We start from the raw sequence: 187067 nt of genomic DNA on the forward strand, positions 1-187067 counted from the left end.
ATAATTTAATATTTGGAAGGGTAGCGAAGTGGCTAAACGCGGCGGACTGTAAATCCGCTCCTTCGGGTTCGGGGGTTCGAATCCCTCCCCTTCCATAATACGGGCATAGTTTAAAGGTAGAACTAAGGTCTCCAAAACCTTCAGTGTGGGTTCAATTCCTACTGCCCGTGTTAAACAATATATGGCGGGTGTGGTGAAGTGGTTAACACACCAGATTGTGGCTCTGGCATGCGTGGGTTCGATCCCCATCACTCGCCTATTTATTATTGGGGTATAGCCAAGCGGTAAGGCAAGGGACTTTGACTCCCTCATGCGTTGGTTCGAATCCAGCTACCCCAGTTACACTTTGCCGGCGTGGCGGAATTGGCAGACGCGCTGGACTCAAAATCCAGTGTCCGCAAGGACGTGCCGGTTCGACCCCGGCCGCCGGTATAGTGGAAGAATAGATAGTAATCTATTCTTTTTTTGTTTATAGGAGAAAATTATGGCTGCTGATATGTTACAACTTTACCAACAAATCGGTTTACCAAGTGATTTGAGAAGTAAAGAGAATTTCCAAAATGCAGAGATTTCTAAGGTTATTGTCCATAAAAAGAGTCGACATTGGGAATTTTTCTTTGATTTTCCGAATCTTTTAGATGCTGAAGAGTACCGAATCTTTCGTGGCCTCTTAGTAGAAACCTTTTCTCAATTGGGTATCCAAACTTCAATCAGTTTTAACATTAGATCTTCTTATTCTGCACAAGATTCGGATGTTTTATTAGATTATGTAAAACTTTTTGTGAAAATGACATCAGAGTTGCAACGCGTAGTTTCAGGAGATAATGGGGCTGACTCCATATCATGTCAAGAGAATTTAATTCAATTTCGTGTACCTGATTATGTGGATGATGGCTATTACTACAGGAAGTATCTTCCCTTAATAAATGATTTTTTGGTTGGCTGTGGTTTTCCAAAATGTGACATTGCTTTTGTTTTAAATCGAGAGTTGGGGGATGCTCAGCGTCAGATTGTCGAAGAGAGTAAACAAAAGCGGTTAAAAGAGGCGGAAGTGCTTGGGCAAGAGGCTATTTTGCAGTCCGAAAAACGCGAGAAGGTTGAAGAGGCAAGTGAGCCTAGACCAACCTTTACTTTTGAAAAGGTTGAGGAAAAGCGTTCTTCAGCTGGTTTGATGCAACAAACGGTTACCCCCATGGTTGAAATCACAGATGAAGAAAACCAAGTTGTTTTTGAAGGTCTAATCTTTGATTTTGAGGCACGCACCACGAGGACGGGTCGGATTATCTTAAGCTTTAAGATGACGGACTATACTTCTAGTTTTACAATGCAGAGATGGGTACGTAATGAAGAAGAATTAAAGCGGTTTGATTTTATCAAAAAAGGGGCTTGGGTCCGCGTACGGGGGAATATTGAGGATAACCGTTTTACGAGAAGTCTGGTAATGAATGTTCGTGATGCTGTTGCTGTTACTCATGATATGCGTAAGGATTTAATGCCTGAAGGTGAGAAGCGGGTAGAATTTCATGCTCACACGAATATGTCCGCCATGGATGCTATTCCTGAGGTTGAGGATTTGGTTAAACGTGCGGCTGACTGGGGGCATTCGGCTATTGCTATTACAGATCATGGGAATGTGCAAAGTTTTCCACATGGCTATCATGCTGGAAAGAAGAATGGTGTAAAAGTCATCTTTGGCTTGGAGGCCAATATTGTTGATGATCAGGTGATGATCGCCTATAACGCAAGTGACCGCTTGTTGGACGATGCCATTTATGTTGTGTTTGACGTTGAAACGACGGGACTTTCAGCGGTGAATCACCAGTTGATTCAAATTGCTGCTTCAAAAATGCAAAAGGGTAATATTATTGATGAGTTTGATGTCTTCATCAATCCTGGTCATCCTTTGAGCAAATTTACGACGGAGCTGACTGGAATTACGGACAATCACGTCAAGGATGCTCCGCCTATTGAGGAAACGCTCAAAGCCTTTCAAGAATTTTGTGACGGGGCCATTTTAGTTGCCCATAATGCTAGCTTTGACGTTGGTTTTATGAATGCCAACTATGAACGTTACGGTTTGCCAACCATTACACAACCAGTCATTGATACGATTGAACTGGCAAGAAATTTGTATCCTGAATATAAGAGGCATGGTTTGGGACCACTGACCAAACGTTTTGGAGTTGCACTGGAACACCATCATATGGCGAATTTTGACGCGGAGGCAACGGGACGTCTGCTGTTTATCTTCTTGAAAGAGGCCAAGGAAAAGCACAAGGTCATCAATTTGAATCAGTTGAATTTTGATCTAATTCGAGAGGACTCCTACCAAAAGGCCAAGCCTTATCACACGACAATCTATGTGCAAACGCAAGAAGGATTAATCAACATGTTCAAGTTGGTTAGTTTGTCTAATGTGACTTACTTTTCTGGGATTCCTCGTATTCCACGGTCTGTTTTGGATGCGCATCGCGAAGGGCTTTTGTTGGGGACGGCTTGTTCAGATGGTGAAGTTTTTGATACCTTGCTGCTTAAGGGCTTTGATGCAGCGGTGGAAGTTGCCCGTTATTATGACTTTATCGAGGTCATGCCACCTGCCTTGTACAGACCTTTGCTGGCTCAAGATATGTTTGAGGATGAAAAAGGGATTGAAAAAACGATCCAAGATCTTGTCGCTATCGGGCAAAGCTTGGATAAGCCTGTTTTGGCAACGGGGAATGTGCATTATTTGGACCCTGAAGATGCCATTTATCGCGAGATTATTGTCAGAAGTTTAGGGCAAGGGGCCCCTATCAACCGTCCAATCGGAAAAGGCGATGGGGCGCAACCGGCTCCCCTTCCTGAGGCTCATTTTCGAACGACAAATGAGATGTTAGATGATTTTGCCTTTTTGGGAGAAGCCGAAGCCAGACGTTTGGTTATTACAGAGCCAAATGCGCTAGCTGAGCGTTTTGATGCCATTGAGGTTGTTAAGAAGGACTTGTATACACCTTTTATCGAGCGGGCTGAAGAACAAGTCGCTGAGATGACCTACGCCAAAGCTTTTGAGCTCTACGGCAATCCTCTGCCAGACATTATTGACCGCCGGATTGAAAAAGAATTAACTTCGATTTTGGGGAATGGCTTTGCGGTGATTTACCTGGCGTCCCAGATGTTGGTGAATCGTTCCAATGCCAGGGGTTACCTGGTGGGGTCACGGGGGTCTGTTGGGTCTAGTTTTGTGGCGACCATGATTGGCATCACGGAAGTTAATCCTATGCCTCCTCATTATGTCTGTCCCCAGTGTCGTACGTCTGAATTTATCACGGATGGGTCGGTAGGTTCTGGCTATGATTTGCCCAATAAGGACTGTCCGAAGTGTGGGACAACTTTTCGAAAAGATGGACAAGACATTCCTTTTGAGACCTTCCTAGGTTTTGATGGGGACAAGGTCCCTGATATTGACTTGAACTTCTCGGGTGATGACCAGCCTTTGGCCCATCTGGATGTTCGTGATATTTTTGGGGAAGATTACGCTTTTCGTGCTGGGACGGTATCGACGGTTGCGGATCGGACAGCCTATGGCTTTGTCAAAGGTTACGAACGTGACTTCCAAAAGGATTATAATGATGCTGAAGTTGATCGTTTGGCCATGGGAGCTGCTGGGGTTAAACGGAGTACAGGGCAACACCCGGGGGGGATTGTTGTTATTCCTGACTATATGAATGTGTATGATTTTACACCGATTCAGTACCCAGCAGATGACCTTGAGGCAAGTTGGCGAACGACCCACTTTAATTTCCATGATATCGACGAGAATGTTTTAAAGCTTGATATTTTGGGGCATGATGATCCGACGATGGTACGCAAGTTGCAGGATTTGTCTGGAATTGACCCTAAGGATATTCCAGCAGATGACCCAGGTGTGATGGCGCTCTTTTCAGGAACTGACATTTTGGGCGTTACGGCTGAACAAATAGGAACACCGACGGGGATGCTTGGAATCCCTGAATTTGGGACCAATTTTGTTCGTGGCATGGTTGAAGAAACGCATCCGACGACATTTGCGGAATTGCTTCAGCTGTCTGGTTTATCGCACGGGACCGATGTGTGGTTAGGCAATGCTCAAGACCTGATTAAGGAAGGGATTGCTGACTTGTCTACGGTTATTGGTTGTCGGGATGATATCATGGTCTATCTGATGCACCGTGGCCTAGAACCTAAAATGGCCTTTACCATTATGGAACGCGTGCGTAAGGGCATGTGGTTGAAGATTTCTGAGGATGAGCGTAATGGCTATATTCAGGCCATGCGTGAAAACAATGTTCCGGATTGGTATATCGAATCCTGTGGAAAAATCAAGTACATGTTCCCTAAGGCCCATGCGGCAGCCTATGTTTTGATGGCACTGCGGGTGGCTTATTTCAAAGTGCATTATCCCATTTATTATTATTGCGCCTATTTTTCCATCCGTGCTAAGGCTTTTGATATCAAGACCATGAGTGCTGGTCTTGTAGCGGTCAAGGAGCGGTTGAAGGAAATTGCCCTCAAACAAAAGAATAACGAAGCTTCTAACGTGGAAAAAGATTTGTACACCACTTTGGAAATCGTTAATGAAATGCTTGAGCGTGGCTTTTCTTTCGGTCAGTTAGACCTCTATAAGAGTGACGCCACCGAGTTTCTAATTGATGGCGACACCTTGATTCCGCCATTTGTGGCCTTGGACGGTCTCGGAGAAAACGTAGCTAAACAGCTGATAAGGGCTCGTGAAGAAGGTGAGTTTTTGTCTAAAACAGAGCTCCGTAAGCGTGGTGGTCTATCTCAAACTTTGGTTGATAAAATGGATGAGATGGGGATATTAGGTGGCTTGCCTGAAGATAACCAGTTGAGTTTATTTGAGGACCTTTTTTAGGGAAATAGTAAGCAGTTATGTGAAAATTATCTGTGCGTGCTGATATTTAGAGCATGCTAAAAGCGTCTAGGAATCTTCCTAGACGCTTTTAAGTTATTCGATGATGAGTAAGCCATCAACTTGTTTGAAGGGCTCATCAGCGTTAATGTGGTCGTAAAACATGATGCCATTGGTATGATCGATTTCATGCTGAACAACAATGGCGTTGTATCCTTTAAATTTAGCCCGTTGTTTGTTGCCATCTTTGTCAAAATAGTCAACCGTCACCCGTGCATGGCGGATGACATAACCGGGCACCTCACGGTCAACAGAGAGACAGCCCTCGCCGTCAGCTAAGGCAGCATCCTGAACCGAATGGGCGACAACACGTGGGTTGTACATGACTTCTGCCAGACTGTAGGCTTCTTTTGGTGGGTTTCCATCCTTGTCTTCTGGGTTTGGAACCAAAGTAGCGATAATACGCTTAGAGATGTCCAGTTGGGGAGCTGCTAAGCCAACACCGCCACGGAGACCTAATTTTTCAGCCATAATGGGGTCCTGAGAATTGCGCAAGAATTGCATCATCTTCTCTCCCAAAATGATATCCTCGTCTGATAAAGGAAAGGTAACGTCTGCTGCAACCTCGCGTAAGGTGGGGTTGCCTTCGCGAATGATATCAGACATATCAATAACATGGGCTGCTTGGGTCAGTTTGGATTGTTTAGACATGTGCTCCTCCTCAGTTTTGTCTGACTTCTACTATATCACAAAGGCTAGTGAAAATCCAAGGAAGGCCCTTATTTTCTGTTTGCTGGTCTCAGCTGAAAAAGCCTAGTGATTCTTGACAAGCTTTTGGGAGTTTGCTACAATGTATAAGTCTGATGACAACTACTTTTTCTTGGTTGTGGGCAAGCCAACCCGCCACTCGGATAAAGCAAAAAAAGGAGAAAAATTATGGCAATCTCAAAAGAGAAAAAGAACGAAATCATTGCAAAATATGCTCGTCACGAAGGTGATACAGGTTCTGTTGAAGTACAAGTTGCTGTTTTGACTTGGGAAATCAACCACCTCAACGAACACATCAAACAACACCAAAAAGACCATGCAACTTACCGTGGATTGATGAAAAAAATCGGTCACCGTCGTAACTTGTTGGCTTACCTTCGTCGTACAGACGTTAACCGCTACCGTGATTTGATCAGCTCACTTGGTCTGCGTCGTTAATCGTCACTGGAAAACACCCTCTGGGGTGTTTTTTTGTTTGACAGCTAATCTTTATGAAAGCATGCCCTGCAAGCTATCAAGGATTTTTCACTGAGAACCTGTATGCGGTTACTTATTTATGGTACAATGGTAGGGTAGCTAGATGCCCTGAGGTTTAGATTTTAAGGGATTTATGCTAGAATAGACCCTATAGGAAAATTGTTTTAAAGTCTTTTTCAGATTTTCGGTGAACGACTGTGAAAAATTCGGAAATGGCAGAGGCAAGTCATATGGCAAAGGAATGTTTTGAATTTCAGTTAGCAGGAAAAACGCTCGAGGTTGAAACAGGAGAGCTGGCTAGACAAGCCAATGGCGCTTGTTTGGTAAGGTGTGGAGGGACCGCAGTCCTAAGTGTGGCAGTTATGTCTGATGTAGACAGCCAGCAGGACTTTTTCCCTTTGCAGGTGCTATATGAAGAGCGTGCTTATGCGGCAGGGAAAATCCCTGGCGGTTTTAAAAAGCGAGAGGGGCGTCCTTCTTTGGAGGCCACTCTGGCGGCGCGTATGATTGATCGGACCTTGCGCCCTCTGTTTCCGAAAGAGTTACACCGTGAGGTACAAATTGTTAACACAGTCCTGTCTTATGATGCATCGGTAAGTCCTAGTCTTTTAGCCCTTTTGGGGTCTTCCTTAGCTTTGACCTTATCAGATATACCATTTGAAGGGCCGGTAGCAGCGACCAGGCTGGCTTATGATGCTGAAAGCGGACTGTCTAATGATTGGTCTCATCAGTTATCAGAAATATCTAGCTTGGACTTGACTTTGGCTGGAACAGCGAGCTCTTTGACTATGCTAGAAGGGTCTGCTAAGGAAGTGGCAGAGGAGCTTGTCGGTGATGCTTTTTCTATCGGTCATGAGGTCATTAAGGCATTAGTGGCTTTTCAAAAACAGATTCAGTTAGCCTGTGGCAAGGAAAAGTGTTCGCTAGAAAGCAGCGATGTAACAGCTAGTCAATTAGAATCTTGGCTGACTCAGGAGGCATTTGACACATTAGTTGACCTGTTAAGGCGTATTCCCTTGCAGGCTGCGAAACTAGACTTGGATAAGTTAGAGCAGGTGCTTTTAGATCGCTTGGCGGAGACAGAGCTAACTTGGACGCAGGAGGATTTCCAAAAGCTTTTTCAAGCTCTAGTGGCCAAGGCGACCCGTCGCCTGATTGTTGACGAGGGCTTGCGGCCTGACCGTCGGGGGCTTAAAGAGATACGTCCTCTAGACGTTCAGATAGATAAGCTTCCTAGTGTGCACGGCTCAGGTTTATTTACACGGGGGCAGACCCAGGTCTTATCTAGTCTGACTTTGGCACCGATGTCTGAGGCTCCCTTGGTCGATGGCTTAGCTCCCGCTTTTCATCAGCGGTTCACGCATCATTACAACTTTCCAGCTTACTCTGTCGGGGAAACGGGGCGCTATGGAGCGCCAGGAAGACGTGAACTCGGTCATGGGGCTCTTGGCGAGCGTGCTTTGGCTGAGGTATTACCCTCTCTGGAAGATTTTCCCTATGCTATCCGTTTGGTTGCTGAGGTATTGGAGTCTAACGGCTCAAGTTCACAGGCGGCCATTTGTGCAGGGAGTTTGGCTTTGATGGCCGGAGGAGTTCCCATATCGGCTCCAGTTGCTGGCATCGCCATGGGACTGGTAGTAGAGGGGGATAAGCAGGTTATCTTGACGGATATCCAGGGGGCAGAAGACCACTTTGGTGATATGGATTTTAAGGTGGCAGGAACACAGTCAGGGATTACAGCCTTGCAAATGGATATTAAGGTTTCTGGCCTTTCGGTTGAACTTTTGACCCAAGCTTTGGCCCAGGCCAAACAAGCACGTTTGGAGATCTTAGCCACTATGGCTGAGACGATTGCTCAGCCGCGTCCTAGTTTGGCTGCAACGGCTCCTAGGATTGCCCGACTAGTTATTCCAGTAGAAAAATTAAACGCGTTATTGGAAAAGGTGGGGAAACCATTGATCGCATTATTGCCCAAACGGGTGTTGCGATAACTATTGAAGATGACGGACAGACTTTTGTCTATGGACCAGATGACCAGGCTAACCAAAAAGCGGTTGCTTTGATTACCGGTCTTGTACGAGAGGCTGTTATTGGTGAGATTTATGAAGAGGCAGAGGTGACAAAACTGACGAAATATGGTGCTTTTGTCCGACTTTTTGGACAGACAGAGGCATTTTTACATATTTCGCAGGTCGCTTGGGAACGTACCGATCGTATGGAAGACGTTGTCAGTGTCGGAGATCGTGTGCGCGTGATATTGCAAAATAAAGATGATAAGGGACGGCTCAATGTGTCGATGAAAGCACTATTGCCTAAACCTGAAAGAAAACATAGCGAGGATGAACAGCATGCCTAAGCAATTATCAGATGAACTTGACCAAAGTTTGCGTGCATTTATTGAACAACCGGACCACTTTTTAAAGGGGCTCCAACTCATGTATGCATTGCATAACTATCCGGTTTTGGCGTCAAGTGTGCCCTATATCGTAGACGTCAGCGGGGAGATGGTGATTCCTGTCTTTACGAATGAAAAAGATTTGAAGGCCTTTAAGGCAGAAAATGAAGACGCTCAAAAACAAACCTGGGTGAAACGCCCAACCTTGAAAGTCTTAGAAGATGCGGTCTTAAACGGTATTTCGGGGCTTGCCTATAACCTTAAATCCAAAGGGGACACGGGGAACTCGACGCTCTTTCGCAACAATGACATGTTGCAATTTATGAAGAATTACACCAAAATTTTAAACCCACTTTTAAGTACGGAAAATCAGAAAGCTGACCTCTTAGAGAAAGTTTATCTGGTACCTGCCATTATCAATCTGCTAGATGAAGGGCGCTATACGCAGACCTTCCCCACATTGGCGGACCCGCATGGCAATCGCTTTATTCCAATTTTCACCAATGTAGCTAGTTTGGCCAAATGGTATGAAAATCAAGAATTTGGAACCCCTTTTCGGATGGAACAGGGAACGATTCTTGCTTGGAATTTGGATGAGATTTACCACCCGCCAGCTGAGGAGTCTGAGATTGATGACACAACAGGTGTAGTCGTCAATCCTTTTGATGAACAACAAGTTCTGATTGAATGGTCAAATTTAGACTGAGCTGATAGAGGGCGATAAGAAACGGAGGCGTATGTATGGGATGGTGGAGAGAAACCATCAATATTGTAAAAGAAAATGATCCGGCGGCACGGACGTCTCTGGAAGTGCTTTTGACCTATCCAGGTGTCAAAGCGCTAGCTGCGCATCGCTTATCCCATTTTCTGTGGCGACATGGCTTTAAGCTCCTAGCACGGATGCATAGCCAGTTTTGGCGTTTTTTGACACAAATCGAGATTCACCCAGGAGCGCAGATCGCTCCTGGTGTCTTTATTGACCATGGGGCTGGGCTAGTGATTGGGGAAACGGCCATCGTGGAACGAGGGGTCTTGCTCTATCATGGGGTAACCTTGGGAGGAACTGGAAAAGATACCGGGAAACGCCATCCGACTGTTCGTCAGGGCGCTCTGATTTCTGCCCATTCTCAGATTATCGGCCCGATTGAAATTGGCGAGCAAGCCAAGGTAGGAGCTGGCGCTGTGGTTGTTGCGGATGTGCCTAGTGACGTGACAGTTGTTGGTATTCCGGCAAAAATTGTTCGTGTCCATGGCAAAAAAGATGAACCTGTGATTCATGAAGAAGAAGAAAAGCGGGCTTATTACATGAGCAAACTGGAAAAAGCGCGTGAAGCAAGTCACTATTCGTCGAGTTTGTAGGAGGCGACCGAATGAACAAAAAAAATCAATACTGGTTGAGTCTGATCATAGGCGTCTTTTTATTCCTCTATAGCCTTTTTCGGCTAGGGGCTACTATTTATCGGTCGGAGTTTCTTTTTAGTGTGCTATGGCTGATTTTTGGACTGGCAAATGCTTACAACGTCTATCGCATCTGGAAAACAAGACTTAAGTGAGGAAAGAGAAAGGATGAGGGCTTGCCTGGGCAAGTTCTGGTGGTGTCGGTATGTTGAAAATCTATGATACAATGACTCGCAGTTTACGGGAATTCGTTCCTATTGAGGAAGATAAGGTTAAAATGTATGTGTGTGGCCCTACGGTTTATAACTACATCCATGTGGGAAACGCGCGTTCAACGGTGGCTTTTGATACCATTCGTCGCTATTTTGAGTACCGTGGCTATGAGGTGACCTATGTTTCTAACTTCACGGATGTGGATGACAAGATTATTCGCCGAGCCTTGGAAGAGGGTATCAGTCCTCAGGAAGTTGCGGACAAATACATTGCAGCCTTTCGCGCAGATGTGACGGAGTTGGGCGTGAAACCAGCGACCCATCACCCTCGAGTAGTTGATTTTATGCCGGCCATTATTCAATTTGTCTCTGATTTGATCGCCAAGGGTTATGCTTACGAGAGCCAAGGGGATGTTTATTTCCGAGTAGAAAAGTCCAAGCATTATGCTCAGTTAGCCAACAAAACCTTAGAAGATTTGGAGCTTGGCGCTTCTGGCCGGACAGACGAAGAGACCGCTCGCAAGGAAAATCCAGTGGATTTTGCTCTTTGGAAGGCTGCAAAAGCTGATGAAATTTCTTGGGACAGTCCTTGGGGACCAGGACGTCCAGGTTGGCATATCGAGTGTTCCGTTATGGCGACGGAACTGTTGGGGGACACGATTGACATTCACGGTGGTGGTGCCGATTTAGAGTTTCCCCACCACACCAATGAAATTGCGCAATCAGAAGCGAAGACTGGTAAGACTTTTGCCAATTACTGGATGCACAATGGTTTTGTCAATATTGACAATGTCAAGATGTCTAAGTCTTTGGGGAATTTCATCACGGTGCATGATGCATTAGAGACCATTGAAGGTCAGACCTTGCGTTTCTTCTTTGCGACACAGCATTATCGAAAACCGATTAACTTTACAGAGAAGGCTCTCCGTGATGCTAAGGTTAATTTGAAGTATCTGCAAAATACTTACGAGCAACCTTTTGCAGGTGACGTTGATCCAACACAGCTGCAAGAGTTTGAAGAGCGTTTTGTGGCTGCGATGGATGAGGATTTCAATACGGCTAATGGGATTACGGTGGTCTTTGATATGGCCAAATGGATTAATTCTGGGCATTATAACCAAGAGGTGAAAGATAGTCTGGCTCGCATCTTGGAGGTGTTTGGAATTGTCTTTGCAACAGAGACTTTGGATGCTGATATTGAGGACTTGATTGCTAAACGCCAAGAAGCGAGAGCCAATCGTGACTTTGCCACTGCCGATAAAATCCGAGATGACCTACAGGCGCGTGGGATTAAATTACTGGATACAAAAGACGGGGTGAGGTGGACACGTGATTGACATCAACCTCATCAATGGTGTGGCCTTGGCTTTTGAGGGGGATGCGGTATATAGCATGTACGTGCGTCGGCATCTCATCTTTCAGGGCTTAACCAAGCCTAACCGTTTGCACTATGCAGCCACCCGCTATGTGTCTGCCAAGGCCCAGGCTGCTTTGATGGCACAACTAATGGACGAAAAGGTGTTGACGGAAAAAGAAGAGGCTATCTACAAGCGAGGCCGTAATGCCAATAGCCATACCAAGGCTAAAAATACGGATATCGTGACCTATCGCATGTCGACGGGCTTTGAGGCCGTTATTGGTTATCTGCATATGACCGACCAACTTTCTCGCTTAGAAGAACTGGTAGATTGGTGCATTGCCCGTGTAGAAAGAGATGCTTGAGAGGGCTTGTACTCATCTGACATAAAAATGTCTAAGACCTCCCTTTGGGGAGAAGTAGACCGTAGCGATTCCTAAGGGATTGCTTGCCTTAACGCTGAGCCTAGTGTCTCAAAGTTGCTAAACGCTTGAAACAGACCTGTTTCAGGCGTTTTTTTCACGGCAGGAAGCCTTAGTTCTTACTGATTAGAAGTGGCCGGGTCCTTTCTATTGGCGGACTTCCCTAGTTCCTCCCGGTTTAATCAGTTTGTCCCCATGCTAAAAGGCCTAAGATAGCATCTTAGACCTTTTTTTGTTTACTTGTCTTTTGGACTGGTTGCAGAATTATCTAGGGATTTACCGAGTTCGATGAGGTAAGCCTTGAGGTCTTCTTTAACTTGAGGGTGTTGTAGGGCGTAATCAATTGACGTCTTCATAAAGCCAAATTTATCACCGACATCATAGCGTTTACCGGTAAATTCACGGGCAAAGACGCGTTGGGTCTTATTGAGGGTGTCGATGGCATCGGTCAATTGGATTTCATTACCGGCACCTGGTTTTTGCGTTTCTAAAATCGTGAAAATTTCAGGGGTCAACAGGTAGCGTCCGATGATTGCCAAATCACTTGGTGCATCTTCTGGTTTTGGTTTTTCAACAAAAGATTCGACACTGTAAAGGCCATTTTTACCTTCGCCTTGAGGGGCAATGACACCATAGGCAGAGACATCTTCGTGTGGCACAGGCATGACGGCAATGGTAGAAGCATGCGTTTGATCATAATCATTAATCAACTGTTGGGTTAATGGTGTCGCATGATCATCAGTGATATCCATCAAGTCATCCCCAAGCATAACCACAAAAGGTTCATCCCCTACAAAAGCTTTGGCCTGTAAGACAGCATCTCCCAGCCCACGTGGGTGACTTTGACGAATGAAATGCAGATTGATAGCAGTTGTGTCATTGACTAACTTGAGCAAGTCTGTTTTGCCCTTTTGTTCCAAGTTGTACTCGAGTTCAAAGTTAGAGTCAAAGTGATCTTCGATAGAACGTTTTGACTTCCCTGTCACGACCAGGATTTCTTCGATACCAGATTTGAGAGCTTCTTCGACGATAAACTGAATGGTCGGTTTATCGACAATGGGCAACATTTCCTTGGCCAAGGCCTTAGTTGCTGGCAAAAAGCGGGTTCCTAGACCTGCAGCAGGGATAACGGCTTTACGGACTTTCTTTTTCATTAGCATAGGGACTCCTTTATTTTTTTGTTGGGGGTTATTCTGCCCATTCGTTTTCAGAACGAAATTCATTTTGCATCATATTGAGGATGGCTTCTTTGACATCAGCGCCTTGGTAAATCACACGGTAGATAGCCGTTGTGATAGGCATATAGACATCCAGTTCTTGGGCCAATTCATAGGCAACCTTGGTCGTGGAAATACCTTCGATGACCATGCCCATGTTGCGTTCAACATCCTCGAGTTTCTCTCCTTGACCTAGAGCATAGCCAGCCCGCCAGTTGCGAGAATGGACGGATGTTCCTGTAACAATTAAGTCACCAACACCAGATAGGCCACTGTAGGTAAGCGGTTTTGCCCCCATTTTGACACCTAAGCGGGTAATCTCGGCTAAGCCACGGGTGATAACAGCAGCTTTGGCATTGTCTCCATAGCCCATACCAGCTAGGGCTCCCGCTCCAACAGCGATAATATTCTTGAGAGCGCCAGCCGTTTCAACACCGATAACATCTGAATTGGTGTAGAGGCGGAAGTAATTATTACTAAAGAGAGCTTGGGCATAGGCAGCTGTCTCAGGGTCAATGGATGCTGCGGTAATCAAAGTCAAATCCCGCACGATAGTTTCTTCAGCGTGGCTAGGACCTGAAATGACCACAATGTCACTGCGGAGTTCGCTAGGAATTTCTTCTTCCAAAATGGTCGACAGGCGTTCGTGAGTGCCAGGTTCTAAGCCCTTAGAAGCATGCATGATGACCGCAGGGTGGTCTAAAACCTCAGCAACTTGCTGGGCGACCAGACGTGTGACCTTGGTTGGGACAACAAATAAAATAGCATCCACATCAGCCAAGGCTTCAGTTAAGTCATCATAAGCCACAATAGCAGGGTCCAAGACCGCATCCTTAAAGTAACGGGTATTGGTGTGGCTGGTGTTGATTTCAGCGATTTGTTCAGGGATATTTCCCCAGATACGGACTTCGTGTCCGTTGTCATTGAGCACCTGTGATAGGGCAGTTCCCCAGGAACCAGGACCCAAGACGGCAATTTTTTGTTTTGTCATAGTTTTCTCCTCTATCGTTATCGAAAAGGCATTTCTATTATACCATAGCCGACCAGTGTCAAGCAGTCTTTAACTGTTTAAAATCCGATGACAAAGGTCAGGGCAGGAGAAATAATTGCAAAAATTTTCAGAAAATTCTCTAAAATGTCTTTTCAAAATTTCAAGAGTCTGCTATAATACCCTTTAAGAAAAAGTAAAGGAGCGTCAACATGTTAGTCTTGCGAGTCATTATTTTTGTGAAACTACCTGCCCGACGCTCGGAAATAAGGGGCTAAGTCTAGCCTATTTGTCATTTCCCCTCGTCTGGTTTTTCAGGCGAGGTTTATTTTTTCTAAAAAAGATTAAAGGAGTCATTTTATGACCACTTCTATAGATGAAAGGCTCAGTAAAAGAGCCTTTTGCCATAAAATCCTCAACGGCACCGCCATTGGGGTAATTGTTTCCCTCTTACCGAATTCGATGTTTTCGGTTCTTTTTTCTCTAGGTTTTTTGGCCAATAATAGCTTTTTTGCGACTTGGAATACGGTCAATCTCCTCTTTCAATGCGCCTTGTCGGCAGTCATTGGCACCTTGGTGGCCTTGGAGTTTGATTTCAAAGGCATGAAGGCTGCCATGATGGTAGCGGTGGCCTTTGTCAGTTCTGGAGCGGCTAGTCGACTGGGCGGGGCTGCGGAAATCTTGGCCCAGCTCCAATCCAAGCAGGCGCCCCAAGAAGTCATCGCGGCAGCCTCTAAGTTAACCAGTGGTTTTTATACATCAGGGACAGGTGATATCATCAATGTCATGCTCATGTGTGCCCTAACTGCTCTGGTGCTTTTTTGGCTAGAGGGCAAATTTGCTTCATTTAATTTTGTTCTTTTGCCTGTTATTGGTACCTTGCTGGGGACTTTGGGCATGACCTTGCTTCCTTATGTGAAGGTCATTTCAACGACCATCGGACAAGTCATTATGACCTTTACAGAGATGCAACCTTATCTCATGAGTGTCTTTATCTGTGTGACTTTTGCCATTATGATTGTCGCTCCTCTATCAACCGTAGCGATTGGTCTGGCCATCGGTCTAAATGGCTTGTCTGCAGGCGCTGCGGCTATGGGCGTGGGGACAACCTGTATTGTACTAGTCGTTCACATGTTTTTTGTCAATAAGCCGGGGGTGACGACTGCAGTGGCTTTGGGGTCTATGAAAATGATGATGCCCAATATTTTTGAAAAGCCCATTGCTTATTTACCTATCATCTCCACAGCGATTGTGACAGGCCTCTTGGTGCCTTTGTTTGGTGTTGTGGGCACACCCGCCTCCGCAGGCTTTGGTTTGGTGGGCCTAACGGGTCTCTTTGCCTCTGTGACGGGTGGTCTAAGCTTGGCAAATGCTGTGCTGGTTTGGCTAATATTACCTATCACGGTTGCCCTAGTTCTGCGATTTGTCTGGGAAAAATGGCTGAAGTGTTACACGGCTGATATTTTCCGCTTTGCTGAGTAGCTGAACTCACCTTATCAAAAACCTCCCCTGTACATTGCTACAGGGGAGGTTTGTCGTCTTAAGCGAAAGATTTGGCTACCTTGTTAATGGTCCAAGAACCGATGCCTGCGAGAACCAAGGCACCGACCATCATCGGTAGAAGGGTGAAGCCGGCAATTTCAGGGCCATAGGCCCCAGGCAGAAGTTGGTTGGCTGCCGTTGCCTTATCTTGAAATCTTCCCCAAGAAATCAATCAGTTCTTTGACGATATGCCAAGATACCTGGACTCGTATGACTGAGGCGGGTAAGGTGCCACTTTTTGCAGACATTCCAAGAATTAGGTCCGCCTTTTTGAGAACTTTTTTGATATAATATTATGACTTAGTAGCGTTTTTAACGATATGAAGGAGGAAATATGCTATTAAAAGCAGTACTTAAGTACAAGTGGCAGGTCTTGGGTTCCGTTACCATGGTCTGCCTTTATGTTGCCAGTAGCCTGATGCAGCCCTACTATCTAGAGCGTGTATTGGCAGCTGTTTCTAAAAATGATCAGGCGGCTATCCTGCATCTAGGTGCTTGGCTAGTCGGTATTGCCCTCATGGGTTTGGTAGCTGGTGCGCTTAACACGGTGCTAGCAGCCTTTATCGCCCAGTCGGTATCGGCTGACATTCGCGAGCGGCTTTTTAAGAAAATTCAATCCTTTTCTTATGCCAATATTGAAGACTTCAATGCTGGAAATCTGGTTGTACGGATGACCAATGACGTCAATCAGGTGCAAAACTTGTTGATGATGTTCTTTCAAGTGCTCTTACGCATGCCCATTATTTTTGTTGGGGCTTTTGTAATGGCCTTGGTCACTCTTCCACAACTGTGGTGGATTGTCATTGGCATGGTCCTTTTGATTGGCCTAGGGATGGGCTTGCTTATGGGCATGATGGGGCCTCGTTTTGCAGTTTTTCAAGGGCTAATGGACCGCATCAATAGTATTGCCAAGGAGAACTTGCGAGGGGTTCGGGTGGTCAAGTCCTTTGTTCAAGAAAAGCCACAGGAGGAAAAGTTCCGTCAGGTTTCAGACGAACTCTTGGGCCTTAACCTTTTCATCGGAAACGGTTTTGCCTTTTTGCAACCTTTCTTTTTCCTGGTTTCCTACCTGGCGCTCTACCTGGCTATCTATATGGTTTATACCATGATGGGAACAGTGCCTGAAGGGGTCAACCGTTTGGCTTCATTTGACACCTATTTGATGCAAATTATGTTTGCTATCATCATGCTGGGCTTTTTGTCGACGAATATCACTCGGGCTTTGGTGTCCATTCGTCGGATTAAGGAAGTGCTGACGACAGAGCCTGCAATGACCTTTGCCACAGATGAGGTGCATGACCTGGAAGGTTCTGTCAAATTTGACCATGTCACCTTTACGTATCCAAAAGACACAGAGCCAACGCTTAAGGATGTGAGCTTTCATATCCAAGCTGGTCAGATGGTCGGCGTTGTTGGGGCTACAGGGTCAGGAAAATCGACTCTGGCTCAACTGATTCCACGTTTATTTGACCCACAAGAGGGAAAAATCACTATCGGGGGTGAAAACCTCAAGGATATGAGTCAGAGAACTCTGCGGGAGACGGTGTCCATCGTCTTGCAAAAAGCGATTTTGTTCTCTGGGACGATTGCCTCCAACATCCGTCAAGGAAAACGTGATGCCAAAGATTATGAAATTGCGCGTGCGGCACGTATCGCCCAGGCGCGTGAGTTTATTGACCGTATGCCAAGCACTTACGACAGTGAAGTCGAGGAGCGGGGAAATAACTTCTCGGGCGGGCAAAAGCAACGGATGTCTATTGCGCGTGGTTTGGTCTCAAAGCCCAAGGTCTTAATCTTGGATGACTCCACATCAGCCCTAGATGCCCAATCAGAAAAACTTGTTCAAGAAGCCCTGCATAAGGACCTTAAGGGGACGACAACCATTATCATTGCGCAAAAGATTTCTTCTGTCTTAAAGGCTGACAAGATTTTAGTCTTAGACGAGGGGCGCTTGATTGGTGAAGGAAGCCACAAGGAACTCTTGGAATCTAACGCTGTTTACCGCGAAATCTTTGAAACACAAAAAGGAAAGGAGGCCTAAATGACAACCGCACGTTTTTTCTGGTCTTATTTTAAGGCCTTCAAGCTATCTTTTCTCACCATACTGGTAATGATTTTAGTGGCGACAATTGCCCAAGTTGTGGCCCCTATCTACATTGGTCAGGCGATTGCAGCCTTGGCCCAGTTGGTGCAGGAACCCAAGGCAAGCGGTCATTTCTTTTCAGTACTCAATCAGATGCTCATTGCAATCGTGCTGATGACCCTGTCCTCTTTGGTCTATAGCTTGCTTTTTAACCGTATTATCAGCCATTCTACCAATCAGATGCGTAAGGGCCTCTTTGGGAAGCTCGAACAGTTGACGGTCAGCTTTTTTGACCGCCATCAGGATGGTGACATCCTGTCTCGTTTCACGTCTGATTTGGATAATATCCAAAATGCCTTTAACCAATCCTTGGTAACCGTGGTGACACAGGGAGTTCTCTACATTGGCATCGTTCTCATGATGTTTGTGGCCAATCCGCAACTGGCCTTGGTGACAGTAGCGACAACCCCGATTGCAGTGGTCTTTCTGGTTGTGATTATCCGCCTGTCTCGTAAGTACACTGACCTCCAACAAAAGAAGGTCGGTGCCCTCAATGCCTACATGGATGAAAATGTTTCTGGGCAGAAGGCTATCATTGTCCAAGGCTTGCAAGAAGAGGTCATTTCAGGCTTTATGGCGCAGAATGACGAGGTTCGCAAGGCGACCTTTAAGGGCCGTATTTTTGCAGGTCTACTTTTTCCAGTCATGAATGGTCTGAGTTTGATCAATACGGCCATTGTTATCTTTTGGGGTTCCAGTCTTGTTTTGGCGGACCAATCGCTCTCAACTGCAGCGGCGCTTGGTTTGGTCGTGACCTTTGTGCAATATTCCCAACAATATTATCAACCCATGATGCAGATTGCCTCTAGTTGGGCGGAAATGCAGTTGGCCTTTACAGGGGCCCAGCGGATTCAAGAAGTCTTTGACGAGCCTAACGAAGTGCGTCCTGAAAATGGTCCGGAATTTACCCAACTGGCTCAAGGTGTTAGCATTGACCATGTTGATTTTAGCTACTTGCCAGGAAAACCTATCCTAAGAGATGTCTCCATCGAGGCACCTCGGGGTCAGATGACAGCAGTGGTTGGGCCAACAGGTTCTGGGAAGACGACTATCATGAATCTGATCAATCGTTTCTACGATGTCGATAGTGGTGCTATCCGTTTTGATGGACGTGACATTCGTGACTACGACTTGGATAGTCTGCGTCGCCATGTGGGTATCGTCTTGCAGGAGTCCTTCCTCTTTTCAGGGACGATTCGAGACAATATCGCCTTTGGGAACCCTGAGGCGAGTCAAGCAGCCGTTGAAACGGCTGCCAAAGCTACCCATATCCATGACTTTATCATGAGTTTGCCAGAGGGTTACGACACTCAGGTGGATGATGAGCAAAATGTCTTTTCAACGGGTCAAAAGCAATTGATTTCCATCGCGCGGACCTTGCTGACAGACCCACAGGTTTTAATCTTGGATGAGGCGACGTCAAATGTTGACACCGTGACCGAGAGTAAGATTCAGGCGGCTATGGAAACCGTCATCGCCGGTCGAACGAGCTTTGTGATTGCCCACCGCTTAAAAACAATTTTAAACGCGGATCAAATTATCGTCCTTAAGGATGGGGTGGTCATTGAGCAGGGCAGCCATGCAGACTTGTTAGCGCAGAATGGTTTTTATGCAGAACTTTACCATAATCAATTTACCTTTGATTAGACAGATGACAGCCACACAGGCTGTTTTTTTGTTTGGTGAGGTAAATACTTGCATGGGAAGAGAGTTGTAAGCTATAATTAAGGGGCATTTGTTATGATGACAAAAATTTCATTAGGGAGGCGAGCTTATGCGCATATTTTACGGACTTCTGGGAATCCTTAATATCTTACTGGGCATTTTAGGCAGTGTGTTACCTATCATGCCAGGTTTTATTTTTTATTTCTTTGCCCTGATTTGCTTTATGCGCATGTCACCTCGCTTCAAACAGTGGGTGCAAAGACAATCTCTTTATCGCAAACTCATGAAACAAATGCACCAACACCGTAAAAATAAACGCCTGAAACAAATGGCAAAAGCACAAGGGTGAAAAGATGACAAAAATACGAGGATTTGAATTGGTTTCGCCCTTTGCTGGGCAAGAAGAACTCCTACCCAAGCGGGAAACAGCCCATGCAGCGGGCTATGACCTCAAGGTAGCTCAACAAACCCGCATCGCTCCAGGTGAGATTGTTCTGGTACCAACAGGTGTCAAAGCTTATATGCAACCAGGCGAGGTGCTCTACCTCTATGACCGCTCCAGCAATCCCCGTAAAAAGGGTTTGGTTTTGATTAATTCGGTCGGGGTCATCGATGGGGATTATTACGGAAACCCTCATAATGAAGGTCATATTTATGCGCAAATGCAAAATATCACAGACCAAGTTGTTGAGCTAGCGGTCGGTGACCGGATTGTTCAGGCTGTTTTTGCCCCTTTTCTGATAGCAGATGGAGATGAGGCGACAGGCCAACGAACGGGTGGCTTTGGTTCAACAGGTCATTAATACGAATAAAAAAGAAAGAGTGCCCGCGACAGTTGTCCCAGGCCCTTTTTCATGACAATCATAGAAAAGAGACAGATAGCTATGGCTAAGAAAAAATCCACTTTTGTTTGCCAAGAGTGTGGCTACCATTCCCCCAAATATCTAGGGCGTTGCCCCAACTGTTCGGCTTGGTCCTCCTTTGTAGAAGAAGTTGAAGTGGCTGAGGTCAAAAATGCGCGTGTCAGTCTGACGGGAGAACGCAGTCAACCAACCAAGCTCAAAGATGTTACCTCCATTACCTATGCCCGCACGCAGACAGACATGGACGAATTTAACCGTGTGCTGGGTGGCGGTGTGGTTCCTGGAAGTTTGGTTCTTATTGGAGGGGACCCTGGTATCGGGAAGTCTACCCTGCTGTTGCAGGTATCCACTCAGCTGGCTTCCAAGGGAACGGTACTCTACGTTTCTGGTGAGGAGTCGGCAGAGCAAATCAAGTTACGCAGTGAGCGCCTGGGCGATATTGACAATGAGTTTTACCTTTATGCGGAGACCAATATGCAGGCTATTCGTGCGCAGATTGACCAGATTAAACCTGATTTTCTCATCATAGACTCCATTCAGACCATTATGAGTCCTGAGGTCTCAAGTGTCCAGGGTTCGGTTTCTCAGGTGCGAGAGGTGACAGCGGAGCTCATGCAGTTGGCTAAAACCAATAATATTGCCACCTTTATCGTCGGTCATGTGACCAAGGAAGGGACCTTGGCTGGGCCTCGGATGCTGGAGCACATGGTGGACACGGTTCTTTATTTTGAAGGGGAGCGTCACCATACGTTTCGTATTTTGCGGGCGGTCAAAAACCGCTTTGGGTCGACCAATGAAATTGGTATTTTTGAGATGCGCTCGGGTGGGCTTGTTCAGGTGACAAATCCTAGCCAAGTTTTTCTGGAAGAGCGACTAGACGGAGCGACGGGTTCGGCCATCGTTGTGACCATGGAGGGCAGTCGGCCTATCCTAGCAGAGGTCCAATCCTTGGTGACGCCGACGGTTTTTGGCAATGCCAAACGGACAACGACAGGCTTGGACTTTAACCGGGTTAGCCTGATTATGGCTGTTTTGGAGAAGCGCTGTGGGCTTCTCCTGCAAAATCAGGATGCCTATCTCAAGGCTGCCGGCGGTGTCCGCCTGGATGAGCCAGCCATTGACTTGGCAGTAGCTGTGGCCATCGCCTCTAGCTATAAGGAAAAGCCAACCAACCCACAGGAATGTTTCATCGGTGAGATTGGCTTAACGGGTGAAATCCGTCGTGTCACCCGTATGGAGCAGCGGGTCAATGAAGCTGCCAAACGAGGCTTTACAAAAATTTATGCCCCTAAAAATGCCCTGCAGGGCCTGGTTTTCCCTGACACTATTCAGGTTATCGGTGTCTCAACAGTTAGCGACGTCCTTAAAGCTGTTTTTGGCTGAGAAGAAAAAGCAAACTCTAAGAGTTTGCTTTTTTTTCATTTTTTGAGATTAGAAATACCAAACTTGACCGAATGAAAGTTGCTCTCCTAGCTGAGACTTGGCAGGTCTACCTTGTGAGACGAGTTGTCTTGGCCCTTTTGGACCTGTCTGTGCAGGGCTTGGCTGGTAGGGGCCGGTTTGAAATCTTTGGGACACTCTAGCTATTTGGCGCATAGGATGGGCTTGCTCAAGGACGGGGTGTTCTGTCGTCCGTGCATCAATTGTCTGACCATCCCTGCTTTTAGATCGTTCTTTAGCCATTTGCTTGCTATTGTTGGCAATCGTTTCTGAGTTACTATCAGATGTAGTGTCGGCATCCTCGCTGGTGACCTTTGAACTGCTATCTGCGACTAGCTGGGGGTCATAAGTGCTGTCAGAAGCAGTATCAGCGCTAGTCTCGCTCACTGTCTCTGCCATAGTAGTATCAGCAGCTGTCTGGGTTGCTTCGTCGCTACTGGTATCACTAGATGACTCTGAACTTGACTCATTTGGTGGGGTCAGGTCACCGGATGGTAGCTCAGGCGGTGTGGTGCCGTCACCGCCGAACCCACCTGGTCCACTAGTTTCTGTTGTTTCGGTGGTGGCAGTCGTTGTTGAGGTTTGACCGGCGGAGGTGGTCACAGTGTAACTGCCTCCAGAGGTGATGGCCTCGGTTGAGAGAACGATATTGGTAAAGGCCACATCAGCGGTTGTGCTGGCAATGATATTTCCTGCGCTGTCAGTCACAGTGATAGTGTCACCAGCAGAACCAGAGATATTGACCATGATATAGGCCTGACTGGAGCCAGTGTCAAAGGCTTGGGCCATACCAGTCTGCCCAATGGCCCAGGTGGTTCCACCGGTCACAAGACCTGTCCCATCATAGTCTAGGGCGCCGTTGTCTTCTGTTGTCGATTGGGTCTTGAGTGTCCCGCCGGTCACCGTAAAGTTACCGTTTGAGTCAATGCCGTCACCGTCTGCGATGACCGTTGTCGTTCCCCCGTTGATGGTAATAGAGACACTGTCAGCAGCATTGTCTGTCCCGTAAAAAGGATCCTTGGACACGATGCCATCGTCACTGGCGACCAGGTATAGGGTGCCTCCATTGATAATGATGTCGCTTCCGACTAGGGCTTCATAGGAGGTGTTGATGGTAATTGTCCCGTCATTGACCGTTAGGGTATTGCCTGACTTGATGCCCGCAGTCCCCTCATTTGTGCTAGCAGTGATGGTAATGCTTCCGCCGTTAATGGTCAGATTGGCAGCATCAGGATCAGTGCTAGAGACTACCCAGATACCCGAACCGTTTGAAGTGATGACTAGGGTTCCGCTAGTAACCGTTAGGTCGTCGCTGGTCACGATACCATAGGTACTGACATTGGAAATGGTCAAATTACCTTCCCCTTCAATGGTCAGGTTGGTCGCAGATACACCATAGCTACCGCCTGACAGAGTGTTTTCTGAGTTATCAGCGAGATAGAGTTTGTTGCTTCCTGTGCTGTTAAAGGTAATAGCGTAAAGAGCAGCGTTGTTTAGAGTTATGGTGACAGCTTGTGTGACAGCCTCAGAGACAATGAGCGTGTAGTCGCTCATGTCACCTGTTAGCGTTACCGTACCCGCACTGGAAACTGTAATGGTCTTGTCTTGGGTATTGACGCTGACGGCATCCGAGGATGCTGTCACGACACCATCTACTAGACTGACAGTTGTTTCGGTGCTTGCACCTGTCCTTGCCGTACTTGTCGCTGTTTCAGAGGTGGCTGTGTCACTCGTCAGGGTCTCACTCGTACTGGTAATAGTGTTGTCGCTAGTGCTAGTCGCATCAGTGTTTTCGGCTGTTGTGGTCTCTGTTGTCGTATCGGAACTTGTGGCACTGCTGTCAGCCTCAGTGTTGGTACTAGCGGTGTCAGTAGTGCTGGTTGCTGTTTCAGCGGTTTCGTCTGTGCTTGTTGTCTCCGTCGATTGGTCAGTAGTGCTTGTATCACTTGATGACTGACTAGCCTCTGTCTGAGCATCAGTGGTCTCTGTCGCTGTTTGAGAACGACTGTCAGTGGTGACGGTCGTTTCCTCTGTCTGACTGGCAAAGTCGTCAGCAGAAACGGATGGCCCAACTGCTAAAATGGCAAGGCTTCCTGCCAGGATAATACCTGAAATAAGTCCTTTTTTAGACTTTCTGAGAAATCCGTGGCCAGAACGACTGGTTTTCGTTCGGTTTAAGTTTATTCTTTGACTCATAATATTCTTCTCCGTTCGTTTTTTGTGCTGCAACGGGGACTAGTATAGGCAAGCTGTCTTATTTTTTTCTAAATCTTGATATTATGTTTGTAACAGCGCATTTTCTGTGTAGGGAGTCCTCTACAGGAGGTTTGGTCTGACAAATGCTAGGGAAAGTGGTATGATGGCACAGATGAGGGCCAAATTTTGGGCTCGTAAAGGAGGCTGTATGACCTATTTTTCAAATTTTCTCAAGGCCAATGAAGCCTACGTTGACCTGCATGGCACGCAACATTTGCCCATCACCCCTAAGACGAAGGTGGCCATTGTGACTTGTATGGACTCACGTTTGCACGTGGCGCCTGCTTTGGGCTTAGCGCTAGGGGATGCCCATATCCTGCGGAATGCTGGCGGGCGAGTGACTGATGACGTTATCCGTTCTCTGGTCATTTCCCAGCAACAGTTGGGGACGTCTGAAATCATCGTTCTCCACCATACAGACTGTGGGGCGCAAAAATTTCACAATGCGGATTTTCAAAAAGAACTGGAAAATCGCTTTTCGGTGGCTACCCGTCACTTAGACTTTTTGCCTTTTTCAGACCCTGCTAGCAGTGTCATCGAGGATATTCACAAGTTAAAGGCCTCTCCACTGATACCTGATGATTGCCCAATCTCGGGTGGGGTTTATGATGTCGATACAGGACTTATCACGCCTGTAGAGGCTTAGCCCTAGCTATGCCCCTAAAGGCATGAATACGTAACATTTTCAGAGAGCCGATGAGGCTCTTTTTTTATCAATTTGAAAAAAACCTTGACAGGCTTTAAAAAGGGTGTATAATAGTTTATATCAAAATGATAAAAATAAAATTTAAGGAGTTATCATGTTACACAAACTTGCACAATCCAAGTGGTTTGACCTATTGGGGGTAGCTATCGTGGTGGGGATTGCCCTAGCCAGCGGTTATTTGACCGAGACCTTGGCCGATGTGGTCAATTGGGGCCCCTGGACGGTCTTTGTTCCTTTTGGCCTGATTTCTATTGGAAACTCGGTCTTGTCTATCATGTCGACTCGTTTGACGGGGCGCATGAGCAATGTTGGAAATATCGTTGGGATTATCAATGTCGTCTTGTCGGGGACTATTGACTACCTGCTTGGCAATAAGGCTGCCATCATCACCTATCCTGTGACCTTTATCATCTACACCTTTGCCATTAACAAGTGGATGAAGACTGAGAAATATGAGGCTTCCCGTCCCTTGACAGGTGCCAAGGGGCTTGCAACCATGATTGCCATCTTTGCAGGGGCTCTGATTTTCTCCTTTGCGACCAACTACATTGGTTATGCGGGTCAGATTAATCTCCTCTTTTGGGTGACGACTCTGGCCTTCGGTCTCTCAATGGGAGCTAACGTCCTCAATGCCATGAAGCTGACCATGCAATGGCGCTTTTGGTTCTTGTATAACTTGGTACAACTGGTTAAGGCGCTGGTTCAAGGCAATTGGGCCAATGTCGGTAAATATATCTACTACATCATCAACAGCATCGCTGCGCTGAGTTTTTGGACCAAGCCTAAAGAAACCGAGCCACTTGCTGAATTGTGACCTTAAGGAGATATGGTATGAAGACTTTTGATAATCGGGCGGATGAACGCCGCTATTATGAAGAAGAAGCCAGTGAAGCGGACTACCTCACTTGGTACCATCAGCAGGATTGGCCAGAATACCCCAAGCCTAGTGTGACCGTGGACTTTATCCTTTTGCGCTATAGTCGTCAAACAGCTGAGTTGGAGTGCCTCTTGATTCGTCGCAAGCACCACCCTTGGCGGGGCCAGTATGCCTTGGCTGGTGGTTTTGTCGAACCGCATGAGGACATTGTGGCAGCAGGCATTCGTGAGCTCCACGAGGAGACAGGCCTTACCTTGTCGCCCAAGCAAATCAAGCAACTCCCTGCCTGGTCTAAGCCAGACCGTGACCCCCGTGGCTGGGTCATCACCAATCCTCTGGTGGTGCAGTTAGGTCCTCAAGAGGGGCAAGAGGCCTTGGCTGGTGATGATGCGCAATCGCTTTCTTGGTTTGGCCTGTCAGACCTTCCAGCAGTCATGGCCTGCGACCACAAGGAAATCCTTGCCTATGCTTTGGACACCGTTCGCACGCGTCTTGCAACACAGGGACTCTATGCGATTCAAGCCCTTCTCGGCGACCAGTTTACCCTGGCCGACCTTCAAGCCATCCTAGAGAGCCTGCTAGGCCATAAGGTCGTCCGTAGTAATCTTAAGCGCAATTACCGGGACCAACTCGTGATTTTAGGCACCCAGAAAAATGCCAGTGGCCGTCCAGCCGAAGTTTTAGGCCTGGCCTAGTCGGTGACAGACTGTCTACCATAGACGAAAGGGGATTTCTCTTTCAGGGAGAAGTCTCAAAAAAACGTTCCACCCATTTCCCGATGAAGGGAAGATGAGTGGAACGTTTTTGGATTATTGAGGCTGAGTTTTTTTTTTGGGGGGGTAAAGGGTTAATGCTAAAAAAATAGCGGAAAATGAAAAATTGGAATTTAAGCTAACTTTTAGCGCCTCTTAAGACCCTTTTAAGCTAGCCTGGCTATACTATAGTCATCCCAAAACTTTTCTTTTTCATAAATCTCCTGAGAACACTCGGCCCTGCGTCGGGTGTTTTCTTTTGTGTTGGAAAATGGCAGTGCCACATGCTAGCGAAAGCTTTGCCTAGCAAAAGGCATTTTTGCTTTTCAAGTGCTAGGCTTTAAGCTATAATGGCTGTAGACTTATAAGGAGGACACTAATGACAGCTTTAGATTCATCATTTACCGATCGTCTCTATGCCAACTACGAGGCTAATCCAACCTTTTCAGCTATGGAGAACGCCATCACACACAATGGTTTGCTCAAGTCTTTGGAAACCCGTTCAGGTGAGGTCAACAATCCCTTTGCCTTTTCGATTGACCTGACCAAAGACCCAGTGGCTGATCAAAAGGCATCTGGTCGTTGCTGGATGTTTGCAGCGCTCAATACCTTTCGTCACAAACTTTTGACAGATTTTCAACTGGAAAATTTTGAATTGTCACAGGCGCATACCTTTTTCTGGGACAAGTATGAAAAATCCAACTGGTTCTTGGAACAAATCCTCGCGACAGCCGACCAAGAAGTGGGTAGTCGTAAGGTGAAATTCCTCTTAGACACCCCGCAACAAGACGGCGGGCAGTGGGATATGGTCGTGACCCTCTTTAACAAATACGGTGTCGTGCCAAAGAGTGTCTACCCTGAATCAGAAGCATCAAGCAATAGTCGTGAGCTCAACCAGTACCTCAACAAGTTGTTGCGCCAAGATGCGCAAATCTTGCGTGACTTGGTTGCTAGCGGTGCTGACAAGGCAAGCGTCCAAGCCAAAAAAGAAGAGCTCTTGCAAGAAATCTTTAACTTTTTGGCCATGACTCTGGGCTTACCGCCTCGTCAGTTTGATTTTGCCTATCGGGATAAAGAAAACAACTACCACACGGAAAGTCAGATTACCCCTCAGGCTTTCTTTGAGAAGTATGTGAACCTGCACCTTGAAGACTATGTGTCTATCATCAACGCACCGACAGCAGATAAACCTTATGGGAAGTCCTATACGGTTGAGATGCTGGGTAATGTGGTGGGTGGTCCAGCTGTGCGCTACCTCAACCTCGATATGGCCCGCTTTAAAGAACTAGCGGTCAACCAGCTCAAGTCTGGTGAAACCATCTGGTTTGGTTCAGATGTTGGCCAAGTCTCAGACCGTAAAAAGGGGATTTTAGCCACAGATGTTTATGATTTTACTTCTGGCATGAACCTGTCCTTGACGCAAGACAAGGCAGGCCGTCTGGACTATAGTGAAAGCCTCATGACCCATGCCATGGTCTTGACAGGCGTGGACCTGGATGAAGCAGGCCAACCACGGCGTTGGAAGGTGGAAAACTCTTGGGGTGATAAGGTCGGTGAAAAGGGTTATTTTGTCGCTTCGGATGCCTGGATGGATGAGTACACTTACCAAATTGTTGTCCGCAAAGACCTCTTGACGGCTGAAGAATTAGCAGCCTATGAGGCGCAACCTATCGTTCTTGCCCCATGGGACCCAATGGGCGCCTTAGCGAGTAAGTAAGTCGTATTAAACCAGTCTAGATAAAGCTAGACTGGTTTTTATGTGTAAGGGATTCCTCTAAGAGATGGTGGCGGTTACCTGCCTTTTGCCCTTGATTCGTCAGGATATCTGGTGTAAAATGCTAGAGAATCACTCTCTTAAGGCGATAAGAAAAAGGAAAGCATATGGTAACCATTAAAGATGTGGCAAAGCGGGCGGGCGTCAACCCGTCGACCGTTAGCCGCAGTTTGAAAGACAGCAAAAGTATCTCAGAAAAGACCAAGGCCAAGGTGAGACAGGCTATGGAAGATTTGGGTTATGTTCCCAATGTCGCAGCCAGCCAGTTAGCCAGCGGTTTGACCCAGTCGGTTGGTGTGATTTTCCCACCCAGTACTTCTCCAGACCGTTTGACCCAGCCCTTTTTCATGGAGATTTTAACAGCCATCAATGATGAAGCAAAAAAACGGCATTTTGCCATTGCCATAGGAACTGGAGACAGTGCCCAGGACCTCAAAGAGCAAGTGGCTCTCATGCACAAGCAAAAGTTGGTTGACGGCTTTATTGTCCTCTACACGGAAAAAGACGACCCCGTTAGCCATTATTTACAAGAAAATCACATTCCTTTTGTGAGCGTCGGCCAGGCTGAGGATGGGGTGAAAAATCGCAGTTTTGTCGATAACGATAATGCCTTGATGGCCCAAGAAGCTGTGGACTATTTGGTGTCAAAAGGCCACGAACGCATTCTTTTTGTGACGCCTAGTGAGACGGAGACCCTGAGTCAAGTCCGTTATGCCGGCTATGTCAAAGGCATGCAGGCACATGCCCTCAGCCCTCTGGCCATTGGTCTGTTTGCCCCTAAAAACCCTGAAACCATTGACCAGCTTGGTAGCCTGATTAAAAGTCACCGCATCACTGCCGTCATTGCTTTAGATGACCTCTTGGCCCTGCGCCTTATGCAACTGCTATCTTTTTATGACCTGGCGGTTCCAGATGATGTGTCTATACTGAGCTTTAACAACTCGCTATATGCTAAGATTCTCCACCCCTATTTGACCACTTACGACATTGGGGTTGCGGCCTTGGGACAAGAAAGTTTGACCCACCTTTTAAAGGAAATCGCTGAAAAGACGGCGGACCCCCAACAGCTCGTGGTTCCTTTTGCCCTTAAAGAACGAGAGAGTGTCCGAGATTTGCGAAAATAGTTCTAAAACGCTGAATTCAGCGTTTTTTTATTTTTCTTAAAAAAATTTCAGGGAGGGCTTGACTTATGCAAACGTTTGCGTTAAACTAAAATCAATCTAGAAAGAGAAGAAAAGTTAAGGAGGCTAGATTATGGACAAACGAGCAAGTGGCATTCTTATGCACATCACCTCTTTGCCAGGTCGTTTTGGCATTGGGACTTTTGGGCAAGCGGCATTTGATTTTGTGGATTTCTTAAAAGAGACCAAGCAGACTTACTGGCAAATCCTACCTCTGACGACGACGAGTTATGGGGATTCGCCTTATCAATCTTTTTCAGCGGTTGCTGGGAACACCAACTTGATTGACTTTGACCTTTTGCTTGCGCAGGGCCTGTTGGAAGAAGCAGACCTTGCGGGTGTTGACTTTGGTTGTGACCCGCACCGGGTTGACTATGGGCTTTTGTTTAAGGTGCGGCGCCCACTCTTGGAAAAAGCTGTTGTTGCCTTTTTGGCAAGTGCCGACAATCTAAAAAAACTAGTAGCCTTTGAAGCAGAGCAAGGCTCTTGGCTGGGAGATTTTGCAGAGTTCATGGCCATCAAGGAAAGCTTTGCTAATGTCGCCTTGCAAGACTGGCCTGACAAGGCCCTGCTAAAACGGGATAAGCTGGCCCTGGAAAAAGCTCGTGTGGCTTTGGTGGAGGTTATTAACTACCATAAGGTCACTCAGTATTTCTTTTTTGACCAATGGCAAGCTCTTAAATCTTATGCCAATGCTCAGGGGATTGCTATCATCGGCGATATGCCAATCTATGTGGCAGCTGATAGTGTGGAAGTGTGGACCCAGCCTGAGCTCTTTAAGTTAGAGGCCAATCGGGTACCCAAGGTGATTGCTGGCTGTCCACCTGATGACTTTTCAGATGTGGGGCAGCTCTGGGGCAACCCCATCTATGACTGGGCCTACCATGACAAGATGGGTTATACCTGGTGGATTTATCGGATTCAAGAATCGCTCAAACTCTACGATTACTTGCGGATTGACCATTTTAAAGGCTTTTCGGATTTTTGGGAAATTCCTCAAGGAGAAAAAACGGCTCGCAATGGGAAATGGGTATCTGGCCCGGGGAAGGCTCTCTTTGCAGCGGTTAAAGAAGCCCTTGGAGAAGTTCCTGTCATTGCGGAGGACTTGGGTTATATCGATGACAAGGCACGCGACCTCTTGGCCTTTACAGGCTTTCCAGGGATGAAAATTCTTGAATTTGGCTTTTTGGATACCACAGGTAATAGCATTGATGCGCCACATACCTTTACCCAACATAGCTTGGCCTATGTAGGGACACATGACAATGACGTGGCCAATGGCTGGTATGCCGGTCTGACGAGTGACCAACGCGACTATGCCAACGCCTATATGCACCGTGGTCCACGGGAATCCATTGCCCACGCCCTCTTACGGACCCTTTTTGCCAGCGTCAGCAACACCGCTATTGCCTCTATGCAGGATATCCTAAATCTGCCCGCCCAGAGCCGCATGAATATTCCTAATACCCTAGGAGGTAACTGGGAATGGCGCATGACAGCAGACCAACTGACGGATGCCCACAAGGCCTACCTGACCCACTTAACAAACTTATACAGTCGAGCCAATCACACCAAAGGAGAATAAGACAGATGTCATTTACGGCTTACATCACAAAAGAAACAGGACGCGATTTGCGTGATTTGGATAATGAAACCATCTACAAGGAACTTTTGGGCTATGTCAAAAGTTTAGCCAAGGATAAACCCAAAAATACAGGTAAACGCAAGGTTTACTACGTGTCAGCAGAGTTCTTAATTGGGAAACTCTTGTCTAACAACCTGATTAATTTGGGGATCTACAAGAAGACCAAGGACGAGCTGGAAAAAGCCGGTAAATCGATGGCAGAAATCGAAGATGTCGAACCAGAACCGTCTTTGGGAAATGGTGGCTTGGGCCGTTTGGCGTCTTGTTTTATTGATTCCATGGCGACCTTGGGAATCAATGGCGAAGGGGTCGGCCTCAATTACCACTGTGGTCTTTTTAAGCAAGTCTTTAATGCTAACCAACAAGAAGCAGAACCAAACTACTGGATTGACAACCCTTCTTGGCTCAACAAGACCAGTGTCCACTTTGACGTTCCCTTTCGGGATTTCACCCTCAAATCACGCTTGGACCAGATTGATGTCTTGGGCTATCATAAGGACCATAAAAATGCCCTGAACTTGTTTGACATTGAGGGAGTGGACTATGGCCTGATTGGTGAAGGCATTTCCTTTGATAAGACAGCCATTCAAAAAAATCTGACTCTCTTTTTATACCCAGATGATTCGGACAAGCAAGGGGAGTTGCTTCGGATTTACCAACAATATTTCATGGTGTCAAATGCCGCCCAATTGATTTTGGCGCAGGCGCTGGAACGTGGCTCTAACTTGCACGACTTGGCTGACTATGCTTACGTTCAGATTAATGATACTCACCCATCCCTAATTATTCCTGAGTTGATTCGCCTCTTGACTCAGACACATGGCCTAGACTTTTCAGAAGCAGTGGCTATTGTCCGTCAGATGACGGGTTACACCAACCATACTATTTTAGCGGAAGCCTTGGAAAAATGGCCCATCGCCTACCTCGAAGAAGTCGTGCCACACCTGATGCCTATTATCCGTCAATTGGACGACTTGGTGCGCCAAACTTACAGTAATCCAGCTGTGCAAATCATTGATGGCGACCAGCGGGTGCATATGGCTCATATGGATATTCACTTTTCAACTAGTGTCAATGGGGTAGCCGCCTTGCACACGGAAATTTTGAAAAATAGCGAACTAAAAGCCTTCTATGACATCTATCCTGAAAAATTCAATAACAAGACCAATGGGATTACTTTCCGGCGTTGGTTAGAATTTGCCAACCAAGATTTGGCAGCCTACATCAAGGAGCTCATCGGTGAGGACTATCTGACAGATGCGACCCAGCTGGAGAACTTGTTGAACTTCGTCGGGGATAAGGCTGTCTATGAGCGTTTGGAGGCCATCAAGCAAAACAACAAACGGTCCTTAAAACGTTACCTTAAGGCCAACAAGGGCTTGAATTTGGATGAAAACTCAATCATTGATACGCAGATTAAACGTTTCCATGAGTACAAACGCCAACAAATGAATGCCCTCTACGTGATACACCAATACCTGCAAATCAAAAAAGGTCACCTGCCTAAGCGCAAACTGACCGTGATTTTTGGCGGAAAGGCAGCGCCTGCCTATACCATTGCACAGGACATTATTCACCTGATTTTGTGCCTGTCTGAGTTGATTAACAAGGACCCTGAGGTCAGCCCTTACTTGAATGTTTTCTTGGTAGAAAACTACAATGTCACCGTTGCTGAACACCTCATTCCTGCGACGGATATTTCCGAACAGATTTCTCTCGCGTCAAAAGAAGCCTCAGGGACAGGGAACATGAAAATGATGCTAAATGGGGCCTTGACCTTGGGAACCATGGACGGTGCCAATGTGGAAATTGCAGACCTGGTCGGAAAAGACAATATCTACACATTTGGTAAAGACAGTGACACGGTTATCGACCTCTATGCCAAGGCAAGCTATTCTTCTCAAACCCTCTATACGGCAGACGAGGACATCAAGGAGGCTGTTGACTTTATCGTTAGTGCAGACTTGCTAGCGTTAGGTAAGGCTCAGCGTCTCGAACGTCTGCATGATGAGCTTATCAACAAGGACTGGTTTATGACCTTGCTGGACCTAAAAGAATACATTGCCACTAAAAATGCCATGCTAGCCGACTACGAAGACCGCGAGGCTTGGCAAGAAAAGGCCTTGATTAATATTGCTAAGGCAGGCTTTTTCTCCTCAGACCGGACCATCGAACAGTATAACGATGATATCTGGCATAGCCAAGTGACAAAATAGGCTTATCCTTGTGCAAGAGAAAGATTTCCACAAGCGCAAAAAAATTTCTTGAAAAAATAGGAAACTTAAGTCTCCTGCAAGCTTTCTCTAAGTAGCTGTTAAGTTTTCTTGGGTATACTTATCTCATCTTCAAAGAAGTGAGGTAAGACTTATGACACTCAAGATTAAAGTAACCTATGGAAAAACCTTTCAGAAAAACAAGACACCAAAATCCAGCTATGGAAAATAATTCACTTTGATAGAAAGTGATAAGCTAGGGCTTTTATGAGCCTTAGCTTTTTTGTGTGACTATCGTTTTTACAGGGATTGTGTTATACTAGGGAAAAAGTTTTAGGAGGCGCGAATGGTCTTTTCAGATGATAGCTTGACCCTGCATACGGACTTGTACCAGATTAACATGATGCAGGTCTATTTCGACCAGGGGATTCAAGACAAACGGGCAGTTTTTGAGGTGTATTTTCGAAAAGAGCCTTTTAACAATGGTTATGCGGTATTTGCAGGCTTAGAACGTGTCGTGCGTTACCTGGAACAGTTGCGTTTTTCAAACAGCGACTTGACTTACCTGAGAGACCTGGGTTATCCAGAGGATTTCTTGACCTATCTGGGAAATTTGGAGCTTAGCCTAAGTCTGCGTTCAGCGCGTGAAGGAGATTTGGTCTTTGCCAATGAACCCATCATGCAGGTGGAAGGCCCGCTAGCCCAATGTCAGTTGGTAGAGACCGCCATCCTAAACATCGTCAATTATCAGACCTTGATTGCGACAAAGGCGGCCCGGATTCGTTCGGTCATTGAAGAGGCCCCTTTGTTGGAGTTTGGCACGCGACGGGCACAGGAAATGGATGCAGCGATTTGGGGCACACGCGCAGCAGTTATCGGAGGCGCGGATGCCACGTCAAATGTACGGGCCGGCAAACTCTTTGGGATTCCGGTGTCTGGAACCCACGCCCATTCGCTCGTGCAGGCCTATGGCAATGATTATGAGGCCTTTAAAGCCTATGCGGCAACCCACAAAGACTGTGTTTTCTTGGTGGACACCTACGATACCTTGCGGATTGGCCTTCCGGCAGCTATTCGTGTCGCCAAGGAATTGGGTTCTCAGATTAACTTTTTAGGGGTTCGCATAGACTCGGGGGATATGGCTTATCTGTCTAAAAAGGTTCGCCAGCAGTTGGATGAAGCGGGCTTTCCGGAAGCGAAAATCTATGCGTCCAATGATTTGGACGAAACCACCATTCTCAACCTCAAGATGCAAAAGGCTAAAATTGATGTTTGGGGCGTAGGCACTAAGTTGATTACGGCCTTTGACCAGCCAGCCTTGGGCGCTGTTTACAAAATCGTATCCATTGAAAATGCCCAAGGGCAAATGGAAGATACCATCAAGTTGTCCAACAATGCGGAAAAAGTCTCTACGCCAGGGAAAAAGCAGGTTTGGCGCATCACTAGTCGGGCCAAGGGCAAGTCTGAAGGGGACTACATTACCTTTTGGGATAAAGACCTGACCGAGGAGACTTCCTTGGAGATGTTCCACCCGACCTACACCTATATCCGCAAGACGGTGCGGGATTTTGATGCGGTCCCCCTCTTGGTTGAAGTCTTCGACCAAGGGCAGTTGGTCTATGAGCTCCCAGAACTAGCAGACATTAAGGCCTATGCTCGCTCCAAGTTTGACCAACTGTGGGACGAGTACAAACGCCTGCTCAATCCGCAAGATTACCCAGTGGACTTGGCGCGTGATGTCTGGGAAAATAAGATGGCCTTAATCGACCAAAGACGCAAGGAAGCATTTGGAGAGGAATACAAGAAATGACCTTACAAGAAGAAATTATTCGTGAACTCGGTGTTCAACCAGTGATTGACCCCAAGGCGGAAATCCGCCGGTCCATTGATTTTTTGAAAGCTTATCTGCTCAAACACCCCTTTTTGACTAGTCTGGTTTTAGGCATTTCAGGTGGGCAAGATTCTAGCCTAGCAGGGCGCTTGGCTCAGCTAGCGATTGAAGAATTGCGGGCAGAGACCGGTAAGAGTGACTACCAATTCATCGCTGTTCGCCTCCCTTACGGGGTGCAGGCGGACGAGGCGGATGCTCAGCGAGCCTTGGCCTTTATCCAACCAGACCTTAGCTTGTCGGTCAATATCAAGGCGGCCGTTGATGGTCAGGTGGCGGCCTTATCAGAAGCAGGTGTGAGCGTTTCAGACTTTAATAAGGGCAATATCAAGGCCCGTCAACGCATGATTACCCAGTATGCCATCGCAGGGGAACACCAAGGGGCAGTCATTGGGACCGACCATGCCGCAGAAAACATTACGGGCTTTTTCACCAAATACGGAGATGGCGGTGCAGACGTCCTGCCGCTCTTTCGCTTAGACAAGCGTCAGGGGAAGGCGCTTTTGAAAGAACTCGGAGCAGACCCAGCCTTGTATGAAAAAGTACCCACTGCCGATCTGGAGGAAAATAAGCCTGGCTTGGCCGACGAAGTCGCGCTTGGGGTCACTTACACAGATATCGATGATTATCTAGAAGGTAAAACAGTCTCACCAGAGGCACAGGAAATCATTGAAAATTGGTGGCAAAAAACAGCTCACAAACGGCACCTTCCCATCAGTGTTTTTGATGACTTTTGGAAGTAAATCAAGTCCTTATTTTCTCTGACGGAAAAATAAAGCAAAAGAGCGTTTGAGACTTCTGGTCTCAAACGCTTTTTTTTTAATTGCTTGTAGTGGCTGTGTCAGTGGCAGTGTTTCCGCCGGTATTGCCATCTGTATTTGTGTTGGTATCGGTATTTCCGCCGGTATTGCTATTGGTATCGCCACTTGGCGTGACTGGTGTGGTGCTTGGGGTTGTTGGTGTTTCGACTGAGGATGGGGTTGTTGGTGTTTCAACGGTTTGGCTAGCTTCTTGGCTGTCAGTTGCCGCATTGGTATTTGGCGTTGTTACGGTGCCTGTATTGCCTGCTGTACCAGCGTAATTGGAAACATCCTGGCTGGCTTGAGCCGCCTGGTTAGCGGCTTGCTCAGCGGCCTGAGCTTTGGCCTGGGCCTCTGCGTCTAAGCGGTCTTTAACAGCCTGGATGCGGGCATTGAAGCCGTCCTTGACGTCGCCATCTGGTAGGGCATCGACGGCTGCTTGGGCGCTGGTAAGGTTGTCATCACTTGGGTCACCCTCATAGAGAGAAACAGCGGATTCGGCTGCAGAGATGAGAGCAGATTGGGCAGATTGGGCATCGATATTGGCCCGAACGGCGTCGATACGTTCTTGGAGACTTGTTTTACGTTTAGAGTTTTTGAGCTTGTCAACGGCCTTTTGTGCCTTGTCGAGGTTTTCTAAAGATTGGTCAGCTTCGAGGGTTTGGACTAATTCTTCAGCTGTGGACAGTTGTCGGCGTTGGACAGATAAGCCACGATTGATTTGAACTTGTTTGGCATTGGTCGTGGTGAAAAAAATACTACTGGCTAAAATCAGCACCAAAGCACTAACAGAGAGAACCAGCAATTCTTTGATTTCTAAAGGTAAGCGTTTTAAGCGGTTTAGGTTTAGCGTCATGTGTTTTCCTACTTTGAAGTGATGCCTTTATTTTACCATAAAGCCCTCAGTCTTGCCTACTGTTAGTAAATAGAAGCTAAGATACTATAATCGTCTATCTGTCAAGAAATATGCTCACCCAAGTAAAAATATGCTATAATAGGAGCGAAAAGTGGCCTATTTACAAAAGAAAGAGTATGCGAATGCAGTTGAATCAGGGAAATATTGATACGGCTTATCAGGTAGTTAGCGTTGATTTGCCAGAGACCGACAAGCGCCATTTGGCCAATTTAGGCATTGCGATTGGCCGTGAGGTCAAAGTGGTTTCAAAGACCAAAGGCAGTGCCATTATCATGCTTAGGGGGAGTCGGCTAGCCTTGGATCAGTCGATTTTGGCACGAGTGGGGATTGCGCCAGTAGAGGAGACCTTTGAAACCCTTCCCCTGTCAGAACTTGCCGTCGGCGAGCACGCGGTAGTCGTGGCTATTCATGCCTTGGCAGAAGCCAAACGTCGTCTCATGGATATGGGGATTACGCGCCATACGCAGGTTTATCTGCGAAAGGTAGCCCCTTTGGGGGATCCGATTGAAATAAACCTGAGAGGCTATGAATTGACCTTGCGAAAATCAGAAGCCCAGTTGATTTCAGTGAAACGGCTCAAGGAGACAGATTTATGATAGAAATTGCACTCATCGGAAATCCCAATAGTGGGAAAACGAGTTTGTTTAACCTGATGACAGGGACGAATCAAAAGGTGGGGAACTGGCCGGGGGTGACCGTGGAGCGGCGCTCAGGGGCATCGAAAAAGTGCAAGGATGTGATGGTTCAAGACCTGCCAGGCATTTATTCCTTGTCACCTTACTCGCCAGAAGAAGCTGTCGCTCGTGACTACTTGTTAGGCAATCAGGTAGAGGCAATCCTAGACGTAGTGGATGCCACCAATCTGGAACGTAACCTCTATCTGACGACTCAGTTGATTGAAACAGGGGTGCCTGTGACCATTGCACTCAACATGAGTGATGTCTTGCAAGCACAGAAAAAACAGATTTCTACGGAAAAACTCAGTTATCAGTTGGGGGTGCCAGTTGTCTCAACCAGCGCGATCAAAAATACTGGGGTGGATAAGGCTCTGAAAACGGCTCGCAAACACTTGCGTGGGGAATGCGAGATTAAGTACCCTGTTTACAGTGACCAGTTCGAGTCAGCTTTATCAGAGATTATAGGTATTCTCGGAGATGTGGTTCCGGAGCATCGCTTGCGCTATTATGCCATCAAGCTTTTTGAAGGGGATGACTTTATCTGGCAAACCACGCCCTTGTCTTCTTTTCAGGAAAAGGAAATCCGTGAGGTCATTGCCATCACCGAAGAGGTTTTTACAGAAGATGCCGAAGCTATCGTGGTCAATGAGCGCTATGCCTTGATTGAACGGATCACCGCCATGGCCCAGACTCAGGATGCTGCGTTTTCCATGACCTTGTCAGATAAGATAGACAAGGTGGTGACCAATCGGATCTTGGCTTTGCCTATTTTTGCCTTGGTCATGTTCTTGGTTTACTACTTGTCCATTCAGACGGTTGGTACCATTGGGACGGACTGGGTCAATGATGTGCTTTTTGGGGATTACATTCCCAAGCTTGCCACCACTGCCTTGCAGGATTTGCAGGTGCAGGCTTGGTTGCAATCCTTGATTGTTGACGGGATTATTGCAGGTGTGGGAACTGTTTTAGGCTTTATTCCGCAGATTTTCGTTCTCTTTTTGTGTCTGGGTATTTTAGAAGATGTCGGTTATATGAGTCGGATCGCCTTTGTTATGGACCGTCTCTTTCGGCGCTTTGGCTTGTCTGGCAAATCCTTCATCCCGATTTTGATTTCGACAGGGTGTGGGGTGCCAGGGATTATGGCCAGCCGAACGATTGAAAATGAACGTGACCGTCGGATTACCATCATGACCGCAACCTTTATGCCATGTTCGGCTAAGTTATCTATTATCGCTTTGATTGCGGGTGCATTCTTTCCGCATAATCCTTTTGTGGCTCCGAGCACATACTTCCTTGGCTTTGCGACCATCATTTTCTCAGGGATTGCCCTTAAAAAGACCAAGTTACTTGGTGGCTTTGCCAGTCCTTTTATCATGGAGCTGCCGGCCTACCATCTGCCTAAGGCTAAGGCGGTTTTGCGCTATGCGACCAGCAAGTCAATCAGTTTTGTCAAGCGTGCAGGAACCATTATTTTTGTGCTGACCGTAGCCATTTGGTTTTTGTCTAATTATAGCTTCACCTTACAAGCTGTAACGACAGAAAAGAGTATCTTGGCGAGTCTTGGGAAAGTCCTAGCGGGGCTGTTTGCACCACTTGGTTTTGGCAACTGGAAGGCAACTGTCGCAGCTTTGACGGGGCTTGCGGCCAAGGAAACAGTAGTAGCCACTTTTGGGATTTTGTATCATCAGGCTGATGCTACAGAAACAACCCGTAGCCTCTGGCAAACCTTGGCCCAAGATTACACGCCGCTTGCAGCCTATTCCTTTATGGCTTTTAACCTCTTGTGCGCGCCTTGTTTTGCGGCTATCGGGGCTATCAAACGGGAAATGGCAGACTTGCGCTGGACATTTCTAGCGGTTGGTTTTCAAACAGGTCTGGCCTATTTGGTCAGTTTGATGATTTACCAATTCGGTCTGGTTCTCTTTTACGGTCAGGCTTGGACGGTCTGGACCGGGGTGGCTCTTGCCGTGGCCTTAGGCTTAGCCTATGTCATCCTGCGCAAACCAGCCCAAAACGAACTGCCTCTGATTAGCCTTGACAATCTCCGGCAATCGTCACTCAAACATTCCTAAGAAAGAAGGTAACTCATGGCAACTTATGTCATTGCAGGATTTTTGGCCCTCTGTGTGGTCCTAGCCAGTCGTTCCTATATCAAGAAAAAAGGCTCTTGTGGCGATTGTCACTGCTCTTGCCCCATCAAGGAAGAGATGGAGCACTCTTCAGACGCTCACCGTTAATCATGGACAAGCCCAGTAAGATATGATAGAATACTTTCCATGGAAGAAATTTCCGTCAAAGGCTCGACGCAGCGAATCTGGGATAGTGCAAGCCAGGTATGAGCAGGCGGCAATGGCGCTTTCAGATTAACTGTAAATAAAATAATGAAGTAAAAATAAGGGTGGAACCGCCGTTTAACGGCCCCTGTCACAAGCGACAGGCCGGTATGCGAGGGTTCCCCTTTTTTGTACCCGCCTGACGCTCACCGAAAAAGGAGAAAACCATGTCAAAACCATTGACTTTTCAGGAAATCATCCTGACCTTGCAGCAATTTTGGAATGACCAAGGCTGTATGCTCATGCAGGCCTATGATAATGAAAAAGGGGCAGGAACCATGAGCCCTTACACTTTCTTGCGTGCTATTGGGCCTGAGCCTTGGAATGCGGCCTATGTAGAGCCGTCACGCCGGCCAGCCGATGGGCGTTACGGGGAAAACCCTAACCGCCTTTACCAACACCATCAATTTCAGGTGGTGATGAAACCCTCTCCAAGCAATATCCAAGAACTTTACTTGGCTTCTTTGGAGAAATTGGGCATCAATCCTCTCGAACACGACATTCGTTTTGTAGAAGATAACTGGGAAAACCCATCAACGGGTTCGGCCGGTTTGGGCTGGGAAGTCTGGCTAGATGGTATGGAGATTACGCAATTTACCTATTTCCAACAAGTAGGTGGTCTTGAGACAGGCCCTGTGACTTCTGAGGTGACCTATGGTCTGGAGCGTTTGGCTTCTTATATCCAAGAAGTGGATAGTGTTTACGACATTGAGTGGGCACCTGGGGTCAAGTATGGGGAAATTTTCCTACAGCCTGAGTTTGAACATTCCAAATACAGCTTTGAAATCTCTGACCAAGACTTGCTTTTAGCAAACTTTGACCATTTTGAGGCGGAAGCCCGTCGGTGTTTGGCTGAAAACTTGGTTCACCCTGCCTATGATTATGTCTTGAAATGTTCACACACCTTTAACCTCTTGGATGCTCGAGGAGCGGTGTCTGTAACGGAACGGGCCGGTTATATTGCGCGTATCCGTAACCTGGCTCGTCAAGTGGCAAAAACCTTTGTCGCAGAACGAAAACGCTTGGGTTACCCACTCTTGGATGAAGCTAGTCGTCAACGCTTGTTAGCGAAGGAGGAAGCTAATGACTAAACAATTATTGGTCGAATTAGGCCTAGAAGAAATGCCGGCCTACACGGTCACCCCTAGTATGAAACAGCTGCGCGACCGTATGGTGAGTTTTTTAACCGACAATCGCCTTAGCTATGAACGTGTCGAAATGTTTTCAACCCCTCGCCGTTTGGCTGTGAGGGTTTCGGGATTGCCAGACCGCCAAGAGGATTTGACAGAGGATTTCCGTGGGCCTTCTAAAAAAATTGCTTTGGATACTGATGGCAACTTTACCAAGGCTGCCCAAGGCTTTGTCCGTGGGAAAGGGCTGACCGTTGATGCTATCCGCTTTGAAGAAGAAAAAGGGGAAGAATACGTCTACGTCACTAAACAAGAAGCTGGTCGCAGTTTAGAAGACCTAGTGGCAGGCATTCCGGCCATCTTAGAGGCCATGACTTTCCCGGTCAATATGCACTGGGCAAGCAATAGTTTTGAATACATTCGTCCTGTTCACACCTTTACGGTTTTGATTGATGACACTTCCTTCACCTTGCCATTCTTGGACATTGAAAGTAGCCGTACCAGCCGTGGTCATCGCTTTTTAGGGCATGACGTGTCTATCCAGTCAGCAGCGACTTATGAGGATGACTTGCGAGATGTTTACGTCATCACTGATGCGACAGAGCGGGAAAATCGGATTATCGAGCAGATTCGTGAGTTGGAAAAGGCCTACAACGTCTCTGTGGAGATTGATGAAGCCTTGCTCAATGAAGTCCTCAATCTGGTTGAGTACCCGACTGCCTTCATCGGCCGTTTTGATGAGAAATACTTGGACATCCCTGAAGAAGTCTTGGTGACCTCTATGAAGACGCACCAGCGTTACTTTGTCGTGCGGGATGCTTCTGGGAAACTCTTGCCTTACTTTGTCTCAGTGCGCAATGGGAATGACCAATTCTTGGACAATGTGGTCAAAGGGAACCAAAAAGTTCTTGTGGCCCGTCTGGAAGATGCGGAATTCTTCTGGCGTGAAGACCAACGTTTGGACATCGAAGAGTTGGTTGCCAAACTCCAACAGGTTACCTTCCACGAAAAAATCGGGTCGCTCTATGACCACATGAGTCGGACACGTGCAATTGCTGCCTTAGTGGCGGACCTTGCCGAGCTATCTGATAGCGACAAAGCTGACCTAGACCGTGCCAGCCAGATTTATAAGTTTGACCTCTTGACGGGTATGGTTGGAGAGTTCGACGAATTGCAAGGTCTTATGGGTGAAAAATATGCGCTCTTGGCTGGTGAAAATCCACGTGTGGCGACAGCGATTCGGGAACATTACCTGCCAAACAGCAGTGATGGCGAACTACCTGACAGCAAGGTTGGTGCCGTACTGGCGATTGCTGATAAACTCGATACCATCTTGTCCTTCTTCTCTGTGAGATTGATTCCATCTGGGTCTAATGACCCCTATGCCCTTCGTCGGGCCACTCAAGGGATTGTCCGTATCCTAGACAAGTTCGGCTGGGATATTGCCCTAGATAGCCTTTTGGATGCCTTGTACGCCCTGTCCTTTGACAGCTTGACCTATCAAAATCAAGCGGAAGTCTTGGACTTTGTCCGTGGCCGTGTGGAAAAAATGATTGACAAAGGGGTTTCAAAAGACATTGTGGCTGCGGTTCTGGCCAGCTCTACCTTTGTGGTGCGTGACTTGATTGAGTCCGCTCAAGCGCTGGCAGACAAGTCAAAAGATGCCGATTACAAACCAGCCATTGAAGCCCTAGCACGGGTCTTTAATCTGGCAGACAAGGTTGAAGAGACCCATCCTGTCGATACTAGCCTTTTTGAAAATGCCAGCGAGACAGCCTTCTATGAGGCAGTTGAAGCCTTACATTTTGGTCACGAGGCTAGCGACAATGTGGCGCAACTCTTTGCCCTAACCCCTGTCATCACAGACTTTTTTGACAATACTATGGTCATGGTAGATGATGAAAAACTTAAAACAAATCGCTTGGCTCTTCTGAAAGCCTTGGCAGATAAGGCAGGTCAATTGGCTAAGTTTAACCAAATTTCTAGCAAGTAAGGAGATTTACCGTGGACGAAAAGAAAATTGCCCGCATCAATGAGTTGGCTAAAAAGAAAAAAGAAACCGGTTTGACCGAAAAAGAAGCGCAAGAACAAGCTGAATTGCGCAAGGAATACATCGAAGGCTACCGCCGTTCTATGCGTAGCCATATCGAGGGGATTAAGGTTGTTGACGAAGATGGCAATGACATCACCCCTGAAAAACTGAAGGAAATCCAACGCCAAAAAGGCATTCATGGCCGCAAACCTGGCGACAATAGCTAAGGAGACAGAGATGACTGCACAAAAAATGACTGCTCAAGAAATCATTGCCTTTATTGGGAATGCTGAAAAAAAGACCACTGTTAAAGTCACCTTTCAAGGTGAGCTTGCCGGACAAGTCCCAGAAGACGTGCTGTGTTTGGGCAATGTCCTCTTTGGGGACTGGAAAGACGTGGCACCACTTTTGGCCAGTCTGACCGAAAATGTTGACTATGTGGTGGAACAAGATGGCCGCAATTCGGCTGTGCCCTTATTGGACAAGCGTGAAATCAATGCGCGTATCGAACCAGGGGCGATTATCCGTGACCAAGTGACTATCGCAGACAATGCTGTGGTGATGATGGGGGCTGTGATCAACATCGGTGCTGAAATCGGCGAAGGCACGATGATTGACATGGGTGCTATCCTAGGTGGCCGGGCCATGGTTGGTAAAAACAGCCATATCGGTGCTGGCGCTGTTTTGGCAGGTGTGATTGAGCCTGCATCGGCAGACCCTGTCCGTGTGGGCGACAATGTCCTCGTCGGGGCAAATGCTGTGATCATCGAGGGCGTGCAAGTGGGCAATGGTTCTGTTGTTGCTGCTGGCGCTATTGTTACCCAAGACGTGCCTGAAAATGTAGTCGTTGCAGGGGTTCCAGCCCGTGTCATCAAAGAGATTGACGAAAAAACCCAACAAAAAACCGCACTAGAAGACGCCTTGCGTAATATTTAAAGTGGTTACTCAAAAGCCTGTGGCAGCTGTCCCAGGCTTTTCTAGAAAAGGAGATGAGGCGATGATGGATTTAGTAGCAGTGCGCAGGCAACTTCACCAGATTCCTGAGATTGGTTTGGAGGAGTTTGAGACCCAAGCCTACCTCTTGGGGCTGATTGAAGACTTGATAAGTGACAAAGCTTTTGCTAGTGTCAGGACTTGGCGAACAGGGATTTTAGTGAATCTGACTGGTCGCGAGGGGAGCAGAACCATTGGTTGGCGCAGTGATATGGATGGCCTGCCAGTGACTGAGGAAACAGGTCTGCCCTTTAGTAGCCAGCATGAGGGCCGGATGCATGCCTGTGGTCATGATATTCACATGACAGTGGGCTTGGGTGTGTTGGAGGCTATGTTGGACCAGCAACCTTTAGACAATGTTCTCATCCTTTTTCAACCGGCTGAGGAAAACGAAGCGGGTGGCAAACTCATGTATGAGGAGGGGGCTTTTGGTGACTGGTTGCCAGATATTTTCTATGGCTTGCATGTGCGTCCAGACTTCCCTGTAGGGACCTTTGCGACCAATACCCACACCCTCTTTGCAGGTACTTGTGAGGTCTTGGTGACCATTACAGGTAAAGGGGGGCACGCAGCCTTTCCACATGAGGCCAATGATGCCATCGTGGCGGCAGCGCACTTCGTCACTCAGGCTCAGACCATTGTCAGCCGCAATGTTGACCCAATCGAGGGAGGCGTGGTCACCTTTGGTAGCCTACATGCCGGTACGACCAATAATGTCATCGCAGAAGAAGCTACAGTTTATGGCACCATTCGCACCTTGACCCAAGACATGAACCAGCTCATCCAAAGACGGGTACAGGAGATTGCAGCTGGAATTGCGACGGCTTTTGGTCTATCCGTGGAGGTCAGCCTTAAGCAAGGAGGCTATCTGCCGGTAGAAAACAACCCAGAGCTAGCCAAGGAATTCATGACCTTTTTTGACAAGGAAGAAGGAGTTGACTTAGTCGATTGCCTTCCTGCGATGACAGGTGAGGACTTTGGTTATCTGCTTCATCAGGTGCCTGGCGTGATGTTTTGGCTAGGTGTCGGAGCGCAGACTGCCCTGCACACACCGACCATGTCCCCTGATGAAAGGGTCTTGCCCTTGGCGGTCACTCACATCAGTCATTTCTTGAAAGCGAAGGCCAACCATGAGCTCAGTTAAAAAAAACAATCGCAGTCAGGTGTTACAGGAGATGAAGGCAATCCCTGCCGAGGTTAAGGCAGATTGGGACCAATCGCTTTTGGCGCAATTTGTCGACCACCCAGCCTACCAGAAAGCAGAGACGATTGCCACCTATCTGGCCATGCCACATGAAGTGGATACGGCTCTCTTTATCCAGCGCTTTCTAGCCGATGGCAAAACGGTCTTAGTTCCTAAAACTTACCCCAATCGCCTTTTGGCCTTTGTGGCTTATGACCCAGAGGCGCTAGAGGAGACCTCTTTTGGACTTCTAGAGCCAACAAGTGATGCGGTGGTGGCACCTGATGCCATTGACTTGATTCAGGTACCTGGTGTCTGCTTTAACCCAGAGGGCTACCGTATCGGCTATGGGGCTGGTTTTTACGACCGCTTTTTGGCAAACTATAAGGGGAAAACCCTATCAACGGCCTACGCTTGTCAGCGACTGGCCTTTCAGCCAGAACCCCATGATATCCCAGTAGGGGAGGTGCTTTATGCGCCAAATGATTAAAGCCTATCCTGTGACCAGCATCCTTTTAGCCTCAACCACACTGGTCTTTTTGGCTATTCAACTCCTACGCTTTGGGCAGACCACCTCAGCCCTAACCATCTATGAGTTTGGTGGGATGTTTGCTCCGAGTATCAAAGCCCAACCCTGGCAATTGTGGCGTTTAGTGGCAGCTATCTTTGTCCATATTGGTTGGGAACATTTTGCCTTTAATGCCTTGACCCTTTATTTTATCGGCCGTATCTGTGAAGACCTTTTTGGCTCTGCGCGCTTCTTACTGCTTTATCTTTTGTCTGGGGTTATGGGAAATCTAGCAGTTTTGGTCTTTTCGCCGACCGTTGTCTCAGCTGGTGCTTCAACGTCGCTCTTTGGCCTCTTTGCAGCTGTGGTTATCGTAGGTTACTGGGGGTGCAACCCCTATGTCAAACAACTGGGCCAATCCTACCTAGGTTTGATTGTCGTCAACTTGATTTTTAACCTATTGGTTCCAGGTATTTCCATCCCTGGCCATCTGGGAGGAATTGTCGGAGGGGCTGTTCTGGCTTGTGCCTTGCCTACCCAAGTTGAGGGGCATCTCTTTCAAAAAAGGCAACGTCTGACCGCTTGGGGAGTCTATGGCCTTCTGGCTTTAGGCGCTCTCTTTATTGGCTTCTTGTAAAGACATCAAAAAACGTCTAATCCGTTCTATTGCTAGGACCGACTAGACGTTTTTTTGCTGTTGGAATCGTGTTGGTTAAAAACCTTCTTGTTGCCTTGGTTTTGTTCGCTTACTCAATCGCAAACAAATCGTTGAGGTTTTCAGCTAGAGTTGGATGGGTAAAGATTTGTTGCGTGAAGTAGGTGTAAGGGATGTGGTTGTCTATAGCCATGGTGATGAGGTTGATGATTTCCTCAGCGCCTTGGGCAAAAATAGTCGCTCCAAGAATTTCTTTGGTTTGGGGATTGACCACCGCTTTGAAGGCTCCGCGCAAGTCTCCGTTGACATGGGCCCGAGGCATGCCTGCAACAGGCATTTCCTTGCTAGCGACAGGGAGACCTTGGGCCTTAGCTTGGTCTTCTGTCAAACCAACACTGGCTAAGGCAGGGTGGATAAAGAGGGTGTTTGGCAAGGTGTGTCGCGTCTCTAGGTTGTAGTTGCCATCACCAGTCAGATAGCTAAGGACGATACGGCTGTCATCCAAAGAAGCATAGGTAAACTGAGGTCCGCCATTGACATCGCCAACGGCAAAGATACCAGGGACAGTCGTTTCTAAGTGTTTATCCACGGCGATGGCGCCACGGTCTGTGAGGGCAATGCCTGTGTTTTCCAGTCCCAAGCCAGCTGTATTGGGTTTACGACCAGTTGCATAGAGGAGAGCGTCAAAGGTCAATTCTCCTTGGTCAGTGATTAGGGTGATTTGTTGGTCTTCGGTACGAACCAGAGAGGTATGGATGCCTTGTTTGATGGTGATGCCATCTTCTTCAAGATAGGACTTGGCTAGTGCGGCGATGCTGGCTTCTGTGCGTGGGAGGAATGTCTCTGACGCATCAAGGACAGTCACTTGACTTCCCAGTTTGTTATAAAGGCTAGCAAATTCTAAACCGATGGGACCTGCGCCGAGGACCCCCAAGCGTTGTGGTTGTTTGTCTAATTTTTGAATAGCCGTTGAGTCGTAGGCTAGTGGGCTATCAGCCAGTCCAGGGATGGGGAGGACATTTGAGACAGCCCCAGTATTGATAATGATAATATCCGCAGTTACCTGTATGCTGTCATCCCCTTTTTGCGCTTGGACAAGCTTATCAGAGATAAAACGTGCTTTGGCGTCGATGACATCTACGCCATTGCCTGTCGCTGCAGCATAGTTTTTGCCGTTGAGGCGATGGGTGACTGCCTGGCGTTCTGCCATGACTTGGTTAAAATCCCAGCCCTTGTCAGCAGCCACAATCATGGTCTTTGTGGGAATACAAGCAATGTTGATACAAGTGCCTCCGTACATAGCTGGGCTTTCTTCGATGAGGGCTACTTTCTTGCCGGCCTTGGCAAATTTTCCAGCCAGTGTCTTTCCGGCCTTACCAAAACCAATCACTAGTATATCGTATGTTAGCATAGGATATACCTCCTTTGTTTTTTTCTAGCCATAGTCTACCACCGCCTGTCAAAAAATGCACAAATTTAATCCGGAAATCCCATACTGGTGTGTCTGACTTTAAAGCAAGCGCTGGTTTGGCATCCCTGCCCTTCCTTTAGTGAATGTGCTATAATAAAGGCATGACTGACAAGAAAAAACTTTTATTGATTGATGGGTCATCTGTGGCCTATCGTGCCTTTTTTGCCCTCTATAATCAGATGGACAATTTTAAAAACCGTTCGGGTCTTCATACTAATGCCATTTACGGTTTTCACCTCATGCTCAATCATCTGATGGAGCGTATCCAGCCGACCCATGTCTTGGTAGCCTTTGATGCAGGCAAGACCACTTTTCGGACGGAAATGTTTGCGGACTATAAGGCGGGACGTGCCAAGACCCCGTCTGAATTCCGGGAACAATTGCCCTATATCCGTGAACTCTTGGATGGTCTGGGCATTGCCTACTATGATTTGGAAAACTACGAAGCCGATGACATTATCGGAACCCTGGATAAGCTTGCTGAAGATGGGGACCATTATCAGGTCACGATTGTTTCTGGAGACAAGGACCTGATTCAGCTGACAGATAGCAACACAGTGGTCGAGATTTCCAAAAAAGGGGTGGCGGAGTTTGAAGCCTACACACCGCAAGCGCTTATGGATAAGCTAGCCTTGACCCCAGAGCAGTTTATCGACCTTAAGGCCCTCATGGGCGACAAGTCTGATAACATTCCTGGAGTGACTAAAATCGGGGAAAAAACGGGACTTAAGCTCCTTTACCAATTTGGAAGTCTGGAAAATCTGTACGACAATCTGGACCAACTCAAACCCTCTAAGATGAAGGAAAACCTCATCAATGACCGTGAGCAAGCCTTTTTGTCCAAGACCTTGGCGACTATTAACACGCAGGCGCCCATTACCATCGGTTTAGAGGATATCGTCTACCAAGGCAAGCAAATCGACCAACTCAAGGCCTTTTATGACAGCATGGGCTTTAACCAGTTTCGTCAGCAATTGACCCAAGATGACCCTCAAGCACCCGTTGAAAAAGTGCGCTTTGAAGAGGTGACCGAGGTCAGGGCGGAGCTCTTGGATGCTCAGGATTTCTTTTATTTTGAAATCTTAGGGGAAAACTACCATACCGAGCCTCTGGTTGGTCTGGCGTGGGGCAATGCCAAACAGATTTACGTATCTGATGATGCAAGCCTTTTAGAGACACCTGTTTTCAAGAGCTTTTTGGAGCAAACAGCCCTTAAAACCTATGATACCAAACGCAGTCGGGTGCTCTTGGCCCGTCAGGGAATTCAGCTGCAGCAGGCAGGCTTTGATAGCCGTTTGGCCAAGTACCTCTTGTCAACGGTTGAAGACAATAGCTTAGCAACCATTGCACGCCTCTATGGCAAATCGCCCTTGGCTGAGGACGTCGCCGTCTACGGTAAGGGAGCTAAGCTGGCCTTGCCAGATAAGGAAATCTTTCTGAGCCACCTAGCGAGCAAGGTGCGAGCCTTAGTAGAGACAGAGCCAGTCATGATTGCCCAACTAGAAGAACAAGAGCAACTTGGTCTCCTTTATGATATGGAGTTACCTTTGGCCCATGTCCTAGCAAAAATGGAGCTAGCTGGTATACGTGTCCACAAAGAAACCCTGCAAGCCATGGAAGTGGCCAACGAAGGGGTCTTAGACCAGTTAACTCAAGACATTTACGACCTGGCAGGTGAATCTTTTAATATCAACTCGCCAAAACAACTGGGGGTCATTCTTTTTGAAAAATTAGGCCTGCCCCTGTCGGCCACTAAAAAGACCAAGACAGGTTATTCCACAGCAGTGGATGTCTTAGAGCGTCTGGCACCAGATGCGCCTATCGTGCAAAAGATTTTAGATTACCGTCAGTTGGCTAAACTGCAATCCACCTATATCAAAGGCTTGCAGGATGCCATCGCTACAGACGGCAAGATTCATACCCGCTACCTGCAAGATTTGACCCAGACCGGCCGCCTGTCTAGCGTTGACCCTAACCTGCAAAATATCCCCGTTCGCCTGGAACAAGGTCGTCTTATTCGCAAGGCCTTTGTCCCTGAGTGGGAGGACAGCGTTTTGCTGAGTTCGGATTACTCGCAGATTGAGTTGCGGGTGCTGGCTCATATTTCAGGGGATCAGCATCTGATTGATGCCTTTAAGCATGGGGCAGATATTCATACAGCAACTGCCATGCGGGTCTTTGGTATTGACAAAGCTGAAGACGTCACGGCCAATGACCGCCGTAACGCCAAGGCCGTGAACTTTGGCATTGTTTATGGTATTTCTGATTTTGGGTTGTCCAATAATCTGGGCATTTCCCGCAAACTTGCCAAACAGTACATCGATACGTATTTTGAACGTTACCCGGGAATTAAGGCATATATGGAAAGGGTTGTCCGTGACGCCAAAGACAAAGGCTATGTTGAGACCCTCTTTCACCGGCGCCGCCAATTACCAGATATCAATGCGAGAAACTTTGCCGTTCGCTCTTTTGCAGAACGCACAGCCATCAATTCACCCATTCAAGGGTCGGCCGCAGATATTTTAAAAATTGCCATGATTCGTCTGGATCAGGCCCTGACTGCCGGAGGCTTCAAAGCTAAGATGCTTTTGCAGGTGCATGACGAGGTTGTTCTAGAGGTCCCTGAAGCAGAGTTGACTGCTGTCAAAAATTTGGTTAAAGAAACGATGGAGTCTGCCCTAGACATGGCAGTTCCTCTGATTGTCGATGAAAATGCTGGGAAGACTTGGTACGAAGCCAAGTAGTCGAAAAAGGAGACGCTTATGACCGATCAATTTATCAATGCGCCGCATGACGTTATCTTTGATATGATTCGTGAGTCACGAACCATTGCGGTGGTGGGCTTGTCTGATCGCGAGGAGACGGCTAGTTATCGGGTGGCCAAATTTATGCAAGACCAAGGCTTTACCATTATTCCGGTCAATCCTCGTAAGGCAGGACAAACCATCTTGGGGCAGAAGGTCTACGCCCGTCTGCAAGACATTCCAGTGCACATCAATATTGTTGATGTGTTTCGAAAGAGCGAAGCCCTGCCTGAGGTGGCGCGTGATTTTCTAGAAACGGATGCGGATGTCTTTTGGGCGCAACTGGGGCTACAAAGCCAAGAAGCCAATCAGCTTTTGCGCAAGGCCAATCGCCATCGTATCGTCATGAATAAGTGCCTGAAAATCGTTTATCAAGAAATGCTAGACCAGGGCGATTAGGCCCCTAACCCTAAAAGGAAGACTATGACCGTTAATTTTGAAAAGATTGAGCAGGCCTTTGACCTGCTTTTGACCAATGTCCAACAGTTGCAAAGTGACCTTGCCACGAACATCTATGATGCTATAGTTGAGCAAAATGCCTACTTTGTTCAGGGAGAGGGCAAGTTGGCCAAACTCGATGCTAATAATGAGGCCCTCAGAGCCTTAAACCTGACGGCCGAGGAATGGCGACGTGCTTATCAATACCTCTTGATGAAAGCCAATCAACTCGAGCCTCTCCAGCGCAATCATCAGCTGACACCTGACACGGTGGGGTTTTTACTGCTCTATGTGATGGAAGTCCTCTGCGCCAAAGACCAACTAGATCTTGTTGAGATCGGCTCAGGGACAGGGAACTTGGCTGAAACCCTGGTAATTAATAGCGCTAAAAAATTGGACTACCTCGGTATCGAGGTCGATGACTTATTGATTGACCTCGCAGCCAGCACAGCGGATGTCATCGGGACGGATCTCCACTTTATCCAGGAAGATGCCGTACGTCCCCAACTCCTCAAACCGTCCGATGTTCTGCTGGCGGATTTGCCAGTAGGATTTTATCCGGATGATGTCATTGCCAGTCGCTATCAGGTGGCTTCTAAGACCGAACACACCTATGCCCACCACCTTCTCATGGAACAAGGTCTCAAGTACCTCAAACCAGGTGGATTGGCGATTTTCTTGGCTCCTCGTGACCTCTTGACCAGCCCGCAGAGTGATTTGCTCAAGGCTTGGTTGCAAAAGGAAGCTCAGGTGCTAGCCATGGTGACTTTGCCGGAAAATCTTTTTCACAGTGAAAAGGATGAAAAGACCCTCTATGTTTTGGCAAAAAGGCAGGAGCAGGTCGAGAACGTTTTTGTCTATCCTCTAACAGACCTCAATGATGCAACTGTTATACGTCAGTTTATGGAGGCTTTGGCCGCTTGGCGGGCGAAAAATCTTTCCTAAATCCTTGGAAATTGGTATAATGTTTCTGAAACCGATTACAAATGGAGGCTAACATGGGGAAATCATTAGCAGTAAACGCAGGAAGTTCAAGTTTAAAATGGCAACTCTATCAAATGCCAGAAGAGATCGTATTGGCCAAAGGACTGATTGAACGGATTGGATTAGACGTGTCCTATTCGACGGTGGCCTTTGCTGGTAAAAAAGAAAAGACACAAGTTGCCGTGCCTGACCACACCGCAGCTGTGGAACTCTTGCTCAACACCCTTAAGGCAGATAAAATTATCGAAGATTTCAGTGAAATTACAGGGATTGGCCATCGGGTCGTTGCCGGTGGGGAACGTTTCAAGGGCTCTGAAGCGCTGACTGATACAGTTATTCAAGAAATTGCAGACCTTAGTGTTTTAGCGCCCTTGCACAATCCAGGAGCGGTCCAAGGCATGCGGGCCTTTCAAGAGGTCTTGCCAGATGTGTTTGGGATTGCCGTCTTTGACACCGCCTTTCATGCTAATATGCCTGAGAAAGCCTATCGCTACCCAATTGCTGAAAAGTATTATACAGACTTTAAAGTCCGTAAATATGGGGCCCACGGCACCAGTCATCAGTATGTGGCAGGTAAGGCTGCCGACCTGTTAGGCAAACCTCTTCAAGACTTGAAGATTATCACCTGCCATATCGGAAACGGTGTGTCCTTGACTGCCGTTAAAAATGGTCAGTCCGTCGACACCTCTATGGGTCTAACCCCACTAGGCGGGGTCATGATGGGGACGCGTTCTGGGGAGCTAGACCCTTCTGTAACGTCCTTTATCCTTAGTCAGGACGATAGCGTATCGACAGCTCAAGATATGACGGATATCTACAACCGTCAGTCAGGTCTTGCAGGTGTTTCGGAAGTTTCCAGTGACATGCGAGATATCTTAGAAGGTGTGGCAAATGGCGATGCCAAATGCCAACTTGCCTATGATATGTACATCGACCGTTTGCAGAAGTACATCGGTTCCTATCTGGCCGTGTTAGGCGGAGCAGATGCCATTGTCTTCACGGCTGGTATCGGGGAAAATTCGCCAGAGGTTCGGCGTGACGTGCTAGCCAACTTTGCTTGGGCTGGTCTAAAGTTAGATGATGACAAGAATGACAACCTGCGTGAGGGTATCATCTCACAAGCAGACTCTGCCATTGCTGTTCTCGTGGTACCAACCGATGAAGAATTGGTAATTGTACGTGATATTGAGCGCCTGCGCCCATAAGACAGATAAAAAGGACTGAGGTCCTTTTTGTTATGTCTCAAAAGGAAGGGGTCTTGCGACAAAAAAATTGTCGCCATTCCTATCTTTATGCTAAAATAAGGCTATGTTAAGAAATCGAAAATTTTGGGTGTGGTTGCTAGCTGGCATCCTTTTGCTTGCTGGGCTAGCAGGGGCTTTTTATGTCGCCGGAGGTCAACGGCGTCTAGTGGACCAGGTCACCCGTAGTGATAACAGTTATCTCTTTACAGACTATTTGCAGGCCAAAGACCCACTGGCTCTGACAGCCGCAGGACAGGTTCGGTCTTATCGAATTGACCGCCAGTCGATTGCTAGTGAGGGAAATCGGATTTTTGTTAGCTATTATGTCAACAACAATCCCAAAGCTAGCCTTGGTCTGGAACTCAAAAATGACCAAGGCCTGCTTGAAGTGACCGAGATTAAACCCTCTAAAGCCTTTACCCGCCTGGTGACCAATCAGGACTATCAGGCACTTACGGGTCAAATCAAGCAGGCTGTCAATCAGGTCAAGACCGAGGGTGGTTGGGATGCTGACAGCAGTGCTGGCTACTATGAACGCCTGCGTGAGCTCATGAAAAAGCGTCAGCGTAAAGACCTGTCTCAAACCCTGACTGATCTTGCTAGTGAAGCCAAGCAAGTTGGTTCGCCTGTTTACACAAATCTCTTTGTTTGGTCTAATTTGTCAGCCAAGGACAAGTTGGCCCTGGTCATGACCCAGATGAAAGCTGAAGTGGATAGCCATAACTTTTTGCAGATGGGAACGGATGGTTACCGCTTTTCGAGTGACTTGGCCCCTAACGGTGATTTTTTTACCTATTTTCGTAAGGCCGTGATGGATGCCTACCCGACTAGCAAGGGGCTCAATGCGGATCATCTGGGGCTAAAAGTCCACTTGTTTAGGTCTTACATTGACAAACAAGCCATTGACTATGTGCGCAGTCATTTTAAAGGGAAAACGGACTACGAAAAATTGCTAGCCTTTGCGAAAAAGAACAAGCTGACCTTTGACTACACGACGGGTGCTGTTCTCCACAACCGCACACAGGGGGACTTTACTTACACCCAGCACATGAAGGTGCAACTGCCTAAGAGTAATACCAGTGGCGATTACGGAACCAACAATGCCCGGTTTATCGAATATATTGTCGATTTGAAAACAGGACGTTTTGTTTCTGAGTGGAATGTCTACCGCCAGTTAGCAGATGGGTCTTATGATTCAGACCCTGACCATTACGCTGTTGCTGATGGCGCAGATGCTGCCAATACAGAGTCTGCTAACTATGGCCTGCCTAAAGGTCTCAATAATGATGTGCCCGCCTACCTGACGCGGTCGCACCGCTACCTGGATGTCACCCATCCACCCGATACAGTAATCCGCCGCAAGATGACCAAGGTTTGGCGTCCAGCCAAATTATTGTCCAAGGGCGGTCGCTACGCAGATATTGTCAAGAAAGGAGGTCAGTCTGACTATGATGAATGGAATGCGGTTCAAGATGACCAAAAAGAGGGTCGCTATGGGAGCTTCATTGCTTCTCCTTATGTTGGTGACGGTTTTAGGGATTTTTCTAATAAACAATCAAAAAAGTAAACCGCTAAAAAATAGCCTCTATCAGACCATTGCCAAGGAAAATTATGTGACTCTCACCGATGGCTATGCCAAGAGTGTCTATGGTGACGAAGTTGGACAAACTTTTTCGGTCAAGACTCAGGAACTATACGGCGATGACATTGCCGTCAAGGGAGATAAGGTCTACGGAACAGAGCTGGATGGCCAGACCGCCAAAGCCTTTTATCGGGAAGTCTGGAAGGAAGCCCTAGAAGCGACCAAATACCTACAAATAAATAAGTCTGCCATCAAAAAAGCTAACTATAAGGTTACCTTAGACTTGGCTGACACTTGGGGAAATCTCAAACTCTCTAGCGATAGCCGGGGTAACAATGACATTCTCAATGATTATAAGGATAAGACTCTCAAATGTCTTCGCATTCATTTTGACAAGTCTTATCGCCCAACCCGTATCGAGGGTTACTACCAAGCAGATGGTGACCGAGGGTGGTATAACCTTCTCTATCTGGCCTACCCTGACCTAACTAAGGCCAGCTTTGACAGCAAACTGGATGCCTATATCCAGACCATCCAAGCCCAGCCAGATGAAGACGAGGAAAGCGAGCAAGTAGAAGACACCGAGTAGCGCTTAAAAATAGGTTTAATGAGCAAACCGCAAGGTGAGCTTATGTGAAAAAAACAGCCAGGAGGAGGTTTGAAAACAAAGACAAACTGATCTTATCGGTAGATTCTACGGAACTCTGTTAATAGAAGAAGATAATTTCAGTTCTTCCAAGCAAGAACCAAGACTTCCCGCCGTGAGAAAAATGCTTGAAACAGGGATGTTTCAAGCATTTGGGAACTTTGAGACCTTAGGCTCAAAGTTAAGGGATGGAATCCGTCAGGAGTCGCTACCGTCCACCCCTCACCTAAGGGAAGTCTTAAAAAGACTTTGACTTCAAAGAAAAACAGCCTCAGGGCTGTTTTTTTGATTTGCTCTTGTAGAGAATAAACTCCTAGCCTTTGGCTGACTGATGCAGGCTTCAGGTGCTTGTGTTCATCGTCTTTTAAAAGAGTGATCGTGCAAGAAGGAGCGATTGACAGTTTCGCGAAAAGTCTAATAGCCTTTAATCTTATCTACCATTTTGCGGTCAAGTTTTTTGACCAAGGCTTGGAGGAAGGCTTGGGCTTGTTGGAAATCTTCGAGGTTGAAGAGGGTTTGGTGGGAGTGGATGTAGCGGGCGCAGACCCCGATTGTGGTTGAAGGGACACCGCCTGCTTGTAGGTGGGCAGCACCTGCATCTGTACCACCTTTGCCAGCGTAGTATTGGTAACGAATCCCCGCTTCGTCAGCTGTTTCAAGTAAAAAGTCCCGCATGTCTTCTAGGAGGACATGGCCAGGGTCGTAAAAGCGAATAAGTGTGCCGTCACCGATAGCACCTTGGTCTCCGTAGACGTCTCCAGCTGGGGAACAGTCCACAGCCAAAAAGATGTCTGGTTGGAAGGTCTGGGTTGAGGCATGGGCACCTCTGAGTCCGACTTCTTCTTGGACATTGGCACCTGCTATTAAGGTATTGGGAAGGTCGGTGTCCGCCAGATTTTTAAGAAGTTCAGCCACCATGAGGACACCGTAGCGGTTGTCCCAGGCCTTGCTGATGACATTTTTGCCATTGGCAGTGAGGATGGTCTGACTTTCTGGAATGATGGTGTCACCAGGGTGCACGCCGTAACTTTCGGCCTCAGCCTTGTCGCTAAAGCCAGCATCAAAGACAATATCTTCTACCTTAGGCAAGCTAGCACCCGATGTCCCCCGCAGAAGATGAGGAGGAACAGAACCTGAGATGACGGGATACTGGTCACCTTTTTGTGTGGTCAGGGTAAAGCGTTGGGCACTCACCACCAGCGGGTTCCAGCCTCCTAGTGGCACGACACGTAGGGTACCGTTGTCCTGGATTTTGCTGACAAGAAATCCGACTTCGTCCATATGGGCAGCGACTAGGATGGTTGGTGCTTGAGGGTCATTGTTAGGCCGTACACCAAAGACACCACCGAGGCCATCGCTGGTGATGTGGTCAACATAAGGGGCCATTTCTTTTTTAAGAAACTCACGCACAGGGCGCTCATGGCCTGCCACAGCTTGTAGTTCAGTCACAGTTTTGATACGGTCAAATAAAGTCATAGCTTTCTCCTTTTGATGAGGTTTGTCCCTTTTATTTTAGCATTTTTGTGTTAAAATTTAAGATATGAAAGTAAAGAAATCATGGCTAGTGGCCGGTGGGTTAACGCTAGTGGGACTGGCTTATGTGACCTATCAAGGCAAACAATGGCTAAAAGAAAAACAGCAAGCTAGGTTACTGGCCCAAGTGCGCGCGCATTTCCCAGCTCAAGAGATATCTGTTGTCTATGTCAATCCCCAAGAGACAGCTGGTGATTTTTCAGGTGGACTGGTTTTAACCGATGGCACGGTTTGGCAGTTTGCTCTAGGTGAGGATGGTTTGACAGTTGAGGAGGAAAGCGCATGAAGCAACCTAGTTCTTTAGAGGAATTGGCGGCTTATGTTGAGGCGCCTGGAAGACATGTCTTTTATTTCAAGGCAGATTGGTGCGGGGATTGTCGATTTATCGCCCCTTTTTTACCCGAGATTGAAGCAGCCTATCCTGAGATGACCTTTGTTGAGGTTGACCGGGATGCTTTTATGCCCCTGGCGCAGCAATGGGATATTTTTGGTATTCCAAGCCTTGTCGTTATCAAAGACGGCAAAGAAATTGGTCGCTTGGTCAATAAAGCACGCAAGACTCAGGCTGACATTACAGCATTTTTAGATGGTTTAGAGAGAGGAAACAAATGATTTTTACCTATAACAAAGCACATGTCGGCGATGTCCTGATGGTTATTGTTGCAGATGACAAGGGAGAAAAACTTGGCGTTGACCGTCGCGGTCAAGTGGCGCGTGTTTTTATCGAGAAAACTGGAAAAACAGTTGGTTGGAACATTTTTGAGGCTTCTGAACTTGTGACCATAGAGGGCTCAGGACAGGTTTTCTTGACCGACCCAGCTGTCGACCAGCTCAATAAGGTCCTGGCTGAGCAAGGCTTTGAGGAAAGTTTGGTCAATGATTTAGACCCTAAGTTTGTTGTGGGGCAGATTGTAGAGATGACGCCACACCCAGATAGCGACCACCTCAATATTTGTCAGGTAGCTGTTGGCCCTGATCGTGAGGTTCAAATCGTGGCCGGAGCACCAAATGCGCAAGTCGGTCTGAAAACGATTGTGGCTTTACCAGGTGCCATGATGCCAAATGGCAGCTTAATCTTCCCAGGCAAACTCCGTGGAGAAGCTAGTTATGGGATGATGTGTAGCCCGCGTGAACTGCATCTACCCAATGCCCCTCAAAAACGTGGCATCATCGCTTTGCCTGAAGAGGCAGTGATTGGGCAGGCTTTTGCCCCAGCGCTTCATTGGCAAGGCTGATGCGGTATAATATAAAAAATAACGTATTATAATACAAAAAGACTCTTAAACTGCTGTTTAGGGGTCTTTTTGTGTTGTTTCAGTCCTGTAACAGAAAGTCAATTTTTGTATACTTATATCCGCATAAAACGTTGCTGTAAAAGGCTTATCTTTGGACCTCGAACTAGAAATATATCAAAAACAGACAGTTCATGAAGTTATGTTACATCAATTTTTCAACTATTTTACAATGGAATAATTTTACATGACATAAGCTTAAACTGACTTAAAACTTTCTTAAAATACGATATACTTTGGGTGTAATATTAACTTTTAAGGAGTTTTTTTATGGAAAAGAAGGTTCATTACAAGCTGCATAAGGTTAAGAAATCTTGGGTAGCTGTGGCGGTCTCTACCTTGTCTATTGCAGCCTTGACAGGGGTGAGTGGCGAAACCGTTGTCTTAGCTGACCAAGTGGATGCGCAAGCACAAGTGGATGTGTCGGTGGACAATCAGGGCTCAGACACTGTGGCATTGGATATTGCCAGTGATACAGCTGGTCAGAGCACGAGTGACCAAGCGGTGGCTACTGGAGCAGATGTCCAAGACGATAAGACGCAGTCGCAAGTGACTAGCTCGGACCAGTCTGATAGCCAAACAGATGGGGCAGGTTCTGTTGACGCTACGACGGTAGTGCTAGCAACGGACAGTCTAAAAGATGCGGCCGTGTCAGCTGATCAGCTAGGAACTTCTTTAGTCGGTCGCACACGCGCAGTCAGTGAGGACACAACAACCAGCGCAGCGACAGGACACACTCAGGAAATTGGTGGAAAAACCTATCTGGTCGATGAGCAGGGAAATGTCCTTAAAAATTATGTTGTTGAAAAAGCTGGTGGAAGCCAATATTTTAATAGTAGCACTGGGGAATTAACCAATCAAAAGGCTTATTGGTTTGGTCAAGACAGCGGGTCAACGGTTGACCCTAATAATCCAGCGGCTAAAGGCGATAAAAATGCCCTCTATGGGACCAGTGAGCAGGATGTCGAAACGGTGGACGGCTACTTCACAGCTGAAAGTTGGTACCGCCCTAAGGAAATCCTAAAAGATGGGACGACCTGGACAGCTTCGACAGCCGACGACAAACGGCCACTTTTGACTGTTTGGTGGCCAAGTAAGGACATCCAAGCCAAATACCTCAACTACATGGCGCGTCAAGGGTTTGGCACGGATCAGAATTTCACAGCTAGCAGTGATCAAGCTACGATGAATCAAGCGGCTCAGGATATCCAAAAGGCTATCGAAGTGCGCATTGGTAAGGATGGGACGACGTGGTTGCGGGCAACGATTTCAGACTTTGTCAAGACCCAACCAGGCTGGAACATTGCTTCTGAAAACTACGACACCAACGACCACTTACAAGGTGGGGCCTTGCTTTTTAACAATGACAGCCGGACGTCTCAGGCGAATTCGGATTACCGACTCTTGAACCGCACACCGACCAGTCAAAAAACAGGAGAACGCAACCCGAAATATACGGCAGACTTGACAACAGGTGGCTTTGAATTTCTCTTGGCCAATGATATTGACAACTCAAATCCTGTCGTTCAAGCTGAGCAACTCAACTGGCTCCACTATATCATGAATATCGGCAGTCTGACCGGTGGGGATGCCTCAGAAGATTTTGACGGTCTGCGGGTTGATGCGGTGGATAATGTCGATGCAGACCTCTTGCAGATTGCTTCAGATTATATGAAGGCACGCTACAAGATTGATCAAAGTGAGGCGGATTCTATCAAGCACCTCTCCATTCAAGAAGCTTGGTCTCACAACGACCCTTACTACACGACCGACATGAAGGATGCCCAACTGCCAATGGATGACTTGGCACGTCTGTCTACTGTCTTTTCATTGTTGCGTCCGATAAATGGGACCAATGGCGCTCGCTCTGGTTTGGAGCCTTTGATTGACAACTCCTTGAACCCTCGCTCTGCTAGCAAGAAAAATGGGGAGCGCAGAGCCAATTATACCTTTGTCCGGGCCCACGACTCGGAAGTGCAGACGGTTATCGGAGAGATTATCAAGCGTGAAATCAATACCAGCTCAACAGGGAACACCTTCACGCTGGATGAAATGAAAAAAGCTTTTGACATCTACAATGCCGATATGCGTAGCGCTAATAAACGCTACACCCAGTACAATATCCCATCCGCCTATGCCCTCATGTTGACCAATAAAGATGTGGTGCCACGGGTTTACTATGGGGATATGTATACGGATGACGGGCAATACATGGCACAAGAATCGCCTTACCACAAAGCGATTGAAACCCTTCTGAAAGCCCGCATCAAGTACGTAGCAGGTGGGCAAGACATGCAGATGAACTACGGCATTACCTCTAGTCGCCCATCTGAACTTAGTGGCTGGTCGCCTGCGGACATCTTGACCTCTGTTCGTTATGGAAAAGGCGCTGATAATGCCAGCGATGCAGGTACAGCAGAAACCCGTACCCAAGGGATGGCAGTTATTCTAGCCAGCAACCCGACTATGAAGCTGACAGGCACTTTAAAAATCAATATGGGGGCAGCGCATAAAAACCAAGCCTACCGTCCTTTGATTAAGACCACAAGCCAAGGATTGGACACCTACCTTAACGATAGCGACACCAACCTAGTCAAATACACCGATGACAACGGCTACCTGGTCTTTACCGCTGGGGAAATCGAAGGCACCCGTAACCCGCAAGTAGATGGCTATTTAGCGGTCTGGGTTCCGGTTGGTGCTAGTGACACCCAAGATGCGCGTACGCAAGCCAGCAACCAAAAAAATAGCAATGGTTTGGTCTATACGTCATCAGCTGCCTTGGATTCTCAAGTCATCTACGAAGGCTTCTCTAACTTCCAAGATTTCGTGCAGGACGACTCCCAATACACCAATAAGCTCATTGCGCAAAATGCGGGTCTCTTTGCGTCATGGGGTATTACTAGTTTTGAATTTCCGCCACAGTATGTCTCTAGTACAGACGGCACCTTCTTAGACTCTGTCATTCAAAATGGCTACGCCTTTAGCGACCGTTACGACATTGCCATGAGCCAAAACAACAAGTATGGGTCGCTGGCTGACCTCAAGGCGGCTCTTAAAGCGGTACACGAACACGGCATGTCAGCGATTGCTGACTGGGTGCCAGACCAAATCTATAACCTACCTGGTGATGAGGTCGTGACGGCTACTCGGGTCGATAATTATGGGAAAACCAAGGCTGGCGCTACTATTAACCATAGCTTGTATGCAGCCAAGACACGGACCAAAGGGGATGATTACCAAGGCAAATACGGTGGGAAATACCTCGATGAGCTCAAAGCCCTCTACCCACAAATCTTTGAGCGCGTGCAAGTATCAACCGGTAAAACGATTGATGGGTCCCAAAAGATTACCACTTGGTCAGCCAAGTATATGAATGGAAGCAATATCCTAGGACGTGGGGCGGATTATGTCTTAAAAAACAGCGCAGGGAACTACCTAAGTACACGTGATGGTAGCCTCAACCTACCTTTGGTATTAGCCAGCGGTTCAGATAACAACCAGAACCAAACGGATGGCAAGGGCCGTTTTGTGCGCCGCTTGGGTAGTGCGTATTACTACTACACAGATGGCAGTATGGCACGCAACACCTTCATCCAGGACAGCAAGGGAAATGTCTACTATTTCAACAACCGTGGTCGAATGGTCACCGGCCAACAAACCATCAAAGGCAACTCCTATTTCTTCTTGGCTAATGGCGTGCAATTGCGCAATGGGTATCGCCAAGATAGCAAAGGGCAAGTCACTTACTATGATGCCAATGGGGTGCTCTCAAAAGACCTACCTAGCCCACAACCGCAACCAGACCTTAAGGGCCGTTTCCAAGAAATTGGGGACAATATTTGGGTTTACCTGGACGCATCTGGTAAGCGCGTGACAGGTCGTCAAACCATCAACGGTCAAAACCTCTACTTTGACCAAGATGGCATTCAAGCCAAGGGGCGTGCGGTTACAGTTGACGGCGTTCTTCGCTATTACGATGTCAACTCTGGTGAGATGATTATCAACCGTTTTGAGCAAGTGGGTGACAATGTCTGGGCTTACTTTGGCAATGACGGAGCAGCACTTAAAGGCTTGCAACACATCAATGGTCAAACCCTTTACTTTGACCAAAATGGGCACCAAGTCAAAGGTGCCACAGCGGTAGTAGATGGTCAAACACGCTACTTTGATGCCAATTCTGGTGAGATGATAACCAACCGCTTTGAGCAAATCGGAGACAACGTCTGGGCTTACTTTGACAAGGATGGCAATGCCGTCAAAGGCCGTCAAACCATCAATGGTCAAGACCTCTACTTTGACCAAGACGGCAAACAGGTCAAGGGTCGTGCCGTAACCGTCGATGGCAGCTTGCGCTATTATGACGCAGACTCAGGCGAGATGGTTAAAAACCGTTGGGTAGAAATCTCTCAAGGGGTTTGGCGTTACTTTGATGCTCAGGGACGTAGTTGGACCTAAACCGACAAAAACGAGGAATATTGAGGAGATCTTTTAGCAATGCAAGAAAAAGTTCATTACAAATTACATAAGGTCAAAAAGACCTGGGTTGCCCTAGCGGTGTCGAGCCTGTCGATTGCTGCCTTGGGGGCGGCAGGGGAAACGACTGTTTCCGCAGACCAGGTCAACACCTGGACGGGAAATGGGTTTAACATCAGTGTGTCAACAGATGATAATACCACCACACGGGTAGTGGTCAATGGGGTGGAAGTTGCTCCGACAACGACCAACCAAGCGACCAACAACACAACACCGACAAATACGACTGCTACTGACACAACGGCCAACCAAGGGCAAGCAACAGCCACTCCAGCTGATACGGCGACTGCCGATAATACAGCGACCAACGCCGTCAGCGACAAGCAAGCCAGCCCTGCCATCACAGAGGCCAATTCTCAGGCAACACCTACAGCGACTGATGCGAGTCCGTCAGCGCCAGCTGATAGCCAGTCACGGATTGAAAATGACCGTCAAGCGACTTCAGCGTCAACAGACCATATCAAAACAGAAGATGGCAAGTCTTACTACGTGACGGATTACGGCAATCGTCGGAAAAACTACCTCCTAGAAGACGGCGACAAGACCTATTACTTCGGTCGTGATGGCGCCCAAGTAGACCAGACGGTTAGTCCTGTTTTGGATGAAAATGCTCCCGTAACGACTTATAGCCAAGGTAATCGCTTGGTGAACACGGATGAAAAGAGCATTGAAGCAGTTGATACCTTTCTGACCGCAGATTCTTGGTATCGCCCTAAAGCCATCCTCACCAATGGGACAACTTGGACAGACTCTAGTGAGAATGACCTTCGTCCTCTCTTGATGGTCTGGTGGCCAGACACTAGCACCCAAGTAGCCTATCTGGATTTTATGAAAAAATCTGGTTTAGGGGCAACGACTGCTTACTCAGCTTCATCAGATAGTGCCACCCTAAACAAGGCGGCCCAAGAAGTCCAAGCCAAAATCGAACAACGCATCAGCAGTGAAGGCAGTACCCAATGGTTGCGGACGGCCATGTCTGACTTTGTCAAAACGCAAAACCAGTGGAATATAAATTCCGAAAACAAGGGCAATGACCATCTGCAGGGCGGTCAATTGGTCTTTGAAAATGCGCAAGGAAAAACTGCTGGGCGGACGGATTATGCCAATTCCAACTATCGCCTGCTCAATCGGACACCAACCAACCAAACTGGGACACCAAAATATTTCGATGACCGTTCTCTGGGAGGGAACGAGTTCCTCTTGGCAAATGACATCGATAACTCAAACCCAGCCGTCCAAGCAGAACAGCTCAACTGGCTTCATTACATTATGAACATTGGTTCCATCATGGCCAATGATGCTAGCGCTAACTTTGACGGTGTGCGTGTCGATGCCTTAGACAATGTCGATGCCGACCTCTTGCAAATTGCTTCAGACTATTTCAAACAGGTTTATGGCGTCGATGAGAGCCAAGCCAAAGCCATTGCCCATCTATCTATCTTTGAAGGTTGGTCTTACAATGACCCGCTTTACAATAAAGACCACAAGGGAGCGCAACTAGCTATTGACAATCACTTGCGTGAAGCCTTGATCAATCGCTTCCTCTGGTCGCCAGGTTCACGGAGTTTGGACATGAAGGTTCTCATGACCAACAGTTTGAGCCCCCGCAATGCCGAGGCCAAAAATTCCGAACGGACGGCCAACTACCTCTTTGTCCGTGCCCATGATTCTGAGGTGCAGTCAGTTATTCAGACCATTGTTCAACAAAATATCAATCCTTCTGTGACTGGCTACCACATGACTCTGGATGAAATCAAGCAAGCCTTCAAGATTTACAATGAAGACATGAAAAAGACCGACAAGCGGTACACCCAGTACAATATCCCGGCGGCCTACGCTTTCATGTTGACCAACAAAGATACGATTACCCGTGTCTACTATGGCGATGTCTTCACTGATGACGGGCATTATATGGCTGAGAAGTCGCCATACTACGATGCCTTGGATGCCTTGATGAAAGCTCGGGTTAAATACGTGGCAGGTGGTCAAGACATGACTGTGCAAACCGTCGGGTCTGGGGATTTGCTGACGTCTGTCCGTTATGGTAAAGGGGCTGATAGCGTGTCTGACCAAGGTACAGCAGAAACACGTACCCAAGGGATGGCTCTTTTGATGAGTAATAATACCAAGCTCAACCTCGGTGGCAACACCCATACCGTTGCCATGGGAGCCGCCCACAAAAATCAAGCCTATCGCCCACTCTTATTGAGTCGTGCAGATGGCTTGACGGTATACAATGCAGACAAAGATGTCCCATCTAACCTGATTAAGTACACAGATGGCAATGGGAATCTGACTTTCACAGCCAGCGATGTTTTTGGTGTGTCTAATCCTCAGGTTTCTGGTTATCTGGCTGTCTGGGTGCCTGTCGGTGCCAGCGATGACCAAGATGCAAGAACCAAGGCGACGGATGTCAAAAATAGTAGCGGTCTCGTCTATGAGTCCAATGCTGCTTTGGATTCTCAGTTGATTTTCGAAGGTTTTTCTAACTTCCAAGCCTTTGCCGAAAACGAAAGCCAATACATGAACAAGATCATTCCACAAAAGATTGACTTGCTCAAGTCTTGGGGCGTGACATCCTTTGAAATGCCGCCACAATACGTCTCTAGCCAAGACGGCACATTCTTGGACTCGATCATTGACAACGGCTACGCCTTTAGTGACCGCTACGATATCGCCATGAGCAAGAACAACAAGTACGGTTCGCTGGATGATTTGCTAAATGCCATTCGTGCCCTGCATGCTGGCGGTATGTCCGTTATGGCGGACTGGGTTCCTGATCAGATTTATAGCCTGCCAGGCAAAGAAGTTGTGACCGCTTCACGTGCAGATGGCTATGGGAACCCACGCTCAGGTGCGAATATTTACCATTCTGCCTATGTCGCTAACACCAAAACTGATGGCAGTGACTACCAAGGCCAATACGGTGGCAAATACTTAGATGAATTAAAAGCTAAATACCCAGCCATTTTCTCACGGGTGCAGATTTCCAATGGCAAGACCCTTCCAACAGATGAGAAAATCACCAAATGGCAGGCCAAATACTTTAACGGAACCAATATCTTGGGCCGTGGCGCAGGTTATGTCTTACAGGACCAGAGCACAGGAGCTTACTTTAACACCAGTGCTGATAAACTCTTGTTGCCACAAGCCTTGCGTAAGAGCGACGGTTCTGGTTTCGCAACACAAGACAATAAGGTCGTCTATCGCTTTAGCGATGGCAAACAGGCCAAAAATCAGTTTGTCACTGTAGATGGCAATAGTTACTACTTTGACAAAGATGGTTACATGGCTACAGGCAAGCAAACCATCAATGGCAAGCAGTATTATTTCTTGGCCAATGGGGTGCAAGTCCGTCAGACCTTCCGTCAAGAAAAAGATGGTAGTCTGTATTACTATGCCTTAGATGGGGCTATGGTGGTCAACCAGTTCTTTGACTTTGATAGCACACGGACCTTAGTGCGTGCCTTTACCACAACCGGTAAGATGGTAACAGGTTTGCTCAACTGGGGTGGCGGTACCTATTACTTTGACAAGGAAAATGGTTTCCAAGCTAAGGACAAGATTGTCCGCTTTGCTGACGGTAGCCTGCGTTACTTCCTGCCAGACTCTGGAAATCTCGGTCGCAACATCTTTGCCCAAGACCAGGGCACAGGCATCTGGTATTACTTTGGCAATGATGGCCGAGCTGTGACAGGCGCCCAAACCATCAAGGGACAAAAACTTTACTTTGACAAAACCGGAGCACAAATCAAAGGGCAACTGGTCTTTGATAATGGCAAGGCAACCCCACGGTATTATGATGCCAATTCAGGCAGTCTGTTGACCAATAGCTGGTTTAGCCCTGGCGACAATGTCTGGTACTACTTTGGAGCTGATGGCAATGCTTTGACAGGCCTCCAAACGATTAGAGGCCAACGGGTGCTCTTTGCTAGCACCGGTGTCCAAATCAAGGGAGCCATGGCAACGGTCAATGGTAAAACTTACCAAACAGATGCCCATTCCGGTAGCCTATTGACCAATACCTTTGTCAGTGACCAAGCCGGCAACTGGTACTACCTAGGTGGTGACGGGGCAGCTGTCACTGGTCAACGTACCATTAACGGCCAAAGTCTCTATTTCTACAGTGACGGTCGACAAGCCAAAGGCACCCTAGTGGAAAGTGGTTCCTCTTGGGCCAAACAAATCCGTTATTATGACCCAAATTCTGGTGAACTTTTCCGCAAAGGCTTTAAAACTATTGACGGCAAACGTTACTATTTCGCTAGCAATGGTCTAGCTTATGTCAATACGACACGCACCATTGACGGACGCCGTTACCGTTTTGATGCCAACGGTCAGGCAACAGCCCTATAAACTGTCTTAAACGCTTGAGACCTGGTCTCAGGTGTTTTTGTATTTTTTTGCTAAAAGAAGCTCTCTACTAGCAGGTGTCAGCGAGGCCTTGCTTGTGACCTGACGGGCTGGGACCTACCGGGAATGATTTACAGAAGCCCCTAACTGTGGTAAAATAGTAAAGTTGCCATAGTGCAAATGACAGAGAATAGAGGAAATGTTTTGTCCATTTTTAGACGCAAAAACACGAGCACAGAACGTACCGAGATGCATCGTCACCTCAAGTTGTGGGATTTGATTTTTCTTGGCTTGGGTTCCATGGTAGGAACGGGTATTTTCACGGTGACAGGAACAGGGGCCGCCTTGTATGCTGGTCCAGGTCTCATCATCTCCATTATCATTGCTGCCATCGCAGTGGGAATTTCGGCACTTTTTTACGCCGAGTTTGCCTCTCGCATCCCAGCTAATGGCGGAGCCTATAGCTACACCTATGCGACCTTAGGAGAGTTTCCTGCCTGGTTGGTTTCTTGGTTTTTGATTTTAGAGTTTTTGATGGCTATCTCAAGTGTGGCCTCGGGTTGGGGCTCCTATTTAAAAGGGCTCTTGTCTAGCTTTGGCCTGACCTTGCCACCCGCGCTCAATGGTACTTTCGACCCGAGTCAGGGGCATTTCATTGACCTCTTGCCAATTTTAGTAATGGTCTTTGTGACAGCGCTGGTGCTGACGGATGCCAAAGCTGTTTTACGCTTTAACACGAGTTTGGTTGTGTTGAAGTTTTCTGCCTTGGCCTTATTTATCTTAGTGGGACTCTTTTTCATTCAACCTAGCCACTGGAGCAATTTCACGCCCTTTGGAATGGGGACGGTCTTTGGCGGTCGAACAGGGATTCTGGGCGGGGCAGCCATTATGTTCTTTGCCTTTTTAGGCTTTGAATCCATTTCCATGACTGTGGATGAGGTCGAAAAACCACAAAAAGTCATTCCTCAGGGGATTATCATCTCTTTGACTATCGTTACCATTCTTTATACGGTGGTCACGCTGGTGCTGACAGGAATTGTTTCTTACACCAAGTTAAATGTTGATGATGCGGTGGCTTTCGCCCTTCGCCAGATTGGTATGGGTTGGGCAGCAAACTATGTCTCAGTGGTCGCTATCTTGACCTTGATTACCGTCTGCATTTCCATGACCTATGCCTTGGCAAGGACCATTTACAGTGTTAGCCGGGACGGTTTGTTACCACAAACTTTTAGCCAAGTCACTAAGCGACGCCGTATTCCTAAAAATGCCACCCTGCTGGTTGGCTTGACGGCTATGATTTGTGGGGGTGTTTTTCCTCTGGCAAGCATGGCTGAGTTTGTCAATATCGTGACCCTAGCCTATTTGGTCATCCTAGCTGTTGGTCTGATAGTTCTACGTAAGAGGGAGGGGCAACCCAAAGAAGGGCAGTTTAAAACACCTTGGGTACCCTTTTTACCAATCCTTTCGATTGTGATTTGCCTCTCCTTGATGAGTCAACTCCAGCCAGTCACCTGGCTAGCATTCGGTATTGCTGTCCTAGTGGGCTGTTTGATTTATGCCTTCTACGGCTACAGTCATTCGGCAGTTGCAGATAAAAAAGAATAGGCTAGGTTCTTGCTATTGGCGACTAACCCATAAACAAACTTCATATACCTCAAAGAAGCGCAAGCTTCTTTTTTTTGGCAAAAAATAAGGTAGATTTTCAAAATATTTACGAATAAAAAAGATGATGTGCTAGAGACGGTAAACACACACATGGTAAGTCTGCTGGCTTTAAAGGGGTTGAAGACTATGGCTTTGGTGACTTCTCGTTCGGCGGATGCTCAAGCTGAAGCAGGCAAAAAAGCACAAAAGAAGAAATAGGAGGACTCTCATATGGTAATGGTGACGGTTGATTCTAAGGCAAGTTTAAATACAATTGGGACTAATGCCAAAACTGCGGCGACCTACTATCGGGATGCGACAACAGAAGCTGATCGTTCCTTTAAGATGAGAACAGAAGGTTCAGAAGGTTCAGCGCTTTCGGCCTTTGTGGAGAAAATCAACGCTTTATCAACCTATGTCTTTGCGGTTTACCCTGACCTACTTGACAGACTGGGAGAAGAACTTGTAGGCTATTCTGGGAAGCTAGAAGGTGAGGGGTTTGATGAGGTGACTTATACTAGTGATGCAGGTATTTCCAATATCCAAGATTGGCTAAAGCGTCAACGGTATGATAGTATCGAAAGAAAAGAAAAAACGAGAAGCGCTAGACAATCTTGCAAAGGATGCCCTAGTATTGGCAACCAATACAGTGGTCCCGGGTTTCTCAAGTGTTGTTTCGCTGGCAAGTAGTATTTTTGAGTCCGGTAAACTAGGCTCAGTCGTATCATCTGGAAATGATTTGGCTGCTACGGTCATCGGAGAACAATACAGTAAGGTATTGAGTGGCGGTGCCAAGGCTACGAGCAGATTGGCCAGTTATTTTGAAACATTAGGAGATATTGATGATGAAAAGATGGGGCTTTCCAATCAAGCAAAGGGAGACCTGTTTGGTGTTGGTGGCAGTAGCGTCACCGTCGATGATACGACCACTAGTTCTCAAAGTAATATCGCTTTTGACTTGTCTGCTAGCCTACAATCCTATGACTTCCAAGAAAATGGGGTCAGGGGTTATATCTTGAGGCAGTATGATGGAAAAGCTTTGGAGAGATTTGATGACGGAATAAAACAATCTGATATATCTCAAGACATGCGGGATATCTTAACAGGAAATAGTGATAAACCCAACACTGAGGTCGGACCGGATGTCATCAAGGATAGTCTTGAGAGTATGGATGCAAATATAAGTAGGTATGAAATGGGAGACAATCACTGGACGACCAAGTATTATGACAATAATTTCCTCTGGTTTGACGAACTGACTGGAAATATCGAAAAGAAATGATAGGAGGTCAAGATGATGAGAACTAGAATTTGGAAAACGTGTCTTCTATTTACTTTTCTTATAGTATGTACATGGGTGATATGGATAGTTTACCTAGGGTATTTTAAGCCAACCTATAGCGTGAAGGTGGCCCCGAAAATTCAGTCCATCGTAGCCTTTGGTGACCAAAAACAGTATGTTTCTGTGCTTCTTGAAGAAAACAGCGCTGGTAAATTAAACATCAGTATGTCCCAGAATTATTTGGTTACGGTTGGCTACAAAAATCGAACAGACAAAAGGTCAAATAAGTATGTAATGGATGAGGGAGAGTCCGTTATGGTGACTACCTATGCCTTAAATACAAGTGATTTTACCAAAAGAAGTTTTGATTTGGCTGATGTGTGGCGTAAGAGCAGGTATACCTACCAGATAATAGATGTTTATGCCATAACCTATCAAGGTGAGGACTATCTCTCTATCAGATATTATAAAGCTGAGTATTCTCCTGGTGTGGTTTGGTATAATCTGAAGACAAGGACTTTTGTAAAATATGGTGGAAAAGATTTTCAAAGTATCTTTAAATTTCTGGATGGGTCATATAGGACTGGCTTAGACGAAAAGATGTCTGCGATGAATATGGATATAGGACAGTACTCATTAAATGATTTCTTCGAAAAGGCGAAAGATTTAAAAAACCTGAATATTTCAAGGGAGTATCCTCAGATTGCCCAAAATCTATCCAATGGTGGCGCCATCTATGTCCGTCCACTGTTCAGTGACAAAGCTACCTGGTTCAACACCATCATCCATTGGTTTGCGCCAAAAGGGCAAGAAGTTATGGAACTCTATGCGCCAAATGGCGACACTGGTGATAAGACACCAATCAGAAGTTATGCGGATTATGAAGCGTGGGCAAAGGCACATCCAGAATTTGGGACTGAATAAAAGGATGGATAGTGTTGAGGTCTTCTTCACAAGATTTTCGTAGCTATATTGATTAGGGTCGCTCTAAGTGGGATGAATCAAGTCGCTGATGAGTGGACCACAAAGCTCTGAGCAAATTAGGTATCACGACATTATGACAATAATTACCGTGACTTTGATAGTTTGACTGGTAATGCAAAGACAAGTCATGTGGAGGGGAGCGCAGAATGAAAGGCAAAAAGTAAAAAAATTCTCGGAAGTGTTTCTGTACTTTTGATACTGAGTGCGATTGCCTATACTGTCTATTCCCAGTTATTCGCGTATCGTTTTGAGGAAGAACATGCGGCTAATATTACATCTATGGAACTGTTTGGCGACCAAAAGCAGTATCTCTCGGTAGTTGTAGAAGAAGGGACAACTGATGGTTGGAGAAGCGGTATCACGGTTTCGCAGAATTACTTAGTATCGGTGGATTCTAAGAAGCGAACGGATCGCTTGTCCAATCCCTACCAAATGGATGAGGGAGAGTTCGTTATGGTGACTACCTATGCCTTAAATACAAGTGATTTTACCAAAAAAACTTTTGATTTGGCCGATGTGTGGCGTAAGAGCAGGTATACCTACCAGATAATAGATGTTTATGCCATAACCTATCAAGGCGAGGACTATCTCTCTGTTAGATATAATGAAGATGAGCGTTCCTCTAATGTGCTTTGGTATAGTTTGGAAAAAGGAACCTTTATAAAATATGGTGGAAAAGATTTTCAAAGTATCTTTAAATTTCTGGATGGGTCATATAGGACTGGCTTAGACGAAAAGATGTCTGCGATGAATATGGATATAAGACAGTACTCATTAAATGATTTCTTCGAAAAGGCGAAAGATTTAAAAAAACTGAATATTTCAAGGGAGTATCCTCAGATTGCCAAAAATCTATCCAATGGTGGCGCTATCTATGTCCGTCCACTGTTCAGTGACAAGGCTACCTGGTTCAACACGCTTATCCATTGGTTTGCGCCAAAAGGGCAAGAATTCATGGAACTCTACGCACCAAATGGCGACACTGGTGAGAAGACACCAATCAGAAGCTATGCGGACTATGAAGCATAGGCAAAGGCACATCCAGAATTTGGGAATGAATAAAAGGACGGATAGTGTTGAGGTCTTCTTCACAAGATTTTCGTAGCTATATTGATTGAGCCGGATGTCATCAAGGAGCCTCAAATGGGCCGGATGCCTCGGTAAAAGACACCTCTAAAGTACCGCTCGATGATTGTCTGTTGTTGGTAAATCAAGGTGCGAGTAAAATAAGCGAGACGGTCCAAACATACAGCGATTTTCTAACCTCTTTGGCCCTATGCTTTAAAAAAACAAGACGATATGCTTTCTGAAAAATTTGCTTTTACACCAACAATAAAGCCCGCGAAGCGAAAGAAGATAGCTAAGTCCGACGCAAGGCAGAGCGATGTCTGCTTTAAGTGAGTATGAAAACGGGTTCGCCCGTTTTTTTATCAATAGGAGTATTTTATGGATTATGAACAATTAGAACGTGAGCGCAAGCGCCTTATCATCCCATCGGTTGGGCTGATGCTTTTAGTATGTGTGGCGATTGGCCTGCTTTTTGTCCTTTACAGCCGACAGGTTTCTTATGGCCATGTTCGCAGTTACATCATGTTAGCCTTTATGGCGCCTTTTCCGCTGTATTTACTGATGATTCTCCCCTATCTCAAAAAATTTGACTGGGTACGGAAAAACGGTGACGTCCACTGGCGTCAGTCCTTGACGAAAAAGGTCTCTTTGACAGGTTTTGATATTCTGTTGGGGTTGGCTACCGTTGCCCTTTACGCCGGAGTGATAATCTTTGCCTTTAGCAGCAACAATGTCCCTAATACCGTGCCAAGCACAGAGAGAACCAGCATCCAAAAGCTCCCGAGTGAGTTCTACGAACCGTCAGTCTCTAACGCCTTGACAGAGTCGACGCAATCAGGGACACAAAACCAGGGAGGTCAGTAACTGAGTGATGGCAGTTTTGAGGAGGGGCTCAACCTCAAAAATGATAACCCTAAGAAGGCTTAATCAAAAGTCTTCTTAGGGTTTTTTAAAATAGTTAAATTATGGAGGTCCGTCCATAAAGTTTAAAATAATCGATGTCTGACTTACTTTGTTTTGTCCACTTGGGGTAAGTTATTTTCGTTATTATTGATAGGGAAGTAGCCAGCCGAAAAAGCTTATGGGATATGCTAGCTTATGGTAGCATATTCAACTATTTTGGTTGTTTTTTGGTGTTCCTAACAGTTTGGATAGTCATAATCTTACGGGGAAAATGTTATTATCAACTTTTTTTGCATAGCAATGACAATTACAGATGTCATTTTTTGCTTTTCTATGGTTGCTAATCGAAAAGTAGCAAGGCCCAGATACGACTTCTTGCATAAAATGGTGAAAATGCTTTAGCTGAATCAGAGGCTAAGGCTTGTTCTTGTTCATTTTTTTGTTTGAAGAAGGCGACAAATGTCATAAAATTGCATGTTTTTCATTTTTTTGCTTGAAAAAGCAACCACATCGTTCTATGATGAAAGTGAGGGACAAGGATAGACAAATTAGGGGACAAAGCAATCACCAGTTGTGTTTGATTGCAAGAAAGAGGAGGTTTGTCATGAAAGAAAATAGACATGTGGCAATCCTGAACGAAGTTGACAGTAAGGGCGTCGTTACGGTAAAGGAATTGGTCACCTTATTGGGCGTGACGGATATGACCATTCGCCGTGACTTGATTGCACTCGAAAAGCAAGGTTTGCTTGTTCGGGTTCACGGTGGTGCTCACCGCAAGACACCAGATAGCCTTTTAGACGCGACGCGCAAAGAAAGAGACATTAACCATATTGATGAAAAACGGGCCATTGCCCAAACCTGTGCCAACTTGATTGCTGACGGCGACACCGTCTTTATCGGCTCAGGCACGACAGCAGCCTTGATTGGGGATTATATTGGCGAGAAGAAGATTAGTCTGGTCACCAATTCGCTCTTACTTTTTGAGCGTGTAAAGCAAATGGCTCAGATTGATGTTTTCCTGATTGGAGGACGCTATCGCCTAAAAACAGATACCTTTGTTGGCAAGTTTGCCCACCGAGCTTTAGAAGGTGTTCAGATTGCGAAGGCCTTCCTTGGCACAGATGGTATCTCAGGTCAAGACATCACAACAAATAACGAAGAAGAAGGAGCCGTCAATGCCGAAGTCCTGCTTCAGGCAAAGGAACGCTATATCTTAGCAGATGCCAGTAAGTTCACCCAAAAGGGCTTCTTTAACTACTCCCACATGGACCAAGTCACAGGCATCATCACTGACCCAGGCTTGTCCAAGGACCTGCAGGCCCGCTACCATGAGGTTTTGTTACTGTCTTCTTAAGGACTACCTGCCTGCCAAGGAGCGACTTGGCAGGTTTTTTGTTGCCAGTAGCTTGGCAGCCCGCTTTCCGAGTGGTAAAATGGGGAAGTAACAAAGGAGTCTTGTCATGATAAAATTAGTCGCGATAGATATGGATGGAACCTTGCTAGACGATAAGAAAGGTTTATCAGCCAATAATGCCCAAGCCATTGCCCAAGTGGCCAAAGAAGGTGTCAAGGTCGTTATCTGTACAGGTCGGCAGCTGTCAGGGGTCAAACCTTATTATCAACAGCTCGGTCTGACTGGTGCCAAGGAGTATGCCGTCTTGAATAACGGCTGTGGGATTTATCAGACCAATGATTGGCAATTGCTGGAGGCTCAGACCTTGCCTCATGCGGAGCTGGAAGGTTTGCTGGCATTATCGGAACCATTTCCAGGTGTTTATCTGACCTTGGTTGGTGAGCATTATGATGTGGTTGCTAAAGAAGTGCCCGCTATCGTCCAAGCCGATGCCGATTTGGTTTTTGACCAAGCCAGGGCAGTCAGTCTGTCTGACATAGCTGGAGAACAGATTTTTAAGGCCATGTATATGGCAGAGCCAACTGTCATGGACGCCTTTCAGACGCAAGTAGAAGAGAAACTCGCATCAGACTATTCAGTCGTACGCTCGCAACCTTATTTGTTTGAGGTGCTTCCTAAGGGGGTCAGCAAGGCCTCAGGGCTAAAGAGCCTCTGTCAAAACTTAGGCATAGACCTAGCAGATGTGATGGCCATCGGGGATGCCGCTAATGATTTAGAAATGCTAGCAGAGGTTGGCTATCCAGTCGCTATGGGGAATGCTAGCCCAGAGGTCAAAGCCATTGCCCGTTATGAAACGAAAAGCAACCAAGCCGATGGGGTGGCTTATGCTTTGCAGCATTGGCTTGGAGAATAAATCATACCAACTGCTTGATTTTTCAGGCTGTTAGAATAATATGTGTGAGAAAAAGTAACATTTAACAGTAAAATTAAGCTTTTTTTAAGAATACAAGGTATAATAGGAGCAATAACTGAAAAAAGTATAAAAATTAAGAATACTTTTTCAGAAAAGAAAGGAAAGCGTATGAAAAAAAGCTTTATTCATCAGCAGGAGGAGATCTCCTTTGTCAAGAACACTTTCACGCAATACCTTAAAGATAAACTTGGGGTTGTTGAGGTGCAAGGACCTATTTTGAGCCGTGTCGGCGATGGGATGCAGGACAATTTGAATGGGATCGAAAATCCGGTGTCTGTACGCGTGAAGCTGATTCCAGATGCTCAGTATGAAGTGGTGCATTCTCTGGCAAAATGGAAACGTCATACGCTGGCACGTTTTGGGTTTAACGAAGGGGAAGGTCTCTTTGTCCACATGAAAGCCCTCCGGCCAGATGAGGAAGAACTTGATCCAACGCACTCGATTTATGTTGACCAATGGGACTGGGAAAAGGTTATTCCAGACGGGCGACGCGATATCGCCTACCTCAAAGAAACGGTTGAACAGGTCTACAAAGCGATCCGTTTGACGGAGTTGGCTGTTGAAGCGCGTTACGATATTGAGGCCGTTTTGCCCAAACAAATCACCTTCATCCATTCAGAAGAATTGGTGGAGCGCTACCCTGATTTGACACCTAAAGAGCGTGAAAATGCCATTACCAAAGAATACGGTGCTGTCTTTTTGATTGGTATCGGAGGGGTTCTGCCAGATGGTCAACGCCACGATGGCCGTGCGCCTGACTATGATGACTGGACAAGCGAATCCGAAAATGGTTACAAAGGGCTTAACGGGGATATCCTGGTCTGGAACGATGTTTTGGGGTCTGCCTTTGAATTGTCTTCAATGGGTATTCGGGTCGACGAAGAGGCTCTGAAACGCCAATTGGCTATTACAGGAGACGAAGACCGTCTCAACTATGAGTGGCACAAAGCCCTCTTGCATGGTCTCTTCCCACTTACGATTGGTGGAGGAATTGGTCAATCTCGGATGGCCATGTTCTTGTTGCGGAAAAAACACATCGGAGAAGTGCAATCCAGTGTTTGGCCGACAGCCGTTCGTGAAGAATTTGATAATATTTTGTAAGAAAAAAGAGGCCTAGCCTCTTTTTTGATGACTTTTCGGTGATAGGCATACAGGCTTAGGCTAGACAGGCTAGCAACCAGTATGGCGTAGGGGATGAGGGTTGCATTCAGCGTTAATAGAAAAGCCGGTCGCAGGGGGGAATGGTTGATGAGGAGGATGAGTCCTTGTGTCAAAACGACTGCCCCAAGCGCCGTCTCGAGTGCCAGCCAGAGGTAGACGACTAACAGATGGTTCTTCTCCAAGGTTTTTACTGGGGGAAGGAGGAAGCGTCGCATGAAAAAGTGCGCACCCATAAATAACAAGGCTAAAAGAACAAAGACGACAGCGCCCAGTCCTTGTGTGGCAAAGAGGATGGCCATGAGGCTATCTTGTTTTTTGAGTAAAAAGTGTTGCTTTGATTTGTTTGCTTTTAGCTGGCTTTTAGCGTGGTTGAGCGATGCTTGGTCCCGAAAACGTAACAGGTAGAGGGGCAGGGACTGTCCGGCAGGAAGCCAGTCTGGCTGAGCCTTTCCAAAGAGCAGTTGGGACCAATCAGTCTTCTGGTAGCTGACAAGGCCAGGGAGGTCCTGCAGGTTTTTAGTCGTCACTGTCTCTTGTCTGCTTGATTTGTCTTGGGTGTTTGTGGTCTTTAGGTGCCAATTCTTGGGAAGCTGGGTAAGAACCAGACTCGTTTTGGGGAGGTGCTGGTCTGTTCGCTGTATGACATCCTTTTCCCAGCTATTGGTCAGTGAGCGACTGAGTAATAGAAAGGTCAGCAAAATGACGGTTAAAAGCCAGAGACTAGTTGTCTTTAGAGGGTTAGACCAGAGGTTACGGTGACTTGTTTTGAGGGAAGTTAGCCAATCCTTTCGGTGAGAGAACATGTAAGCTCCTTTGGTGTTAGTCTTGCTCTTTCATTGTAAAGGAAAAGGTCAGCCTTTGCAAACAGAATGCTGGTGAAAAAGGCGGTCAAATCAGAAAGAAAAAGTCAAAATATGACGTTTTTACAACAAAACGTGAGAAAAGGCCTCGAATGGGGTTATTTCTAGGTAGTTTTATGATACAATGACGGAGGTTTATAATAGAAAGGAGTGCTAGGATATGCAAATTCATATTTTAGAAGATGATGGGCGTCAGAGCGCCTTTATGCTGGATGTCGTTCGAACGGCTTTAATCAATAATAAGTTAAATGATGCGACCGTCCATACTTATCGGGAACCTAGGGAACTTCTTTCTCAGCTGAATCGCTTAGAGGATATCGATCTCTTTTTCCTTGATATCGAGCTTGGTGGTCAAAATGAGCGTGGTTTTGAGGTTGCCAAAGAAATTCGTCAACGGATGCCACATGCGCAAATTGTTTTTGTGACGGCTTATACCGAATTTTTGCCTTTGACCTTCCAATACATGGTTTCTGCCCTCAAGTTCATTGATAAGGGCTTGGACAATAGGACTTTCTACAAAGAAGTTGAGGCCTGTCTGCTCTATGTGGAGACCATGCGTGAACAAAATGCGGACTGGTTCTTGGTGTCTACCAAACGGACAGAAATCAAGGTGCCATTTAGTGAAGTGCTCTTCATCGAAACGTCAGACACCCCTCACCAGCTGGTCTTGCATATGCGTGAAAAGAGCATTGCCTTTTATGGTAACTTAAAAGACATTGCCTTGATTGATAAGCGCTTGTTCCACTGTTACAAATCAGCCGTGGTCAATATTCAGGCCATTTCACGGATTGATAAGTCTCAGCGTCTGGCTTATTTCACAGACAGTGACATGTCTTGTCCACTCGCTCGAAATAAGGTGACCAAGGTCGTACAACTCTTGAACCAATATCAAGAAGGAAGGCTTTAAGTTTTTATGTTGACGTCTTTTGGCTTTATCACGGTCATGTGTTTTGTCTTTGCGCTGGTATCACGGATTCGACCCACCTGGAAACAATGGGGCTTCATCCTACTAGTCAATGCCTTGATGGTAATTGCCTTGCCCCAGTATTATTTCTTCATTTTACCGCTTTACTTTCTCTTTTTAGGGATTTGGATCAATGGTAAAAATGAGCCCGTCTTATGGTACTGGTATTGGATTGTTTACCCCATTGGGATTGTGCAACTATTGGTGGATGCCTTTAAAAACTATCTGTTACCAGCCATGGGCTTTTATCACAAGGGCTTATTTTCGGATTCTGTTTCTGGATTTATTGTGCTGTTTGCCATCTTACTGGCCCATCTCTTGCTGAGTATTGCTGTAGGGGAGCGGCCAATGGGAGATGGCGGGTCCATGTCGGATGCGATTTCCCACCTCAAACCCCACCTGCGGGATCGGATTCTTTTGGGTATCGGTTTGGTCGGAACTATTTACTATGGTTACTCGGTTTCTTACCGTTTACTGGGAGTTCCTTTAACCATTATCACGATGAACTGGGTGCATGCGCCCTTGGCTTGGTTGTATTCTCAACGGATTCTAGCCACTATTGCCGTGATTTTGTTGCTTTTGATGATTTTGTCGGTCAATTACTTTTTCCAAAAGCAGTTACGCATCAATAACCAGTTGGTTTATCAGAACAATATTGATAGCATGAGTCACTATGCCCAGCAGGTTGAGGGACTTTATGAGGAACTGCGTGGTTTCCGGCATGACTATGTCAATATCTTGCGCTCTCTGCAACTGTCTATTGACAAGGGTGACATTCAGGAAATCCGAGATGTTTACGGGTCTATCGTTGAACAAACCAAAACCATCACCTATGACCCACGCTTTGAGGTTGGTCGCCTATCAGCGATTGATATTCCAGCGGTTAAGAGTGTCCTCTTTACCAAGTTGATTGAAGCGGAGTCTGCTGGTGTGGATGCCCATATTGAGGCGACAGGCCGATTGACAGACATTAATTTGCCTTTGATTGACTATATCGTGCTATTGACCAATCTGTGTGATAATGCCATTGATGCGGCCAGGCAGTCTGCCCATCCGAAATTGGATATGGCCATGATTGCAGAAGACCATCGGGTGATTTTCATTATTGAAAATTCGACGGCTGAACAAAGGGTTTCTGTCACTAAAATCTATAGCAGTGGTGTGACCAGCAAGGCGGGCCACCAAGGCCTAGGTTTGTCAAACGTCGCTAACTTGGTGGATAAGTATTCTCAAGTGACCTTAGAAACACAAAGTTATCAGTACCGTTTTCGTCAAATGCTGACCGTGCATATGGATGAGTCAATCCAAAGAGACTAAGGGTTACAAATAATTGAAAAAGACGTCTGAGAAATTTCTCAGACGTCTTTTCTTCTGGTCATCATGCGATTAATCAACTAAGGGGTCTAGTCAAACTGGTACTTTTGTGCTTTGCTACATCCGATAAAGACGATGACAAAGATGACCATGAGAACCGTATAGAGTGGTAAGGTTGTTGCGTTTAGCGTGCTAACTCCGATAAGGTTTCTCAGGATGAAGGCTGAGCTATAAAAGCCGACCACAGAGAAGAGGATCAGACCAGCCCGCCATAGGTTGAGCGGTAAGCAAGCACGGATAACGGACAGAAAACTGATGGTACCCAGGAGGTAATAAGATAAGGTGGCCATGTCAATCGTTGACCAGCCTTGCAGATTGCCCCAAATGGTGACCAGAATAACACTGAGGACAATCATGATGGCACTTGGCAGGGCCAAAAGAAGTGACCGCTTGAGGAAGTGTTTCTCAACAGGCTTGATATTGCGCTCAAAGGTCAAAACAAATGGTGGGAAACCTTCGACAAATTGGTCAATCAGCGTGATTTGAATTGGGATGAATGGGAAAATCAAGAGCCAGTCTGCCTTGAAAAAGAGGGCAGAGGCCATACAAATAATGGCTAAAAGGAAGGAATAGATGGTCTTGATAAAGAAGATAGGGGCGATACGACCGATATTATTGATGACTCGGCGACCTTCAAAGAGGATTTCAGGCACGTCATTAAAATCAGAATTAAGGAGAACCAGATTGGCGATTTGGCGCGTGGCAGGATCACCTTCGGCCATAACAATAGAACAATCCGCTTCTCTAAGTGCGAGGATGTCGTTAACCCCATCTCCGGTCATGGCCGTCGTCCGTCCTTTAGCCTTAAGGGTCTGTACCAAGAGTTTCTTTTGATGTGGCGAAACCCGACCAAAAATGGCCGTCTTTTCGCAACTAGCGACCAGTTCCTCATCGGTGACCTTGCTACAGTCTAGGTAGGAAGTCGCTTGGTCAAAACCAGCTTGCTGGGCGATATGTGAAACGGTAACGGGGTTGTCTCCGGAAATGATTTTCAGATCAATATCTTGAGATCGTAAGTAGTTTAAGGTATCTGCGGCCCCTTCACGGATAGGGTCGGTGATTTCAAGGACAGCAATGGCACGAATGTCAGCGGGCAGTTGGCTGTGGTGAGGGTCTAGGCCCTGATGGCTCTGGGCTAAGACCAAAACCCGTGAACCGCGTGCCTGAGCCTGACTAACAGCAGGTGGGTTTTCTGACAAGAGCATCTCCGGTGCCCCTAAAAAGAGACTGCCGACGGGTGCCATTTCCATAGCCCCCCACTTGCGGTCACTTGAAAAAGGAATGATGTGGCCGACTTTGTAATCGTCCTTGGTTTCTTGGTAGGCCTTACGAATGGCTTTAGCCGTTGGATTGCTATCGTCACTATTGGCCATGTAAGTGGCAAGGAGGTGTTCCAGACGTTTTTGACCGAAATCATCTGTCAACGGGGTCATGGCTTCAACGGTCATTTTCCCTTGGGTGATGGTACCTGTCTTATCCAGACAGAGGGTGTCAACCCGTGCGAGGGTTTCGACAGAGTACATTTCCTGTACCAAGACCTTGCGCATCCCGAGTTTGATAACTGCTGTCAAAAGGGAGGTAACCGTTAAAAGGGCAATCCCCTTAGGAAGCATCCCCAAAAGAGGGGTTGCTGTCGTCACGACAGAATCTTTGAGGGGCAGTTGTTTCATGAGCAGGGCTTCCAAGAGTAAAATCAGTCCAAAGGGAATGATAATGCGTCCTGTCACCCGAGAAATGCTATTGAGGCTGTCAAGAATCTCTGATTGGATGGGCTTGAGGGTTTTGGCTTCCAACATCAGCTGGTTGGCGTAGTTGTTTTCACCAACACGAATAACTTGTGCGTAAACCCGTCCGCTAGAGAGAAAGCTCCCAGACAAGAGTTCGTCGCCACTTTCTTTGAGGACAAGGTCGCTTTCACCTGTCAGCATGGCTTCATTGGCTTCGCAGATACCCGTGAGGACCGTTGCGTCACTAGGGATTTGTTCACCAGCAGATAGGATAATGACGTCATCTAGGACAAGGTCTTGCGGGTCAATTTGGATTTCTTCCCCTTCACGGATGACGGTAATGTCTTCGCGACTCATGAGATTGAGTTTGTCAATCATGTGTTTGGCACGGAGCTCGGTTATGATACCAGAGACGGCATTGAAGCAGATTACCGCAAAGAAGACCAAGTTACTCCAGGCCTGGACAGCGGCCAAGGCCAGTGCGATGGCGAAGTTCAGGGCATTAAATAGCGTGAAAACATTTCGCTTGATAATCTGCCAGGTTGACGTGCTTGTGTCCGCACTAAAACGGTTGATGGCACCCTGGTCCAAACGATGATTCACTTGGGCTTGCGTCAAGCCTTGATAGATTTTTTTAGTCATAAGTTTATCATACCATTTTTATGAAGAAGTCCAAAAAAATATGCTAATTTTTAGGGAGAAAATGTTGTAACTGATTTTCAAAGGTCAAAGAGTCCGCTTGCACATCGATGACCTGCGCTGTTAGCGGATGCGTCAGACGCAGACGGTAGGCGTGGAGCATGAGACGAGGTGCCTGGTGTTGGCTGTAGAGAGGGTCCCCTATGATAGGAAATCCCTTGTGGCTCAAGTGGACGCGGATTTGGTGGGTCCGGCCACTGTCGAGTTGGCAACGCAGTAGGCTGACTTTTGCTTGGTTTTTTAAGCGACTGAATCGGGTGCGGGCCCAGTCCCCGTTTTTGGGGTCGACAACGCGTTTACGTCGGTCATGCCGATGGCGGCCAATAGGAGCTGTTACGGTCAAGCTTTTTGGAGGACAGCCCTCAACTAAGGCCCAATAATCGCGTTGAATGGCCTTGCTCTCTAGCAGTCGGCCTAAGATAGGGAGGATAAAGGGCGTTTTTGCAAAAAGCACCAGTCCGCTGGTTTCCTTGTCTAAGCGATGCACGACATGACAAACCTGTCCGACGTAGGCAGAGACATGGTTGAGCAGGGCAACCTCTCCAGGGGCATTGCCATGGGTTTTCATGCCTTCGGGTTTGTTGACGATAATGATATGGTCATCTTCATAAACGGCTTGAACCAAATCAGCTTGTCCGAAGGGCAGGTCTCGTTTAGGGTAATCTGCTGCGTCGAAAAATAGCTCAATCTGGTCACCAGGTCGGACCAGACTCTGCCAATGAAGGTGTTGCCCATTGACGAGGACGTGTTTTTTGGTCCGCAAAAAATGCCGTATCTTGCGAGGGATGAGGAGATGGTCTTCCAGTAAGGTCTTGAGGCTACCTGGGGGATAGGGGTTGGAAAATGTGATATGCATGGTCATAGGTCTATTATAGCATGAGAAGGCGCTAAGTTTTTTATTTGGCAATTAAGCTTGGATTGTTATAATGTCTGTATGAAACTAATGGATTTATTAAAAAAGAAGTTTTTCCCAAAGGCCTACCGTGAGCAGGTCAAGCGTCAGGAAAAACAGGCTGAGTTGGCCCGAAAGCGCCAAGAAGCTCAGGAAGAAAAAGAAGGGCAAGAGCCTAGCTTTCAGCGCCGTCATCAGGAGGAAACTCTTGAAAAACCGTCAGGTTGGAGAGGGGTACTGGCCCGCTTGCGAATACCACGCAATCACCCTATCCGACGCTTTCTTCGCCGTTACCATGTGGGCAAGGTTTTAGCTGCCCTGATAGCCTTTATCGTTTTACTGGTTGGTGGATATCTCTTTTACATCGCTAAGACCACCAATGTCTCTGATTTGCAGGCATCCATGAAGGCCCAAACAGTGATATATGATCGCTCCAATAGCGAGGCAGGGTCGCTTTCAGGACAAAAAGGGACTTATGTCGAGTTGGATAGCATTTCGCAAGATTTGCAAAATGCTGTTATTGCCACCGAAGATAGGACCTTCTATGAAAATAAAGGGATTAACTTTTCGCGCTTTGTGCTAGCACTTGTGACCATGGGGCGTTTTGGGGGTGGCTCGACCATCACCCAGCAGTTGGCCAAAAATGCCTATTTGAGTCAGGAACAGACAATCGAGCGTAAGGCCAAGGAATTCTTTTTGGCCATTGAAATCAATAAGCATTATAGTAAGAGCCAGATTTTGACCATGTACCTCAACAATGCCTATTTTGGCAATGGGGTCTGGGGAGTAGAAGATGCCTCTAAGAAATATTTTGGGGTCAGTGCGAGTCAGCTGACTTTAGATGAAGCAGCGACTTTGGCAGGCATGCTCAAAGGACCGGGTATCTACAATCCGATTTATTCGACGCAGAATGCCACGAACCGTCGCAATACTGTCCTCCAAAATATGGTGGTTGCAAAATTCATCAGCCAGAGTCAGGCCGATGAGGCTGCTCAAGTGGACATGAGTTCCCGCTTGAACGACACCTACACGACAAGCAGTGCAGACTATCGTTACCCGTCCTATTTTGATGCGGTAATCAATGAAGCCATGGAACGGTATGGCCTGAGCGAATCGGAAATTTTGAACAATGGCTACAAGATTTACACGGAACTAGACCAAAACTATCAGGCCAACATGCAGGCGACTTTGGATGATACCAGTCTCATCCCTGTGTCTGACTACGATGGGACGACGGCTCAGGCAGCCAGCGTTGCCTTGGACCCGACAACAGGTGGTGTCCGAGGCCTAGTCGGGCGGGTCAACAGTGATGTGGATGTGACTTTCCGCAGTTTCAACTATGCGACCCAATCCCAACGGAGCCCGGGGTCATCGATTAAGCCTTTGGTTGTCTACTCTCCTGCCGTCAGTGAAGGCTGGAGCATTACCACGTCCTTGCCAAACACCAAGCGTGACTTTAATGGCTACAGCCCTTCTAACTGGGCCAATATTGAGACGGAAGATATTCCTATGTACCAAGCTTTGGCCAATTCTTACAATATCCCAGCTGTTTACACCTTGGATAAAATCGGGGTGGACAAGGCCTTTACCTACGGGAAGAAATTCGGCTTATCCATGTCCAATGTTTCCAAAGAGCTGGGGGTTGCTTTGGGCTCTGGGGTGACGACCAACCCTCTCCAAATGGCTCAAGCCTATAGTACCTTTGCCAATGGCGGGGTGATGAATGACGCCCACCTGATTACTAAAATTGAAAGTGCTAATGGAGAAGTAATTGCCAGTCATAAAGCCAGCAGCAAGCGTATCTTGAGCACTAGTGTCACAGATAAGATGACCAGTATGATGCTGGGAACCTTTTCGAATGGGTCAGCTGTCAATGCCAATGTTTATGGCTATACCATGGCTGGCAAAACAGGGACCGTCGAAACCAGCTTTAATGCAGACTTGACCAGTGACCAGTGGGTGATTGGCTATACCCCTGATGTGGTGATTGCCCAGTGGTTAGGATTTGAAAATACCGATGAAAACCACTATTTGACGGATGCCAGCTCAGGGACGGGAGCGACCCTCTTTCAGGCGGTGGCATCGGGTGTCTTGCCTTATACGAGTGGAACAGCCTTTACGGTTGAAAATGCCTATGTCACCGATGGGCAAAGCTTGACCTATAGCACGGATGCGACGAGCACATCCTCTGATAGTGGCAATACGGGCAATCAAGTCCAGTCCATCTGGAACAGCATAACCGATGGGGCAAACAAGGTCAAAGACAGCGTGGTTAACTCAGGCTTTGGCCAATCGGTAAAAAATGCCTGGGATGGCTTGATGAACGCCTTTAATTAACCAACTTGTCAAAGCTTCGCTTTCATGTTAAAATACAAGTTATGGCACAGAAAAAAGCAAGCCTAGCCTGTACCCAATGCGGGTCAAGAAACTACTCAATCGCAGTTTCGAGCAACCCCAAACCCAAACGGCTAGAAGTAAACAAGTTTTGTAAATACTGCAAGGCCTATACCTTGCACAAGGAAACACGATAGGAGCGGATATGAGATTTATCGGTGGCGTTTTTAGGGTGTTGAGTGACACCACTTGGCCTGATCGCAAGCAACGTTGGCACGATTTTATTTCGATTTTGGAGTACACAGCCTTTTTCACGGTCATTATTTATGCTTTTGACCAACTGATTGAAATGGGTCTCCTACGTGTAATTTCACTTTTTTCCAAATAAAAGGACAAATCGTCAGCATTATGCTATAATACAAAAAAGACAAGGAGTCCTCATCACGAGGGCTTTTTCTTAGTGAAAGGATTATTATGTTAGATTCATTTGATAAGGGCTGGTTCGTCCTCCAAACCTACTCTGGTTATGAAAACAAGGTGAAAGAAAACCTCCTCCAACGCGCTCAAACCTATAATATGCTGGAAAACATTCTCCGTGTGGAAATTCCCACCCAAACGGTTAATGTCGAAAAAAACGGCAAGCGTAAAGAAGTGGAAGAAAACCGTTTCCCAGGTTATGTTTTGGTTGAGATGGTCATGACGGATGAGGCTTGGTTTGTTGTTCGGAACACACCAAATGTTACCGGCTTTGTAGGTTCTCACGGAAACCGTTCGAAACCCACACCACTTTTGGAAGATGAAATTCGTCAAATCTTGATTTCTATGGGGCAAACGGTCGATGTGGTTGACACCAACATCAAGCCTGGAGACACCGTGAAAATCATTGATGGCGCCTTCAATGGTCAAGAAGCCCGTGTGCTTGAAATTGATAAGAGCAAGGTTAAGCTGATGCTGGAAATGTTCGGTAAAGAAACCGAAGCAGAAGTGGAACTTTATCAGATTGCAGAGATTTAAAAAAAGGAGCTTTGGCTCTTTTTTTCTGGCCTTGAACCCGTCTTTATCTTGAGGTTAAGCAGTGCTGTCAATTCTTAAAAGGGAGCTAAATCGTCAAAATGCCGATAGGTCTTGCCAATTGCTATAGGTTATGATACTCTAGATGGGAACATAAAAGAAAAGTTTAAGGAGATTTTTTCATGAACACAGCAGAACAATGGTTAGCCATTAATGCCAAATATTTCCCAGCTGAGCAGTTGCAATATATCCGCCAACGCTTAGAAGTTTTGCCAGAAAACCAATTGCAAATGCTTTATGGGATTAGTTTTCAAGACCCAACCACTCTTTTGATTGTCTCTATTGTAGCAGGTGGTCTGGGAATCGACCGCTTTATGCTTGGTCAAGTTGGTCTTGGTGTTGGTAAACTTTTGACCGGTGGTGGTTGTGGGATCTGGTCCCTGGTTGACTGGTTCCTGATCATGGATGCAACCCGTCAATCAAACGCCCAAAAACTTTACCAAGTCATCGGCTAATGAGAACTTATGCTAAACGCTTGTGGGTCTACCATCGGCGTTTTTTACGTCTTTACGGCTTGCTGATGATTGGGGTTTATGGTGTTTACCTCTGGCACCTCCCGACACCCTTGAGCCTTTTGCTCAAGCCGTTAGGCCTGCATTCCTGGAGTGCTGGCTTGACCCGTGCCAGTGTGCAAGTGATGCAGGGACATTTCTCCGCTGCATGGGCCTATAACCCACTGATATTTCCTTTGCTTGCTTTTATGTTGTCCTATGTCTTTGTCTTTCCGCTCTTGCCTGCAGCCAGACGCCAGTTTGACTGGGAAAATCAGCAGAAAGGGAAGGAAAAAGCGGTTTTTAAATCCTAGGAAACGTGCTATAATGGGGGAGATTAGATTTTTACATGGAGACTGCAAATGGCAACTTACAATCACAAAGAAATTGAGCCCAAGTGGCAAAAATACTGGGCTGACCATCACACCTTTAAGACAGGAACAGATGCCCAAAAACCCAACTTTTATGCACTTGACATGTTCCCCTACCCATCTGGAGCAGGTCTGCACGTAGGCCACCCAGAAGGCTACACCGCGACGGATATTCTCAGCCGTTACAAGCGTGCCCAAGGCTACAACGTCCTTCACCCCATGGGTTGGGATGCCTTTGGTTTGCCTGCAGAGCAATACGCTATGGATACAGGGAATGACCCTGCGGACTTTACAGCGGAAAACATTGCCAACTTCAAACGTCAAATCAATGCGCTTGGTTTCTCCTATGACTGGGACCGTGAAGTCAATACGACAGACCCCAACTACTACAAGTGGACCCAGTGGATTTTCACCAAGCTTTACGAAAAAGGCTTGGCCTACGAGGCGGAAGTTCCGGTCAACTGGGTGGAAGAATTGGGAACAGCTATCGCCAACGAAGAAGTGCTTCCAGACGGAACATCTGAACGTGGGGGCTACCCTGTCGTTCGTAAACCCATGCGCCAATGGATGCTGAAGATTACAGCTTACGCAGAGCGCTTGCTCAATGACTTGGATGAGTTGGATTGGCCAGAGTCTATCAAGGACATGCAACGCAACTGGATCGGAAAATCAACTGGTGCCAATGTCACCTTTAAAGTGAAAGGGACAGATAAGGAATTTACCGTCTTTACGACACGTCCGGATACCCTTTTTGGTGCGACCTTCACTGTTTTGGCGCCTGAGCATGAGCTGGTGGATGCCATCACAAGTCCTGAACAAGCTGAGGCTGTTGCTGACTACAAACACCAAGCCAGCCTCAAATCTGACTTGGCTCGGACCGACCTTGCCAAGGAAAAAACAGGAGTTTGGACAGGTGCTTATGCAGTTAACCCTGTCAATGGCAAAGAAATCCCTATCTGGATTGCGGACTATGTTCTTGCTAGTTACGGAACAGGTGCTGTCATGGCCGTACCTGCCCACGACGAGCGTGACTGGGAATTTGCTAAACAGTTTGGTCTTCCAATCATCGAAGTCCTAGAAGGTGGTAATGTAGCAGAAGCTGCCTATACAGAAGACGGCCTTCACGTCAACTCTGGCTTCTTGGATGGCTTAAATAAAGAAGAAGCGATTGCGAAGATTGTTGCTTGGCTGGAAGAAAAAGGCTGCGGTCAAGAAAAAATCACCTACCGTCTCCGTGACTGGCTCTTTAGCCGTCAACGTTACTGGGGAGAACCTATTCCAATTATTCATTGGGAAGATGGGACTTCAACAGCTGTTCCAGAAAGTGAACTCCCACTTGTCTTGCCAGTCACCAAGGACATCCGCCCTTCAGGCACTGGGGAAAGTCCATTGGCTAACTTGACCGACTGGCTGGAAGTGACTCGTGAAGATGGGGTCAAGGGTCGCCGTGAGACCAATACCATGCCACAATGGGCAGGTTCCAGTTGGTATTACCTTCGCTATATCGACCCACATAATACGGAAAAATTGGCCGATGAGGACCTCCTCAAGGCTTGGCTTCCTGTTGATATCTATGTCGGTGGTGCGGAGCACGCCGTGCTTCACTTGCTTTACGCGCGTTTCTGGCACAAATTCCTCTATGACCTTGGTGTCGTTCCAACTAAGGAACCCTTCCAAAAACTCTTTAACCAAGGAATGATTTTGGGTACCAGCTACCGGGACCACCGTGGGGCTCTTGTGGCGACTGACAAGGTTGAAAAGCGGGACGGTTCCTTCTTCCATGTGGAAACAGGAGAAGAGTTGGAGCAAGCACCTGCTAAGATGTCTAAATCGCTTAAAAACGTGGTCAACCCAGACGATGTGGTCGACCAATACGGTGCGGATACCCTTCGGGTCTATGAAATGTTCATGGGGCCACTGGATGCTTCCATCGCTTGGTCTGAAGAAGGTCTGGAAGGAAGTCGTAAATTCCTTGACCGTGTGTACCGTTTGCTCACAAGTAAAGAGATTGTTGCGGAAAATAGCGGCGCTCTGGACAAGGTCTACAACGAAACCGTCAAAGCTGTCACCGAGCAAATTGAATCCATGAAGTTCAACACGGCTATCGCCCAACTCATGGTCTTTGTCAATGCAGCCAACAAGGAAGACGAGCTCTACGTGGACTATGCCAAAGGCTTTATCCAATTGCTTGCCCCATTTGCCCCTCACTTGGCAGAAGAACTCTGGCAAACCGTGGCAGGGACAGGCGAGTCCATCTCTTATGTGGCTTGGCCAAGATGGGATGAAAGCAAACTCGTCGAAGACGAAATCGAAATCGTCGTTCAAATCAAGGGTAAAGTCCGTGCTAAACTAACCGTAGCCAAAGACCTTTCCCGTGAAGAATTGCAAGAAGTGGCTCTGGCTGACGAAAAAGTGCAAGCAGAGATTGCGGGCAAGGAAATCGTGAAAGTGATTGCGGTACCAAATAAATTGGTTAATATTGTTGTAAAATAACCAACTTATTTGTTCATTTCCAACCTCAAACAGTTTCACAAACTGTTTGAGCCAACTAAACTCGTTAACATTGTCGTTAAATAACGAGTTTATTAGCCCTATCTACCACCTTCAATGGTCCACTGGATTATTGAAGCTAACCAAACTTGTGAATATTGTCGTGACATAAGAAATGAAAGGAAGCCTACAGGCTTCTTTTTTAACATAAGGAGCTAGCAATGCCTGTAAAGGAATTTGAACAAAGAACTGGAGGACTGCTCATGACAGACAAAGAAAAACAAATCCAACGTGCACAGGATTTTCAAGCTCTGCACAAGAAGGGTGATTTGCTCCTGCTACCCAATATCTAGAATGTCGGTTCGGCCCTGGTTTTTGAAAAGGAGGGGGCAAAAGCTCTGGCTACTTCTAGTGCTGGTATCGCTTTTGACCTAGGCTATCCGGATGGTGAGGATATTACCTTACGGGTAAAAAAGGAAATGTGGAGACCCAGTTAAAACGAGTTGAGGACATCCAGTCTGTGAGCTTGAAATGAGACCATGCCATGAAAAGTCCATCTTAAATAACTTTCAAAAAACAAAAAGAACTGTGTCTTCTGGTTAGGATTTTAGTCTCTAACCGTGGACGCAGTTCTTTTTGAAAGAGAGTTAAAGAAAAGAAAGTGGCCGTCCTTTCGATACTGGATGGAGCGACCTGCTAGAAATACCGGCGAACCAGCTGTGCCAGGAGAGCGATGTGGTCAGCTTGTGCATTGAGGGCTGGGATGTAGCGGAAGTTCTTGCCCCCTGCTTCTAGGAAAGTCCGACGGTTGGTGATGGCGATTTCTTCTAGTGTTTCTAGGCAATCTGCCGCAAAGCCTGGGCAGATGACAGCCAATTTATCGATGCCTTGTGCTGGGAGGGTGGCCATGGTCTCATCCGTATAAGGTTTAAGCCAAACCTCGCGGCCAAAGCGGGATTGATAAGAAAGCAACCATTGGTCGTCTGCTAATCCTAACTTCTGCGCGACAAGTTCAGCTGTTCGCTGACAATGCTTGGGATAATAATCCCCTTCGTCTGCGTAACGCTGAGGAATCCCGTGAAAGGAAAAGAGCAAGGTTTCGTCCTCAGCGAGATGGATGCTGTCAGCCAGAGCTTGGATGTAGGCAGGGTGGTCATGGTAGCTGTGGATAAAGTCAAAGGGAGGAATCCCTTTTTTCTTTGCGAAATAACGGCTGAAGGCATCTAGGCCAGTTGCCGTCGTGGTTGAGCTATATTGGGGAAAAAGCGGAAGCAAGATGAGGTGGTCCACTCCTTGGGCCAAGAAATCATCGAGGATATCAGTGATGTTGGGGTTACCGATGACCATAGCTTCTTTGACAATAGTTGACTGACCTGTTTGGTCAAGTTGTTCTTGGAGGGCCTTTGCCTGTGCTTGCGCAATTAAGGCTAAAGGAGAACCGTCCTTGGTCCAGATGTTTTCGTAGAGGTGGCGAATCTTGTGAGGGCGCCGGGGCAAAATAAATCCGTGAAGGGCAGGCAACCAGTAAAAACGGTTGAGGTCGATAATGCGCCGGTCAGAGAGAAAGGGTTTGAGAAAGGCGCGAATGCCTTTAGGAGTTGGGGCATCAGGTGTCCCAAGATTGATGAGTAGAATACCGTGTTTTTGTCTAGACATGTGAGCTTTCCGTGGTAGAAGGCCATATAGGCGAAAGGATAGGATGATTCTCTATTATCTTATCTTGTTTTTAAGGAAATGACAAGTTGCCATTTATTGACATGCCATCACTTGTGAAAATGCTACCTGTCGCAAAAAAACACTCAGGAAGTCCTATACCGCCTGAGTGTTTTTGCAATGTAAATCAGTCAAGAAACAGGGGTCATGTCAGACCATTTGTGTTCTTACCTTTCATCTACTAGTGTAAGCCATCTACCAAAAAATGACAAGTCTTTTAGGAGTAAAAATAAGAAAAAGTATAGATATTGACATTTTTGTAACAGCAAAAAGGCTAATTTGCTTTAAATAGCAGGTAAATAATTTCTTCGTAGGTTGAAAATTGACATAACCCTTGAAAAGAAAAATCACCAAAAATTGACCCCTTTTCTTTTTTGGAGGTCTGGTGAGCATTCTGGAGAGCCGATGGGCCTTTTCGTGCTACAATATGAGCATCAAAACGAAGAAAGAGGAAATCTTATGTACAAGGAATTACAAGGAAAAACAGCTGTCGTAACAGGGGGTTCTAAAGGAATCGGGACAGCTATTGCCAAACGTTTTGGCGCTGAAGGTATGAACGTGGTGGTCAATTACTATTCCGATAGTCAGGGCGCTGAAGAGGCAGTTCGTATCATCGAAGAAGCAGGCGGTAAGGGTTTGGCTGTTCAAGCTAATGTCGGCCAAGAAGCCGGTGTGCAAAAATTATTGGATGCTGCTGTTGAAAAGTTTGGTGGTTTGGATGTCTGGGTCAATAATGCGGGTGTGGAAAACCGCAGTGCCACAACGGAACTCAGTTTGGATGATTGGAATCGCGTCATCACCACAAACCTGACGGGTGTTTTCTTAGGTGCCCAAGCTGCCTTGCGCTACTTTACTGAAAACGGCAAGAAGGGAAATATTATCAACATGTCCTCAGTCCACGAACAAATCCCTTGGCCTGGCTTTGCCCACTACGCTGCGTCAAAAGGTGGGGTCAAGCTCTTTACGGAAACCATTGCCATGGAATACGCTAAACAAAATATCCGTGTCAACAATATTGGTCCTGGGGCAATCAACACCCCAATCAATGCTGAAAAATTTGCCGACCCTGTCCAGTATGAAGAAACAGCTGGTATGGTGCCTATGCACCGCATCGGGGACCCAGCAGAAGTCGCTGCAGCCGCAGCATGGTTGGCATCGGATGAGTCTAGTTATGTGACGGGAATTACGCTCTTTGTGGATGGCGGTATGACCCTTTACCCAGCTTTCCAAGATGGCAAAGGCTAAATGACACAAGGGATTAACCTGTAAGAAAAGGAGAAAAGATGTCTCTTCAATCTATTTTATTGGCCTTGGTGCCTGCTTTGGGCTGGGGGATTCAGCCGATTTTTCTACGCAAAATTGGTGGGGATGCGACAAATGGCATTCTAGGATTTGGCCTCGGAGCTGTGGTGATGGGGCTGGTGGTGCAAATGGTTTTGGCTCCAGCAAGTATTTCCTGGTCGGCCTTTGGCATTGCCTTTTTATCTGGGATGTTTTGGGCCTTTGGTCAATCAGGTCAGGTGAAGGCCTACGATATTATCGGTGTGTCAAAAACTATGCCTATTTCGACGGGGCTACAGCTGGTTGGGACCTCTTTGATTGGGGTCTTGGCCTTTGGCGAATGGGCCAGTCTGACGAGTAAGCTCTTTGGCTTTTTGGCTATTGCCCTTTTGGTATTTGGAGCCTACCTGACATCGGTAAGTCCTCAAGAAGCAAAGTCAGACCAAGGAAGCCTTTTGAATGGGGTGCGTTTACTGACAGTGACCAGTATCGGTTACTGGGTCTATAGTGCTGCCCCACGTTTGGTGAATGCCAATGCCTTGTCTATCTTTCTTCCTCAGATGTTGGGGATTTTGGTGGGAGCTCTTCTGTACACGGCCATCTCTCGGCCGGCTGCCTTTAGAGAAAAAGAAAGCTGGTTATCAGGCTTTGTCGGTCTGATTTTCGGAGTAGCTTCACTGGCTTATATCTTCTCGGCTCAGGCCAATGGGGTGACAGTGGCCTACATTCTCACCCAGCTTAATGTCGTGATTGCCACCTTGGGTGCGGTTTTCATCCTTCGGGAAAAGAAAAGCCCAAGCCAAATGCGCCTCACTTATCTCGGACTCCTGCTCATTGTTGGAGCTAGCGTTATTACTGTCTTTTTATAGAAAGCTAAGACCTTGCCAGTAGCAAGGTCTTATTTCTTTGGTGAGAATAGGCTGATATCAAATCTGTCCCCTTTCGTCACGAGGTAATAGGTGACCTGAGCTTGCGGGTCACTGATGGGAATCACCTTGCGCTTGTCTCTGATTTGATGCCTTTTTCGGCTGTAATCGGTGGTAAAGCGTGGGAGGTTGGAATGCTGAACCAATTCTTCGAATTCGAAGCGGTTGGTTTGCACCAGAAACTTGGAAGCTGGCATCTCTTCATGCACCAAGTCGTCCCAAAAACCAATCTGATTCATGAGGAGGAAATTGTAGCCATTGAGGTCCTGAAAGGTCACCTGGTCATAGTCAGCTAGGGCATGGTCTTTTGTGACGGCGATAAAAAGATTTTCTTTCAGGTAAGGCAAGCAGTGAGCTCCCTCTTCCTCATAGGGATAGGGGAGAATGGCCAAATCAACCGTATCATTTTCCAGGCTAGCCAAGACCTCTGTTTCTTTTCCAATCTGTTGGTGGAGGTGCTTGTGGGGAAAAGAAGCGCTCAACTGAGGAAGCAATTCCCAGAGTGGGGCTGGAGCGACAGAAGCGACACGAATGGTCTTGAGACCCAGGTCAAATTGGCGCACTTCCTTGATGCCCTGCTGGCTGGTTTGCAAGATGCGACGAGCGACGCTGACTGCAGCTTCCCCTGTTTCATTTAATGCAATGCGGTTGGCGTTACGGTCAAAAAGCGTCACACCAAAATCTTCTTCTACCTGTTGCATGGCACGCGAAAGGGAGGGTGTTGAGATATGGAATTTCTCTGCAACTTTTGATAGGGTGCCTAATTCTTTAAAGGCAACCAGTTGCTCCAGTTCTTCTAAGTTTAGCATGAACATCTCCTTTTAGACTCAATGAAAATCATCAGCAAACTAGGAAGCTGATCTGGTTTGAAGAGATTTTCAAAGCGTAGTAGTTTTCATTTTATGAAAACTAGCTTCCTGTATTGCTAGTGTACAAAATGAGGGGCAAGTTGTAAACTAGAAACATCAAGAGAACGAGGGAGTTGTCAAATATGTTTTACAAAACCTTAAATAATCAGGTCAAAATGCCCCAACTTGGTTTTGGTGTTTACCAAACCCCTGTGGATGAAACCAAGCAGGCTGTTCTTGAAGCCATCGAAGTCGGCTATCGCTCCTTTGATACGGCCCAAGCTTATGGCAATGAAGCAGGTGTTGGTCAGGCTATTCAAGCCTCTGGTTTGCCACGTGAAGAATTTTTCATCACAACCAAGATCTGGATCACCAACGCGGGCTATGAGAAAGCCAAGGCCTCTATCGCAGAATCCTTGCGCAAATTGCAAACTGACTATATCGACCTCTTGCTCATCCACCAACCCTTTGGCGATTACTATGGCAGCTACCGAGCCATGGAAGAAGCCTACAAGGCTGGGAAAGTAAGAGCGATCGGGGTTTCCAACTTTTCCCCAGACCGTTTCATTGATTTACAGCACTTTGTCGATATCAAGCCTGCCGTCAACCAAATCGAAACCCATGTCTTCCAACAACAAAAGCTAGCCAAAAGCTATTTGGACAAATACCATTGCCAGATCGAGTCATGGGGACCTTTTGCCGAAGGGCGCAATGACTTCTTTAACACCCCTGTCTTGAAAGCAATTGGGGACAAATACAGCAAGTCAGTCGCTCAAGTCGCCTTGCGTTTCTTGTTGCAAAGTGACGTGGTCCTGATTCCCAAGTCAGTCCGCAAAGAACGCATGCAGGAAAACTTTGATATCTTTGACTTTGCATTAACCGAGGAGGACATGCAGGCTATTGCGGCTCTGGATCAGGAAAAATCGCTTTTCTTTGACCATCAAGACCCTGAGACGGCAGAGTTCTTCATGAACCTAGCCGATAAGTAAACAGGTAAAAGGAGAACCATGAAAAACAAATCTTTTCTCATCATTTCTGGCCTACTCATGGCCTTCACCTCACTGTCGACGGATGTTTATTTGCCCGCTATGCCTACTATGGAAAAAGAACTGGGTGGGCAAGTGGAGTTGACTGTGACCGGTTTTTTGGTGGGCTTTGCCCTAGCCCAGTTGGTCTGGGGACCTATCAGTGACCGGATCGGGCGGAAAATCCCTCTGTATCTAGGTTTTGTGATCTTTATTCTTGGATCTTTGGGTTGTGCGCTGTCGACGGATATGACCCAGGTCATCATCTGGCGGGTCTTTCAAGCTTTTGGAGCCTGCGTGGGGCCGATGTTAAGTCGGGCCATGAGTCGCGACCTGTTTGACAGTCGAGAAGCGGCCCAGGTGCTATCGACCCTCATGATTATCGCAGCAGTGGCCCCTATCCTAGGCCCCTTTATCGGTGGCTTTATCGTTAGTTTTACGAGTTGGCATGTGATTTTTTACTTTATGGCGCTGGCTGGGACCCTCATGCTCTATGGGGTTTACCGTTTGCCTGAGACCTTGCCAAAAGAAAAAAGAGGCCACATAAGCCTGCTAACGTCATTTAGCAACTACGGGCAACTCTTGACCAATCGCTCTTTTATGCTCTACACGCTCTGTGTGACCTTTTACTATGTGGGCGCCTATGCCTTTATCACAGGTTCTTCCACGGTTTACATCACCTATTTCCATGTGCCTGAACAGGATTACGGCTTTTTGTTCGGGGTCAATGTCTTAGGGATTGTCGGGCTCAATCTCTTTAACAGACGTTTGGTGGAGCGTTTTTCACTGAGGTTCTTGTTGCGTTGCGCTAGTGTCATCGCTCTCGTAGCTAGTCTGGCCTTGTGGGGCCTCAATCTGGGCAATGGGTCTAGTATTTGGACCTTGGCCATCCCTGTCTTTTTCGTCTTTAGTATGAATGGGATTATCGCTGCCTGTAGCAATGCGGCGGCTCTAGCTTTTGTCTCTGACGAGATGACGGGCTCCGCTTCGGCCTTACTCGGTTCCCTCCAATACGGGAGTGGGATTCTCTCGTCAGCACTTTTGGCAAGCTTTGCAGCGACAAACGGCCACCCTGGCGCTATGGTGACCATCATCTTGGTCTCTGTTGCCCTCGCCTTCTTGACGACCTTGCTAGCCAAAAATGTCCCACAAATCAAAAAGAGTGTCTGACTTGGTCGGGCTAAGTCGATGTGATTGCAAGTAATGAAAGGAAATAAGATATGACAGCTATAAAACAAACGGCAGGACGAGATGTCTTGGGGGATTTTGCTCCCAACTTTGCCCATTTCAATGATGATGTTCTCTTTGGTGAAAATTGGAATGATCGGACGATTCCATTAAAAACACGGGCTATCATCACAGTTGTCGCTCTGATGGCTCAGGGAATAACGGATAGTGCCATGGTGCACCATTTGGAAAATGCCAAAAAAGAGGGGGTTAGCCAAAAGGAAATAGCAGCGATTATTACCCATACGGCCTTTTATGCAGGGTGGCCGAAAGCCTGGGCAGTTTTCAATCTGGCCAAAAAGATTTGGCCTGTCGAAGAAGCAGAAGGCAAAGCCCGCGATAAAGAGGCTTACCAAGCGACACTTTTCTTTCCCATCGGTGAAAAAAATACAGCTTTTGCAGATTACTTCAGTGGCCAGTCTTACTTGGAGCCAATTGCAGAGGAGGCCTTCCCTGTTTTTAATGTGACCTTTGAGCCTGGGTGTCGCAATCATTGGCATACGCATAAGGCTAAAGCAGGTGGTGGGCAGTTGCTCATCTGTGTCGGTGGCGAGGGGTATTATCAAGAATGGGGCAAACCAGCTCTCAAACTGCTCCCTGGGGATACCGTTACCGTTCCTGCAAATACCAAACATTGGCATGGGGCCAGTAAAGACCAGTGGTTTTCTCATCTAGCCTTTGAGATTCCTGGTGAAGCGACCGAAACGACTTGGCAGGAGCCGGTGTCCGAGGAAGATTACCTGAAAGCACAAGCCTAGAGGCGTAAAAAATTGACAGGCTTTGGAAGAGTCTGTGCCTCTTGTCCAAGTTGTTTAGCTTTTACTTTGGATAAGAAAAGCTATTGAGATGAGCCAATAGTTTGGAGTATAATGAGTTGTTGATAAAACAAAAACGAAAGGATTGTCATGACAACACTCATCACACACAAGCGGGTCGAGTTTTCAGAACTCTTCTTTGACCTGGTCTTTGTTTACGCTATTTCCAAAACCACCTCGCTCATCCACCATCTTCACCACGGGATGCTGGAATGGAACGCTTTTTCGGCCTTTCTCTTTAGCCTGATCGTCCTGGTCAATATCTGGATGGTCCAGACGGTCTTTACCAACCGCTATGGGAAGAACTCCCTCTTTAATATGCTGGTTACCTTTATCAGTATGGGTTTGCTCCTTTTTGTCTCTAATATGATGGTCAGTGACTGGTACCCTTACTTCCATCCCTTTAGCAGAGCCATTGCCCTCTTATCGGTGACCCAGTTTGTCCAGTACCTGGTCGAGTATAAAAAGTCCTCTAGCAGTCCAGAGGATAAACAACTGATTCGTTCTTTTTTGGTGGCAACGGGTGTGCGAACAGTCTTTACAGGCTTGGCCGGCTTTCTCCCCCTCAGCCTGGGTCTTCCTTTTTACACCATCGGAATTCTTCTGACCTGGGTATTTCCGATCTTTGTCCGAGGGCGATTGGAAATCGTTCCGATAAACTTTCCGCATTTGATAGAACGCATTTCGCTTCTGGTTATCATCACCTTCGGGGAGATGATTATGGGGATTGCGGCCTACTTTACACCAGAGGCCTTCAGTAGCCATTCCATCCTCTATCTGGCTATTGTCTGCTTGCTTTTCCTCTATTACTTCACCGAATTTGACCATGCTATCGATGAGAGCAATCAAGCCAATGAGACCTTCCTCATCTATAGCCATTATCCTATTTTTATGGGCTTGATTATGATTACTGTTGCTCTGACTTTTGTGAGTCAGGCAGAAGCCAATCACCTATTTAGCATCCTTTTCCTTTACGCTGGCCTGGCCCTGTTCATCTTTGCCATCCATGCCAACAGTCGTCACAATAAGGCACATCTGGTTTTCCCACTTTCTTATATCGTGCTAGACCTTGTCCTATTTGCCCTCATGCTTGGAGTCAGTTTGGTCTTTCGAGAAAATGCCACAGCCGTACTCAGTGTGACCGCCCTTTTCGTCCTCAGTGTCTTCATCCACTTTGTCCTCTTTTACATCAAGCGGGCAAATCAAGAGGATGTTTTTGGGTGGGAGCTCTATTAATCAAAAAAACAGCCCCTTGCCTCAATACTTATTTGAGGGTGGGAGGCTGTTTTTTGGTGCCTTTATCGGTCTATTAATTAAGGCTTTAAATGGGTTGTCAGTTCGAGTTGATTGCCTTCAGGGTCAAAAACCACCGCTTCGTAATAGCCGTCCCCTGTGGTACGTGGACCGGATTGGATGGGGTAGCCGTCGGCTTCAAAACGCTGAGCAAAGGCATCCACATCGGCCTCATTGCCAACTGCCATGGCCAAGTGGGTGAAACCAAAGGTGTCTTTGTCCCCTGCGACAATGTCGGGGCGGTGGCAGAGTTCCAAACGAGCCCCATCTTCAAAACTAAGAAAATAAGAAGAAAAACCTGTTCTTGGGTTGTGGTATTTTTCGCTGGCTGTCGCTTTGAAGTAGGTTTGGTAGAAGGTTTTCATGTTTTCCAGGTCTTTGACCCAGACGCCGATGTGTTCGATGGCAATTGCCATAATCAGTTCCTTTCTGCTGTGACGGTTTGTCACTCTTTTTTATTGGTTAAGGTAGTGGGCGATGACGCTTAAGACACCATTTTCATCATTACTAGGGGCAAGGAATTTGGCAACATCTTTGGTAGCTTGGGGAGCATTGCCCATGGCGTAGGAGTAGCCAGCAAGCGCCAACATCTCATGGTCATTACCCCCATCCCCGAAGGCCAAAAGGGTGTCGCTAGATAGTTGCCACTTGTCCAAGAGTTCTTGCAGGGCTGCCCCCTTATTTTTGCCTTTTCCGATGATGTCAATGTTGCCGTGACCGCTGGTGGTCGCATCAATCACATCCCCCAAGAGTGCCTTGAGGTCATCAATAATCTGATAGGTAATCTCCTCTGGGGTGTTGAAGGAAAACTTCAGAAATTGGTCATCAGGCAGGACAGCGAAAGAATCGACCAGTTGGAGTTTGGTATGGTATTTTTTGAAAAAGGCAATGGCCTCGGGCGCTGATTTGGCATGCATATAAGCTGTTTTTTCACCGCTCAAAACTAATTCGTGGTCCAAGTGGTTTTCCTCCAAATAGTCTAAAACGCTTCTGACCACTTCCTTAGGCAAGGTATAGCTCTTGAGAAAGTGGCCCTTCTCTACGAAGTAGGCACCGTTTTCTCCCACGATGGTGATGTCCTTTTTGTAATCTTCGAAAAAACTCTCGATTTGGTAATATTGGTTGCCACTGATGGCGACAAAACGAATGCCCTTTGCCTGCATTTTGTCAAACAATTGGGCAAATTGGGCTCTGTCGTAGTCCATCTGGTTGTTGAGGAAGGTGCCATCCATGTCGGTGGCGATAACTTTGATATCCATAAAAAGTCTCCTTTATAAGGTGAAAATCTTGTGTAAGGTTTGCTGGCTAAGGGAATTATCTATCCCAAGACGTTTTTTTATCGTCGTCTGTGATGGCACGGATAACCTTGCAGGGGTTACCGACGGCGACGCTGTTGTCTGGGATGTCTTTGACGACCACACTACCACCACCGATAACCACATTGTTTCCGATAGTGACGCCTGGCATGACCTGCACTCCAGCTCCAATCCAAACATTGTCTCCTACGGTGATGGGGTAGGCGTATTCTAAGCCCTGATTTCGCCTGTCGGCATCAATCGGGTGACCTGCGGTATGAAAGCCACAGTTGGGGGCGATAAAGACATTATCGCCAAAGGTCACCTTGGCTCCGTCTAGGATGACGGTATTGTGATTGGCAAAAAAATTCTCCCCAATCTCGATATTGTAGCCATAGTCACACCAAAAGGGCGCCACGATGCTAAAGTTTTCCTTGGTTTTGCCGAGTAATTCTTGCATGAGTTTGTGTTGCCCTACCCCATCTGAGGGGCGCAAGTGGTTGTAGTCGTAGCAGAGGTCTTTGGCTCTTGTTCGCTCTTCTAGGATTTCTTTGTCATAATTGGCATCATAAAGTTTCTGGGTCAGCATTTTGTCTTTTTCAGTCATGAGAGGTCTCCTTTTGCGCCTCTTTGAGGCCTTGTCGGGTAATCCCGTATTTTAACCAGTCTAGGGGAATGTCTGCGCTAGGGTAGCCGGCAATCAAGATGCATTGGGCATGCACCCCATAATCACCGGTTTGCACGACGGCTTTACAGCGGTCTCGCATCTCATAGTAATCCGGAATATAGGGCATGGTCCGGATGTTTTCTTGTCCTAGCTTTGCCACTAAAAACTGATAATCTGCTTGGTTGAGTGTCAACATCTCCTCGGTCACCAGGGCGCCTTCGAAATCTCCCACCTCGATGAGAACATCCACGATGGCTTGCATGGAAGGACAGCCCGTAACGGCCTCTAGGTCGATGTATTGGACAGAAGGGTCTAGGGGATGCAGGGCCTTGGCTGAGGTGCCACTGCCTGCATCAGCGATAAAAATCATCTCGCCATGGCGGAGCTCAGCCACTAGGGCAGCTAAGTCTTTATTTAAAATGCGTTTTTTCATAAGAATTCTCCAAGTTTTTAAATGCTCTTTACCAATGCTTGCCTTTGTCTCTCCAAGAGATGCAAGCGCCCTAGCTCTTGTCCGCCTTGCAAGACCAGAGTGTCTAGTTCTGTTAGGCGTTCCAGTCTAGGCTGAAAATCTTGTGGAATGCCTGTGTCGGTCATCTGGATATCTGTCTTGAGAGACGGGCAGTAGTAGGCGATAGCATCCGGAGCCAAGACAGCTGTAAGGGCTGTGATTTGCAGAAGAAGTTCTTCTCTTGTTGCTTTCCCTTCTTTACTGAGGTAGCCGACCTCCCCAGCGAAACCCTGTTTGCCTCGGTGCAAGCGCCCGTCAACGAGTAGCCCAGCCCCAGCAAAATCGCTATCTGGCTGGTAAAGAAGGGCTAGATTGTCATGGTCTGGATGCTCCTTTTGGTAAGCGAGGACCGCACAGTTCACATCGTTTTCAATCAAAATCGGAAGGTCTGTCAAGGCTGACAGGCTTGACAGCAGTTGGCCCTTTTCTAAATGCGCAAAATCCGAAGATAGGATTTCCCCATGCGTGCCGATGATGCCCGGAAAGCTGAGTACCAAGACTTGCATCAAGGGGTCGTTTTCCAGCAATCTTTTAACCGCTTGGTAGATTTCTGCTAGACTACCTGTTTTACTGCTGATAAACGCTTCAAACACTGTCTCCCCTGCAAGATTAAAGGCCTGCGTCGCTATCTGGTACTGGTCGAAGGGGTGACTGAGCAGGACCGTGCCGATATGGGCAAAGTCCACATGTAACTGATAGAGTTTGGACTTTCTCCCACCCGTTGAGCTGGCATTGCCGACAAACTTAATCTCGCCACTAGCTTCTAAGGTTTGTAAAATATTGGTGGTCCCCGCTAGGGAGATCCCAGTTTGCTGGGCTAAGTCTGTCTTGGTCCAGTTGCCACCTTGATAAAAGCAAGCTCTTACCCGCTGGATGTTGTCTTCTTTTAAATCTCTAATTTTTGCCATTTTTCACTTTCGTCACAACTTGATGAAAGTAGTATAACACTTTTCCCTTCGAGAGACAAGAGTTTTTTTAAAAAGGGCTTCGTTGTTGAAGGCCTGCTTCCTAAATTTTGAGGGATTTTCCAAAGCCATTGCTTTTGTGGCATGGTACAATAAAAGAAAAAGGAAAGGATTCCTCATGACACCTATTCGCTCCAAACGTGTTTCCAACTATGAACTCTTTTTTGATTTGGCTTTTGTCTTGACCATTAGTCAGCTGACTGGCGCCATTCACGTGCCTCATGTGCACCTTGAGCATATCTTTTACTTTTTGACCACCATTATCGTTATGCTCAATGTTTGGAATCAAGAAGCCTTTTACTACAATAAATACGGCGATTCGAGGCAGATTGACATCTACACGGTCATTGCCCTCATGCTTTTTGTGGGAAATCTGGCCCTGTCTATCACCTTTGATCCGACTGGTCTCAAACCTTTTTGGGAAAACCCGCTCAACTTTAACAGCCTCTTGATTTTGAGTTATGGGACCGTTGCCCTCCAGTACGTCCTAAAAGGGAGGAAACTAGGTTTTAACAAGGACATGTATTTGTCCATTGCCTTATTGGTGGTGTATGCGCTAGCGGTCCTCCCCAGAGCCTTGGGTATTCTGCCATTTTCCCTTTATGCCCTGCCTCTATACTACCTACCGCTAGTAGTGCCCTTGTTTTTAAACTCGAAAAAGCGCCCCATTTCGATGAATTTCTCGCATTATTTGGAGCGTTGCCAGCTCTTGACCATTATCACCTTTGGGGAGAGTGTCATTGCTGTGCTTAAAACCTATCCCTTAGCTCAACATTTTTGGGAAGGTCTAACGCTCTTTATGGGCTTGGGTTTTATGTTTGTCTTTTATATCATTCAGACCTTTATCAATATCAATCACCACCAACGAGTATCCGTTAAGGCCCTTTGTTATGCCCATTATGTCATTGTGGCCAGCCTTCTGTTCTTTACGGTGGGTTTGGAATTTTTAAGTGATAGTCACCATCATGGGATTGGACTTCATTTCTTTGTGCTTTCCATTCTAGCCTTTTTTGTGGGGACGCTAGCTACTTCCCACTATAATATCGAACTCTACCGTCTGGACCGCCGTGTGGTAGCCCAATATGGGCTCATCCTACTTGTCGCTATGGGGCTTTTCTACCTATTTGGGCAACAGATAGCCCTTTTGGGTCTGACCTTGGCAGGACTTTCTCGGGCCTTGACTCGGACAGGGATGAGCTATCGCCGTCGCATGCGGGAGCAAAACAAGGTACCTCATCCTGACGTGACTGCAAACAACCGTGATTTTTCATAGTATTAAAATAAGAATGAGCCAAAGGCTTGACTTGGAGCTAACTCTAAGGGTTATAATAAGGGCATCCACTAATGAGAGAGGGGAAAGGAGTTGGGCATGAACATCAAATCCGCTAGTCAAGAACTGGGACTATCTGCCGATACCATTCGCTACTATGAGCGTATCGGGCTAGTGCCACCTATCACGCGGTCGGCTGCGGGCATCCGTGACTTTCAGGCGTCCGACATGGAGGCCCTGGAATTCGTCAAATGCTTTCGGTCAGCAGGTGTGTCGGTAGAGAGTTTGGTCGCCTACATGGCCCTCTATCAAGAGGGGGATGTCACAAAATCTGCTCGCCTAGACATCTTGCGGGAGGAACGAGACAAGCTGGCCCAGCGCATCAGCGGATTAGAGACCGCCCTTCATCGATTGGATCGCAAAATTACATACTATCAAAAGGAGACAGCTAAATGAAATCAGCTATTTACACCCAAGCAGGCCAAGTCGGTCTGACAGAAATTGACCGCCCTCAACTGCAGGCAGCAGATGATGCCATCATCCGGATTGTCCGCACCTGTGTCTGTGGCTCTGACCTATGGAGCTACCGCAATCCTGACATCGAAGAAGGTCATGGCAACAGTGGTCACGAAGCTATTGGGATTGTCGAAGAAGTCGGCGATGCCATTACGACAGTGAAAGCTGGAGACTTTGTCGTTGCCCCTTTCACGCATGGTTGTGGCCAATGTGATGCCTGCCGTGCCGGATTTGACGGTTCTTGTGACCGCCATCAGGGCGGAGATAACTTCTCAGGTGGGGTCCAAGCCGAGTATATTCGTTTCCAACATGCCGACTGGTCATTGATTAAAATTCCTGGCCAACCGTCCGACTACACGGAAGGCATGCTCAAATCGCTCTTGACCTTGGCAGATGTTATGCCGACAGGTTACCATGCCGCGCGTGTGGCTGATGTCAAACCGGGTGATCGGGTGGTCGTTATCGGTGATGGAGCTGTTGGCCAATGTGCGGTTATCGCAGCCAAGATGCGAGGGGCTTCTCAGATTGTCCTGATGAGTCGTCATGAAGATCGCCAAAAGATGGCCTTGGAATCAGGTGCGACAGCAGTAGTGGCCGAACGTGGCGAAGAGGGCATTGCCAAAGTCCGTGAAATCGTGGGAGGCAACGGTGCTGACGTCGCTCTAGAATGTGTGGGAACAGAAGCAGCCATTGACCAAGCCCTGGGCGTGCTCCATAATGGAGGCCGGGTCGGCTTTGTCGGTGTCCCTCATTACGATAAAACACCGCTCGGGTCAACCTTTGCCCAAAATACCATCGTGGGTGGTGGACCAGCCTCTGTTACCACTTATGTCAAAGATGAGCTCCTTAAAGCTGTCCTTGATGGTGCTATCAACCCAGGACGCGTCTTCACCAACACCTACAAACTCTCAGACGTCAACCAAGCCTACAAAGACATGGACGACCGCAAGTCCATCAAGTCTATGTTGGTGGTGGACTAACTGCATTTTAAAAAGCAAGGAAATCCGCAGATTGCCGGATTTTCTTGCTTTTTTTCTGTCCAATGGTACTTGTTCCCAATTTTTACAAGTCACTCTCGTTAATCAGTGACACTATTTTTGTTCCTTGATTTTGATACAGTAGAATGATAGAAAGCCACCTGCTTCCAAAGCAACATTATGGAAGTAGGTGGCTTTTCGTGTATTCCTTTTACAAATTTAACGGACTCTTGCTATATAGCTCCTGTAAAATCGTAATCAGTTGGGTGATTGGGGTGCGTGTTTCGTCTTTTCTAGTGACAAGGACCATATCAAAGTACTCAGGACAATCAAAGGGGACCCAAGCGAAAGTTTGACTATGATCGTTGAGATAACCAGGTGATAGACAGATAGCCTTGTTACTAGCGACTTGAATGAGGGTGTAGTCGTGGCTAGGACTGTTGTAGTGGGCAATAGGCACGTGACTCAGAACCCTTTGTTGAACCTGTCTCAGTGTCTTAGAGGAGCCACCGTTTACTAGAAGCGTCCGTCCAGTTAGATTTTCCTCTGTAACAAGATCTAGCTTAGCTAGAGAATCACTTTGTTGGCAGAGGAGGTAAATCTGACTATCGTATAGAGGCCATTGCTGGATATTACTGACTTTATCAGCCTCTGTCTTGGGGAGGATAATCACATCTAACTCTCTTTTGAGGAGTTGAGCAATGCTATCTGTGATGGAAAGGAGCTCGGGGGTAACCTGAATGTGAGGTAAATTTTCTTCAAAGATTTGTATAGCCTGTGGCAGATAAATGAGGGCTGTTCGCTGGAAGAGTCCGATACTGATATTATCTTGGTAACGATTGCCAAGGTTTTGTGCTTGTTCAATGGCATCTTGTAACTCTTTGCGAATCCGCTCCAGAGAGAGTATAAATTGACTTCCAGCAGGTGTGAGGCGAATGGATTTTCCAACCCTTTCAAAAACTGAAAAACCCATTTCTTCTTCAATAATCTTGATTTGATAGGAAAGTGCTGGTTGGGAGATGAATAGATTTTCAGCAGCACGGCTCAGATTAAGTGTTTTAGCTGTCTCAATCAGATAATCCATTTGTTTGGTATTCACAAGGGCTCCTTATAAAATTATTTTATAAATTATCGGAAATAGGTATTGGATATTTTTATTATAGAACTTTATAATAAAATCATCAAGTCAAGGGGCAGGCAATATAAATCGAAAAAGTCTAATGACAAGCAGCCTAGTCGTCTTGCTTGCTCTCGGAGCTTGCAACACCAACAATACGCAAACGCAGGAAGGAAGTCAAGTACCCATGACCAGTCAATCTCAAACTAGCTTATCAATCACTCAAGACGATGAGGAAAGCTTGAAAAATCTTTACCGCCAGATGAACCAGGCTATGGTAGATCGTGATATTGATACCCTGTCTCGCATCATCAGGTCTGACTCTAGCCTGACCCACATGACCGGTTATGTCCAGCCCATTCAAGAATGGTTTGACGATGTGGCCAGCGAAGAGATGAAATACTACTCTTGGCAGGAAGAAAACATCAAGGACATTGTCATAAATGGTGACACCGCTAGCTTGACCGGTCAAAGCCGTGTCCGTGCCCGTATCTGGGGCGCTGGTCCTTCCACTTGGCCCCTCCAGATGAAGGTGGACTTCGTCAAAGAAGGTGGTCAATGGCGTATCAGCAAGCAAGTAGCATCTACCTACCACAACTAATATAGAAAAGGAAATACAAGATGAACAAACAAGAGGAAATCCAAGCCCGTCAAGAACTGAAAGCCCTTGTAGATAACTACGCAACCGAGTCTGATAAGGATAACCAAGACTAGTACATCAATGTCCCCCTCCAAACACCCATGTTACTGTTTACATGAACAAGGAAGTGGCAATGGCATTCCACAACGTAACTGACCTGATTGCGGCCTACGAAGCCTTTGGTTCTGCTAAAGAAGCCTTCCACATGAATGGCCAGCAGACTGTCGAGTTTCAGGATGACACTTACGCTACCGGCATTGTCTATGGCATGGCCCATCTGGTCAACGAAGCAGGTGGCAAGGATGTCCTGACCACACACTAGATCCGCTATTACGATAGCTATGAAAAGATTGATGGTCGCTGGTCGATTACAGAGCGTGACCAGCACTTTATCTTTTCAAAAAATGAAAATCTTTAATCATTAAGGAGAAGTCGCATGACAAAAATTGCAATTATTGGAGCAACAGGCTCACTAGGAAGAGTTGTAGCCAACACACTTTTAAATAATTCTGAGATGGAACTCACGCTTATGTCTCGCTCGGTTGACCGTCTGCCAGACCATAAAATGGTCACTAAAGTTACCGGCAGTGTGACGAATGCTGATGTGTTAGATACCGTTCTTCAGGGACAAGATTTGGTTTTTGTTGCTTTATCTGGAGATTTACCAAGTATGGTTCAGAGCATCATTGAGAGCATGAATCGTGTGGGAACCAAGCGCATCATCTTCATCTCATCTTATGGGATTTATGGAGAGTTACCAGGTCAAAATGGTCGGGTTGATAGCATTCTACGTCCCTATCGCCAAGCAGCAGATTTGCTAGAAACCTCTGGCTTAGACTATACCATCTTGCGTCCGGGCTGGTTTGATAACAGCAATGATATTAGCTATGAACTGATTGACAAGGGACAAGTCATTTATGGGAACACTATTTCACGGAAGGCTATTGCCAATTATGTCGCACATATAGCTGAAAATCCTGACTTAGATGTGAAGGAAAATTATGGAATTGTTAGAGAATAAAACAAAAGGAAGGTGACTTTATCATGTTTAAAAAAGTTATTGTTTTAGTTGGTTCAGGTGCGATTGGAATGGCTATTGCACGTCGAGTGGCCATTGGTAAAGAATTAGTCTTAGCCGACCTGAGACTAGAAACTGCCCAACGTGAAGCAGATGCTTTATCCTTGGTAGGATACTCCACTCACGCTGTAGCTTGTGATGTTTCTGACCCTCAGTCTGTTCAATCGTTAGTCGAGTTTGCTAGTGATTTGGGAGAGGTGGTTGGCCTAATCAATACCGCAGGCATGTCTGCTTCTCAGGCTAGTGTAGAGCAGATTTTCAAAGTGGATCTTTATGGAAATGCTCTATTGTTTGAAGTATTTGCTCCTATTATGGCTGAAGGTGGTTCGGTCATCGTGATCGGATCCCAAAGTTCACATCGCTTGGAGGACTTGGGAAATGAACTGATTCGCTCCTTGGCTACACTACCATCTGATCAACTCCTTAATCTTCCTATTATCCAGGAAACATCAGATGGTTTAAGGGCTTACCAGATCGCTAAGCGTGGCAATGCCCTGAGGTGTGCCGCTGATTCAGCTAAATGGGCTGATAAACACCTACGATTTAACTGTATTTCAGCCGGTATTGTGTATACACCACTAGCAAATGATGAACTTAATGGTATCCATAAAGATTTTTATCGTAAGATGTTGGCAGATTCACCGGCAGGCCGTGGTGGTACACCAGATGATATCGCCAATCTTGCGGAGTTCCTCATGAGTGATAAAGCAAGCTATGTAGCTGGTGCTGACTTTTTGATAGATGGTGGAGCAACGGCCAACTATTTTTGGGGGAGTCAAAAGTAATACGCATTTAAAATAAAAAAGAGCATAAGTTTTTTAAACAGATATGTTATAGGTAGCGTTGAAATTGATAGCATTCTTCCCCTAAAATACTGCCCAAAGAAGAGGTTGAACTCCTGGCGCAGTCAGATTCAATGGCTTCATCTGCCTGCTTTCTGCAGGCTTACTCTATTATCAGTGTTGATAACCCTATCTTATTGGATAGACTGGTCAAGAAAGCACATCTGCAACCTTTTATCCAAAATGCCGGATATTTCTTTGTTTTCTGTGGCGGTTTTAGGCAGCATGCTGACTTTGCTCAGGTGAAGGATGTTGCTATTCAGAATACTCTTGAGGGTATCGATGCCGTCATTGTGGGGTCAGTCGATGCTAGTTTGACTGCGCAAAATATGACTCTGGCTGCTGAATCACTTGGCATGAGCGTATGCTACATCGGTGGTGTTCGCGATGGGATTGAAGCTGTTTGGCTACTTTTTGGGGGAGCTTGTCTAACGCTTACTAGCTAACTTAATGCCGATAATCCTCTCTTTGAGCAAGAAGACCAAAAACCAAGTCGATAGCGAGAGCTGAACCTTGAAGAAGGTGACACTGAAAATAAGGGGTCCAACAGCACCAAAAGAATTTTTTATCAGAGAAACCAAAACCTCTCGTACACCATAGACGAGAGGTTTTGTGATTTGTTTTTGGAAAAGAACCCTACCAATAGTCAACAAAGAGAGTTTCAATTCTCAATTTCATAGACTTGGGCCTCGATTTCATCTCAAGAGGGTTTTTCTGTGGCGGTTTGGTCCTGTTGTTCCAGCCAAATAAGGTAGAAGCGTTTGTCACCCCCCCCGTCTGAAAAGGGAGAAAGCTCAGTTTGGGCTTGTCGATAATTTCGTTGATATAGACAGCAAACCCCATTCCAGCTTGCACCAAGCGACTGGCCGTGTGGAGAAAGTTGTAGGTCGCAACGATAGTATAGTCAAATTGCTCTAATGCGATAAAGAGTTGTTCCAAAGCTATTACCCTTGCTTGTTTTCCAGATGATAACCATTTTGGTAAGCAAGCAACTGGTCCTTGGTCACCAGAAGGGCGGTGAGCTTTTCTTGCTGGATGAGTTGGGCAGCTTGCTCTTGTCCTGCGGAAAAAAGGGCTGTGGCCCAGCTGTCGGCCCAGGCCAGACTGTCTGAGAGGACGGTGACTTGGAGCAGGTCTTTTTCACCCCTCACCTCTAGGTGGTGGCCCCGCTTGGCCAGTCCAGAAGTGGCAAGGGCGCCCTCCTTGAGGGGATAAATGGCTAAAAGTTCCTGCAGATTATCCGGATTTTCGATGCCAATCTGCCAAGTAAAGTCTTCATTTTCTCTGACCTTTACCTGCATATCCCCACCACCGTTAAAGGCTACGGCGACAATTTCTGGGTAGCTGAGCAAAGCTTGTAGCCATTGCTTAAAAAGTTTTTCAATCAGCCAGCCTTTGACAAAGCCAGTCGGATTGTAACCTCCCTGAAAATAGGGGTCAAAATAGCCCTGACTGCGTTTTTTGAGGGCAATGACCTGGGTATAGACTTCCTGAAATTCGGCGTCAAAGATGGGCCTTTGGTCCCCTGCTTGAAAACGGGAAACCAAGGATGTCTTACGGAAGGCTGAAAATTTCTCTTCTAAGCGCTCCAGTTCAGTCTGGATATGGGGAATGAGCTCTGTTAGCTTATCCTTTGCAAACGCAGGATTTGTTGTCATCAGGCTAATGGTAAAGGGCAAGGTCATGGCCTGCAGGGTTTGAGTGACCAGCTCTGGCTTAGGCATTGGCTTGATTGATGGCATCTTGCAGGGAGCCTGTAAAGCCGTTGAAGGCTTCGGTTGCCCCAGATATCAACTGGACATTAGCGGACTGATTGGCTAGGGCTTCTTGCGTGTAAACCGGTAGCGCATCCGCATTGATTTGTTGCGAGCGGGCGTTTTCATTTGGAAATTCCAATACATCAATCGCTGTGATTTGGCCACTAGCAACTGTGATTTGCACCTGGTAGTCGCCTCGATTGGTCGACGTGACTGCCCCAGTAAAGCTGCCGTCTGTCAGACTAGCAGTGCTGTTTGCGCTGGTGCTAGTTGTAGTGCCTGAAGCAGGACTTGAAGCAGAAATGTTAGCAGTCGTCACCTTGTCGCTTTTTGCGAGGTTATTGGTCAAAAGGAGAACAGCATTGGCAGCGACGGCTGTAAAGGCCGCCCCACCAAGGATAAGGTTTTGGGTATTTTTTTTCATAAACTTGCGATTAAACGAACCAGGCCCTTTCATCTTTTCCTTTCGTCTTATCTAAAGCTAAAGCCTTCGTATACCAGCTCAGCCTTGGGATTTATTTCGTTAAAGGTTTTGGCAAAATTGTTCATCATGACCAGAGGGCCACACATGAAAACGGTGGTGTCGTCTGTTAGGTCATAATTGTCAAAGTTGAGGTAACCGTCCACAGCACTGTCTGTGAGCATCAGATGGAGATTGGGATTATTCTCCGCATAGACGCGAAGCTCCTCCAGATAGACGGCGTTTTCAGCACCTGTATAAGCATAGAAGAAATCGACCTGCTTGTCCAAGTTAGGATTTTCACGCAGATAGGAGATAAAAGGTGTAATGCCAATCCCTCCAGCAATCCAAACCTGCTTGTCGCGGCCTTCTTCCAAAATCATATGGCCGTAAGCTCGGTCTACCTTAACTCTGGCCCCAACTTGAAGCTCACGGTAGATTTGCCCCGTATAGTCTCCAGAACCCTTGACGGTGAAAAAGAGGGTCTTGCCCTGTCCACCGGAGATAGAGAAGGGGTGAGGGGCAGTCTCAAAACCCTTTTGCAGGATTTTAATAAAGGCAAATTGCCCGTATTGGTACTTAAACGCCTTGTTCAAGAGGAGTTCGATTTCCGTCGTGTCATGATTGAGGTGGCGAATGCCAGTTACCCGTCCCAAGTGGCCAAAGCCCAATTCTTGGTAGATGAAAATCATGTAAAAACCAGACCAAATGCCAAGAATGGCAAAGCCATTGACCACCAAGGCTAAGAGGTTAGGGGCAAAGAGGTTGACAGGACTGAGCATGTAGGCATGGACCAGCCCCAAAAGATAGGCAACATAAACCAAGCGATGGACCGTCCGCCAAATCTCGTACTTAATCTTATGCCCGAGATAAGCAATCCCGATGATGGAGAGAAAGAGGAGAATCGATACTTCCCCGATGATGCCAGCTGTGCTAGCACCCGAAATCCCCATCATGTACTGGTGGAAAATCAGAAAAACGATGGAAAAGATGGCGAGAACCTTGTGGTAAAAATACATGCTTTCAATCCCGTGGAAGCATTTTTCAAGGATGCGAGAGCGTGTCGCCAACAGAAAGGTTAAAGCGAGAGTTGTAAGGGCGATGCCAGCCCCTGTATAGGGACTGGTGGCAGTGTTTGACGCCCATGCAAAAGCTGTAATCAGGATGCTTAGGAGAATCAAAGCTATCCCTGGAAATTGTTTCTTCATATCTATTCCTTACTAATTAGTAGTTTTATTAAGTGGCTATTCTAGCATAGAAATCCAAGCTGAGCAAGTTAAGCGCTTGTGTCAGGAAAGGCAATGACTGACAGGAGTCAAAGGTGTTATAATAGAAGAAATCAAAACGAAGAGGAAGCTTATGAAAAAAATTGATGTTTTCGCCCATGTTTTTCTCCCCGAATACCAAAAGCGCATGACCAAGCTGGCCCCTCAGCTTTTTGAGCGGATGCCTTTCTTGCAAAATCCCGTTTTGGCAGACATGACTTTACGTCGCAAGCACCAGCCTGAGGGCGTTTTGCAGGTGATTTCCCATGTCAATGTCAATCCTGAGGATTATTTGCCAGGGCGTTCGGCCGTGCTCATGGCTAAAAAAGCCAATCAAGAACTGGTCCAAACCGTGAAAAACCATCCTGACCTTTTTGCTGGTGGGGTGGCCATGTTGGCCCTCAATGATGTGGAAGGAAGCTTGACGATTTTGGACCAGGTGGCCCAAACCCCTGAGTTACTGGGGATTCAGCTTTTTTCTCGCCATTTAGGCCAATCCTGGGTGGCCGAAAGCTTTCGACCAATTTTTGCCAAAGCAGCTGAGCTGGACCTGCCTATCTGGCTGCACCCCGTCTTTGATGAGCGCAAGCCAGACAATAACATCGTCTTTTCTTGGGAATACGAACAGACCCAGGCCATGCTAGAACTGGTTCAGGCGGGACTTTTCAAAGAATTTCCTCAACTCAAAATCATTGTCCATCATGCGGGTGCCATGGTCCCTTACTTTGCCGGGCGGATTGACCACATCTTGCCTGAGGAACAAGCTCAAGATTTTCGCAAGTTTTATGTAGATACCGCTATCTTGGGAAATCCTAAGGCTCTGGATTTGGCTGTAGATTTTTTTGGTGTTGAACGGGTTCTTTTTGGGACAGATGCCCCACTAGGTGTCGCACCGGCAGGTGCTACTGAGCTTATCCTAGAGGCTATTGAGGCCCTGCCCTTACAGGTTACTGAAAAAGAAGCGATTCTTTCAGGAAATGTGACGGATTTGTTGGGAGGGAATTCTTATGAAAGCAACCAATAGCCTACAGATGTCTTTGTTTCAACTGGATTGGCGACCCGAGGACTTGTCAGACTTGCGAAGTATAGGAAAGCAAAATTTCCAACAATCTATGGCCAAAGAAGCAGGGACCTTATTTATGGCCATGGGAAGCGAGCCAGACCAGCTGGAGCGGACCTATGTCATCGAAATCTATGCGGATGACGCTGCCTATCAAGCGCATGCCCAGTCAGAGCACTTTAAAGCCTTTGCTAGCTTTGCGGCAGACCATCTTCAAGGACGTCAAATGGAACCGCTTGTTCCGCAGATTTTGCTTGAAAAACCGGAAGCCCTACAGCTTTTAGAAACAAATGCTTACAATCTAAGGCTGGCACGCCTGACCCTTGCCCCTGACAAGTTGGACCTTTTTAAGGCACGTGTCACTAAAGAGATGCTTGCCGCCCTTGAGACAGAAGCTGGGGTTCGGAGTCTCTTTGCTGGCCAGTTGGCAGGGCAAAAAGACCAGTGGCTCTTTATCGAGCTCTACCAAGATGACGCTGCCTATGAAAGCCATCGGCAAAGGCCCCATTTTACAACTTATATAGAAGAAACCAAAGACTTGGTCATCGCAAAAGACTTGCTGTCTCTAAAATTGGACCTTTTAGTGTCAAAGGGGAAGTTGACCTATCTAAGCTGAAGATTGTCTTTGCAACTGCCTTTGCTTTCGTCCTGATAGCGGGCCTCACAACTCTAGCTTTGGCTGTTCTTTTGGTCAGCTGTCATCTCAAAAACAATCCAATTATCACTAATTAAAAATAATTGAGCAAAGTTCTTGCTTTTGGGAGGAAGTTAGCGTAGAATGTATTTGTAACTAAGGTTATTACAAAAAACAAAATGAATCACAAGAGGTAATCCTATGTCAACATTTACTGAATTGCAAAAAGAACGTCGCTCTATCTATGCTTTGGGCAAAGATGTCGCTCTGTCAAACCAAGAATTGGTTGAACTGATTGAAGAAGCTGTGCTTCAAGCCCCATCAGCCTTCAACTCCCAAACATCTCGCATCGTCGTCCTCTTTGGCGAAGAGTCAGATGCTTTCTGGAATGAAATCGCTGCCTCTGAATTAGAAAAAGTAACACCAGCTGAAGCTTTTGAAGGCACCAAACAAAAATTGGCTAGCTTTGCGGCCGGAAAAGGAACCATCCTTTTCTTTGAAGACCAAGACGTGGTCAAAGGCTTGCAAGAAAACTTCCCTCTCTATGCGGAAAACTTCCCAATCTGGTCTGAACAAGCCCACGGTATTGCGCTTTACTCCGTTTGGATGGCCTTGGCGGCTAAAAACGTCGGTATGAACGTGCAACACTACAACCCATTGGTGGATGCACAAGTGGCTGAAAAATACGATATCCCTGCAAACTGGAAACTCCGTGCCCAAGCCCCATTTGGTTCTATCCAGGCGCCAGCTGGTGACAAAGAAGTACAAACAGAAAACCGCTTCAAGGTTTTTGGAGAATAAGCAATTAAGACACAAACCAGGATTTTTCCTGGTTTTTTTGTCGATAAGGGCTTGTAAGGGCTTTTTGTCCACACCCTATTTCAGTCAATTTTTCCTCTTTTTGATACAATATACCCATGCAAAAACTCACTTTACCTAAAAAGGCCATCATTTTCGATATGGATGGCGTGCTCTTTGATACCGAGCAATTTTATTACGACCGGCGTAAGACCTTTTTAGACAGCAAAGGCATTAGCATAGGCCATTTGCCACCAGCTTATTTCATCGGGGGCAATATGAAACAGGTCTGGCAGGCTATTTTGGGAGAAGATTACGCTAACTGGGATGTGTCAGCTTTACAGGCCGACTACACCGCTTATAAGGCTCAGCATCCGCTCCCTTATCAGGAGTTGTTATTTCCCGATGTGCCGGCTAGCTTGCAGGCCCTCAAAACAGCTGGTTTTACCATCGGCTTAGCCTCTAGCTCGACCATGGAGGATATTGAGCTAGCCTTAGAGGTGACTGGTTTAGGGGACTATTTTGCCTTTGCCTTATCTGGCGATGCCTTCCCAGAGAGCAAACCCCACCCAGCTATCTATGAGGCTGCGGTCGCACAAACAGGTTTTGCTAAGGAAGAAGTTTTGGTGGTTGAAGATAGTAGCAAAGGCATTCAGGCAGCCGTCTCTGCTGGTTTGGAAGTGCTGGCCATTGCCGACCAGCGTTTTGGGATGGATCAGTCCAAGGCGACAGGGCTTATCGCATCTGTTAAAGATTTATTAGCGCTTGTCGGGTAAAACTTGTTTTTTTTAGGGGGATAGGTTAGAATAAGGGTAATGATTAGTTTGATAATCAAATAATTACCGCCGATAAACACCGCTGTTATGCGGTTTTTGCTCTAGAAAAAGTCACGACAGGAGGGCAATCCATGACCTATCAAAACATCAAATACACTGTAGCGGATGCTGTAGCTACTATTACTTTTAACCGACCAGAAGTCTCCAATGGGTTTAACATTCCCATGTGTGAAGAAATTTTAGATGCGCTCAAAAAGGCAGAAGAAGATACCGATGTGAAAATCTTAGCCTTTGACGCAGAGGGCGATGTTTTTTCTGTGGGAGGCGATTTGGCTGAGATGCAAAGAGCAGTCGATGCCGATGATTTGGGTTCATTAGTAGCCATTGCGCACTTGGTCCAAGACATTTCCTTTGCCATCAAGCAATTGCCAAAACCAGTTATCTTCACCGTGGATGGGCCAGTAGCAGGGGCAGCCTTTAATATGGCTTTGGCCGCTGATTTCTGTGTGGCTTCTGATCGCTCTAAGTTTATCCAAGCTTTTGTCAATGTAGGCTTGGCACCAGATGCTGGTGGACTCTTTCTTTTGACCCGTGCAGTCGGGCTCAACCGTGCCACGCACCTGGTCATGACTGGGGAACCTGTATCGGCTGAAAAAGCGCTTGAATATGGTTTTGTTTACAAAACAGCCGCTCCTGAAAAATTAGAAAAGGCCACCAAACAAGTGATTAAGCGCTTGAAGCGTGGTTCCTTTAATTCCTATGCAGCCATGAAACAGCTGGTATGGAAGAGTCTTTTCAGCAACTGGCAAGAATACGCTGGCTTAGAGTTGGAGTTACAAGAAAGCCTCTCTCTGCGGGATGACTTCACCGAGGGGGTTAATGCCTTTACGGAACGTCGTGTGCCAAAATTCACAGGAAAATAGGAGCTGACATAACCGGAGGAGTTGCTAGTGTTTTCAAAGCTATGAATACACTTTCATCGATTTCTGACATAAAAAGACAAGAAAATTCTTGTCTTTTTATTTAAAGTCTGATATACTTTGACAGTCAAACTTTGATTATCAAAGTTTTTTAAGGAGGTGCGCGTGGAATATCATACGATTAACGACTATTTGACGTCGATATTCAATAAAGTGAATGCTATCGAAGAAAATAGTTTACGTACGAGTCGCTTTCACGATGTGTCCTTAAAAGAGATGCATACCATCGATATTATCGGTTCGAGACAGGACTGCACCCCCAGCGATATTGCTAGGGAGTTGATGATAACTTTGGGAACGGTGACTTCATCGCTCAACCGTTTGGAGAAAAAAGGTTACATCACACGGCAACGCTCAACCAAGGATCGTCGGGTTATTCATCTGTATCTGACACGTCCTGGGCGCCTGCTTTTTCGCTTGCATGCCCGCTTTCACAAGGAGATGGTCAAACGCTTTACGGATGGCCTGGGAGATGACGAACTCAAGGTTTTAGAGACGGGTCTTTTGAACCTACATCATTTTTTGGAGGAACTCAAGTAATGCCTTTTGCAAAAATAGCGCAAGTCGCACACTATGCCCCAGAGCAAGTGGTGACCAACGACGACCTTTCAAAAATCATGGAAACCAGCGATGAGTGGATTGCTTCTCGGACAGGTATTCGCAGCCGACATATCACCCGTGATGAAAACACCAGTGATTTGGCCCTGAAGGTAGCTCAAAAGCTCTTGGATCAATCAGGGACCAAGGCTGAGGAACTAGGCTTTATCGTGGTAGCGACCATGACGCCAGACAGCCTCATGCCATCAACAGCTGCCCGAGTCCAAGGGGCCTTGGGCGCAGTCAATGCTTTTGCTTTTGACTTGACAGCGGCCTGTAGTGGCTTTGTCTTTGCGCTAGCAACAGCTGAAAAGCTGATTGCTTCAGGAGTTTACCGCAAAGGGCTAGTCATTGGGGCTGAGGTTTTGTCCAAGGTCGTGGACTGGTCAGACCGGTCGACAGCTGTGCTGTTTGGTGATGGGGCAGGAGGCGTGCTGTTAGAGGCAAGTGACCAACCGCATTTTCTAGCAGAATCCCTGCGGACGGATGGCAGTATGGGAGGGTTGGACAGTGGCTATACGCCGGTGCAATCGCCTTATTCCCTGTCGGAAAAAGCTGCCCAGCCTTTTCTGTCCATGGACGGTCGAGCGATCTTTGATTTTACCGTTCGGACGGTTTCAAAGAGCATCCGCCAACTCTTGGATGAGGCACCGGTAACAGAAAGTCAGATTGATTATTTCTTGTTGCACCAGGCCAATGTCCGGATTCTGGATAAGATGGCTAAAAAGGTTGGTGTTGACCGAGAGAAGTTTCTGGCTAATATGATGGCCTACGGCAATACCAGCGCAGCTTCAATTCCTATCTTGCTTTCTGAAAAGGTAGCGGATGGGACAATTCGTTTAGACGGCAGCCAAACAGTCTTGCTCTCCGGCTTCGGTGGCGGGTTGACATGGGGCAGTCTAATTGTTAAAATCTAGGTATAACGTTGTGTTACACACACTTATATAATTCATTAATTCATTTTTTACACTTAAGGAGACATTAACATGGCAGTATTTGAAAAAGTTCAAGATATCATCGTTGAAGAATTGGGTAAAGAACCTGAAGAAGTGACTTTGGAAACAACTTTCGAAGAATTGGACGCTGATTCTTTGGATATCTTCCAAGTGATTTCAGAAATCGAAGACGAATTCGATATCTCAATCGAAACAGAAGAAGGCTTGAACACCGTTGGTGATTTGGTAACTTTTGTTGAATCAAAAACAAACTAATCACACAAGTTAAGGGAGTCTAAAGACATCCAGCCTAGCTGGGGACGGCAGACTCCCTCTTCTTTAAACTAATAGTTTGACTGTCAAATTATCTAAGAAAAGGATAACACAATGAAAACTCGTATTACAGAATTACTAGGGATTAAATACCCGATTTTCCAAGGTGGCATGGCCTGGGTTGCTGATGGAGACCTAGCCGGTGCTGTTTCAAACGCTGGTGGTCTTGGAATCATCGGTGGGGGTAACGCGCCTAAGGAAGTTGTCAAGGCTAATATCGACAAGGTTAAGCAATTGACGGATAAACCTTTTGGTGTCAACATCATGCTCTTGTCTCCATTTGCAGATGATATTGTTGACCTAGTAATCGAAGAAGGCGTTAAAGTGGTAACGACAGGTGCTGGGAACCCAGGGAAATATATGGAACGTTTCCATGAAGCTGGAATTACCGTCATTCCTGTTGTGGCTTCTGTGGCTATGGCGAAACGTGTGGAAAAATTGGGCGCGGACGCTGTTGTCGCTGAAGGAATGGAAGCCGGTGGTCACGTGGGTCAATTGACAACCATGACTTTGGTCCGTCAAGTGGCTGAAGCCGTTGAGATTCCAGTTATTGGAGCTGGTGGTGTGGCTGATGGTCACGGTGCAGCTGCAGTCTTTATGCTGGGTGCCGAAGCTGTCCAAGTTGGGACACGCTTTGTTGTCGCTAAGGAATCTAACGCCCATCCAAACTTTAAGGCGAAAATCCTTAAGGCCAAAGACATTGATACAGTTGTGACAGCATCTATCGTGGGTCACCCTGTTCGTACCTTGAAAAACAAACTGTCAAATGCCTATGGCAAGGCAGAACAAGCCTTCATTCGTGGGGAATTAACGGCAGAAGAAATCGAAGACATGGGAGCAGGTGCTTTGCGCCGTACAGTTGTTGATGGTGACATTGACAATGGGTCTCCTATGGCTGGGCAAATTGCTGGTTTGGTCAGCAAAGAAGAAACAGTGGCTGAAATTTTAGAAGACATTTATTCTGGTACCAAGGCTGTCATTGCAGAACAAGCCAAACTTTGGGCAGACTAAGAACAACAGGGGATAAGACATGACAAAAACGGCCTTTTTATTCGCCGGTCAAGGCGCTCAAAGTCTTGGCATGGCAAAAGACCTCTATGACACCTATCCAATTGTGCGTGATACCTTTGAGCAAGCCTCAGCTATCTTGGGTTACGACCTACGAGCTCTGATTGATAACGATGAGGAAAAACTCAATGTCACCCGTTACACCCAACCGGCCATCTTGACAACCTCTGTAGCTATCTACCGCTTGCTCAAAGAAGCAGGCATTTCACCAGACCTTGTCGCTGGTCTTTCTTTGGGAGAGTATTCTGCCTTGGTGGCTAGTGGCGCTCTAGATTTCGAGACAGCAGTGGCTTTGGTGGCCAAACGTGGGGCCTACATGGAAGAAGCTGCACCAGCTGGTTCTGGGAAAATGGTAGCTGTCATGAATACGGATGTCGCAATCATTGAAGAAGCTTGCCAAAAGGCTTCAGAAGTAGGGATTGTTAGCCCTGCCAACTACAACACCCCGGGCCAAATCGTCATCGGTGGTGAGGCTGCCGCTGTGGATGTGGCTGTAGATTTGCTCAAAGAAGCTGGCGCCAAACGCCTGATTCCACTTAAGGTTTCTGGGCCTTTCCATACAGCTATTTTAAGCCCAGCCTCTAAACGTCTGGCTGAGGCTTTGGATAGCGTCGATTTTCAGGACTTTGCTCTGCCTTTAGTCGGCAATACAGAAGCACAAGTGATGCCACAAGACCGTATCAAGGAGCTCTTGGCACGTCAGGTCAAGGAACCCGTTCGTTTTTACGATTCGATCGCTACCATGCAAGAACTTGGTGCGGAACGTTTTATTGAAATTGGTCCTGGGAAAGTCCTATCCGGCTTTATGCGGAAAATCGACAAAACAGCTCAAGTCCTACAAGTGGACGACTCGACCAGCTTTAAGGCTCTACTGGAGGAAGTGAATTAATGGATATCAAAGGAAAAAACGTTTTTGTCACCGGCTCAACACGGGGGATTGGTTTGGCCATTGCCAAAGCCTTTGCCCAAGCAGGTAGCCATGTTATTTTGAATGGTCGTTCTGAAATTTCAGATGAGCTTCTCCAAAGCTTTGAACCTTACGGGGTGACGGTGATTGGCATTTCTGGAGATATCTCTGATGGTCAAGATGCCAAACGCATGATTGCAGAAGCGATTGATACCTTAGGTAGCGTGGATATCTTGGTCAACAATGCTGGGATTACCAATGACAAGCTCCTCTTGAAAATGACTGAAGCCGATTTTGAAAGCGTCTTAAAGGTCAACTTGACAGGTGCTTTCAATATGACCCAAGCGGTTCTTAAACCCATGTCTAAAGCTCGCCAAGGGGCCATCATCAACCTGTCTTCTGTAGTCGGATTGATGGGAAATGTTGGCCAAGCCAACTATGCGGCCTCAAAAGCTGGTTTGATTGGTTTTACAAAATCCGTTGCCAGAGAGGTTGCAGGGCGTGGGGTTCGTGTCAATGCCATCGCACCTGGCTTTATCGCATCTGATATGACAGATGCCATTCCTGACAAGATGAAGGATGCCATGATTGCTCAAGTACCGATGAAACGCATCGGGACAGCAGAAGAAGTCGCAGGCGTTGCCCTCTTTTTGGCGCAACAAGAATATGTCACCGGTCAAGTCATCACCATTGATGGTGGGATGACCATGCAAGGCTAAATAAAGAAAAGATAAATTCCTTAAAAGGAGAAAGATATGACTACAAATCGCGTTGTTGTGACAGGTTACGGCGTAACCTCACCAATCGGAAATACACCTGACGAATTTTGGAACAGCCTCCAGGAAGGTAAGATTGGGATTAAACCAATTACCAAATTCGATCCCTCTGAAATCGATGTGCATAATGCAGGTGAAATCCAAGATTTCCCATTTGATAAATACTTTGTCAAAAAAGACACGAATCGAATGGATACCTATTCCTTGTACGCTATCTATGCGGCTATGGAAGCTTTGGCGAACGCGGATTTAGATATGGAGACTGTCGACCGTGACCGCACTGGGGTTATTGTTTCTTCAGGTATCGGTGGTTTGCAAGAACTCGAAGACCAAATCATCCGCATGAACGAACGTGGGATGAAACGGATTAAACCGATGTTTATTCCTAAAGCCTTGTCTAACATGGGTGCAGGAAATATTGCGCTAAAAATCGGGGCTCAAGGAGTATGTAAATCTATAACAACAGCTTGTGCTTCTGCCAATGATGCCATTGGCGAAGCTTTCCGTGAAATCAAGTACGGTCATCAGGATGTTGTCCTTGCCGGTGGGTCAGAAGCTTCTATCACCAAGATTGGTATTGGTGGTTTCAACGCTTTGACAGCCCTGTCTACAACCGAAGACCCTGCCCGTTCAGCTATTCCATTTGACAAAGACCGTAACGGATTTGTTATGGGTGAAGGCGCTGGTGTCTTGATTTTGGAGAGCTTGGAACACGCGCAAAAACGTGGGGCCAATATCTTGGCTGAAGTCGTTGGCTACGGTAGCAACTGTGATGCTTACCACATGACGACACCAACCCCAGACGGTTCAGGTGCCGCTAAGGCTATCAAACTTGCCATTAACGAGGCGGGTATTGCTCCTGAGGATGTTGATTATGTCAATGCCCACGGAACCTCTACACAAGCCAATGAAAAAGGCGAAAGTCAAGCTATCGTTTCTGTGCTCGGTAAAGAAGTCCCTGTCTCATCAACCAAGTCCTTTACAGGTCACTTGCTAGGTGCTGCTGGTGCGGTTGAAGCGATCGCCACTATCGAGGCTATCCGTCACAGCTACATTCCAATGACTGCGGGAACAAAGGAATTGTCTGATTACATCGAAGCCAATGTGGTTTACGGACAAGGTCAAGAGGCTGATGTTGAATATGCCATCTCAAATACCTTCGGATTTGGTGGCCACAATGCGGTACTTGCCTTTAAACGTTGGGAGGCTTAATCGTGAATATTACAGAAATTAAAGATTTGATGGCCCAATTCGACGCCTCTAGTCTGCGCGAATTTAGCTACCAAACGGGCAATGATTCACTGGTTTTCTCTAAAAATAATGCAGCGAGCCCAGCTGCAGCAAAATCGGTACAAGCTGAGGCACCTGTCGCTTCAACGCCTCTTGCCGCAGCACCTGTGGCAGAGGTCAAAGCCCTTGCTTCTGCCGTTGAAGAAGTTGTCGAAGCATCTAATAACCCTGTCGCACCTGTTGCCGCTGAAGGGGAAATCGTAGAGAGTCCCTTGGTTGGGGTAGCTTACTTGGCGCCATCGCCAGACAAACCAGCCTTCGTTTCAGTTGGTGACAAGGTGACCAAAGGGCAAACGCTCTTGATCATCGAAGCCATGAAAGTCATGAACGAAGTGCCGGCACCAAAAGACGGTGTAGTGACGGAAATCCTCGTGGCTAACGAAGACATGGTTGAATTTGGTAAAGGATTGGTACGCATCAAATGATCGATATTAACCAAATCAAAGAAGCCCTGCCTCACCGTTACCCCATGCTCTTGGTCGACCGTGTCCTAGAGGTTGAAGGGGACAAGATTGTGGCCATTAAAAATGTCACCATCAACGAACCTTTCTTTAATGGGCATTTTCCTGATTACCCTGTCATGCCTGGTGTTTTGATTATGGAAGCCTTGGCACAGACAGCAGGTGTTTTGGAGTTGTCCAAGCCTGAAAACAAAGGCAAGTTGGTCTTTTACGCAGGCATGGACAAGGTCAAGTTTAAAAAACAAGTGGTACCAGGTGACCAACTGGTCATGACAGCTGAGTTTGTCAAACGCCGTGGTCCCATTGCAGTTGTAGAGGCAAAAGCAGAAGTTGATGGCAAGTTGGCGGCGTCAGGAACGCTGACCTTTGCCCTTGGAAAATAGAAAAAACAAGCTTATGTTTGATAAAATTTTAATTGCTAACCGTGGTGAAATTGCTGTCAGAATTATCCGTGCTGCCCGTGAAATGGGTATCGCTACAGTGGCTGTCTATTCTGAAGCGGACAAGCAATCCTTGCATACCCTCTTGGCAGATGAGGCCGTTTGTATTGGTCCAGCTCGCTCAACCGATTCTTACCTCAATATGAAGGCGGTTTTGTCTGCAGCGGTTGTGACCGGCGCTCAAGCGATCCATCCAGGCTTTGGTTTCTTAAGTGAAAACTCTAAGTTTGCCAGCCTATGTGAAGAGCTCAACATCAAATTTATCGGTCCTTCTGGCGACATCATGGACAAGATGGGTGACAAAATCAACGCCCGCAAGGAAATGATAAAGGCCAAAGTTCCCGTTATCCCAGGTTCTGATGGGGAAATCACTGACCCTGAGCAGGCTTTGGCCTTGGCAGATGAATTGGGCTATCCGGTCATGCTAAAAGCTTCTGCTGGTGGTGGCGGAAAGGGTATCCGCAAGGTGACTTCTAGTGAAGAACTGGTACCCGCCTTTGAATCTGCTTCCCAAGAAGCCTTGGCTGCCTTTGGGAATGGGGCTATGTACATGGAGAAAGTCATCTACCCAGCTCGCCATATCGAAGTGCAGATTTTAGGAGACCAGCAAGGTCATGTCATTCATCTGGGTGAGCGGGATTGCTCCTTACAGCGAAACAACCAAAAGGTTTTGGAAGAAAGTCCTTCCATTGCTATCGGAGACACCTTGCGTCACAAGATGGGACAAGCCGCAGTGCGTGCGGCTCAGGCGGTTGGCTATGAAAATGCAGGAACCATCGAGTTCTTGTTGGACGAGGCGACCGGTGAGTTTTATTTCATGGAAATGAACACGCGTGTGCAAGTTGAGCACCCTGTGACGGAGTTTGTGACGGGTATGGATATCGTCAAAGAACAAATCCGAATTGCTTACGGGGAAAACTTGTCCAAGACTCAAGACGATGTTGTTCTGACGGGGCATGCTATCGAGTGTCGGATTAATGCTGAAAACCCTGATTTTAACTTTGCACCAAGCCCTGGTAAGATTACAGACCTCTACTTGCCAAGCGGAGGTGTTGGCTTACGTGTGGATTCCGCGGTATACAATGGTTATACCATCCCGCCATACTATGACAGCATGATTGCTAAGATTATTGTTCATGGGGAAAACCGTTTTGACGCACTGATGAAAATGCAACGTGCCCTGTATGAGTTGGAAATTGATGGTGTCAAGACCAATGCAGACTTCCAAATGGATCTTATCTGTGACAAGCGTGTGCTTGCGGGTGATTATGACACAGCCTTTCTGATGGAACAGTTTTTACCTAACTACAAAGCGACGAAATAGGAGTAACCAATGGCTTTATTTGGGCGAAAAGATAAATATATCCGCATCAACCCGAATCGGTCCTTGCGGTCTGATCGAAAACCAGAAGCCCCTAATGTGCCGGATGAATTGTTTGCCAAATGTCCTGCTTGCAAGCATATGATTTACGTCAATGACTTGGGGACGCAAAAGATTTGTCCGGAGTGTGGCTATAGTTTTCGGATTACTGCCAAGGAACGTCTCAGCTTAATCGCTGATGAGGGCTCTTTTGAGGAATTGTTTACGGGGATTGAAACCAAAGATCCCTTGAACTTCCCTGGTTATGCTGAAAAGATTCAAGCCGCCAAGGAAAAGACAGGATTGGACGAAGCTGTCTTGACAGGAAAAGCGACCATCAAAGGGCAGACCGTTGCTTTAGGCATCATGGATTCGCACTTCATTATGGCTTCAATGGGGACTGTTGTGGGGGAAAAGATTACCCGACTTTTCGAGCTGGCTACCAAAGAAAAATTGCCAGTGGTCCTCTTTACAGCCTCTGGTGGAGCCAGAATGCAGGAAGGTATTATGAGCTTAATGCAGATGGCTAAGATTTCCGCAGCTGTTAAACGTCATTCCAATGCTGGTCTGTTTTACCTGACGGTTCTTACCGACCCTACGACTGGTGGGGTAACAGCGAGTTTCGCTATGGAAGGTGATATCATCATCGCTGAGCCTCAGGCCCTGATTGGTTTTGCGGGACGGCGTGTTATCGAAACAACCGTGCGGGAAGTGTTACCAGAAGGTTTCCAAAAAGCGGAATTTCTCTTGGAACATGGTTTTGTGGATGCGATTGTGCCACGTGGTGACCTACGTGACAAGATTGCCTTACTCGTCTCATTTCATGGAGGTGCCTAATGTCTGATGTGAAAATGGTCATGAAAGAAGCGCGTGAGCAGGGGCGTTTGACCGCCTTAGATTACGCAGAAACGCTTTTTGATGACTTCATGGAATTGCATGGGGACCGTCATTTCGGAGATGATGGGGCTATTGTTGGTGGGATTGGTTTTCTAGCTGGTCAAGCGGTTACGGTGATTGGGATTCAAAAAGGGAAAAACCTTCAAGATAACCTCAACCGTAACTTTGGACAGCCTAATCCAGAAGGTTACCGCAAGGCCTTGCGCTTGATGAAACAAGCTGAAAAGTTTGGTCGCCCAGTGGTTACTTTTATCAATACAGCGGGTGCCTACCCAGGTATTGGTGCCGAAGAACGGGGTCAAGGCGAAGCGATTGCTCGCAACCTCTATGAAATGAGTGACCTCAAGGTGCCAATTATTGCCATTATCATTGGTGAAGGAGGCTCGGGAGGAGCCCTTGCTCTTGGTGTCGCTGACCAGGTCTGGATGCTTGAAAACACCATGTATGCGATTTTGAGTCCAGAAGGCTTCGCTTCCATCTTATGGAAGGATGGTAGCCGGGCTGCCGAAGCTGCCGAACTCATGAAAATCACAGCTGGTGAACTCTTGCAGATGGACGTGGTTGACAAGGTCATTCCAGAGCGCGGTTTCTTTGCTAGCGAACTGATGGCTAAACTTAAAGAAGAGTTGACCCAGACTTTGGCTCAGCTTCAAGCACAACCCATCCAAGACTTGGTGGACAAGCGGTATGACCGCTTTCGGAAATTTTAAGGGAAAGCTCAAGACAGGATTGTCTTGGGTTTTTTGTATTTTACGGGACACGGCGATTGTCTTTAACGCTAACCATGCCAAAAAAGCTGTCAGCTTAGCTTAACTTGGAGGAGATGGCATTTTTTTCTAATCTCTACAAAGAGATTAGAAAACTCTTCTTTTCCTATGGTATAATGAAATGATAAGAAAAAAGGATGTGGTTGGATGAGTTTGTTGATGCCAGGTCGCGTACGCAATGAAGGAATTGCCCTGTATGAGGCCAATCAAGTTGCCGATGTCATGGAAACGTCTCAGGGCTATGAAGCACAGGTTGAGGGCCAGGTTGTGCATTATGCCTTAAACGACCAGCTGACGGCTTGTACCTGTGAGCTATTTGCCCAAAAAGGCTATTGTCCCCATATCGCTGCCTTGGAGTATTACTTTAAGCAGGACGATGAAGGCAAACACCTCCTTGAAGAAGAAAAAATCCAGCAAGAAGAGGCGGCCAGTCTGCATCCCCGCTTAGCGTTTGGCACGGTTTTTTTAAACCAGGTTCTGTCTGATGCGACGGACCGGTCCTACCAGCTATCTGTTCAGGGGGAATATTCCAGCTATGAGGAAACCATTCTCTGGAGTCTCTATCTGACACGCCTACCCAATGCGCGACCCTATGTGGTTAGAGACGTCTACAGTTTTTTACAGACGGTAGCTGCCCGAGACTCCTATCAAATCGGCAAACGCTACTATGAGCCCTTGCGCTTGGAACTTTTTGACCGAACCAGTCAGGATGTGCTGGCCTTCCTCAGTCGTCTTTTCCTGGTCGACGGCACAGACCGTCACCAGCAACCTTTTTTGCACAATATGGGCCGTCGGTTTTCCTTGCCTGTAACGGCTTTTGAAGAAGGATTAACCCTTTTTGAACAATTGCACGGCTTTGTCATGCACCTACCAGAAAAAGAAACGAGGGCAATAGTCATCCCTCTGACAGCTGAGTCAGGTCTCTTTTCCTTTGCCGTTCAAGTGCAAGATCAGTCGATCCTGATGACCATGCAGGAAGAGAAGGCTCTGGTCTTGTATGGCGGAGCCTATCTTTTCTACAAAGGAAACTTTTATCAGGTGACACAAGAGCAAGCCCAACTCATCAGGCAGTTGCGTACCCTCTCTTTGGATGAGGCAGATAGGCGTAGCTTGTACGTCTCACTGGACGAACAAACGCGCTTGGCCCAACTCTTGGTCGACCTACGCACCATCGGAAAAGTCGAAGCCCCAGATAGCTTTAGTAGTCGCGACTTTAAGGTGACTTTTGCCTTTGATTGGCAGGCCAATGATCGCCTGACCTTAGCTGTTTTATATGATTATGACGGCTATATGGTTAGAGATGCCTACACCTATGCTAACCTGCCATTTGCAAGCCATCTCCACCATGAACAATCCATCAATCGCCTCTTAAAACGGCATGGCTTTAGCCAACGCTTTGCCCAAGATAAGCCCCTGGCTTCCCCTGAAGCTCTCTACCAGTTTTTCAGTCAAGAAGTGCCTGATTTTGAGCGCTATGGTGAGGTGACCTTATCGGAAAATCTGATCAATCAACGAGATATCACTCAGTTGCAGCTGGATGTGTCAACCCAAGCCAATCTTTTAGACATTAGCTTTGACTTTTCAGGTGTCGCAGAGGCAGATGTTGACTTGGCCATGGAAGCTCTCCTCAATCAGGAAGATTACTATCTGGGCAACAATGGCCGTTTGGTTGTCTTTGATGAGGAGACCAAAGCTCTTAGCAAAAGTTTACAAGTTTTACGCCAAGGGAGTCAGGTGAAGGACGGTCATATGGCGGTAAACGCCCTGGCTGCTGTCCAGCTGGCCGATCAGTTAGAAGCCAGTGATGCGGTTCGTTTTTCAGTAGATTTTGAACGTTTGGCGCATGATTTACGGCACCCAGAAGATTTCCCTCTCCCTGACTTGACCGTTCAAGCGACGCTCAGAGATTACCAAAAAGATGGGGTCAGGTGGTTAGCGATGCTGGAAAGCCATGGATTCGGTGGTATTTTAGCCGATGATATGGGATTGGGCAAGACGCTACAGACCATTAGCTTTCTGACCAGTCAGATAAAAACTGGCGAAAGGGCTTTGATATTGGCGCCTTCTAGCTTGGTTTATAATTGGCGAGATGAATTTGCTAAGTTTTCGCCCCAAACCAGCGTTGCCGTGGCCTACGGTCCTAAAAAAGAACGCTTGGCGGTGTTAAAGAGTTCCGCGACAGTTGTCATCACCAGTTATGCTTCCTTTCGTCAGGATGCTGAGGACTACCAGAATGAGCACTTTACTTACCTGATTTTAGATGAAGCTCAGGCTTTGAAAAATGCCCAGACTAAGACAGCCCATCTGCTGAGAGATTTTGCCAGCGACCATTGTTTTGCCTTATCTGGAACGCCCATTGAAAACCATCTGTCGGAGATTTGGTCTATTTTCCAAATCGTCCTTCCAGGATTGTTACCTTCTAAAAAAGCTTTTAATAATTTGACAGCAGAGGAGGTAGGTCGCATGATTGGTCCTTTCGTCCTGAGACGGCGCAAGGAGGAAGTCCTTCCAGAACTCCCAGATTTGACGGAAATGGTTTACACCAATGAGCTGACTGAGGAGCAAAAAACGCTTTATCTGGCCCAATTGCGCCAAATCCAAGACCGCATTCGCCAGCTCAATGATGCAGACATGAGCCAACAGCGGATTGAAATCCTGTCAGGCATTACCCGCCTGCGCCAAATCTGTGATACCCCTGCTCTCTTCACTGATTTTAAGGGGGCAAGTGGCAAACTCGAAAGTCTAGATACCTTGTTGGAACAGCTCAAGGAAAATGGCCACCGTGTCCTGCTTTTTTCTCAGTTTAAAGGCATGCTCGAAGCAGTCGGTGAACTCATGGCTAAAAAAGGCATCACGTCCTATCAGTTGACAGGGTCAACCCCAGCCCATGAACGCCAGGCCATGACCAAGGCTTATAATATGGGCAGTCGGGATAACTTCTTGATATCTCTGAAAGCTGGAGGGGTCGGGCTCAATTTGACCGGTGCAGATACGGTGATTTTGATCGACCTCTGGTGGAATCCAGCAGTAGAAATGCAGGCCATCAGCCGTGCCCATCGTTTGGGGCAAAAACAAAAGGTGGATGTTTATCGTTTGATTACCCGTGGGACAATCGAAGAGCGCATCCTTGAACTTCAAGAAGGCAAGCGTGAACTGGCCTCTCTAGTGTTAGACACGAATAACCAGCGTGGTGGATTGACCAACGAGGACATTCGTCATATTCTGGGTCTAGATTAGAATTTTTTGAAAAGTTACTGTATTTAGTTTATAATAAAGAAGTTTAGTGAAAGGACAAGGACGATGGTAAGAGAGAGAAGTTTTCCTGTTGTAGCAGACGACCAACCCATCAGTCAAGAAGGCAAGGTGATGGCCCTTTATGACAACGAAGATTTGATTACCAACATCACCGACGACTATGTGGATAAGGATTATGGCGATGTGCCTAAGGCAGCGCGTGTTAGTACCACCACTAAAAAATCTTGGACCATGGGGACACAAACCCCGACACAAGTCGCCCGTCGTCAAGCCAAAGCAGACGTCAAGGCCAAACGGCAGCGCTACCTAGCGCCAGAAAGTTTGACAGGACGGCCAGCCTATGTTCCCAAACAACAAGCAGCCATAGCCAGCGTGGTGGATTTTGATGCCAGTCCTCAGCGGACATCGCGACTGGCTCGCGTAGCGGATCATCTGCGGCAAGATGACTATATTTTGGCTGAGATTCCTAAGCATTATAAAAAGCCAAAAAATCGCTCGGCTAAAAAACGAAAAAATTCCTATGATTTTTTGAAAAAATCACAGATTTATAGCAACTTCCAAGAACATCGGCACAGCTCAGATGTTCAAGAATTGAATTTAGCACAGTTAGAAGAAAAGGAAAACTGATATGACAACTTATCATTTTATTGGTATCAAGGGTTCTGGTATGAGTGCCCTAGCCTTGATGCTCCATCAAATGGGCCATCGGGTCCAAGGTTCAGACGTTGAAAAGTATTACTTCACCCAACGTGATCTTGAGCAGGCAGGTATTACCATCCTCCCTTTCAGTGCTGACAATATCACGAGCGATATGGAGATTATTGCTGGTAACGCTTTTCGTGACGATAACAATGTCGAAGTGGCTTTCTGTGATGAAAACCGCATTCCCTTTAAACGTTACCATGAGTTTCTAGGGGAATTCATGAGCCAGTTTGTTAGTTTCGGGGTTGCTGGCGCTCATGGAAAGACCTCAACAACAGGTCTTCTTGCCCACGTGATGCGTCACATTACCGATACCAGTTACCTGATTGGTGATGGGACTGGGCGTGGCCTCAAAGACAGCCATTACTTTGTCTTTGAAGCGGATGAGTACGAACGGCATTTCATGCCTTACCACCCAGAGTATTCGATTATTACGAATATTGACTTTGACCATCCGGATTACTTTACTAGTATTGACGATGTTTTCAACGCTTTTAACGACTACGCAAAACAAGTCAAAAAAGGTCTCTTTGTCTATGGTGAGGACCCTTACCTGCGTCGTTTAGAAAGTGATGCGACCATTTATTATTATGGTTTTCAAGATGGGGATGATTTTGTGGCCTACGATATCGTTCGGACGACATCTGGTTCGGACTTCAAGGTGCGTCACAAGGACCAAGATTTGGGGCAATTTCATGTGCCAGCCTTTGGACGTCACAACATTTTAAATGCGACGGCTGTGATTGCCAATCTCTATATTGCAGGCTTTGACATGGACTTGGTGCGTGAGCACCTGGCTAGTTTTGCTGGGGTCAAACGTCGCTTTACGGAAAAAGTGGTAAATGATACCATTATTATTGATGACTTTGCGCATCACCCAACAGAAATCATAGCCACTTTGGATGCGGCACGTCAAAAATACCCAAGCAAGGAAATTGTGGCCGTCTTCCAACCTCATACCTTTACTCGGACCATTGCCCTCTTGGATGAATTTGCGGAGGCCTTGAATCAGGCGGATGCCGTTTATCTGGCTCAGATTTACGGATCAGCGCGTGAAGTTGACCACGGCGATGTCAAGGTTGAAGATTTGGCCAAAAAGGTGGTTAAACCAGCCAAAGTCGTCACCGTTGACAATGTGTCACCTTTGCTCGATCATGAGGATGCGGTTTATGTCTTTATGGGTGCCGGCGATATCCAGTTGTATGAGCGTTCTTTTGAGGAACTCTTGTCAAATATCGTTCGTAAGGGCCTTTAAGGATGAAGATACGTCGTGTGACTATGGCAGACCTTGCAGCCATCATGCTAATTGAGCGGGAAAATTTTTCGCCTAAAGAAGCTGCTAGCCCACAGGCCATGCGACGCCGCCTTGACTTGAGTCCAGAGACCCAGCTGGTGATAGAAGAAGAGACCAGCCAGACTCTTCTGGGCTATGTGTCAAGCTTACCGTGTCCAACAGACCGCCTGACGGATGATTTGTTTGATGCGACAAGCATTGTCCCTGAGGCGCCTTATTTGGCTGTTTTGAGCCTGTCTATCTTGTCGGACTGTCAAGGCCAAGGCTTGGGGAGCCTCCTTTTGGCTGCCTTAAAAGAAGTGGCCCTTGAACAAGGAAGACGAGGCATTACCCTGACCTGTCACGAGACTTTGGTTACTTACTATGAGGCCAATGGTTTTGTGGACTCTGGCTACTCTCAGTCCAACCATGGCGGTAGCAGCTGGATTGACATGCTATGGCAAGCCTAAACCTATCTATTTAATCCCCTAGGAAAAGAGGAAACCTTTATGTCAGAACGTAATGATCACGAAAAAGAAAGTTTTCGAGAGAAAATTCTATCTGATTTGGAAAAACAACGGTTACAGCAGTATATCAACGAACAAGATAGCGACCAGCCGTTAGAAAATGCTGACCAAGAACACTTGGTCCCTGAGTTTGAAGCCTTTAAAAATTCTGAGAATGTCTCAGCAGGTCATTTAGATGTCCCTGAGACCGATCTTTCTGCTGAGCAGGTTCTAGACCATCTGGACCATTTGTTTGATCCAAGCCTAGACTTAACCCCCACTGATCCACTTAACCCGGATTACTCTGAGAACAAGGAAGAAAAAACAAGTGCTCAAGCAAGCACGAGCTCAGAGCTTTCACAAAAGGTTGCGTCCGAATCAGTGGCTCAGAGTGAAGCCACGGTTGTTGAAGTTATTGAACAATACAGCGCTTCTGCTGTGCAATCTGAGACAGCTTCTTCTGAAGAAGCGGTTGCCTATGAGCGGTATTACGACCCAGAGCGTGGGAAGTTTGTTCGCCGTCGTCTATCTGCCAGTCAATCAGAGGAGGCTTCTGAGAGCCTAGCCCAAAGTGACAGTGTGCCCTATGAAGAAGTGGCTATTACCTATAGTGCAGCGGGAACGACGGTTCCTGTCACCTATCACACCTCTCAGGCTGAAGAGGAAGCGGAGGCATTGGCCCAGTCTGAGGAACAGGAAGCTCACGCTATGGGTTCTGAGGCTTTGGAGACAACCGCTCCCATTGACAAGCTTAAGAAATCTCTAGCAGATAGTGTCAAAGACCAGCCGTCCCCTCAAGCGACCAAACAAGCTGATTCTGAGCTTCCACAAGCGCCATCTCCTGAAGCAGAGACTGATAAGACACCTAGTCGTAGCCAATCCAAAAAAGTGAAAAAACAAGCTAACTTGGCCGGACGTATTGCAAAACGCATCATTCTTTTCTTTGTCTTTCTTCTAATTGTCGGTGGCCTAGGCGTCAGTTACTATGTTTATGATTCCCTGCAACCTGTTGATAAAACAAGCAGTCAGTATGTTCAGGTAGAAATTCCTGAAGGTGCTGGAACCAAGCTGATCGGTCAGACCTTGCAAAAAGCTGGCGTGATTAAGTCGGCAATGGTCTTTAACTACTACACTAAATTTAGGAATTATTCTTCTTTTGCAGCGGGTTATTATAATATTCAAAAATCCATGTCTATGGATAAGATTATAAAAACCTTGCAGGCTGGTGGGACATCAGAACCGACCGCTCCTGTTGCAGGTAAGGTAACCATTCCTGAAGGCTATACCATTACCCAAATTGCCCAAGCGATCACGGACAATGTCAACACCAAAAAGAAAAATGATAAGACGCCATTTAAGGCCGATGATTTCTTAAAACTGGTGCAAGATGATAGTTTCATTGCCAAGATGAAGGAAAAATACCCGACACTCTTGGCCAACCTACCAGATAAGTCAAGTGTGACCTATGTCCTGGAAGGCTATCTTTTCCCAGCGACCTATAATTATTATGATAATACGAGCTTAGAAGATTTGGTTGATCAGATGCTTCAGGCTATGAACAGCAATCTGAGCCCTTATTATGATACGATTGCTGCGAGTGGGAAAACAGTCCATGAGGTCTTAACGCTGGCCTCCATCGTGGAAAAAGAAGGCAATACTGACGACGACCGCAGAAAGATTGCCAGTGTCTTTTATAACCGCTTGAATGCCGGTATGGCCTTGCAGTCCAATGTTCCTTTGCTCTATGCATCAGGAAAATTAGGCACAACAACCACCCTTGCAGAAGATGCAGCGGTTGACACATCGATGGATTCCCCTTATAATGACTATACCAATACCGGTTACCCACCAGGTCCTGTGGACAGTCCGGGGCTATCCTCTCTCAAAGCTGTGATAGAGCCTGATAGCACGGAATACCTCTACTTTGTTGCTGATGTGGATACTGGTACGGTATACTATTCTAAGACTTATGAAGAACACCAAGCAAATGTTGACACCTACGTCAACTCTAAGTTAAGTTCGAGCTCTAGTTCTAGTGAATAGACTGAGCATCAAGGAGTGGCTAAAACCCACTCTTTTGCATTTCTACCTAACTAAATGTCATAATAGAAAGAGAAAACAATGGCTGAAAAAACTTATTCCATGACCCAAGCAGAAAAAGACCAATTGGAAAAAGAACTCGAAGAGCTCAAGTTGGTCCGTCGTCCCGAAGTAATCGAACGCATCAAGATTGCCCGTTCTTATGGAGACTTGTCTGAAAACAGTGAGTATGAAGCGGCTAAGGATGAACAAGCCTTCGTTGAAGGCCAAATCTCAACCATCGAAACCAAGATTCGCTACGCTGAAATCGTTGATAGCGATGCGGTAGCTACTGACGAAGTCGCTATCGGAAAAACGGTGATCGTCCAAGAAGTGGGCACGACTGATGAAGACACCTATCTCATCGTGGGTGCAGCCGGTGCGGATGTTTTTGCAGGAAAAATTTCTAACGAAAGTCCCATTGCCCAAGCCTTGATTGGACGCAAGACAGGCGACCAAGTGACCATCAATTCACCTGCAGGTTCTTATGAAGTCGTGATCAAGGACGTTAAAAAGACCGTTTAATAAACAAAAGAAAGAGAAGCGCAAGCTTCTTTTTTTGTGGTCAAAATGAGAAAATGGCCGTGTTTTTTTAGATTAGTTACAAATAGAAAAAATGAGAAGACTAGAAAAGCCTGAGAAAGTAGTAAGCGACAGGATGACCAGATTTTTAGGGGGTTTCTTTTTTAGCGAAAAATGCCCTCTTAACGACTTTTTATTCATAGAAACAATTCTTATACGGATAGGAAACCCTGTTTTTACGGCTATTTTATTGCTTATTTAAAAAAATAGTAAAAAAATACAGGTTTAGGCTTGACAAAGTATAAATATGCGATATAATGTATATATAAACATGAGCGCTAGCTCAAATAATAAGAAAAGAGAAACTATTATGACGAAAGAAAAAGTAATCCTTGCTTACTCCGGTGGACTTGATACCTCTGTGGCTATCACTTGGCTCAAGAAAGACTACGATGTTGTTGCTGTCTGTATGGACGTCGGTGAAGGCAAAGACCTAGATTTTATTCACGACAAGGCCCTGACAGTCGGTGCTATCGAGTCCTATGTCTTGGATGTCAAAGATGAATTTGCTCAAGAATATGTTTTGCCAGCCCTGCAGGCGCATGCTTACTATGAACAGAAGTACCCTTTGGTGTCTGCTTTGAGTCGGCCAATTATTTCCAAAAAATTAGTTGAAATTGCGCATAAGACTGGCGCTACCACCATTGCTCACGGTTGTACCGGAAAAGGAAATGACCAAGTTCGGTTTGAAGTGGCTATCGCAGCCCTCGACCCAGAATTGAAGGTTATCGCCCCTGTTCGGGAGTGGAAGTGGTCTCGGGAAGAAGAAATCAATTATGCCAAAGAAAATGGCGTGCCAGTCCCTGCGGACTTGGATAACCCTTACTCTGTTGACCAAAACCTTTGGGGCCGGGCAAATGAGTGTGGTATCCTAGAAAACCCGTGGAACCAAGCGCCAGAAGATGCCTATGGCATTACCACAGCGCCAGAAGCTGCACCAGACCAAGCAGAGTTTGTGGACATCGAGTTCAAGGCTGGTGTGCCTGTCGCTGTTAATGGCAAGGAAATGAAATTGGCAGACCTTATCCAAGAGTTGAATGTCATTGCTGGAAAACACGGTGTCGGACGGATTGACCACGTGGAAAACCGGTTGGTCGGCATCAAATCTCGGGAAATTTACGAATGTCCAGGGGCGATTACCTTGTTGACTGCCCATAAGGAAATCGAAGATTTGACGCTGGTTCGGGAAGTTTCTCACTTTAAACCGATTCTCGAAAATGAATTGTCAAACTTGATTTACAATGCCCTTTGGTTTAACCCAGCGACTCAGGCCATTATTGCCTACTTGAAAGAAACGCAAAAAGTGGTTAATGGTACAGCCAAAGTTAAACTTTACAAGGGGTCTTGCCAAGTTGTAGCTAGAAAATCACCAAATTCCCTCTACGATGAAAACCTAGCAACCTACACATCAGCGGATACCTTTGACCAAGACGCAGCCGTAGGCTTTATCAAGCTTTGGGGACTGCCAACGAAGGTCAATGCTGAGGTCAACGACAAATAGGCAAGAGCAAAAAAGAGAAGACCTTTCAGATAAAAGTGTCCTGTGAGGCGCATCTGAAACTCTTTTCTTATTCATGACTGCGGTCTGATAAGGACTTCCTGTGAGTGGTCTTCAGACGAGCCCAAAATGGGCGCATCGCCCTGAGAGGCAAAAGAGGTTTAGAGCCATACTCTAGACCTTTTTTATGCTAGTAGTAGGTTTGAACTGATATTTTAGGTATAATAACAGTAGCAAACAGCAAAGGAAGAGGAAACAATGACAGAAAATCATAAATTATGGGGTGGCCGTTTTGAAGCTAGCCTGGAAGGTTGGGTAGAAGAGTTCGGCGCTTCTATTAGCTTTGACCAAAAAATGGCAGAATATGACCTGCTAGGCTCTGTGGCTCATGTCACCATGCTGGGCGAAACAGGGATTATTACAAAAGCAGAAGCCCAAACAATCAAGCAAGGTTTAGAGGACTTACTGGAAGAATTCCGTGCCGGTCAGTTAACTTTTGATGTTACCAACGAAGACATCCACATGAATATGGAGAGCCTCTTAACCCAAAAAATCGGCCCGGTCGCTGGTAAATTGCACACAGCGCGTTCACGTAACGACCAAGTCGCAACAGACATGCATCTCTATCTCAAGGCTAAATTAGCAGATGTTCTAGACAAATTGCACCATCTTCGTGAAACCTTGGTGACTGTGGCGGAGCAACATGTCTATACCATCATGCCAGGTTATACACACCTTCAGCATGCGCAACCCATATCTTTTGGGCATCACTTGATGGCTTATTACAGCATGTTTACCCGTGACAGTGACCGCTTTAGTTTTAACCTTCAGCACACAGACCTGTCTCCTTTAGGCGCTGCGGCTTTGGCGGGAACGACCTTTCCCATCGATCGTGAAATGACCACGGCTTTGCTTGGCTTTTCTCAGCCTTACAGTAACTCCTTGGATGCGGTCAGTGACCGGGATTTCATTTTAGAGTTTTTGTCAAATGCTTCTATCTTGATGATGCACATGAGCCGGCTGTGTGAGGAAATCATTAACTGGTGTTCCAACGAGTACCAATTTGTCACCTTGTCCGACACTTTCTCAACAGGGTCATCTATCATGCCACAAAAGAAAAACCCTGATATGGCTGAGCTTATTCGGGGCAAAACAGGGCGTGTCTATGGGGATTTAATCGGTCTTTTAACGGTGATGAAATCACTGCCTTTGGCCTACAACAAGGATTTGCAGGAAGACAAAGAAGGCATGTTTGACACGGTGGAAACCATCACGGTTGCGCTAGATATCCTATCTGGCATGCTGTCTAGTATGACGGTACACGACCAACACATGGCTGAATCGACCGAAAAGGATTTCTCAAATGCAACGGAACTTGCGGACTATCTGGCCAGCAAGGGTCTGCCTTTCCGGGAAGCCCATGAGATTGTCGGCAAAATGGTTTTAGAATGTACCAAAAAAGGCTACTATCTCCAAGATGTCCCTCTGGAGCGCTACCAAGAAGTATCTGACCTTATCGAGGCAGATATCTATGAGACCTTGGCATCTCATACGGCAGTCCAACGCCGGAATTCATTAGGGGGGACAGGTTTTAAACAGGTCGAATGGCAAATTGCCAAAGCTCAAAATGAGTTATAATCGAAAAACAAGAAGCCTTACTAACCGTCAACCAGTCAGGATAACCTGACTGGTTTTCTGTAGATTTTTTTAAGCTTACTTTGGCTTTTTGGGCTTTTATGTTATAATGGTAATTACTATATTGTGGAGGAGGACCTGAGGTGAAGAAATCTTATCGCGTCAAAAAAGATCAGGATTTTAAAGCTCTGTTTGACGCAGGCAAAAGTGTGGCCAACCGCAAATTTGTGATTTACCATTTACCTCGGGGCAAGGACCACTTCCGTGTGGGGCTCTCTGTCAGTAAGCGACTGGGCAATGCGGTGACACGAAACCGCATCAAACGGCGTTTGCGCCATTTGATTATGGAGCTAGCCGATGGCTTGGAAACCCAAGACTTTGTCATTATCTGTCGGCAGGGCGTTCAGGATTTGGATTATCAAGAAATGAAAAAAAACCTTGTGCATGTCCTCACACGTGCAGATATTTACCAAAAGGAGAAATTGTGAAAAAGACCTTACGTTTGATTCCCCTCCTCGGGGCAGCATTGTTAGTGCTGAGTGCCTGTGGGACTAGTGCAGTAACCAATCAGTCGACAGGGGCATGGGAGACCATCGTTTACTACTTTGCCTTGGCTATCAAGGGCATGTCCTTCGGGCAAAGCATGGGATTAGGGATTGTTCTCTTTACCTTGGCTATTCGTGTGGTGATGATTCCACTTTACCATTACCAAATGACTTCTAGCCGCAAGATGCAAGAGATTCAGCCACAACTCAAGGCTATCCAAGAAAAATACCGTGGCCTGTCAGACACGGAAAGCCGTTTAGCCATGACTGAGGAAACCCGTGCGGTCCAAAAAGAAGCGGGTGTGAGCACCTGGTCAAGCCTCTTACCTCTTTTGGTTCAGATGCCTATTCTCTGGGCTCTCTACCAGGCCTTAACGCGGGTTGATTTTGTTCGAGAAGGGCATTTCCTCTGGTTGGATTTGGCCAAACCCGATCAGTTTTATTTCTTGCCAATCTTAGCAGCCCTCTTTACCTTCTTGTCTTCCTGGTTGACCAACAAGGCTATCAAGGAAAAAAATGGGGCCATGACGGCTATGACCTATGGTTTGCCTGTCATGATTTTCTTCTTCGCTTTTAATATTGCCAGCGGGGTATCTCTTTACTGGACAGTTTCCAATGCTTTTCAGGTCGGACAAATCCTTCTGCTCAATAATCCGTTTAAGATAATTGCTGAGCGAGAAGAAAAAGAAGCTATCGAAAAAGAACGTGAAGCTAAGAAACGCCGTGCAATGCGTAAAGGGAAAAAGAAACGAAAATAAGGAGAATATAACTCATGGTAGTATTTACAGGGAAAACTGTTGAAGATGCCACACATCAAGCTGTTGCCAGTTTGGGTGTCTCAGTAGACAACCTGTCTATTCGTGTCATCACGATGGGGAAAAAGGGATTTTTAGGGATTGGTCGAAAATTAGCTGAAATCGATGTGACCTTGCTTTCAGTAAGGCCAGCAGAGCCTGAAACACCGACTCCTGCGACGGCTCAAGCAGAAGAAAAAATGCCAGTGGCACAGACACAGCCAGTGTCAGAAACAGACACAAGTCGTGATCAAGCTTTTGAAGAGTTTGTCTCAGCTACCTTCGGTCAGGATATCTCAGCCTTGAGCGATAAGGATATTGATGCGGCTCGCGACGGTGTCACCCAGTATTTAGAAACTATTTTGCAAGGAATGGGACTTGACGTGCAGCTGTCAACGCAAGTACGTGAAAAAACCATTCTGTTACAGATGGATACGCAAGAACCAGGGCGTTTGATTGGCTACCATGGAAAGATTCTTAAAGCTTTACAAGTCCTGGTCCAAAATTACTTGCATGACCGCTATTCTAAGGAACTGACGGTTACGCTTAATGTTGCTGACTACATGGAACGCCGTTATGAAGTCTTGGAATCCTTGGCCCGCAAGGCTGCAGCGCGTGTGCAGGAAACAGGTCGGGACTATATTTTAGACCCTATGCCAAATAATGAACGTAAGCAACTCCATAAGGTCTTATCAACAATTTCTGGTGTAGACAGCTATTCCGCTGGAGCAGATGGCCGTCGTCGTGTTGTTGTTACCCTAGAACGCTAAGAAAAGCACACCCTTTGGCTAGACCCCAAAGGTGAACAATAAATTGAACAAAGGATTTAGAACTGGATGACACAGGGCTAAATCCTTTTTGTTTTTACTTCCCTATGCTTGGACTTTCCAAGCCAGTGATAGCAAGCATGTGTTTGTAAATGAAGATGCAAAAACCCCCGCCAAAATAAGGATGGTGGGGGTTAGTTTGCTTTATTTTTGAGGGGTTGCTTTACGCTTTTGGTTGCTGTGCTTTTTGGGGCGGCGTTTTGGGCCTGTCCCTTTTTTAGCAGTAACAAGAGGCGCTTGTCCATCATCTGGTGTTAAAACCATCGGTATGATAATGGGTTCACGCTCTGTTTTTTCATAAAGGAAGGGGCGCAAGGCATTGACAATGGCACCATTGACTGATTGGATAGTGGCTTCCTTGTTCTTTAGTGCAATTCGGATGGCATTAAAGAGCACCCGCTGGCTCTCACGGATAAGTTGGCCAGATTCGCGCATGTAAATAAAACCACGACTGAGAATATCTGGACCAGCTAAAATCATCTTAGATTTGAAGTCGACAGTTGCAACTGCTAAGACGACCCCGTCTTCGGCCAAATCGTGACGGTCACGTAGGACGGCGGCTCCGATATCACCAATACCATTACCGTCTACATAAGTATCTTGAGCATTGAAGTGACCAGCCCTGCGAGCAGAGTCTTTAGTCAAGGCCAAGACATCCCCGTTTTCCAAGATAAAGATATTCTCTTTAGGAATGCCTACATCTTGCGCTAGTCCTGCGTGAACCTTTTGCATGCGGTATTCCCCATGCACAGGCATGAAGAACTTAGGTTTAATCAAGCGTAGCATGAGTTTTTGTTCCTGCTGGCCACCGTGTCCAGAGGTATGGATGTTGTTGACTTTCCCATGGATAACATCGACACCAGCTTCTTCGATGGTGTTGATGAGGCGGTTAACACTAATGGTGTTTCCTGGGATAGGACTTGATGAGAAAATAACGGTATCCCCTGGTTGCAATTGCACCTGACGGTGCATGCCATTGGCAATCCGAGAGAGGGCAGCCATAGGTTCCCCTTGGCTACCAGTACACATGATTAAAATTTCACTGGCATGGTAGTTTTTAAGTTCACTTGGCTCGATAAAGGTTCCTTCAGGCGCCTTGATGTAGCCCAATTCCATACCATTGACAATAGCCTTTTCCATGGAACGGCCAAAAACGACAATCTTTCGACCGGTTTTGACCGCTGCATCCGTGGCTTGTTGGAGGCGGAAAATATTGGAGGCAAATGATGCGAAAATGATGCGCCCTTGGATGCCTTCGATAATTTTCATGATGGACTGGCCAACAACTTGTTCGGAGTTGGTAAAGGTTGGGATTTCAGCGTTGGTTGAATCTGATAAGAGACAAAGCACCCCATCTTCACCCAAGGCAGCCATCCGATGCAGGTCAGCTGGCTCACCAACTGGGGTAAAGTCAAACTTAAAGTCACCTGTACAGACAATCTTCCCTTGAGGTGTGTGAATGACAATCCCTAAAGGTTCAGGGATGGAGTGTGTTGTCCGAAAGAAAGTCACACTGAGGTTTTTAAAGGTTAATTCTGAATCTGCGTGAATTTCGTAGAGTTTGGCAGACCGTAAGAGACCGTGTTCTTCGAGTTTGCCTCGAATCAATGCCAAGGCTAAGGGCCCAGCGTAAATGGGAATATTGGCCTGTTTAAGCAGGAAAGGAATACCACCGATGTGGTCTTCGTGCCCGTGGGTGATGACCAGTGCCTTGATGCGGTCAATATTTTCCACGATATAAGAATAGTCAGGGATGACATAATCAATCCCTAACAAATCATCCTCAGGGAATTTAATCCCGGCATCGACGATGATGATTTCATCCTTGTATTCGATTCCGTATGTATTTTTCCCGATTTCGCCTAATCCGCCGATAGCGTAAACGCCAACTTCTTCGGGTTTTAAATCTATGTGAGACATTTTAAAGCTCCGTTAATGCAAAAGCGCCAGACTCTTTCTCATAGGCCAAATGTTTCTCTGTCAGGGCTTCGATAAATTCAATATTGTAATCTGTTTTAGACTCGATGAGTTCGCGGACAGCGATAATGCCTTCACGTTCATTGCTGGCATCAATATCCAGATAGAGGGCTTTGGTTTGTTCGCGACGCGGGTTACGGTCTTTGCGTTCTTGGTAAAATACTTTGAAAATCATAGTGTTCCTTTCTATCAATGTCGGTCAAAACGCACACTAATAGGACCAACCGTAAAGGTTGGGCTTCCCATTATGTTATCTAGTGTAATAAATTTAACCGTGATTATGCAGTGCCTACATTATAGCATAAATAGAGGGAAAAATAAAGGCGCAAACCGAGGGAAAGCCTAGCCATATCTTTGGCTTTTGGGTGTCTTGTGCTATAATGAAACTATTAGGAAAAAAGGGGAATGCAATGCTTAGCTTAGCTCTAGATACGTCCAATCAATCCTTATCTGTCGCCCTCTTAGATGGCGAAAAGCTCTTAGGACAGGTTCTGGTCACCATTAAGAAAAACCATTCCATCACATTGATGCCAACCATTGATTATTTGGTGCGGACCTGTGACGTCTCAAAATCGGCTATTGAACGGATTATCGTCGCTCAGGGACCGGGTTCCTATACCGGTTTGCGGATTGCAGTGGTCACAGCTAAGACCTTGGCTATGGCCCTGAACTGTGACTTGGTTGGGGTCTCCAGTCTTTTTGCGTTGACAGATAAGACAGTTTCTGGGATACAGATTCCCTTGATAAATGCCCGCCGCCATGCGGTTTATGCAGGGATTTATCAGGAGGACATGCCTGTGCAAGCCGATGCTTACCAGGATTTTTCGGAGCTCTTAGCAGTGGCTTCTCAGTATGAGCAGGTAACTTTTGTGGGAGAGGTCGCTGCTTTTGCGGAGGAAATTAAAAAGTCCCTGCCTCAAGCACAGGTACTTGAAACCCAGCCTGACGCCTATCGGCTAGGGCTTTTGGGGCAAACCTTACCTGCGGTGGCTGTTCATGATTTTGTTCCCTCCTATCTAAAGGCAGTAGAAGCAGAGGAAAAATGGCAAGAAACGCACCCGACAGACGAGACCAAGGACTGGATTGCACGCATCTGATGCGCGATAGGGATTACCTCGCAGCGGTTAGCGAGATTTTGACAGCTAATTATGGTCAGTCTCCTTGGACGAAAGAGCAGATTGCGCAGGATATGGCCCAGGCAACGACGGATTATTATTATGTCTATGACCATGAAAAAGTAGTTGGCTTTATGTCGGTTAACCAACTGGTAGGGGAGTCGGAACTGACCAACCTTGCCATCTTGCCGGCTTATCAAAAAAAAGGCTATGCCAAGCAACTCTTGTCCCAATTGGAGGATAGCCTAGTGCCTGTATTTTTGGAAGTCCGTCAATCCAATCAACGAGCTATCACCCTTTATCAGGCCAACGGCTTTCGGATTATCGGTCGGCGAAAGGCCTATTATCACGCGCCTGTTGAGGATGCGCTTATCATGAAAAAAGAAGGATTATGAAAACTAATTATCTTTTAGCCATCGAGTCTTCTTGTGACGAGACGAGTGTGGCTGTCTTAAAAAACCAAACAGAATTATTGTCAAATGTTATTGCTTCCCAAGTGGCCAGTCACAAACGTTTTGGAGGAGTTGTCCCGGAAGTGGCTAGCCGTCATCATGTCGAAGTGATGACTTATTGTATCCAGGAAGCCTTGGATGAAGCAGGCCTTAGGGCCGATGACCTTTCGGCTGTGGCGGTGACCTATGGTCCAGGTTTGGTAGGGGCCCTCTTGGTTGGTCTATCCGCAGCCAAGGCTTTTGCTTGGGCGCATGATTTGCCTTTGATTCCGGTCAATCATATGGCAGGTCATCTGATGGCAGCAAATCAAGTCCAAACATTAGAGTACCCACTTTTGGCGCTCTTGGTCTCTGGTGGGCACACGGAGTTGGTTTATGTCACAGAACCAGGGGCTTATCAAATTGTTGGAGAAACGCGTGATGATGCGGTGGGAGAAGCCTATGATAAAGTTGGTCGGGTGATGGGCTTAAGCTACCCAGCTGGTCGAGAGATTGATCAGTTAGCCCATCAGGGCAAGGACAGCTATCACTTGCCACGGGCCATGCTCCAAGAATCAAACTTAGAGTTCTCCTTTTCAGGTCTTAAGTCTGCTGTTATCAATCTCCACCATAATGCTCAGCAAAAAGGCGAAGCGCTTGATCAAGCAGACCTAGCGGCCTCTTTTCAAGCCGCTGTGTTAGACGTTTTGCTGACGAAAACAAAAAAAGCCCTGGAACTCTATCCTGCCAAGCAATTGGTTGTTGCCGGGGGAGTGGCTGCGAATCAAGGGCTGCGTGAACGTTTGGCTAGCGAAATCAAGGACATTCCAGTGATTATTCCGCCTTTGCGTCTTTGCGGGGACAACGCTGGGATGATTGCGTTAGCAGGAGCTATTGAATATGACAAAAACAACCGAGCTGACTGGGAATTAAATGCGAAACCTAGCCTGGCTTTTCCCACCAAGGGAATTTAAAAGGGAGAAAAAAAGAGAAGGCTAATGCGAACAGAAGAATTTTGGGATGGTGTCAGGGCTTCTATCCCTACGGCCTTGGGTTATGTCAGTATTGGGATAGCCTGTGGAGTGGTAGGAGCCAGTTCAGGACTTTCGCCACTAGAGATGGGGCTGATGTCAGCCATTGTTTACGGGGGGAGTGCGCAATTTGCCATGTGTGCCCTTTTTTTTGGCCCACACGCCATTACTTGGGATTGTGGCCACCGTATTTTTGATTAATTTACGCAATTTTTTGATGAGCCTGCATGCGACGACTATTTTTCAGGGGCAACCCTTGGGGCAAAATATCTTCATCGGGAGCCTCATCACAGACGAGAGCTATGCGGTTTTGCTCAATGAAAGTTATCATGAGCGTAAAGTCAGTCAGCAATGGATGCACGGCAATAACGTGACAGGTTATATTACCTGGATTTTAGCGGTGACGGTGAGTACCTATTTTGGGCAGTATATCCCTAACCCTGAGGCTTGGGGGTTGGATTTTGCCTTGGTCGGTATGTTCGTTGGTATCTTTGGTGGCCAACTTGTGGCCTTGCGCCAAGCGCATTCTGTCAGACACATTAGCCTGATTTTACTTACGGTAGCGCTAGCCTACCTGACTTTCTCTATGCTAGTGTCTGAATCCTTAGCGGTCTTATTGGCAACTTTGATAGCCTGTGGAGTGGGGGTGACTTTCGATGAAGTTAGATAGTGTTGTCCTCTGGGCTATCTTACTGGGTGGGCTCGTGACTTGGGTGCCGAGGATTTTACCTTTTATCTTGACCCAATATAAGGGACTCCCCCAACTGGTCTTGAAATTTTTACATTATTTGCCCATTTCCATCATTTTTGCCTTGACCTTGTCGAGTCTTTTAGTGGAAAAAACGGGGCATTTGCCCCAGCTGAAGTGGGCGGATTTTTTGGCCGTTTTTCCAAGCCTTTTTGTGGCCCTTCGGTCTCAAAATATCCTCTGGTCCGTCTTGACAGGAGTGGTTTGTGTCGCAGTCTTTCGCTTGATTTTATAAAGCCATCACAAAAACGACCTGCTGGTCGTTTTTTTCGTCTATCTTGAGAAAATGGTTCTATCATTTGCCTGTTAGGAGTAGGACGCTAGCCCATAAAAGGATAAGCAGGCTAATCAGCGTGAGGGTGTAAGCCGTCCAACGTGGTAGTGGCTGGCGACCCACTTGCACCTGTTTTGGCAAGTAGTTGCTAATGATGAGGAGGCTAATCCCGACGGTATAGAGACTAGAGGCAAGGATTGGAAAATGAGTAAAGAGGTTACGCCATAAAATAGCTAGGGATAGACCGCTCCAGACAAGAGGCAGTAGCCAATGAAAAACATGGCGAAAGCTAGCATTGGTGATACGGTCAGACCCTTGCAGGGTCCAATCCATGAATGCTTGAAGCAAGCAGCCAAACAATAAACCAGTGATGAGAAAGAGAGGCTTACTCAGATAAGCATTGGGGTTAGTAGAAGTGGCGAAATGGACGGCTAAATGAGCGGGGAGTTTACCGTAAACGAAGAGGGCATAAGCATAGGGTAAAGCAAGGAGCAGGTAGGGTGTTAGCCTTGTGATGGGTTTAGTCTTTGTCATGGGTGCTACCTCCAAGAGATGAAAACCAGTTGAGAATTTCTTCAAAAACGGTTAAGTTGAGTTGGTAATAAATAAAATTTTTGTCTTTTTGGGGACTGATAAGGTCAGCTTTTTTGAGCTGGCTCAGGTGATAGGAAATGGTAGCTGGGGTCAGGTCGAAGGCTTGGGCAAGTTCACCCGCCGTTTTAGGCCCATGTTTGAGCATTTCTAAAATCTGTCGACGGACGGGGTCAGCCAAGGCTTTGAGGGTTTCGTTTAGGCCCATAAGGTGCTCCTTTCTCTAACTGCTTAGAAATATTTCTAAATAGATTTTAACACTTTGCCGATGGAAATCAAGCCTATTTCGAAAATTTCCTAAATAAGGATAAACAAAAAAAGGCCTAAGCCTATTTCGAAAAACGCAGGTAATTACCAATGGTCCGCTCCGGCTACCCAGCCTGTACAAAGAGCTGTCGTAATATTAAAGCCACCGGTATGGGCATTGATGTCTAAAACTTCACCCGCAAAATGCAAGCCCGGTGTCGTTTTACTTTCTAGGGTTTTGGGATTGATATGCTTGAGCGATACACCGCCCTTGGTGACAAAAGAGCGCGCTAGCGACATCTTACCTGTCACAGGTATGGGAAGGGCTTTGAGACGCTTTAAGAGGCTCTCTTTATCCTTGGCTGTCAACTGCTTGACCTTTTGGGGAAAAGACTGCGCATAGAAATCAGCCAGCCGTTCAGGGAGCCATGTCTTAAGCGCATTCTTTAAGCTTTTGTCTCGCTGTGCTTCGAGGGCTTGGTCAATATCTTGGCTGCTCATCTGAGGGATAAGGTCCAAAAAGACGGTCTCTCCACCCGAAACAAAGCTAGACAGGCGTAAGGCTGCCGGGCCAGACAGGCCAAAATGCGTAAAAAGAAGGTCATGGGTGATGGTGTGTGTTTGGTAGCTGAGGGTGACGTCGCTGAGGGAAATGCCTTGCAATTGTTTATGGGGAAAATCCGTCAAAAGTGGACTTTCGGCTGCCTCTAGGTCCGTGACAGGCATATGGAAATGTCTGGCAATGTCGTAGCCAAAACCGGTGGACCCTGTTGAGGGATAGGCCTTACCACCTGTCGTTACAATGAGTTTGTCACAGGTCCAAGTGCGGTCAGAACTGCGCAAGATAAAGTGGTCGTCATCTTTTTTTACGGAGACAATTTCTGTCGCTAGGGCAAGCTCGCCCCCAAGTTCAGCAATGGTTTTAGTCAGCGCCTCGATAATCGTCCGAGACTTGTCACTGCTTGGAAAAACGCGACCATGGTCTTCCACCTTGAGGGCAACGCCTCTGTCTTGAAAGAACTGCATAATGTCGTGGTTATCAAACTGAGAAAAGGTACTATAAAGAAAGCGGCCATTGCCAGGAATGCCAGCTAGGAGGTCATCAAGACTACCGTTGTTGGTCACGTTGCACCGACCGCCACCTGTCATAGCGAGCTTTTTTCCTAAGCGACGATTTTTATCAATCAAAAGGGTGGGGTGTCCCTGATAGAGGCTAGAGATGCTCGCCATCATGCCAGCTGGGCCACCTCCCAAAACGATGGTATGGTAATGGTTCATGGTCTTATTGTACCATAAAATGAGGGGGAGAATACCGCCTATGTCATTGACAAAAGGAGTTGGCTATGATAGGATTTTAAGAGAATACAGACAGGATTATGAGGAAGCTATGGCAATTGAAAAAACAGTGAGCGAGATTGCTGAAATTTTGGGGGTTTCGCGTCAAGCCATCAATAACCGAGTCAAGACCTTGGCTGAGGAAGATGTGGATAAAAATGACAAGGGAGTCACGGTGGTGACCCGTTCTGGCTTGATTAAACTGGAAGAAATCTACAAAAAAACGATTTTTGAAGATGAGCCAATCAGTGACGATGTCAAACAACGGGAGTTGTTGGAGATTTTGGTTGATGAGAAAAATACCGAAATTACCCGTCTCTACGACCAACTCAAGGCTAAAGACAGCCAATTGGCAGCTCTGGATGAGCAGATGAAGACCAAGGACCGTCAGATTGCGGAAAAGGACAAGCAGCTGGACCAGCAACAGCAGTTAACCTTGGCCGCCATGGAAGACCGTAAGCAGTTGGAGTTAGAGCTAGACCAAGCACGTGAAGAAGTTGAAACAGTGACACAGGCGAAAAAAGGTTTCTTTGCACGACTTTTTGGTCGTTAGTCAGGTCATTGGACACAACAAGGATACAAGGCCAGACAGTAGTCTCGGCCTATTTTACATGAGAGGCACTATGGAAAATTTAGACAATTACATCGCATTTGACCTAGAATTTAATACCGTAGACGATCGGGCCCATCTCATTCAGGTGTCGGCAGTTCGCTATGTTGACCATGTCGAAGTGGCCAGCTTTGATACCTATGTGCATACCGATGTCCCCCTCAAGAGCTTTATCAATGGCTTGACAGGCATCACAGCGGATAAAATCGCCCAAGCCCCTCAGCTTGAACAGGTGATGAAGGACTTTCAGGATTTTGTTGGAGATAGCCCTCTCATCGGCTACAATGCAGCCAAATCTGATTTACCCATTTTATTGGAAAATGGTCTGGACTTGGAGGCGCAGTATCGGGTTGATGTCTTTGATGAAGCCTACGAGAGACGCAGCCGGGATTTGCCTGGGATTGCCAATTTGCAGCTACACACCGTGGCTACTTTTTTGGGGATTACAGGAAAGAGTCACAATAGTCTCGAGGATGCTCGCATGACCGCCTTGGTCTATGAAAAATTTTTAGAGTTTGATGAGACCAATCAATTAGTCAACCAACAAAGCGAGGACACCAGCAATAACCCATTTGCGGCCTTGGGCCTAGGGGATTTGTTCGATTAGTAAAGCAATAGGCTTTCACCCAAAGAACCTGAGCTCAGCTCAGGTTCTTTGATTTGAAGACATCCCTTAGGTCAGGGAGAGATGGTAGCGACTCCTGACAGCTTCCTGCCTTAACCTTGAACCTAAGGGCTCAAAATGCCAAAAGGCTTGAAGAGACTCAATTTCAAGCCTTTCTTCTCACAGCGGGGAGCCTCGGGTCTTGCTCGCTGTATTGGCATGAATGGGAAGTACTTTTTATTGGCAGAGTTCCCAATAATCGACCAAGAGGATAAGCTTGTAAATAGATTAAAAGCCTGAGCATAGCTCAGGCTTTTAGTTTAATGCAAGAATGGAATCAAGAGTCCACCCAAGATGAGGATAATAGCTCCGCTCAGGCGGTTAGCCATTTGAGCAAAAGCAATCATTTCCATACGGTTAGAAGCGGATAAGACAGCGATATTTCCTGTTCCCCCCATGGAGTTGTTAATCATACCAGAACCGATAGCTGTCTCTACAGGGTAGAGACCCAGCCATTTTCCGATGATGGCTGAAGCCAATCCCATGGCCACAACAGAAGTCAAGCTCAGGAGGACAAACTGCCAGCTCATTGCTTTGGCTAGTGTCGACAGGTCAATCAAAGAGAGACCGATACCTGCCAAGACGGCATGGGTCAGGTTTGTCATGATGACTTGGTTGAACATGACCACACAGTCTTCTAAGGCTTTAGGGACAGCATTGAGGGCCTTAAGCACAAAGACAATGATAATCATAAAGGCGTAGCTATGGATTTTTGGCACAAAGGTGTTACAAATGACTCCAACCAAGAAGATGGTAAAGGCAAACATCATCCCAACACCGATCTTGGTAGCGTCCAATTCCAGTTTTGGTTTTTGCAATTCGTCACGGTTAACAGGGATTAAAACACCGTGTCCATCGTATTTGCTATCCTTTAAGATTTTTGCAATCATAACCGCACCGATAATCGCTAAGATATTTCCTAGTGTAGTCGCAGGTGCTAATTGAGAAAAGATAGCGGCTTGGTCTCCGTGGAGGCCAGCTGCATAGATTTTAGACAGGGGTAAAATCCCAGCACCCATTCCCCCAACCATTTGTGGGAAGGAAACAAACATGATCGCATGGCCAAAGCCTTGCCCTAAAAGGATTCCCATACCGCCAACAGCAAAGGCACCGATGACCATGGACATCAAAGAAACAGGGATGAAGCGGGCAGATGCCTTCACCAAGAGGTTGCGGTTCATCCCGAGGATGGCACCACAAATCAAAGCAGCAATGTAGAAGTCCAGAAAACCATCTGTGTTGAGGAAATCTTTGGTTGCTGCAATCACATTGGCAGGGACCAAATGAAAGGTTGCTAACAGAGTCGCACCCAAGAGGGTAAAGACAGAACCGCCACCCAGGTAGGAGTTCATGATGGGGAGCTTTTCACCGATGAAGTAAAAGAGATGTCCCATAACCACCAAAAGCAGGGTCAAACCGAGCATGTTTAGTGGTAAGTGCCCCATAGCAGTCGTAATGATTAAAACCAGAACAATGAGGGTATAGAGGGGGAGGCTAACCCCTGAAATTTTAATATCGTTGAGCTTTTTCATGACCTTGGCTCGTCCCCCTTATTTGTATTCAGGGTACCATTTAAGGTCACGAACCGCTTTTGCCATATCTTGTTCTTCGGCTTGGGCTAAACCTTGTTCTTGCGCTTTTTTCGCAACCGCTTCAGCCACTTTGATAGAGACTTGTGCCACGTATTGGAAAGGTGGCAATACTGGTGCACCCGCTTGACCAGGGTCAACCAAGCCGCTCAATGAGTGGGCAGCAGCACCGATCATTTCATCAGTCAACAGGCTAGCTTCTGATGCCAACATACCTAGACCAAGACCTGGGTAGATAAGGGCATTGTTGGCTTGACCGATTTGGTAGTCAACACCCTTGTAGCTAACGGTTGGTGAAGGAACACCTGTTGCGACAAAGGCTTTACCGTCAGACCATTCGATAACTTGTTCGGCAGTTGCTTCCAGTTTTTTAGTTGGGTTAGAAATTGGGAAAATAACGGGACGTTCTGTGTTTTGGCACATAGCTTCAACAACTTCCTTGGTGAAAGCACCTGGATTGGTTGATGTCCCAACTAAGATGGTTGGTTTCACTGTCTTGATGACTTCAAGCAAGTCAGTCATGTCACCTTTGCCTTCAAAATCAGAACGTTTCTTAGCGAAAGGTTTTTGAGCTGGAGTGAGGTCGTCCATGTCATCAAAGAGCAAACCTTGTTTATCAATCATAAAGAAGCGTTTGTAAGCTTCCTCGGCATCTAAGCCTTCAGCGACCATTTCAGCATGCACACGTTCTGCAATCCCAGCACCAGCTGAACCACCACCGTAGCAAAGGTAAACTTGGTCAGTGAGTTTTTCACCTGTGATATCCAAAGCACCGAAGATACCTCCCAAAACAACGATACCAGTTCCTTGGATGTCATCGTTAAAGGTTGGGATTTGTGTTTTGTAGCGGTTCAAAATATCTGCCGCATTGGAACGGCCAAAGTCTTCCCAGTGCAGGTAAAGTTTAGGGAAAAGATTTTCAGCTGTTTGAACAAATTGGTCGATAAAGTTATCGTATTGTTCGCCACGCACACGTTCGTGACGGTTACCCAAGTACATTGGGTTGTTGAGCAATTCTTCACGGTTGGTTCCGGCATCGATAACTAACGGCAAGACACATGAAGGGTCAATACCTGCAGCAGCGGTATAAATCATCAATTTTCCGACAGAGATGTCCACACCTTGAACACCCCAGTCACCGATACCAAGGATACCTTCGGCATCAGTCACAACAATCAAACGGATATCGCGGTCGCCAGCAGCGTTTTTCAAGGTTGCTTCGATATTTTCAGGATGGTTGATGTCCAAGTAAGCCGCATATTGAGGGTCTACAAAGAGTTCAGAATATTGCTCGATAGTATCCGCAATGATGGGATCGTAAACAATTGGGTTAAATTCAACAATGTGTTGGTTGAACAAGTAGTAGAAAAGGGTACGGTTGGTGTTGAAAATCTCCATCAAAAAGAGACGTTTTTCCAAGTCGTTTGGCTTTTTCAAATATTGTTGGTAAGTCGTTTGGGCTTGTTCTTCAATGGTTTGGACGTAAGGTGGCAAGAGACCAATCAGGCCATTTTCTTGACGTTCTTGCATGGTAAAGGCAGTTCCTTTGTTAAGGAAGGGGTTGTTGAGTAAGTCATGTGCACGCATGTGGCACCTCCTGATAAATAATAACCATAAGAAATGTTCTTATGGCCTTAGTATAGGCTTTCCCTTTTCTTATAGTCAACTCTTCTAGTTTTCATAAAAAAGATTTATAACAGCCGACCTCTATATAAGATAGCTTTTTCCCCCTTTTTTTGCTGTAAAATACTGGTAAATGCTGACGACAACATAAAATTTTTTTATAATATAGGAAAGGAGACCAGGATGAATATTAGAGATTTGGAGTATTTTGTCCAATTATCCCAGATGAATTCGTTTACGGCGGTGGCTAAATACTTTGATGTGAGCCAACCGACCATTACTTACGCGATTAAACGCCTGGAAGAGCAATTCGGTACGCATTTATTTGTCAAAGACCCCTCCCATCGTAGCGTCGTTTTGACCCAACAAGGGAATATTTTAGTCGGGCATGCCCAGCATGTCTTGGCAGAACTTACCATTGCCCAAAAGGAAATTAGTCGTGTCAACCGCAAGGAAATTCGTGTGGGTTTTCCTCCTATTATCCGCTCTCGAATCCTGTCAGACCTACTTGAAAAGGGTTGTAATGTGGACATTTTAACGCAATTTCAGTTGGTCAGTCAGGGGTCCAAAAAATTATTGGAAAACATTACCGATGGCAAACTAGATTTTAGTTTGTTGGGGACTTTGGAGACGCTTTACCATCCTGATTTGATTATTAAGGAGCTATACACTGAGCCCTTTACGTTCATTTTACAGGACAAGCACCCTTTGGCCAAGCGGAAAAGTCTGACCTTTGAGGAAGTTCTAGCAGAGCCTTTTATTCTCTTAGATGAAGGGCATGTCCATATGGATCTTTTTTACCGCCTAAATGCCCGTTTTGCCCATCAAGCTAAGGTGCGGTTTAAATTGTCAGAACCAGATGTGATTGGTCAGATGGTGCAAGCGGGTCTTGGGATTGGCTTTCTGAGTGCCTCCGCCCTTTCTATCGAAGGAAAAAACCTAGTCAAAATCCCTCTGGATGACCCTTCAGGCCATTGTTTTCATGTGAGTTACGCCTATCCAAAAGATTTTCCCCTTTCGGAAGCTGTCGAAAGTTTTATCCAAGAAATCGAATCTCTGTGAGGGTTTTACAAGGTCTAACGGGTAGCAAAGTTAGCCTCAAAAAAAATTTTTTAAATAAATGAACGCTTTTAAGGTTATTTAAAGCCAAGATGGTTATACTACAACCATCCTAAAACTTTTCTTTTTCATAAATCTCCTAAATAAGTAGATGCGCAAAAAGTGTCTGCTTATTTTTTTGACGAAAAGGCGGAGATTTGGGGCTTTGGGCCATCTCTCGCGGATGGACTTGTATGACATTTCCGTGACAGAGCCCTTTTCAGGTTAAAATATGATATAATTTTAACTAAAAAGATATTGAATTGGCAGAAAATGCCCTTTTGTAGAAAGCGAAAAAGAAAACGTTGAAATTTCAAGAATTAGATTTATCGCCTGTTATTCTCTCGGCTGTTGAGAAAGCAGGATTTGTAGAGCCTTCTCCTATCCAAGAAGAGACCATCCCGCTAGCCTTGGCGGGTAAGGATGTGATTGGCCAAGCACAGACAGGGACAGGCAAGACGGCGGCCTTTGGCTTGCCAACGCTTGACAAGATTCATGTGGCTGATAATACCATTCAGGCCTTGGTGATTGCGCCAACGCGGGAACTCGCCGTACAAAGTCAAGAAGAACTCTTTCGTTTTGGCCGTGAAAAAGGGGTGCGCGTGCGCTCCGTATATGGTGGCTCAAGCATCGAAAAACAAATCAAGGCCCTGCGTTCAGGTGCCCATGTGGTTGTGGGAACGCCAGGACGTTTGCTGGATTTGATCAAACGCAAGGCCCTCAAGCTAGAACATGTGGAAACCTTGATTTTGGATGAGGCAGACGAAATGCTCAACATGGGCTTTTTGGAAGATATCGAAGCCATCATTTCACGCGTGCCAAGTGAGCGACAAACCTTGCTCTTTTCAGCTACCATGCCTGATGCCATCAAACGGATTGGGGTTCAGTTCATGAAAGAACCTGAACACGTGAAAATCAAGGCGAAGGAATTGACCACAGAGCTTGTGGATCAGTATTATATCCGTGTGCGGGAACAGGAAAAGTTTGACACCATGACCCGTCTGATTGACGTTCAGCAGCCTGAATTGGCCATTGTCTTTGGACGGACCAAACGTCGGGTAGACGAGTTAACACGAGGGCTTAAATTATTAGGCTATCGCGCTGAGGGCATTCATGGTGACTTGGACCAAGGCAAGCGGTTACGTGTCCTAAAAGATTTTAAACAAGATCACTTGGATATTCTCGTTGCAACCGATGTGGCTGCTCGTGGGTTAGACATTTCAGGTGTGACACATGTCTACAATTACGATATCCCTCAAGATCCTGAAAGTTACGTTCACCGTATTGGTCGGACTGGTCGTGCGGGTAAACATGGCCAATCCATCACCTTTGTCTCACCCAATGAGATGGGTTACTTGAAAATCATTGAAGATTTAACCAAAAAACGGATGAAGGGCTTAAAACCAGCTTCTGCGCAAGAAGCCTTTAAGGCAAGCAAGGCTGTCGCTCTTGAGAAGATTCGCCGTGATTTCCAAGAAGAAGAGCGCAAAGAAGCCATGGAACGCTTCAAGGGAGATGCCTTGAAACTGGCCCAAGAGTATACGCCTGAAGAGTTGGCTCAGTATATCTTGACCTTGACGGTGCAAGATCCAGAAAGCCGTCCTAAGGTAGAGATTGCCCGTGAGAAACCCCTGCCGTTCAAATATGCAGGCAACGGTAAAGGTGGCAACCGGAACTCTAACAAGCGCCGTTCCTCTAACAACCGCCGAGATCACAAACAACGGGATTTCAAACGCCGGTCAAGAAAAAATAGCCGAGATTTTGAACATCACGACAACCGCAAGGGCCGTCAAACGTCTAATGAGAAAAAGACGGGCTTTGTCATTCGCAACAAAGGCGATAAATAAGAAAAAAAACTGTAAGCTCCTGCTTACAGTTTTTTTAGCGGTCAAGGCCCTGGTTTTTTAAGGTCAAAAAGAGGTCAAACCAAATGATGGCGGTGATAAGACCGTAGAAGGCATAAGTGAAAAGGTTGGGGTTTAAAGGAGAGTCCCAGATAAAATGGAGGACTGGCGCCGCAAGCAACCAGAAAATAGCCCGTCCTTTGTGGTAATGCTTTTCATAGAGAAGTTGGTAGCAAGCTACGACAAAAATCGAAGTATAGGCCCAATGAGAGGTCATGCTCATGTAGAGCCGATCGATAGCTTGTGGAATGGCAGCGTTTAAATGTGTAAAACTAGCGCCAGCGATGTAGGAGATATCCTCCATAATTTGGAAACCAAAACCAACCAAGAGGGCAATAAAGAAAGTCTGTCGGACAGATTTTTTGGGGAAAAAAGCAATAATGAGGAGAGCCGTAGCGGCTTTTAACCCTTCTTCAACTACAGGTGCTGTCAAAGCATCTCCCCAGTCGGCCAAGAAAGCTTTAGCTGGAATAATGGCTTTGTAGACTTGTAAGAGCCAGTCGTTGCCGTAAGCGGCCATCCAACCAGGGATAAACAGGCCGCAGACCAGGCTGACCCAGAGAATAGTTGGAGAAAGTTGCCATTCTTTCATGAGGTAACGTAGAAAAGCGCTCATGGGAAGAATATAAGCAAGGATGAGGCTAGATGCGCCAATGGCCATCAGGTAATGGCTGTAATTGCCCGAATAGGTGGATAAGTGAGAAAACTCAACATTAATACCAGCTAAGACAAAGAAAAGCAGTAAAATGAGAATCCCTTTGCGTTCAGGATGGGAAATTCCTGGTAAAAAATGTTTTTTCATAACTTTATTATACATGATTTTCGTCAGGACTTTTCACAATTTGTCATCTTCTGCTAAAAAAATAAACTTTCTTATTGAAAATGCTTACATGACATGATAGAATGGTGTGAAAGCGGAATTTTCAAAGAAATGAGGTAGGACATGAATACGGACGAAACCATTACAATTTACGATGTTGCGCGCGAAGCAGGCGTTTCTATGGCGACCGTCAGTCGTGTCGTTAATGGCAATAAAAATGTCAAAGAAAACACACGAAAAAAGGTACTAGAAGTCATCGACCGGTTGGATTACCGCCCCAATGCGGTCGCAAGAGGATTGGCTAGCAAAAAAACAACAACGGTTGGCGTTATTATCCCTAACATTGCCAATAACTATTTTGCCAATTTGGCGAAAGGTGTGGATGATATTGCGACCATGTATAACTACAATATTGTCCTGTCATCCAGCGATGAAGATAGCGGCAATGAGGTAGCTGTCGTGAATAGTCTATTTGCCAAGCAGGTGGATGGTATTGTCTTTATCGGACACCATCTGACAGATGACGTTCGCGCTGAATTTTCTCGCTCACGGACACCGGTGGTTTTAGCGGGGACGGTTGACCTAGAAGGGCAGTTGGCTTCTGTCAATATCGACTACCGTTTGGCAACACGGGATGCTGTGGCTGAGTTGACCAAAGGCCATGAGAAGGTTGCCTTTATCTCAGGCCCTTTGGTGGATGATATCAATGGCAAATTACGTTTAGAAGGCTATAAGGCTGCCTTGAAGGATAATGGTTTGGCCTATCAAGAGGGTCTGGTTTTTGAAGCGACTTATCACTATGAAAGTGGCTATAATCTGGCTAAGCGTGTCCTAAGCACAGGGGCAAGTGCAGCCTTTGTGGCATCAGATGACCTGGCAGCAGGTTTGCAAAATGCCATCCAAGATGCCGGCGTTTCAGTCCCTGAAGAATTTGAAATTATCACCAGTGATGACTCACCGATTACCAAATTTGCCCGTCCAAATATCACTTCTATTAAGCAATCGGTTTATGATATGGGGGCTATTAGCATGCGTATGCTGACCAAAATCATGAACAAGGAAGAATTAGACCAACGTGAGGTTGTTTTAGAACACAGCATTGTCAAACGGGGGTCGACCAAGTAATCTCAGCTACTGGCTATTTTTGAAATGAAAATGGCAAAGTCACCGAGAAAACATTGTCTCTCAAGAGTTTAGGTTTCCTGAACTCTTTTTGTGTTGGTTGACAAGGCAGAAGCACTAAGGGAAAAGATTCTAGGACGCCTGATGGCACTAGGCGACAGAAAATCTAAATTTTTTGTATAATAGAGACTATGAAAGTACTCTTATATCTTGAAGCTGAGAATGTCTTAGGAAAGTCGGGAGTTGGCCGGGCGATTAAGCACCAAGAGCGTGCCTTAACAGACGCGGGAGTCAGCTATACCCGCAACCCTAAAGAGACTTATGACATTGCTCATATTAACACCTATTTTTTGAAGAGTTTTCGCCTCTTGCAGAAAAGCAAAAAAGAAGGTAAGAAGGTCATTATGCATGGCCATTCGACCAAGGAAGATTTCGAACATTCTTTTATTGGGTCGACAGCTGTAGCTCCCTTATTTAAATGGTGGTTATGTCAGTTTTATAAGCGCGCGGATGCGATTATTACGCCGACAGCCTATTCTCGAGATTTGATTGCCTCTTACGGGATTTCTTGCCCGATTTACCCTGTTTCAAATGGTATCGAATTGGGCAAATACCAACCCAATTCTGAAAAAGAAGCCATTTTTCGTCAGCATTTTGGCCTAAGTCCGAAAGATAAGGTTGTTATCTGTGCAGGTCTTTATTTTGAACGAAAAGGGATTGAGGATTTTGTCAAGGTGGCAAGTAAAATGCCTGATGTGCGCTTTATCTGGTTTGGGGAAAGTCCTCTCTGGCAAATTCCAAGAAAGATTCGGCGTTTGGTGACCAAAGACCATCCTAAGAATGTGACCTTTGCAGGTTATATCAAGGGAGCTGTTTTTGAGGGCGCTATGAGTGGTAGTGATTGCTTTTTCTTTCCCAGTCATGAGGAAACCGAGGGAATTGTGGTCCTAGAAGCATTGGCCAGTCATCAGCATGTCTTGGTCAGAGACATCCCTGTCTACCAGGGCTGGTTGGATGAGATTAATGTGGAAATGGCCAAGGATGTTTCTGGTTTTGTTGACAAATTGCAAGTCATTTTATCAGGGCAAAGCCAAAAGCAAGAAGCGGGTTATGAAGTGGCCAAAGCCAAAGCCATTGACATCGTCGGTCAGGAGTTGGTGAGTGTCTACCAGAAAGTGATGGAGGACTGATATGCGAATCGGATTGTTTACGGACACTTACTTCCCTCAGGTTTCAGGGGTAGCAACGAGTATCCGCACCCTCAAAGATGAACTTGAAAAACTCGGACATGATGTCTATATTTTTACAACGACAGATAAAAATGTTGACCGTTACGAGGACCCGACCATTGTCCGCCTGCCAAGTGTCCCTTTCTTTGCTTTTAAAGAAAGGCGCTTCGCCTATGGTGGCTTTTCAACGGCATTAAAATTGGCCAAACAGTACAAGTTGGATATGATTCATACCCAAACGGAGTTTTCGCTGGGCATGTTGGGCATCAATATTGCGCGTGAACTTAAGATTCCAGTGATTCACACCTATCATACCCAGTATGAAGATTATGTTCACTATATTGCCAAGGGGCGTCTGATTACTCCTGGCATGGTCAAATACTTTGTTCGCGGTTATTTATCAGAGGTCGATGGGGTCATTTGTCCGTCACGGATTGTCCTTAATCTGCTGGATACCTACAAGGTTAAAATTCCTAAACGTGTGATTCCAACCGGAATTAAGCTTGAAAATTATGTTAGAAACGATATTGACCCTCAAGCCGTTTCCGCCCTCAAGGAAAGATTGGGACTAAAAACAGGCGACACCATGTTGCTGAGCTTGTCTCGGGTTTCCTATGAGAAAAATATTCAGGCCATCTTGCAGGCGCTCCCAGAAATTGTGGCACAAAATACACACATAAAACTCGTTGTGGTCGGTGATGGGCCTTATCTGGATGATTTGAAAAAACTAGCCAAAAAGTTACAGGTAACGGATGCTGTTGTCTTTACAGGGATGGTTGATCATGATCAGGTGGCCCTGTATTATCGGGCTTGTGATTTCTTTATCTCAGCCTCTACCAGTGAAACCCAGGGCTTAACCTACACAGAGAGCTTGGCCAGTGGCCGCCCGATTATTGCCCAAAGCAACCCCTATTTGGCGGACTTGATCTCAGACCGGATGTTTGGGACACTCTATGAAGAGGAGAAGGATATTCCTCAGGCTGTTTTAGAGGCGGTGGCGCAGACACCTGTTATGACAGAGCAAGCGCTGACGCAAAAACGCTATGAGATTTCGGCAACTAATTTTGGCCAACAGGTCTACCAGTTTTATCTTGACGTTAGCATTGGCAAGACTTCCAAAGAACGTCAACAGAAATTGTCCTTGACAGTAGAAAGCCCTAGCCGTTTAACCACCCGTCGTGTCACTAGGGGGGCTATCGCCCTTCCTAAAACAGTTGCCAAAGGAGCCGCTAAAACCTCTACCCGTGCCATCAAAGCGCCAAAACAATTAGTGACGAGGATTCGTGACTATTTGATGGAAGATTAAAAGCTGGCCTCGGCCTGGTGGGAAGCGAATCCTAAAAGATTGCCTGTCTTAAGGGTGAGCCTAAGGTCCCAACCATTCGGAACGTTTGAAAGGCCCCTGTTTCAAGCGTTTTTCTCATTTATAAAGCCCTATCCATGATTTCAGCTAGCAATCAAATGCTGGTAGATTATTCCGATAATGGGTCAGATTACCCTAAAAAATCGGCATCTCTCATGCCAGAGCTAATGGTAGTTTAACTTTTTTATCTCTTTGAGGCTGTTTTACAAAAGGAGCAATAGGGCCTAAATGACTGAGAGGTGCAAATCTTTGGCAGGCCCTAAAAACAGACCTATCCTTAGTCCTTTAGTGAGCTGACACATGTGATTGAGGCAGAAGAACTTTTTCTTGAAAATCTGCCTAATCGTGCTATAATAACAGATGAAGACATGTTATGACAGTTTAGGCTTTTTAGAGAGTACCCGTTGCTGAAAAGGGGCAAGTCGGCTGACATGATACTCCTTCCTTAGATTTTATGCAAACATAAAACGGTGGCTACGTTAGAGCCAATCAGAGGTGTGACTCTTTTTGAGTTGCATAAATGAAGGTGGAACCACGTTGCGACGTCCTTTTTAGGGTGTCGCTTTTTTATGTGCTTGTCAGGGAGCTTCTGTGGAAGAAGCAGAGTTTTCTCATGACCCACCATAGAGCTGTCAGCTCGCTAGCCGTGACCAAGGTTTTGCCATCATCTAAAGGAAGCAATAATGATTAGGAGATAAAGGAGACTATTATGGTACAAATTACATTCCCTGATGGCGCTGTTCGTGAATTCGACTCTGGCGTGACTACTTTTGACATTGCCCAATCCATCAGCAATTCCCTCGCTAAAAAAGCACTTGCTGGTAAATTTAACGGCAAACTCATCGACACCACTCGTGCCATCACCGAAGATGGAAGCATCGAAATCGTGACCCCTGATCACGAAGATGCTTTGCCAATCTTACGCCACTCAGCAGCCCACCTCTTTGCCCAAGCGGCTAAACGTCTCTACCCTGAGATTCATTTGGGTGTTGGGCCAGCTATTCAAGATGGCTTCTACTATGATACGGATAATGCTTCTGGTCAAATTTCCAATGAAGATTTGCCACGTATCGAAGAAGAAATGAAGAAAATCGTCAAAGAGAACTTTCCAAGCATCCGCGAAGAAGTCAGCAAGGAAGAGGCGCGTGAGATTTTCAAAAACGACCCTTACAAATTGGAGTTGATTGAGGAACACTCTGATGATGAAGGTGGATTGACCATCTACCGTCAAGGGGAATATGTGGACCTTTGCCGTGGCCCTCATGTGCCTTCAACAGGACGTATCCAGGTTTTCCATCTCCTCAATGTGGCAGGTGCCTACTGGCGTGGGGATAGCAACAAGGCGATGATGCAACGGGTATACGGTACAGCCTGGTTTGATAAAAAGACCTCAAAAAATACTTGCAAATGCGTGAAGAGGCCAAGGAACGTGACCATCGTAAACTGGGTAAAGAACTGGATCTCTTTATGATTTCTCCAGAAGTTGGTCAAGGGTTGCCTTTCTGGCTTCCAGACGGTGCGACAATTCGTCGTGAAGTGGAACGCTACATTGTGGACCGTGAGGTCAATGATGGTTACCAACACGTCTACACCCCACCAATTGCTTCTGTAGAACTGTATAAGACCTCTGGTCACTGGGAACATTACCAAGAAGATATGTTTCCACCGATGGACATGGGTGACGGAGAACAATTTGTCCTTCGCCCTATGAACTGTCCGCACCATATCGAAGTCTATAAAAACCATGTGCATTCCTACCGTGAACTGCCTATTCGCATTGCAGAAATCGGGATGATGCACCGCTTTGAAAAATCAGGTGCCCTGTCTGGTTTGCAACGTGTGCGTGAGATGAACCTCAATGACTCACATTTATTTGTCATGCCAGAACAAATTCAAGAAGAATTCAAGCGTGTCTTGGACCTCATGTTGGATGTGTATGCTGATTTCAATATTACCGATTACCGTTTCCGTCTCTCTTATCGTGACCCTCAAGATAAGGAAAAATATTTCGATAATGATGAGATGTGGGAAAATGCCCAACGCATGCTCAAGGGTGCCATGGATGACCTCGGCTTGGACTACTTTGAAGCAGAAGGGGAAGCAGCCTTTTACGGTCCAAAACTGGATGTTCAGGTGAAGACTGCCTTGGGCAATGAAGAGACACTCTCTACTATCCAGCTCGACTTCCTTCTCCCAGAGCGTTTTGACTTGCACTACATTGGTGCTGATGGAGAAGAACACCGTCCTGTCATGATTCACCGTGGTATCGTGTCAACCATGGAACGTTTCATCGCTTACTTGATTGAAACCTACAAAGGTGCCTTTCCAACTTGGTTGGCACCCCACCAAGTGACTGTCATTCCGGTGTCAAATGAAGCCCACACAGACTATGCTTGGCAAGTGGCTAAGACATTGCGTGACCGTGGCGTGCGTGTTGATGTGGATGAGCGGAATGAGAAAATGCAATACAAGATTCGTCAAAGTCAGACACATAAGGTTCCTTACCAACTCATTGTCGGGGACCGCGAGGTTGAAGAGGCAACTGTAAACGTTCGTCGTTATGGTAGCAAACAAACACAAACGCTGTCTGTTGGTGACTTTGTTGATGTGATTTTAGCGGATATCGCCCGTAAATCACGTGTAGAAGCAGAAAAAGAAGCCTAAGCTGGCTAAAGGTTTGGAATGACACTCCAAGCCTTTTTGCTTGTTCAAATGGCTGTCATTGAAGAAGGGCTGGGTTATCTGAACCTTTTTCCCTTAAAGATGTGATGGAAGGTTCTCAGCCTCTTAGCGGATATGCTATAATAGGTCTATGTTTGAAATCATTCACCCCAGTCAGCTGGCTCAAGACCCCTTTTTTAGAGATATTATTACTTTTTTGCTTGAGTCACCCAATCAGACCCTCCGTGCGATTAAAAAAGCTTTTCCTGACCAGAAACAGTTGGATCGGCAGTTGGACCGTTTTATCGATGCAGGCTATATCCTGCGGGCCCAGAAACGTTATCAGGCCAATATCCCTTGGCTGACCTCCTTGGATGGGTTGGCTTTGGACCAGGAGCTGTTTATTCCCGAGACTTTTGCCTTCAAGGAGGCCTTGGCTGATTTGCGGTTTGAGACGCGCTTGACCAATCAAACCAATGCGGTCGTCCTTTGTGAAGAGACGGATATTCGCCGGGAGGCGCTAACCTTGGCCAATTTTTTTGCCAAAGCGAATAGCCCACAGCAATTGACGCAAGCCCAACAAAGGCTTTATGACCTCTTGGGAGATGTCAATCCAGAATATGCGCTCAAATACCTGACAACCTTTTTGGTAAAATTTGTCCGTAAGGAGGTTGTTCTCCAAAAACGCCCGGATATTTTTGTCCAAGCCTTAGTGGCATTAGGCTATATCAAGGAAATTGAACCCAATCGTTATAGCTTGTTGATGACCCTGGATAAGGAGCAACTCGTTTTTACAGCGCCGGCCCTTGCAGCAGACGGACAGGTTGATAGTTAGGCATAGAAAAACGTTTGGAAGAGCTCTTCCAAACGTTTTTTATAATTTCATGAAGCAAGTGGTAGTTTCTTTTGACCGAAAGATTACCCCTTTTTGGAATGGTTTTTCCACCAAGCAGACAAGATAGAGCCTGAGATGTTATGCCAGATGGAGAAAATGGTTGACGGGATGGCGGCTGCAGGAGCGAAATATTTGATGGCCAAGGTGGCACCTAGACTGGAGTCCTGCATCCCGACTTCAAAGGTGATGGCCTTTTGTTGCGGTTCTTCTAAACCTAAGAGTTTCGAAAAACCAAAGCCTAGAGCGTAGCCACAGAGATTGTGACACATGACAACTGGAATGACCAGGGCTGTCGCTTGGGTAAAGATGTTGGCATGGTTGGCTGATACAACAGCCCCGATAATGAGTAAGATGGCTAGCTGAGAAATTAAGGGCATGACCTTAATGATGCTTTCGATTTTCTTGCCCAGAAGTGTGTGGATGACGACCCCGAGAATGATGGGAACGATAACAATTTCAATCGTAGAAAAGAAGAGCTTGCTGGCTGGCACTTGAACATACTGATGCGCGAGCAACTGTAGAAGAGTTGGTAACATCAGAGGGGCCAACAAGGTGGATAGGGTTTCAATGGAGACATCTAAGGCCACATCTCCACCTGATAAAAAGGCCATAACACTGGAGGAGGTCCCACTTGGGCAGGACCCCACCAAGATAACCCCAGCGGCTGTAGCACCTGTCAGACCAAAAATCTGACACAAGAGCCAAGCCAGACCTGGCATGATGATGTAGTGGGCTAGGGTTCCTAAAATAACAGGAACAGGTCGCTTACCAATGCGGACAAAGTCTTCCTTTGTCAGGGTTAATCCCATCCCAAAAAGAATTACCCCCAACAGATAAGAAGTGTTTGGAATGAGCCAGGCACTGCTAGCCGGCAGGCTATAATTGACTGCAGCCCAGAGCAGGACGGCAAGGGTAAACCATTTACTCAACCAAGTGGAAAATGACACAAGTTTCGTCATAAGAATCTCCTCTTCTTTTTCGTAATCAAAGGCTAATGCCAAAGGACGCCCCCAGTATAGCACCTCAGTGCAAAATGTCAAGAGATTTTCAAGAATTTTCTGAAAATTTCGAGAAAATCTGTCAATTTCTCTAAGACCCTTGGGCTTTGCCTTAAAACATGATATGATGAGAGGGCTTTAACTTGTTTTGGCTGGACAAAATAGGTTTGGCAAAAAAAGAATAAATCCCTGAGAGGTATCTATAGATGACACATAAAGAAGTCGGTCATAATTTTTTGGCCAAATTGGGTAAGAAGCGCTTGCGTCCTGGCGGTATCACAGCCACCAATTGGTTGATTGCGCAGGGGCAATTTAGCGCCGACACCAAAGTTCTCGAAGTCGCCTGCAACATGTGCACGACCTCCATTGAATTGGCCCAGACCTTTGGTTGCCAGATTGAGGGGGTAGATATGGACCCTAAAGCTTTGGAAAAAGCACGGGCTAATATCCAAAAAGCAGGCCTTGAAGACAAGATTTCCGTTCAACAGGCCAATGCCATGAAACTTCCCTTTCCTGACAATAGTTTTGATGTGGTCATCAATGAAGCAATGCTGACCATGCTCCGTGGGCAAGCCAAAGAAAAGGCGATTGCTGAGTATTTTCGTGTCTTAAAGCCAGGCGGTCGTCTCTTGACCCACGATGTGGCCTATGAAGACCAAGCACTTGAAGGGCTTTTGGCAGAACTCAGTCAGACCATCCATGTCAATGTTGAACCTCTTTCTGTCAGCAAATGGCAAGACCTTTACCGCCAGTTAGGCTTTTCAGCTGTCAAGGCCACTTATGGGCCGATGACTCTGATGTCGCCAAAAGGGATGATTAAAGATGAAGGCCTCTTTGGTGCTTTACGAATTGTGCGCAATGGCTTGAAAAAAGAAAACCGCAAGCAATTTAAAAGCATGTTTACCTTTTTCAATCAAACCGGAAAAGACCTGCGTTACATCGCTGTAGCCTCAACCAAATAGGAGCAAAAGAATGACCTTTATCAAACACTTAGAACAGTCTAAGGTCTTGGATTTGACCCAGGAAGTTCCCGTCGAAGATGAACAAATGCTGTCTAAAACCTTGGTGCAGCGCAAAAGCCTGGGAATGACCCTCTTTTCCTTGGATAAGGACCAAGAAATTGCCCGTCATACGTCACCAGGCGATGCCATGGTTACCATCTTGTCAGGCAAAGCGCGTATTACCATTGACGACCAAGACTTTGACCTGACTGCTGGCAAAACGATTGTCATGCCTGCTGATGTGCCACACGCCCTCTATGCTCTTGAAGCCTTCCAGATGCTTTTAGTCGTGGTGAAACCAGAGGATAAGGCATGAAAGTAAGTCCTAAAGACCTGATTCGTATTCACCAAGGGCAAATCGCGAGCCGAAGCCTATCTAAAAAATTAGCCATCGCCCCAGCCATGACGCTTTATGCCATGTCTAAAGAAGAAAGCATTAGCCGGGAGGTCAGTGACCAGACCAAGCTTATTCAGGTTATAGAAGGGCAACTCTCAGTGACCTATGATGACGGTCATCAAGACAGCTTGACTGCCGGTGAATTAGTTAGTCTTGCCAGTGGGCAGGGTCACGCTTTGACCGCGACGGAAGACACAATATTTTGGCAATTGCTCTTAGATTAATAAAAAAGCCTTCAGGGCTTTTTTTGCTAGCCGTGGTATCTCATCAAATGGGGAAAAAGCGACTCCCTGTCCGAAAAAGAGCCCTCTTAGGAGGTTAACTATATAGGGGGAGAGGCATCAAAAGAAGTTTTTTAAGCCTTCATTCGTTCATAAGGAATTTTTATGCTCTTTTAAAATAGGTGACTTTCTGCTATACTTAGGGAGATTGTCACTTAGAGGAGGACACATGTCTTATATTTTTGAAGTTTTACCCGCTCTCTTGCGTGGTGCCGTAACCACCTTGCAGTTGTTTGGGATTGTCATCGTTTTATCCATTCCTTTTGGGATTTTATTAGCTTTTTTGAAACAAGTCCCCTTTAAGCCCTTGCAATGGCTAATTACCCTTTACATTTGGGTGATGCGAGGCACTCCCTTGCTCTTGCAGCTGATTTTTATTTACTATGTTTTACCGAGTGTGGGGATTAACTTTGACCGGATGCCTGCCGCTGTGGTAGCCTTTACGCTGAATTATGCGGCTTATTATGCCGAAATCTTTCGTGGGGGGATTGACGCTATTCCTCAAGGGCAGTATGAGGCCGCTCAGATGCTTAAGTTGACACCTGTTCAGACGGTCCGTTACATCATTTTGCCACAGGTAGTGAAAATCGTTTTACCAAGTGTGTTTAATGAAATCATTAATCTGGTTAAAGATTCTTCTTTGCTTTACGTCTTGGGAATTGGCGATATCATTTTGGAGAGCCGTGTAGCAGCCAACCGCGATGCTAGTTTGGCGCCTATGTTTGTTGCAGGTGCGCTTTACCTGATTATGATTGGGGTCTTGACCTATATCAGTAAACGGGTCGAAAAGCATTACAATTACTACAAATAAGAGGGAGGACCTATGCTGAATCTCAAACATATTTCCAAACGGTTTGGCGACAAGGTGATTTTTGAGGACTTTAATCTTGAAATCGCCCGAGGCCACATCATCGCTATCGTCGGTCAATCCGGTGGCGGAAAAACAACACTCTTGCGCATGCTAGCAGGCCTTGAATCCATTGATAGTGGCCAAGTAGTTTTCCAGGGCAAGGCTATCCCACTTGAAGATTTGCCTAAGGCTAATCTCTTGGGCTTTGTTTTTCAAGACTTTCAATTGTTTCCACACCTGACAGTTATGGAAAACTTGACCTTATCTCCCATAAAAACCTTGGGTCTAAGCAAGGAAGAAGCACAGACCAAGGCCAAGGCGCTCTTGGAACGCTTGGGCTTGTCGCAACATGAAGAAGCCTACCCTTACTCTTTATCTGGTGGGCAAAAACAACGGGTGGCTCTGGCACGGGCGATGATGATTGACCCTGAAATCATCGGATATGACGAACCGACCTCAGCCTTGGACCCTGGCCTGAGTAAGGAAGTGGAAAAGCTGATTCTCCAAAACAAGGAGACAGGCGTGACACAGATTGTCGTAACCCATGATATGGCCTTTGCGGAGGCTATTGCCGATGAGATTGTGCGCGTGGTGCCACGTGGCTAGGAGGATTTTGTGAAGAAAAAACTACTGGCCAGTCTTGTCGCCATCTGCTTGCTTTTTGCCCTGACAGCCTGTCGCGCGGTTTCCAATACCAAGGCTGATAACTGGAAGACCTTTGAAAAGACCAAGACGATTACCATTGGCTTTGACAACACCTTTGTCCCTATGGGCTTTGAGGAAAAGGATGGCTCCTATAATGGCTTTGATATTGACCTTGCCAATGCTGTCTTTAAAACCTATGGCATTACCGTCAAATGGCAGGCCATTGACTGGAACATGAAAGAAACTGAGCTGAGCAATGGTAAAATCGACCTGATTTGGAATGGTTATACCAAAACAGCGGAACGGGCCAAAAAAGTGGCTTTTAGCATGCCTTATATGCACAGTGACCAAATCTTGGTAACTAAGAAGTCATCTGGCATTACAAGGGTTGCTGATATGGCAGGCAAGCGCTTGGGCGCTCAGACGGGGTCTTCTGGTTATGACGCCTTTGAAGCGGAGCCCAAACGCCTAAAGGACCTTGTTAAGGGGCATGATGCCACCCTCTATGACAATTTCAACCAAGCCTTGATTGATTTAAAAGCCAATCGGATTGATGCTGTCTTGTCTGACTCGGTTTATGCCAATTATTACCTCAACAAAGAAGAAGATATCAGCCAATACGAAACCTTCTCTGTCGGTTACCCTACCGAAGAGTATGTGGTCGGTGCCAGAAAAGCCGACAAGACCTTGGTTAAGAAAATCAACCAGGCCTTTGTTAAGCTCTATCAAGAGGGCACTTTCCAAAAGATATCGGACAAGTGGTTCGGTGCTGATGAAGCTTCTCAGGCCATCAAAGAAGGCAAAGTGTAAAGTTTCGCTAAGGGAAGGTTTAGACCTTATCGAGCGAAAAAACATGAGTTAAAGAAGACCGGACGGTCTTTTTTTATTGAGAGAGTCCTGTTTAAAATAGTTTTAAAAAGCTGAAAACAAGGGAGAAGAAAGCATTTGTGAAAGGTTTCTGAAAGGTATTTTTTAAATTTTCTGAAAAAAGTTGCATTTTTTACTTGACTTAAATTGTCAGAAAATTTATAATATTCTCATGTAATAAAAAATTACACAGAATTCAAATCGGAGGATTTTATTATGACAACAGGTAAAGCATACGTTGCTGGCGTATTTGACAAGGTAAAAGCACAGAATGCTCACGAACCAGAATTCTTGCAAGCGGTCGAAGAAGTTTTCGAATCTTTGGTACCCGTTTTTGACAAGTATCCAAAATACATTGAAGAAAATCTCTTGGAACGTTTGGTAGAACCAGAACGTATCGTTTCCTTCCGTGTGCCATGGGTAGACGACAAGGGACAAGTCCAAATTAACCGTGGATTCCGTGTGCAATTCTCATCTGCTATCGGCCCATACAAAGGTGGTTTGCGTTTCCACCCATCTGTTAACCAATCTATCATCAAATTCCTCGGATTTGAACAAATCTTTAAAAACTCTTTGACTGGCCAACCTATCGGTGGTGGTAAAGGGGGCTCAAACTTTGACCCTAAAGGAAAATCAGACAACGAAATCATGCGTTTCTGCCAAAGCTTCATGACTGAGCTTAGCAAACACATCGGCGCAGACACAGATGTCCCTGCTGGTGATATCGGTGTTGGGGGACGTGAAATTGGTTACCTCTATGGTCAATACAAACGTCTGCGCAACGAATACACTGGTGTCTTGACTGGTAAAGGCTTGAACTGGGGCGGTTCATTGGCTCGTACTGAAGCAACTGGTTACGGTGCTGTTTACTTTGCCGAACAAATGTTGAAAGCACGTGGCGAAGACTTCGCTGGTAAAGTTGCCCTTGTCTCAGGTTCAGGTAACGTGGCTATCTATGCGACTGAAAAATTGCATGCCTTGGGTGCTAAAGTTGTTGCGGTATCTGATTCTTCAGGTTATGTCTATGACGAAGACGGTATCGATGTTGAACTTCTTAAAGACATCAAGGAAGTGAAACGTGCCCGTATCGTTGAATACGCTAACGCACGTCCAAATGCTAAATTCATCCCTGTCGGTGAAGGTTCTATCTGGGATAACAAAGCAGACTTGGCCTTCCCATGTGCAACTCAAAACGAGTTGAACGCAGACCAAGCGAAAGCTTTGGTAGCTAACGGTGTTATCGCTGTTTCAGAAGGGGCTAACATGCCTTCAACCCTTGAAGCGATTGATGTCTTCTTGAAAGCTGGCGTATCCTTTGGTCCTGCTAAGGCTGCCAATGCAGGTGGTGTTGCGGTTTCTGCCCTTGAAATGGCTCAAAACAGCCAACGCACACAATGGACTTTTGAAGAAGTAGATGCAAAACTTTATGACATCATGAAAAACATCTATGAAAATTCTGCAGCTGCAGCCAAAGAATTTGGTGCAGAAGGCAACTTGGTTGTCGGTGCCAATATCGCTGGTTTCTTGAAAGTAGCAGATGCCATGTCATCACAAGGTATTGTGTAAGCGCCTATAGATGACTTTAGGCAATACGAAAAGACCCTCTTGGGTCTTTTTTTGTTTTCTCTAAAATTGTGGACGGATCAGTCAAAAAAGTAGGGCTTTATTTTTTGTCGGTTTTAAGCTAAGATGGTAGAAAGAGAAAGGAGGATCCTGTGCGTCGTAAATGGTGGGAATATGTTCTTTTTGCGCTTGTATTAGGGATGAGTGGCTTGGTTTTGGTGACTGAAAAATCATCTTCAAATGCCTCAGGCCCAAGCCAGGCTGTCCAAAAGACGCATGCTTTGGATCTCACTCGGTCGATTGGGCAATCTTTTGACTGGCTGGATGGTTTTTTGGCAACCACAGCCTTTGCTTTGCCTGAGTTGGATGACCTTCCGAGTCTGCCTAGTCTTTCAGCCTCTGAGTCGGAGGGTGACCAGAAGACTTATATGATTCCGCAGGGTTTAGTTACCATGGAGCATTATCTGCTTATGTCTAGTTACAGTGCAGATGGTTCTCACCAATCCTTGCTCTATCTTTGGGACCAATGGACGGGACAAGCGGTAGGCAGTATCGTCCTGCCGGGTAGGGTCCACGCCGGTGGCTTGGCCTATGATACCAAGCATCGCATGCTTTGGGTGGCCTATAAGGATGAAGAACGTTCAGGTGTCGCTGGGGTAAGCTTGGCGCATTTGCTTTTACACCTTTGGTCTCAAGAAAAAGAAGCCATTTCCTTGGATGAATTTGTTGCCATTGACGAAATGGCCGAAGTTTCCTATCTGACCTACCAGAAGGATAAGCTCTATGTGGGTTATTTTGATGTGGCAGGCCCAGGGGTGCTGGCAAGTTATTCCATAAATGCGTGTGGAAATGTGTCCCAAAAACCTAGTCAAACCTGGGAGACTCCCAAAAGGGTGCAGAGTTTAACCTTTTATCAGGATATGTTTTTGTTTTCAATCTCTTATGGCAACCATAGTTCAAAACTGGTCGCTTATCAGGCGACAAGCTTAAAGGAAAAAGATTTGCCCCTTGAAAAGGCTGACTGGGTTTTGAAGTTGCCACCTTATTTAGAACAAACGGCTGTTTTGGAAGGGAAATTGTTGCTCTTATTTGAATCGGCGGGAATCCTCTATCGCGTGCGGCCTGGGATTACCCCGATTGATCAGCTTGTGGCCTTAGATGTGACTCAGGTGAATCGTTTGGCCAAACGGCTGCGATTAGGCAAAGAAAAACAAACTCCCCTTGACGGGATTGTGGTATACTAGTAGCCGTGTTTGTAAAAGAATAAAAAAGATGAGACAGGAGACTGTTCTCATTGTTTTGTGTAAAGGAGAAAAAATGATAAAAAAAAGTGGCCTGGTTGGGCTCTTGCTGTTTGGGATGTTTTTCGGAGCGGGAAATTTGATTTTCCCTCCGGCCTTGGGCGCCCTGTCGGGAACGCAGTTCTGGCCGGCTATTCTAGGCTTTGTCCTCTCAGGTGTGGGTTTGGCTGTTTTGGCTCTGATTGTTGGCACGGTCAATCCAAAGGGTTATGTCTATGAACTTTCGCGTAAGATTGGCCCAGGCTTTGCCACGCTTTATCTGGTGGCGCTCTACTTATCCATTGGGCCTTTCTTTGCGATTCCAAGGACTGCGACAACGGCTTATGAAGTCGGTATTGCCCCTATGCTTGGTAAGGGGAATCTAGGCATCAGTTTGTTTGTATTTACCTTACTTTACTTTGGTTTGGCTTATTTGATTTCCTTAAATCCGTCAAAGATTTTGGATAGGATTGGTCGCCTCTTGACCCCAATTTTTGCGGCCTTAATTGTGCTTTTGATTATTTTAGGGGCTGTGGTTTATGCCAAAGAAGCACCGCAAGCGCCTAGTCAGGCCTATGCCCAGGCTGCATTTGGGCAAGGTTTTCTTGAGGGTTATAATACCTTGGATGCTTTAGCTTCTGTGGCCTTTAGTGTGGTGGCAGTTTCGACCATGCAACAACTCGGTTTTGCCAGCAAGAAAGATTACCTGCGAACCATTTGGTTAGTGGGGTTAGTGGTGGCCTTGCTGTTTAGCTTGCTCTATATCGGCTTAGGCTTTTTAGGCAATCATTTTCCTATTCCTCAAGCTGTGCTAAATTCTGATGCCAATAAGGGAGTCTATGTGCTGTCACAAGCGACTCAGGCTATTTTTGGTCCAACAGCTCAAATCTTTTTGGCAGTCATGGTGACGGTGACTTGTTTTACCACGACGGCGGGCTTGATTGTGTCAACGGCTTCTTTCTTTCACAAGCGCTTTCCAGGCTGGGGCTATCGGACCTATGCGACGCTGTTTAGCTTGATTGGTTTTGGAATTGCCAACTTGGGCTTAAATGCCATCATTGCCTACTCTTTGCCAGTCTTGCAAATTCTTTACCCCATCACGATTGCTTTTGTGATGATACTTTGCCTCAATCATTTTCTGCCTTTGTCACAGTTGGGCATGCGGCTGACGATTGCCCTTGTTGTGCTTTTGGCCCTGGCGGATGTTTTAGGGACCAGTTTGCACCTACGCTGGCTACAGTCCCTCGTTAGTCATCTCCCTTTGGCGCAACAATCTCTGGCCTGGCTCTTACCGGCTTTGGTCATGCTTATCTTAGCTATCTTTCTTCCTGGGAAACAGAAAAAAAGCGATGGCTTTTCCCTCGATGCCAAATAACAAATTAAAGACCTTCGGAAAAATCCGAAGGTCTTTTTCTTGACAATAGTTCCTATGCGAACTACAATAGTTACCATGCGAACTATATAAGTGGAAAGAAGGGAATCAGGATGCAGGGACCGTTTGAACGTTTTCGGTTATTTGTAAATTTGCTGGAAAGTCGTGCGAGGAGCTTGGCCAAAGATTATGCGGTCGAAAACTTAGCTGGTCCGCAGGGAGTCAGCTTGCTTTACTTGATTAATCACCAAAAAGAGGAGTCCTATATCCGTGACATTGAGCGACGGCTCAAGGTATCGAAGTCTGTCGCCTCAGGCTTAATCAAGCGGATGGAGAAAAATGGCTATGTGACCATCGTGCCCTCGCAAAAGGACAAGCGCTACAAGCAAGTTCTGTTGACGGACTTGGGAAAAACCGAGGGGCAACGCTTTAGCATTTTTGTAGATGCCATCCATGACCAGTTGTTCGAAGGAATTTCTAAGTCTGACATTCGGACAGCCTTGCATGTCTTAGACCGTTTGCAAAAAAATCTAGAAAAAGGAGACCAAGATGTTTAAGATTTTTAAACGATTAACCAAAAAAGAGATGGTTGAAATTCTCATCAGTGTCGTTTTCGTCTGTATCGAAGTCTGGGCCAATTTGAAGGTTCCTGACTACATGTCTAAAGTGACAACCTTACTGAGTACCAAAGGAACCACCGTAGCTCAGGTCATGGAACCCGGCTGGAAAATGATCGGTTTTTCCTTGCTGAGCTTTTTGTCAGCTGTTTTGGTTGGCTTTATTGCTGCGCGTGTTGCGGCGAGTTTTACGACTCGCTTACGGGGCGATATTTTCGACCAGATTATGGATTACTCCGATGCGGAAATCAAACGCTTCTCCATACCGAGTTTGTTGACGCGTACCACCAATGACTTGACGCAGTTGCAAAATCTCATTACCATGGGCTTGCAGGTAGTCACTATGGGACCTATCATGGCTGTTTGGGCCTTGACGAAAATCTGGGACAAGAGTTCTGAGTGGACCCTGTCTTTGGGAATTGCAGCGGTTATCGTTATTATCCTTTTGACGGTGCTCTTAGGCGTGGCCTTTCCACGGCAGAGCAAGGTTCAGGTGTTGACGGATAAACTCAATGCGGTGACACGTGAAATTTTGACAGGTATTCGAGTGGTTCGTGCCTACAATGCCGAAGACTACCAAGATGAAAAGTACAGCCAGGCCAATGACAATATGACCCGATTGAACTTGTTTGTTTATCGTTTGATGGCCTTCTTGAACCCGGTGATGACCTTGGTGTCTTCTGGTTTGACCTTGGCTGTCTATTGGATTGGTGGCTATTTGATCAATAATGTGCACTTGCCTAGCCAACCCACCACAACCGACCCTGCTCGTTTACAAGCTTATGCACAAGCGCTTAAAACGGCAACGGAAAATCGCATTTCAGTCTTTTCCGATATGGTTGTCTTTTCTTCCTATGGCATGCAGGTTATCCTTGGCTTTATGATGATGGCTCTGGTCTTTATGATCTTGCCACGGGCCTTGGTGTCTGCTCGACGCATCAATGAAGTGTTAGCCTTGAAAACGTCAGTCGTTTTTCCTGAGAAAACGCAGGCGACTGGAGATGGACAAGTCGGCGAAGTGGAATTTCACGATGTATCCTTCCGTTATGCCAAAGAGTCTGCAGACGTGATTGAACATGTTAGCTTCAAGGCCAAAGCGGGACAAACCATTGCTTTTATTGGATCTACGGGTTCTGGGAAGTCAACGTTGATTAGTCTCTTGCCACGCTTTTATGACCCGACAGGTGGGGGGATCAAGCTGGATGGTATCAAAATCAAAGATTATGCTGAAGAAGACCTCAATGCCAAGGTAGGTTATATCCCACAAAAACCTGTCCTCTATAGTGGAACGATTCGCTCCAACCTCACCTTTGGCCAATCCGCTCAAAGCCCCCTCAGTGACCAGGCCCTTTGGGAAGCTTTGGAATTGGCCCAAGCCAAGGAATTTGTTGAGAGTAAGGAAGCAGGTCTGGACACTGAGGTAGCCCAAGGCGGGACTAACTTCTCTGGAGGTCAACGGCAACGGTTGGCCATTGCTCGAGCCTTGGCCCGCCGACCAGAAGTGCTCATTTTTGATGATTCCTTCTCTGCTTTGGACTATAAAACAGACAAGCAATTGCGCCATGACCTGGCGCAACAAACAGCCAAAACCACAAAATTAATCGTGGCCCAACGTATTTCGACAATCATGGATGCGGATCACATTTTGGTTCTGGATAAAGGGGTTGTCGTAGGACAAGGCACCCATGACGAATTGCTCAAAACGAATGCGGTTTACCAAGAAATCGCCTACTCTCAATTGTCACAGGAGGAACTAGAAAATGGCAACTAAGCAAAAACCTTCCTTGATAAAACAAATGCTCCCCTACCTCAAAGGTTATCGGATTTGGATTCTCCTAGCCGTCCTTTTAGCGGTCATTTCTAGCGCCATTACCGTTTATGGGCCAGATCGGATTTCAGATATTACCAATACGATTTCGGCTGCCTTGAGTTCTTTTAAAGATGTCGATGTGACCAAGGTCTCCCGTATAGCGATGGAGTTGGCTGTCTTGTATGGTATCGGGGCTCTCTTGTCCTACGGGCAACAATTTATCTTTACCACGGTGATTCAAAAATTTTCCCAACGTATGCGTCGGGAAATCGCTGAAAAAATCAACCGCGTTCCCTTGTCTTATTTTGATGCCCACAGCCAAGGGGATACCCTGTCTCGGGTGACCAATGATGTGGACACGATGGCGCAATCTCTCCAGCAAAGTCTGGGGACGCTGGTGTCAAGCAGTGTCTTGCTCATCGCCTCTATTGTCATGATGATTCATACCAATGGGCGTTTGGCTGCGGTGTCTATCCTTTCTGTCTTGTTTGGTTTTGTCGCTGTGATGGTCTTGATGGCTAGCTCACAGCCTCTCTTTAAGCGCCAACAGGCCAACCTGTCTCAGGTATCAGCCTATGCGGAAGAAATATTCTCTGGCCACAATGTGGTCAAAAGCTATTCGGCTGAAAAAGAGGTGAAGGAAAATTTCCAAAATCTCAACCAAACCCTCTACAAGAGCATGTGGCAATCTCAGGCCTTGTCCAGTGTCATGATGCCTTTCATGCAGTTTATCGGAAACTTTGGCTATGTGATGGTCTGCGTTTTTGGGGCTATCTGGCTCTTAGATGGCAAACTCAATATCGGCGATATCGTTGCTTTCATGATTTACGTGCGGATATTCTCGCAACCCTTGTCTCAGTTGGCGCAAGCCTTTGGCCAATTGCAGCAAGCCCAAGCGGGTATGGGACGGGTCTTTGCCTTTTTAAATGAAGCTGAGATGGCTGATGAGGCAGATAAGCCACAAACATTGGGCCACATCAAGGGAGATGTTTCCTTTGACCATGTCACCTTTGGTTACCTGCCTGAAAAGACCATTATTCATGACTTCTCGGCTCAAGCAAAAGCTGGTCAAAAGGTGGCTATCGTTGGTCCTACGGGTGCTGGGAAAACCACGATTGTCAACCTGCTCATGCGCTTTTATGAAGTAAACAAGGGGACCATCGCCATTGATGGTGTCGATATTGCGACAGTTTCTCGGACAGCTGTCCACGATGCTTTTTCTATGGTCTTGCAAGATACTTGGCTCTTTGAAGGAACGGTGCGTGACAACCTCATTTACAACCAAACAGGCATTAGCCAAGACCAAGTTGAACAAGCCTGTCGTGATGTGGGCGTTCACCATTTTATCAAGACCTTGCCTAAAGGCTACGACACGGTTTTGGATGATACTGTCACCCTCTCTGTCGGTCAAAAACAACTCTTGACCATTGCCCGTGCTTTGCTTAAAGATGCACCGCTTTTGATTTTGGATGAGGCGACGTCCTCTGTTGATACACGGACAGAAGAACTCATTCAAAAGGCTATGGACCAACTCATGGCTGGGCGGACCTCCTTTGTGATTGCCCACCGCCTTTCTACAATCCGCAATGCAGACCTTATCTTGGTGATGAAAGATGGTAATATCATCGAGCAAGGCAATCACGATGCTTTAATGGCGCAAAATGGTTTTTATGCTGACCTTTACAATTCTCAATTTGACGAAGAAGCCGACTAAGCATTCCTCTAAAGTTCCAGCAGTAGTGCTGGGGCTTTTTTTGAATGTGACAGGCTTCTAGGACAGACTAGCCCAACACTGAACACCTCAGTGTTTTTATTTGGACTTTTTGTATTCGCTTTCATTTCTTATAATGAAAGCATAAGAAAAACACTTTTAAAGAAAAGGAGTCTTACTATGGGTATCGTTACAACCATACTCACCTGGTTTTCACAGAATATTCTGCAACAACCTGCCTTCTTCGTTGGCTTACTGGTTTTAGTTGGTTATATTCTCCTTAAAAAACCGTGGTACGAAGTGCTCTCTGGTTTTATCAAGGGAACTGTTGGTTACTTGATTTTAAACGTCGGTGCCGCCGGCTTGGTCAGCACCTTCCGTCCGATTCTAGTCGCTCTCAACTACAAGTTTAAAATCGGTGCGGCGGTAATCGACCCCTACTTTGGGCTAAGCGCAGCCAACAACAAAATTGCTGAGGATTTTCCTGCTTTTGTTGGGACGGCAACCACGGCCCTCTTGATTGGGTTCTTTTTGAACATCTTCTTGGTGGCTTTGCGCAAGGTAACCCGTGTCAGAACCTTATTTATCACAGGTCACATTATGGTGCAGCAGGCAGCGACCATCACCTTGATGACCATTCTCTTGATTCCAGCCCTACGCAATCAACTGTGGGGGACTATTGCAGTTGGCGTGATTTGCGGTCTCTATTGGGCTGTGAGTTCTAACATGACCGTTGAAGCGACACAGCGCTTGACGGGCGGAGCTGGTTTTGCCATCGGTCACCAGCAACAATTTGCCATCTGGTTTGTGGATAAGGTAGCTCCAAAAATTGGAAAAAAAGAAGACAATCTGGACAACCTGAAATTACCGAAATTTTTAGATATTTTCCATGATACAGTGGTTGCTTCTGCAACTTTGATGCTCATCTTCTTTGGTATTTTGTTGACGATTTTGGGCCCTGGAATCATGTCCAACGCTGAAATCATCACGTCAGGAACGCTGTTTGATCCGACCAAACAATCTTTCTTTATGTATGTGATTCAAACAGCCTTCACTTTCTCAGTTTACCTCTTTATCCTCATGCAAGGGGTGCGGATGTTCGTTGCTGAGTTGACCAATGCCTTTCAAGGGATTTCAGCAAAACTCTTGCCTGGTTCCATCCCAGCCGTGGATGTGGCAGCTTCATACAACTTTGGCTCAGCACCGGCTACACTATTTGGTTTTTCTATCGGCTTCATCGGTCAACTGGTGACCATTATCTTACTCATTGTCTTTAGAAATCCTGTCTTGATTATCACAGGTTTTGTTCCAGTCTTCTTTGATAATGCGGCGATTGCAGTCTATGCCGATAAACGTGGTGGCTGGAAGGCAGCAGTTGTCCTATCCTTCATTTCAGGAGTTCTCCAAGTGGCGCTGGGAGCTGTGGCAGTAGCCTTGCTCGGTTTGGCCAACTATGGTGGCTATCACGGGAATATCGACTTTGAAGTGCCGTGGGTGCCATTTGCTTATATTTTCAAATATTTGGGTGTGATTGGTTTTGTTCTGGTCTGCCTCTTCTTCCTCATCATTCCGCAGTTGCAATACTGGAAATCTAAGGACAAAGAAGCTTACATGAACGGCCAGTTGCCAGCAGATGACTAGTTAGTGAAAAGAGGTATTATTATGGTAAAAGTATTAACAGCGTGTGGAAACGGTATGGGTTCTTCAATGGTTATCAAGATGAAGGTTGAAAATGCCTTGCGTCAACTGGGTGTTACGGATTTCCAGTCCAACTCATGCTCCATCGGTGAAGCCAAAGGCTTGGCTTCAGGTTATGACATTATTGTGGCATCCAACCATCTGATTCATGAGCTAGATGGACGGACGACTGGAAAACTAGTCGGTCTGGACAATTTGATGGATGACAATGAAATCAAGACAAAACTGTCAGAAGTCTTGGCATAAGAAGCTATAAGAGTGGAGGAGTGGGTGTCAAAGAAACGCTCACTTTTTCATAAAGGAGAAAAGGTATGAATTTAAAACAAGCTTTGATTGATAACCAGTCTATTCGTTTGGGCCTTTCTGCAGGGACTTGGCAAGAAGCGGTCAAACTCTCCGTAGAACCCTTGATTGAAAGTGGCGCAGTTTTACCAGAATACTATGATGCCATTATTGAATCCACTGAAAAGTTCGGTCCCTATTATATTTTGATGCCAGGCATGGCCATGCCCCACGCCCGTCCAGAAGCGGGAGTTCAGCGCGATGCTTTTTCCTTGGTGACCCTTAAAGAACCAGTAACTTTTCCAGATGGCAAGGCCGTTAGTGTCTTATTGGCATTGGCTGCAACCAGTTCTAAGATTCATACCTCAGTAGCCATTCCGCAAATTGTTGCCCTTTTTGAATTGGAAAATTCCGTTCAACGGTTACAGGCAGCAGTCTCAGAAGCAGAGGTTCTCGAACTCATTGATGCCTCCTCAGATAGCCCTTATCTAGAAGGGCTCGACCTCAATAGTTAACAGCAGAGAAAAGAAAGGAAATACCATGACAAAGACACTTCCAAAATTACAAGTTGCACTGGATCATTCTGATTTGCAAGGGGCTATTACAGCCGCTGTTTCAGTTGGGCAAGAAGTTGACATTATCGAGGCGGGGACAGTTTGTTTGCTCCAAGTTGGGAGTGAGCTGGTGCAGGTTTTGCGTAGCCTTTTTCCTGACAAGTGGATTGTTGCTGATACCAAGTGTGCTGATGCAGGGGGGACGGTCGCAAAAAATAACGCCAATCGTGGGGCAGACTGGATGACCTGCATCTGTTGCGCGACTATTCCTACCATGGTGGCTGCGCGTCAGGCGATCGAAGCAGTACGTGGGGAACGTGGGGAAATTCAAATTGAACTTTATGGCGATTGGACATTTGAACAAGCCCAGTCTTGGTTGGATGCTGGCATCTCCCAAGCGATTTACCACCAATCTCGGGATGCGCTTTTGGCAGGAGAAACATGGGGTGAAAAAGACCTCAACAAGGTGAAAAAACTGATTGATATGGGCTTTCGGGTTTCTGTGACCGGTGGCCTATCGGTGGACACCTTAGAGCTTTTCCGCGGTGTCGATGTCTTTACCTTTATTGCAGGGCGTGGCATCACCGAGGCTGAAGACCCTGCTTGCGCAGCACGTGCCTTCAAGGCTGAGATTGCACGAATTTGGGGGTAACCTATGGCAAGACCGATTGGTATTTATGAAAAAGCGACACCAAAACAGTTCACTTGGCCAGAACGTCTGCAATTTGCGAAGGAACTCGGTTTTGATTTTGTGGAAATGTCCATTGATGAGTCAGACCACCGTTTAGCCCGCCTTGATTGGACGGCTCAAGAACGTTTAGCCATCGTGCAAGCTATTTATGAGACAGGGGTTCGCGTTCCAAGTATTTGTTTTTCAGGACATCGGCGCTACCCGCTAGGTTCGAACGATTCTCAAAAGGAAAAAAAGGCCCTAGAACTCATGCGAGCTTGCATAAATTTAGCGCAAGACCTAGGTGTTCGTGTGATTCAGCTGGCAGGTTACGATGTGTATTATGAAGAAAAATCACCTGAGACGCGTCAACGATTTTTGAAGAATCTCCGTCTGGCCTGTGATTGGGCTGAAGAAGCGCAGGTGATTTTGGCCATCGAGATTATGGATGACCCTTTTATCAATTCTATTGAAAAATACTTAGCGATTGAAAAAGCCATTGATTCCCCCTACCTCTTTGTTTATCCCGATACGGGCAATGTCTCTGCCTGGCACAATGACCTTTGGAGTGAATTTTACCTGGGGCACCGTTCCATAGCTGCCCTTCATCTCAAGGACACCTACCCTGTGACGGAAAATTCTGCCGGTCAATTTCGTGATGTGCCTTTTGGACAAGGTTGCGTGGATTGGGACAAGACCTTTCAAGTGCTAAAAGAAAGCCAGTATAAGGGGCCCTTCTTGATTGAGATGTGGTCAGAAAACTGTGACAGCATTGAAGAAACACGGCAGGCCATTCAAGAAGCCAGAGACTTCTTATTGCCAAAAATAGAGAAAGCAGGTTTAATCTGATATGGGAAAATCATTAGCAGATATGCGCCAGAGGGTCTATCAAGCGAATTTAGCGCTACCCCAACATGGTCTCGTTAAATTTACCTGGGGAAATGTGTCAGAAGTTGACCGCGAAGCAGGTCGTATTGTCATCAAACCGTCTGGTGTGGATTATGACAAGCTCAGTCCAGAGAATATGGTAGTGACAGATTTAGACGGCAATGTGATTGAAGGGGACCTGAACCCATCGTCTGATTTGCCAACCCACGTTGAACTCTACAAGGCTTGGCCGGAAATTGGTGGCATTGTTCACACCCACTCAACCGAAGCCGTCGGTTGGGCACAAGCTGGGCGAGACATTCCCTTTTATGGGACCACCCATGCCGACTACTTTTACGGGCCTATTCCCTGTGCCCGTTCCTTGACAGCTGACGAAGTAAATAATGCCTATGAAAAAGAAACAGGCACCGTTATCTTGGAAGAATTTACCAATCGTGGTTTGGACCCACTAGCAGTGCCAGGGATTGTCGTTCGAAACCACGGTCCCTTTACTTGGGGCAAAGACCCTGCGCAAGCAGTCTATCATGCCGTTGTCTTAGAGGAAGTTGCTCGAATGAACCGTTTCACGGAACAGATTAATCCTCGGGTCACTCCGGCACCAGACTATATCATGGACAAACACTATCTCCGTAAACATGGCCCAAATGCCTACTATGGACAAAAAGAAAAATAGGTCGAGCAAAAAAGCAGGGGCTCAGCAGCCTCTGCTTTTCGTCAGGCAAAACTTAAATAAAAGCGTTTTCTTTTTTCTTGAAATGAACATCAAAAGTCATTAAAATAATAGTTTGTTCGAATTAACAAGGAGGAAAACAAATATGGACAAGGCGGATATCACCTTATTAACCCATTTAATCAATCTCAAAAAACCAGAAACCGTTTCTTGGATTTCGAGTCAGTTGCAAATGTCTCGGAGCAAGGTTTACTACCACCTCGCAAAAATCAATGCGGAACTCCAGCCGGAAATGGAAATTGTCAGCCAACCACGATTAGGCATTGCATTGACCACCCCTCAGCTAGAGGCTTGTCAGCAGTTATTAGAACAAGAGGGTCAAGCAGACTATATCATGCAGTCTCAGGAGCGCTGGCAATTGACTGCCATTTATATTGCCGTGGCAAAAGAGCGCGTCACCATTGAAAAACTCATGCACCTCAACCAGGTATCACGCAATACTATCTTGAGTGATTTAGGGCAGATACGGGAGCAATTGAGCCGAGAACCCTATGCCATTCGCTTGGTGGCGACCAAGACACAAGGCTATTACCTGCAGTGCCATCCAGTCGTTAAGATGCAGTATGTATACGCCCATCTGGTAACTCTCTATCGTTCAGCCAGTCAGCCATTTTTAGACCTGATGGAAGAAGCCCTGCGTCAGCGTTTGGACCCCGATAAAGAGAACCCTCTCTTTTCACCAGAGGTTAGTCAAGAACTCTCAAGCTACGTCCAAGACCTGCAAGCGGCCAGGGGCAAAAAAGTTAATCCCAAGGATTTAGAAACCCTCTTTCAATTTTTGCCCTATTTATTTTACAGCTTTCGTAATATGGCCTTAGATTTCGTCGAAGACGTGACCGCTCTGACGGATGTGTCTGCTTTGGAAAACCGCTTAGAATATCAAGTGGCGCAAGCCCTGCAAGAACATTTACACCAACGCTACGCCTTTTCCATGCAAGAAGGGGAGGTTCTGCTGGTAACCATCCTTCTTTTGGCCTATCGCAAGGATACGGACTATCATAGCCGTTCACAAGATTATGAGGATATTCGAGAATCTGTTCGACTTTTTTTGCAACAATTTGAAAATCTCTCCAAACAAAAACTGCAAGATTGGCAAGCCTTAGAAGACAACTTAATCATTCATTGCAAGGCCCTGGTCTTCCGAAAAAAATTCGGTATCATCAGCCCCAACCCTCTGACGCAGGATATCAAAGACCGCTACGGGGATATCTTTCGTTTGACGCACGATAGCGCCGAGGCCTTAGAAGTTGGACTTGGGATAGCGTGCAATGATGACGATATTGCCAATCTCGCTGTTCATATGGGAGGGGCGCTACGCCGTGAAAAGATTAGTCAGGTGAAAATTCCGCATGCCATTGTCGTGAGCGATGACAGTCGAGCTGTGCGCGAGTTTTTATACCAGCAGTGTCAGCATCATTTGGTTCGCACACAGATTGATGCCCTGTTTACCACAGAACAGCTCAATAGTGTGCGGGATTTGCTGCATTGTGATTTCATCATTAGCAGTCAGCCTTTAGATTTGGAGACGATTCCGGTGGTTTTGGTTCATCCTGTGCTCAGTGAGAAAGATATTATGGCAATTTTACACCAATCCCAGCAATCTCAGGTCCATCAAAACTTATCCGCGTCGTCTCTTGATCAGCAACTCGAACACATTTTAAGCCAATACCTGCACTTGCCCAGTCAAACGGAGGCGCTTAAGCAAGACTTACTGGCTTTTTTGCAAACAGAATTCTTTAGTCAGCAATAAGTGTCTAAGAGTCCAAGGATGAACACAGCCCTGTGTTTAATTTGGGCTTTTTTTGTCCTACTAAGGAGCCTATACTAAAAGAGTAAAGCAAATACTTGGAGGAATACATAATGGCAAATGTGAAAGATATTACCCGTGAGTCTTGGATTTTAAGCACTTTCCCAGAATGGGGAACCTGGCTCAATGAAGAGATCGAAGAAGAAGTCGTTCCAGAAAACAACTTTGCCATGTGGTGGTTGGGAAATTGTGGGGTTTGGATTAAGACCCCTGGCGGTGCCAATGTAGTTATGGACCTCTGGTCCAACCGAGGCAAATCCACAAAAAAAGTCAAAGATATGGTCTGGGGTCACCAAATGGCTAACATGGCCGGTGTCCGAAAATTGCAACCAAATTTGCGCGTGCAACCTATGGTCATCGATCCTTTTGCCATCAATGAATTAGACTATTATTTGGTATCGCATTTTCATAGTGACCACATTGACATCAACACAGCAGCAGCAATTGTCAATAATCCGAAACTAGATCATGTCAAATTTGTCGGTCCTTATGAATGTGGCGAAATTTGGAAAAAATGGGGTGTCCCAAAAGAACGCATCATCGTTATTAAGCCAGGAGAAAGCTTTGCCTTTAAGGACATCAAGGTAACCGCTGTTGAGTCCTTTGACCGGACTTGTCTGGTCACCTTGCCAGTCGAAGGCGCCAAGGAAAACGATGATAACCTTAAAGGGCTAGCTGTCACCGACGAAGAAATGGCTCGTAAAGCTGTCAACTACATCTTTGAAACTCCAGGTGGCACCATTTATCACGGGGCTGACTCTCATTTTTCAAACTACTTCGCCAAACATGGTAAAGACTATAAGATTGACGTTGCTATCAATAACTATGGGGATAACCCAATTGGTATCCAAGACAAGATGACATCTATTGACCTTTTGCGGATGGCTGAAAACCTACGTGCTAAGGTAATCATTCCTGTCCACTATGACATCTGGTCCAACTTTATGGCATCTACAGATGAGATTTTAGCCCTTTGGAAGATGCGTAAGGACCGCCTACAGTATCAATTCCATCCCTTCATTTGGGAAGTCGGTGGCAAGTACACCTATCCGCAGGATAAAAATCTCATTGAATACCATCACCCACGTGGTTTTGATGATGCCTTTGAACACGACTCCAATATCCAATTTAAAGCCCTTCTTTAATTAGCCTAACTACCATCTTTAGCAGCCACTTGTTTATGCCAGGTGGCTGTTCCTATGAAGAGGGGGGATATCTCTGCTGAATTTTTTCTTAGATACTACTGATGTCAAAGACATGGCTGTCTTAAAGGCCTTAGGCGCTGTCAAAAGAGTGTCCCCATTGCAACCATCCCAGACCAAGTCTTGGCCAAACTGGACCAACACCCTTTGACGCAAGCAGGTAACGAGCGTTTGCAGAGGATTGGGCAAATTTTCTCAAGCAAGACAAATGATAGAAGATGCTTGTCTTTTCGGACAAGACTACAAGATTTGATATTTTTCTGCTATAATAAGAAAGGAAAAAAGAGAGGTACACATTATGACGTTTGATGCAATTGACCAGCTTGCGGTGAATACCATCCGCACCTTGTCTATGGATGCCATTGATAAAGCTAATTCTGGCCACCCAGGCTTACCCATGGGAGCTGCACCGATGGCTTATGTTTTGTGGAACAAGTTCTTAAACGTTAATCCCAAAACACATCGGGATTGGCAAAACCGGGACCGCTTTGTCTTGTCTGCAGGACATGGTTCTGCCTTGTTGTATAGCCTATTGCACCTAGCTGGTTACGACCTATCGATAGATGATCTCAAAAACTTTCGTCAATGGGAATCAAAAACACCAGGTCACCCAGAAGTGCATCATACGGATGGTGTCGAAGTCACAACAGGTCCTTTGGGACAAGGGATTGCCAATGCTGTAGGGATGGCCATGGCAGAAGCACACCTTGCGGCGACATTCAACCGCCCAGATTTCCCAGTGGTTGACCACTATACCTATGTGATTAACGGAGATGGTGATTTGATGGAAGGGGTCAGTCAAGAAGCAGCTAGTTTGGCAGGTCACCTCAAACTAGGCAAGCTCATCATGCTTTATGATTCCAATGACATCTCACTAGATGGTCCAACTTCTATGGCATTCACTGAGAATGTCAAAGGGCGTTTTGAAGCCTATGGTTGGCAACATATTTTGGTGGAAGATGGCAATGACCTAGAAGCTATCGAGGCGGCTATTCGTCAAGCGCAAGCTGAGACAGAAAAACCATCCATCATTGAAGTCAAAACCATCATTGGCTATGGAGCGGAAAAACAAGGAACCAGTGCTGTTCACGGTGCCCCTCTAGGAGCTCAAGGCAGTGCTAAGGCCAAAGAAAATCTCGGATGGGATTACCCTGCTTTCACCGTGCCAGAAGAAGTTGCCCGTCGTTTTGAAATTGGCGTTAAATTCCGTGGTGAAGCAGCGCAAAACGCTTGGGAAACCACCTTCCATGAATACCAAGAAGCCTACCCTGAGCTAGCCCTAGCTTATCAAAAAGCATTTACAGATGAACCAATCCGTCTGGATTTGACAGCTCACGAGTTGGGGACAGCCGTGGCCAGTCGTGTTTCTAGTCAACAAGCTATCCAAGAAATTGCGGCTCAAGTGCCAAACTTCTGGGGAGGTTCGGCTGACTTGTCTGCTTCAAACAACACCATGATTAAAGCGGAAACAGACTTTCAACCAGACAATTATACTGGCCGCAACATTTGGTTTGGTGTCCGCGAATTTGCCATGGCAGCTGCAATGAATGGTATTGCCCTTCATGGGGGGAGTCGAGTTTACGGAGGGACATTCTTTGTCTTTTCAAACTATCTATTGCCAGCGGTTCGTATGGCTGCCTTGCAAGAACTCCCAACTGTTTATGTCATGACGCATGATTCTATTGCGGTTGGTGAAGACGGCCCGACACATGAGCCAGTTGAACAATTAGCAAGTGTGCGTTCTATGCCTAACCTCAATGTCATCCGCCCTGCTGATGGAAATGAAACCAATGCAGCTTGGCAACAGGCCTTGGCAGAAACCAAGCGCCCTACGATGTTAGTTCTAACGCGTCAAAACTTACCAGTAATTGAAGGAACCAAAGAATTGGCAGCAAATGGTGTTGCCAAAGGGGCCTACGTCATTTCAGAAGCTGCAGGTGATTTAGACGGTATCCTCATTGCCACAGGAAGTGAAGTAGCTTTAGCAATCGAAACGCAACAAGCTCTGGCAAAAGAAGGCACATACGTTCGAGTGGTTTCTATGCCAGCACAAAACATCTTCGACGAGCAAGATGCTGCCTATAAAGAAGAAATCCTTCCAAGCCATATCACAAAACGTTTAGCTATTGAAGCAGCAAGCAGTTTTGGATGGGGCAAGTATGTTGGACTTCAAGGGGATACCCTAACCATTGATACTTGGGGAGCCTCAGCACCAGGAAATAAGGTCTTTGAAGCCTACGGATTTACCGTTGAAAATGCAGTAGAACGTTATAAAGCCTTATAAATTAACTACTAGGCCTAAAAGGGAGTCGATGTGACTCTCTTTTTTTATGATTAAAAATCAAAAAAACTTTCAAAAACCTATTGACAGTAGTGTAGGATATTTAGTATACTGATTTAGCTGTCAGGGCGACGGCGCAAGACTAAGAAAAAGAT

General features: G+C 46.5%; 167 protein-coding genes, 5 tRNA genes and 5 pseudogenes. 145 read left to right on the forward strand and 32 right to left on the reverse strand.

Going from position 1 to position 187067, the window contains the following annotated elements:
* The first annotated feature begins 14 nt into the window (after positions 1-14).
* The 6 genes from STRDD12_RS06125 to STRDD12_RS06150 all read left to right on the forward strand — a co-directional run bounded on the left by STRDD12_RS06125 (position 15) and on the right by STRDD12_RS06150 (position 4891).
* Positions 15-95: transfer RNA gene (locus STRDD12_RS06125), tRNA-Tyr, on the forward strand.
* A 4-nt stretch (positions 96-99) separates the two neighbouring features.
* Positions 100-170 (forward strand) — tRNA-Trp (locus tag STRDD12_RS06130).
* Positions 171-184: 14 nt separating this feature from the next.
* Positions 185-257 (forward strand) — tRNA-His (locus tag STRDD12_RS06135).
* Positions 258-267: 10 nt separating this feature from the next.
* Positions 268-339: transfer RNA gene (locus STRDD12_RS06140), tRNA-Gln, on the forward strand.
* Positions 340-348: 9 nt separating this feature from the next.
* A tRNA-Leu gene (locus STRDD12_RS06145) sits at positions 349-432 on the forward strand.
* Positions 433-484: 52 nt separating this feature from the next.
* Positions 485-4891, forward strand: a complete 4407-nt coding sequence (locus STRDD12_RS06150; RefSeq protein ID WP_066916263.1) for a PolC-type DNA polymerase III — start codon at positions 485-487, stop codon at positions 4889-4891.
* Positions 4892-4984: 93 nt separating this feature from the next.
* On the opposite strand, the gene def is transcribed toward STRDD12_RS06150, so the two are convergent.
* Positions 4985-5599, reverse strand: a complete 615-nt coding sequence (gene def, locus STRDD12_RS06155) for a peptide deformylase (RefSeq protein WP_066916265.1) — start codon at positions 5597-5599, stop codon at positions 4985-4987.
* Between the two features lie 225 nt (positions 5600-5824).
* Here def and rpsO point away from each other — a divergent pair, with 225 nt between their 5' ends.
* From rpsO to STRDD12_RS06190, 6 genes and pseudogenes are all read left to right on the forward strand, one after another.
* Complete coding sequence (rpsO, locus tag STRDD12_RS06160; RefSeq protein WP_066916267.1) at positions 5825-6094, forward strand: 30S ribosomal protein S15; 270 nt, start codon at positions 5825-5827, stop codon at positions 6092-6094.
* A gap of 269 nt (positions 6095-6363) precedes the next feature.
* Positions 6364-8489, forward strand: a pseudogene (locus tag STRDD12_RS06165) (polyribonucleotide nucleotidyltransferase).
* On the forward strand, positions 8482-9234 hold the full coding sequence (locus STRDD12_RS06170) for an SseB family protein (protein WP_066916269.1): 753 nt from the start codon (positions 8482-8484) through the stop codon (positions 9232-9234). Before STRDD12_RS06165 ends, STRDD12_RS06170 begins: the two are co-directional and overlap by 8 nt.
* Before the next feature lie 35 nt (positions 9235-9269).
* On the forward strand, positions 9270-9887 hold the full coding sequence (gene cysE / locus STRDD12_RS06175) for a serine O-acetyltransferase (RefSeq protein WP_066916271.1): 618 nt from the start codon (positions 9270-9272) through the stop codon (positions 9885-9887).
* Positions 9888-10131: 244 nt separating this feature from the next.
* Positions 10132-11475, forward strand: a complete 1344-nt coding sequence (gene cysS / locus STRDD12_RS06185; protein WP_066916275.1) for a cysteine--tRNA ligase — start codon at positions 10132-10134, stop codon at positions 11473-11475.
* The gene (locus tag STRDD12_RS06190) at positions 11468-11860 is read left to right on the forward strand and encodes a Mini-ribonuclease 3 (protein WP_066916277.1); all 393 of its coding nucleotides are present in this window, start codon (positions 11468-11470) and stop codon (positions 11858-11860) included. The genes cysS and STRDD12_RS06190 overlap by 8 nt, the downstream gene beginning before the upstream one ends.
* A gap of 293 nt (positions 11861-12153) precedes the next feature.
* Here the strand turns inward: STRDD12_RS06190 and galU are convergent, their stop codons facing one another.
* Together galU and STRDD12_RS06200 are read right to left on the reverse strand one after the other, a co-directional pair.
* The gene (galU, locus tag STRDD12_RS06195) at positions 12154-13071 is read right to left on the reverse strand and encodes a UTP--glucose-1-phosphate uridylyltransferase GalU (protein WP_066916279.1); all 918 of its coding nucleotides are present in this window, start codon (positions 13069-13071) and stop codon (positions 12154-12156) included.
* A 34-nt stretch (positions 13072-13105) separates the two neighbouring features.
* Positions 13106-14125, reverse strand: a complete 1020-nt coding sequence (locus tag STRDD12_RS06200) for an NAD(P)H-dependent glycerol-3-phosphate dehydrogenase (RefSeq protein ID WP_066916281.1) — start codon at positions 14123-14125, stop codon at positions 13106-13108.
* Positions 14126-14482: 357 nt separating this feature from the next.
* Here STRDD12_RS06200 and STRDD12_RS06205 point away from each other — a divergent pair, with 357 nt between their 5' ends.
* Positions 14483-15604: a PTS sugar transporter subunit IIC gene (locus STRDD12_RS06205; RefSeq protein WP_066916284.1), complete on the forward strand. Its 1122-nt coding sequence runs from the start codon at positions 14483-14485 to the stop codon at positions 15602-15604.
* 58 nt (positions 15605-15662) lie between these two features.
* On the opposite strand, the gene STRDD12_RS08245 is transcribed toward STRDD12_RS06205, so the two are convergent.
* Positions 15663-15836 (reverse strand): hypothetical protein, encoded by a 174-nt coding sequence (locus tag STRDD12_RS08245; protein WP_156471467.1) that lies wholly within the window; start codon positions 15834-15836, stop codon positions 15663-15665.
* 162 nt (positions 15837-15998) lie between these two features.
* Here STRDD12_RS08245 and STRDD12_RS06210 point away from each other — a divergent pair, with 162 nt between their 5' ends.
* The 5 genes from STRDD12_RS06210 (at position 15999) to radA (ending at position 21718) form a co-directional block, all read left to right on the forward strand.
* On the forward strand, positions 15999-17705 hold the full coding sequence (locus STRDD12_RS06210) for an ABC transporter ATP-binding protein (protein WP_066916285.1): 1707 nt from the start codon (positions 15999-16001) through the stop codon (positions 17703-17705).
* The gene (locus STRDD12_RS06215) at positions 17706-19454 is read left to right on the forward strand and encodes an ABC transporter ATP-binding protein (RefSeq protein WP_066916287.1); all 1749 of its coding nucleotides are present in this window, start codon (positions 17706-17708) and stop codon (positions 19452-19454) included.
* 127 nt (positions 19455-19581) lie between these two features.
* Entirely contained in the window at positions 19582-19821 is a 240-nt protein-coding gene (locus STRDD12_RS06220; RefSeq protein WP_066916290.1) for a DUF454 family protein, read from the forward strand.
* Positions 19822-19825: 4 nt separating this feature from the next.
* On the forward strand, positions 19826-20275 hold the full coding sequence (locus STRDD12_RS06225) for a dUTP diphosphatase (RefSeq protein ID WP_066916291.1): 450 nt from the start codon (positions 19826-19828) through the stop codon (positions 20273-20275).
* Positions 20276-20356: 81 nt separating this feature from the next.
* A complete protein-coding gene (gene radA / locus STRDD12_RS06230) occupies positions 20357-21718 on the forward strand; it encodes a DNA repair protein RadA (protein WP_066916293.1) in 1362 nt (453 codons plus the stop codon).
* A 48-nt stretch (positions 21719-21766) separates the two neighbouring features.
* On the opposite strand, the gene STRDD12_RS06235 is transcribed toward radA, so the two are convergent.
* Positions 21767-23971: a carbohydrate-binding domain-containing protein gene (locus STRDD12_RS06235; protein WP_066916295.1), complete on the reverse strand. Its 2205-nt coding sequence runs from the start codon at positions 23969-23971 to the stop codon at positions 21767-21769.
* Between the two features lie 208 nt (positions 23972-24179).
* Between STRDD12_RS06235 and STRDD12_RS06240 the strand changes: the two genes are divergently transcribed.
* The 9 genes from STRDD12_RS06240 to nadE all read left to right on the forward strand — a co-directional run bounded on the left by STRDD12_RS06240 (position 24180) and on the right by nadE (position 35810).
* Entirely contained in the window at positions 24180-24677 is a 498-nt protein-coding gene (locus tag STRDD12_RS06240; RefSeq protein ID WP_066916297.1) for a beta-class carbonic anhydrase, read from the forward strand.
* A 154-nt stretch (positions 24678-24831) separates the two neighbouring features.
* Entirely contained in the window at positions 24832-25551 is a 720-nt protein-coding gene (locus STRDD12_RS06245; RefSeq protein ID WP_066916299.1) for a nicotinamide mononucleotide transporter, read from the forward strand.
* A gap of 17 nt (positions 25552-25568) precedes the next feature.
* Positions 25569-26309 (forward strand): NUDIX domain-containing protein, encoded by a 741-nt coding sequence (locus STRDD12_RS06250; protein ID WP_066916301.1) that lies wholly within the window; start codon positions 25569-25571, stop codon positions 26307-26309.
* A gap of 436 nt (positions 26310-26745) precedes the next feature.
* Positions 26746-28083, forward strand: coding sequence for an aminopeptidase C (gene pepC / locus STRDD12_RS06255; protein ID WP_066916303.1), 1338 nt, complete (start codon positions 26746-26748; stop codon positions 28081-28083).
* Between the two features lie 164 nt (positions 28084-28247).
* Positions 28248-29264 (forward strand): LacI family DNA-binding transcriptional regulator, encoded by a 1017-nt coding sequence (locus STRDD12_RS06260; protein ID WP_066916305.1) that lies wholly within the window; start codon positions 28248-28250, stop codon positions 29262-29264.
* A 130-nt stretch (positions 29265-29394) separates the two neighbouring features.
* Positions 29395-30906: a 4-alpha-glucanotransferase gene (gene malQ / locus STRDD12_RS06265; RefSeq protein WP_066916307.1), complete on the forward strand. Its 1512-nt coding sequence runs from the start codon at positions 29395-29397 to the stop codon at positions 30904-30906.
* A 5-nt stretch (positions 30907-30911) separates the two neighbouring features.
* On the forward strand, positions 30912-33182 hold the full coding sequence (gene glgP / locus STRDD12_RS06270; RefSeq protein ID WP_066916309.1) for a glycogen/starch/alpha-glucan family phosphorylase: 2271 nt from the start codon (positions 30912-30914) through the stop codon (positions 33180-33182).
* A gap of 343 nt (positions 33183-33525) precedes the next feature.
* Positions 33526-34989, forward strand: a complete 1464-nt coding sequence (locus STRDD12_RS06275) for a nicotinate phosphoribosyltransferase (protein WP_066916311.1) — start codon at positions 33526-33528, stop codon at positions 34987-34989.
* Complete coding sequence (nadE, locus tag STRDD12_RS06280; protein WP_066916313.1) at positions 34986-35810, forward strand: ammonia-dependent NAD(+) synthetase; 825 nt, start codon at positions 34986-34988, stop codon at positions 35808-35810. Before STRDD12_RS06275 ends, nadE begins: the two co-directional genes overlap by 4 nt.
* A gap of 76 nt (positions 35811-35886) precedes the next feature.
* On the opposite strand, the gene STRDD12_RS06285 is transcribed toward nadE, so the two are convergent.
* Positions 35887-36723 carry a hypothetical protein gene (locus tag STRDD12_RS06285; RefSeq protein WP_066916315.1) on the reverse strand — a complete coding sequence of 279 codons (837 nt, stop codon included), beginning with the start codon at positions 36721-36723 and terminating at the stop codon, positions 35887-35889.
* 182 nt (positions 36724-36905) lie between these two features.
* Between STRDD12_RS06285 and STRDD12_RS06290 the strand changes: the two genes are divergently transcribed.
* The 10 genes from STRDD12_RS06290 to STRDD12_RS06330 all read left to right on the forward strand — a co-directional run bounded on the left by STRDD12_RS06290 (position 36906) and on the right by STRDD12_RS06330 (position 46276).
* Positions 36906-37379, forward strand: coding sequence for a FeoA family protein (locus tag STRDD12_RS06290; RefSeq protein WP_066916317.1), 474 nt, complete (start codon positions 36906-36908; stop codon positions 37377-37379).
* Positions 37376-39532 carry a ferrous iron transport protein B gene (gene feoB, locus STRDD12_RS06295; RefSeq protein ID WP_066916319.1) on the forward strand — a complete coding sequence of 719 codons (2157 nt, stop codon included), beginning with the start codon at positions 37376-37378 and terminating at the stop codon, positions 39530-39532. The genes STRDD12_RS06290 and feoB overlap by 4 nt, the downstream gene beginning before the upstream one ends.
* A gap of 15 nt (positions 39533-39547) precedes the next feature.
* Positions 39548-39697 carry a FeoB-associated Cys-rich membrane protein gene (locus STRDD12_RS08250; protein WP_156471468.1) on the forward strand — a complete coding sequence of 50 codons (150 nt, stop codon included), beginning with the start codon at positions 39548-39550 and terminating at the stop codon, positions 39695-39697.
* 263 nt (positions 39698-39960) lie between these two features.
* Positions 39961-40884: a glycine--tRNA ligase subunit alpha gene (glyQ, locus tag STRDD12_RS06300; protein WP_066916321.1), complete on the forward strand. Its 924-nt coding sequence runs from the start codon at positions 39961-39963 to the stop codon at positions 40882-40884.
* Positions 40877-42916: a glycine--tRNA ligase subunit beta gene (glyS, locus tag STRDD12_RS06305; protein ID WP_066916323.1), complete on the forward strand. Its 2040-nt coding sequence runs from the start codon at positions 40877-40879 to the stop codon at positions 42914-42916. The genes glyQ and glyS overlap by 8 nt, the downstream gene beginning before the upstream one ends.
* An 11-nt stretch (positions 42917-42927) precedes the next feature.
* Positions 42928-43182: a DUF896 family protein gene (locus STRDD12_RS06310; protein ID WP_066916325.1), complete on the forward strand. Its 255-nt coding sequence runs from the start codon at positions 42928-42930 to the stop codon at positions 43180-43182.
* Positions 43183-43192: 10 nt separating this feature from the next.
* Positions 43193-43891, forward strand: coding sequence for a 2,3,4,5-tetrahydropyridine-2,6-dicarboxylate N-acetyltransferase (gene dapD, locus STRDD12_RS06315; protein WP_066916327.1), 699 nt, complete (start codon positions 43193-43195; stop codon positions 43889-43891).
* A 61-nt stretch (positions 43892-43952) separates the two neighbouring features.
* Positions 43953-45092 carry an N-acetyldiaminopimelate deacetylase gene (locus tag STRDD12_RS06320; RefSeq protein WP_066916329.1) on the forward strand — a complete coding sequence of 380 codons (1140 nt, stop codon included), beginning with the start codon at positions 43953-43955 and terminating at the stop codon, positions 45090-45092.
* Positions 45079-45621: a 5-formyltetrahydrofolate cyclo-ligase gene (locus STRDD12_RS06325; protein ID WP_066916331.1), complete on the forward strand. Its 543-nt coding sequence runs from the start codon at positions 45079-45081 to the stop codon at positions 45619-45621. Before STRDD12_RS06320 ends, STRDD12_RS06325 begins: the two co-directional genes overlap by 14 nt.
* Positions 45605-46276 (forward strand): rhomboid family intramembrane serine protease, encoded by a 672-nt coding sequence (locus STRDD12_RS06330; RefSeq protein ID WP_066916333.1) that lies wholly within the window; start codon positions 45605-45607, stop codon positions 46274-46276. The genes STRDD12_RS06325 and STRDD12_RS06330 overlap by 17 nt, the downstream gene beginning before the upstream one ends.
* A 109-nt stretch (positions 46277-46385) precedes the next feature.
* Here STRDD12_RS06330 and STRDD12_RS06335 read toward each other — a convergent pair whose 3' ends face one another.
* Complete coding sequence (locus STRDD12_RS06335) at positions 46386-47705, reverse strand: FAD-containing oxidoreductase (protein WP_066916335.1); 1320 nt, start codon at positions 47703-47705, stop codon at positions 46386-46388.
* Between the two features lie 161 nt (positions 47706-47866).
* Between STRDD12_RS06335 and polA the strand changes: the two genes are divergently transcribed.
* The 6 genes from polA to STRDD12_RS06365 all read left to right on the forward strand — a co-directional run bounded on the left by polA (position 47867) and on the right by STRDD12_RS06365 (position 55406).
* Positions 47867-50509 carry a DNA polymerase I gene (gene polA / locus STRDD12_RS06340; RefSeq protein WP_066916337.1) on the forward strand — a complete coding sequence of 881 codons (2643 nt, stop codon included), beginning with the start codon at positions 47867-47869 and terminating at the stop codon, positions 50507-50509.
* An 18-nt stretch (positions 50510-50527) separates the two neighbouring features.
* A complete protein-coding gene (locus STRDD12_RS06345) occupies positions 50528-50968 on the forward strand; it encodes a CoA-binding protein (protein ID WP_066916339.1) in 441 nt (146 codons plus the stop codon).
* A gap of 24 nt (positions 50969-50992) precedes the next feature.
* Positions 50993-51952 (forward strand): class I SAM-dependent methyltransferase, encoded by a 960-nt coding sequence (locus STRDD12_RS06350; RefSeq protein WP_066916341.1) that lies wholly within the window; start codon positions 50993-50995, stop codon positions 51950-51952.
* 53 nt (positions 51953-52005) lie between these two features.
* The gene (locus STRDD12_RS06355; protein WP_066916343.1) at positions 52006-53196 is read left to right on the forward strand and encodes an acetate kinase; all 1191 of its coding nucleotides are present in this window, start codon (positions 52006-52008) and stop codon (positions 53194-53196) included.
* A gap of 103 nt (positions 53197-53299) precedes the next feature.
* The gene (locus STRDD12_RS06360; protein WP_082753080.1) at positions 53300-54802 is read left to right on the forward strand and encodes a DUF1310 family protein; all 1503 of its coding nucleotides are present in this window, start codon (positions 53300-53302) and stop codon (positions 54800-54802) included.
* Positions 54729-55406 (forward strand): hypothetical protein, encoded by a 678-nt coding sequence (locus STRDD12_RS06365; RefSeq protein WP_156471469.1) that lies wholly within the window; start codon positions 54729-54731, stop codon positions 55404-55406. Before STRDD12_RS06360 ends, STRDD12_RS06365 begins: the two co-directional genes overlap by 74 nt.
* 471 nt (positions 55407-55877) lie before the next feature.
* Here STRDD12_RS06365 and pepA read toward each other — a convergent pair whose 3' ends face one another.
* Complete coding sequence (gene pepA, locus STRDD12_RS06370; protein WP_066916348.1) at positions 55878-56939, reverse strand: glutamyl aminopeptidase; 1062 nt, start codon at positions 56937-56939, stop codon at positions 55878-55880.
* A 64-nt stretch (positions 56940-57003) separates the two neighbouring features.
* On the opposite strand from pepA, the gene STRDD12_RS06375 reads away from it, so the two are divergent.
* The 14 genes from STRDD12_RS06375 to asnA all read left to right on the forward strand — a co-directional run bounded on the left by STRDD12_RS06375 (position 57004) and on the right by asnA (position 76486).
* Positions 57004-57282, forward strand: coding sequence for a DUF4651 domain-containing protein (locus STRDD12_RS06375; protein WP_156471470.1), 279 nt, complete (start codon positions 57004-57006; stop codon positions 57280-57282).
* On the forward strand, positions 57279-57608 hold the full coding sequence (locus STRDD12_RS06380; protein ID WP_066916352.1) for a thioredoxin family protein: 330 nt from the start codon (positions 57279-57281) through the stop codon (positions 57606-57608). Before STRDD12_RS06375 ends, STRDD12_RS06380 begins: the two co-directional genes overlap by 4 nt.
* Entirely contained in the window at positions 57605-58231 is a 627-nt protein-coding gene (ytpR, locus tag STRDD12_RS06385; RefSeq protein WP_066916354.1) for a YtpR family tRNA-binding protein, read from the forward strand. Before STRDD12_RS06380 ends, ytpR begins: the two co-directional genes overlap by 4 nt.
* Positions 58232-58558: 327 nt before the next feature.
* Positions 58559-62746: a glycoside hydrolase family 70 protein gene (locus STRDD12_RS06390; protein WP_066916356.1), complete on the forward strand. Its 4188-nt coding sequence runs from the start codon at positions 58559-58561 to the stop codon at positions 62744-62746.
* 39 nt (positions 62747-62785) lie between these two features.
* Positions 62786-67180 carry a glycoside hydrolase family 70 protein gene (locus tag STRDD12_RS06395; RefSeq protein WP_066916358.1) on the forward strand — a complete coding sequence of 1465 codons (4395 nt, stop codon included), beginning with the start codon at positions 62786-62788 and terminating at the stop codon, positions 67178-67180.
* A 177-nt stretch (positions 67181-67357) separates the two neighbouring features.
* On the forward strand, positions 67358-68782 hold the full coding sequence (locus STRDD12_RS06400; RefSeq protein WP_197456666.1) for an APC family permease: 1425 nt from the start codon (positions 67358-67360) through the stop codon (positions 68780-68782).
* Between the two features lie 270 nt (positions 68783-69052).
* Positions 69053-69511, forward strand: coding sequence for a hypothetical protein (locus STRDD12_RS08460; RefSeq protein ID WP_066916363.1), 459 nt, complete (start codon positions 69053-69055; stop codon positions 69509-69511).
* Positions 69456-70103 (forward strand): hypothetical protein, encoded by a 648-nt coding sequence (locus STRDD12_RS06410; RefSeq protein ID WP_156471471.1) that lies wholly within the window; start codon positions 69456-69458, stop codon positions 70101-70103. Before STRDD12_RS08460 ends, STRDD12_RS06410 begins: the two co-directional genes overlap by 56 nt.
* A 12-nt stretch (positions 70104-70115) precedes the next feature.
* Entirely contained in the window at positions 70116-71027 is a 912-nt protein-coding gene (locus tag STRDD12_RS06415; protein WP_066916367.1) for a hypothetical protein, read from the forward strand.
* A gap of 252 nt (positions 71028-71279) precedes the next feature.
* On the forward strand, positions 71280-72116 hold the full coding sequence (locus STRDD12_RS06420; protein WP_156471472.1) for a hypothetical protein: 837 nt from the start codon (positions 71280-71282) through the stop codon (positions 72114-72116).
* Between the two features lie 417 nt (positions 72117-72533).
* On the forward strand, positions 72534-73019 hold the full coding sequence (locus tag STRDD12_RS06425; RefSeq protein WP_066916371.1) for a hypothetical protein: 486 nt from the start codon (positions 72534-72536) through the stop codon (positions 73017-73019).
* 643 nt (positions 73020-73662) lie between these two features.
* Entirely contained in the window at positions 73663-74412 is a 750-nt protein-coding gene (locus STRDD12_RS06430; RefSeq protein ID WP_066916373.1) for a DeoR/GlpR family DNA-binding transcription regulator, read from the forward strand.
* A gap of 106 nt (positions 74413-74518) precedes the next feature.
* Positions 74519-75325, forward strand: a complete 807-nt coding sequence (locus STRDD12_RS06435) for a Cof-type HAD-IIB family hydrolase (RefSeq protein ID WP_066916375.1) — start codon at positions 74519-74521, stop codon at positions 75323-75325.
* Between the two features lie 168 nt (positions 75326-75493).
* Positions 75494-76486 (forward strand): aspartate--ammonia ligase, encoded by a 993-nt coding sequence (gene asnA, locus STRDD12_RS06440; protein ID WP_066916377.1) that lies wholly within the window; start codon positions 75494-75496, stop codon positions 76484-76486.
* Here asnA and STRDD12_RS06445 read toward each other — a convergent pair.
* A complete protein-coding gene (locus tag STRDD12_RS06445) occupies positions 76381-77349 on the reverse strand; it encodes a hypothetical protein (protein WP_066916379.1) in 969 nt (322 codons plus the stop codon). The genes asnA and STRDD12_RS06445 overlap by 106 nt on opposite strands.
* 217 nt (positions 77350-77566) lie before the next feature.
* Here STRDD12_RS06445 and STRDD12_RS06450 point away from each other — a divergent pair, with 217 nt between their 5' ends.
* The gene (locus STRDD12_RS06450) at positions 77567-78313 is read left to right on the forward strand and encodes a LytR/AlgR family response regulator transcription factor (RefSeq protein ID WP_066916381.1); all 747 of its coding nucleotides are present in this window, start codon (positions 77567-77569) and stop codon (positions 78311-78313) included.
* Positions 78314-78319: 6 nt separating this feature from the next.
* Positions 78320-79687 (forward strand): sensor histidine kinase, encoded by a 1368-nt coding sequence (locus STRDD12_RS06455; protein ID WP_066916383.1) that lies wholly within the window; start codon positions 78320-78322, stop codon positions 79685-79687.
* Positions 79688-79773: 86 nt separating this feature from the next.
* On the opposite strand, the gene STRDD12_RS06460 is transcribed toward STRDD12_RS06455, so the two are convergent.
* Together STRDD12_RS06460 and STRDD12_RS06465 are read right to left on the reverse strand one after the other, a co-directional pair.
* The gene (locus STRDD12_RS06460) at positions 79774-82113 is read right to left on the reverse strand and encodes a cation-translocating P-type ATPase (RefSeq protein WP_066916385.1); all 2340 of its coding nucleotides are present in this window, start codon (positions 82111-82113) and stop codon (positions 79774-79776) included.
* A 43-nt stretch (positions 82114-82156) separates the two neighbouring features.
* Positions 82157-83032, reverse strand: a complete 876-nt coding sequence (locus STRDD12_RS06465; protein ID WP_066916387.1) for an RluA family pseudouridine synthase — start codon at positions 83030-83032, stop codon at positions 82157-82159.
* Positions 83033-83104: 72 nt separating this feature from the next.
* On the opposite strand from STRDD12_RS06465, the gene pbp2a reads away from it, so the two are divergent.
* From pbp2a to STRDD12_RS08570, 9 genes and pseudogenes are all read left to right on the forward strand, one after another.
* Positions 83105-85399, forward strand: a complete 2295-nt coding sequence (gene pbp2a, locus STRDD12_RS06470; protein ID WP_066916389.1) for a penicillin-binding protein PBP2A — start codon at positions 83105-83107, stop codon at positions 85397-85399.
* Between the two features lie 41 nt (positions 85400-85440).
* Positions 85441-85593: a 50S ribosomal protein L33 gene (gene rpmG, locus STRDD12_RS08115; RefSeq protein ID WP_082753081.1), complete on the forward strand. Its 153-nt coding sequence runs from the start codon at positions 85441-85443 to the stop codon at positions 85591-85593.
* A gap of 8 nt (positions 85594-85601) precedes the next feature.
* Positions 85602-85784 (forward strand): preprotein translocase subunit SecE, encoded by a 183-nt coding sequence (gene secE, locus STRDD12_RS06475; RefSeq protein WP_066916391.1) that lies wholly within the window; start codon positions 85602-85604, stop codon positions 85782-85784.
* A gap of 86 nt (positions 85785-85870) precedes the next feature.
* Entirely contained in the window at positions 85871-86410 is a 540-nt protein-coding gene (gene nusG / locus STRDD12_RS06480) for a transcription termination/antitermination protein NusG (protein WP_066916393.1), read from the forward strand.
* A 179-nt stretch (positions 86411-86589) separates the two neighbouring features.
* On the forward strand, positions 86590-86922 hold the full coding sequence (locus STRDD12_RS06485) for a TM2 domain-containing protein (protein ID WP_066916395.1): 333 nt from the start codon (positions 86590-86592) through the stop codon (positions 86920-86922).
* Entirely contained in the window at positions 86922-87272 is a 351-nt protein-coding gene (locus STRDD12_RS06490) for a DUF2752 domain-containing protein (protein ID WP_082753082.1), read from the forward strand. The genes STRDD12_RS06485 and STRDD12_RS06490 overlap by 1 nt, the downstream gene beginning before the upstream one ends.
* A gap of 48 nt (positions 87273-87320) precedes the next feature.
* Positions 87321-89822 (forward strand): leucine--tRNA ligase, encoded by a 2502-nt coding sequence (gene leuS, locus STRDD12_RS06495; protein ID WP_066916397.1) that lies wholly within the window; start codon positions 87321-87323, stop codon positions 89820-89822.
* A gap of 218 nt (positions 89823-90040) precedes the next feature.
* Entirely contained in the window at positions 90041-90172 is a 132-nt protein-coding gene (locus STRDD12_RS08525; RefSeq protein WP_269450045.1) for a hypothetical protein, read from the forward strand.
* Positions 90173-90184: 12 nt separating this feature from the next.
* Positions 90185-90316 (forward strand): annotated as a pseudogene (locus tag STRDD12_RS08570) (isocitrate lyase/phosphoenolpyruvate mutase family protein); the annotation flags it as partial.
* 199 nt (positions 90317-90515) lie between these two features.
* Here STRDD12_RS08570 and hemH read toward each other — a convergent pair.
* Positions 90516-91475, reverse strand: a complete 960-nt coding sequence (gene hemH / locus STRDD12_RS06500) for a ferrochelatase (RefSeq protein ID WP_066916399.1) — start codon at positions 91473-91475, stop codon at positions 90516-90518.
* Positions 91476-91991: 516 nt separating this feature from the next.
* On the opposite strand from hemH, the gene STRDD12_RS06505 reads away from it, so the two are divergent.
* Complete coding sequence (locus STRDD12_RS06505; RefSeq protein WP_082753083.1) at positions 91992-92777, forward strand: glucose-1-dehydrogenase; 786 nt, start codon at positions 91992-91994, stop codon at positions 92775-92777.
* A gap of 38 nt (positions 92778-92815) precedes the next feature.
* Positions 92816-93682 (forward strand): GRP family sugar transporter, encoded by an 867-nt coding sequence (locus STRDD12_RS06510; RefSeq protein WP_066916401.1) that lies wholly within the window; start codon positions 92816-92818, stop codon positions 93680-93682.
* 29 nt (positions 93683-93711) lie between these two features.
* On the opposite strand, the gene STRDD12_RS06515 is transcribed toward STRDD12_RS06510, so the two are convergent.
* A complete protein-coding gene (locus STRDD12_RS06515) occupies positions 93712-94548 on the reverse strand; it encodes a LysR family transcriptional regulator (RefSeq protein WP_066916403.1) in 837 nt (278 codons plus the stop codon).
* Between the two features lie 182 nt (positions 94549-94730).
* Here STRDD12_RS06515 and STRDD12_RS06520 point away from each other — a divergent pair, with 182 nt between their 5' ends.
* From STRDD12_RS06520 to STRDD12_RS06535, 4 genes are all read left to right on the forward strand, one after another.
* On the forward strand, positions 94731-95576 hold the full coding sequence (locus STRDD12_RS06520) for an aldo/keto reductase (RefSeq protein WP_066916405.1): 846 nt from the start codon (positions 94731-94733) through the stop codon (positions 95574-95576).
* Positions 95577-95594: 18 nt separating this feature from the next.
* On the forward strand, positions 95595-96782 hold the full coding sequence (locus STRDD12_RS06525; RefSeq protein ID WP_066916407.1) for a multidrug effflux MFS transporter: 1188 nt from the start codon (positions 95595-95597) through the stop codon (positions 96780-96782).
* Positions 96783-96832: 50 nt separating this feature from the next.
* On the forward strand, positions 96833-97597 hold the full coding sequence (locus STRDD12_RS06530; protein ID WP_066916409.1) for a carboxymuconolactone decarboxylase family protein: 765 nt from the start codon (positions 96833-96835) through the stop codon (positions 97595-97597).
* 147 nt (positions 97598-97744) lie between these two features.
* A complete protein-coding gene (locus STRDD12_RS06535; protein ID WP_066916411.1) occupies positions 97745-98890 on the forward strand; it encodes a low temperature requirement protein A in 1146 nt (381 codons plus the stop codon).
* Between the two features lie 77 nt (positions 98891-98967).
* Here the strand turns inward: STRDD12_RS06535 and STRDD12_RS06540 are convergent, their stop codons facing one another.
* From STRDD12_RS06540 to STRDD12_RS06560, 5 genes are read right to left on the reverse strand one after another with little or no spacing between them, the layout of a single operon-like run.
* Positions 98968-99363, reverse strand: a complete 396-nt coding sequence (locus STRDD12_RS06540) for a VOC family protein (RefSeq protein WP_082753084.1) — start codon at positions 99361-99363, stop codon at positions 98968-98970.
* A 39-nt stretch (positions 99364-99402) separates the two neighbouring features.
* Positions 99403-100206 (reverse strand): Cof-type HAD-IIB family hydrolase, encoded by an 804-nt coding sequence (locus STRDD12_RS06545; RefSeq protein ID WP_066916413.1) that lies wholly within the window; start codon positions 100204-100206, stop codon positions 99403-99405.
* Positions 100207-100261: 55 nt separating this feature from the next.
* Positions 100262-100849, reverse strand: a complete 588-nt coding sequence (locus tag STRDD12_RS06550; protein WP_066916415.1) for a sugar O-acetyltransferase — start codon at positions 100847-100849, stop codon at positions 100262-100264.
* A complete protein-coding gene (locus STRDD12_RS06555; protein WP_066916417.1) occupies positions 100842-101342 on the reverse strand; it encodes an RbsD/FucU domain-containing protein in 501 nt (166 codons plus the stop codon). The genes STRDD12_RS06550 and STRDD12_RS06555 overlap by 8 nt, the downstream gene beginning before the upstream one ends.
* A gap of 17 nt (positions 101343-101359) precedes the next feature.
* Complete coding sequence (locus STRDD12_RS06560) at positions 101360-102328, reverse strand: ROK family protein (protein WP_066916419.1); 969 nt, start codon at positions 102326-102328, stop codon at positions 101360-101362.
* Positions 102329-102503: 175 nt separating this feature from the next.
* On the opposite strand from STRDD12_RS06560, the gene STRDD12_RS06565 reads away from it, so the two are divergent.
* The 3 genes from STRDD12_RS06565 (at position 102504) to STRDD12_RS06575 (ending at position 105151) form a co-directional block, all read left to right on the forward strand.
* Positions 102504-103658 (forward strand): low temperature requirement protein A, encoded by a 1155-nt coding sequence (locus tag STRDD12_RS06565; RefSeq protein WP_066916421.1) that lies wholly within the window; start codon positions 102504-102506, stop codon positions 103656-103658.
* 96 nt (positions 103659-103754) lie between these two features.
* Positions 103755-104111: a stress response transcriptional regulator NmlR gene (gene nmlR / locus STRDD12_RS06570; protein ID WP_066916423.1), complete on the forward strand. Its 357-nt coding sequence runs from the start codon at positions 103755-103757 to the stop codon at positions 104109-104111.
* Complete coding sequence (locus STRDD12_RS06575) at positions 104108-105151, forward strand: zinc-binding dehydrogenase (RefSeq protein WP_066916425.1); 1044 nt, start codon at positions 104108-104110, stop codon at positions 105149-105151. The genes nmlR and STRDD12_RS06575 overlap by 4 nt, the downstream gene beginning before the upstream one ends.
* Before the next feature lie 208 nt (positions 105152-105359).
* On the opposite strand, the gene STRDD12_RS06580 is transcribed toward STRDD12_RS06575, so the two are convergent.
* Positions 105360-106247: a LysR family transcriptional regulator gene (locus STRDD12_RS06580; RefSeq protein WP_066916427.1), complete on the reverse strand. Its 888-nt coding sequence runs from the start codon at positions 106245-106247 to the stop codon at positions 105360-105362.
* A 205-nt stretch (positions 106248-106452) separates the two neighbouring features.
* Between STRDD12_RS06580 and STRDD12_RS06585 the strand changes: the two genes are divergently transcribed.
* From STRDD12_RS06585 to STRDD12_RS06605, 5 genes are all read left to right on the forward strand, one after another.
* Positions 106453-106866 (forward strand): nuclear transport factor 2 family protein, encoded by a 414-nt coding sequence (locus STRDD12_RS06585; RefSeq protein WP_066916584.1) that lies wholly within the window; start codon positions 106453-106455, stop codon positions 106864-106866.
* 172 nt (positions 106867-107038) lie between these two features.
* A complete protein-coding gene (locus STRDD12_RS08370; RefSeq protein WP_197456668.1) occupies positions 107039-107227 on the forward strand; it encodes a hypothetical protein in 189 nt (62 codons plus the stop codon).
* Between the two features lie 114 nt (positions 107228-107341).
* Positions 107342-107926, forward strand: coding sequence for an NAD(P)H-binding protein (locus tag STRDD12_RS06595; protein WP_066916429.1), 585 nt, complete (start codon positions 107342-107344; stop codon positions 107924-107926).
* A gap of 23 nt (positions 107927-107949) precedes the next feature.
* Positions 107950-108768 carry an SDR family oxidoreductase gene (locus tag STRDD12_RS06600; RefSeq protein WP_066916431.1) on the forward strand — a complete coding sequence of 273 codons (819 nt, stop codon included), beginning with the start codon at positions 107950-107952 and terminating at the stop codon, positions 108766-108768.
* An 89-nt stretch (positions 108769-108857) separates the two neighbouring features.
* Positions 108858-109271: a nitroreductase family protein gene (locus STRDD12_RS06605; RefSeq protein WP_269450046.1), complete on the forward strand. Its 414-nt coding sequence runs from the start codon at positions 108858-108860 to the stop codon at positions 109269-109271.
* A gap of 190 nt (positions 109272-109461) precedes the next feature.
* On the opposite strand, the gene STRDD12_RS06610 is transcribed toward STRDD12_RS06605, so the two are convergent.
* From STRDD12_RS06610 to STRDD12_RS06625, 4 genes are read right to left on the reverse strand one after another with little or no spacing between them, the layout of a single operon-like run.
* Positions 109462-109764: a hypothetical protein gene (locus tag STRDD12_RS06610; protein WP_066916436.1), complete on the reverse strand. Its 303-nt coding sequence runs from the start codon at positions 109762-109764 to the stop codon at positions 109462-109464.
* Between the two features lie 5 nt (positions 109765-109769).
* The gene (locus STRDD12_RS06615; RefSeq protein WP_082753086.1) at positions 109770-110567 is read right to left on the reverse strand and encodes an FAD:protein FMN transferase; all 798 of its coding nucleotides are present in this window, start codon (positions 110565-110567) and stop codon (positions 109770-109772) included.
* Positions 110542-111006, reverse strand: coding sequence for an FMN-binding protein (locus STRDD12_RS06620; protein WP_197456669.1), 465 nt, complete (start codon positions 111004-111006; stop codon positions 110542-110544). Before STRDD12_RS06620 ends, STRDD12_RS06615 begins: the two co-directional genes overlap by 26 nt.
* A 47-nt stretch (positions 111007-111053) precedes the next feature.
* On the reverse strand, positions 111054-112250 hold the full coding sequence (locus STRDD12_RS06625) for a ferredoxin reductase family protein (RefSeq protein ID WP_066916441.1): 1197 nt from the start codon (positions 112248-112250) through the stop codon (positions 111054-111056).
* Between the two features lie 151 nt (positions 112251-112401).
* Here STRDD12_RS06625 and STRDD12_RS06630 point away from each other — a divergent pair, with 151 nt between their 5' ends.
* The 28 genes from STRDD12_RS06630 (at position 112402) to jag (ending at position 140025) form a co-directional block, all read left to right on the forward strand.
* Positions 112402-113331, forward strand: coding sequence for an amidohydrolase family protein (locus STRDD12_RS06630; RefSeq protein WP_066916443.1), 930 nt, complete (start codon positions 112402-112404; stop codon positions 113329-113331).
* A complete protein-coding gene (locus STRDD12_RS06635) occupies positions 113315-113983 on the forward strand; it encodes a putative quinol monooxygenase (protein ID WP_066916445.1) in 669 nt (222 codons plus the stop codon). Before STRDD12_RS06630 ends, STRDD12_RS06635 begins: the two co-directional genes overlap by 17 nt.
* A 219-nt stretch (positions 113984-114202) precedes the next feature.
* Positions 114203-114802: a nitroreductase family protein gene (locus STRDD12_RS06640; protein ID WP_066916447.1), complete on the forward strand. Its 600-nt coding sequence runs from the start codon at positions 114203-114205 to the stop codon at positions 114800-114802.
* Positions 114803-114918: 116 nt separating this feature from the next.
* Entirely contained in the window at positions 114919-115575 is a 657-nt protein-coding gene (locus STRDD12_RS06645) for an HAD family hydrolase (RefSeq protein WP_066916449.1), read from the forward strand.
* A 131-nt stretch (positions 115576-115706) separates the two neighbouring features.
* Complete coding sequence (gene fabM, locus STRDD12_RS06650) at positions 115707-116498, forward strand: trans-2-decenoyl-ACP isomerase (RefSeq protein ID WP_066916451.1); 792 nt, start codon at positions 115707-115709, stop codon at positions 116496-116498.
* A 162-nt stretch (positions 116499-116660) separates the two neighbouring features.
* The gene (fabT, locus tag STRDD12_RS06655) at positions 116661-117095 is read left to right on the forward strand and encodes a fatty acid biosynthesis transcriptional regulator FabT (RefSeq protein ID WP_066916453.1); all 435 of its coding nucleotides are present in this window, start codon (positions 116661-116663) and stop codon (positions 117093-117095) included.
* The gene (locus tag STRDD12_RS06660) at positions 117095-118069 is read left to right on the forward strand and encodes a beta-ketoacyl-ACP synthase III (RefSeq protein WP_066916455.1); all 975 of its coding nucleotides are present in this window, start codon (positions 117095-117097) and stop codon (positions 118067-118069) included. The genes fabT and STRDD12_RS06660 overlap by 1 nt, the downstream gene beginning before the upstream one ends.
* 69 nt (positions 118070-118138) lie before the next feature.
* Positions 118139-118363 (forward strand): acyl carrier protein, encoded by a 225-nt coding sequence (locus STRDD12_RS06665; protein ID WP_066916457.1) that lies wholly within the window; start codon positions 118139-118141, stop codon positions 118361-118363.
* Between the two features lie 111 nt (positions 118364-118474).
* Positions 118475-119431, forward strand: coding sequence for an enoyl-[acyl-carrier-protein] reductase FabK (gene fabK, locus STRDD12_RS06670; RefSeq protein WP_066916459.1), 957 nt, complete (start codon positions 118475-118477; stop codon positions 119429-119431).
* 19 nt (positions 119432-119450) lie between these two features.
* Entirely contained in the window at positions 119451-120377 is a 927-nt protein-coding gene (gene fabD, locus STRDD12_RS06675; protein WP_066916461.1) for an ACP S-malonyltransferase, read from the forward strand.
* Positions 120377-121114 carry a 3-oxoacyl-[acyl-carrier-protein] reductase gene (fabG, locus tag STRDD12_RS06680; protein WP_066916463.1) on the forward strand — a complete coding sequence of 246 codons (738 nt, stop codon included), beginning with the start codon at positions 120377-120379 and terminating at the stop codon, positions 121112-121114. The genes fabD and fabG overlap by 1 nt, the downstream gene beginning before the upstream one ends.
* 36 nt (positions 121115-121150) lie before the next feature.
* A complete protein-coding gene (gene fabF, locus STRDD12_RS06685; protein ID WP_066916465.1) occupies positions 121151-122383 on the forward strand; it encodes a beta-ketoacyl-ACP synthase II in 1233 nt (410 codons plus the stop codon).
* 2 nt (positions 122384-122385) lie between these two features.
* Positions 122386-122886 carry an acetyl-CoA carboxylase biotin carboxyl carrier protein gene (accB, locus tag STRDD12_RS06690; protein WP_066916467.1) on the forward strand — a complete coding sequence of 167 codons (501 nt, stop codon included), beginning with the start codon at positions 122386-122388 and terminating at the stop codon, positions 122884-122886.
* Positions 122883-123305 carry a 3-hydroxyacyl-ACP dehydratase FabZ gene (gene fabZ / locus STRDD12_RS06695; RefSeq protein WP_066916469.1) on the forward strand — a complete coding sequence of 141 codons (423 nt, stop codon included), beginning with the start codon at positions 122883-122885 and terminating at the stop codon, positions 123303-123305. Before accB ends, fabZ begins: the two co-directional genes overlap by 4 nt.
* A gap of 13 nt (positions 123306-123318) precedes the next feature.
* Positions 123319-124686: an acetyl-CoA carboxylase biotin carboxylase subunit gene (locus STRDD12_RS06700; RefSeq protein ID WP_066916471.1), complete on the forward strand. Its 1368-nt coding sequence runs from the start codon at positions 123319-123321 to the stop codon at positions 124684-124686.
* A 9-nt stretch (positions 124687-124695) separates the two neighbouring features.
* Positions 124696-125559, forward strand: coding sequence for an acetyl-CoA carboxylase, carboxyltransferase subunit beta (gene accD, locus STRDD12_RS06705; protein WP_066916473.1), 864 nt, complete (start codon positions 124696-124698; stop codon positions 125557-125559).
* Complete coding sequence (locus STRDD12_RS06710; RefSeq protein WP_066916475.1) at positions 125559-126329, forward strand: acetyl-CoA carboxylase carboxyl transferase subunit alpha; 771 nt, start codon at positions 125559-125561, stop codon at positions 126327-126329. Before accD ends, STRDD12_RS06710 begins: the two co-directional genes overlap by 1 nt.
* Positions 126330-126533: 204 nt before the next feature.
* The gene (locus tag STRDD12_RS06715; RefSeq protein ID WP_066916477.1) at positions 126534-129623 is read left to right on the forward strand and encodes a pilus expression-regulating Snf2 family helicase; all 3090 of its coding nucleotides are present in this window, start codon (positions 126534-126536) and stop codon (positions 129621-129623) included.
* 63 nt (positions 129624-129686) lie between these two features.
* Positions 129687-130268 (forward strand): divisome accessory protein ZapJ, encoded by a 582-nt coding sequence (locus STRDD12_RS06720; RefSeq protein ID WP_066916479.1) that lies wholly within the window; start codon positions 129687-129689, stop codon positions 130266-130268.
* A gap of 1 nt (position 130269) precedes the next feature.
* Positions 130270-131598 (forward strand): UDP-N-acetylmuramate--L-alanine ligase, encoded by a 1329-nt coding sequence (murC, locus tag STRDD12_RS06725; RefSeq protein ID WP_066916481.1) that lies wholly within the window; start codon positions 130270-130272, stop codon positions 131596-131598.
* Positions 131599-131600: 2 nt separating this feature from the next.
* Positions 131601-132086, forward strand: a complete 486-nt coding sequence (locus STRDD12_RS06730; protein WP_066916483.1) for a GNAT family N-acetyltransferase — start codon at positions 131601-131603, stop codon at positions 132084-132086.
* A 39-nt stretch (positions 132087-132125) separates the two neighbouring features.
* Positions 132126-134165, forward strand: a complete 2040-nt coding sequence (gene mltG, locus STRDD12_RS06735; protein ID WP_066916485.1) for an endolytic transglycosylase MltG — start codon at positions 132126-132128, stop codon at positions 134163-134165.
* A 78-nt stretch (positions 134166-134243) separates the two neighbouring features.
* Positions 134244-134726 (forward strand): transcription elongation factor GreA, encoded by a 483-nt coding sequence (gene greA / locus STRDD12_RS06740; protein ID WP_066916487.1) that lies wholly within the window; start codon positions 134244-134246, stop codon positions 134724-134726.
* A gap of 367 nt (positions 134727-135093) precedes the next feature.
* Positions 135094-136284, forward strand: a complete 1191-nt coding sequence (locus STRDD12_RS06745; protein ID WP_066916489.1) for an argininosuccinate synthase — start codon at positions 135094-135096, stop codon at positions 136282-136284.
* Positions 136285-136539: 255 nt separating this feature from the next.
* Positions 136540-137919, forward strand: coding sequence for an argininosuccinate lyase (gene argH, locus STRDD12_RS06750; protein ID WP_066916491.1), 1380 nt, complete (start codon positions 136540-136542; stop codon positions 137917-137919).
* 140 nt (positions 137920-138059) lie between these two features.
* Complete coding sequence (rnpA, locus tag STRDD12_RS06755; protein ID WP_066916493.1) at positions 138060-138404, forward strand: ribonuclease P protein component; 345 nt, start codon at positions 138060-138062, stop codon at positions 138402-138404.
* Positions 138401-139219 (forward strand): YidC/Oxa1 family membrane protein insertase, encoded by an 819-nt coding sequence (locus tag STRDD12_RS06760; RefSeq protein WP_066916495.1) that lies wholly within the window; start codon positions 138401-138403, stop codon positions 139217-139219. Before rnpA ends, STRDD12_RS06760 begins: the two co-directional genes overlap by 4 nt.
* A 14-nt stretch (positions 139220-139233) precedes the next feature.
* Positions 139234-140025 (forward strand): RNA-binding cell elongation regulator Jag/EloR, encoded by a 792-nt coding sequence (jag, locus tag STRDD12_RS06765; RefSeq protein ID WP_066916497.1) that lies wholly within the window; start codon positions 139234-139236, stop codon positions 140023-140025.
* Positions 140026-140328: 303 nt separating this feature from the next.
* Here the strand turns inward: jag and rnjA are convergent.
* Both rnjA and STRDD12_RS06775 read right to left on the reverse strand, forming a co-directional pair.
* Positions 140329-142002 (reverse strand): annotated as a pseudogene (rnjA, locus tag STRDD12_RS06770) (ribonuclease J1); the annotation flags it as partial.
* Between the two features lies 1 nt (position 142003).
* On the reverse strand, positions 142004-142234 hold the full coding sequence (locus STRDD12_RS06775; protein WP_066916499.1) for a DNA-directed RNA polymerase subunit epsilon: 231 nt from the start codon (positions 142232-142234) through the stop codon (positions 142004-142006).
* 235 nt (positions 142235-142469) lie between these two features.
* Between STRDD12_RS06775 and tsaB the strand changes: the two genes are divergently transcribed.
* The 5 genes and pseudogenes from tsaB to STRDD12_RS06800 all read left to right on the forward strand — a co-directional run bounded on the left by tsaB (position 142470) and on the right by STRDD12_RS06800 (position 145619).
* On the forward strand, positions 142470-143156 hold the full coding sequence (gene tsaB, locus STRDD12_RS06780; protein ID WP_066916501.1) for a tRNA (adenosine(37)-N6)-threonylcarbamoyltransferase complex dimerization subunit type 1 TsaB: 687 nt from the start codon (positions 142470-142472) through the stop codon (positions 143154-143156).
* A complete protein-coding gene (gene rimI / locus STRDD12_RS06785) occupies positions 143102-143569 on the forward strand; it encodes a ribosomal protein S18-alanine N-acetyltransferase (RefSeq protein ID WP_443031057.1) in 468 nt (155 codons plus the stop codon). The genes tsaB and rimI overlap by 55 nt, the downstream gene beginning before the upstream one ends.
* Positions 143566-144579, forward strand: a complete 1014-nt coding sequence (gene tsaD, locus STRDD12_RS06790; RefSeq protein WP_066916505.1) for a tRNA (adenosine(37)-N6)-threonylcarbamoyltransferase complex transferase subunit TsaD — start codon at positions 143566-143568, stop codon at positions 144577-144579. The genes rimI and tsaD overlap by 4 nt, the downstream gene beginning before the upstream one ends.
* A 24-nt stretch (positions 144580-144603) precedes the next feature.
* A pseudogene (locus STRDD12_RS06795) lies at positions 144604-145306 on the forward strand (AzlC family ABC transporter permease).
* Positions 145293-145619, forward strand: coding sequence for an AzlD domain-containing protein (locus STRDD12_RS06800; RefSeq protein ID WP_066916507.1), 327 nt, complete (start codon positions 145293-145295; stop codon positions 145617-145619). Before STRDD12_RS06795 ends, STRDD12_RS06800 begins: the two are co-directional and overlap by 14 nt.
* A gap of 60 nt (positions 145620-145679) precedes the next feature.
* Here the strand turns inward: STRDD12_RS06800 and STRDD12_RS06805 are convergent, their stop codons facing one another.
* From STRDD12_RS06805 to STRDD12_RS06815, 3 genes are all read right to left on the reverse strand, one after another.
* Positions 145680-146192 carry a DUF1648 domain-containing protein gene (locus STRDD12_RS06805; protein WP_066916509.1) on the reverse strand — a complete coding sequence of 171 codons (513 nt, stop codon included), beginning with the start codon at positions 146190-146192 and terminating at the stop codon, positions 145680-145682.
* Positions 146179-146457, reverse strand: coding sequence for an autorepressor SdpR family transcription factor (locus tag STRDD12_RS06810; RefSeq protein ID WP_066916511.1), 279 nt, complete (start codon positions 146455-146457; stop codon positions 146179-146181). The genes STRDD12_RS06805 and STRDD12_RS06810 overlap by 14 nt, the downstream gene beginning before the upstream one ends.
* A 143-nt stretch (positions 146458-146600) precedes the next feature.
* Entirely contained in the window at positions 146601-147773 is a 1173-nt protein-coding gene (locus tag STRDD12_RS06815; RefSeq protein ID WP_066916513.1) for an aminoacetone oxidase, read from the reverse strand.
* Positions 147774-147882: 109 nt separating this feature from the next.
* Here STRDD12_RS06815 and STRDD12_RS06820 point away from each other — a divergent pair, with 109 nt between their 5' ends.
* Together STRDD12_RS06820 and STRDD12_RS06825 are read left to right on the forward strand one after the other, a co-directional pair.
* Positions 147883-148383, forward strand: a complete 501-nt coding sequence (locus STRDD12_RS06820) for a DUF536 domain-containing protein (protein ID WP_066916588.1) — start codon at positions 147883-147885, stop codon at positions 148381-148383.
* 70 nt (positions 148384-148453) lie between these two features.
* Entirely contained in the window at positions 148454-149047 is a 594-nt protein-coding gene (locus tag STRDD12_RS06825) for a 3'-5' exonuclease (RefSeq protein WP_066916515.1), read from the forward strand.
* Positions 149048-149364: 317 nt separating this feature from the next.
* Here STRDD12_RS06825 and STRDD12_RS06830 read toward each other — a convergent pair whose 3' ends face one another.
* Together STRDD12_RS06830 and STRDD12_RS06835 are read right to left on the reverse strand one after the other, a co-directional pair.
* Positions 149365-150636, reverse strand: a complete 1272-nt coding sequence (locus STRDD12_RS06830; protein WP_066916517.1) for a 2-hydroxycarboxylate transporter family protein — start codon at positions 150634-150636, stop codon at positions 149365-149367.
* An 18-nt stretch (positions 150637-150654) separates the two neighbouring features.
* Positions 150655-152280, reverse strand: coding sequence for a malolactic enzyme (locus tag STRDD12_RS06835; RefSeq protein WP_066916519.1), 1626 nt, complete (start codon positions 152278-152280; stop codon positions 150655-150657).
* A 219-nt stretch (positions 152281-152499) separates the two neighbouring features.
* On the opposite strand from STRDD12_RS06835, the gene STRDD12_RS06840 reads away from it, so the two are divergent.
* Positions 152500-153378, forward strand: a complete 879-nt coding sequence (locus STRDD12_RS06840; protein ID WP_066916521.1) for a LysR family transcriptional regulator — start codon at positions 152500-152502, stop codon at positions 153376-153378.
* A gap of 341 nt (positions 153379-153719) precedes the next feature.
* Positions 153720-155261 (forward strand): degradosome RNA helicase CshA, encoded by a 1542-nt coding sequence (locus STRDD12_RS06845; RefSeq protein WP_066916523.1) that lies wholly within the window; start codon positions 153720-153722, stop codon positions 155259-155261.
* 34 nt (positions 155262-155295) lie between these two features.
* Here the strand turns inward: STRDD12_RS06845 and STRDD12_RS06850 are convergent, their stop codons facing one another.
* On the reverse strand, positions 155296-156135 hold the full coding sequence (locus tag STRDD12_RS06850; protein WP_082753087.1) for a PrsW family glutamic-type intramembrane protease: 840 nt from the start codon (positions 156133-156135) through the stop codon (positions 155296-155298).
* Between the two features lie 126 nt (positions 156136-156261).
* On the opposite strand from STRDD12_RS06850, the gene ccpA reads away from it, so the two are divergent.
* From ccpA to STRDD12_RS06875, 5 genes and pseudogenes are all read left to right on the forward strand, one after another.
* Positions 156262-157263, forward strand: a complete 1002-nt coding sequence (gene ccpA, locus STRDD12_RS06855; protein ID WP_066916527.1) for a catabolite control protein A — start codon at positions 156262-156264, stop codon at positions 157261-157263.
* Between the two features lie 188 nt (positions 157264-157451).
* Positions 157452-158450: an LTA glycolipid anchor biosynthesis glycosyltransferase, IagA/BgsA family gene (locus STRDD12_RS06860; protein WP_066916529.1), complete on the forward strand. Its 999-nt coding sequence runs from the start codon at positions 157452-157454 to the stop codon at positions 158448-158450.
* Between the two features lies 1 nt (position 158451).
* Positions 158452-159795 (forward strand): glycosyltransferase family 4 protein, encoded by a 1344-nt coding sequence (locus STRDD12_RS06865; protein ID WP_066916531.1) that lies wholly within the window; start codon positions 158452-158454, stop codon positions 159793-159795.
* Between the two features lie 766 nt (positions 159796-160561).
* A pseudogene (gene thrS / locus STRDD12_RS06870) lies at positions 160562-162516 on the forward strand (threonine--tRNA ligase).
* Between the two features lie 148 nt (positions 162517-162664).
* A complete protein-coding gene (locus tag STRDD12_RS06875) occupies positions 162665-163348 on the forward strand; it encodes a DUF1803 domain-containing protein (protein WP_066916533.1) in 684 nt (227 codons plus the stop codon).
* 83 nt (positions 163349-163431) lie between these two features.
* Here the strand turns inward: STRDD12_RS06875 and STRDD12_RS06880 are convergent, their stop codons facing one another.
* A complete protein-coding gene (locus STRDD12_RS06880; protein ID WP_066916535.1) occupies positions 163432-164367 on the reverse strand; it encodes a bile acid:sodium symporter family protein in 936 nt (311 codons plus the stop codon).
* A gap of 245 nt (positions 164368-164612) precedes the next feature.
* On the opposite strand from STRDD12_RS06880, the gene STRDD12_RS06885 reads away from it, so the two are divergent.
* The 21 genes from STRDD12_RS06885 to tkt all read left to right on the forward strand — a co-directional run bounded on the left by STRDD12_RS06885 (position 164613) and on the right by tkt (position 186915).
* Positions 164613-165368, forward strand: coding sequence for a class I SAM-dependent methyltransferase (locus tag STRDD12_RS06885; RefSeq protein ID WP_066916537.1), 756 nt, complete (start codon positions 164613-164615; stop codon positions 165366-165368).
* A 10-nt stretch (positions 165369-165378) separates the two neighbouring features.
* On the forward strand, positions 165379-165723 hold the full coding sequence (locus STRDD12_RS06890) for a cupin domain-containing protein (RefSeq protein ID WP_066916539.1): 345 nt from the start codon (positions 165379-165381) through the stop codon (positions 165721-165723).
* Positions 165720-166028, forward strand: a complete 309-nt coding sequence (locus STRDD12_RS06895) for a cupin domain-containing protein (protein ID WP_066916541.1) — start codon at positions 165720-165722, stop codon at positions 166026-166028. Before STRDD12_RS06890 ends, STRDD12_RS06895 begins: the two co-directional genes overlap by 4 nt.
* Positions 166029-166254: 226 nt before the next feature.
* Positions 166255-166896 (forward strand): amino acid ABC transporter permease, encoded by a 642-nt coding sequence (locus tag STRDD12_RS06900; protein WP_066916543.1) that lies wholly within the window; start codon positions 166255-166257, stop codon positions 166894-166896.
* 12 nt (positions 166897-166908) lie between these two features.
* A complete protein-coding gene (locus STRDD12_RS06905; RefSeq protein ID WP_066916545.1) occupies positions 166909-167541 on the forward strand; it encodes an amino acid ABC transporter ATP-binding protein in 633 nt (210 codons plus the stop codon).
* Between the two features lie 9 nt (positions 167542-167550).
* Positions 167551-168390 carry an amino acid ABC transporter substrate-binding protein gene (locus STRDD12_RS06910; protein ID WP_066916547.1) on the forward strand — a complete coding sequence of 280 codons (840 nt, stop codon included), beginning with the start codon at positions 167551-167553 and terminating at the stop codon, positions 168388-168390.
* A 273-nt stretch (positions 168391-168663) separates the two neighbouring features.
* Positions 168664-170013, forward strand: a complete 1350-nt coding sequence (gene gdhA / locus STRDD12_RS06915; RefSeq protein ID WP_066916549.1) for an NADP-specific glutamate dehydrogenase — start codon at positions 168664-168666, stop codon at positions 170011-170013.
* Positions 170014-170162: 149 nt separating this feature from the next.
* Positions 170163-171254, forward strand: coding sequence for a hypothetical protein (locus STRDD12_RS06920; protein ID WP_066916551.1), 1092 nt, complete (start codon positions 170163-170165; stop codon positions 171252-171254).
* A 73-nt stretch (positions 171255-171327) separates the two neighbouring features.
* Positions 171328-172665 (forward strand): branched-chain amino acid transport system II carrier protein, encoded by a 1338-nt coding sequence (brnQ, locus tag STRDD12_RS06925; protein WP_066916553.1) that lies wholly within the window; start codon positions 171328-171330, stop codon positions 172663-172665.
* Between the two features lie 110 nt (positions 172666-172775).
* Complete coding sequence (locus STRDD12_RS06930) at positions 172776-173219, forward strand: MarR family winged helix-turn-helix transcriptional regulator (RefSeq protein ID WP_066916555.1); 444 nt, start codon at positions 172776-172778, stop codon at positions 173217-173219.
* A complete protein-coding gene (locus tag STRDD12_RS06935; RefSeq protein ID WP_066916557.1) occupies positions 173212-175050 on the forward strand; it encodes an ABC transporter ATP-binding protein in 1839 nt (612 codons plus the stop codon). The genes STRDD12_RS06930 and STRDD12_RS06935 overlap by 8 nt, the downstream gene beginning before the upstream one ends.
* The gene (locus STRDD12_RS06940) at positions 175040-176803 is read left to right on the forward strand and encodes an ABC transporter ATP-binding protein (RefSeq protein WP_066916559.1); all 1764 of its coding nucleotides are present in this window, start codon (positions 175040-175042) and stop codon (positions 176801-176803) included. Before STRDD12_RS06935 ends, STRDD12_RS06940 begins: the two co-directional genes overlap by 11 nt.
* 177 nt (positions 176804-176980) lie before the next feature.
* On the forward strand, positions 176981-178441 hold the full coding sequence (locus STRDD12_RS06945; RefSeq protein ID WP_066916561.1) for a PTS ascorbate transporter subunit IIC: 1461 nt from the start codon (positions 176981-176983) through the stop codon (positions 178439-178441).
* A 21-nt stretch (positions 178442-178462) separates the two neighbouring features.
* Positions 178463-178744: a PTS sugar transporter subunit IIB gene (locus STRDD12_RS06950; protein ID WP_066916563.1), complete on the forward strand. Its 282-nt coding sequence runs from the start codon at positions 178463-178465 to the stop codon at positions 178742-178744.
* A gap of 65 nt (positions 178745-178809) precedes the next feature.
* On the forward strand, positions 178810-179295 hold the full coding sequence (locus STRDD12_RS06955) for a PTS sugar transporter subunit IIA (RefSeq protein ID WP_066916565.1): 486 nt from the start codon (positions 178810-178812) through the stop codon (positions 179293-179295).
* Positions 179296-179320: 25 nt separating this feature from the next.
* The gene (locus STRDD12_RS06960; RefSeq protein ID WP_066916567.1) at positions 179321-179986 is read left to right on the forward strand and encodes a 3-keto-L-gulonate-6-phosphate decarboxylase UlaD; all 666 of its coding nucleotides are present in this window, start codon (positions 179321-179323) and stop codon (positions 179984-179986) included.
* 3 nt (positions 179987-179989) lie between these two features.
* Positions 179990-180853, forward strand: coding sequence for an L-ribulose-5-phosphate 3-epimerase (locus STRDD12_RS06965; protein ID WP_066916569.1), 864 nt, complete (start codon positions 179990-179992; stop codon positions 180851-180853).
* 1 nt (position 180854) lies between these two features.
* Complete coding sequence (locus STRDD12_RS06970) at positions 180855-181565, forward strand: L-ribulose-5-phosphate 4-epimerase (protein WP_066916571.1); 711 nt, start codon at positions 180855-180857, stop codon at positions 181563-181565.
* A 142-nt stretch (positions 181566-181707) separates the two neighbouring features.
* On the forward strand, positions 181708-183372 hold the full coding sequence (locus STRDD12_RS06975; RefSeq protein WP_066916574.1) for a BglG family transcription antiterminator: 1665 nt from the start codon (positions 181708-181710) through the stop codon (positions 183370-183372).
* Positions 183373-183482: 110 nt separating this feature from the next.
* Positions 183483-184574 (forward strand): L-ascorbate 6-phosphate lactonase, encoded by a 1092-nt coding sequence (gene ulaG / locus STRDD12_RS06980; RefSeq protein WP_066916576.1) that lies wholly within the window; start codon positions 183483-183485, stop codon positions 184572-184574.
* A gap of 355 nt (positions 184575-184929) precedes the next feature.
* The gene (gene tkt / locus STRDD12_RS06985; RefSeq protein WP_066916578.1) at positions 184930-186915 is read left to right on the forward strand and encodes a transketolase; all 1986 of its coding nucleotides are present in this window, start codon (positions 184930-184932) and stop codon (positions 186913-186915) included.
* Positions 186916-187067 lie beyond the last annotated feature (152 nt).

Origin of the sequence: Streptococcus sp. DD12, from assembly GCF_001578885.1 — a bacterium.
Classification (GTDB): Bacteria; Bacillota; Bacilli; order Lactobacillales; family Streptococcaceae; genus Streptococcus.

Excerpts from the sequence above, each read along its gene's own strand:
- STRDD12_RS06625 (WP_066916441.1), bottom strand. The coding sequence starts at position 112,250 with ATGAAGAAACAATTTCCAGGGATAGCTTTGATTCTCCTAAGCATCCTG.
- STRDD12_RS06225 (WP_066916291.1), top strand. The coding sequence starts at position 19,826 with ATGACAAAAATACGAGGATTTGAATTGGTTTCGCCCTTTGCTGGGCAA.
- STRDD12_RS06285 (WP_066916315.1), bottom strand. The coding sequence starts at position 36,723 with ATGACGCTAAACCTAAACCGCTTAAAACGCTTACCTTTAGAAATCAAA.
- cysE (WP_066916271.1), top strand. The coding sequence starts at position 9,270 with ATGGGATGGTGGAGAGAAACCATCAATATTGTAAAAGAAAATGATCCG.
- STRDD12_RS06745 (WP_066916489.1), top strand. The coding sequence starts at position 135,094 with ATGACGAAAGAAAAAGTAATCCTTGCTTACTCCGGTGGACTTGATACC.
- STRDD12_RS06245 (WP_066916299.1), top strand. The coding sequence starts at position 24,832 with ATGTTACACAAACTTGCACAATCCAAGTGGTTTGACCTATTGGGGGTA.
- STRDD12_RS06715 (WP_066916477.1), top strand. The coding sequence starts at position 126,534 with ATGAGTTTGTTGATGCCAGGTCGCGTACGCAATGAAGGAATTGCCCTG.
- nadE (WP_066916313.1), top strand. The coding sequence starts at position 34,986 with ATGACCTTACAAGAAGAAATTATTCGTGAACTCGGTGTTCAACCAGTG.
- STRDD12_RS08370 (WP_197456668.1), top strand. The coding sequence starts at position 107,039 with ATGGCATTCCACAACGTAACTGACCTGATTGCGGCCTACGAAGCCTTT.
- STRDD12_RS06355 (WP_066916343.1), top strand. The coding sequence starts at position 52,006 with ATGGGGAAATCATTAGCAGTAAACGCAGGAAGTTCAAGTTTAAAATGG.
- STRDD12_RS06975 (WP_066916574.1), top strand. The coding sequence starts at position 181,708 with ATGGACAAGGCGGATATCACCTTATTAACCCATTTAATCAATCTCAAA.
- STRDD12_RS06205 (WP_066916284.1), top strand. The coding sequence starts at position 14,483 with ATGACCACTTCTATAGATGAAAGGCTCAGTAAAAGAGCCTTTTGCCAT.
- STRDD12_RS06530 (WP_066916409.1), top strand. The coding sequence starts at position 96,833 with ATGACAGCTATAAAACAAACGGCAGGACGAGATGTCTTGGGGGATTTT.
- STRDD12_RS06540 (WP_082753084.1), bottom strand. The coding sequence starts at position 99,363 with ATGGCAATTGCCATCGAACACATCGGCGTCTGGGTCAAAGACCTGGAA.
- hemH (WP_066916399.1), bottom strand. The coding sequence starts at position 91,475 with ATGTCTAGACAAAAACACGGTATTCTACTCATCAATCTTGGGACACCT.
- STRDD12_RS06275 (WP_066916311.1), top strand. The coding sequence starts at position 33,526 with ATGGTCTTTTCAGATGATAGCTTGACCCTGCATACGGACTTGTACCAG.
- STRDD12_RS06250 (WP_066916301.1), top strand. The coding sequence starts at position 25,569 with ATGAAGACTTTTGATAATCGGGCGGATGAACGCCGCTATTATGAAGAA.
- STRDD12_RS06560 (WP_066916419.1), bottom strand. The coding sequence starts at position 102,328 with ATGGCAAAAATTAGAGATTTAAAAGAAGACAACATCCAGCGGGTAAGA.
- STRDD12_RS06880 (WP_066916535.1), bottom strand. The coding sequence starts at position 164,367 with ATGACGAAACTTGTGTCATTTTCCACTTGGTTGAGTAAATGGTTTACC.
- ytpR (WP_066916354.1), top strand. The coding sequence starts at position 57,605 with ATGATTTTTACCTATAACAAAGCACATGTCGGCGATGTCCTGATGGTT.
- STRDD12_RS06455 (WP_066916383.1), top strand. The coding sequence starts at position 78,320 with ATGTTGACGTCTTTTGGCTTTATCACGGTCATGTGTTTTGTCTTTGCG.
- STRDD12_RS06660 (WP_066916455.1), top strand. The coding sequence starts at position 117,095 with ATGCCTTTTGCAAAAATAGCGCAAGTCGCACACTATGCCCCAGAGCAA.
- STRDD12_RS06425 (WP_066916371.1), top strand. The coding sequence starts at position 72,534 with ATGGATTATGAACAATTAGAACGTGAGCGCAAGCGCCTTATCATCCCA.
- STRDD12_RS06960 (WP_066916567.1), top strand. The coding sequence starts at position 179,321 with ATGACAAAGACACTTCCAAAATTACAAGTTGCACTGGATCATTCTGAT.
- mltG (WP_066916485.1), top strand. The coding sequence starts at position 132,126 with ATGTCAGAACGTAATGATCACGAAAAAGAAAGTTTTCGAGAGAAAATT.
- ccpA (WP_066916527.1), top strand. The coding sequence starts at position 156,262 with ATGAATACGGACGAAACCATTACAATTTACGATGTTGCGCGCGAAGCA.
- STRDD12_RS06800 (WP_066916507.1), top strand. The coding sequence starts at position 145,293 with ATGAAGTTAGATAGTGTTGTCCTCTGGGCTATCTTACTGGGTGGGCTC.
- STRDD12_RS06895 (WP_066916541.1), top strand. The coding sequence starts at position 165,720 with ATGAAAGTAAGTCCTAAAGACCTGATTCGTATTCACCAAGGGCAAATC.
- STRDD12_RS06215 (WP_066916287.1), top strand. The coding sequence starts at position 17,706 with ATGACAACCGCACGTTTTTTCTGGTCTTATTTTAAGGCCTTCAAGCTA.
- accD (WP_066916473.1), top strand. The coding sequence starts at position 124,696 with ATGGCTTTATTTGGGCGAAAAGATAAATATATCCGCATCAACCCGAAT.
- STRDD12_RS06545 (WP_066916413.1), bottom strand. The coding sequence starts at position 100,206 with ATGGATATCAAAGTTATCGCCACCGACATGGATGGCACCTTCCTCAAC.
- STRDD12_RS06805 (WP_066916509.1), bottom strand. The coding sequence starts at position 146,192 with ATGACAAAGACTAAACCCATCACAAGGCTAACACCCTACCTGCTCCTT.
- STRDD12_RS06775 (WP_066916499.1), bottom strand. The coding sequence starts at position 142,234 with ATGATTTTCAAAGTATTTTACCAAGAACGCAAAGACCGTAACCCGCGT.
- STRDD12_RS06930 (WP_066916555.1), top strand. The coding sequence starts at position 172,776 with ATGCAGGGACCGTTTGAACGTTTTCGGTTATTTGTAAATTTGCTGGAA.
- STRDD12_RS06810 (WP_066916511.1), bottom strand. The coding sequence starts at position 146,457 with ATGGGCCTAAACGAAACCCTCAAAGCCTTGGCTGACCCCGTCCGTCGA.
- malQ (WP_066916307.1), top strand. The coding sequence starts at position 29,395 with ATGGACAAACGAGCAAGTGGCATTCTTATGCACATCACCTCTTTGCCA.
- STRDD12_RS06955 (WP_066916565.1), top strand. The coding sequence starts at position 178,810 with ATGAATTTAAAACAAGCTTTGATTGATAACCAGTCTATTCGTTTGGGC.
- STRDD12_RS06525 (WP_066916407.1), top strand. The coding sequence starts at position 95,595 with ATGAAAAACAAATCTTTTCTCATCATTTCTGGCCTACTCATGGCCTTC.
- STRDD12_RS06630 (WP_066916443.1), top strand. The coding sequence starts at position 112,402 with ATGAAAAAAATTGATGTTTTCGCCCATGTTTTTCTCCCCGAATACCAA.
- STRDD12_RS06600 (WP_066916431.1), top strand. The coding sequence starts at position 107,950 with ATGTTTAAAAAAGTTATTGTTTTAGTTGGTTCAGGTGCGATTGGAATG.
- pbp2a (WP_066916389.1), top strand. The coding sequence starts at position 83,105 with ATGAAACTAATGGATTTATTAAAAAAGAAGTTTTTCCCAAAGGCCTAC.
- STRDD12_RS08460 (WP_066916363.1), top strand. The coding sequence starts at position 69,053 with ATGGTAATGGTGACGGTTGATTCTAAGGCAAGTTTAAATACAATTGGG.
- STRDD12_RS06505 (WP_082753083.1), top strand. The coding sequence starts at position 91,992 with ATGTACAAGGAATTACAAGGAAAAACAGCTGTCGTAACAGGGGGTTCT.
- STRDD12_RS06850 (WP_082753087.1), bottom strand. The coding sequence starts at position 156,135 with ATGTATAATAAAGTTATGAAAAAACATTTTTTACCAGGAATTTCCCAT.
- STRDD12_RS06240 (WP_066916297.1), top strand. The coding sequence starts at position 24,180 with ATGACCTATTTTTCAAATTTTCTCAAGGCCAATGAAGCCTACGTTGAC.
- polA (WP_066916337.1), top strand. The coding sequence starts at position 47,867 with ATGACTGACAAGAAAAAACTTTTATTGATTGATGGGTCATCTGTGGCC.
- STRDD12_RS08525 (WP_269450045.1), top strand. The coding sequence starts at position 90,041 with ATGCCTGTAAAGGAATTTGAACAAAGAACTGGAGGACTGCTCATGACA.
- rpmG (WP_082753081.1), top strand. The coding sequence starts at position 85,441 with ATGGCACAGAAAAAAGCAAGCCTAGCCTGTACCCAATGCGGGTCAAGA.
- STRDD12_RS06840 (WP_066916521.1), top strand. The coding sequence starts at position 152,500 with ATGAATATTAGAGATTTGGAGTATTTTGTCCAATTATCCCAGATGAAT.
- STRDD12_RS06940 (WP_066916559.1), top strand. The coding sequence starts at position 175,040 with ATGGCAACTAAGCAAAAACCTTCCTTGATAAAACAAATGCTCCCCTAC.
- STRDD12_RS06945 (WP_066916561.1), top strand. The coding sequence starts at position 176,981 with ATGGGTATCGTTACAACCATACTCACCTGGTTTTCACAGAATATTCTG.
- STRDD12_RS06260 (WP_066916305.1), top strand. The coding sequence starts at position 28,248 with ATGGTAACCATTAAAGATGTGGCAAAGCGGGCGGGCGTCAACCCGTCG.
- fabF (WP_066916465.1), top strand. The coding sequence starts at position 121,151 with ATGACTACAAATCGCGTTGTTGTGACAGGTTACGGCGTAACCTCACCA.
- STRDD12_RS06535 (WP_066916411.1), top strand. The coding sequence starts at position 97,745 with ATGACAACACTCATCACACACAAGCGGGTCGAGTTTTCAGAACTCTTC.
- STRDD12_RS06445 (WP_066916379.1), bottom strand. The coding sequence starts at position 77,349 with ATGTTCTCTCACCGAAAGGATTGGCTAACTTCCCTCAAAACAAGTCAC.
- STRDD12_RS06890 (WP_066916539.1), top strand. The coding sequence starts at position 165,379 with ATGACCTTTATCAAACACTTAGAACAGTCTAAGGTCTTGGATTTGACC.
- STRDD12_RS06325 (WP_066916331.1), top strand. The coding sequence starts at position 45,079 with ATGAGCTCAGTTAAAAAAAACAATCGCAGTCAGGTGTTACAGGAGATG.
- STRDD12_RS06835 (WP_066916519.1), bottom strand. The coding sequence starts at position 152,280 with ATGCGTGCACATGACTTACTCAACAACCCCTTCCTTAACAAAGGAACT.
- STRDD12_RS06390 (WP_066916356.1), top strand. The coding sequence starts at position 58,559 with ATGGAAAAGAAGGTTCATTACAAGCTGCATAAGGTTAAGAAATCTTGG.
- glyQ (WP_066916321.1), top strand. The coding sequence starts at position 39,961 with ATGTCAAAACCATTGACTTTTCAGGAAATCATCCTGACCTTGCAGCAA.
- STRDD12_RS06615 (WP_082753086.1), bottom strand. The coding sequence starts at position 110,567 with ATGCCATCAATCAAGCCAATGCCTAAGCCAGAGCTGGTCACTCAAACC.
- radA (WP_066916293.1), top strand. The coding sequence starts at position 20,357 with ATGGCTAAGAAAAAATCCACTTTTGTTTGCCAAGAGTGTGGCTACCAT.
- STRDD12_RS06575 (WP_066916425.1), top strand. The coding sequence starts at position 104,108 with ATGAAATCAGCTATTTACACCCAAGCAGGCCAAGTCGGTCTGACAGAA.
- STRDD12_RS06220 (WP_066916290.1), top strand. The coding sequence starts at position 19,582 with ATGCGCATATTTTACGGACTTCTGGGAATCCTTAATATCTTACTGGGC.
- STRDD12_RS06585 (WP_066916584.1), top strand. The coding sequence starts at position 106,453 with ATGACCAGTCAATCTCAAACTAGCTTATCAATCACTCAAGACGATGAG.
- STRDD12_RS06360 (WP_082753080.1), top strand. The coding sequence starts at position 53,300 with ATGTTAAGAAATCGAAAATTTTGGGTGTGGTTGCTAGCTGGCATCCTT.
- ulaG (WP_066916576.1), top strand. The coding sequence starts at position 183,483 with ATGGCAAATGTGAAAGATATTACCCGTGAGTCTTGGATTTTAAGCACT.
- STRDD12_RS06730 (WP_066916483.1), top strand. The coding sequence starts at position 131,601 with ATGAAGATACGTCGTGTGACTATGGCAGACCTTGCAGCCATCATGCTA.
- jag (WP_066916497.1), top strand. The coding sequence starts at position 139,234 with ATGGTAGTATTTACAGGGAAAACTGTTGAAGATGCCACACATCAAGCT.
- STRDD12_RS06365 (WP_156471469.1), top strand. The coding sequence starts at position 54,729 with ATGGGAGCTTCATTGCTTCTCCTTATGTTGGTGACGGTTTTAGGGATT.
- STRDD12_RS06820 (WP_066916588.1), top strand. The coding sequence starts at position 147,883 with ATGGCAATTGAAAAAACAGTGAGCGAGATTGCTGAAATTTTGGGGGTT.
- STRDD12_RS06435 (WP_066916375.1), top strand. The coding sequence starts at position 74,519 with ATGATAAAATTAGTCGCGATAGATATGGATGGAACCTTGCTAGACGAT.
- STRDD12_RS06665 (WP_066916457.1), top strand. The coding sequence starts at position 118,139 with ATGGCAGTATTTGAAAAAGTTCAAGATATCATCGTTGAAGAATTGGGT.
- gdhA (WP_066916549.1), top strand. The coding sequence starts at position 168,664 with ATGACAACAGGTAAAGCATACGTTGCTGGCGTATTTGACAAGGTAAAA.
- STRDD12_RS06430 (WP_066916373.1), top strand. The coding sequence starts at position 73,663 with ATGAAAGAAAATAGACATGTGGCAATCCTGAACGAAGTTGACAGTAAG.
- STRDD12_RS06550 (WP_066916415.1), bottom strand. The coding sequence starts at position 100,849 with ATGACTGAAAAAGACAAAATGCTGACCCAGAAACTTTATGATGCCAAT.
- STRDD12_RS06465 (WP_066916387.1), bottom strand. The coding sequence starts at position 83,032 with ATGACCATGCATATCACATTTTCCAACCCCTATCCCCCAGGTAGCCTC.
- STRDD12_RS06290 (WP_066916317.1), top strand. The coding sequence starts at position 36,906 with ATGCAGTTGAATCAGGGAAATATTGATACGGCTTATCAGGTAGTTAGC.
- dapD (WP_066916327.1), top strand. The coding sequence starts at position 43,193 with ATGACTGCACAAAAAATGACTGCTCAAGAAATCATTGCCTTTATTGGG.
- STRDD12_RS06885 (WP_066916537.1), top strand. The coding sequence starts at position 164,613 with ATGACACATAAAGAAGTCGGTCATAATTTTTTGGCCAAATTGGGTAAG.
- fabG (WP_066916463.1), top strand. The coding sequence starts at position 120,377 with ATGGATATCAAAGGAAAAAACGTTTTTGTCACCGGCTCAACACGGGGG.
- STRDD12_RS06450 (WP_066916381.1), top strand. The coding sequence starts at position 77,567 with ATGCAAATTCATATTTTAGAAGATGATGGGCGTCAGAGCGCCTTTATG.
- fabM (WP_066916451.1), top strand. The coding sequence starts at position 115,707 with ATGACCTATCAAAACATCAAATACACTGTAGCGGATGCTGTAGCTACT.
- STRDD12_RS06350 (WP_066916341.1), top strand. The coding sequence starts at position 50,993 with ATGACCGTTAATTTTGAAAAGATTGAGCAGGCCTTTGACCTGCTTTTG.
- STRDD12_RS06520 (WP_066916405.1), top strand. The coding sequence starts at position 94,731 with ATGTTTTACAAAACCTTAAATAATCAGGTCAAAATGCCCCAACTTGGT.
- STRDD12_RS06815 (WP_066916513.1), bottom strand. The coding sequence starts at position 147,773 with ATGAACCATTACCATACCATCGTTTTGGGAGGTGGCCCAGCTGGCATG.
- glgP (WP_066916309.1), top strand. The coding sequence starts at position 30,912 with ATGTCATTTACGGCTTACATCACAAAAGAAACAGGACGCGATTTGCGT.
- fabK (WP_066916459.1), top strand. The coding sequence starts at position 118,475 with ATGAAAACTCGTATTACAGAATTACTAGGGATTAAATACCCGATTTTC.
- STRDD12_RS06635 (WP_066916445.1), top strand. The coding sequence starts at position 113,315 with ATGAAAGCAACCAATAGCCTACAGATGTCTTTGTTTCAACTGGATTGG.
- tsaB (WP_066916501.1), top strand. The coding sequence starts at position 142,470 with ATGCTTAGCTTAGCTCTAGATACGTCCAATCAATCCTTATCTGTCGCC.
- tsaD (WP_066916505.1), top strand. The coding sequence starts at position 143,566 with ATGAAAACTAATTATCTTTTAGCCATCGAGTCTTCTTGTGACGAGACG.
- tkt (WP_066916578.1), top strand. The coding sequence starts at position 184,930 with ATGACGTTTGATGCAATTGACCAGCTTGCGGTGAATACCATCCGCACC.
- STRDD12_RS06395 (WP_066916358.1), top strand. The coding sequence starts at position 62,786 with ATGCAAGAAAAAGTTCATTACAAATTACATAAGGTCAAAAAGACCTGG.
- STRDD12_RS08250 (WP_156471468.1), top strand. The coding sequence starts at position 39,548 with ATGGCAACTTATGTCATTGCAGGATTTTTGGCCCTCTGTGTGGTCCTA.
- STRDD12_RS06640 (WP_066916447.1), top strand. The coding sequence starts at position 114,203 with ATGTCAACATTTACTGAATTGCAAAAAGAACGTCGCTCTATCTATGCT.
- STRDD12_RS06905 (WP_066916545.1), top strand. The coding sequence starts at position 166,909 with ATGCTGAATCTCAAACATATTTCCAAACGGTTTGGCGACAAGGTGATT.
- STRDD12_RS06965 (WP_066916569.1), top strand. The coding sequence starts at position 179,990 with ATGGCAAGACCGATTGGTATTTATGAAAAAGCGACACCAAAACAGTTC.
- STRDD12_RS06415 (WP_066916367.1), top strand. The coding sequence starts at position 70,116 with ATGATGAGAACTAGAATTTGGAAAACGTGTCTTCTATTTACTTTTCTT.
- rpsO (WP_066916267.1), top strand. The coding sequence starts at position 5,825 with ATGGCAATCTCAAAAGAGAAAAAGAACGAAATCATTGCAAAATATGCT.
- STRDD12_RS06400 (WP_197456666.1), top strand. The coding sequence starts at position 67,358 with ATGACAGAGAATAGAGGAAATGTTTTGTCCATTTTTAGACGCAAAAAC.
- fabZ (WP_066916469.1), top strand. The coding sequence starts at position 122,883 with ATGATCGATATTAACCAAATCAAAGAAGCCCTGCCTCACCGTTACCCC.
- STRDD12_RS06700 (WP_066916471.1), top strand. The coding sequence starts at position 123,319 with ATGTTTGATAAAATTTTAATTGCTAACCGTGGTGAAATTGCTGTCAGA.
- STRDD12_RS06200 (WP_066916281.1), bottom strand. The coding sequence starts at position 14,125 with ATGACAAAACAAAAAATTGCCGTCTTGGGTCCTGGTTCCTGGGGAACT.
- greA (WP_066916487.1), top strand. The coding sequence starts at position 134,244 with ATGGCTGAAAAAACTTATTCCATGACCCAAGCAGAAAAAGACCAATTG.
- STRDD12_RS06620 (WP_197456669.1), bottom strand. The coding sequence starts at position 111,006 with ATGAAAAAAAATACCCAAAACCTTATCCTTGGTGGGGCGGCCTTTACA.
- galU (WP_066916279.1), bottom strand. The coding sequence starts at position 13,071 with ATGAAAAAGAAAGTCCGTAAAGCCGTTATCCCTGCTGCAGGTCTAGGA.
- pepC (WP_066916303.1), top strand. The coding sequence starts at position 26,746 with ATGACAGCTTTAGATTCATCATTTACCGATCGTCTCTATGCCAACTAC.
- STRDD12_RS06380 (WP_066916352.1), top strand. The coding sequence starts at position 57,279 with ATGAAGCAACCTAGTTCTTTAGAGGAATTGGCGGCTTATGTTGAGGCG.
- murC (WP_066916481.1), top strand. The coding sequence starts at position 130,270 with ATGACAACTTATCATTTTATTGGTATCAAGGGTTCTGGTATGAGTGCC.
- STRDD12_RS06875 (WP_066916533.1), top strand. The coding sequence starts at position 162,665 with ATGTTTGAAATCATTCACCCCAGTCAGCTGGCTCAAGACCCCTTTTTT.
- STRDD12_RS06825 (WP_066916515.1), top strand. The coding sequence starts at position 148,454 with ATGGAAAATTTAGACAATTACATCGCATTTGACCTAGAATTTAATACC.
- feoB (WP_066916319.1), top strand. The coding sequence starts at position 37,376 with ATGATAGAAATTGCACTCATCGGAAATCCCAATAGTGGGAAAACGAGT.
- glyS (WP_066916323.1), top strand. The coding sequence starts at position 40,877 with ATGACTAAACAATTATTGGTCGAATTAGGCCTAGAAGAAATGCCGGCC.
- STRDD12_RS06490 (WP_082753082.1), top strand. The coding sequence starts at position 86,922 with ATGAGAACTTATGCTAAACGCTTGTGGGTCTACCATCGGCGTTTTTTA.
- STRDD12_RS06335 (WP_066916335.1), bottom strand. The coding sequence starts at position 47,705 with ATGCTAACATACGATATACTAGTGATTGGTTTTGGTAAGGCCGGAAAG.
- STRDD12_RS06375 (WP_156471470.1), top strand. The coding sequence starts at position 57,004 with ATGAAAGTAAAGAAATCATGGCTAGTGGCCGGTGGGTTAACGCTAGTG.
- STRDD12_RS06830 (WP_066916517.1), bottom strand. The coding sequence starts at position 150,636 with ATGAAAAAGCTCAACGATATTAAAATTTCAGGGGTTAGCCTCCCCCTC.
- def (WP_066916265.1), bottom strand. The coding sequence starts at position 5,599 with ATGTCTAAACAATCCAAACTGACCCAAGCAGCCCATGTTATTGATATG.
- STRDD12_RS06720 (WP_066916479.1), top strand. The coding sequence starts at position 129,687 with ATGGTAAGAGAGAGAAGTTTTCCTGTTGTAGCAGACGACCAACCCATC.
- STRDD12_RS06645 (WP_066916449.1), top strand. The coding sequence starts at position 114,919 with ATGCAAAAACTCACTTTACCTAAAAAGGCCATCATTTTCGATATGGAT.
- STRDD12_RS06935 (WP_066916557.1), top strand. The coding sequence starts at position 173,212 with ATGTTTAAGATTTTTAAACGATTAACCAAAAAAGAGATGGTTGAAATT.
- STRDD12_RS06710 (WP_066916475.1), top strand. The coding sequence starts at position 125,559 with ATGTCTGATGTGAAAATGGTCATGAAAGAAGCGCGTGAGCAGGGGCGT.
- STRDD12_RS06235 (WP_066916295.1), bottom strand. The coding sequence starts at position 23,971 with ATGAGTCAAAGAATAAACTTAAACCGAACGAAAACCAGTCGTTCTGGC.
- argH (WP_066916491.1), top strand. The coding sequence starts at position 136,540 with ATGACAGAAAATCATAAATTATGGGGTGGCCGTTTTGAAGCTAGCCTG.
- brnQ (WP_066916553.1), top strand. The coding sequence starts at position 171,328 with ATGATAAAAAAAAGTGGCCTGGTTGGGCTCTTGCTGTTTGGGATGTTT.
- STRDD12_RS06485 (WP_066916395.1), top strand. The coding sequence starts at position 86,590 with ATGAACACAGCAGAACAATGGTTAGCCATTAATGCCAAATATTTCCCA.
- cysS (WP_066916275.1), top strand. The coding sequence starts at position 10,132 with ATGTTGAAAATCTATGATACAATGACTCGCAGTTTACGGGAATTCGTT.
- nusG (WP_066916393.1), top strand. The coding sequence starts at position 85,871 with ATGTTAGATTCATTTGATAAGGGCTGGTTCGTCCTCCAAACCTACTCT.
- STRDD12_RS06565 (WP_066916421.1), top strand. The coding sequence starts at position 102,504 with ATGACACCTATTCGCTCCAAACGTGTTTCCAACTATGAACTCTTTTTT.
- STRDD12_RS06900 (WP_066916543.1), top strand. The coding sequence starts at position 166,255 with ATGTCTTATATTTTTGAAGTTTTACCCGCTCTCTTGCGTGGTGCCGTA.
- STRDD12_RS06320 (WP_066916329.1), top strand. The coding sequence starts at position 43,953 with ATGATGGATTTAGTAGCAGTGCGCAGGCAACTTCACCAGATTCCTGAG.
- pepA (WP_066916348.1), bottom strand. The coding sequence starts at position 56,939 with ATGACTTTATTTGACCGTATCAAAACTGTGACTGAACTACAAGCTGTG.
- STRDD12_RS06330 (WP_066916333.1), top strand. The coding sequence starts at position 45,605 with ATGCGCCAAATGATTAAAGCCTATCCTGTGACCAGCATCCTTTTAGCC.
- nmlR (WP_066916423.1), top strand. The coding sequence starts at position 103,755 with ATGAACATCAAATCCGCTAGTCAAGAACTGGGACTATCTGCCGATACC.
- STRDD12_RS06210 (WP_066916285.1), top strand. The coding sequence starts at position 15,999 with ATGCTATTAAAAGCAGTACTTAAGTACAAGTGGCAGGTCTTGGGTTCC.
- STRDD12_RS06555 (WP_066916417.1), bottom strand. The coding sequence starts at position 101,342 with ATGAAAAAACGCATTTTAAATAAAGACTTAGCTGCCCTAGTGGCTGAG.
- STRDD12_RS06345 (WP_066916339.1), top strand. The coding sequence starts at position 50,528 with ATGACCGATCAATTTATCAATGCGCCGCATGACGTTATCTTTGATATG.
- STRDD12_RS06150 (WP_066916263.1), top strand. The coding sequence starts at position 485 with ATGGCTGCTGATATGTTACAACTTTACCAACAAATCGGTTTACCAAGT.
- STRDD12_RS06460 (WP_066916385.1), bottom strand. The coding sequence starts at position 82,113 with ATGACTAAAAAAATCTATCAAGGCTTGACGCAAGCCCAAGTGAATCAT.
- asnA (WP_066916377.1), top strand. The coding sequence starts at position 75,494 with ATGAAAAAAAGCTTTATTCATCAGCAGGAGGAGATCTCCTTTGTCAAG.
- leuS (WP_066916397.1), top strand. The coding sequence starts at position 87,321 with ATGGCAACTTACAATCACAAAGAAATTGAGCCCAAGTGGCAAAAATAC.
- STRDD12_RS06515 (WP_066916403.1), bottom strand. The coding sequence starts at position 94,548 with ATGCTAAACTTAGAAGAACTGGAGCAACTGGTTGCCTTTAAAGAATTA.
- STRDD12_RS06170 (WP_066916269.1), top strand. The coding sequence starts at position 8,482 with ATGCCTAAGCAATTATCAGATGAACTTGACCAAAGTTTGCGTGCATTT.
- STRDD12_RS06510 (WP_066916401.1), top strand. The coding sequence starts at position 92,816 with ATGTCTCTTCAATCTATTTTATTGGCCTTGGTGCCTGCTTTGGGCTGG.
- STRDD12_RS06970 (WP_066916571.1), top strand. The coding sequence starts at position 180,855 with ATGGGAAAATCATTAGCAGATATGCGCCAGAGGGTCTATCAAGCGAAT.
- STRDD12_RS06595 (WP_066916429.1), top strand. The coding sequence starts at position 107,342 with ATGACAAAAATTGCAATTATTGGAGCAACAGGCTCACTAGGAAGAGTT.
- rimI (WP_443031057.1), top strand. The coding sequence starts at position 143,102 with ATGGCAAGAAACGCACCCGACAGACGAGACCAAGGACTGGATTGCACG.
- secE (WP_066916391.1), top strand. The coding sequence starts at position 85,602 with ATGAGATTTATCGGTGGCGTTTTTAGGGTGTTGAGTGACACCACTTGG.
- STRDD12_RS06860 (WP_066916529.1), top strand. The coding sequence starts at position 157,452 with ATGAAAGTACTCTTATATCTTGAAGCTGAGAATGTCTTAGGAAAGTCG.
- fabD (WP_066916461.1), top strand. The coding sequence starts at position 119,451 with ATGACAAAAACGGCCTTTTTATTCGCCGGTCAAGGCGCTCAAAGTCTT.
- STRDD12_RS06950 (WP_066916563.1), top strand. The coding sequence starts at position 178,463 with ATGGTAAAAGTATTAACAGCGTGTGGAAACGGTATGGGTTCTTCAATG.
- STRDD12_RS06865 (WP_066916531.1), top strand. The coding sequence starts at position 158,452 with ATGCGAATCGGATTGTTTACGGACACTTACTTCCCTCAGGTTTCAGGG.